The organism is Phycisphaerales bacterium (assembly GCA_029268515.1).
Taxonomy (GTDB): domain Bacteria; phylum Planctomycetota; class Phycisphaerae; order Phycisphaerales; family SM1A02; genus JAQWNP01.
In genome coordinates, this window is the sequence record JAQWNP010000006.1 from 461,373 (window position 1) to 651,332 (window position 189,960).

The 189,960-nt window shown below is 49.4% G+C and carries 158 protein-coding genes and 3 tRNA genes (1 of these 161 cut by a window edge); 88 read left to right on the forward strand and 73 right to left on the reverse strand.

Annotated features, from left to right (window positions below):
• From P8J86_04870 to P8J86_04885, 4 genes are all read right to left on the reverse strand, one after another.
• Positions 1 to 280: the start of a ThuA domain-containing protein gene (locus P8J86_04870; protein MDG2054022.1), read on the reverse strand. 1,508 nt of this gene lie to the left of the window's left edge; only the first 280 of its 1,788 coding nucleotides appear in the window; it begins with the start codon at positions 278 to 280; its stop codon lies off the left edge, out of view.
• 19 nt (positions 281 to 299) lie between these two features.
• On the reverse strand, positions 300 to 1,529 hold the full coding sequence (locus P8J86_04875) for a DUF1080 domain-containing protein (protein MDG2054023.1): 1,230 nt from the start codon (positions 1,527 to 1,529) through the stop codon (positions 300 to 302).
• 96 nt (positions 1,530 to 1,625) lie between these two features.
• A complete protein-coding gene (locus P8J86_04880) occupies positions 1,626 to 2,780 on the reverse strand; it encodes a Gfo/Idh/MocA family oxidoreductase (GenBank protein ID MDG2054024.1) in 1,155 nt (384 codons plus the stop codon).
• Positions 2,777 to 3,787: a sugar phosphate isomerase/epimerase gene (locus P8J86_04885; protein MDG2054025.1), complete on the reverse strand. Its 1,011-nt coding sequence runs from the start codon at positions 3,785 to 3,787 to the stop codon at positions 2,777 to 2,779. Before P8J86_04885 ends, P8J86_04880 begins: the two co-directional genes overlap by 4 nt.
• A 253-nt stretch (positions 3,788 to 4,040) precedes the next feature.
• Here P8J86_04885 and P8J86_04890 point away from each other — a divergent pair, with 253 nt between their 5' ends.
• From P8J86_04890 to P8J86_04915, 6 genes are all read left to right on the forward strand, one after another.
• Positions 4,041 to 4,784 carry a hypothetical protein gene (locus P8J86_04890; protein ID MDG2054026.1) on the forward strand — a complete coding sequence of 248 codons (744 nt, stop codon included), beginning with the start codon at positions 4,041 to 4,043 and terminating at the stop codon, positions 4,782 to 4,784.
• A 29-nt stretch (positions 4,785 to 4,813) separates the two neighbouring features.
• The gene (locus tag P8J86_04895; GenBank protein MDG2054027.1) at positions 4,814 to 7,438 is read left to right on the forward strand and encodes a DUF1080 domain-containing protein; all 2,625 of its coding nucleotides are present in this window, start codon (positions 4,814 to 4,816) and stop codon (positions 7,436 to 7,438) included.
• Between the two features lie 333 nt (positions 7,439 to 7,771).
• Entirely contained in the window at positions 7,772 to 7,996 is a 225-nt protein-coding gene (locus P8J86_04900; GenBank protein MDG2054028.1) for a hypothetical protein, read from the forward strand.
• A gap of 126 nt (positions 7,997 to 8,122) precedes the next feature.
• Positions 8,123 to 8,272: a hypothetical protein gene (locus tag P8J86_04905; protein ID MDG2054029.1), complete on the forward strand. Its 150-nt coding sequence runs from the start codon at positions 8,123 to 8,125 to the stop codon at positions 8,270 to 8,272.
• 145 nt (positions 8,273 to 8,417) lie between these two features.
• A tRNA-Cys gene (locus tag P8J86_04910) sits at positions 8,418 to 8,491 on the forward strand.
• Between the two features lie 34 nt (positions 8,492 to 8,525).
• Positions 8,526 to 9,398 carry a hypothetical protein gene (locus tag P8J86_04915; GenBank protein ID MDG2054030.1) on the forward strand — a complete coding sequence of 291 codons (873 nt, stop codon included), beginning with the start codon at positions 8,526 to 8,528 and terminating at the stop codon, positions 9,396 to 9,398.
• A gap of 17 nt (positions 9,399 to 9,415) precedes the next feature.
• On the opposite strand, the gene P8J86_04920 is transcribed toward P8J86_04915, so the two are convergent.
• Together P8J86_04920 and P8J86_04925 are read right to left on the reverse strand one after the other, a co-directional pair.
• Positions 9,416 to 9,895, reverse strand: a complete 480-nt coding sequence (locus P8J86_04920; GenBank protein MDG2054031.1) for a peptidylprolyl isomerase — start codon at positions 9,893 to 9,895, stop codon at positions 9,416 to 9,418.
• A gap of 23 nt (positions 9,896 to 9,918) precedes the next feature.
• Positions 9,919 to 10,980 carry a peptidylprolyl isomerase gene (locus P8J86_04925; protein MDG2054032.1) on the reverse strand — a complete coding sequence of 354 codons (1,062 nt, stop codon included), beginning with the start codon at positions 10,978 to 10,980 and terminating at the stop codon, positions 9,919 to 9,921.
• A 179-nt stretch (positions 10,981 to 11,159) separates the two neighbouring features.
• On the opposite strand from P8J86_04925, the gene gatB reads away from it, so the two are divergent.
• Complete coding sequence (gatB, locus tag P8J86_04930) at positions 11,160 to 12,683, forward strand: Asp-tRNA(Asn)/Glu-tRNA(Gln) amidotransferase subunit GatB (protein ID MDG2054033.1); 1,524 nt, start codon at positions 11,160 to 11,162, stop codon at positions 12,681 to 12,683.
• A gap of 15 nt (positions 12,684 to 12,698) precedes the next feature.
• Here the strand turns inward: gatB and P8J86_04935 are convergent, their stop codons facing one another.
• The gene (locus P8J86_04935) at positions 12,699 to 13,940 is read right to left on the reverse strand and encodes a glycoside hydrolase family 57 protein (GenBank protein MDG2054034.1); all 1,242 of its coding nucleotides are present in this window, start codon (positions 13,938 to 13,940) and stop codon (positions 12,699 to 12,701) included.
• A gap of 121 nt (positions 13,941 to 14,061) precedes the next feature.
• On the opposite strand from P8J86_04935, the gene pyrE reads away from it, so the two are divergent.
• Complete coding sequence (pyrE, locus tag P8J86_04940) at positions 14,062 to 14,592, forward strand: orotate phosphoribosyltransferase (GenBank protein ID MDG2054035.1); 531 nt, start codon at positions 14,062 to 14,064, stop codon at positions 14,590 to 14,592.
• Positions 14,593 to 14,616: 24 nt separating this feature from the next.
• Here pyrE and P8J86_04945 read toward each other — a convergent pair whose 3' ends face one another.
• Complete coding sequence (locus tag P8J86_04945; GenBank protein MDG2054036.1) at positions 14,617 to 17,061, reverse strand: hypothetical protein; 2,445 nt, start codon at positions 17,059 to 17,061, stop codon at positions 14,617 to 14,619.
• Positions 17,062 to 17,433: 372 nt separating this feature from the next.
• On the opposite strand from P8J86_04945, the gene P8J86_04950 reads away from it, so the two are divergent.
• The 3 genes from P8J86_04950 to P8J86_04960 all read left to right on the forward strand — a co-directional run bounded on the left by P8J86_04950 (position 17,434) and on the right by P8J86_04960 (position 22,114).
• A complete protein-coding gene (locus P8J86_04950; GenBank protein ID MDG2054037.1) occupies positions 17,434 to 18,513 on the forward strand; it encodes a hypothetical protein in 1,080 nt (359 codons plus the stop codon).
• Between the two features lie 464 nt (positions 18,514 to 18,977).
• On the forward strand, positions 18,978 to 21,161 hold the full coding sequence (locus P8J86_04955) for a peptide ABC transporter substrate-binding protein (protein ID MDG2054038.1): 2,184 nt from the start codon (positions 18,978 to 18,980) through the stop codon (positions 21,159 to 21,161).
• Positions 21,158 to 22,114 carry an ABC transporter permease gene (locus P8J86_04960; protein ID MDG2054039.1) on the forward strand — a complete coding sequence of 319 codons (957 nt, stop codon included), beginning with the start codon at positions 21,158 to 21,160 and terminating at the stop codon, positions 22,112 to 22,114. Before P8J86_04955 ends, P8J86_04960 begins: the two co-directional genes overlap by 4 nt.
• A 233-nt stretch (positions 22,115 to 22,347) precedes the next feature.
• On the opposite strand, the gene eno is transcribed toward P8J86_04960, so the two are convergent.
• The 9 genes from eno to P8J86_05005 form a co-directional block, all read right to left on the reverse strand.
• On the reverse strand, positions 22,348 to 23,682 hold the full coding sequence (gene eno, locus P8J86_04965; GenBank protein ID MDG2054040.1) for a phosphopyruvate hydratase: 1,335 nt from the start codon (positions 23,680 to 23,682) through the stop codon (positions 22,348 to 22,350).
• A 132-nt stretch (positions 23,683 to 23,814) separates the two neighbouring features.
• Complete coding sequence (locus tag P8J86_04970; protein MDG2054041.1) at positions 23,815 to 24,768, reverse strand: NAD(P)-dependent oxidoreductase; 954 nt, start codon at positions 24,766 to 24,768, stop codon at positions 23,815 to 23,817.
• A gap of 72 nt (positions 24,769 to 24,840) precedes the next feature.
• Entirely contained in the window at positions 24,841 to 27,726 is a 2,886-nt protein-coding gene (locus P8J86_04975; protein ID MDG2054042.1) for a hypothetical protein, read from the reverse strand.
• A 205-nt stretch (positions 27,727 to 27,931) separates the two neighbouring features.
• A complete protein-coding gene (locus tag P8J86_04980) occupies positions 27,932 to 29,335 on the reverse strand; it encodes a glutamate decarboxylase (GenBank protein MDG2054043.1) in 1,404 nt (467 codons plus the stop codon).
• A gap of 131 nt (positions 29,336 to 29,466) precedes the next feature.
• Positions 29,467 to 31,218 carry a cytochrome c biogenesis protein CcsA gene (gene ccsA, locus P8J86_04985; GenBank protein ID MDG2054044.1) on the reverse strand — a complete coding sequence of 584 codons (1,752 nt, stop codon included), beginning with the start codon at positions 31,216 to 31,218 and terminating at the stop codon, positions 29,467 to 29,469.
• Positions 31,215 to 33,650, reverse strand: a complete 2,436-nt coding sequence (locus P8J86_04990; GenBank protein MDG2054045.1) for a hypothetical protein — start codon at positions 33,648 to 33,650, stop codon at positions 31,215 to 31,217. Before P8J86_04990 ends, ccsA begins: the two co-directional genes overlap by 4 nt.
• A gap of 15 nt (positions 33,651 to 33,665) precedes the next feature.
• Positions 33,666 to 34,529: a 3-hydroxyacyl-CoA dehydrogenase NAD-binding domain-containing protein gene (locus P8J86_04995; GenBank protein ID MDG2054046.1), complete on the reverse strand. Its 864-nt coding sequence runs from the start codon at positions 34,527 to 34,529 to the stop codon at positions 33,666 to 33,668.
• Positions 34,530 to 34,587: 58 nt separating this feature from the next.
• Positions 34,588 to 35,745, reverse strand: a complete 1,158-nt coding sequence (locus tag P8J86_05000) for a citrate/2-methylcitrate synthase (GenBank protein ID MDG2054047.1) — start codon at positions 35,743 to 35,745, stop codon at positions 34,588 to 34,590.
• Between the two features lie 213 nt (positions 35,746 to 35,958).
• Positions 35,959 to 36,825 carry an isocitrate lyase/phosphoenolpyruvate mutase family protein gene (locus P8J86_05005; GenBank protein MDG2054048.1) on the reverse strand — a complete coding sequence of 289 codons (867 nt, stop codon included), beginning with the start codon at positions 36,823 to 36,825 and terminating at the stop codon, positions 35,959 to 35,961.
• A 157-nt stretch (positions 36,826 to 36,982) separates the two neighbouring features.
• Between P8J86_05005 and P8J86_05010 the strand changes: the two genes are divergently transcribed.
• The gene (locus P8J86_05010) at positions 36,983 to 37,519 is read left to right on the forward strand and encodes a hypothetical protein (GenBank protein ID MDG2054049.1); all 537 of its coding nucleotides are present in this window, start codon (positions 36,983 to 36,985) and stop codon (positions 37,517 to 37,519) included.
• Positions 37,520 to 37,525: 6 nt separating this feature from the next.
• Here the strand turns inward: P8J86_05010 and P8J86_05015 are convergent, their stop codons facing one another.
• The gene (locus P8J86_05015) at positions 37,526 to 39,652 is read right to left on the reverse strand and encodes a hypothetical protein (GenBank protein ID MDG2054050.1); all 2,127 of its coding nucleotides are present in this window, start codon (positions 39,650 to 39,652) and stop codon (positions 37,526 to 37,528) included.
• A 26-nt stretch (positions 39,653 to 39,678) separates the two neighbouring features.
• Positions 39,679 to 40,416 carry a sigma-70 family RNA polymerase sigma factor gene (locus tag P8J86_05020; GenBank protein MDG2054051.1) on the reverse strand — a complete coding sequence of 246 codons (738 nt, stop codon included), beginning with the start codon at positions 40,414 to 40,416 and terminating at the stop codon, positions 39,679 to 39,681.
• Between the two features lie 242 nt (positions 40,417 to 40,658).
• On the opposite strand from P8J86_05020, the gene P8J86_05025 reads away from it, so the two are divergent.
• The 3 genes from P8J86_05025 (at position 40,659) to P8J86_05035 (ending at position 47,005) form a co-directional block, all read left to right on the forward strand.
• Positions 40,659 to 41,603: a hypothetical protein gene (locus P8J86_05025; GenBank protein ID MDG2054052.1), complete on the forward strand. Its 945-nt coding sequence runs from the start codon at positions 40,659 to 40,661 to the stop codon at positions 41,601 to 41,603.
• A gap of 130 nt (positions 41,604 to 41,733) precedes the next feature.
• Complete coding sequence (locus P8J86_05030) at positions 41,734 to 43,989, forward strand: hypothetical protein (protein MDG2054053.1); 2,256 nt, start codon at positions 41,734 to 41,736, stop codon at positions 43,987 to 43,989.
• 1 nt (position 43,990) lies between these two features.
• Positions 43,991 to 47,005 (forward strand): VWA domain-containing protein, encoded by a 3,015-nt coding sequence (locus P8J86_05035; GenBank protein MDG2054054.1) that lies wholly within the window; start codon positions 43,991 to 43,993, stop codon positions 47,003 to 47,005.
• Between the two features lie 5 nt (positions 47,006 to 47,010).
• Here P8J86_05035 and P8J86_05040 read toward each other — a convergent pair whose 3' ends face one another.
• From P8J86_05040 to P8J86_05055, 4 genes are all read right to left on the reverse strand, one after another.
• Positions 47,011 to 48,387 (reverse strand): SpoIID/LytB domain-containing protein, encoded by a 1,377-nt coding sequence (locus tag P8J86_05040; GenBank protein MDG2054055.1) that lies wholly within the window; start codon positions 48,385 to 48,387, stop codon positions 47,011 to 47,013.
• Positions 48,388 to 48,539: 152 nt separating this feature from the next.
• Positions 48,540 to 49,490 (reverse strand): DNA-directed RNA polymerase subunit alpha C-terminal domain-containing protein, encoded by a 951-nt coding sequence (locus tag P8J86_05045; protein ID MDG2054056.1) that lies wholly within the window; start codon positions 49,488 to 49,490, stop codon positions 48,540 to 48,542.
• 78 nt (positions 49,491 to 49,568) lie between these two features.
• Entirely contained in the window at positions 49,569 to 51,122 is a 1,554-nt protein-coding gene (locus P8J86_05050; GenBank protein ID MDG2054057.1) for an MATE family efflux transporter, read from the reverse strand.
• A gap of 51 nt (positions 51,123 to 51,173) precedes the next feature.
• Positions 51,174 to 53,471: a M14 family zinc carboxypeptidase gene (locus tag P8J86_05055; GenBank protein ID MDG2054058.1), complete on the reverse strand. Its 2,298-nt coding sequence runs from the start codon at positions 53,469 to 53,471 to the stop codon at positions 51,174 to 51,176.
• A 141-nt stretch (positions 53,472 to 53,612) separates the two neighbouring features.
• On the opposite strand from P8J86_05055, the gene P8J86_05060 reads away from it, so the two are divergent.
• Positions 53,613 to 54,572, forward strand: a complete 960-nt coding sequence (locus tag P8J86_05060) for a ChaN family lipoprotein (protein MDG2054059.1) — start codon at positions 53,613 to 53,615, stop codon at positions 54,570 to 54,572.
• 6 nt (positions 54,573 to 54,578) lie between these two features.
• Here the strand turns inward: P8J86_05060 and P8J86_05065 are convergent, their stop codons facing one another.
• Positions 54,579 to 55,556 carry an L-threonylcarbamoyladenylate synthase gene (locus tag P8J86_05065; protein MDG2054060.1) on the reverse strand — a complete coding sequence of 326 codons (978 nt, stop codon included), beginning with the start codon at positions 55,554 to 55,556 and terminating at the stop codon, positions 54,579 to 54,581.
• Positions 55,525 to 57,345, reverse strand: coding sequence for a TolC family protein (locus P8J86_05070; protein ID MDG2054061.1), 1,821 nt, complete (start codon positions 57,343 to 57,345; stop codon positions 55,525 to 55,527). Before P8J86_05070 ends, P8J86_05065 begins: the two co-directional genes overlap by 32 nt.
• A 366-nt stretch (positions 57,346 to 57,711) precedes the next feature.
• Here P8J86_05070 and P8J86_05075 point away from each other — a divergent pair, with 366 nt between their 5' ends.
• The 4 genes from P8J86_05075 (at position 57,712) to P8J86_05090 (ending at position 61,043) form a co-directional block, all read left to right on the forward strand.
• On the forward strand, positions 57,712 to 59,112 hold the full coding sequence (locus P8J86_05075; GenBank protein ID MDG2054062.1) for a hypothetical protein: 1,401 nt from the start codon (positions 57,712 to 57,714) through the stop codon (positions 59,110 to 59,112).
• Positions 59,113 to 59,166: 54 nt separating this feature from the next.
• Positions 59,167 to 59,239: transfer RNA gene (locus tag P8J86_05080), tRNA-Ala, on the forward strand.
• A gap of 62 nt (positions 59,240 to 59,301) precedes the next feature.
• Positions 59,302 to 60,096, forward strand: a complete 795-nt coding sequence (locus P8J86_05085; GenBank protein MDG2054063.1) for a polysaccharide deacetylase family protein — start codon at positions 59,302 to 59,304, stop codon at positions 60,094 to 60,096.
• A 56-nt stretch (positions 60,097 to 60,152) separates the two neighbouring features.
• A complete protein-coding gene (locus tag P8J86_05090; protein ID MDG2054064.1) occupies positions 60,153 to 61,043 on the forward strand; it encodes a galactosyltransferase-related protein in 891 nt (296 codons plus the stop codon).
• An 8-nt stretch (positions 61,044 to 61,051) separates the two neighbouring features.
• Here P8J86_05090 and P8J86_05095 read toward each other — a convergent pair whose 3' ends face one another.
• Positions 61,052 to 63,073, reverse strand: coding sequence for a hypothetical protein (locus P8J86_05095; protein ID MDG2054065.1), 2,022 nt, complete (start codon positions 63,071 to 63,073; stop codon positions 61,052 to 61,054).
• Between the two features lie 191 nt (positions 63,074 to 63,264).
• Complete coding sequence (locus P8J86_05100) at positions 63,265 to 64,071, reverse strand: class I SAM-dependent methyltransferase (protein ID MDG2054066.1); 807 nt, start codon at positions 64,069 to 64,071, stop codon at positions 63,265 to 63,267.
• A gap of 355 nt (positions 64,072 to 64,426) precedes the next feature.
• On the opposite strand from P8J86_05100, the gene P8J86_05105 reads away from it, so the two are divergent.
• Together P8J86_05105 and P8J86_05110 are read left to right on the forward strand one after the other, a co-directional pair.
• A complete protein-coding gene (locus tag P8J86_05105; protein MDG2054067.1) occupies positions 64,427 to 65,260 on the forward strand; it encodes a hypothetical protein in 834 nt (277 codons plus the stop codon).
• Between the two features lie 39 nt (positions 65,261 to 65,299).
• A complete protein-coding gene (locus P8J86_05110; GenBank protein ID MDG2054068.1) occupies positions 65,300 to 66,298 on the forward strand; it encodes a polyprenyl synthetase family protein in 999 nt (332 codons plus the stop codon).
• An 18-nt stretch (positions 66,299 to 66,316) separates the two neighbouring features.
• Here P8J86_05110 and P8J86_05115 read toward each other — a convergent pair whose 3' ends face one another.
• Positions 66,317 to 66,649: a hypothetical protein gene (locus P8J86_05115; protein ID MDG2054069.1), complete on the reverse strand. Its 333-nt coding sequence runs from the start codon at positions 66,647 to 66,649 to the stop codon at positions 66,317 to 66,319.
• Positions 66,650 to 66,865: 216 nt separating this feature from the next.
• On the opposite strand from P8J86_05115, the gene P8J86_05120 reads away from it, so the two are divergent.
• The gene (locus P8J86_05120; GenBank protein MDG2054070.1) at positions 66,866 to 67,774 is read left to right on the forward strand and encodes an MBL fold metallo-hydrolase; all 909 of its coding nucleotides are present in this window, start codon (positions 66,866 to 66,868) and stop codon (positions 67,772 to 67,774) included.
• A gap of 187 nt (positions 67,775 to 67,961) precedes the next feature.
• Complete coding sequence (gene dnaA / locus P8J86_05125; protein MDG2054071.1) at positions 67,962 to 69,350, forward strand: chromosomal replication initiator protein DnaA; 1,389 nt, start codon at positions 67,962 to 67,964, stop codon at positions 69,348 to 69,350.
• 385 nt (positions 69,351 to 69,735) lie between these two features.
• On the opposite strand, the gene mutM is transcribed toward dnaA, so the two are convergent.
• Positions 69,736 to 70,629 (reverse strand): bifunctional DNA-formamidopyrimidine glycosylase/DNA-(apurinic or apyrimidinic site) lyase, encoded by an 894-nt coding sequence (mutM, locus tag P8J86_05130; GenBank protein MDG2054072.1) that lies wholly within the window; start codon positions 70,627 to 70,629, stop codon positions 69,736 to 69,738.
• Positions 70,630 to 70,743: 114 nt separating this feature from the next.
• On the opposite strand from mutM, the gene P8J86_05135 reads away from it, so the two are divergent.
• The 8 genes from P8J86_05135 to P8J86_05170 all read left to right on the forward strand — a co-directional run bounded on the left by P8J86_05135 (position 70,744) and on the right by P8J86_05170 (position 84,404).
• Positions 70,744 to 71,826, forward strand: coding sequence for a MoxR family ATPase (locus tag P8J86_05135; protein MDG2054073.1), 1,083 nt, complete (start codon positions 70,744 to 70,746; stop codon positions 71,824 to 71,826).
• Between the two features lie 52 nt (positions 71,827 to 71,878).
• Positions 71,879 to 72,859 (forward strand): DUF58 domain-containing protein, encoded by a 981-nt coding sequence (locus P8J86_05140; GenBank protein ID MDG2054074.1) that lies wholly within the window; start codon positions 71,879 to 71,881, stop codon positions 72,857 to 72,859.
• Positions 72,856 to 75,135 carry a BatA domain-containing protein gene (locus tag P8J86_05145; GenBank protein ID MDG2054075.1) on the forward strand — a complete coding sequence of 760 codons (2,280 nt, stop codon included), beginning with the start codon at positions 72,856 to 72,858 and terminating at the stop codon, positions 75,133 to 75,135. Before P8J86_05140 ends, P8J86_05145 begins: the two co-directional genes overlap by 4 nt.
• A complete protein-coding gene (locus P8J86_05150; GenBank protein ID MDG2054076.1) occupies positions 75,132 to 77,450 on the forward strand; it encodes a hypothetical protein in 2,319 nt (772 codons plus the stop codon). Before P8J86_05145 ends, P8J86_05150 begins: the two co-directional genes overlap by 4 nt.
• Before the next feature lie 94 nt (positions 77,451 to 77,544).
• Entirely contained in the window at positions 77,545 to 81,057 is a 3,513-nt protein-coding gene (locus P8J86_05155) for a hypothetical protein (GenBank protein ID MDG2054077.1), read from the forward strand.
• A 47-nt stretch (positions 81,058 to 81,104) separates the two neighbouring features.
• Positions 81,105 to 81,854, forward strand: coding sequence for a hypothetical protein (locus tag P8J86_05160; protein MDG2054078.1), 750 nt, complete (start codon positions 81,105 to 81,107; stop codon positions 81,852 to 81,854).
• Complete coding sequence (locus P8J86_05165) at positions 81,854 to 83,020, forward strand: terpene cyclase/mutase family protein (GenBank protein ID MDG2054079.1); 1,167 nt, start codon at positions 81,854 to 81,856, stop codon at positions 83,018 to 83,020. The genes P8J86_05160 and P8J86_05165 overlap by 1 nt, the downstream gene beginning before the upstream one ends.
• Positions 83,021 to 83,024: 4 nt before the next feature.
• Complete coding sequence (locus P8J86_05170; protein ID MDG2054080.1) at positions 83,025 to 84,404, forward strand: hypothetical protein; 1,380 nt, start codon at positions 83,025 to 83,027, stop codon at positions 84,402 to 84,404.
• On the opposite strand, the gene trpD is transcribed toward P8J86_05170, so the two are convergent.
• On the reverse strand, positions 84,382 to 85,482 hold the full coding sequence (gene trpD, locus P8J86_05175; protein MDG2054081.1) for an anthranilate phosphoribosyltransferase: 1,101 nt from the start codon (positions 85,480 to 85,482) through the stop codon (positions 84,382 to 84,384). The genes P8J86_05170 and trpD overlap by 23 nt on opposite strands.
• Positions 85,483 to 85,528: 46 nt before the next feature.
• Here trpD and lgt point away from each other — a divergent pair, with 46 nt between their 5' ends.
• A complete protein-coding gene (gene lgt, locus P8J86_05180; GenBank protein ID MDG2054082.1) occupies positions 85,529 to 86,512 on the forward strand; it encodes a prolipoprotein diacylglyceryl transferase in 984 nt (327 codons plus the stop codon).
• Positions 86,513 to 86,531: 19 nt separating this feature from the next.
• Here the strand turns inward: lgt and P8J86_05185 are convergent, their stop codons facing one another.
• Positions 86,532 to 87,599 (reverse strand): AAA family ATPase, encoded by a 1,068-nt coding sequence (locus P8J86_05185; protein ID MDG2054083.1) that lies wholly within the window; start codon positions 87,597 to 87,599, stop codon positions 86,532 to 86,534.
• Positions 87,600 to 87,955: 356 nt separating this feature from the next.
• On the opposite strand from P8J86_05185, the gene P8J86_05190 reads away from it, so the two are divergent.
• Positions 87,956 to 90,337: a DNA internalization-related competence protein ComEC/Rec2 gene (locus P8J86_05190; protein MDG2054084.1), complete on the forward strand. Its 2,382-nt coding sequence runs from the start codon at positions 87,956 to 87,958 to the stop codon at positions 90,335 to 90,337.
• Here the strand turns inward: P8J86_05190 and P8J86_05195 are convergent.
• The 3 genes from P8J86_05195 to P8J86_05205 form a co-directional block, all read right to left on the reverse strand.
• Positions 90,308 to 91,180 carry an AEC family transporter gene (locus tag P8J86_05195; GenBank protein MDG2054085.1) on the reverse strand — a complete coding sequence of 291 codons (873 nt, stop codon included), beginning with the start codon at positions 91,178 to 91,180 and terminating at the stop codon, positions 90,308 to 90,310. The genes P8J86_05190 and P8J86_05195 overlap by 30 nt on opposite strands.
• 148 nt (positions 91,181 to 91,328) lie before the next feature.
• Positions 91,329 to 93,035 carry a hypothetical protein gene (locus P8J86_05200; GenBank protein MDG2054086.1) on the reverse strand — a complete coding sequence of 569 codons (1,707 nt, stop codon included), beginning with the start codon at positions 93,033 to 93,035 and terminating at the stop codon, positions 91,329 to 91,331.
• A 185-nt stretch (positions 93,036 to 93,220) separates the two neighbouring features.
• Positions 93,221 to 94,009 (reverse strand): hypothetical protein, encoded by a 789-nt coding sequence (locus P8J86_05205; protein MDG2054087.1) that lies wholly within the window; start codon positions 94,007 to 94,009, stop codon positions 93,221 to 93,223.
• Between the two features lie 139 nt (positions 94,010 to 94,148).
• Here P8J86_05205 and P8J86_05210 point away from each other — a divergent pair, with 139 nt between their 5' ends.
• Entirely contained in the window at positions 94,149 to 95,372 is a 1,224-nt protein-coding gene (locus P8J86_05210; GenBank protein ID MDG2054088.1) for a PQQ-dependent sugar dehydrogenase, read from the forward strand.
• Positions 95,373 to 95,381: 9 nt separating this feature from the next.
• On the opposite strand, the gene P8J86_05215 is transcribed toward P8J86_05210, so the two are convergent.
• Positions 95,382 to 97,205 carry a DsbA family protein gene (locus P8J86_05215; protein ID MDG2054089.1) on the reverse strand — a complete coding sequence of 608 codons (1,824 nt, stop codon included), beginning with the start codon at positions 97,203 to 97,205 and terminating at the stop codon, positions 95,382 to 95,384.
• Between the two features lie 47 nt (positions 97,206 to 97,252).
• Positions 97,253 to 99,070 carry an arginine--tRNA ligase gene (argS, locus tag P8J86_05220; GenBank protein ID MDG2054090.1) on the reverse strand — a complete coding sequence of 606 codons (1,818 nt, stop codon included), beginning with the start codon at positions 99,068 to 99,070 and terminating at the stop codon, positions 97,253 to 97,255.
• 201 nt (positions 99,071 to 99,271) lie between these two features.
• Between argS and P8J86_05225 the strand changes: the two genes are divergently transcribed.
• The 4 genes from P8J86_05225 to P8J86_05240 all read left to right on the forward strand — a co-directional run bounded on the left by P8J86_05225 (position 99,272) and on the right by P8J86_05240 (position 106,624).
• On the forward strand, positions 99,272 to 100,405 hold the full coding sequence (locus tag P8J86_05225; GenBank protein ID MDG2054091.1) for a cobalamin-dependent protein: 1,134 nt from the start codon (positions 99,272 to 99,274) through the stop codon (positions 100,403 to 100,405).
• Between the two features lie 34 nt (positions 100,406 to 100,439).
• Entirely contained in the window at positions 100,440 to 102,950 is a 2,511-nt protein-coding gene (locus P8J86_05230) for an amino acid permease (protein ID MDG2054092.1), read from the forward strand.
• Positions 102,947 to 103,189: a hypothetical protein gene (locus P8J86_05235; GenBank protein MDG2054093.1), complete on the forward strand. Its 243-nt coding sequence runs from the start codon at positions 102,947 to 102,949 to the stop codon at positions 103,187 to 103,189. Before P8J86_05230 ends, P8J86_05235 begins: the two co-directional genes overlap by 4 nt.
• A gap of 75 nt (positions 103,190 to 103,264) precedes the next feature.
• A complete protein-coding gene (locus P8J86_05240; protein ID MDG2054094.1) occupies positions 103,265 to 106,624 on the forward strand; it encodes a S41 family peptidase in 3,360 nt (1,119 codons plus the stop codon).
• Here the strand turns inward: P8J86_05240 and P8J86_05245 are convergent, their stop codons facing one another.
• Entirely contained in the window at positions 106,625 to 108,175 is a 1,551-nt protein-coding gene (locus tag P8J86_05245; protein MDG2054095.1) for an MmgE/PrpD family protein, read from the reverse strand.
• Positions 108,176 to 108,219: 44 nt separating this feature from the next.
• The gene (gene fbp / locus P8J86_05250; protein MDG2054096.1) at positions 108,220 to 109,185 is read right to left on the reverse strand and encodes a class 1 fructose-bisphosphatase; all 966 of its coding nucleotides are present in this window, start codon (positions 109,183 to 109,185) and stop codon (positions 108,220 to 108,222) included.
• Between the two features lie 232 nt (positions 109,186 to 109,417).
• Between fbp and P8J86_05255 the strand changes: the two genes are divergently transcribed.
• The 3 genes from P8J86_05255 to P8J86_05265 are packed head-to-tail and all read left to right on the forward strand — an operon-like array spanning position 109,418 to position 112,444.
• Positions 109,418 to 110,584, forward strand: coding sequence for a thiolase family protein (locus tag P8J86_05255; GenBank protein MDG2054097.1), 1,167 nt, complete (start codon positions 109,418 to 109,420; stop codon positions 110,582 to 110,584).
• A 43-nt stretch (positions 110,585 to 110,627) separates the two neighbouring features.
• Positions 110,628 to 111,176 carry a DUF4149 domain-containing protein gene (locus P8J86_05260; protein ID MDG2054098.1) on the forward strand — a complete coding sequence of 183 codons (549 nt, stop codon included), beginning with the start codon at positions 110,628 to 110,630 and terminating at the stop codon, positions 111,174 to 111,176.
• Positions 111,173 to 112,444 (forward strand): Nramp family divalent metal transporter, encoded by a 1,272-nt coding sequence (locus P8J86_05265; protein MDG2054099.1) that lies wholly within the window; start codon positions 111,173 to 111,175, stop codon positions 112,442 to 112,444. Before P8J86_05260 ends, P8J86_05265 begins: the two co-directional genes overlap by 4 nt.
• Here the strand turns inward: P8J86_05265 and P8J86_05270 are convergent.
• The 5 genes from P8J86_05270 to P8J86_05290 all read right to left on the reverse strand — a co-directional run bounded on the left by P8J86_05270 (position 112,441) and on the right by P8J86_05290 (position 119,547).
• Entirely contained in the window at positions 112,441 to 114,414 is a 1,974-nt protein-coding gene (locus P8J86_05270; protein MDG2054100.1) for a S41 family peptidase, read from the reverse strand. The genes P8J86_05265 and P8J86_05270 overlap by 4 nt on opposite strands.
• Complete coding sequence (locus tag P8J86_05275; protein MDG2054101.1) at positions 114,411 to 114,890, reverse strand: nucleoside deaminase; 480 nt, start codon at positions 114,888 to 114,890, stop codon at positions 114,411 to 114,413. The genes P8J86_05270 and P8J86_05275 overlap by 4 nt, the downstream gene beginning before the upstream one ends.
• Positions 114,887 to 115,927: a POTRA domain-containing protein gene (locus P8J86_05280; protein ID MDG2054102.1), complete on the reverse strand. Its 1,041-nt coding sequence runs from the start codon at positions 115,925 to 115,927 to the stop codon at positions 114,887 to 114,889. Before P8J86_05280 ends, P8J86_05275 begins: the two co-directional genes overlap by 4 nt.
• Positions 115,928 to 116,012: 85 nt before the next feature.
• Positions 116,013 to 117,533: an HlyD family efflux transporter periplasmic adaptor subunit gene (locus tag P8J86_05285; GenBank protein MDG2054103.1), complete on the reverse strand. Its 1,521-nt coding sequence runs from the start codon at positions 117,531 to 117,533 to the stop codon at positions 116,013 to 116,015.
• Positions 117,534 to 117,702: 169 nt separating this feature from the next.
• Positions 117,703 to 119,547 carry a TolC family protein gene (locus tag P8J86_05290; protein ID MDG2054104.1) on the reverse strand — a complete coding sequence of 615 codons (1,845 nt, stop codon included), beginning with the start codon at positions 119,545 to 119,547 and terminating at the stop codon, positions 117,703 to 117,705.
• A gap of 76 nt (positions 119,548 to 119,623) precedes the next feature.
• Between P8J86_05290 and P8J86_05295 the strand changes: the two genes are divergently transcribed.
• The 7 genes from P8J86_05295 (at position 119,624) to P8J86_05325 (ending at position 128,167) form a co-directional block, all read left to right on the forward strand.
• Positions 119,624 to 122,392: a beta-galactosidase gene (locus P8J86_05295; GenBank protein MDG2054105.1), complete on the forward strand. Its 2,769-nt coding sequence runs from the start codon at positions 119,624 to 119,626 to the stop codon at positions 122,390 to 122,392.
• A 69-nt stretch (positions 122,393 to 122,461) separates the two neighbouring features.
• Positions 122,462 to 123,109: a uracil phosphoribosyltransferase gene (upp, locus tag P8J86_05300; GenBank protein ID MDG2054106.1), complete on the forward strand. Its 648-nt coding sequence runs from the start codon at positions 122,462 to 122,464 to the stop codon at positions 123,107 to 123,109.
• Positions 123,110 to 123,180: 71 nt separating this feature from the next.
• Complete coding sequence (locus P8J86_05305) at positions 123,181 to 124,077, forward strand: DNA methyltransferase (protein ID MDG2054107.1); 897 nt, start codon at positions 123,181 to 123,183, stop codon at positions 124,075 to 124,077.
• 462 nt (positions 124,078 to 124,539) lie between these two features.
• The gene (locus tag P8J86_05310) at positions 124,540 to 125,424 is read left to right on the forward strand and encodes a metallophosphoesterase (GenBank protein ID MDG2054108.1); all 885 of its coding nucleotides are present in this window, start codon (positions 124,540 to 124,542) and stop codon (positions 125,422 to 125,424) included.
• Between the two features lies 1 nt (position 125,425).
• Positions 125,426 to 126,097, forward strand: a complete 672-nt coding sequence (gene tsaB, locus P8J86_05315; GenBank protein MDG2054109.1) for a tRNA (adenosine(37)-N6)-threonylcarbamoyltransferase complex dimerization subunit type 1 TsaB — start codon at positions 125,426 to 125,428, stop codon at positions 126,095 to 126,097.
• Between the two features lie 254 nt (positions 126,098 to 126,351).
• The gene (locus tag P8J86_05320; GenBank protein MDG2054110.1) at positions 126,352 to 126,945 is read left to right on the forward strand and encodes a helix-turn-helix domain-containing protein; all 594 of its coding nucleotides are present in this window, start codon (positions 126,352 to 126,354) and stop codon (positions 126,943 to 126,945) included.
• Between the two features lie 76 nt (positions 126,946 to 127,021).
• Complete coding sequence (locus P8J86_05325; GenBank protein MDG2054111.1) at positions 127,022 to 128,167, forward strand: hypothetical protein; 1,146 nt, start codon at positions 127,022 to 127,024, stop codon at positions 128,165 to 128,167.
• A gap of 16 nt (positions 128,168 to 128,183) precedes the next feature.
• Here the strand turns inward: P8J86_05325 and dnaE are convergent, their stop codons facing one another.
• Positions 128,184 to 131,987 (reverse strand): DNA polymerase III subunit alpha, encoded by a 3,804-nt coding sequence (gene dnaE, locus P8J86_05330; protein MDG2054112.1) that lies wholly within the window; start codon positions 131,985 to 131,987, stop codon positions 128,184 to 128,186.
• Positions 131,988 to 132,187: 200 nt separating this feature from the next.
• Here dnaE and P8J86_05335 point away from each other — a divergent pair, with 200 nt between their 5' ends.
• On the forward strand, positions 132,188 to 132,499 hold the full coding sequence (locus tag P8J86_05335; GenBank protein ID MDG2054113.1) for a hypothetical protein: 312 nt from the start codon (positions 132,188 to 132,190) through the stop codon (positions 132,497 to 132,499).
• Here P8J86_05335 and P8J86_05340 read toward each other — a convergent pair.
• The 9 genes from P8J86_05340 to P8J86_05380 form a co-directional block, all read right to left on the reverse strand.
• A complete protein-coding gene (locus P8J86_05340; protein MDG2054114.1) occupies positions 132,496 to 133,398 on the reverse strand; it encodes an aminotransferase class IV in 903 nt (300 codons plus the stop codon). The two genes, P8J86_05335 and P8J86_05340, sit on opposite strands and share 4 nt — an antisense overlap.
• Positions 133,395 to 133,859: a hypothetical protein gene (locus tag P8J86_05345; protein ID MDG2054115.1), complete on the reverse strand. Its 465-nt coding sequence runs from the start codon at positions 133,857 to 133,859 to the stop codon at positions 133,395 to 133,397. The genes P8J86_05340 and P8J86_05345 overlap by 4 nt, the downstream gene beginning before the upstream one ends.
• Positions 133,856 to 134,437: a PEGA domain-containing protein gene (locus P8J86_05350; GenBank protein ID MDG2054116.1), complete on the reverse strand. Its 582-nt coding sequence runs from the start codon at positions 134,435 to 134,437 to the stop codon at positions 133,856 to 133,858. Before P8J86_05350 ends, P8J86_05345 begins: the two co-directional genes overlap by 4 nt.
• Before the next feature lie 101 nt (positions 134,438 to 134,538).
• A complete protein-coding gene (gene lptB / locus P8J86_05355) occupies positions 134,539 to 135,288 on the reverse strand; it encodes an LPS export ABC transporter ATP-binding protein (GenBank protein MDG2054117.1) in 750 nt (249 codons plus the stop codon).
• 77 nt (positions 135,289 to 135,365) lie between these two features.
• Entirely contained in the window at positions 135,366 to 135,638 is a 273-nt protein-coding gene (locus P8J86_05360; protein ID MDG2054118.1) for a hypothetical protein, read from the reverse strand.
• A 61-nt stretch (positions 135,639 to 135,699) separates the two neighbouring features.
• The gene (locus tag P8J86_05365; protein MDG2054119.1) at positions 135,700 to 136,557 is read right to left on the reverse strand and encodes a hypothetical protein; all 858 of its coding nucleotides are present in this window, start codon (positions 136,555 to 136,557) and stop codon (positions 135,700 to 135,702) included.
• 113 nt (positions 136,558 to 136,670) lie between these two features.
• Positions 136,671 to 137,327, reverse strand: a complete 657-nt coding sequence (locus tag P8J86_05370; GenBank protein ID MDG2054120.1) for a hypothetical protein — start codon at positions 137,325 to 137,327, stop codon at positions 136,671 to 136,673.
• Positions 137,327 to 137,938 carry a hypothetical protein gene (locus tag P8J86_05375; protein MDG2054121.1) on the reverse strand — a complete coding sequence of 204 codons (612 nt, stop codon included), beginning with the start codon at positions 137,936 to 137,938 and terminating at the stop codon, positions 137,327 to 137,329. Before P8J86_05375 ends, P8J86_05370 begins: the two co-directional genes overlap by 1 nt.
• A 100-nt stretch (positions 137,939 to 138,038) precedes the next feature.
• Complete coding sequence (locus P8J86_05380; protein ID MDG2054122.1) at positions 138,039 to 138,611, reverse strand: hypothetical protein; 573 nt, start codon at positions 138,609 to 138,611, stop codon at positions 138,039 to 138,041.
• 295 nt (positions 138,612 to 138,906) lie between these two features.
• Between P8J86_05380 and P8J86_05385 the strand changes: the two genes are divergently transcribed.
• The 5 genes from P8J86_05385 (at position 138,907) to atpG (ending at position 143,824) form a co-directional block, all read left to right on the forward strand.
• A complete protein-coding gene (locus P8J86_05385) occupies positions 138,907 to 139,383 on the forward strand; it encodes a hypothetical protein (GenBank protein ID MDG2054123.1) in 477 nt (158 codons plus the stop codon).
• A gap of 24 nt (positions 139,384 to 139,407) precedes the next feature.
• Positions 139,408 to 140,457 carry a thiamine phosphate synthase gene (thiE, locus tag P8J86_05390; GenBank protein ID MDG2054124.1) on the forward strand — a complete coding sequence of 350 codons (1,050 nt, stop codon included), beginning with the start codon at positions 139,408 to 139,410 and terminating at the stop codon, positions 140,455 to 140,457.
• 174 nt (positions 140,458 to 140,631) lie between these two features.
• Positions 140,632 to 142,041, forward strand: a complete 1,410-nt coding sequence (locus P8J86_05395; protein MDG2054125.1) for a sodium:proton antiporter — start codon at positions 140,632 to 140,634, stop codon at positions 142,039 to 142,041.
• Positions 142,042 to 142,046: 5 nt separating this feature from the next.
• Positions 142,047 to 142,922: an MBL fold metallo-hydrolase gene (locus P8J86_05400; protein MDG2054126.1), complete on the forward strand. Its 876-nt coding sequence runs from the start codon at positions 142,047 to 142,049 to the stop codon at positions 142,920 to 142,922.
• A gap of 20 nt (positions 142,923 to 142,942) precedes the next feature.
• On the forward strand, positions 142,943 to 143,824 hold the full coding sequence (atpG, locus tag P8J86_05405; protein MDG2054127.1) for an ATP synthase F1 subunit gamma: 882 nt from the start codon (positions 142,943 to 142,945) through the stop codon (positions 143,822 to 143,824).
• Between the two features lie 87 nt (positions 143,825 to 143,911).
• On the opposite strand, the gene P8J86_05410 is transcribed toward atpG, so the two are convergent.
• Complete coding sequence (locus P8J86_05410; protein ID MDG2054128.1) at positions 143,912 to 144,607, reverse strand: redoxin domain-containing protein; 696 nt, start codon at positions 144,605 to 144,607, stop codon at positions 143,912 to 143,914.
• A gap of 60 nt (positions 144,608 to 144,667) precedes the next feature.
• Positions 144,668 to 145,579 (reverse strand): protein-disulfide reductase DsbD family protein, encoded by a 912-nt coding sequence (locus P8J86_05415; GenBank protein MDG2054129.1) that lies wholly within the window; start codon positions 145,577 to 145,579, stop codon positions 144,668 to 144,670.
• A gap of 297 nt (positions 145,580 to 145,876) precedes the next feature.
• Between P8J86_05415 and P8J86_05420 the strand changes: the two genes are divergently transcribed.
• From P8J86_05420 to P8J86_05430, 3 genes are read left to right on the forward strand one after another with little or no spacing between them, the layout of a single operon-like run.
• A complete protein-coding gene (locus P8J86_05420) occupies positions 145,877 to 146,254 on the forward strand; it encodes a rhodanese-like domain-containing protein (protein ID MDG2054130.1) in 378 nt (125 codons plus the stop codon).
• Positions 146,244 to 147,188: an MBL fold metallo-hydrolase gene (locus P8J86_05425; protein MDG2054131.1), complete on the forward strand. Its 945-nt coding sequence runs from the start codon at positions 146,244 to 146,246 to the stop codon at positions 147,186 to 147,188. The genes P8J86_05420 and P8J86_05425 overlap by 11 nt, the downstream gene beginning before the upstream one ends.
• Positions 147,189 to 147,223: 35 nt before the next feature.
• On the forward strand, positions 147,224 to 149,371 hold the full coding sequence (locus P8J86_05430) for a M28 family peptidase (GenBank protein ID MDG2054132.1): 2,148 nt from the start codon (positions 147,224 to 147,226) through the stop codon (positions 149,369 to 149,371).
• Between the two features lie 95 nt (positions 149,372 to 149,466).
• On the opposite strand, the gene P8J86_05435 is transcribed toward P8J86_05430, so the two are convergent.
• Positions 149,467 to 149,934: a DUF5684 domain-containing protein gene (locus P8J86_05435; protein ID MDG2054133.1), complete on the reverse strand. Its 468-nt coding sequence runs from the start codon at positions 149,932 to 149,934 to the stop codon at positions 149,467 to 149,469.
• A gap of 407 nt (positions 149,935 to 150,341) precedes the next feature.
• On the opposite strand from P8J86_05435, the gene P8J86_05440 reads away from it, so the two are divergent.
• The 4 genes from P8J86_05440 to gap all read left to right on the forward strand — a co-directional run bounded on the left by P8J86_05440 (position 150,342) and on the right by gap (position 153,224).
• Positions 150,342 to 150,415, forward strand: a tRNA-Ile gene (locus P8J86_05440).
• Between the two features lie 152 nt (positions 150,416 to 150,567).
• The gene (mdh, locus tag P8J86_05445) at positions 150,568 to 151,518 is read left to right on the forward strand and encodes a malate dehydrogenase (protein ID MDG2054134.1); all 951 of its coding nucleotides are present in this window, start codon (positions 150,568 to 150,570) and stop codon (positions 151,516 to 151,518) included.
• Positions 151,519 to 151,549: 31 nt separating this feature from the next.
• On the forward strand, positions 151,550 to 152,116 hold the full coding sequence (locus P8J86_05450) for a cob(I)yrinic acid a,c-diamide adenosyltransferase (protein ID MDG2054135.1): 567 nt from the start codon (positions 151,550 to 151,552) through the stop codon (positions 152,114 to 152,116).
• A 94-nt stretch (positions 152,117 to 152,210) separates the two neighbouring features.
• Entirely contained in the window at positions 152,211 to 153,224 is a 1,014-nt protein-coding gene (gap, locus tag P8J86_05455; protein MDG2054136.1) for a type I glyceraldehyde-3-phosphate dehydrogenase, read from the forward strand.
• Positions 153,225 to 153,251: 27 nt separating this feature from the next.
• On the opposite strand, the gene dnaN is transcribed toward gap, so the two are convergent.
• Positions 153,252 to 154,364 (reverse strand): DNA polymerase III subunit beta, encoded by a 1,113-nt coding sequence (dnaN, locus tag P8J86_05460; GenBank protein MDG2054137.1) that lies wholly within the window; start codon positions 154,362 to 154,364, stop codon positions 153,252 to 153,254.
• Between the two features lie 245 nt (positions 154,365 to 154,609).
• Here dnaN and P8J86_05465 point away from each other — a divergent pair, with 245 nt between their 5' ends.
• Entirely contained in the window at positions 154,610 to 156,574 is a 1,965-nt protein-coding gene (locus P8J86_05465; protein MDG2054138.1) for a transketolase, read from the forward strand.
• 7 nt (positions 156,575 to 156,581) lie between these two features.
• Here the strand turns inward: P8J86_05465 and P8J86_05470 are convergent, their stop codons facing one another.
• Positions 156,582 to 157,103, reverse strand: a complete 522-nt coding sequence (locus P8J86_05470) for a ferritin (GenBank protein ID MDG2054139.1) — start codon at positions 157,101 to 157,103, stop codon at positions 156,582 to 156,584.
• A gap of 128 nt (positions 157,104 to 157,231) precedes the next feature.
• On the opposite strand from P8J86_05470, the gene P8J86_05475 reads away from it, so the two are divergent.
• The 5 genes from P8J86_05475 to P8J86_05495 all read left to right on the forward strand — a co-directional run bounded on the left by P8J86_05475 (position 157,232) and on the right by P8J86_05495 (position 160,624).
• On the forward strand, positions 157,232 to 158,167 hold the full coding sequence (locus P8J86_05475) for a deoxyribonuclease IV (protein ID MDG2054140.1): 936 nt from the start codon (positions 157,232 to 157,234) through the stop codon (positions 158,165 to 158,167).
• A gap of 75 nt (positions 158,168 to 158,242) precedes the next feature.
• On the forward strand, positions 158,243 to 159,241 hold the full coding sequence (locus P8J86_05480) for a tetratricopeptide repeat protein (protein ID MDG2054141.1): 999 nt from the start codon (positions 158,243 to 158,245) through the stop codon (positions 159,239 to 159,241).
• Between the two features lie 43 nt (positions 159,242 to 159,284).
• A complete protein-coding gene (gene queF / locus P8J86_05485) occupies positions 159,285 to 159,653 on the forward strand; it encodes a preQ(1) synthase (protein ID MDG2054142.1) in 369 nt (122 codons plus the stop codon).
• Positions 159,646 to 160,290 (forward strand): RdgB/HAM1 family non-canonical purine NTP pyrophosphatase, encoded by a 645-nt coding sequence (gene rdgB / locus P8J86_05490; GenBank protein ID MDG2054143.1) that lies wholly within the window; start codon positions 159,646 to 159,648, stop codon positions 160,288 to 160,290. Before queF ends, rdgB begins: the two co-directional genes overlap by 8 nt.
• A 10-nt stretch (positions 160,291 to 160,300) precedes the next feature.
• On the forward strand, positions 160,301 to 160,624 hold the full coding sequence (locus P8J86_05495; GenBank protein MDG2054144.1) for a hypothetical protein: 324 nt from the start codon (positions 160,301 to 160,303) through the stop codon (positions 160,622 to 160,624).
• On the opposite strand, the gene P8J86_05500 is transcribed toward P8J86_05495, so the two are convergent.
• Both P8J86_05500 and P8J86_05505 read right to left on the reverse strand, forming a co-directional pair.
• Positions 160,606 to 161,496, reverse strand: a complete 891-nt coding sequence (locus P8J86_05500; protein ID MDG2054145.1) for a metallophosphoesterase — start codon at positions 161,494 to 161,496, stop codon at positions 160,606 to 160,608. The two genes, P8J86_05495 and P8J86_05500, sit on opposite strands and share 19 nt — an antisense overlap.
• 74 nt (positions 161,497 to 161,570) lie before the next feature.
• Positions 161,571 to 162,458 carry a hypothetical protein gene (locus tag P8J86_05505; GenBank protein MDG2054146.1) on the reverse strand — a complete coding sequence of 296 codons (888 nt, stop codon included), beginning with the start codon at positions 162,456 to 162,458 and terminating at the stop codon, positions 161,571 to 161,573.
• Positions 162,459 to 162,623: 165 nt separating this feature from the next.
• Here P8J86_05505 and arfB point away from each other — a divergent pair, with 165 nt between their 5' ends.
• Positions 162,624 to 163,073 (forward strand): alternative ribosome rescue aminoacyl-tRNA hydrolase ArfB, encoded by a 450-nt coding sequence (gene arfB, locus P8J86_05510; GenBank protein MDG2054147.1) that lies wholly within the window; start codon positions 162,624 to 162,626, stop codon positions 163,071 to 163,073.
• 107 nt (positions 163,074 to 163,180) lie between these two features.
• Here arfB and purM read toward each other — a convergent pair whose 3' ends face one another.
• Complete coding sequence (purM, locus tag P8J86_05515) at positions 163,181 to 164,362, reverse strand: phosphoribosylformylglycinamidine cyclo-ligase (protein ID MDG2054148.1); 1,182 nt, start codon at positions 164,360 to 164,362, stop codon at positions 163,181 to 163,183.
• Between the two features lie 54 nt (positions 164,363 to 164,416).
• On the opposite strand from purM, the gene sucD reads away from it, so the two are divergent.
• Positions 164,417 to 165,379: a succinate--CoA ligase subunit alpha gene (gene sucD / locus P8J86_05520; protein ID MDG2054149.1), complete on the forward strand. Its 963-nt coding sequence runs from the start codon at positions 164,417 to 164,419 to the stop codon at positions 165,377 to 165,379.
• Positions 165,379 to 165,777 carry a hypothetical protein gene (locus P8J86_05525; protein ID MDG2054150.1) on the forward strand — a complete coding sequence of 133 codons (399 nt, stop codon included), beginning with the start codon at positions 165,379 to 165,381 and terminating at the stop codon, positions 165,775 to 165,777. The genes sucD and P8J86_05525 overlap by 1 nt, the downstream gene beginning before the upstream one ends.
• Positions 165,778 to 165,784: 7 nt before the next feature.
• Here the strand turns inward: P8J86_05525 and P8J86_05530 are convergent, their stop codons facing one another.
• The gene (locus tag P8J86_05530) at positions 165,785 to 167,032 is read right to left on the reverse strand and encodes a hypothetical protein (GenBank protein MDG2054151.1); all 1,248 of its coding nucleotides are present in this window, start codon (positions 167,030 to 167,032) and stop codon (positions 165,785 to 165,787) included.
• Positions 167,033 to 167,101: 69 nt separating this feature from the next.
• On the reverse strand, positions 167,102 to 168,127 hold the full coding sequence (holA, locus tag P8J86_05535) for a DNA polymerase III subunit delta (GenBank protein ID MDG2054152.1): 1,026 nt from the start codon (positions 168,125 to 168,127) through the stop codon (positions 167,102 to 167,104).
• On the opposite strand from holA, the gene P8J86_05540 reads away from it, so the two are divergent.
• The 3 genes from P8J86_05540 to P8J86_05550 all read left to right on the forward strand — a co-directional run bounded on the left by P8J86_05540 (position 168,114) and on the right by P8J86_05550 (position 171,396).
• Complete coding sequence (locus tag P8J86_05540; GenBank protein MDG2054153.1) at positions 168,114 to 169,940, forward strand: ATP-binding protein; 1,827 nt, start codon at positions 168,114 to 168,116, stop codon at positions 169,938 to 169,940. The genes holA and P8J86_05540 overlap by 14 nt on opposite strands.
• A gap of 75 nt (positions 169,941 to 170,015) precedes the next feature.
• Entirely contained in the window at positions 170,016 to 170,726 is a 711-nt protein-coding gene (locus tag P8J86_05545) for an ATP-dependent Clp protease proteolytic subunit (protein MDG2054154.1), read from the forward strand.
• A gap of 55 nt (positions 170,727 to 170,781) precedes the next feature.
• Positions 170,782 to 171,396, forward strand: a complete 615-nt coding sequence (locus P8J86_05550) for an ATP-dependent Clp protease proteolytic subunit (protein MDG2054155.1) — start codon at positions 170,782 to 170,784, stop codon at positions 171,394 to 171,396.
• Between the two features lie 282 nt (positions 171,397 to 171,678).
• On the opposite strand, the gene P8J86_05555 is transcribed toward P8J86_05550, so the two are convergent.
• Positions 171,679 to 171,882: a hypothetical protein gene (locus P8J86_05555; GenBank protein ID MDG2054156.1), complete on the reverse strand. Its 204-nt coding sequence runs from the start codon at positions 171,880 to 171,882 to the stop codon at positions 171,679 to 171,681.
• Here P8J86_05555 and P8J86_05560 point away from each other — a divergent pair.
• The 4 genes from P8J86_05560 to hslV all read left to right on the forward strand — a co-directional run bounded on the left by P8J86_05560 (position 171,881) and on the right by hslV (position 176,267).
• Complete coding sequence (locus P8J86_05560; GenBank protein MDG2054157.1) at positions 171,881 to 172,441, forward strand: peptidoglycan recognition family protein; 561 nt, start codon at positions 171,881 to 171,883, stop codon at positions 172,439 to 172,441. The genes P8J86_05555 and P8J86_05560 overlap by 2 nt on opposite strands.
• A gap of 215 nt (positions 172,442 to 172,656) precedes the next feature.
• A complete protein-coding gene (locus P8J86_05565; GenBank protein MDG2054158.1) occupies positions 172,657 to 173,553 on the forward strand; it encodes a serine/threonine-protein kinase in 897 nt (298 codons plus the stop codon).
• A gap of 25 nt (positions 173,554 to 173,578) precedes the next feature.
• Positions 173,579 to 175,636, forward strand: a complete 2,058-nt coding sequence (locus P8J86_05570; protein MDG2054159.1) for a serine/threonine-protein kinase — start codon at positions 173,579 to 173,581, stop codon at positions 175,634 to 175,636.
• A 79-nt stretch (positions 175,637 to 175,715) separates the two neighbouring features.
• Entirely contained in the window at positions 175,716 to 176,267 is a 552-nt protein-coding gene (hslV, locus tag P8J86_05575; GenBank protein ID MDG2054160.1) for an ATP-dependent protease subunit HslV, read from the forward strand.
• Between the two features lie 3 nt (positions 176,268 to 176,270).
• Here the strand turns inward: hslV and P8J86_05580 are convergent, their stop codons facing one another.
• The 3 genes from P8J86_05580 to P8J86_05590 all read right to left on the reverse strand — a co-directional run bounded on the left by P8J86_05580 (position 176,271) and on the right by P8J86_05590 (position 177,528).
• Complete coding sequence (locus tag P8J86_05580; protein MDG2054161.1) at positions 176,271 to 176,591, reverse strand: (2Fe-2S)-binding protein; 321 nt, start codon at positions 176,589 to 176,591, stop codon at positions 176,271 to 176,273.
• 28 nt (positions 176,592 to 176,619) lie between these two features.
• Positions 176,620 to 177,018, reverse strand: coding sequence for a hypothetical protein (locus tag P8J86_05585; protein ID MDG2054162.1), 399 nt, complete (start codon positions 177,016 to 177,018; stop codon positions 176,620 to 176,622).
• A gap of 99 nt (positions 177,019 to 177,117) precedes the next feature.
• The gene (locus P8J86_05590) at positions 177,118 to 177,528 is read right to left on the reverse strand and encodes a hypothetical protein (GenBank protein MDG2054163.1); all 411 of its coding nucleotides are present in this window, start codon (positions 177,526 to 177,528) and stop codon (positions 177,118 to 177,120) included.
• 161 nt (positions 177,529 to 177,689) lie between these two features.
• Here P8J86_05590 and P8J86_05595 point away from each other — a divergent pair, with 161 nt between their 5' ends.
• Positions 177,690 to 178,355 (forward strand): tetratricopeptide repeat protein, encoded by a 666-nt coding sequence (locus P8J86_05595; GenBank protein MDG2054164.1) that lies wholly within the window; start codon positions 177,690 to 177,692, stop codon positions 178,353 to 178,355.
• Positions 178,356 to 178,411: 56 nt separating this feature from the next.
• Entirely contained in the window at positions 178,412 to 179,362 is a 951-nt protein-coding gene (locus P8J86_05600; protein MDG2054165.1) for a metalloregulator ArsR/SmtB family transcription factor, read from the forward strand.
• A gap of 11 nt (positions 179,363 to 179,373) precedes the next feature.
• On the opposite strand, the gene metG is transcribed toward P8J86_05600, so the two are convergent.
• Positions 179,374 to 180,969 (reverse strand): methionine--tRNA ligase, encoded by a 1,596-nt coding sequence (gene metG, locus P8J86_05605; protein ID MDG2054166.1) that lies wholly within the window; start codon positions 180,967 to 180,969, stop codon positions 179,374 to 179,376.
• A gap of 159 nt (positions 180,970 to 181,128) precedes the next feature.
• Between metG and P8J86_05610 the strand changes: the two genes are divergently transcribed.
• Positions 181,129 to 182,754, forward strand: a complete 1,626-nt coding sequence (locus P8J86_05610; protein ID MDG2054167.1) for a hypothetical protein — start codon at positions 181,129 to 181,131, stop codon at positions 182,752 to 182,754.
• Between the two features lie 66 nt (positions 182,755 to 182,820).
• Complete coding sequence (locus P8J86_05615) at positions 182,821 to 183,090, forward strand: hypothetical protein (protein MDG2054168.1); 270 nt, start codon at positions 182,821 to 182,823, stop codon at positions 183,088 to 183,090.
• An 86-nt stretch (positions 183,091 to 183,176) separates the two neighbouring features.
• On the opposite strand, the gene P8J86_05620 is transcribed toward P8J86_05615, so the two are convergent.
• Positions 183,177 to 183,419, reverse strand: coding sequence for a hypothetical protein (locus tag P8J86_05620; protein MDG2054169.1), 243 nt, complete (start codon positions 183,417 to 183,419; stop codon positions 183,177 to 183,179).
• The gene (locus tag P8J86_05625; GenBank protein ID MDG2054170.1) at positions 183,416 to 183,865 is read right to left on the reverse strand and encodes a hypothetical protein; all 450 of its coding nucleotides are present in this window, start codon (positions 183,863 to 183,865) and stop codon (positions 183,416 to 183,418) included. The genes P8J86_05620 and P8J86_05625 overlap by 4 nt, the downstream gene beginning before the upstream one ends.
• A gap of 263 nt (positions 183,866 to 184,128) precedes the next feature.
• On the opposite strand from P8J86_05625, the gene P8J86_05630 reads away from it, so the two are divergent.
• The 6 genes from P8J86_05630 (at position 184,129) to P8J86_05655 (ending at position 188,227) form a co-directional block, all read left to right on the forward strand.
• Positions 184,129 to 184,536 carry a hypothetical protein gene (locus tag P8J86_05630; GenBank protein MDG2054171.1) on the forward strand — a complete coding sequence of 136 codons (408 nt, stop codon included), beginning with the start codon at positions 184,129 to 184,131 and terminating at the stop codon, positions 184,534 to 184,536.
• A gap of 193 nt (positions 184,537 to 184,729) precedes the next feature.
• Entirely contained in the window at positions 184,730 to 185,602 is an 873-nt protein-coding gene (locus P8J86_05635; protein ID MDG2054172.1) for a sigma factor, read from the forward strand.
• 40 nt (positions 185,603 to 185,642) lie between these two features.
• A complete protein-coding gene (locus P8J86_05640) occupies positions 185,643 to 185,951 on the forward strand; it encodes a hypothetical protein (protein ID MDG2054173.1) in 309 nt (102 codons plus the stop codon).
• Between the two features lie 131 nt (positions 185,952 to 186,082).
• Positions 186,083 to 186,979 carry a helix-turn-helix domain-containing protein gene (locus P8J86_05645; protein ID MDG2054174.1) on the forward strand — a complete coding sequence of 299 codons (897 nt, stop codon included), beginning with the start codon at positions 186,083 to 186,085 and terminating at the stop codon, positions 186,977 to 186,979.
• Between the two features lie 113 nt (positions 186,980 to 187,092).
• A complete protein-coding gene (locus tag P8J86_05650) occupies positions 187,093 to 187,761 on the forward strand; it encodes a phosphatidylserine decarboxylase (GenBank protein ID MDG2054175.1) in 669 nt (222 codons plus the stop codon).
• 109 nt (positions 187,762 to 187,870) lie between these two features.
• On the forward strand, positions 187,871 to 188,227 hold the full coding sequence (locus P8J86_05655; protein MDG2054176.1) for a PQQ-binding-like beta-propeller repeat protein: 357 nt from the start codon (positions 187,871 to 187,873) through the stop codon (positions 188,225 to 188,227).
• Between the two features lie 78 nt (positions 188,228 to 188,305).
• On the opposite strand, the gene P8J86_05660 is transcribed toward P8J86_05655, so the two are convergent.
• The 3 genes from P8J86_05660 to P8J86_05670 all read right to left on the reverse strand — a co-directional run.
• Positions 188,306 to 189,148, reverse strand: a complete 843-nt coding sequence (locus P8J86_05660; protein MDG2054177.1) for a histidinol-phosphatase HisJ family protein — start codon at positions 189,146 to 189,148, stop codon at positions 188,306 to 188,308.
• A gap of 29 nt (positions 189,149 to 189,177) precedes the next feature.
• Positions 189,178 to 189,441, reverse strand: a complete 264-nt coding sequence (locus tag P8J86_05665) for a ferredoxin family protein (protein MDG2054178.1) — start codon at positions 189,439 to 189,441, stop codon at positions 189,178 to 189,180.
• A 166-nt stretch (positions 189,442 to 189,607) separates the two neighbouring features.
• On the reverse strand, positions 189,608 to 189,960 hold a 353-nt coding region (locus tag P8J86_05670; GenBank protein MDG2054179.1), incomplete at its 5' end, for a hypothetical protein.

A 189,960-nucleotide genomic window follows, 5' to 3' on the forward strand; every position in this document is an offset into this window, starting at 1 on the left:
CCATATCCACTAGCGTCTTGTCCGTAAAAACTTCAGCATCCTCGGTTGCAACGACCTCTATATCATTTTCTTTCGCCGCCAACTTAATCGCTTGAATGCCTGTTGGAATAGAGCTGTGTCGAAAACCAGCGGTCTTAGAAAAGAGTAATACTCTTAGTGGTTGCAATTGCTGCGTCACTTGATCTTGGCCACTTAATATTGATCCAAAAAGTGAGTTATGAGCAAGAAGAACAACAACTGCGATAAGAGGCCATTGATGATGATGATTAACTTTTGTCATGGATTTGTTGCCTTGGCAATCAATCGCTTCGGTCTGATGATTCTTGGCTAGACGACTGTGTGGTAGCACTTTCGGTTGAGGTGAGGTCTCGTATTTGGAGATCTTTCCAAATGATCTCATTCCCAGCATGTTGAGATTGAAGAGCAATGTGCCCCTCATCGAAAAGAGCTAAGTTCATATCGATCATTGGCAGACCATTGATCCAGGTTTGAACATGATCGCCTTCTACTCGAATTCGATAGTCGAACCAAGAGTTATCTTCAGTGAGCTTTACTTTTGGAAAGGCTTGATTCGTAATGGCGCCAGTAAACTCTTTTGCATCCTGATTATCAACCTCAGCTTCATATCCCACTGGCTCTTCATATTCCACTGGCCAATCGTCATTGTTCGAAAGCTTCGGCATCGTTCGAAAGTAGAGCCCCCCATTACCATTCTTGTTCACTTTTACATGAGCTCTGATTTCGAAATCGCCAAACTTTTTCTTTGTAAACAAATGGCCCGGACCATCTCGCCCAACCAGGTTGCCGTTTTCCACAACCCAACTCGCATTCCCATCCTCAAACCAATTTGACAAATCATTGGTGACCAACGGCCTGAAACCACCGGGATCGGGGTCGGGTGATAAGTCTTTGATACGGATATTGCGATAGCGAATCGGATCTCCGTGATCTTGCAACGCAATGTAGCCAGTCTTAAGTCGATGCTGCAATGCCATTGCTTGGCCTGTTCCGCGCCCATCGAGTTTTTCGTTCTTGTGAATATGTTTTCCATTAAGCCAAACATTAATCATATCTCCAGACAACACCATCCGGTACGTATTCCAGCTGTTTGGTTGGTTGAGCGCCATCTCATTTGGTGCAATGGCATCGTAGATGGCGCCACATGCACCAGGATATGGATCTTCACCAAAGGTGTCGTAGACCTGAACCTCCATACCACTGAAGGCCGGATTTTCGTTACTCGACGCACGCAGTGCCACACCCGAGTTGCCTTTGGGTGGAAGAAAGAAATCAAGTCGAAGATCGAAATCGCGATATTGCTTCTCGGTCCGGAGCCAGCCACCGCCCGCCGGTTTAACCAGTAGCTCACCATTCTCTACTGCCCATGCATTGACATTACCGGTCGGCGTCCATCCTGTCAGTGACACGCCATCAAACAGTGGCTCAAAACCTTTTTCTTGTTCATCGACTTGCAACACGTTTCCATGACTACCAAGAATGGATAGCGTTATAAAAAGTATTTCAAACATGCCCTGAACTCCAGCGAACCAGTACTACTGTTATATAAATTGAAATTTAGCCACACGCATACATTGAGCGGTGGCAACCTATTCACAAATGATCAATCACTGATCTAAACAAACCCAGTGCGGCTTGCCTTGACTACTTTCTACAACAGCATTAATAAACTGAACCCCAACAAGTCCATCATTCACATCTGGATAATCGGGATTCTCATGATTTGGTTTGTTGTCTCGTATGGCCCTCGCTGCTGAGCGATAGATGTTTGCAAATGCTTCGATATAAGCCTCAGGGTGGCCCATGGGAATACGCGTCGCATCTAGACTCTCTGATGACAACATTGCATCGCCACGGTAATAGACTTGTTCTGGACCATCGCTCGTCCAAGTGCGCAGTTGGTTTGGGTCTTCTTGATGCCATTCAACACCGCCCTTTTCACCCCATACACGTAAACGAAGATTATTTTGTTGCCCCACACAAATTTGCGATGCACTGAGTATTCCCCGTGCGCCGGATGTGTATCGGATCAACACACTTGCATCATCATCAAGATCACGGCCTGGCACAAAATGTGTCAAGTCCGCACAGAGCTCTTCCATTTTGAGTTCTGTGACATAGCGAGCAAGATGCTCAGCGTGTGAACCAATGTCACCAATTGCACCTCCAGCGCCTGCTTTGCTGGGATCAGTGCGCCATCCAGCTTGTTTTTGTCCTGTTTCTTCAAGACGTGTTGCAAGCCATCCCTGATGGTATTCAACAATGACTTTGCGTACAGCTCCAATGACCCCACTCCTGATCATGTGGCGAGCCTGCTTTACCATCGGATAACCGGAGTAGTTATAGGTGACGCAGAAGACAGTGCCTTTTTGTTTCACTAGAGAAGCAAGTTCTTTCGCTTCTTGAACCGTATGGACCATGGGCTTATCAAGAATGACATGAAAGCCCGCTTCAACACATGCACGTGCAACTGGATAGTGCATGTAATTAGGTGTCACAATACTGACCACTTCTATCCGCTCATCAGCAGGTCGCTTAAGCTCACCATCCAGCATTTCTTGCCATGATGGATAAGTACGGTCCGGAGCAAGATGAATCGCTTTCCCACTACTGAGTGCTCGCTCTGGCGTTGATGAAAGTGCGCCAGCTACAAGTGTCATTGAATCATCAAGGCGAGCTGCAGAACGATGGACTGCTCCAATAAAAGCATCTTGCCCACCGCCAACCATTCCCATTCTTAAAGGGATGCCTTCGTTACTCACTGCGTCGTCGCCTCTTTTTGGAATGCCCCATCAAACGCTGCTCGGGATGCGGAAAAATCTAGATTCCGTACGTACTCGCATGATTCAATTGCACCATGCTCTCGATTCATCTCCGCATCTTCCCATTCAACCGATAGTGGGCCTTCATATCTCGTTCTATTGAGTGCTCTGATGATCTCTTCAAAGTCAACGTGGCCACGGCCAACTGATCGGAAGTTCCAACCGCGACGATGATCACCAAACTCTAAGTGTGAGCCCAAGATTCCCGCACGACCATCTTGTGTCACCGCGACGTCTTTCATATGAACGTGGTAGATGCGATCTCCAAACATATCGATGAATATTGCGGGATCAACACCTTGCCATAAAAGATGGCTTGGATCAAAGTTGAATCCAAAGGCTGGATGACGATCAATAGCTTCCAGGGCGGCAAGTGTTGAATGAATGTCGTAGGCGATTTCCGCTGGATGTACTTCTAAAGCAAACTTGACATCACACGATTGAAAGGTGTTAAGGATTGGAGTCCAACGCTCAGCAAAGTCATCGTAACCTTCATCAACCATGCTCTGTGGTGTCGGCGGGAAAAAGTAAAAATTGGGCCAGATGGAAGATCCGGTGAAACCATTGACAACCTTGAGACCCATATTCGCCGCCGCGTGAGCTGTGCGCATCATTTCCTCGGCTGCTCTTTGTCGAACGCCTTCGGGCTCTCCATCTCCCCAGACATGTGGAGGTAGTACAGATTCATGGCGGGCATCAATATGATCGCACACCGCTTGCCCTACTAAATGAGTTGATATTGCCCAACACTTGAGGCCATGTTGATCGAGAATCTCATGGCGCTCTTTCGCATACCCAATATCTTCACTAGCGCGAACAACATCAACGTGATCGCCCCAACAAGCAAGCTCTAGTCCGTCATAACCAAAACTAGCCGCTTTTTCCGCCATGACGGTAAGTGGTAGGTCTGCCCATTGCCCAGTAAAAAGTGTGACAGGTCGTGCCATCGGGTCTCCCTTTAATATGACAGGTTGATGATCCCAATTCTAACCGATGAAGGCAGCCCTATAAACTCTTGCCAGGCCATCGTCTTTGGGGGCAGTAATGGTCTTTATAGAATCAACACCGCTGGTTTTCATTGCAATGGCCTATTGATCGGTTCTTGCTTATCAACATTGCGAGGACAAGCCTTGCCACCATTCAACATCACCCGTATCCTCATTCGTTGAGAAAACCATGCCCTTTTTAAGGTAAAACAACATGCCACACCTCATTTTGGTTGCTTTCATGTCTTTGGTCATCACGCAGCCAGGCGGCGACTCACGGCCACGTGACCCATGGGTAATTCGTGGGGTACTCGATCAACAGGCCCGCATGGTCACCGTTGCGCTTGATGAAGATTTGTGGGTTGCCTACGACACCAAGACTTGCGTGCTCTATAGAGCATGGACTGGAGATGTTGATTTTACCGGCGCCGTTTATGACACCTTGCATGGTCCACAGCCAACGATACGTGGCACTATTTGGCTTGAACAAACGGACGCAAAATACGACTGGTCATTGGTTTGGCATGAACTCAGCGGCAATGCCTCCCTGATGCGACTTGCTCCAAAGTGGAAGGGTTATCGTTTTAAGGAGGATGGTAGCGTTCAGTTTGTTTATGACATGGTTAATCATCGCGGAAACGTGATGCGTGTGACAGAGAGTCCAGAAGTCTCACGCATTGGAGGCCCTGATGGCGAGCTCGCTTTGACGCGCACATTCCAAGTCGAGAATTTACATGCTGGCTCAAAACTGTCCATTGCGATTCCCACAAAATCACCACTCGGGCCGCTGGAGTTTCAATCAAATGGCCGCCTGATAGGCATGAAAAATCATCGAATACTGCAGGTTGATAACGGGGACCCTGTTGAGGTCACCACGTTCATTAAGCCGCCTCAGGTAGAAAAGGCCCCACCACAAACCCAAGAAGAAGATGAAGTCCCTTTCTTCCTTGCACCCTAACTCTCAATGAATAATGGTGAAATGTGAAAATGACAAAACAACTGCCACTCGTACTCTTGGCCATTGTTCTTTTTTCAAGCGGCGTGCATGGACAACAACCATCTGAACATACGCAGCCAGGCCTTTCAATCCGTGTTTATGAAATTGGCCACCAGATGGATAAATTGCGAGCTCTTGTCCCAGGCCAAACGCCGAATGTCTCTCGTATTGTTGATTCGCTTGACTACCGTGGCGAAGATGGGCCGTTTGAAGGCTATGAAGATCACTTTCTCATCATTGCAGATGGTTTCTTGATCATTGATAAGCCAGGTCAATATGGATTTGAACTTGCCAGTGATGATGGAGCAGCACTTTTTCTCAATGGGCGCAAGATCATTGACAATGATTTTGAACATGCAACCGAAGTGAAACGGGTTGATGTTGAACTTGAGAAGGGTATGCATGAGATTTTGGTTCGGTACTTTCAAAGTACTGGAGGCAAAGATCTGTGGCTCAGTTGGAGGCCACCAGGTGAAACTGATTTTGAGGTTATTCCTTCGACTGCACTACGTGCGCCGGCTGGGGAAGTGCGCGTCACATCGCCCGGCAGAAAACGGCTTATAGAATCACTGGGTAGAGGCCGCCCGGGTGACCTGCAGCCACTTACAGGCGTGCACCCAAGCTATGACATTGTTTCTGTTCGCCCCAAGAACCTCACGCCAAAAGTTGGGGGTATTGACTGGCTATCTGATGGGCGAATGGTGATATGCACCTGGGATCCAGATGGGGCTGTTTACTTACTTGATGGTGTGACCGCGGATAATTCTCAAGACATCTCCTTTAAAAAAATCGCTTCAGGGCTGGCTGAACCGCTTGGCTTATCTGTGGTCGATGACCGTATCTTTGTGTTGCAAAAACAAGAGCTCACAGAGCTGAGTGATACAAACGGTGATGACATCATCGACGACTATTGGACAACATGTAGCGGCTGGCCAGTCTCCGCTAACTTCCATGAGTTTGCCTTTGGTCTCGTTCCAGATGGACGCGACTTCATTGCAACACTCGCTATTGCAATTGATCCCGGTGGGCGCAGCACCCAACCTCAGGCACCAGACCGCGGAACAGCTGTCCGGCTTCAGCGTAATGGAAACTACAAGGTTGTTGCCGAAGGACTGCGTACGCCCAATGGGCTTGGCCGTGGCTCTGGGCAGAACATTTATATCGCAGACAACCAAGGTGACTGGGTACCTGTGTCTAAGATTGTCAAACTAGAAGATGGCGCCTTTTATGGTTCACAGGCTGTACTTGGTGACGCTGCTGCTCACCGTGAAGTGTCGCCGCCGGTTGTTTGGTTACCTCAGGGCGAGATTGGCAACTCGCCAACCGAAATAATCTTGATACCGAATGGTCCGTACGCAGGACAAATGGCGCATGGTGATGTCACCCATGGTGGTCTTAAGCGTGTTTTTGTAGAACAGATTGGTGATGTTGAACAAGGTGCTGTGTTTCGATTTACACAAGGCCTTGAGGGCGGCTCAAACCGCGTGAGTGTTGGCCCCGATGGCGGCATCTATGTGGGCGGCATTGGCTCAACCGGTAACTGGGGGCAAGAAGGTAAGAAGTGGTATGGCCTCGACCGTTTGCGATCAAATGACACCATCGCTTTTGAGATGTTAGCGGTTCGGGCGATGTCTAATGGATTGGAGCTTGAGTTCACGGAACCGATTGCAGAATTCGTCGGTGACTCACCACAACACTATGTTGCAACACAGTATCGGTATGAGCCAACTGAAGAATACGGTGGGCCAAAGATTGACGAACGCCTTTTACCTATCAAGTCTGCCAATGTTTCAGAGGATCGACGCAAAGTATTCATCGAGCTTGATGAGATGGAAGCTGGCTCGGTCATCCACATGCGATTGGTTGGGCCTTGGAAAAGCAATGGTGACAAAGAACCTTGGACAACTGAAGCTTGGTACACAATGAATAAGATTCCAGAAGACCGCAGTGGGCATGTACAGGCAAACAACACTGGTGACACGATGAATCAACTTACTGAACGTGAGCAGGCTGAGGGTTGGAAACTTCTTTTTGATGGACACACCACAAAAGGATGGCGCGGCTACCAGAGTCAAGAAATGCCTGGTGGTTGGACCGTTGAGGATGGCACCTTGGTGCTGACTGGTTCGGGTGGTGATATTGTTACAGAAGAGGTTTTTGGAAACTTTGAGCTCAGTGTTGATTGGATGGTCGAACCTGGTGGCAACAGCGGTATCTTCTACCGAGGGAAGGAAACCGAGCCAGCGATTTACTTCACTGCACCGGAAATGCAAGTACTCGATAACCAACGTCATACCGATGGAGAGAATCCTCTAACATCAGCTGGATCTGCATATGGACTATATGCGCCTCAATGGGATCACTCTTATCCTGCAGGTGCATGGAACCGAGCTCGAATTGTTGTGCAAGGTGGCAATGTTGAACATTGGCTCAATGGCGAAAAGCTACTCGCATTTGATATGAAGTCAGAGGAGTTTGCGAACCTTAAAGCCAACAGTAAATTCAAAGACTGGAGCAACTTTGCAGTGGCTGATGAAGGGCACATTGCCCTGCAAGATCACGGTGATCGTGTGGCGTATCGCAATATTAAGCTTCGGCCTCTGCCAGCAAAATAAGTTCCGCTCTCTCTCACAGAACCACCGCTCTCACTGTTCAAGCTGAGGTATGACCAGATAAAAAAACGGCCCCCTTGTGGTGACCGTTTCCACCCCTACTCTTCTCCCTCTCTCCCAAAAAAGGAGACGGCGTTGCAGGCAAAAAGGCTGTTGCCAGAGCCCGTAAGCTTAGGCATCGGACGCCAATTTTCACCTGAACTTCCTTGATACTACTAACTTATGAATTCTAAACAAGCTCAAAATAATGTTGTATTCAAAGGGGCCTCGGTAATGGGCTGTGAAGTGAACTACTGGCATTAATCGCCATAATCAGGCACACTAGGACCCATGATCATGAGACCTCAGCATAAAAAATATAGCTCAGTGGCGATTTTTGCAGGCTTGGCCATCTGGTCCACAACAGGGTTTCTAACCAGCTGTGGCCCACCATCACCTGAGCTCGCGGCAGAAGCTTCTGTCGATGACGGGCCATGGGGACCCGATTCACAAGACAATGTTGATTTTGTCGACCCTGCGAGTGTTGAGTCGACTTGGGGAACGGAAGTAGCTGGAGACTAGCCTGAAGGTCTGTTTTGGTTGATAAATGTATTTGCAAAGACCCTCAAGCGCCGACGAAACTGGAGTTGATCCGGTTCCAGAAGTAGAGCCTCGGACTACAAGAATGCCTTAGCCAGGAGAACAGATATGTATGGAATCGTTGGCCTGATCTTATGGATCATCATCTTCATTATTCTCATAAACTTTTTAGAGATTGGCTTCTATGGATACGGTGGTTTTGCACTGGTCGCCATCATCCTGCTGCTTATCATCCTCTTGGCTTGGGGCGATGACTAAATCAGCCTTTCGGCCGCGTGGCCTCATTTTTATCTAGAATAAAACCCTGGTGACCCTTACCAGGACCATTGTCATGTGACTTGGCAGAACTGATCCTCGTGATCATTGCCGTGACATGTGTTGATGCCTATTCTGTTCTGAAACCGGCCGAGTACCCAAGTGGACTAAGGGGACGGATTGCAAATCCGTTATCCGTGGGTTCGAATCCCACCTCGGCCTTTTTACCGCACCCACCTTCTGAGGCAAACCCCCTATGCCTTTAATGAAACGCCAACTTGCTCTACTGACTGTCGCAACAGTGAGCATTTGTAGTGGCATGGCCGTGAGTGTTTATCAAACTGAAACAGATGCCGACTCACCCTCACGTCGAACACTCCTTCCAGAAGGATCTGAGCTACTCCGTGTTGTTGGCACAATGGTAAACAAAGGCCCTGGCACCCCCTTGGAATTTTTGGTGCCCAGCGAAAATCCAGAGCACCCAGATTTTCGTTTTACGCTTTTGCCCAGTCGTACGCTCCAGGAGATGGAAGCTGTTACCAAAGAGCATCCAGATGAACTTATTCAATTTGTGATGTCTGGTGATCTCTACGCCTATCGGAATAAAAACTACTTACATCCAAGGCACGCCGCTTATCGCCTTGAAGATTCAACCGCCAAAACAACGACGCCAAAAAATACAGAAGGCGCCCCCGAAGAACCTATTGACCAAACTTTGAGCAATAGAGAATCCCCACCAGATGGACAAGACTCCATTGATGATCTCTTAGCTAAGTTTGAGCAGCGCACCGGAACACTCACCCGCAGTCTGAATCGAGATCAGACAGAAGAAACCACAGAGGCTGCGATTCCCGAAGGGAGCCTCATGCACATGCGTCGAGGCCGGTTAACGCGCGACGATGATGGTGCTTGGATGTTTCTTTTTGATGCCGATGCAGAGGGCTTAGCCGATCCGCCAGTGACCCTCTTGCCCACGCAAACACTTCAAGAATTGGAAGGTAGTATCGAGCAAACCGGCACTGCCTCGCCGCTCCTATTGAGCGGCGAGATCCTGCTCTATCGCAATCAGCGTTTTTTGATCCCGACGCTCTTTCGGGAACCGAAACAGCGCACATTTCTTGTTCCTTGATCGCGCCAGGTGACGTATCACTCAGCTTCGATAGCGGTGACCGACTCAATATGTATTGGTTCCATTGGTCGATCTTGATGATCTGTATCTACTGCACCGATCACACGAACGACTTCGATTCCATCAACAACTTGTCCAAATGCCGTATAGCTACCATCAAGATGCTGGCAATGCTCCCGCCCCAGACAAACAAAGAACTGACTTCCCGCAGAGTTCGGATCACTTGATCGTGCCATTGAGAGTGTGCCCTCAACATGCTCTCGATCATTGAACTCAGCATCAATTGTCCAACCAGGCCCACCAGTGCCCGTTCCACTAGGACAGCCTCCTTGGATCATGAAGTTGGAAATAATACGGTGGAATATCAGATCGTTATAAAAACCGTCATTGGTAAGTTTTAAAAAGTTGTCAACATGACCGGGGGCAACGTCATTCCAAAGTTCAATTGTAATGTCACCCTTATCAGTTTTGATTAACGCTTGCGGATACGCTGTCATCGTTTTCTCTCTTTCAGTTCAGTTTATTCTTCTGGGATTGGTTTTGAAATTGGCTTGCGAATGATGCCTGGTTCACGGGCTGGCGAATCAATAAGGACTGCATCCAAAATCATTGGTGGTGTCTCAGGACGACCCGTTGCCGGATCTTCAAGGTTCGTCTTGCTGATTGACACAATGACATTGCCACCCTGGACTGCCTCGCCAAATGAAGCATATTGGCCATCAAGTCGAGCGGTTCCTTCACGAGATAGGCAGATAAAGATTTGGCTTCCCGCAGAATCAGGTTCATCTGCTCTTGCCATTGAGATCACCCCAAAATCATGGGGTAAGGTGCTCGGTTCAATTGGTAGCCAGTAGCCCGGACCACCCTCCCCGGTTCCGGTAGGATCGCCAGCTTGGATAACGAACCCGTGACCATCGCGCGTCAGTGGAACAATGCGATGGAATGGAATCAAGCGGTAGAACCCTCCATCGACAAGTTGGCGAAAATTCCAACTCGTGTTGGGCGCTGCATCGGGACGCAGTTGCAGAACAATCTCTCCCTCGCTTGTATTGAGTTTGACATCCCGCTCTGGATATATTCTCAATCCACTGATCATTGCTCCGGTCGATGTCGTGCCCTTCTCTGAATCAGCTTGGCCACCAACAGGGTCATTGTTCTCTTCGGTTTCTGACGAACCAGAATCAGTAGCGGCTTCGTCTTTCCATTGGTCAATCCGCTGATAGGACGTTTCACCATCTGGCCGAAGCTGCTTGGTGACCTGTGGAACCATGCGCGATCGCAATGGCTCCAGAACGAGAGGTGATCCAGAGGCTTGTCCGTTAATGATCAGCTGTAGATAGGCCGCTCGTTCAAGAGCCCAAACCTCGGGCATCTCCTTTGAGATATCCATACGATCCGACTGAATCGGCATTGGCCCAGAGATAAGCGATCCATCCCCATTAAGAAGGACAAGTTCACTTCCGGTCGGTGCAGTCATCTGCACGATGACAGGCCGATCTAAGCCGTTGTAAAGGCGTTCAGCAACCAGTGGCTGAGCAAGGGTGCTCAAGTATGTAAAAACCAGTGCAATTGAAATAGACATTTGGAGGACCTTTTGTCAGATACGGAAGATCCGTATCCTAGTCCCAATAACGCATCCGGCCACCCGCCGAGCCCGCATTCTTGCGACTGCGGATGATGTGGGCCCCTGGCGGGCGTCCCCGCCATCCATAGGTCAGCGGCAGGCCGAGGCAAACGGTGCTTGGCGATATGATGCTGGCTATGACTGCTGTAAAAACCACACAATTGATGGTTGGCATGGAAATCCATGTTGAGTTGGCAACCCGAACCAAAATGTTCTCGAGATCGGCCAATCTGGCACACCCCGATTATTACGGAGCTGATCCCAACACGCTCCTTGACCCAGTCGTCGCGGGGCTGCCTGGCGCCTTACCCGTCATGAACCGAAGAGCTGTTGAGATGTCCATGATGGTCGGCAAGGCACTTGATTGTGAGATCTCCACAATCAGCAAATGGGATCGAAAAAACTACTTCTATCCTGATCTACCCAAGGGATATCAGATCAGTCAATTCGATCAGCCACTGTGTCTCAATGGCCACCTGGAAATGACTCGCTCCGACGGAAGCTTGAAACGTGTTGGAATCATTCGTGCTCACCTTGAAGAAGACACCGGCAAACTAGGGCACGAAACACCTGATGGTGTAAAACACGATGGTTCCCTCGTTGATCTCAATAGAGCAGGGACACCACTACTAGAAATTGTTACGGAACCAGATCTCACCTCTGCTGATGATGCTGTGTTGTTCGCTCAGGAGCTACGAAACATCTGTTGTTTTCTGGGAGTCACTGGTGGAATAATGCAGCGTGGACACATGCGATTTGAGCCAAACATTAATGTCATTATTACAACGGATGATGGTATTGAGCATGCCACTCCAATTGTTGAAATAAAAAATCTCAACTCTTTTCGAGCTGTACGAGCAGCTATTGAATTTGAGGAAACGCGTCAGATAAAACAATGGCAAAAAGATGGTGTTGAGATGGGCCCGGGCCAAAAAACAACGCGTGGATGGGATGATGATCAACTCGTGACTGTCCTTCAACGAGAAAAGGAAGATGCTCACGACTATCGCTACTTTCCTGAGCCAGATCTCGTCCCTGTGCACGTTAATAACGAATGGATTGATCAGGTGGCGAGTGAACTTCCAGAACTTCCTATTCAACGCAGGCTCCGCTATCAGGATAGTTATGGACTTCCCAAGAAAGATGCCGCAGCACTGACAGGCGATTATGAGCTGTGTTGCTATTTTGAGACCTGTACAGAAGTCACACTTGAGCAGGTTGGTTCTTTGAAAGAGGCTGAAGCGGCTCAAACTGTTGCGAAGTGGCTTCTTAACGCTGGCGCTAAACGAGCGAATGAGACTGGGCAGCAGATCCATGAACTCGGCATCACTTCAAAACAGATGAGCCAGATCATTGCGCTTCGTCAGCAGGATGACATTGGCTCAAGTGCTGCGAACGCTTTATTCATACTGCTCTGTGAAAAAGACGAAGACGCCCAGACGATTGCAGAACAAAATGGTCTGCTTCAAGTCAAAGATGATTCCCAGCTTGAATCTTGGATCGATACCGCCATTCAGCAGCAGCCGCAGGCAGCAGCAGACTTTAGTGAAGGAAAAGATGCTGCTATGGGCCGCTTGGTTGGGGCCATTATGAAAGAGAGCAAGGGCCAAGCTGATGCCAAGGTTGTCTCTGCAAAACTACGTGAGCGACTACGTTCCTAGTCAACGACAAAGAAATTAGCTTGAAGGTTGAGATGGAAGCGATTCATTCGCGTCGACGCGCGTGCGTACGTTATCTAAGACATTCATAAAGTTGATGTATGCATCGTATGGGCTGTCATAAGGACTAAAATATTTGTGTACATCTCCATCTGACCAATACTTTGTGCACATGTAGTAAAGGTGGTCGGATGTTGTTAGCTTTCGCCAGTCTTCCAAGATATGTGTGTCACCGGATTTATGCCTTGCCTTCACCAAGCCTTCGAGCTTAAATAACTCTGTGGCGGCGTTCTGTTGCATTTCATTACCTAACCATGCAGACAAGTCTCGCTCCGTATCTGCCCAAGATGTCACTTCTGGAACATCATAGGTGCCAATTGGTTCAGCACGTTTTAACGCTTCGCTGGTGGTGGCAAAATCATTCTTGCCTGGATTGAAATCAAAAACTTTTTCTGGCAAAGAGTCGAGGAAGTCAAAAATGCCTGAGTCTTCCCATTGGTGCTCACCGAATGTCTCGTAGTCCATAAAGAGATTACAGAGATAACCGTCACCATTAATTTGGTTAACCCATTCTGCAAAGCGCTCAGCCTTAAGTGGCCATTCAGACCACTCTTTATTTGAGAATCGGAATGCGATGTCATCACTAAGTTGGTAGTTTTTCAAGAGCACTTTAAGTGGAGCCGCCGCCGGATCATTTCCCCACTTAGGCGGCACATAAATATAGTTCGGTGATCGATAGCCCAAATATCTTTCAACACCTTCACACAACATCGCATCATAAGTGCCTAGCTCTGCAACGGTCTCAGCGAGCGCATTCGAATAGGTCAGCTCAGTATTCCGAAAAACTTTGGGCTGAACACCAAACAACTTCATCAATTGCGCTTCGTGCAAATGCACTTGCTCGTAGAACTCCTCTTTCGAATACAAGAAGGCGAGCGAGTGATGTGATGTTTCTCCAATGATTTCGCAAGCACCTGTCGCAACCAACTCTTGCATCATCTCAATGAGATCTGGGCACCACATCTGCCATTGTTCCAACACGACTCCAGATAACGAAAAGGACACCCGAAAACGGCCTTCATGGCGTTTCACCAAATCAATTAGCTTGGCAGTTGTCGGCCGATAGCACTTATTCGCAACCTTCTCACAAATAGCCTGATTTGCATCATTGTCGAAGTAGAACGGGTCATGGCTAAACACTGAATAGTGCCGTAAGCGATAGGGTTGATGAACTTGGAAGTAGAAGCAGATGGAGGCCATGGGTTTGCTCCGAGGTGATTATGTGGCAATTGAGCCATTCTACAGGGGATTACGTGTCATGTTCTCCACATCAGCGGCGTCTGAGTGCCAACCTTCCCGGATGACCTGTATCATCCCGACCATGACACAGACTCCGCTTGCCTCTCGTATTGCCGAAGTTGCGCTACTTCACGGTGATTTCACTCTCCGTAGTGGCCGGAAAAGCTCGTACTATCTGGATAAGTACCTTTTCTCAACACAACCAGACATCCTCTCCAAACTTGGGCCGATGTTTGCCCAGCATATTCCACCATCAGCAACGTTGCTGGCTGGATCAGAGTTAGGAGGCATTCCACTGGTCACTGCTGCCTCACTGGCATCGGGATTACCCAGCCTCTTTATACGCAACCAGAAAAAAACATATGGCACTGCGAAACAGATGGAGGGGCGTGTTTGTGATTCTGATCGAGTTGTGATTGTTGAAGATGTTGTGACATCCGGGGGTCAGGTACTGGAAGCAGCAGAAGTAATCGCTGCCACTGGCGCTGAGATTGTCCTCATTCTTGCGACCATCGATCGAATGGAGGGAGGACGTGAAAACATCGAGCAAGCTGGATATAAGTTCGATACGTTATTCACAACGAAAGATCTTGGTGTAAGCCAAAATCAATAATGAAGCTATCGATCTATTGAGTAGCTAGTTTTTTCGATCATTAATAATGCTACGCATTGCCTTCGCAGCGATCGAAACAGTGTTGTCATCTGATTTCACAAGATCAATCAGTGCTTCATTTTGCTCTGTAGTAACAGAATTGAGATTGTTGTACACATTCAAGAGAATTCCAAGTTGGACCATTGGTTCTTTTGAAAGCACAGATTCACTAACAAGTGGGCGGCTTATCTGACCCTCATTTAAAATAGATAACAGCCATCCCCGTGCGACCGGAGACTGCCTTCTAAAAGACTCTAAAACTACTGTGGTTGCATGTTCGAGTGTCTCATCGGCAATATTCTTAAGTCGACCATCCGCTTTGTCTGACTCCGCATTGAGCAACTGAGAAAGGATCGCCAGCATTACGGGGGCCTGCGAATCATCCGAGCTCTTGAGCTTTTTGATGACTTCATCAAACCAGGCTTCCGTTGGCAATATTCCATCGATGCGTAAGGGTTGACTCGTTGCAACGCTGCCAAGCACACCGGGCCAATAGGTCAGCTGAACGCCATTACTGGTATTTGCCTCACTGACAAAGAAATTCGTGAAACCCCTCGCGCTTATAGAAACACCCTCTGACATCATTTGATTTATTATTTGGCCAATTTTGGTCATATTCAAATTCAACTTCAACACAAGTTTTTCTTGCGGCTCTAGCCGAAGCCGTCGCCCGACGTCTAGGATGAGTGGTGCCAGTTGATCGAAGTTTCTATAGGTGCTTCTCACCGTCATATCTAAAAGTAAATCTGGTTGCAGTGGCTCTAGATCACCAATCGCAATTGGAAAGTCTGCCTTGTTTATAATCTCGACTAAGAACACTGGCGACTCGAATGGTTGAATTGGCGATTTCTCTGGCCGCACTCGGAATGTCATGAGCTGTGTTGGATCACTTGTGGCATAGTCAATAATTTTAGGTAAAGCTTGAGCCAGTGCATTGAGGCGGTTTGCGGTCTCGTTGATCGGTGTGCGTTGCCCAAGAATATTCCAGAGTTCTGAAGCAGCCATCAAACCCAAGATTGATCCTGCTCGCTCACGCGCAACTGCAAGAAAACCCTGAGCTGCCTTCTGTGTGTTTCCTTGTTCTTTGTCGATGACCGCTATGCCATAAGTAGCAAATGAATCACCTTCGGCAATCTTACTTAATAATTCCCTCGCCTTTGCTTGATCGCCACTTCGTAATGCCAGCCATCCAGCGAATCGATCGCTAGCCTGAGCATTAAGTTGCCCGGCATCCATGACGCGCTTAATGAGCGCACTTGCCTGACTAAGATCACTATCCGTCAACAAGAGAAGCCAAGCCCATTCCAGCTCTAATTGAGAAACAACAGCGATGAATGTGTTTTCATTAACACCCACCCCATCTTTCGATGCAGCCTCTTTAACCTCTTCGATTCTCTTTTTAGAGGTATAACCGAGAGCAATTGCTGCGTCCTTTTTTGACTGCTTGCTCCCCATCTGCGAGGCAACCGCGAGACGAATGCCACACAGCGCTGGAGACAGATCCGAAATTTCTTGGTCCTGCCCGACGAGTGCATTGCGTTTCTTGCCCTGGTCAATTCTGTCGATCCAATTCAGGACTTCGTCCGGACTCTTGCCTCCCCATGTCGCTAATACGAACTCCGTAAAAAAATCGTCTTGGAATATCGCTCCCTGATTCCGCAGAGATATCGCATTTCTTTCAATGATTTCATATATTCGGGATGCGCCTAGATAGGCACCTTTCTCGAGCAATAAACGGCCTACTTGTACCTGGGCCTGAAGATCTGCTGGATCTGCTCGCACCATACTCAACAGTAACTCTGCTTCGCCAATTGGATCGTCGGTGTTATCTTGATAAAACGTCGACGCACGAACAAGCGCTTCGCGATACGAAGGATCTGCTGCTATTGATTCCCCAAGCCACTGCGCGTAGGCATCATGATCTCCGACACGTTGGTGAAGGATTGCCAGATCAAGTGCGAGACGAGAGGCGATCGGCGTAGAGAGGCTTCCTCGCGTCGGTTGGCTAAGGAGACTTTGATATGCCTCGATTCGCTCAGTCGCAGTGTTGAGCTTTGACATATAAGTATCGAAGATCATAAGTGACAGGACATCATTGTCTGGTTCTAGGTCATGCAGCTTGGCTAGTGACTCCTGCGATCTCTTTACGTCCTCAGCCAACAACGAAAGTTCTAGGCGTTGTCGCCAGATTTCTTTATCCTCTGGAGATAGTTCAATCGCTACATCAATGAGTGCCTGTGCCGCTTTAATGTCATCAACCACAAGCGCTGGCACCGAAGCCATCTCTGTCGCCAGTACAGTGATTGCATTACCCATTCGCTGCTCAACACTCTGTTGGGCTTGGATGGATGTATTGAGCCCGGTGATGGCAACAATCATCAGAACAAGTGGTAGGTGACGCGATAAACAGCCTGCTAGTTGGATTGGCATTTTTTTCACAAAGTGGTGGCCTCATGGCCTAGAGTTCGGGCTGTTTCAATTGAGAGGTCGCTGGGGACCATGAACACTGTAGGAGAGGCATTCCGTACCGGCAAACGAGGCCCAGATACAGTAACTGGAGCCAAACTGGGCTTGGGATAGCCCGAACCCAGAAGAAAGTGGCTTCTGTTCGATACGATTTGTTTCTAGGGCGATATAATCTCATGCCTTAGACCTGTACCCCCACCCGTGGTCGGTTCCAGCCTAGATGGTATCCGCAACAGATTGCTTGGCCACGTATGGGACAACAAGAGGTCTTTGGTGACGAAGCCACAGATCCCTCTCAATCGGCCTGGGCTTGTACGGAATGGAGTTGTTGACGTTATGCGCTGTGACTGCTTGCTCTTAATTTTCACAATACTCGTGACGAGTGGTTTTGCCGCTCAAGGACATGCGCAACTCCAAGGCATTAACGACCTAACGACAAATGTCACTTTTTCAGATGCAGATCTTGCCAGGATCGAAGCTTATACGAGCCAACTCACCGCGCAATTGGCTGCTTCTGATTCAACGCCAACTCAGCGGATCACCGCACGGGCCGAACTGCTAGAGCCACTTTCATCGATACGACTGACGCCTGCATTCCGATCGAGTTATTCAAAATCAATCCGGCCGAAATTAAGAGCAATGATTGAGAGTGATGATCTTCAGGCAGCCATTATGGCGCTCCAGATCACCGGTGGCCTTGGTGATGAATATTCGCTACGTATCCTCGAAGATCACCTAGATGTACAAGATGAGCCCCGCTTCCAGATTAGGCTGTGGGCTGCTCGGGGCTACAGCACCACGCTCAAAAAAGGCCTTGAGCAGGGCACCATTCCCCCTCGAAAAGCGGTCTCGATGATTCGTGATCTCCAGCGCGCCGCTACCGAAGAAACTGACTGGTTTGTACTCAATCGGGATCTAGACACGCTTGCCCAAATTGCCACTATCTCTAGCCTTATGGGTAATAAAGATATCCGTGACCAGGCGGTTGATTCTCAACTCGCTGTCCTCGATGCGGTTGTTCAACGAATGAAGAAACAATCGCCGGGCCCGAGCTCATTGATGAATGCTGTACCACACTCAATTAGCCGCCTAAGAACCATTTACCTCAGCCCAACATTGGGGATTCAGGACAAAAGAAAACTCGCGGCGCGTATGAGTCCGATCTTGGTGGGCATTATTAGTGTTTCTAGCGATCACTGGGATTCAGCACATGTTGATGATCAAGCAATCAGCTCATATGGCAACACCATTCACATGAGCCAAGAGCTGCTTCGGGTGCTCGATGCTCAGGTGCGGGCTAATGTGAACGGGGCCCCACAGACAGAACTTCACGATGCATGGAATACCGGCGACCGGGCAACCTTCCAGACTGGATATGAAGCCTGGCGAGACATTACGGCCCGACCTCCATATTGATTTCCGAAGTTTTTATTCGAACCAAAAAAAAAGACACCCCGGCAACAAGCCAGGGTGTCTGTTTTTTTGAAACGATCCAGTTGGATCGGCGATGGTAATGTCAGCCGTTTCCGGCGGGGTGAGCCGCGAAGCTCAGAGTTCCCTCCTCACCTCATTGCTCCACTACATGGACCTGCGAAGGCACCGTCACTAAGGGGCCAGCCAATTCAGAAAAAACCCCACAACCCTCAGAAAGAGAATTGTGGGGATGGGGTGGGAGCTGATCACCCCTATATGGCCCATATTTAATCAATAAAGGGAGGTTTCCCAGCATGATCGCTGAATGGACCCTCCCCTCCTATTGACGACCTGCGTTCGGAGTGGAGCGTAGAGGCCATGAAACCACAGGGTTAAAGGGCTTGTTTGGTCGATGCCCTCTATTAGAAACCACCAGATCCTCTTTTTCTCCCTGTTAGACTCCCTACGTGGCCCGCATACTCCTCCCTTTTCTCGTGATCGTCGCTCTGCTCATTGTGAGCATCTGGATTGATGACACCCCCGGCGAGGCCGATCTCGTCTTTGTGAATCGTGGTGATGTCTTTACCCTCGACCCTCAGCGGATGAGTTGGACACAAGACTTTCGCATCGGCTATGCCTTGTATGAGGGTCTTGTGCGATGGAACAACGATGACTTCACAATCATCCCCGCCGCAGCCAGCTCATGGGAAATCAGTGAAGACCAGCGCACCTATACATTTCACCTGAGGGATGACGCAAAGTGGAGTAATGGTGACCCCGTCACGGCACATGATTTCATCTATGCATGGCGGCGGCTCCTCTTGCCAGATACATCTGCCGACTACTCCAATATGCTGTTTGGAATTCAAGGCGCCGCTGACTACTGGCATTGGCGCAATGATCAGCTTGCAGCACTCATTGCAAATCCTTTCGGCGATCAGACTGATGAAGATCGCCGCAAGGCTGCTCAATATCTTGTTGCTCGACTTGAGCCACAACTCGCACAGCAGGTTCAATGGATGGGCAGCCAGCAAGATCGAGCTGCTATTGAAGTAGAGCTTAAAGCACTCAAAGAATCTCTTGCCACGAATCAGACAGATCAACTGACGCGGCAGTTAGCCAGCAGCCCAACCCTTCAAACACTCATGAGCAGACTTGAAGAGCGTGACCTTCGCGAAGCTGAAATTAATTGGATGTGGCAACAAGCCCAGCAGCGCTTTGTTGATACGGTCGGTCTTGAGGCGCCAGATGATCACACGCTCGTCATCAAGCTTGAACAACCAATACCCTACTTTCTCGACTTGATTGCCTTTGGCGTCTGTAACCCCGTACACCGCCCCACAGTAGAGGGCTGGACACTCACACCAGAAGAAACACAACAACTTGCTTCATCAGGTTGGCATCGCATCGAGACGCCAGCATTTGAAGAACGGCGATGGTTTGATATTGACGATGTCACCGGGCGATTACAGCAGAAGCATGACTGGGGTCGACCCGATTTTCACGTTGCCAATGGTCCGTATTGTCTTGATCAGTGGCGCTACAAGCGTGATATGAGGCTTGAGCGTAATCCGTACTACCACACGCCTGAAATGGTTCAAGCTGACACGGTTCAGGCAATGACTATTGAAGACACCAACACCGCGGTGCTTGCCTTTGAATCAGGAACACTTGATTGGCTTAGTGATGTGAATGCTGAGTACCAGGCAGACATGCTTGCCCAGCGACGGGCGTATGAAGAACGCTATGCCGTGGAGATCAAAGATCTCATGGATCGTGGTGTTTCACTTGATGAGGCGCTGGGGCAAATGCCTGATCCGCAAGATGGCGAGCGACGCAACATTCATGTGTTCCCCACTTTTGGCACCGACTTCTGGAGCTTCAACTGCCGCCCAACATTAGTCGATGGCAAGCCGAACCCTTTCGCGAATGCAGCGGTACGTCGCGCTTTTGCACTGGCAGTCGACAAGCAAGCCATCACCTCGAAGGTGACACGCCTCAATGAGCCAATTGTCACAACGCTGATTCCGCCCGGTTCGATTCCTGGATACGACAATCCAACTGGCCTTCCTCATGATCCCCAGCGCGCCCGCGATGAGCTCGCTGCCGCAGGCTGGGAAGATCGCGATGGTGATGGCATCATTGAAAACGAGGCTGGTGAACCATTCCCTGTGGTCGACTTACTTTGGACGACGAACACCGATCGTTATAAGTGGATTGCTCTTGAGTTGCGCGACCAATGGCAAAGGGAATTAGGCGTTTCTATTGAACTTCGTGGCACAGACAACAAGTTCTATCGCAACGATCTCTTTACGGGTAATTTTATGATTGCCCGCGGCCGTTGGTATGGTGACTACGGTGATCCCACCACGTTTCTTGAACTCTGTCGCTCAACCGACGGCAACAATGACCGTAAGTTTGCCAGCCCCGAAATCGACGCCATGCTCGATGCCGCCGCAAAAGAGCGAGACCCCGCCAAACGGATGGCGCTCTTAGCTGCCTGTGAAGAAAAACTCTTCACTGAAGAGGTTCCTATGGTGCCGATTTGTAACCTCGTGCAGGTGTACATGTATGAACCAGGCACACTGAAGGGTCTTTCTCGACATCCACGTCTTGCCCAGTACTTGTGGCGCATGGAGGTCGAGCAATGATTGGCATGATTATTCGTCGGCTTTGTCAACTACCACTCATTTTATTAGTGATCTATACGTTGACCTTCAGCTTGGCGTGGCTTATCCCCGGCAACCCACTTGAAAAACCTGAAGGGCGCCGCCCACCCGAAGAAGTGATGGCGGCCATGAAAGCGCAGTACAAGCTCGACTCTCCATGGGCGTTCTATTGGGACTATCTTGACAAAGCCACTGGCTTCGCTTGGTTAACCGGCGATCGTGAAGGCCCCATATTTGATTTGGGCCCAAGTTTGAAGCACGAAAACTGGACCGTCAATGACATCCTGAGCAACCAGCTTCCAGTTTCGGTTGCTTTGGGTATGTCTGCAATCATCTTGGCATGCATCATTGGCATCGGCGCTGGTGTGATAGGCGGAGTGCGCCCTGGCTCTATTGGTGATCTTGCCTCGTTAACAATAGCGCTCATAGGTATCAGCCTCCCGACCTTTGTGATTGGGACTTTGTTGCTGGTCACCTTTTCGGTTTGGCTTAATGCCTTTCCAATTGGGGGATGGGGCACGTTGTGGCATTTATTTTTGCCGGCACTCACACTTTCGTTGCCATTTGCTGCCTATATCGCACGCCTTACTCGCTTTGGCATGATGGACCAACTCGGAGCCGACTATATTCGCACGGCTCGTGCGAAAGGGCTCAGTGAGATGCGCGTGACACTTAAGCACGCCCTCAAGAATGCCATGCTTCCTGTCATTAGCTACCTCGGGCCAGCAGCAGCAGCGGCAATGACGGGCTCGTTTGTGGTTGAGAAGGTGTTCGCTGTACCTGGTATTGGAACGCACTTTGTTGATGCGGTGCTCAGCAAAGACCTGACCTTAATCATGGGTGTGGTTTTGGTCTACTCGATCTTACTGATTGTCTTCAACCTCATTGTTGATGTGATGTACACCTGGATCGACCCCCGCATCGAAATGGCCTAACCCGATTCGGCAAGTAGCCGCTTACCGAACCGAGTAGGCACGAAGAGTCGATGGTTGATACGCCAAATCAAAAACACAAGGCGCGTCCGTGTGCCTATTTTGGAATATGACCCTAATGCCAACATGAGAAGTGAAGCATGTCGGCGCTCTATGAACTGTTATGCCAGTTGAGCGCAGCAACAGCATTCAAAGTTTATTTTTTTCAAATATTCTTGAGTTCTTATGAAACCAGCCTATGCCGGTTGCGGCATATCCGCTTTACGTGGTTGCCAAGGCTCTGGGCCATAGATCGCATCATCACCAAGCTGCTCGGCAATTTGAATCAATCGGTTGTACTTGGCCACACGATCGCTTCGGCATGGTGCCCCAGTCTTGATTTGGCCTGCATTGGTGGCGACTGCAATATCGGCAATCGTGGAGTCTTCGGTCTCACCGGAACGGTGGCTAATGACTGCGGCATATCCATTGCGCTGGGCCAATGTGACGGTTTCGTTGGTCTCGCTGAGCGTTCCAATCTGATTCACCTTTACGAGAATCGAGTTGGCACAATTTTTCTCGATTGCCTGGCGTAGAAACTTTTGATTGGTTACCAAAAGATCGTCACCAACAAGCTGTACACGATCGCCTAAACGAGCGGTGAGCTTTGCCCATCCATCCCAATCTTCTTCACCAAGCCCATCTTCCAATGAGCGAATTGGGTAACGCGTGCACCAGTCCTCCCACATATCGATCAATTCATCACTAGAAACGACTCGACTGGGATCACTGGAAAAGAAGCAATACCCCTCCTTGCCTAATTTTCTAGCTTCATTGGCCAGCTCACTGGTTGCGGGATCGAGGCAGATCACGATTTCATCGCCAAGAGAGTATCCAGCCCGATCAACCGCACGCTCAATAACGCGTAGCGCATCTTCGTTATCTTTTAGGTTTGGCGCAAACCCACCTTCATCACCAACTGTGGTTGCCAAACCATCATCATGCAACACGCCCTTAAGTGTGTGGTAAATCTCAACACCCGCTCGCAACGCTTCATGAAAATCATCGAAGCCCAATGGTTGAATCATGAACTCCTGGAAGTCCACCGTGTTATCTGCGTGTTTACCGCCGTTTAAGATGTTCATCATCGGCGCAGGTAGCGTTCGCGCCCCGGTGCCACCCAGGTAGCGGTAGAGTGGTTGATCAGTCGCTTCCGCAGCGGCTCTTGCCACCGCCAAAGAAACGGCGAGTATCGCATTGGCCCCAAGATTACCTTTGTTCTCTGTTTCATCGAGTTCAATCATGGAACGGTCAATGCCCTCTTGGTCGCGAGCATCCATTCCTAGAAGTGTGGGTGTGATCTCATCATTCACATTGGCAACCGCTTTGTAGACACTCTTGCCGCCGTACAGCGACTGGTCGCCATCTCGAAGCTCGACCGCTTCATTCTCACCTGTACTGGCCCCAGATGGCACGCCAGCTCGCCCACTGACGCCACAAGCCAAGAACACATCACACTCAATCGTGGGGTTGCCACGTGAATCTAAGATCTGTCGCGCGTGAATATGGTCAATTTCAAAGTCAATGCTCATAGTGAGATCTTCCAGTTCATTACGGGTATACAACTTCTTGCGCCGAGACCCACCATTTGGGTCAGCGTGTCTCATTGTAACCAACTAGAGCCTGGTTACCGATTCAAGTAGCAAAGCCCTCTTTGTCACCACTTAGAGAGATGTTGCCTGCCATTTGGGGGCCTTGCCACCAAGAACCGCCACAACATCCTTGACGACCCAACTCATCTGTTTACTTGCTGTTTCTGTTCTCGATGCCAGGTGTGGAAAGAGTGTTGCATTCGCTGCATTAAGAAGTGGGTTGTCCGCCCCAAAAGGCTCTGACGCATGCACATCGAGTGCGGCGTGAGCGCGTGGGTGGGCGTTTAAAAATGTTGCCAGATCGGCTGTGTCTACCACCATTCCTCGGGAAGTGTTGATGATCAGTACATCATCTTTCAACAACTTCAAACACTGAGCATCCACAAAATGATTGTTGCTCGGTCGTCCATCAATATGGATGGTTACCACATCGCTCGTTGTGAGAAGTTCTTCAAGAGAAAGACACTCGATTCCCTCATGCTCGCTTGGATCAATTGTTTTGAGATCATTAAAACAAACACGCATGCCGATACTTTTAGCAACCTGAGCAACGCCGCGACCAACGCGACCAAATCCGAGTACGCCCAGCGTCATTTCATTGAGTTGCCTGGCCGCGACATGGGTATCACGGAGATGCTTCCACTCTGATGCATTAACCGCATGGCTCAGCTCTGTCATCGGTCGCAGCGTTTTGAGCATCACCAGAAACACATACTCAACGACAGCCTGTGTGTTGGAGTCTGGAGTGTGAACCACGACCACATCTCTTGCGGCGCACGCCTCTAAGTCGATGTTGTCAACGCCGACGCCGGCCCGACCCACCACACGTAGGTTTGGCGCTTGATCTAATAACGCAGCATCAACATTGGTATACGTTCTGATCACTAAACCTTCAGCGCGCGATAGGTGGGTCGCAAACTCGGCATCATCTACACCAGACGCCACCAGCTCGCAATGCTGGCTGAGCCATTGAGCGGCTTCCGTTTCGAGATGCTCGGTTTGAATCACTAAAGGTTTCACGGGCACTATAGTAGCCCCATAGCGCCCTTCTCACGACTGATTTTGGTCTCTACCCACGACGAACCCAACCAACGCGCCTCAGCGTTGCTTCCTGGTACGTCGTACTGGTTGTTGTTTGAGGCTTTTGCTCTGATCGACCTGCTGTGAAAGCGCACTGCGTGGATCGCCAGGAAGGCCGGGGTCACCTTGAGTTGAGCACTCGGTCCCAAAACCAATGAGAAGAATCGTAAAATCTCCGAGGCCAACGACACCGTCCTGATCAAAATCTGATGCACTTGGCCCCTGAGAGCCCCAACTGGTCAGGAGCGCTGTGAAATCTTCAAGATCAACACGACCATCTTGCGTGGAGTCGCCAAGGCAAGTGTCAATGCCGTCGTCCGGATTCCCACCATCATCAATGATGTTGCCTTCACAATTGCCATCATCTACACAGGATTCGATCACGGCGCCTAAAAGGGGACCCACGATATTATTGGGTGTGTTTAGGCACACAGTTGTGTCAATGAACTGTGGCCAACTGTCCCCAGTGCTGAATACACCGCCACCGCCATTCATGAGTGCGCTTTGGTTGTAGCACACCTTTGATTGGTTGAAACGGGGTCTACTGCTGTTGCTGTTGTAAATGCCCCCGCCGTACCCCGCCGCGACATTATTGGTGAAAGTACTATTATTGATAGTAGGACTGGCATCATTGTTTGCCATACCACCACCGTCTAGATTTGCTGTGTTGCTGTTGATAACACAGGCTTTAAATTCCAACAGTGAACCTACGGCTTTGTTATACAAACCACCACCATCATTCGCCTGATTACCTTCGAATGTCGTGCTACCTACAGTCAATCCTGTGCCTGACGCACCAATTTCTTTGCTGTACATACCGCCACCAGCCTGGGCGGCCACATTGTCGGTGACATGCAATAGGAGCAGGCCGGAATATTCATCCCCATTACGATTAACGTCATAAGTACCTGCGTCATTAAAAAGCCCAGCACCAAGACCAGCCTCATTACGGCTGACTTGGGAGTTCATAATATCTAACCCAGATGCCACACTGTAAATCGCGCCACCAATTCGCGCACTGTTGAGATCAAATTGGCAGTTGTAAGCACCTAGTTGGGTGTTGTTCCAATTCGCAATAGCGCCTCCATAGCCGGTCATTCCAGTATTGTCTAAACCCTCAGCAACATTAGCTTTGAACAGGCATGCGTCCAGGACTGGTGTGGCATCGCTGTTATACATACCGCCACCATAAAGGTTGGCGCGATTCCCTATAAAGTCGCAGTCATTAAACTGTGGCTGAGCAAGACTCGCGTTGTGAGCGCCACCACCAAGGCCGCTGCTATTTCCTGTGAACACGACCTCTATAAACTCAGGACTAACATTACCAATATTGAAGACACCGCCTCCTCCGAGGGCCGCCGTGTTATTTAAGAGTTGACACTGACTAATCTTTGGGTCACTTCCAGTCTGATTCTCTATCGCACCTCCATATTGTGCATGGTTGGCATTAAATTGGCTGTCAGTGATGGTGGGGCTACTGTCCGTAGTTCCAAAGCCAGCATTTGCAATCGCTCCGCCGTTTCCACCACTTGTATTACTCTCAAATAGACAAGATTCAATGGTTGGGCTAGAGCCATAATTTCGTACTGCACCACCAACCGTTCCTGCGTTATTGCCAGTAAACACACAATTCGTGAGACTGCTACTTGAGTCACACAAATTATTGTGCACAGCGCCTCCAACTGCTGCTGAGTTTTCTGTGAACTGAGTCTGGGTCACAGTCGCTAAACAATCGACGTCAACCCGGATACCGCCGCCATTATTAAGTGCATGATTGAATTGAAAGGTTGCTCCATCAACCTTTGCGGTGGTTTCATTTTGAATATAGATACCGCCACCTGACGTAGCGCTGTTTGCACTAAAAGTGGTCGGTGCGCTGTCGCTCCCGGGGCTCACTTCAAGATTGCTCTCTCTGGCGTAGATGCCAGCGCCATATTGAGCATGGTTGCTATGTACGGAACCCCCAAACAAAAAGACTTCAGCCTCTTGGGCCTTCATGCCACCGCCAGTCTCTGTAGCAACATTACTTTCAAGAATGGTGTCAATGATCTGCGCTGATGTGTTATTCAAGTACAGTCCACCGCCATACTCAGCTTCACACCCAGCAAACCACGAATTCGAAACGCTCACTGCCAGCGCATGATCCACCGCCATACCACCGCCGTTACCAACTGCGGTATTGCTACCTATCAAGCAATCATCAAGTTGAAGGTTCAAGACACTTGAACTAGCCCGGATCGCACCTCCATTAATACCTGCAGTGTTACCCTGAAACAAGCACCCAGATAGTGTCAGATCAGTTGCGTCATTCCACACACTGATCGCTCCTCCGCCCTTACCTGCGACATTCTTTATAAATTCGCAATCGACAAAGACTGCACTTGCTTGGCCAATGAAAACCGCACCACCAGAGTCCATTGCAGAACATGACTCGAAAACACAGTCCGTAAACACTGCATCAGAATCAAACATACGAACACCGCCGCCGGCCTTTTGAACACTCGCGCCTGAGGCCGTATCAGTCGGTGCAGACCCATTGAGAAACGTCAAGCCAGTAATTCGAAGTCCTGGATTGATGGTATTAAAAATTCGACAACAACCTCTAAGGCCCTGCCCATCCAGTATCGTGACCGAAGAACCTTTATCTGAATAAATATGAATGTTGTTGCCCGACATCGATGCAACATAACCACTGCTTGATTGATAAGTCCCGGGATGAACACAAACTTCATCGCCAGCAGAAGTGTTTGCAACAGCAGCATCGATTGTCTTGAGTGCGGTCGCTAAAGAACTACCTGAGTTTGAATCACTGCCGGTTGGTGACACATGCAAAGTGGTGCCACCAAAACACGAGGCTGATATCACAAGTGTTACCGCAACCATTGAACGCAAACGAATTGACATAACGATGCTCCTGTAGATCACTCCAAGGAAGCACGCGATAAACCCTCTTTAAAGGGGCAAAAATTCAGCAGGCCGCGATTTTTTATGCGTTTAAGGGGCTTCTCACACCGCAAAGAGCGGCGCCACCGATGAATAAAAGCCGCGGCTGACGCCGCGGCTTTAAAAAGATCATAGACACATACTGCTTAGTGAGCGCTGCTCAACTTTAGCACTTGAGTTTTCCCGCAGTTGAAGAATCCGTGCCCGTTTCTGATTGACGCGGTACTTGTTGACCCATTTTGCATTTCTCGACAGCCCAAGCAAGATCTTCGAGGAGCGCTTCTGCAAGGTCATGGCTCAAGCCTTCTCTGACAACAATACGTAGCACTGACATATCCTGAACGTCTTCTGGCATGGTATAGGCTGGTATCAACCAACCCTTTTCGCGAAGACGGTCTGAAACATCGTACACAGATAAGACTTTGTCATTACTAGATCGGAAAGCAAACACTGGGGTATCACTGCCATCACTCAAGAGTTCAAAGTCATCCATCTCGGCAATCTTGCCGGAGAGATACATTGCAACCTGCTGACTGTTGCGTTGGACATCTGTATAACCCTTGCGGCCCAAACGAACAAAGTTGTAGTACTGTGCAATAACCTGATTCGCTGGTCGCGAGAAGTTAAGTGTAAAGGTGGGGAAGTCGCCACCAAGATAGTTGACATGGAATACCAAATCTTCAGGCAAATCTTCCTTGCTGCGCCAGACGACCCAGCCAATTCCAGGATAGACCAAACCATATTTATGGCCCGAAACATTGATTGACTTGACGAGCGGTAATCGGAAATCCCACTCGAGATCCGGCTGTAGGAAAGGTGCTATAAATCCGCCACTGGCCGCATCAATATGAAGTGGCACCTCATGCCCAGTCTTCTCTTTGTGCTTCATAAGCGCATCGTGAACTTCACCAACCGGCTCATATTCACCTGTGTAGGTCACCCCGAGAATCGCGACAACACCGATGGTGTTTTCATCCACCTGCTTCATCACCTCTTCACCATTAATGGTGTAACGCCCTGGCGCCATTTTGATGTAACGAGGCTCAACTTCCCAGTAACGACAGAATTTTTCCCAAACAACCTGGACATTACTGCCAAGAATAAGGTTGGGTTTAGCGGTTGATTTTCCAGCCGCCTCCATCTTCTGCTTCCACCTCCACTTGAGAGCCATGCCTGCAAGCATGACTGCCTCTGAAGAACCAATGCCTGACGCACCAATACCTGTTTCAGGGGCGTTATAAAGCTTAGAGATAATATTGATACAACGCTCTTCAATACGAGTCGCTGCCGGATACTCATCTTTATCAATGAGGTTCTTATCAAACGACTCCGTCATAAGCTTCTCAGCTTGCGGCTCCATCCAGGTGGTCACGAAGGTCGCAAGGTTGAGCCGTGCGTTGCCATCAAGCATTAGTTCATCATGCACAAGGTCATAAGCAGCATCTGCATTAAGCCCCTCCTCGCCCAGTTCAAACTTGGGGAGTCCAGAGCCGAAGTCCTTCCTAGCGTAGACCGGCTCAATGTAGTTGGTGCCTTTGGAATCCTGGTTCTTTTTCACCTCATGCAGCATGACGTGCTCCTGATTTTCGTAAGAGTGATTGATACAGCTCTCCCCCGCCGGAAAGCAGAAAGAAGATCATACTGCAAGATGAGCCTTGTGATTTTGAGTGAGATCCTGGCCCAGAAAAGGGCTGGTTCTTCCTACGCGTAGCTATGCAGGCCAGCGATGGTGAAGTTGATGATGATCCAATTGAAGAGCATCACTGCGCAGCCAATGATCGCAAGAATGGCCGTCCAGGCACCCTTATCCTTCGTCTTAATCCGCACATGGATCAAGATGGCCAGAACGATAAATGTCTCGAGCGCGAAGACTTCTTTGGGATCCCAGCCCCAAGGCCGACCCCAAGAATGATCCGCCCAGATGGCGCCCATCACCAAACCAGCCCAAAGCAGAATGAATGACAACTCCATGAGAATCATGGTGGTGCCATCAAGTACTTGACCGATCGTTGTCTTGGATTGCATCAGATAAGCCGTGCCATCCTTGCCTTGGGCGATCAGTGAACCTGCGCCGCCAACGCGAGCATATTCATCTGAACCAGGACGCTTGCTTTTGCCAGGTCGCACAACACGATAAATCAAATACAACGCCGCACTCACGGCCGCTAAAAAGATCAAGCAATAACTAAATATGATGACATTCGTGTGAATGTACAACCAAATGTCATGCAGAACCGGCATGCGATTGCTGATATTCGCATTGAGCTGTAGTGGATAAAGCCTCACTGCTAACAGTGCCACCATAGATGCCACAGCACTCGCTAAGAAGAACAAGTTGCGCATCGGTGTGCGCCGCACAATGATCTCCATAAGAATCGCGAAACAACCGCCCAGCCATGCCGATGTCGTCAGCGCCTCAAACATATTGGCGTTCGGCCAGCGCTCTGAGATATACCAACGCAAAATCAATGCGAACGTGTGAAAACCAAAGGCCACTAAAAAGAGCAAGGCCCCTAGCCAACGGGATGCTGGCCAGCGATAAACGATAGACATTAAAAGCACAACGATGCTGAGAAGATAAAGCAACCAAACCCAGGTCATGTTGTTGCTCGAGAAATACCAACTCTCCCATCGCAGTCGGGTTTGGATGGGATACACATCGGAATTCACACCCGGAAGTAATGCGGCCAATCGCTCTACTTGTTGGTTTACGCCTGACGCATTTGCTGATTGCCATTCTTTCTCGAGCATCAGCCAGGTATCAATAAGTTCAGCCCGCAGCTGAGGATCAAAGGCTGCTTCATTTGGTATTGGCATCTGTGTCTGGGAGATTCCATCCATGGTTAACCATGGATCTTCCATCCCTCCACCTGGCGGTGGCACGATCGCTAATCGACCTCGAAGTTGCTCGCCATTTTTAAGGAACACTGCCGTCGAAATAGCGCTCACCGAAGATTCGGTACGCAGCACATCACGCTGCAGACGGCTCAGTGTTTCTTGCACACTTGGCTCAGCAAGTAGTTGCTCTGCAATAAGGCCCGTCTTAAAAAACCGTGCCATGCGCTCATCAAAATCTGGTAACACTTTGACTGGAGAACCAGCCAATGCGCGAACAATTTCATCACGAACCTGTTTGTTTTTTACATAGATAATTTCGGCATCGAGACCACGATATCGCGCTGGCCTAAACATCAAGTCAAGATACGTAAAGCCAGGTGTTTGCCCCGCAATTTTCCGTGGTCCAGTGACGAACTGCATCATTGCATTCGAATGGGAGCCAAACGATTTGATTCGGCCTTCGGTATGGACTGCAATTCCATCGAGTGGAGATAAATTCACAGCCTGCTCAAAAGTCAGTGGTTCTGATTCGCTGTTCTGTTGTGCAGAAGCTACGCCACATGCAACCATCACTAATGTCAGCATGATCGCCAATTGCCACCGATGAATAATCATGCTGCACCTCCTGATGCAACTTTAGCGCGAACAGACGATTGTTTCCGGCGCTTAATGATGGGTTTAACATAAAATGCATAAATCATGCCTAACACCGTCAGGCAGCAGCCAACCAGCTGAACGATAACGCCTGCCCGATTACCAACACCAAGTACTGTGTAATTAAGCCCACGGGACCCCGCAAAACCATCTCCTAAATTCTGCTGTGGTGGGTCCCACTGTGCCTGAAAGAACCAATACCCGCCCGACTCTTGGGGATCGTTGACTGAAACTGGCTGAACGATTGAACTACCTTCGCCATCGTCAAAGGCAACCACACTGGTCCAATTACGAACTGACTGGTTTGTTCCTGTGAATCCACCGGGGCGCGGTGTGAGTTTAAAGTCTTCTAACCATACGGGCGTCGGTAACTTTGAGGTGCGTCGCGAGTAGAGCATTTCGAGGCGCCGCCCATCAGCCAATGTGACGACTGTTGGATCATATGGAAAACGAAGTAATACATCGCGATTACTCTCGAACGGATATGGGTGAAATGACAACCACTCTCCATCATTACTGTCGGCTGCAGCGACATTGACATGAATCATGCGCATACGTCCATCCGCATCACGTTGCCTTTCTTGAGGTGAAACCACAATTGGCTTGGTGACCATGCGTGGTTTTGCAATGTACTGCGTGAGTTGTAGCAAGACACCGCGGCCAATATCAACAGGCTGATTCAGTTTCAACTCTATTGCTTTTGCCATTGAGCCTATTCGGCTTTGCACGATCGGCACCGTATTTCCAGGTCCCCCAATAAGCACGATTGCTGATGCGTCTTCAGTGCTTTGTGTAGGCAAATACACCATCTCTATGCCTGTATCGAGCGGGCGCTCCTGCCCAGCCATGTCATTTGTTTCCGAAAGCTCAAGATCACGGTTATTTTGTGGTTGGTCAAAAACCCAACGGCGAAAGACTGTTTCACCCTTTTTGATATCAACCATCGCAACAGACACTTTTGTGCCACCAATAGCAAGGTTGTTCTCAAAGCCGCTCACGCGAAACGCGTAGGGCGTGCCCTTAATTTCTGTAAATGCTAAATCTGGGGTTTGCCGAGACGTGTCAACGATTGACTCCGTCACCTCGACCTCATCGCCAGGCACACGAATTTGTAAGCGCGCTGAGGGCGTATCAAGATAGGCCGCTCGCTCTAAAGCGGTACGTGCCCATTTGAATTCAATAACACTCTCATCAATCGCCTGCCCACTGTCTACTTCACGGTTTCGATCTGGTTGGTAGGCGAACAGCTCAAATTTACCACTTTGTCCGTCAGGTGCAGACATTTGCACTTTTGCATAGGGGTTGAGCAATGTGCCGCCAGGCAGGAACATCGTATGCGAGAATGCATATGGGAGATAACCGGTCACTTGAATTGGTGTTGAGCCAGCCTCGCCACCTGCTTCGGTCGGATCAATTTGCAAATCTATTGTTCGTGGCTTTGGCCCATCACCCGTCACTGGCCAGATCTTCTGCGCATCATCTAGATACTCGTAATAACGAGGCAGTCCCTCAATTGGCCGCTCAATCCAAGGCCCGGTTGGCTGATTCGCTTCATCAAGCAACCTGGTGTACAGCGCACTGCTGTGCATCACATAAAACACCTCTTGCTTATCTGGTACCAGTCGAAGCTCTAGTGATTCATCGACGAGTGGAGTGCCCAGCTCCGTAATTGCCCGCGTAAAAGGCTGTGAAGCATCTCCTGTAAAGATGACATCTTCGGTGTATTGGGGATAGCCGGCAATGAGCTTTCGGATGAACTGCTTGTCTGGGGTCTGTACTTGTACATTGACGGCATAGGCGCGCACGCCCGCATCTTCACCTGAAAGGATTTCCCATTCAGGCTCAATTTCAATGATGGCAAATGTATAGGTCTTTCCGTTCTTAGTTGCTGTTGCTATTTGCCCTGGCATCGCAGCCAGTGATGTTGTTTCACCTGTCGGCATGACAATTTCAACACGACGTCTCGCTATCGGAACATCACCCTCAATCTTTGTGCCGAAGTACCAAACACTTCCGATCGAAAGGACGATGAGCCCTGTGTGAATTGTCCACACCCCGAAGTTGACGGGCTTAAATGGGATACGGCGAAGCGTCGCAATCACAAGAGCTACACAAATCAACCCGATCATTAAAGGGAACGGCCACCACTGGAACCACTCATACTCAGTCATTTCGAGACCAGGTAATTGCCGCACTGGCACCCATGCATCCTTTTCCCAAATCATCAGGTGTCGAGGCACGCCCGCCGATCCAATCGCTGAGTAAATAAACAGCAACACCATCAGCGCAACTCCAAATGGAATACTGCCAATCGAATCAAGCACACGGAGTGCCGGATTCTTGGGGCGACGCTTTGGCTGAGGCGAAGATTGTGTGGTGGAAAAAGAAGTCATGAACTTGTCTGTCTACTACATGTCACGGTAGTCATAGACACCGAGACGTGTTTTATTACCGAGTCGACCCGCCGTCACAAGTTGGCGGAGTTTGGGGCACGGGAAATACTTGTCTTGCCCGAGCTCTCTAGAGAGCACCATGAGAATATCATGGCATACATCAAGACCAATAAAATCTGCCAGACGTAATGGGCCCATGGGCCAATTACACCCAAGCTTCATAATGTCATCGATCGCCTCAGGTTCGGCGACTCCTTCCATCCAGGCATAAAAAGCCTCATTGATCATGGGCATCAGTACACGATTACTTACAAATCCTGCCCGATCATTGGCTGGCACCGGTGTCTTGCCCATTGCCTGTGCTAAGGCCAGTGTACGGGCGGTGGTCTCTTCACTGGTTGCCAGCCCACGAATGACCTCTACCAGCTTCATCACTGGTACGGGGTTAAAGAAATGCATACCAATAACACGGTCTGCAGCATCTCCAACCGCTGCGGCGATTTCTGTGATGGAAATGGACGAAGTGTTTGTTGCGAGCACAACATCACTTCCGAACGTCTCGTGCATCTGCTGAAAGATTTTCTTCTTTGTTTCAGCCTGCTCGGTGGCAGCCTCTACCACCCACTCGGCTTGGCTGGCTGCAGCCATATCAGAAACATATGAAATTCTGCCCGCCGCTAAATCCGCTTCATCCTGCGTCATGCGTTTTTTTTCAACACTACGCCCAAGTGTCTTGGTGTGATACGCCTTTGCTCTTGCGAGTTGGTCATCACTCACATCGACTGTGAATACATTTATTCCGGATGTTGCTGCGGTTAGAGCGATGCCACTGCCCATTGTGCCGGCACCGATCACTGCAATCGACTTCACCTGCGCCATTGCCTGATCTCCAAATGATCTAACTGATCTCAATCTATATTCTCATGAGGCCCACTAATTAGGCATCATTCCAATTGGAAAGCTCTGGTCCCACGTAATTCGCCAACGGGCGAATAATTCGGTTGTCGGCGTGTTGCTCCATGATATGAGCACACCACCCTGTAACTCGACTGGCCACGAAGATTGGGGTGTACTGTGGCACAGGAATACCCATTGCGTAATAGGTCTTTCCGCATGGATAATCAACATTGGGATATATTTTCTTTTCGCGAAGCATAATTGCTTGTACTTCATCGCCCAAGTTAAACCACTTTATTGCTTCTGGGTTCACTTCATTACAGAATCGAATACCCCAGTCACGAAGTATCCCTGCTCGATGATCACCATTCTGGTAGACGCGGTGTCCGAATCCCATCAGTTTGCGCTTGGATTGGAATGCCGCTTGCATCCATTCTTCAACACTGCATTTTCCAGATTCGACATCTGACATAATTTCGTAAAGCATTTCCATAGCAGCTTCGTTAGCGCCGCCATGTAGATTACCTTTGAGTGCTCCAACAGCACCACAAACAGCTGAGTGCATGTCCGAGTTTGTTGATGCAATAATTCGGCTCGTGAATGTAGAGGCGTTGAAGTCATGCTCTGCATAGAGAATCAGTGAAACATTCATGACATCTGCAGCAATATCTGTTGGCTTCTCTCCGGTGATTAACCACAGCAGGTTACCCGCATGGGTCAAGCTTGGATCTGGATCAACGCGCGCTCTACCATCTCTGGCTGCCTGCCCAGCTCCAATGATTGTTGGAATCTTCGCAAGCAAACGTTTTGATTTTCGTATTTCTGCCTCATGGCTATTGTCTTCACTATCCGGATCAATATGAGATAGCAAAGAGATTCCAGTAAGGAGAATGCTCATGGGGTGTACTGTGGAAGAATTTGCTGCAATCTGAGCAATCACATCCAAAACCTCATCAGGAACAGCTCGCTCTGCAATCAAATCATGCTCAAACTCGCTTAGTTGCTGCTTGTTTGGTTTGTGGCCATGAATAAGTAAAAATGCGACTTCCTCAAAGCTTGCATTTGCTGCCAAATCTGCAATCTCAAAGCCGCGATATATCAACTGAGTCTGGTTGACCGCACAGACATAGGTATCACCAGCAACCATGCCAGCCAGACCACGTGTGTCTTTGGGTTTATCCTTTGAAGAGACAGTCATGAATTCAATCCAAGATCAAAAGGGGGTAGATTCGATCCACGTCTTTGATGCCAAGGTCTGGGATAGAACTTGCGTCATAAGACGCTCACCATGATCCAAAAGGGACATTCCCGTAATGCGTATGGCGACCACACATAGTAGTCGATCACCAGAAAGTCCGCCGGATGCTGGGAAACTCGACCATCTAAAACGGCTACAAAAACCCGAATAAGCCTACTGTGGGCGGTCAAACATCCATGGTTTCTGTGGGTCGTATCCCAACAGGTCGTACAAATCGGACCTTGTGAGCATTTCATCTACCAAGCCACTTACAGTCCCTTCTTTGTGAAGCTTTTCAAGACCGCGCATGACATGTGCCATTGCCAGCCGAAGCATGCTGACAGGATAGATCACTAAGTCATAGCCCATTTCTTCAAAGGAATGAGCTTTAATCTCTGGCGTCTTTCCAAATTCCGTCATATTGGCCAACAACAAACCTGGGCATTGACTGGAAAACAACTGGAACTCCTCTTTTGACTGAAGCCCCTCGGGGAAGATCATATCTGCACCAGCTTCTCGATAAGCGTTTCCGCGTTCAATTGCAGCTTTAATGCCATCAACACCACGCGCGTCTGTACGAGCAATGACAATAAGATCGGAGCTTGGTCGATGCTTGCAGGCTGCTCGAACCTTGTCCGCCATCTCCTGAGTTGGAACGAGTTGTTTTCCATCCAGATGACCACATCGCTTCGGAAACACTTGGTCCTCAAGATGTAGTCCGGCAGCGCCGGCGCGATCATAGGCAACGACGGTACGAACGACACTTTCTATTTCACCGAATCCTGTGTCTGCATCCACAATGACAGGCAAGCCACAGGCATCAACGGTCTCACGAATGGTGCGGCATATCTCCGTTAATGTAAGAATTCCCACATCTGGATATCCAGACATGTTTGAAGTCGCCCCACCAGAAATATAACAGGCGTCAAAACCCACTTGAGCTGCAGCGCGCGCCACCAAGGGACTAAATGCTCCTGGGCAAATAACAGTGCCTTGAGCGAGTTTTGACCGAAGTATGGAGCCGGGGTGCTTGGTGCTCATAGCGTCTCACCTGTCTCAAAAGTTCTTTTTCGGGGACTTGTCATAGCCCTATTGTGACGAAATCCGCCTTGGCGGGCTAGCTCGCTCATTTCAATCAGCATTTAACGCCTTGTGATCAACTCATGCTGCCGGGGGCCCGATACCTCTTTTGAGGCCCATGATGCAAGACGCCAAACAGAGCAAGAGAACCCCCCAACAGACCATTATCCGCTACGTCCTTCCTCTGGGCCTGGCTGGACTGCTCATTGGCATGCTAGGCATGTGGCTGAAGCATGATCCGCAAATAGATACTGTTTCGGGTGTGACTCGCCAGATCTATGATATTGCACTTGCCCGCAGTAACGATTCTGGAAAACCATTTGGTGGTGCTGTTGGACCCTGGTGGATTAGTGCCGAAGGAACCGACTCCCTATCGGGTGATCTAACGGGCTTCTCTCTCACCAGTGGCGATCTTCATTTGGGTGCACAGCGCGCCACTGTTTGGGTTGATCCAACTAATAACACTTTTTCACTACAGCTGCATGAAGTTGTCTTTCTCTCTGCGCCAAACAAAGACGAGGTTAATCCAAGTTTCCTACAGAATATAGATGAGTATGTTCTTGGTCCGGCCACCTGGCAGCGCGATATTGTTTCGGATGATCAACTGGCAAATCCATCGATGACCGTCACTGGTGTCGAACTCGCTGATTTTTAAAAATCTCTACGGCGTATTTGTTGTCGGCATGTTAACCGAATCACTCATCTGAGCGCTTACTTCGCCACTGATTGCAGACGCACCCGTCGGAATAATGACGACTAGCTGCCATCCTCTATGGGGATCATTTGGATCTACTTCGACTAAGACGACACCACTTAGTCCATGTTTCTGACACAACTCATTAAACACACTATTTGTGGGTTCATATTGATTCAGTTGTCCACTCGGCGCTGATCTTCGCAGAGCCACCTCAGCATCATCGTTGCGCCGAGCGAGGTTCAGGCGATAATCCTTTTGTGCATTAAGCGCATTAAAAACTTCATACTCAACTTCAGGATCACCCTTACGGGGATGATCGTTAATGAGTAAGAGGGGTTTTACTGTGTTATAGGCCCCCTCAGGCAAGGGATGGAATCCCAACCCTGGTAGTGGCGTGGTATCAATCGCTGATTTTCTTATTCCATCATCTGTTTCCAAGACATATTGCCGCGTTACAAAAGCAGCGCCCACAACCACAAGTATTGCTGCTAAAACAAAACCATTGCGAACTTTTTGGCGATCACGTAGTCGAGAAGTACGAGCTTTAACCCTATCTGATAATGCATGGCTGCTATGACGCGCTTTATGAATGGTTTTTAAAGCGGCTGTTTTCATTTTAGACCGGAGACGTCGCGTCACGGTTCTATGATTATTTACGCCATCGGATCCTTGTTGTTGATGCCCGCCTCTAAACTCATGCTTACCCTTAAGCCAGCTTAAGACGGTGGCAAAAGTTGAAGCCTGTGAATGTGTTCTAGACGGCGACACCGTGTGAGCCTGTGAAACTACTGACTCATGAGCGTGTTCATCAATAAGCTGATTATCACTCATCGATGGAAGATCAGCGGCTCGAACATCCCACATTGAATCACCCTTAAGAACCGCCAGAAGATCTTCCCGCATGATTGCAACAGAATCATATCGCTGGTTGTATTCGGCCATGGCACGGCGAACAATCCACTTAAGTGCCTCTGGGCTCTTTTTAGAAAACCGACTTAAGCCCCCATGTGCGGGAAATGTGTTCTCCAATGAAAAATACAGCACGGCGCCAGCTGCATAAATATCGAACTTCGTACCATCGACATCATTAACCTTGACGCCGCGTAGCGCTTGTCGAACTAACTCGGGGTCTCGAAAGTATTCTGTGCCGTGGGTTGTTAGGGTCATTGCAGAGCGAAGTGGAGTCACAAGACCTAAATCTACAAGATGAGCCCGGCCATCTTGCACAACAAGGTTTTCCGGTTTGACATCTTTGTGCCAGAGCCCATTTGTGTGATAGTTACTTAGGGTATCTAGCAGATCGCCCATATATTTAATAACTTGATCGAGGTGCTGTTCATTCAATCCTGCTGAAGTGTTGCTTTGCCCGTGTAGATTGGGAATGACGGCGCCTAAGTGCTCCCCCGCGTGATAAGGCATCACATAGTAAAAACGCTCTTGATCCATCTGGTGCTCAATAACCAGGCCGATGCGGCGAGCTGCTTCTAGTGCACGAGATTCACGAACAATTTGTGGCAGGCCTGATCCCTCTGCGAGGGTAAAGCACTTAATAACAACGCGATGATCATGTCCATGGCCCGTCCAAACTGGCTTGTTGTTCGGATTTGCTACATAAAGAGTCGCGCCTGAGCCGCCGCCTGCGAGTGTCCCAACAATGGTGTAGCCCTGAAATTGCTGCTCTCTTGATACTTGGACTGTGTTTTTCTTGGGAGACGCCAAGGCTTTTGGCACTCGTTTCTCAAGTCCCTCTAAGAGTCCATCAAGCATAAAAAGGCGAAGTGGGCGGCGAATGCAACCTCGCCACAAACACTGCCCTAAGAATACGCTCTCTCTGGACAATGCATGTCCGAGCCGACTTACTCGCTGCCAATGACCCATCATGACATTCAAAAGTGCAATTGGAATGAGCACCGCCATTGCGATGACAGCGCCGAGTCCCTGAATAATATCCCCAATTAAACCGAAAACAAACTCCCCCACTTGTCGAAAGACAAACCTGACCACCGGAAATATGACAAGTAATCCAATCACAACACACAATGTGATCAGCAATATGACCGGTAGAACAGTTAAGAAGAAGCCAAAAATCAATTGAATCCTCAGGCCCTATAAAGGGTCTAACTCCCAGTTAAAAATTGTTCATCAGCAACAAGAAGTTGGCTTTGCTGATGGTAAATATCTGCAATCGCTTCATCAAAGAGCTTGTCGTCAGAGACGAGGCCCGCACGGTCTGCTTCCGTCGCTTCGTCATCCGTAAAACTGAATCGTTCCATCGTTTCTTTTAATCGCGCACGGAGTGCAATACGTACTTTGTTTGCATACCGACTCACGGTAGGCTCACTAAACTCCAGCTGCTTCGCAATATTTTTACCTGACATGCCATCGAGTACGCCCATTCGATACACCTGAAACTGCACGAAGTTTGAGTCCGCTTCTGTCGCACGAATAGCTGCGTACACCTTTGCACAAAAAATGCTTTGCTCATATGCCTTGTCTGGGTCGAGCGCTACCAGTGCCACCATATATCGATCATCAAGCGACGTGGGCCGACGGCCTCCACCACGTTTTTGGGCCATCCGACGATCAACCTCATCACCAAGTGCGTGTTTTGCAATCGCGAGTAACCATGTACTGAAACGGGCGCCGCGCTCCGGGTCAAAGCGGTCGATTGACTTTGATAATTGAGCGAGCGTCTCTTGGCTCAGATCACGGACTGTCTCAAACCCAATACTGCCAGCACCCCACTTTGTTAATTGTTGACGTAGGACTGGCCCAAAAACTTCCCAGAGCTCAAACCAAGCCGCCTCGTCACGCTGGCGCAGACGACGAACAAACGTCGTTGTGAGTGTATTCATGGGCATATCCACCTTATTGGGAACCAGCGAGCTTTGATTTCAGGCCCACTTTAAAGGTCCTGTAGAGCTTGTGGTTACCCCCCCTTAGTGTAGGCCCTTGGTCACTATGTCGCGATATGGTGAAATTCTCAACCACAAATCCCTAAAGACATATTAACACAGCCTCTCTGGCTGTTTTTGACTTGTACTTACGGGCCGAGTGATTTCGGCCGCCAATGACCACTCTAAAGGAAGGTAGACCTATGGTTTCAATGACACGCTTCATTTTTCGTTGGGGACTCATCACCGGTGTTGTTACTGGTGCCACAGTTCTGATTGTCGGCCCTGAACGGGTTTGGGGAGGACTTGCCCAGATCAAAGCTAAAGCCCAGAGTGTCGTTGATTATTACATAGACGATCCGATCGCGCTAAGGCATCAGCTTCAAAATCTCGCAAGTGAATACCCCGATCGTATTGCTGATGTTCAAGGTGAACTCGCAACCGTTGAACATCAGCTTCTTGAAATTCAGCGTGATATTGATATCGCAGATCAGGTGGTGGGACTTACAACCACTGATCTATCTGATCTGCGCGATCTTGTTGCTCGAGCAGAGGCGGAGCAAACAAGGGCTGTCACACCTGTTGCCATTCGATATGAAGGGTCTCGATTTAACCTTTCTCAAGCCTATACAGAAGCGCGGCGAATTCAAAGTGTCAAGAACACTTATGATGATCGTCGGGCTCAGGATAGACAGCAGTTGAAGTTTCTAGAGCAACAGCAGCAACAGCTCATCAACATTATGGCTCAACTCGAAACTGAATATGCCACGTTTCAAACCAAGCTGTGGCAGATTGATCGTCAAATCAACACGATTGAACGCAATGATCGACTTATTGAATTGACTGAACAACAGCAGGCCACCCTTGCAAGCTATGACCGCCTTGGAAATGTGAATAATCTTAAGCAGATCGAGGGCCGCTTAGCCGAGCTTCGTGCGGTACAAGAGGCAACACTACGGACGCTTGCGAAAAAGGATGTGAATAAAGATTATGAGGCGAGAGCCGCTATGGGCTTGACCGTCAATATAGATAAAGGCAGCCCATTCGAGAGCCTCGATTCTCCCCATCAAGACTTTGAATCGACGCCCGCTGTTTGGGCGAGTGAGCCTAGCCCACTGACTTGGGCTGACGAGATTGTGATTGATTAGGGCTGTTTCTTCGTTTATAGCCCCAACCAAAGACCGTTACACGGACCCGCCACTAGCCCTGAGCGGGTCCGTGTCTATGATCTGGAGCAGGTATTGTCGCCGGTTGATCCGCATTGGCCTCCAGATGAACATGAATAGCAACACGCCACAAATCCAAAGCGCCCTTCGCCGTATCTCCGCTCGCGAAATTAGATCGCGTGCTTTGGCTTGGTTTGTCATGGGATTACTTGGTGGTGAGCTTCTTGCCATTGTTGTCTTGCTCATCACTCGATTTTTATCAATTGCATCGCCATGGTGGATCTACCTCATTATCTCACTCATCCCCGCCCTCGTGCTCACGGTTTATCAATTGCGAAGAAGAGACTCTCTTGAGCAAACTGCCACCAAAACCGACCGGCGTCTTAACCTGAAAGATCATCTGGGCACCGCAACCCGCATCGATCAATTACCCTCTTGTGATGCTGGTTTCGCTTCCCAGCTCAAGGAGCAAGCGCTGCTTCTTGCTAAACAGATTGATCCCAAGCAAGCTGTCAAAATCCAATGGAAACAAACACTACCCGCGCTCGTTGGAGCACTGGTACTGGTTGTATTAATTATCTTTGCGCCATTGGCTGTGAAGAAAACAACAACAAATGTGGCCAAAGACTCCTCTGCTGGACTAGAAACAGCATCACTTATCCGCAGTGTCTTGCCTCCAGCAGACGCTGTTGACCCAACTAGCTCAGATGAAGATCGTGATATTCTCGATGAGCTTGCTGCTGAACTTGAAGATCCCGAACTCTCTCAAGAGGATGCCTCGCGGCTTGAGCAAAAATCTGCTGCACACATGCAGCGCATGGCTAGTGCGCTCAACAAACAAGCAAAACAGAGTGCTGCTCAAGCGGATGCGATAGCAGAACAATTTCGACGCGCCAGTGACGCCGCCCCAGCCCGAACAAATCAACAAAAAACAGAGGCACTGGCAAGCGCATTATCGCGCGGTGACTTTGAGCAAGCCGCAGATCTTCTGGACGATGCGAATCGCGCTATGAGTGATCCCGGTCAACAAGAAGATCGTGCACTTCTTGCTGACTACCTCGATCGACTCGCTGATGCAATGGAGAACCAACCCCAACAGAACTCACAAAAGTCGATTGTGCGAGAACAACTTGAGCAACTCACACAAGACCCTGACTTAGCCCAGAAGCTCACCTCTCCCGACACCAATGATCTGACTCAAGATGAAGCCATTGAGGCACTTGAAGAAGCTGGCTTGGATGCGGAAGTGGCTCGAGAGCTTGCTGCAGATCTTGAACAGTTCGCAGAGGATCAAAAACAACAAGATGATCTTGAGCAACAAAAAAGAGATATGAGTGAAGCGTTGGAGCGCACTGCAGAATCTTTTCGGCAACCGCCTCCATCGCAGCCTACGACACCAGATCAAGAAAACGATAACCCGGAGCCACGGGAGACCAACACAGAACCCGCGCCGGAAGTAAACGAACGCCCTTCTCAGCGTGAGACAAGTAAACAATCTTCGCCGCAGCAACAGAACGAGCCCGCTGATCAAGAGACACCTGAAGAAGGTGATCAGGGTGATCCACAGCAACAGAATGAGCCCACCGATCAAGAGACACCTGGACAAGGTGACCAAGGTGATCCACAGCAACAGAATGAACCCACCGATCAAGAGACACCTGAACAAGGTGATCAGGGTGATCCACAACAACAGAATGAGCCCACTGATCAAGAGACACCTGGACAAGGTGATCAGGGTGATGCGCCACAATCGCCTACAAATCCGCAAGAACAATCCACAAAACGACAAGATGATGGCCGTGATACACAGCAGCCTCCTTCTGGAAACGAGCTGAACCCTGCACAAAACAAAGAAGAGGGCCAAAATACGGGTGAACAACCTACCGGCGATCAAGGTCTAGGTCGTGAACAAACACCAGATCAAAAAAGACAAACTCAACCCACACCTGCCTCCGATGCGCTGCGACAGTTGGCTCAAAAACGACGGGACGCTGCGCGTCAACAAAACCAAGCAGAACAGCTCGACCGGGCACTCAGACAGATTGTCTCTCAAGATTCTTCTTCTGCTAATGGTCGTACTGAACTTACAAAATCGAGTGACCCCACCGATACCGCAAGTGATGACCTCAACAATCAACTTCTTGATGTACGCAATGGAGCCGATCCAGATAAAACAACAACGCGTTGGCTCACACCCGATGGTGAGATTTCTCCAAATTTAACCAGCCAGTTGTATCCAACACCAAATGCAGTACCCGCCGCCGAAGCACAGCAGATTGCAGAACGGGCGACCACCACGACTGTTGTTCCACGAAGATATCACGATCTGATACGTCGATACTTCGAGCAACTTGGGACACAGCCGTAAGATGCCAATTGTTTTCGATCATCCAACAGCATTGCTCTTATTGTTTCTTATTGTTCCATTCATGCTCATTGGCATGAAAGCGGTCCAGGGCATGGGTTCTTTTAGGCGCAGGCTTATCTTGGGCTTTCGTGCGATATTGATTGTCTGCTTGGCTGTGGCGCTTGCTGATCCGAAAGTCGTGCTCCCAACGGATAAGCTCACCACACTTTATGTCGTGGATGTGAGTGCATCGGTTCGTCAGTTTGCCCAACCATCGACAGAGAACATCAGCCAACTGGCTGAAATGAGAACATGGATAGACAACACGAGTGAAGATAGGCCCCCGCTTGATCGCGTGGGTGTGGTTGCTTTTCAAGACAAACCCAAGCTCGTCCACATGCACACTGTGGGCCCACTGAACGATTTGGTATTGGAAGGTACTGGTGCCTCAGGAACCAATATCTCAGATGCCCTTCAATTGGCTTCGGGCCTATTGCCACCAGATACGCTTGGGCGTCTTGTCTTACTCAGTGATGGTAACGAGACGGCTGGTGATGCTTTGTCAGTGGCTCATAGCATTGTTGCGAACAGCGATCTACGAATCGATGTTGTTCCGCTTCGCTACGCCATTAAGGGTGAGACATATGTCGCAAGCCTAGAGGCGCCCGCTATAGCGCGGCCAGGCCAAACCATTGCGCTTCGCGTTGTTATTGAGTCGGCCGATCCAATGACGGGCCAACTCGTTCTTTCTAATGGTGGACAGCGTGTTGATCTTAATGAGGATCCACAGCAGTTTGGCTTGCCGATCGAAGTGCCCGCGGGTCGGAGTGTGCACGTCATTAGTGCCGCTATTGCCCCCACTCCTATTAATAGATTCGAAATTAGCTTCTTGCCTGATGGGCCCGATCTTGTCACTGCTAATAACACGGCATCGACAGTCGTTGCGACACCTACACGCGGCCGCATGTTAATCGTGGCTCAAGATGTTGTTCTACAGAACACACTTGATTTCGCTGATCTACCTGTCATGACAATCCCTCCTGACCGACTTACAACCGATTTGTTATTGCTCCAGACTTACGATTTGATTGTGTTGGACAACATCCCGGCTTCCGCGATTAGTTTGCTACAACAAGAACGCCTTCGAACCTATGTAGAGGAGTTTGGTGGCGGCCTACTTATGATTGGTGGACGGTTGAGTTTTGGCCCGGGCGGCTGGAATAACACACCATTGGAGGCACTTTTACCTGTTGAACTAGACCCGCCTGCCGAACTTCGCCGTTCAACTGGGGCCCTTGTTCTGGTTTTGGATAAATCAGGATCAATGAAGCGGCCTGTTGGTGGGGCGCTTGCGTCACAACAGCAAGTCGCGAATGAATCAGCCGCACTTGCAATTGAATCGCTTCTCTCGGGAAGCTGGGTGGGCGCCGTGGCTTTTGATGAACAGGCGTATGAAGTACTTCCAATGACACGTAAGGATGACGAGGCTAATCTCGGTGGACCTATCCGCGGAATCCAAACTGGTGGTGGCACCAGATTGGCTCCTGCCTTGAGGTTGGCCCAGAAGATGCTTTTACCTATTGATGTGCCTGAGAAGCACATTGTTCTTTTGACCGATGGCCGAACCGATGAAGCAAACCTTCAACTTATTGCCCAGGATATAGCTGAGCAGGGCATTTCACTCACAACGATTGCTGTTGGCGATGAAGCAGATCATCGCGCCTTACAAGGGTTAGCAAAAATTGGTGGTGGTGTGTTTCATGATGTACGCAATCCAAGACTATTGCCTCGAGTCCTTATTGATTCGGTTCAGGTCATTAACACCCCACTTATTAAGGAAACTGAACTCTCTGTTGTGCCCCGCCCAACCGGATCTCCCCTCGCCGCTTCAATGTCATCGGCGCCAACAATTTCTGGCAGCATTATCACTTCTCCCGCAGATGATCCGGCGGTACAAATAGATCTTGTTGACTCTGATGGCGATCCCTTGCTCGCCCATCGTCAATTTGGCATGGGCCGTGTTGGAGTATTCATGTCAGATAGTGGTCAGGAGTGGACAAATGCATGGCCCACATGGCAAGGGGGACCTTTGTTCTGGGCACAACTTACGCGATACTTAGCCCGCGCCCCTGCGATTGAGGATCTCGAACTTGTCACGCGTGTTGACGGCGAAACGTTATATGTTGACTTGCAGGCAATGGATGAAAATGGTGATTGGCTTGATTACCTCACTTCTACTGCAACGGTACGTGGACCAGGTGGATCAAAGCGACGGATGAACCTCACCCAAACCGCACCGGGACGTTATCAGGGAAATATACAACTGAATAAAAGTGGCGACTACGTGCTTGTTATTGCGGCTCGTCATGGCACGCGCTCTTTGGCTCCAGTTATTACTGGTGTTAATATTCCAGCAGCAGCTGAGTATCGATTTCAAAGATCTAATGATGATCTATTGACTAAAATTGCTGCTGCCGGAAAAGGTCGCATTCTCGAATTGAATGCCCCAACAGCCGCCAATGTCTTTTCAAAGGCTGATCTTCCGGAACGAGCATCATTGAGCTCGCTTTGGCCTGTATTAGCATGGATCTGCCTGGCCCTACTGTTACTCGATGTTGCTGTGCGTCGACTTGTATTAATGCCTAATGCAACCACTCAAGCCACAAATGCCTCAACCTCGTCTCGTGCTTTAGGTGCGATGCGAATGCGACAAGTCAAACGAAGTAAAGGATCGCCAGCGACAGCAGTACGTCCGGAAGATGAATCACTAACTCCCACTTTCGATCCTCTTCCTCTGAACCAACCTGGCTTACAGAAGGTCGAATCAATCAGTTCCAGCGCACCGGCAGTCGATAAACTGAGTGAGGAAGAGCTTCATGCCGCAATTGATAAATTACTTGGCAAAAAAAGTTCCGCCAACAAGCCCTCAGCATCAGAGCCCCCGCCCGAAACGCCGCCAGAGAACACCGACGGGTCCGAAAGTACATTGGATGCACTTCGCCGAGCCCGTATGAATCGCCAAAAAGATGTTGACTAAACAATTCAAGTTGATGGATTACTGATTGGCATCAACGGTTCATCGGGATCTGATTCGTTTGTTGCCGATTCAGATGCCTCATAGGCCTTCATAATTAAGACCCCTGGATAGTAAAACTCGACAATAGCATGGGCTTCCTGCCCTGCACGAGCCATCGCCTGCGCCCCGTACTGGCATAGGCCCACCCCATGACCAAAGCCCCACCCCTCAATGCCTATGAGATCGCCATCGACCTTAATACGAATATTCTCCGATAGCAATTGAAGCGATGCCTGTCCCCCTTCTGAATCACCCCGCATGAGTGCTCGACGTAATTGTGCGGCACTGATTTCGATCGCTCGACCTTGCTGATCTGAAATCACCATCGATCGTGCTCGCCCAAAGGGATTGACACTCTTAACCTCAATTGCCTTCAATTGGCCAAGACGCGCTAACTCTTCCTTGTCGTGACTCTTCCCGAAGATCCTAAGCCGCTCTTCAACCAGCTGGCGTGTTGTTTTTCGTGTCCAATGGAAAACGCTGGCTTGATAGCACTGTGCTGGTGGGCCATGTCCATTAAGTGGTGCTATCTCATTAATCGGATTTGGGCCAATCGCTTCACTGGCAAGTGCCGGTTGACCGCCACAACAACTAGCGTAATACCCGGGAACCAGTCGCCCCTGATAACTAAGTACTTCTCCATGTGTTTGTTGAACAGATACCAGCGCCTCTTTGTTTGTGGTGGTGCCTTGATATACCTGAGATCGGACTGATGATTCAACATCAAAGTGACTGCGTCCAATGCGTGACAAGATTTCATTTATTGCATAGCTTCGTGCCGCGATTGCTTGGGCCTCATACGTTTGTTGGTGCCAGTCAGCATAGAGCTCGCCGGAAAGAACACCGGGTAAATATTGTTCTATAGGAACCTCATTAATAAGATCCCAAGCACCCGAACCCTCATTGCTAAGGGGCTCCAAACGAAATATTCCGGGGTATTGCCGAGGCGGTTGTGCTTTACCAGATTGAATCGATATTGAAGATGACACGCTGCCTTGTCTGTTTGCATCACGCACGATGAGCGACTGAATCGGCAGGACAACACGGCCACGGCCGGATGTTTCTTGGAATCGCCAACCATCACTCGCAAGATATATTTCTAGTGGACCAGAGAATGCGCCCAAAAGCACATTGTCCTGAGCATTTGTAATTCGTAACCGTTGACCAGATTTGCCCAAAATCAGACGCTCGCCTCGATTTCGAATTCTCTTTAATCGGACTCTTACATCTAATTGTTGGGTTGGAACAGTGTGGCCAACTTGAGGTGAAACCTCTTGGGGCTGCTTAGCGACGACCTCACTCTGTTGATGCTCGGTGCTCTCTTCCTGGGGCGAACAACTCAATATTGAGCACATTACTGCGCATGTGATCGTCGCCGGGAATACATATAGCAACCTGTTGAAAAACTTCATCAGGGTTTATTTTAGACACTACCTGAGTTTTCTCAGAGAGAACTGTCACGTTTGCTGCAAATTATGTCGCTAACGAGCCCGAATCAGTCAAGATTTCTCAGACCCAGCCCATAGGCGGTGAGAAGCTCACCGATCTCCTCGAGGCTGGTTGCTCCAAAGTTCTTGACGCCCATCAGCTCAGCTTCTGTCCGTGTTGCCAGGTCACCAATGGTCTGGATACCTAATAACTGAAGCGCTTTTCTTGAACGAACCGAGAGGTCAAGACCAGACAAGGGTTTGTTAAGAACATGCTCAGGAGCTTGGCCCTTAAGTTCCTCATAGATCTCTTTGCGAACGCGGCTGTATTGACCTTCAAGGCCTTGGCCAAGGCGGAGGCCTTTACTGGCAAGCATCGCTCGAATCTCAACCAAGGATGTCTCACCAAAGTTCTTATAGCTAAGCAGCTCTGACTCGCCAACACGAAGAAGATCGCCAAGTGTTCGAATCTGCATTTTCTTAAGGCAATTTCGAGCGCGGACAGAAAGTTCGAAATCGGTTACTGGTGTATCAAGTAGCGCGTTACGTTTAGCGAGGTCACGTGCGTGTTCCTCGTCATAGTACATATCTCTAGAAGCAGATACATCCCTCATAAACAAACGTGCGCGAAGATGGTTTGGGTTTGTATCTAGTACTTGGCGAAGGCACTTTTCAGACTTCGCAATTTCACCACGATCTTCATAAAGAACCGCAAGGTTAACGAGCGCGTTGATGTGGGCTTGGCCCTCACAACAAATACTCTCATAAAGATCTATGGCATAGTCTTCCTCGCCCATCAGATCTAACAGATACGCTAAGCGGAAAATATGCTCTGGGTGATCGCCCATGTCGACCGCTTTGTTATATTCATCAATCGCAGCCATGCGATTGCCTTCGGCCTCAAACTTCTTGCCAGCCTCATAGTGGTTTGCTGCAGCCTTGATGTCGTGCTCACCAACACCATTTCCAATCATTGTGTCTAGCACGTGCTCGGCGGATCCAGGTTGGACTTCATTCATTTGAGGGCTCCGGCGACTGGGTGGTCGCGATTTTGATGGACTACGCAGTCTATCGAGCACTTCTCCCTGGTACAAGACTCACTGCTTTGACTTGACCTCAGCCTCTCCAATGGCGTCCGCCATGTCCCGAATAGATGCATCTGCCTCGCTCGCTGGGGGTCCTGGACTGATTATTGAGGGTTTTGGGTGCCCAGCGGCTCCTGGCAACAGCTTAATCCGCCGCCATGCGCCTCCCTCAAAGCGAATTCCCATCGTAATACCAAAGGCAATGACATAGATTGCGGCGCCAATCCATGGTCCCAACGCTTGCAGCTGGGGCCAAAAAGTGGTGATTAACCAACCAAGTCCAATAATCAGGGTCCAACTGAAGACCACTGTGATCATGCTTGGCCACTTGGTATCACCAGCGCCCCTCAGTGCGCCGGTATACACAATACCGATGGCATCAACGGTCTGAAAGAAGGCTGCGCAGATCATGAGCTTGCCACCCATAACGATGATGACATCTATTTGCTCAAGAGTCGCATTGCCCCCAATAAAGATTTCTACGAGGGGGTTTCTAAAGACGATGAACAAGACCGTGCATAGCGTCATGTAAGACATCGCCACAACTAAACTCAAACGAGCTCGCTTCACCGCTACATCTGGCTTCCCAGCCCCAATGTATTTACCGACTAATGAATTTGTGGCCACAGAAAGACCCACTGCTGGCATAAAACTAAGATGCATATAGGTCAAGACAATCCAAGACGCCGTCATCTGCGCTTCACCGTAACTGCCGACCAAAACAGTCATGAAGATGGCCCAACAAATAATCTCGCTCACAAATTGAACGGCTGGTGGCCAGCCAATTGTCAAAAGGTCTTTGGCACTTTCCTTGTGAAATCGCCAAGCGCTGCGTGTATGAAGTGAGTTGTTGAGCTTTGGGCCAAGAAAAATAGCGAATGGAATGATGAACTCAAATACCGTTCCAATGACGGTTCCGATTGCTGCGCCATACACACCCATTGCTGGCATACCTGGTATTCCAGGAATACCGATACTTGGACAACCTGCTTCCCCAAAGATCAAAATGTAGTTCATAACAGCATTAACGATATTGCCGACAATAGCCGAAAACGTCACCACTCTCGGACGCTGTAAACCAAAGAAAAAGTTGTTCATTGATCGCGATCCAAGCAGAACAATCGCACCAACTAATTCGATCTGTGCATATCCGGTTTCTTTTTGAACCAACTCAGGCGTTGCTTCAGGCATTACAGAAAAGATGTATGGAAGTATCGCCGCATACGGAATAAGGAAGAGCAGCCAGATCACCACACTGATCCATAATCCACACCAGGCATAAGCTGGGCCACGTTCGGGTTTCTTGGCGCCAACATTTTGGCTTACAAATGTGTTTATGACGGTGAGAAATCCAAAAGCTGCCGCCAGCGGCACAAATGCCCATATGCCCCCATTGCTTGCGGCAGCAAGATCAATTGGTCCAACTTGGCCAATCATGAGCTTGTCTACGAACTGCATCACCGTGTAACTGGTCATTGTTACAACGGTGGGCCACGCAATCGACAGCACCTCCTGCAAGGGTCGGTGCTCAAGATTTGGTGGGCTTGGCTTGATTGGGGCTGACATGTGCTCGCCATACTACACATCAAGTCCAAATGGACTCGAAGCACGAGCTATTCAGTTGCCATATTGAATCAGAATGTATGAAAAATCATCCGTATCAACTGTTCCGTTGCCATCGATGTCACCGCGGCAGTAATCCACTGAAGCACAGTTGTTAAAATTGATCAGAAAGATGGTGAAGTCCTGAAGACCTACAACCCCATCACAATCCAAGTCGGCCGATCCAATTCCCGGCAATGGTGAGGCTTGGCCCACCAATCTAATGTCATCAATATTCCAGCCGCTGTACCGCCAGCCGCCATCAGTTGTCCCCATGACCCAGCGTATTTGTAGTGCACGTTGACCGTCTGCATATGCAGATATATCAACCTGCTGGTCAACCCACTGGCTATCCGTGATCTCTCCAGCATTAGACCACACCGTATCCCATGAAGAGCCATTGGAGCTCACTTGAATCGAGGCGTGGTCATAGGTGGGTTGTTCAACATTGAGCCAGCGGGCAAAGCGAAGCTGGGTACCTATTGATGAACTACAGTCAATCGGATCAGTGGTGAGGTAGGACTCGGCAAGGTTGTTCGCATAGTCGCCATTGAGGTTGTAGCCCAACACATTGTTTCCAGTCGCGCCACTTGTTGGATCGGCGTTGCCATATTGGCCTCCGCCACCGGTTGGTACGCCGTAATCCCATTGGCCTCCTTCAAGCCAATTAGGATCTTCATCAAGTGTCTCAATGAAGAATGGGGCACCAACTCTGACTGAGTACGCTTGAGTAGGCCCAGCTTGCGGTGATACCACTTCAACACCGTTTTCAGTCTGTGCTGTGATGTAATATTCAATTGGTAGCCGGCACAACGATGCGTCAATAGTACATGTGTATTTTTCATCGCCAATTGATGTTGTTGGCCGTGGCGTGAATTGGCTGCCAACCTCTCTCGCCATCACCTTGATTGTGCTGGGATCAACACCTGATCCTGCACCAGATCGGACACCAAAGAGCAGATCGATATCCTCGCCCTCATTAATGAGTAACTGTTGCCCCTCAGGAAAGAGAATTTGTGCTGGCTCATTCGCAAATTCCATCATTTCTAGGACCGCTTGAAAGTTCTCTTCACCAGTTGGGATGATCTGATCCGCTCCAAGTAAAAAACCTGGTTGCGATGACGAGGGGCGTAGTTCGATGGTGTAGCCAAATATTCCCTGTGAGTAATGCCAATCCTCACAAGTTCCACTCGCCAAATAAATGAACGTGGACCCTGATCCATGTGGGTAACTCTCGCCATGAACGTCATAAATCGCTTGATTCATTCGGGCGCCAAGATCATTGATCACTTCGTAATCGGCTGGTAAGTCATTTGTATGACCCCATGGCTGCAGAATCAGTTGAGAGTAATTATGAAAGTCGATGTGGGCAACAATGTTGTCTCGTGACAAGACAAGATCTCGCATTGATGATGTCTCTGGTTCTGAGAATGGCCCCTCGCCAATATAGACATCACTATTCGAGTTTGTGCTTGTACTTTCGGGGCCGCCCCAATCAATGTCCCAGTTGCGATTGAGATCGACACCAAATGTTCCGTTCCCATTATTGCGCCTATTCTTCCGCCACAATCGTTCTGTTGTGTGTGAGTAAACATAACCATCGGGATTAACGATGGGCACAATCACAACTTCGGTTGAATCGAGCAATAATGTAATCTGAGGGTCTGTTCCATAGCCAACCAAAAGTTGCTCTGCTATGTACATTGGCACCATCACACTGATCCACTCTCTTGCGTGCTGGCAGCCGTTAAGCAAGATTGCTGGTTTTTCTGTGCTTGAATCAGTGTTGATCACCAGCCCAACAATATCGCGATTTTCATGTGTGGATCCAAGAACGATCTTTTCAGAGATACCATCGTGTGCCGCAACAAGTGCGTCAATCTTTGTCACTACCTCATCGTATGTTCGATAGTCACTAAACCAATCCCCTACCCTTCGTGAATCTTGGCGGCTCTTTTCCTCGGCCAAAATAAGCTTATGAACATCTCTTACTGTGATCTGGCATCGTAAACCTAGAGCCTCTGCTTGACGAAGCTGCGCATTGGTCACCAGCCAGACACCTCTACCCAAGCCTGGTCGGCAACCCCATGGCCTGGCGCCCAGCTCACTTATCATTTCAAAATCAGGGAGTGTGGGCACATCGATGACAGCCAACATTTGTGTGCCCGCCACCGCTTGTTTTTGTAAACCCATACCACGTGGCGAATGAAGAGCATGTGCCTGTTGATTGAACAAGCTCACTAAGAGTGCTAAGACACCAACAAGCCCAAGTATTTGACTGTTGATATTCACTAAAACTGGAACCTTTGACATCTTCAAAAATCTCTCCCAAATGCTCTTTGATTGTGTTTTTAGAGCCCATTTATACTACATCGCCTATGGATTTTTCCAAGGTTAACATGATGAGGTATGTGTTCATTTGACCTTAGGTGGCTTTAGAGTCATCCTGCTCCCATGAATATTGGCCCAAAAAAACAGATTCTCATTTTTGTTTGTGCGACAACCTTGATGTGGCTGATGGTTGGTTGCCACTCTGGCCAACAGACCACAACCCCTCCTCGCCAAGTTGCCGTAAAAGATGCTCAGTCAATCATCCGCGTCTTTGAAGGAATCAATTCCAAACAAATTACGTGGCAAACGCTCCTTAGTGAACTGATCTTTGCTGACATCATTATTGTTGGTGAGATGCATGATGATGCTGTTGGGCATGCTATTGAGCTTTTGCTTGTTACAGATGTAACCAAAAACTGGCCTGGAACTGTGTTGTGTCTTGAGATGTTAGAAAGAGATGAGCAACCACTTGTTGATGATTATCAAGATGGTTTTATAGACGCTGAGACTTTTCAAAGCGCAACCAAATCTACTGACTGGGCCGGCGATGGATCGTTTGATATGTGGTATCAACCATTGATTGATGTCACTAATCAAAATAAGGGATCTGTTATTGCGGCCAATGCGCCCCGCCGATATGTGAAGGTGGCGAGACGTGATGGGTATGAGGTCCTTGAAGCACTTCCGAAACCACGCCGAGACTTTATTGCAGTGCCCTTAGGCCCGGTAGACAAGGCTTACTTCGAACGTTTCACCGAAGTGATGGGCGGACATGGTGAAAATGCTCCAGATCCTCAAGTCATAGAAGATGTCTTTCGTGCACAACGAGTTTGGGATGAAACCATGGCCCACTCAATTGTGATGGCTTCAGAAAATGGCGCCCAAAAAGTGATTCACATTGTTGGGCAATTTCACAGTGACTTTGATGGTGGTCTTGTTGATGCCATCGAAACGATGGCCCCAGATGTTAGTGTGGTTGTGATTAGTCTCCAGCCAACAAATCATCTTGTGTTACATGAAGATGATGTTGGTCGAGCAGACTTTGTTATTTACACAGCACCGGCCGACAATCCTTCGCCATAGATCTGTTTAGTCTGAAGCTCGTGACAGCCGATCATGGATTGCATCCCATTGTTCGCCTGTCGGTGGCGCCACGACCACAATTCCATCACTTGCTTCGCCAAGTCTTAGTTGCTCGTAAAGTACTTTTCCATATTCAGCCGGCAAGGTTGGCATCACCACTTCTAGATGCGGCGAAGGAACACTGTTTTTACGAAACACCAAAACGCTCATACGATCATTCGTTTGACTGAGCGCCTCATCAAGATGGTCTGCATGCACGATGCGAAGTGGAACGCAAGGTGCATAGTGTTTTGCACTTGTGCCAGGACTGGCATTTTGTGTAATGGCATGGCTTACACAAACACGACCCACCACCATCTCTATATCTGATGCAAGAATAGACCCTTGCCGAAGAATATTAATTGGCTCCCCTATTGGGCCTGAAACATCAACCACAGTTGATTCGATACCAACATCGGTTGCCCCGCCATCCAGTATTAACAGTGATGCCTCTGAAAAATCATCGGCGACATGTTGAGCTGTTGTTGCCGAAATATGTCCAGATCGATTTGCCGAGGGCGCTGCCAGCGGCTCGCCCACTGCTGATAACAATGCTTGTGCTACCGGATGAGAGGGTGCTCGCAGAGCAACGGTGTCTCTACCTCCTGTTACAAGAGGCGGCACGCGCCGATCACGTTTTGTCACGATGGTGAGTGGACCTGGCCAGAATCGCGCCGCCAGTGCCTCGCACCGCGCATCCCAACCCGCTGCAATATTGGGCGCCTCTCGGCTTGATGCCACATGCACAATCATTGGGTTTGATGAGGGCCGCCCTTTGATAGCAAAAATGTTCGCTACCGCTGTCTCATTAAACGCGCACGCACCAAGCCCATAAACAGTCTCTGTCGGAAATGCGACAAGCCCACCCTCCTTGAGCTGATGGGCTGCTTTTGTGACTGCCTCGCTTGTTGGCTTATTGACGATTGAGGCCAATGGTCTTGCCACCCGTGATAATCTCGGGGGATGCTTGCTCAATAGCAATACGGTTCATCGACAGTGTGATACCCATTGCCTGATAGAGTTGAGCGAGTGATTGGTAAAAACCAGTTAGTGCTTGGTATTCCTGGGCCTGAGCACTAGCTAACGCACTTTGCTTTTGATACTTCAGATTTAGAAATGTTGGAGTCAAAGATTCTAGTGTTTGCTGCAAGACATCCAATGCGCGGAGGCTTTCAGCAGCGGCGATACGAAGCTCTCTTGTGGCACCAATCAACTGGTATGAAGCCACTACATTTCTCAACTGCGTCTTAACCTCAAGGGCCGCTTGAAGAATGGTGTTTTTATAGGCGAGAATTGAACTAGCGCGGTTGAGTCGTGATTGATAGTACTCGGCCTCGGCAGCTCGGTTACCTATTGGTTGCTGATACGCCAAACCAATAATGAAGTTAATACCGTTGCCACTAGAGACTGTCTCATAAGCATCACTGACATCTTTGCCAAGCCCATAAAAGACCATCTGGTAGTTGAGATCCAGTTCTGGCAGCACATTATTCTTGGCAACGAGCTCTTGGGCCGCTCGAGAGTCAATCGATAGGAGTGACTGGCGGATATCCGGGCGGTTTGCGACCGCTAAGAACAGTGCATCTTGAAGGCTGTACTCGATAGGTGATGGGTTGAGATCCTCTAATGGAAAAAGAAGCGTATCTGATTGGATTGGATACTCAGGATTATTGATAAGTACTTTTAGTGCATCTGACTTTTGCCGAAGTTCATTGCGGATGCTAATCATGCTGGTGCGACGATCTTGTAATGTTGCCACACCATCGGCGTAAGATGCATCATCGACATCAAAGCCTCTCCGTCGCTCTAGAATGTCTTTTACCTCAACGCCGACGTCAATCAACCATTGTTGAATTGAAAGGTTTTGCCAGGAATTCACAAGATCCCAATAAGCAAGCTCAGTCTGAACGATTGTTGATTGCAGGCCACTACGCAGATCCTCTACAGATGATCTTTGTATATTCCGTGCGATCCGAATCTGGGCGGTATTGACCTTTTCTCCAAACCCTTGAAGCAATGGTTGGTCCCACGCAAAGTTAATGGTGGAAAAATAGGCTGGGTTTGGACTTAACACTTCGTCTGCAGGCAAATTCCTGTTATCCGATTCCCATAAACTATTGCTTACTTGAAGTGACCCACCTGTAATGAGTTGTTTACTGAGCCCAACTTGTGCCTCGTATTGACGAGTTCGGAGCATATTGTCGTCGTATTCAAAATCTTGACTTGGGTTCCCGCCGCCACCTCCTGGATTAGGGAACAAAATAACCTGCTGGGGTTGATTGACGATGCTTGCTTGTCCGGACGCCAGAAAGACGACGTCGAAAGCCGCTTCCGCAACAATGACATCTTGCTGATTGATGGCTGGTTGCAACTGGGCGATTTTGAGATCTAGGTTATGTCGCAACGCAGACTCAATTACTGAGTCCAAATTAATAACAATTTGTTGCTGAGCTTCGCCCATCAGATTGGGGCCAACTGCGGTTTGTGTGATTGGGCCAGCTTTTCTGGGTCCCATCTCTGATAGCACGGCCATTCGATTCTTCAGTGCGTCGGCAATCTCAGTAGGTGGCTGTGTGGTGATCACAAGACCGTCTTGAGGATTAACGCTCAGCAACTCTTGGCTAATCGCGTCACTGACAGATCGCTGAAGGATCCCCGCTGCTCCATAATCCGCAAAAGGAGAATTACAGCCAGGGAGACTGACGTTCACAGCAACACAAATCGTGGTGCCCAAGAATAGCCGCCAGGTCCGCTTCAAACGGGAATGTATAAATAGGTGCCTCACAACCTCCCAGACTATCAGCCCAGCCCATTGAGGCCAAACATGGGGGCCATAGTTGATGCTCAGCGCCTCGTTCGATAGGCTGCAGGTGGTCAGCACTGGACGCTGACTGAAATGGTTGGCATTCTTGTGCTGATCAGACACACTAAGGACGCAGTAGCTGCTTGTGAGGCATGAGTTCTAAGAGAATCGACTGGTTTGGAAGACTGCTGGGCAACATTGCCGATACCTCTAGAGAGGTAGTCATCAGCAGCTTCTAGAGCCTGGCCTTGGATTTGAGCCAAACCCTGCAAAAGACACGACACGGAGGTCGTCACCATGAAAAAACGCACCCAACGAGTTCACCACACCTTTGTCGCAGCTCTCATGACGAGCCTTGCTTGTGGGCTGGCCATCAGTAGCCCTGCTGCGAGCCAAACTACTTCTGCTTCTGCGGACGGATCTCCCTATGTCGCCGTGATATCGACAGATGGGGCCTACTTGCGAAGCGGTGCCGCTAAGACCTACTACCCGATGGTTCAATTCCAGAGAGGCGATCTTGTAGAGGTGGTTGGTGAGAAAAATCGATGGGGCCGCATCCGGGTTGATGGCCCAGCTCTTTCTCAAGCACAGGGATTTATTATTTATCCAACGACCGAGTCTGGGCACCTTCGTGTTGCTAGCGATGGCAGCTCGGCTGTTACGCTTGGTCAACTTCCTGTTTATGCCCGTAATCTAAACACAAACGATCCATCACTCTGTTGGAAACGAATCTGCAATATTGCTCCAAATCAGACTATTGAAATTATTGAAACAACCACAGTTGATGGTGGTGGTGGTGCACCGGACCAAGTAGCCCACCGCATTCGACTACCAAAACAAGCTGAAGCATGGGTCAGTATGGCTTTCATTAGTCCAGCGAATGAGGCTGAGGTTGCCATCTGGCGCGCAAGCCTCACTGCTCCATCCCCCCCAGCTAAAGCCAACATCAATCCAGAAAAGCAACGTGTAGCTGAGTCCACTAAATCGAAAGAGAAGCAGTACACCCCCACTCATTCCGCACTATCAACTCAAGCATCGAATCCACGAGCCACTAAGCCTGAAACACCAGGTTCAGAGGTGATCGCCGCCCCAGCGGTTGCAAACTTGCCAACACCAACACCAGTCGTTGAGATGGCACCTGTTGTCATACCTGCACCAAAGGCAACCCCTGCAGCCAAAGAGCTTGCTTCACTCGAAGACCGCTATAGAAAACTACGCAACAATCCCACTGCTACAAAAGAGCTTGTGCCCCTGAGAAACCTATATGGTCAGTTTGTGACTGAGTATCCAGATTCTCCCGAAGCTCAGTATGCCGCCCTCAGAATCGAGCAATTGGGTATCTGGAGCGACCTCCAACAAAGACAATTAGCCATCACTGCGCTTCGAAGCTCGGCAAATACCGCCGCTGAGCATAATTCGTCTATTCGTCTAGCCTTGGCTAATGGTGGAGATTACGTGGCTGTTGGACGGCTCGAGGTCTCAACGATCTTCGATGGCGATCAATTACCGCAGCTTTACCGCCTTCAAGACCCTGGAACTGGCCGAACACTGGCTTATATCGTCCCAAATGACGATGTGGGCCTGATCATGATGCTGGGCCAGCTCATCGGTATCAATGGCAGTAAAACGTATGATTCTGGCCTCAGGCTCGAGATCATAGAACCCATGCGAATCGATGTTTTGGCTCCACAACAGTAGTCGATACGATCCCACCACAATGCACGATCCGCCCGCTATATTAGTGGACTGTCTGGGGCGTTAGCTCAATTGGGAGAGCGCCGCCTTTGCAAGGCGGAGGTTATCGGTTCGAGCCCGATACGCTCCATTAACCCAGACAGCTGCGATTCAATGTGTAATCCCTGTCGTTGTCAGGAACACTTGTCAGCGATGTTTGATCCCATACTCTTATTCACATTGATTCTACTTCTGGGGCTCATTATCCCTTTGGGCCCGCCACCCATTGGCAAGGCGCTCCCTGTTTTAATGTATCACCAGGTGCGGCCAGAGCCCTCTAGTGATCTTGCTGTCTCACCTGCAACATTCGAACACCAATTAGAACAGCTGCGCCAAAAAGGTTATGAGGGAATCTCTTTCAATGATCTTGCTGAGCATATTGATCGAAAGAAGCCACTACCGCGCCGCCCTGTCATCCTCACCTTTGATGATGGCTATGCAGATCTCGAGACACACGCACTACCCTTATTAAAGTCATACAACATGCCAAGCACCGTCTTTTTGCCGGTTGCGATGATTGGCGCTCAAAATTCTTGGGATGGTGGCACTGACCAGTTGTTGGACTACGACGCCTTATTTAGGCTTGCGGAACATCGTGTTGAATATGGCCTACATACGCTTAGGCACACCAATCTGCGCCACGTGAGTGATCAAGAGTTGTTTGACGACCTCACTGGATGTGTTCAAGAGCTCAATGAAAACCAATTGCCCCATCTACCAATACTCGCATATCCATATGGCGCATTTCACCGTCACGATGCTGCGAAGCGTCGAGCAATGCGACGTGTGCTTGAAAACGCTGGAATTAAGTTCGCTGTTCGAATTGGGTCACGGATTAACCGCATCCCACTACTAAAACCTTTTGAGGTAACACGCATTAATGTCAACAATACTGATGTTGACTGGCGTTTTGCCTTGAAACTTCGTCGCGGGCGACTTCGCTTGTGATCACAAGGGGCCCTTGAGCATTTGGGCATTTGTTGCCGCAGCTTATCAGTTTCAATATGACCCACTCTTCGAGTTCATCCTCTTTAGTGCCCCGTTTTCATGCCATTGTCACTACGCACACAGATCAACATTTGGCGAACACGCTTCTGGCATTAATTAAGCAGTCACCAACACCAGCATCAATTACCGTCACTGTTGATGGAGAGCATGTCACTGTGCAAGATGTTGTTGCAGCTGTTGCAAAAAAAACTGGTTACCCTCTCAATTGTGTCACCCGCCGGCATATGGGAGAACCCCGTCGTGCTCAAACAAGAAACAATGGTGTGCGGGCACTACTTGAACAGGGTGTTGACCAAAGTGATTGGCTACTCTTTATTGATGGAGATTGCCTCGCCGCGCCCAATCTAATTACAGCCCACACAAAAAGCACCAAAAACGCAAAATTCTCTATTGGTTATTTTATAAATCTCACAGAACAACAAACAGCTCAGCTCACTGAAGATTCTATTACAAGTGACCGCCTCACTGGGTTGTGCTTGCCCCATAATGATTCTTTAGAGGCGCGAAAAAAACGCTACCAAAAACAATTGTTTCTTCGTCGATTCGGTTTAACAAAGAAACACAAACCCAAAGCGGTCACCGGAAATATCGCGATTGAACTTACAGCATTCACTGCCATTAATGGTTTTGATGAGGCCTACACTGCTTGGGGGTTTGAAGATGATGATTTCTCAAGGCGGCTTTATAAGAAGCACTATCGACCAGCTATTGTGGTTGATAGTGCAATGGTGCTTCACCAGTGGCACAAAAGCTTGCGAGAATCAGATTGGCTCAAAAACCAATCTGCAAAGCGTTTTCGCAAAGGGCGACGGCGACCAGCCCATTGTCAGATGGGACTAATAACACCAGCGCCTCAGCCGGAGCCTATTTGCCGGTGTTTCTCTTAGTGATCACACTATTTGTTATTGAGAATATTCAGATAAGCGGCGCCCGTTTTATTGTTACGGAGATACCGATAAGCGCCAGTCATTAAGGCAGCATCACCATATGGGGTTTTTGTTGTCATCCCCAAGGATGAACCGAGCTGATCTTTCTTGTGACGGCCATAGATGTTCTTTAACAAAAAGCCGCTTCGCCCCAAGTAAACAGATACAAGGCCCTGTTTGTTATAGGTGTTACTGGCCCCTGGTGTTGAGCTTGTAATATCAGTAAATCCATCTGATTGAATATCAACCCCACCAGCAACAGACCAACCCATTTGCCCTTTGGGTTCAAGCCCCTTGGCATAGAAGAGTTGCTTATCATTAAACACCGAGTACACATACGTCCCACCACTCGAATCGTTCATGTTTGGTGCGCCAATGGCAATGTCATCAGAGCCATCGCCATTAAAATCACCAACGCCTGAAACAGAGAAGCCGAACAAGTCGTCGAGGTTGGCGCCTGAATACTTGTGGTCCTGAGTTCCAGCGACATCAAAGACATAGACTGCCCCAGCATTAGGTTTATTCCCGATCGTCTCAAAAGGAGCACTGCTAATGACAAGGGAATCTACGCTACCAGAAACCGTCTCACATGCGCTAACTGAGTAACCCATCATGGCGCCTGGAGAGATGCCTGACTTTGTAGTCAATTTAGTTGGAGTAACTGGTAATTCAGGCGCAGCAACTGTGAAATCTCCATCAAGAACATACACCACACCAGCATTCTTCCCGCTGAATGTGTCTTGGCTTGGGGCTCCAACAATTAAATCTGCTACACCATCATTGTTCACATCTTGACAATGAACACTCCAACCAAATCTTGACACATTGTCACCAGCAATATCACTGCCTTCAATACAAAAAAGGGCGTTGCCATCCTGGTCAAACCCAAAGACACCACCTCGCTTTGATGACCATCCAGGCGCTCCCAAGATAATTATGTCGCCATCTGTACTTCCGTTTGGATTACCAAAATTCTTACCATTTGCGACCGACCAACCCAATTCCGCAGTGGTGATTTGGGCGGTTGGTGGTAATAAGAGGCATGGAATGTTGAAGACGGAAATATCAAATAACTTTTGGCCGTCATAATCGTAAAACCTACCGAGCCCCTTTCTTTTTATTGGGTTTTTATAACCATCACTAAACTTTGGGCCACCCACAATCATTCGAGACCAAAATGGTGGATTCTTTGACGTTAAGAACGCAGAAGAGTTCCCCAACCAAACAACTTTTTCGGGGCCAGTCTTTTTAAATGCCGCTTCCTTTGTTGTCGTTTCGCCGCCAAGAGGCCTTGACGATTTCGACTTAATCTCAACGTTCTTGATTGATATGTTTTTCCAGGTGTTCTGCCCGACCTGTTGGCCTTCAAACCAGGTTGACACCCATTTGTTGCCATCAAGCTTATCGAGCCCGCGGTAAGTCCCAACAACATCCCCATCAACTTCCACAGTCACCTTGTCTTTGCTGGAGTCATAGAGAATCTCAACTGATTCCTTCCCACTCGAAATAGATTCTGTGGAAATAGTTTTTGGTGCGTTGCCTTTAATGTGCTCAATAACTCGCATGTAACGCTTTGAAGATTTTGGAGACCTTTGGAAAAAAGCGAGTTCAACACCGTCCTGTATTTTAAGGTCGCCTAGTTCTGCTTTCTTTGCGAAAAACACAGAGACACCAGCGATCGTCTCTGGCACAGCGGGATCTCGTGTGAGGTTGCTGGCTTTGAGTTCCAAATCAAATGTGATTTTTATGTCGTCTGAGAGTGCATACTCTTTTTGATTGTCAGCAAAAGTGGATCTTCCAGTCGAACCATTCCCCTCAAAAGAGAGTTTGCTTCCGGAGGATGAAGTGGAAATACCACCTTCCTGAAATTGGGCAAAATGACTGTAATTCTTCCACCCACTAATTTCTCGGTCAGCAAATACGGGGTTGGTCCAACATACTGCTGCTGAGATGATGGCCAATTTAATGAGTGTGTTTGCCTGAAGTGACATGACGGTGGTCTCCTGGATGCGCCGTCGGCTTCCCCTAAAATATGAGGGGGCCTGTGTTTGAGAATTATTCCAAGTAGGCATACTACTAGCTCAAACCGAACCAGGCCATCAGAACTAGTGAATCCGCCCTGCCACAAAGCACTTAATGAGCTTAGGCCCCTATTAGATCGTCATTGAAATGTCACTGGAGTCTAGGATCCGCATTTTGGCTCTGATGGGGGATAGATGTCATAGCTCACAAGTTTTGTTTTGAGCCGCGATGACACTGTTGTGCTGAGTGGCTCAGCAGATTGGGGTCGCTTAACGACGACCCGTTTTAGAGCAAAACGACGGGCTATGGCCAAGAGTTCTGGAAGGTCATCATCCTCACCAACGAGCCGTCGAGCTAATCGCATTGGTTTTTTTGCAAGCGCTGCCTTACTACGCTTCAGTGGAAACATGCCATCGATATAAACCACATCAGGGCGATCGACCAATTTTGACAACCCCTCTTTCGCGTCAGCCATAACCAAATCTAATTGTGAAAGTGGTTCTGTTAACGCCTCAACAAGCTTGCCTCGTTGAAGGCCGTCAAAAAGTATCGCCGCTATGACTGGGTTTCGTTCGAAGGCTGTTACTTGAAATCCCATACAGGCCAATAAAACCGCGTCTTGCCCAAATCCCGCGGTTGCATCTACGACGTGTCGAGCGTGTGTGCCAATAGCTTTATGCAATGGTTGTTGGCGACCCAAATTTCCACTACCAGTGCGTGTGTCGATATGGCTAAAGTCTGCAAATGTGCCACGTCCATGTGGGGTTTCATGGTCCCACAACTCAACACGATGGTCGGTCACAACGACACGGACTTCGTTTTCCTGCACAACTGCATCAACAGAAGAAACAATCTCTACATCCGGTAGATGAGACTTTGCCCATGCTTGGCGCTGGGCACTTTGGGAGTCTATTGCGAGGGTGACCCTGGTCTTTGTGGTCGGTTTTTTTGGTTGGGAACTCGACATTTCTGAGTATCCAAAACGAAACAACAACGATCCATCATCCAATACAATTATCGCCCGAGTGTTACTGCTAAAAGAGGTTATCAGGTGATACTCGATTGGTTCAATAAAGAAGGCCTCACCTTCGCCTTCCCAACATTAACCCTTGAGATTGATAGCCAAGAGCCGGTTCAGATTAGTAACTCATTGCCTGCCATAGATTCATGGGAAATATGACAAGGCTTACTCCTGACCATCTTTGCATACTGCGCGGGTACAGGTTTTATGATGATCCCATACACTGTCTAGATCTTAGTTTCGATTCACTCTAAAAAGAACGCTCAATAGTAGCCCCAAGATAATTAACGGCAGCGAAGATATGACCACTAAAAAGGCGCGGCGGAAAAAAAATAACGGTTGGCGTAATGCCAGTAACAGTGATCATCATGAGCTCTATGAGCTTTCTGTACAGGATGCAGATTCTGAGTGTGCGATTATTGACCAGGTGTGGAATGAACGACGCCAACGAACAGCCACCTCTATTCGTGAAGACTTTTGTGGAACGGCCTTGACAGCTTCTGCTTGGGTTAAGTTGCGCAAAAACAACACTGCGACCTGTGTTGATAATGATGCTGGTGTGTTGAATTGGGCTGAGAATCGAGTCAAAGAACGTCTTGATGAGAGTGAGGCTGAACGAATATCGTTTGTTAAGGCTGATGTAATAACTGCTAACACTGAGCTTGTTGAGAGTGTGTTAGCGATGAATTTTAGTTATTACCTTTTTAAGAAACGATCACAATTAGTTGAGTATTTTCAATCTGTCCATAAAGCCCTCACGGATGATGGGTTATTCCTTTTGGATGCATATGGAGGAAGTGATTCTTTTTTAGAAATGGAAGAGGATCGTGACCTAGATGGCTTTACATATATCTGGGACCAACACTCCTATAGCCCTGTCACAGGGAATGTCACCAATCATATTCATTTTGTGTTTCCTGATGGATCTCGTTTAGATAAAGCGTTTACTTACAATTGGCGATTATGGACACTTCCTGAAATCCAAGAATTGCTTTTAGAAGCTGGCTTTTCTAACGTTGTTGTGTATTGGGAGGGTTCCGATGATGATGAAGAAGAAGGTAATGGTGAATGGGCCATCACAACTGACGGGGAAGCTTGTGAGGGTTGGATTGCCTATCTTGTTGCTGAGAAATAGAACTTTTTTTGATTTGATTAACTTCGTAAAAACAAAAGTATGTTTGAACTTCTAAACCAACGTCCACAACTCGCTGCGACCCTGCGTCAAGAACTTGATGGTGTCATCGAAATTTTTGAGCAGCAGTTAGCTAGTGAAATACCTGCAGTGAGTGAGTTGTGTGTCCATATCAATCGATACAGAGGCAAAATGCTCCGGCCGACATTATTGTTGGTCTCTAGTCTGGGTTGCTATGGATCAACTGGAAATACTGCGAAAAAAATATCTAAAAAACATCGCATTGTTGCCGCAGTCACTGAAATGATTCATATGGCCACACTTGTCCATGATGATGTTTTAGACCTTGCTCAAATGCGCCGCAATGGACCAACAATTAATGATTTAAATGGCAATCAAACCGCTGTTATGTTTGGTGACTATCTCATTTCTAACGCGTTTCACCTGTGTTCGCACGCTGGCGATCCTGATATTAATCTGCGTTTAGGTGAGGTCACTAATACGTTGTGTGAGGGTGAGATCATACAACTAAGCCATCGTGATGATATGACACTGAGTGAAGAGACCTATTTTCAAATCATCTCAAAGAAGACGGCTTCATTGATAGGTGCGTGTTGTGAGTTAGGTGCGATTCTCGCAAATGCTGATGAAAATGTTGTGAAAGCAATGAGGGAATTTGGTTGCTCTTTAGGAATCGCGTTCCAAATAAAAGATGATTTGTTAGATTTTATGGGTGAACAAGAATTATTAGGGAAAAAGCCTGGCAAGGATATTGATGCTGGTGAATTCACACTCCCTTTGATTGACTATTTTAGTCACGCATCAGAATCCAAAAACAAACAAATGCTCGAGCACCTTAAGGTTGGTGATGCCACTGCTGTGCACTCTGAGTTATTAGTGAGTCGCTCTCTGGATCGATCAATAGAGAAGGCTGCTGCATATGTTCAACAAGCAAAAGATCAACTTGTTGTTTTAGAGGACAGTGATGCACGAGTCCTTTTGTCAGAAATTGCTGACCAAGTCATTGTGCGAACCTTTTAGTTAAATTTCAGGCTTTGATTATTCGCTTGTGAGTGCTTTTTTAGCTTGGGCAATAAGGTCTTCTACGCGCTCTGTCACACCAGAGAGTGCCCCCTCATCTGATGTAAGCTCCCCTTGGAGTTGGTCGAGCTCATCCAATAACTTCTGGCCCGCCTGTTCTATAACATCGGTTTCTTGAGCTGCTAATTTGGCGACGGATTCAAGAAGTGGGTCCAGCTCAGTCTCTGCCCAAGAACCCAACCTTTTGGACGATGACTGAAGAGAATCTAGTGCTTTGTCAATTTTTTCGGCGATGGCCTCATGCCGAGCTTGGGGTCCATTGGGAGATTGATTGTGTGGTGATTGGTCCATCAAATTCTGCTCCTCTAGCTCAATAAATGGCATGGATTGATATACCTAAGAGTATTCCGATCCTAACCCTACTTGTCTACCAAGACTTTTGATGCTTTTTGGATCCTAGGGCGATCTTTGGATTCTTTGTTCTATTGACGATCCAAAACTGGATTCTAGGATAAACGATCTTGCACCCCATCCACATGAGAGTGTGGATTCTGGAGGATTCCCATTATGTTGCCTCGTACGCCACCACGTGTTGGCCAAAACGGTTTTCTTTACGTCCCCCCTTATCGCATTCAAGGCATCAGTATTGCTGGTGAACAGACGGTCGTACAGATCCCGGAGTTGAGCCTGGCCTTTGATATTGGATTATGTCCTCGTATTGCATTGGCCTCAGATTTTGTCGCACTTTCTCATGGCCATATGGATCATGTTGCGGGCTTACCGTATTACTTCAGCCAGCGAATGTTCCAAAAAATGGTTGTTGGAACCTGTATTTGTCATGAAGACTTAGCGCCAGCTCTCCTAAATATGATGGACGCATGGGTTAATGTTGAGCAACAACATACAAAACACAAGGTTGTTGGGCTTGCTCCTGGCGATCAGTATGAAATCAAAAACAACATCATGTTGCGTGCGCTTCCAGCCGACCATACCGTCCCTGCCCTTTCGTACGCTGTTATTGAGTATCGAAGTAAGTTGCGTGAGGAATATTGTGATTTACCACAAGATCAATTACGCGACCTTAAAAAATCTGGGAAGCCAATTACCCAGGTTTTTGAAATTCCCTTGATCGCCTACAGTGGTGATACTCAATTAGGGCCTTCTTTGTACAGCCCGGAATTCACTGAGGCCAAAATTGTGATTTCCGAATGCACCTTCTTTGACCAAGATCACAGATCAAGGGCGACCAGCGGAAAACATCTTCATGCTGCCGATATTGTTGGTCTCCTCGACGTTTGGAAGGCTGAGGCTGTCATTTTGATTCATACCTCCCGCCGAATGGACCTTGAGCGATCGAGAGAAAAGTTATTGACGCTTATTGGTCCTGAACAGGCGAGTCGTGTCCATTTTTTGATGGATCATCGCCGTAATCGTGCTCGTTATGAGTGCCAACAGGCCGCGTTGGATTCAAAATAGGCCCCTCACGGGGACCATGATTCAATTTGACGATTTTTGGTTCGCGTCTTACATTCATGGATCGGTTGTTGTTGGCATTCAGTAGTTGTGTTGTAAATACAATATTGTTTGTTCTTGAGTTCACGGAAATCAGCAACACAACCGTGTCTCGACTCAGCTTTACTGCTGTTCCGGAGAGGGAATTTGGATGGGCCAACAAACCTCACAAATCAAAGAAGAGTTATTCGCTTTTCTTCGAACACAACACCCCAATGTCTGTCGACATTGGTTTGATGAAATTGAACCATTAGAGGTTTCAAATGGAACTTTGAAACTTTTAGTACGGGAGACTGTTCAACTTAAATACCTACGAAGGTGTTGTGTTGATCAATTCACTGAAGCAGCACAAAGTGTTACAGGGCGATTGTTGGTTGTCAGTTTTGTTGGTGAAGATGATGTTGATAATAGTGTTAATGAAACACTGTTTGAAAATTTACCACCAGTTGTACCCAACGAACCATTTTCACCACTAACTATCGACAATGAAATGTTGATTAGCCCAGACTACTCCTTTGATAATTTTGTCATTGGACCCGGTAATCGTTTAGCCCATGCTGCTGCATACGCTGTCGCACAAAAACCAGGAAAGGCTTATAACCCCCTGTTTATTCATGGTGGTGTTGGTCTTGGAAAAACACATCTTCTCCAAGCTATTTGTCAGTTGGCGATGGCACACCGTCCTGACTTACAAATCTACTACATTTCATGTGATGGTTTTATGACACACTTTTTGGAGGCGGTCCAAGCTGGACAAATGATGGATTTCCGTCACCGTTTCCGGAATGTTGATTTGTTGGTTATTGACGATATCCATGACCTTTCAAAGCGAAATAGGACACAAGAGGAATTCTTTCACACATTCAATAGCCTCTACCAAAGCGGTAGGCAGATTGTTTTGTCCTCAGACGCAGCCCCAGATGAGATTCCAGACCTAGAAGAACGACTTATTAGCCGTTTTAGTTGTGGTTTGGTGGCTCAAATTGAACGACCTTGTTACGAGACTCGTGTTGCTATTGTGAAACAAAAAGCTTTTGTGCAACAGATTGATCTTCCAGATGATGTATCGAGTTATATAGCAGCGAAAATAGATACAAATATTCGCGAGCTTGAGGGTGCGTTGATAAAGGTGCATGGATTAGCGCATGTTAATGCTGTTCCTATATCACTAGCTCTTGCTAAAGAAGCTATTGGTGATCGATCGAATCGATCTCGATCTCAACACCCAAGTATTCAAAGTATTATTGATGCTATTACTTCATATTATGATGTGAAGTTGACTGACCTTCTATCTAAGAGAAGGCAAAAGTCTATTGCTTTGCCACGTCAGATTGGTATGTGGTTAGCGCGCAAACATACCCGTTATAGCCTTGAAGAAATTGGGGGTTATTTTGGAGGCCGTGATCACACAACAGTGATGCACGCTATTCGCGCTATCAATACAAAGCGAAAAGGTGACTCTTCTTTAGATCAAGATCTAAGTCACCTTGAAGAACAACTGAGTTCACAATCTACAAACAGCTCAACAGAAACCACCTAACCCCAACCAAACTAGTCCACTCACCGTAAAATCCCATGCGATTGGGATCTTTTGTGGTTGTTGGTTGTTGTGACAATGACCCACATTTTGTCCACAGGGCACCCCGAATTTCACTGTCTGTGATTGTGTTTGTGGGTCGTGTGTAGCCTGTCTAAACCTGTATTTATTTTTTGTGTGTGGGTTGTGGCGCCCTTTTGGCCAACCTGTCTGCTTTTTCAAATCGGGTTATTGAGTCGACAAATCACTATTTGGATTGTCAGGGTAATTGACATTTTATTCACACCCAACAACATATATAAACTGTTTTATATAAACGGTTTATGGTTGTTTATTTTGGTTTTCCACATTTAGACAGGTATATTTAACGAGAGATGATGAGAAATACTTAAGGGGTTTTGTGGTTCAAAATGCCTTCTTTTGAGGCTCTTGAAACTTGTTGGCACTTCGAACAAAATACGGTTGTTCGTTGTGCAACAAGAATCTTCCGGAGTTTACGACCACATGATTCACACGGCTCCCCACCCCGACCGTAGACCAGATGGTGATGCTGAAATTGGCCTGCCTGGTCGAGAGGATCACGGTAAGACGAAATGGTAGATCCACCAGACAAAAGGGCAGATTCCAGTGTGGAGCGAATACAGTCTGCTAAACGGGCTACGCGACCAAGACGGAGTTGGTTTGATGGAGTTAATGGGTGAATACGAGCAGCAAACAACGCTTCATCGGCATAAATGTTTCCAACACCCGCTAACACACGCTGATCCAAGATCGCTACTTTGATACTCCGGCGTGTTCGCTTGAGGGCGAGAGCCAAATCATCTTTGGTCAGCGTCAACGCATCTGGTCCTAATTGGTGGTTTATCCGCTGGTTCATTGCCTCTTTTGATCCAAGTGGACGAAGCCCCCCAAATCTTCTTGGATCACGAAAACATAAAAACACTTCACCCCGACGTCCTTTGAGTTTCCAGACACAGTGAATGTGGGAGTCAACGGGGATGTCTTGAGATCGTCTAAACAACATAAATTGTCCAGTCATACCCAAATGCACACATAACACCTGGCCGGATCGTGCCTCAAAAAACAAGTTCTTTCCATGCCTACTCAAGGTATGGATGTGATCACCTTCTAAAAGCTTTTTTTTAAGTGCCTTTGTAGTGATCCGAGCTTGAGGCTGGATGACCACATCCTTCCGCGAAATAGACACAGAAATCACCTGTGTCTTTGCAAGATCGGGTGCAAGTGTGCGTCGGACACATTCAACTTCAGGAAGCTCAGGCATCTATTTATCGTCCCACCATTTAGGCATGAACATTACTTATAACCCCATCCCATCACGATACACGGGAGTATACTCATCAAGGAAATCGAACCCATGTGAAAGGGAGTTCACCTGATGCTAGAAGCTGACCAAAATAAAGATCAAAACCTACAAGCCAGTGCTGAAAAGATGGCCCAGAAAGTCAAGGATGCACACCATCAAATCTCCTCTGAAATAGGCAAGGTCATTATTGGGCAACACCAAGTGATTGATGAGTTGCTGATATCACTATTTTGTGGTGGACACGCTCTTGTGGTTGGTGTTCCTGGTCTCGGAAAAACACTACTCGTATCCACTATTAGCCAAACCCTAACACTTGATTTTTCTCGTATTCAATTTACCCCAGACTTAATGCCATCAGACCTTACTGGCACTGAGGTAATCGAGGAAGATAAAACCACAGGTATGCGATCTCTTCGGTTTGTTAAAGGGCCGATTTTCTCAAACGTCATTTTGGCAGATGAGATAAACCGAACACCACCCAAAACTCAAGCAGCGCTTTTAGAGGCAATGCAAGAGAGACAAGTCACGACAGGTGGAGTGCGGCATGCGCTACCAAACCCATTTTTTGTATTAGCGACACAAAACCCGATTGAGCAAGAAGGAACCTACCCACTTCCCGAAGCCCAGTTAGATCGGTTTATGTTCAATATTAAAATTTCATATCCAAACGAGAATGAAGAGTTAGCAATTGTTCAACAAACAACAGCCCTTAAAGAAACAAGTTTAAATGCGGTGTTGGGTGCTAGTGATGTTGAGGAAGTGCAAAAACTTGTTCGACAAGTTCCAATCGCAGATCATGTTGCTCGTTATGCAGTCAGAATTGCTAGGTCTACAAGAGTTCGGGACGTCGATGACCCCCCAGCGGTCGTAAAAAACTACGTGAGCTGGGGCGCTGGTCCCCGGGCGAGCCAATTCTTGGTCCTCGCTGCAAAAACACGTGCGATTTTATCTGGTGATGCTCATGTGACGCCAGATCACATCAAATCAATTGCACCATCAGTGATGCGACACCGCGTTATTACTAATTTTAACGCTGAAGCAGATGGAATTACATCAGATGAAATCGTTGCCACTCTTTTAGATGAAATACCAGTGGAATCTTCAGTGGGTGATCTCAAGAAGAACTTGGATTCAGTTCTACCATCACACTCTTAAACAAGACGACTAAGAAATAGCTTTATGGTGCTGGTATTAGTGAACCACAATAATGAGTAGTAACAACCAAAATTATGTTCGTGCAGAGCAGTATTTGGCACCCGAAACACTCGCCCAACTAGCGCCATTAGAGTTACGCGCAAAAATGATTGTTGAAGGAGTTATGAGTGGAATGCACCGCTCTCCGTATCAAGGTATGGCAGTTGAGTTTGCTCAACACCGTCAATATGTTCCTGGCGACGACCTTAAACATCTCGACTGGAAGGTATATGGACGATCAGACAAACTCACTATCAAGCAGTTTCAACAAGAAACAAATCTTGACATCTTATTGTTAGTTGATGCTTCCGCTTCAATGGGATTCGGATCTCTTGATATCAAACAAGGGTGGGGTGGCACGAAGGCAAGTGAAAAAACAAAAACATGGACAAAGTTTGATCACGCAACCGCCATTGCCACAGCGGTTTCTTTTTTATGTCTTCACCAACAAGATCGAGTGGGATTAGTGACCTACAACAGTGAATTACAAAACATGGTCCAGCGTAGTAATAGCCAAGGCCAGTGGCATCGCATATTGAATTCATTAAGCACTGTGCCAGTAGGCGAAAAAACAAACTTGGTAAAACTAGCAGACCAGGCGCTAAGTAAAATTAGAAACAAAGCATTGTTTGTTATTGTTTCAGATTTCTTTGAGCCACCAGAAGCAATTCAACAAGCACTTGCTCGATTTAAACACCGACAAAAAGATGTCATGTTGCTCCAGGTGTTAGACAACCAAGAGATCCAGTTTCCTTTTATGCGGGACGCGGCATTTCAGGGTCTTGAATCAGAGGGTCGCGTTCGGGTTGATCCAAAGGCATTGCGAAATGCGTATCTTGAGGTGCTTGCCAATCATATTGAGAAAATTAGTTTGATGGCAGGCCAATTTGGTTTTAGCCACACCATTTTCGATAGCCACAAATCAGTCGGACCCGCTATTAGTAAAATTCTTGTCCGACGCAGCGCGCTCATTAAGCGGAGTAAATCAGCATGAGTTTTATCACCATAGGCTTGGCCGTTGCGGGTCTTGCGGCAATGGTGATCCCCATTGTTATTCACTTATTGAGTCGCGAGCGATACCAAGTGGTTCAGTGGGCAGCTATGCAATTTTTGATTGAGGCCTATCGACGCAACAAGCGACGCCTGCGTATAGAGCAAATAATTCTAGTAGCAATTCGTTGTCTAATTTTATTGTTATTAGGTATTGCGTTAGCCCAACCACTCATTAATTCAAAAAACATCCTAGGTAACAGTGGTCCAAAATCTGTTCATTTAGTCATGGATGATGGTTTGATTTCCGGGCTCACAGACAAGCAAGGTCAAACAGCTTTAGATAAACAACGAATAATCGCTCAAGAAATCATAGGATCCTTAAATACAGATGACCTTATTAGTGTCACAACAACCGCGCAACCCGCACAAGCAGCAGTAGCGCCAGCAACAACAAATCACAGGGGTGTGAATGATCTCTTGATAGCAATGGAGCCATCATCATCAATAAGTGATCTTCCTACAGCCCTCAGGTTGGTGGAAGAGCAGATTGAACAACTTCAAGATCAAAGCCAGCGGCACGTGGTTTATTTATTAAGTGAGTTTCGACAAGGGTCCACCTCTTTAGATGAACCAATCAATAAAATGTCACTGAGTGATAGGTATGGAGTTGAGCTTTTAGCAATGGCTCCAAGTAGCGAACCGATTTCAAATGTCCAAGTTGTTTCTATTACACCTATTCGCCATATGGTGATGCCAGAGCACGGTGATCGCAACACACAAGTGACTATCACGTTACGTAGAGAAGGTGGAAATTTCCCACCCGAGGATACAACACTCCAGGTTGTTACAGACCGAGGGCAAGAGGCGACAGAAGTAACCGTTAGTTGGAAGGCTGGACAACAAGAGATGTTAGTTGAAGTGATGTTAGATTTATCTAACATCGCAAGCGCGAATATCGAGCTTCAGGCTTCTATTGAGCATGATTCACTTGAAGTGGATAACCATCAATTCACATCACTACGAAGTGTCGAGACAATCCGCGTAGCAATTATTGATCGCCAACTACAAACTGGTCGGCCCCGGGTTGATGAAATGCAGCCTGGCCACTGGATTAATTTAGCTCTACTTCCAGAAAACAAAAGTCCAATTGAAGTTTCATATATTGAACCCACAAGTTTAGATGGTGGGCAACTATATGGCATTGATGTTGCGTTTGTGGTTCGCCCAGATCTACTTACACAAGAGGGAATAACAACCGTCAAAAACTATGTTCAAGGGGGTGGTTTTCTTATTATTTCTCCCCCACCAAACGTAGATTCACACGCTTGGGCAACCCCATTGTTGTCCGCTTTATCATTACCTTGGATAGTTGAATTAGAAACCAATAAACACGAGTCTTCGATTGCTTTATCAACAGAGCAACCCCCATCATCACTACTTGGTTTATTGGGACCAGAAATGGAATCATTAAGCCGCCCAGTGCTTTTCTCCAAGACAATTAATGTCCAGATACCAAGTGGCTCACAAGATGCTGCTCTTATCTTTGAAGACGGACAACCCGCACTTCTTATTGGTCAAACAACAAGTGGTGATGATTTGGTGTTTGATAAATCAGTAAACCAAGAAGAGCAATCCCAGATAAACAATAGTCTGACTGCTCGGCGTGGCATTGTTGTCATGATGTCAACAGCGTTAGATCTTGAGTGGACAAACCTGCCAAGTAAACCACTACTAGTACCTCTCCTTCATGAGACTATTCGCCAAGGGCTTGGTCTTATTCGTTCTCAACAAAACGCTCTTGTTGGACAAAGACCTATCTTGTGGCCAGGTGCTACAGAGATCGAGTTAGCCAATGGAAGTCGTGTCACAGCAGCACAAGATGGACGTGTTAATCAACCAATCAACACACCAGGCCTCTGGCGTGTCCAAGATAGCCAAGGAACTGCTCTTGGTGTACTTGCAATAAACATCAATCCACTAGGTGGGCGCACAGAGGTAAATGCACCCGAGGCGGTTCAAAATTGGCTTGATCGTGGCACACCCGAAAAAACAAAATGGTCCTTTATTGATGCCGGGGATCCAACAGCGGCTCTAAGTGACACCCCAAACAAAGCACCCATTGGTCGTACTATTTTGTTTATTGTGCTTGGTCTACTTGTTCTTGAAACACTTCTCTCACGTCGTTTCAGTCATGCACACAGAACAAGTCAAAGTGAACAAAAAAATATTTCGCTAGATGAACATATAAGCCAGGTTATTGGCGGGGGTCGCGCATGAACTCCTCCTTCAGCCGCTGGCTCTTAAATATTGATGATCTTCCCATCAATAGCACATCAGCTGAAATTGCATGGGTTTACAATTGGCCAGCTTGGGTGTGGCTTTTAATTGTGCTATTGGTCGCTTTATTCTCATTTTGGACTTACGCCAAAATATCTGGATTGCGACTCGGTCGTGGTGTACTCGCTGTTGTTCGTGGAGCAGCGTTATTGTTGTTGATTATTCTTATTGCTGGCCCAATGATCCAAATCCCAAGAGAGTTTGTGCAAAAGGATTGGGTAATCCTTCTTGTTGATCGAAGCGCATCAATGCAAATTGGTGACATCAATTCTAATCAAGGCACACAAACACGTGATCAACAACTTCAAGATTTGATAAAAGAGAACGCACTTGTTTTTGAAGATCTAGGTAAAGAAAAAGATCTTGTGTGGTTGGGTTTTAATGAATCCACTTTTGTGGTTGGAGGACCAACCCGAGAGAAGGATGGGAGTATCAAATTAGATTTACCTGCATCAGAGGGCGAGCAGACACAAATTGCCACAAGTATTCAGGATGCACTAGAGCGCGCTGCGGCTCGGCCAATCAGTGGTATTGTTCTTTTGAGTGATGGGCAAACAACTGATCCGCCAAACCAAAATCTTATTCGCCAACTTGTTTCAAACGCAGTCCCAATATTTCCAGTTCCCCTTGGTTCATCTGGACTTGTTGGTGATTTATCTATTTCAAACGTGGTTGCACCCACACAAGCTTTTATACGTGATCGAATACCAATTCAGGTTGATGTTGATTGGAGTGCAACTGGAGAGGTGCCCCCACAACGCACAATTCGCCTTATTGATGAACGAACAGGCAAAGAGTTAGACGTCGCAGAATTACCAATGGGTTCTAATGAGACAAGCGTTACACTCATCGCTGATGCCACTTTGGCCGGCGAAGCTACTTGGACAGTTGTAGCAGAGACAAAAGAAGCCGATCTTGCTTCAGAAAACAACACAGAGTCATTTTCTATAAACCTAATTGATCGCCCACTTCGCGTTCTTTATATCGAAGGTTATCCGCGTTGGGAGTATCGTTATTTAAAAAACCTTCTTGTTCGAGAAGAGTCAATTCGTAGCGCCATCATGCTCGTGAGCGCCGATCAAGATTTTGCACAAGAAGGCAACGAGCCAATTTCACGGTTGCCTAGAACGGCAGAGGAATTACGAAAATATGACGTTGTCATTCTAGGTGACATCCCCGCCGGCTTTCTCTCACCACATCAGATAGAACTACTCCGCGATCATGTGCTAGAAAATGGAGCGGGTTTGTTGTGGATTGCAGGTGAGCGATCTGTGCCCTATTCATTCACCTCAACAACACTGTCAGATTTATTGCCAATGACAAGTGGACCTCGTGTAGGGCGTTTGACTGAGCCAGTCAATATGGTGCCCACCAAAGTTGCTAATGCAATGGGCGTACTTAATTTGACCACCAATGAAGATATTGGTTTTTGGCCTAACGAACTAATTTCAGCAGATCACCCATGGTCACAAATCCACTACGCACAAGCAATCGATCCTCATCGGCTTAAGGTTGGCGCAGAGGTACTTGCTGAATCAACCCAAGAAATAAACGGGTCACCCATGCCACTGGTTATTCAACTTCGGTATGGCGCTGGTAAATCTGTTTATATGGCCACAGATGAGATTTGGAGATGGAGATTCGGGCGAGGCGGAGGATTGATTGAGCAGTTCTGGATTCAATTAATTAGAAATCTTGGTCAAACTAATACTGGTGATCCACTTCAACCAGCAATGATTACCGTCGAACCAAGTCGACTTACGCCCGGGCAACCAATGCGAATTGAGCTATCTGTCCAGACCAAACTGATCGCAGATCAAATTGGTGATTCTCTAGTGGTTGAGTTGCTCCGAGGTGGTGATGCTGTGGGCACCCTCTCTTTAGAGCGCGAAGATGCCACAAACTACAGTGCGACTTACATCCCCAGTACGCCTGGGAAAATAGAAGTACAACCCCGTTCCCCAATTCTTGAGGGTCTCAATTTAAGCGCGACAGTTGAGGTTGAATCAAAGCAAAATGAATTGGCACAACCACAAACAAATCACGATCTACTTCAGCAGATAGCTGTTCAAACTGGTGGGAGGGTCATTGAGCCAAATGAGCTCAATAAAATTGCCACCATGCTTCCAAATCGTTCTGTGCGGACCCTGAATCCACTCTTAGAGGCAATATGGGATTCTCCATTAGCGTTCATCTTGATAGTGCTACTTCTGACCGGTGAGTGGATCGGCAGGAGAATAATTGGTCTTGTCTGACCAACATTCCAGTGGATTTAGGGCCATAGAGGTCGATACTTAAGGAAATGCGTCCCAAATAGTCACCCAGTATTATTTTGGTCAATAATCAACTATGGAAGCCATTAATAAACAATTACACAACACCCGCTCTCAAGGGAAATTATTGTTGCTTTCCCAAGCAACTTCAATTTTGTTGGCGTTAATTGTGTTTGCGATTATGAGCCTTGTATTTATTGACTGGGCGCTTCGGTTTCCCAGTGCACTTCGTTTGTTACTGCTTATTGCATTAGTGGTTTGGTGCCTTTGGGTCATTCGCCAATTTCTCTGGCCCGCAACACAATTTAATCCCACACTTACAGAGGTGGCACTCCGTGTGGAAAAGAAAAGACCAGAACTAGCGAATCATCTGGCATCCAGTATTGACTTTGTTCAGAGTGGTGAAGACAAGATAAATCCACTCGCGGCGCGGTGTGTCAAAGAGACTGAAAGGCGCCTACAACGAACATCAATAAAAGGTGTCATTAACAAGCGTGGACCAATGGGTTGGGGTGGCGTTGCTCTGGCAGGCGTGATTGTCGCAGTCATTCTTGTTTCCATTAATCCAACAAACGCATCTGTTGGTGTTCAACGTGTGTTACTTCCTTTTGGGAAAGCCGCTTGGCCCGCCCGAACAAGTGTTCAGTCATTGATGACAGATGCTGTTGGTGAAAAGATGGTATATCCCCGAGGGCAGGCACTTCACCTAAAGGCTCAAAACACAACACCTCAAGGTGAAGATGAGCGCGTTGAGGCGACTTACCGTTACCTCATTAATGAACAATGGGCACCCTGGCAAACAATTGTTCTTACCCATCAGCGCAATGGTTTACATGAGCGACTTGTTGATACAAATGCAGGTGCGATTGAGGTTTTGTTTTCAACAAGTGATTCACAAACAGATATTGAGCGGGTTAATCTCATTCCACCCCCATCTATTGAATCCGCCCAACTCCAAGTGGTTCCACCAGATTATGCAGCAGAACTTATTGAGCCTCTCACCCAAGATCTTGGGCAGGGAGTAGATCGATTACTGACATCAAAAAAAACCGTGCTTGCTCGATCAAATCTCACGCTTCATATGAAACTAAACAAGGCAATTCCTATTCCCGAAGACCCATCTGATCAACAGGCGTGGCTGCGAAAGACGATGGGGTTTACTGGCGATGTCTTGCCGTCCTTTGAACATAATCCTGAAGACCCCTCACAATGGAAGATGGAATGGACCGCTGATAAGTCGATGGTGATGTCTTTAGATTTGCAGGATGTGTACGGTCTTCGTAACCAGGATTTGATTTCATATCGCATTGATGTTGTAGAAGATCGTATCCCAGAAATCGCCATCCTCGAACCAAAGGTTGATGAAGCTGTTTTAGCGACGGCGTTAATTCCAATTGAGGTTGAAGCGCGTGATGATGTTGGGCTTTCTGAAGTTGGGTTGGAGTTAACACCTTTTACCGACGACACATCCACTGTGCCACCAGCACTTTGGATGTTCCGGGAAAAAACAAATCAACGCTTACAAAGATTAATGAATCAGATTGATCTAGGCACACTACAACTTGTAGAGGGTGATGAACTCGCTTTGTGGGGTCTTGCCTCAGATCGTTCGTTTGGTGAAGAGGGTGGCAATAATGAAGTTCGTTCACAGCCAAGACGACTTCGTATTATCAACACAACGGAATTTCTAGAGCAAGTAAGGCAAAATTTAGGCGGTGTTCGGCAAAGTGCAATTCAAATCGAATCACTCCAACAAGAGTTAGAGGCAGTTATTCGTAGTGAAGGGCTGAGCCCGGGAATGGATCGACAACAAGGTCGCCTTGTTCAACGAATGGCGCAACAACAAGAGTTGATTGGTGATCTTGCTGATTTGGTTGAGATGAATCAGCTTGATGATGAACTTCTTGCAGAGCTACTTGATGAGATTGAAAATCAAATGTCACTTGCTCGTAACGCAGGCGCCCGAGCTGTTGCTTCAATAGAAGAGGGTTTGAATGCTCAAGAAGCAACAAATGGTGATAAGCAAGAGCCAAGCCCCCCTGAAACACAAGCAACAGAGGCGGCCACTCAAAATCAGGAGACTGCTCGGGCATCTTTAGCATCCCTGATCGCACTCCTTGATCGGGATCAAGATGCGTGGGTGGTGACAAGGAAAATTGAGTCACTCATTGATGAACAAAACCAACTAATCCAAGAGACTAATGATCTAGCCCAACAAACTCTTGGGCGACCCTCTGAAGCATTAACACAGAAAGAACAAGACGAACTCAACCGCCTTGCCCAAGAGCAGGACCGCCTGGGCGAAGAAGCACAAGAGATGGTTGAGTCACTACAAGATAGAGCAGATGATCTTGAGACCTTAGATGAGCAAGCTGCGGAAGCATTGGCAAGAGCAGCCCAAACAGCTGAATCTCAGGAGCTGTCGCGTGATATGGAACGCGCCTCTGACCGTCTCGAGCAGAATCAGATGAATGTGGCACAAAACGCGCAGCGTGCCGCCGAACAAACACTCGAGAGAATGTTGGAAGAAGTAAAAGACACAAAGCGCGTACAAGTCGAAGAGCTTCTTCGCCAACTCGCTAGCTTGATGGAGTCAATCCAGAATCTAATTAGTGTTCAAGAACGAGAGCTTGAATTACTAGATATTGCGATTGAGCAAGACAATTTTAAGAATCGCGATCGAGAAATGATGCGACTTCAACAAAACACCTTTGCGGTGGAAAATAATGCCCGTGCTACCGATGTGAGCGCTGCTTCAGTTGGCCAAATTTTGAGCCAAGCTGGGGCTGCCCAAGGAAAATCGATTGGCGTGTTACGCACAATGCCTATTGATGGGGCTTTGGCCAAAGAGCACGAGCTTCAATCACTTCTCAAGTTGCAAGAGGCGCTTAAGGAAACAGAGAAGCTTAATGACGACACTGAACGTCAAGAGATGGATGCGCGGCGAGAAGAATTGGTTCAGAAGTATCGAGATGAACTCCAGAAGCAAGTGGTTGTGATATCGGAGACGAAAGAGGTTAATGACAATAATCAGTCGGCAAGACGAAAACGATTTGAAGCTCGCCGTCTTGGTGGTGTACAAGAAGAAATACGTTCAACTATTACTGAACTCCGTGACACAACAACAGAACTCATGGAAACCCCCATCTTCAACCATGTTCATGCCTTAATTATTAATTGGTCCAAGAGTGCTGAAGAAGATCTTTTGTCTGGAGAAACGAACCGAGATGTGACAGATCAACAAGATTTGATTGCCAGAGGCATCTCAAGCATTATCGATGCACTTGAGGAAGCGAATCAGCCACCATCTGAATTTGAAGATGGGCAAGCCAATGAGGGCGGCGAAGGCCAGGGCCAACAAGGGCAAGGTGAACCAGCACTCATTCCACCAATAGCAGAGTTAAAATTACTACGGTCAACACAAGAGCAGATCTATAATCAAACTCAGATTATCGACGCCAGAGAAGATCTTCAAGAGGTGACGCGAGTCGAAAGATTAGATGACATTGCTCAACAACAAGTAGATCTACTGCAACTCGGGCAAGAGATGCTTAAGCGTCTTCAAGAATCACAAGGCGCAACAGAATGAAATCCACAAATGGAATAAGCAAATCTCAGGATAAGGTTTGTTCGACTATGAAAATAAAACTAATGAATTCCGTCATTCTATTTACCATCACCACAATGTCAGTGGTTGCTTGGTCTGCGCCCAATGTTGTTCCTGAGACAGATCAACCCCAAGAAGACCAAGAGCTAAAAGCGCCAACAGAAGATACGCCACCAAAAGAAGAGACTCCTGCCACACTTGACGAGTTACTCGGCATCCAAAATGACAACAAAGAGGCACCAGAAGATGCTGCTCGACTAGATCAAGATGAGGATCTTGACCGTGAGCTCGAAGAAGCATCAATGCAAGACAATTTTTCGGTCGCCATTGAGAAAATGGAGATCAGTGCCAACATGCTTGGTTCCCGACACCAAAGTGGACTTGGAACACAGCGTATCCAAGAAGACATTTTAAAGCGTCTTGAGTACCTCATGGATCAGGCCAAAGAACAACAATCGATGCAGTCCCAATCATCACAACAAAGCAGTAGCCAAAGCAAACCAAGCCAAGAAGACCTTAGTCAGCCCCAAGAGGGTCAACAACAACAACAAGCACAAAACCAACAGGCGCCAGGTCAGGGTGAATCCAATGGGCAAACACCTCCAAAACAAGAAGGTGACATCAATAGTAATCTTGAAGAACAACAACGTGAATGGGGCATGCTTCCAGACCGCATTCGTGAGCAGTTGCTTCAAGGCCGCAACGAGGCATTTTCTCGACTGTATGAGAAGATGACTCGGTCGTACTACAGACTTCTGGCGGAAGAGGAATCGCCCTGATGGTGAAACGATTTCACATAAACAATCAACAATCGCTTTTAGTTGGTGTGTTTCGAAGAAGGTGGCCACACATTGCACGGTGCATGGTGGTTCTTTTTGGACTCTTGGTCTTTCCAAAATTAGGAGTGACACAAGAATCAACACCTCAACAAGTACCCCAAGAGGAAGCAGCCTCAGAGATCAACGAACAGGAAAGCCAAAAAGGCGCCGAAGATGTTCCTGCTGTTGATGAAATGACCCCAGAACTTAACAGTGCTGTTGAATTAGGTATTGCATATCTAAAAAAAGAGCAACTCCCCGATGGCTCTTTTGGAGAAGGTAAATATCGTCAACATGTCGGCATTACAAGTTTAGCGGCGTTAGCGATTATGGCAGATGGCAACTTGCCGGGGCGCGGCCCACATGGTGAGGCAGTTCAAAAGGCATTAAATTTTATACTCTCGAATGTCACCGAGACAGGCTTGATTGCGGCGGACAAAACTTCCCATGGGCCTATGTATGGACATGGTTTTGCAACACTGTTTCTTGGCGAAATTTATGGCATGAATCCAACCGACACGCGGGTTCGAGATGCATTGGTGAAAGCAGTCAATCTTATTGTGGGTACACAGAATTCAGAAGGTGGATGGCGATATAACCCAGTACCTTTTGATGCAGATGTGTCGGTGACTATTTGTCAGGTGATGGCACTTCGTTCTGCGCGTAACGCTGGAATTAAAGTTCCTAAAAAGACAATTGACCAGGCGGTTGACTATGTGAAGAACTGCCAAAATCCAGATGGCGGCTTTAAGTACATGCTTAACTCAGGGAGCTCGGCTTGGCCACGTACTGCCGCTGGTGTTGCAACTTTGTTTTACGCAGGCTTGTATGAGGATGCAGCTATTACAAAGGGTCTTGAGTACCTGAATAAAAAAGTACTTCCAAACATCAAGACTTCTGGACAACCTCACTACTACTATGGCCAATACTATGCTGTTCAAGCGATGTACTTAGCTGGCGGCGATCAATGGAAACGCTGGTGGCCAGAAGTTCGAGAGGCGTTGGTTCGTAACCAATCTTCGTCAGGCGGATGGCTCGATCATCACGCGGGGGGAAGTTATGCCACAGCGATGAGTTTGATTATTCTGCAAATGCCTAAGCGATATCTACCCATCTTTCAGAGATGATGTAATGCAAACCCAAGACAATACAAACAACAAGCAATTCCACATAAGACATTATTGTGTCTTTGTTGTCGCTTTACTTGGTGTTTTAAGTACAAGTTCACTCGGGCAGGTGAATGAGAAAGATCTAGCCCAGCCCGTACAGGTGAGGCGAGCGGTCACAAGAAACACCCAAGCGGTGCCACCTAGTCAGCAACCAACAAGCCTAAAAGACGGTCAGTTATTCCCGGCTCCCCCATCAAGTGAGGCCAACCGTAAATCAAGATCGACTGACGGTGATGGTGAGTTGATTACATTACCGTTTGAGGTGCGGCCAACAGTGCTCGCTGAACTCACAAATTCCATAATTGCAACAGCAGATGGCCAGAATGGTTGGATTGAACAACCACTGAATACTGTTGTTGCTTGGGCTCGTGTTAATCCTAAATTTCATATAGCTGCATCCGGGAATGTGGTGCTCAATGATGGGCAGCACTTGCCTGGAGATTTTATTCAAAGTGAAGCTGTGACCTCAGGACATTTAGGGTGGAGGCACCCTTGGCTTGGGCCAATAAATATTCCACTAGAGAAGATCTCATCCGTTGCAATAGACCACATGGGGACCCAACTATTATCAAAAGAGGCACCACGGCAAGATGGCGATATCGTTTTCTTGAACAATGGCGATCTAATTGAGGGCTTTCTTTTAGAGATCGCGCCCACCATTGTGATCGAGGTGGGCTCTGATGTGGTGGAGATTCCACAAAGCCAAATTCGAGCCATTCGAATGATTCCAGAAGTCACAACGCCAACCGGGCGTCGTGTTACATTTCGTGATGGCACCATGATTGATGTTCAAGAATTGAGAATTGGCCTTGATGGATATACCAAGATTTCTACAACCACACTTCAGCTACTCGATGGCATGCCTTCCTCAACAACCCTTCCCCGGGCGATTGAGATTAACTCAATTAGTTTTGATCCAGCACAATTTGAATCACTCACAGTGCTTAAGCCATCAGAGATAACCAGTCCCCCAACACGGTTTTATCCGGTGCCACCCTTAGTAAAAAAAATAGGGCCCAGCTCTCTATTGGATCACATTGAGATTCAAGGGCCTGTGAGCGTGACGTATGATCTTCCATTGAATACAACACATTTTTCAGGTGTTATTAGTTTGACTGAGCAGTCGCCACCTTGTGCAAATGTACAGGTCTCGATATTTGTAGATGGCCAACCAAGCTGGAAGACAACACTAACGAAAGAAGACGTTACAGCGGTTATTGATATTCCAGTCACAGGGCGCCAATTGACGTTTGAGCTTTTGGAAGGCTTGGGAAGTTCTACTGGTGATCGTGTGGTGCTCAGTTACCCCACACTCCACATCAGCAATTCTTCGACCAAGTAATAAGTGCATCAAGCTTTTCTCGGCATTGGCCGTTATCAATAAGTGTGCTAGCAATTTGCACACCATCTGACATCGACGTGGCTTTACCAGCGACAACCAGCGCGAGTGCCGCATTAACCAGTGTCAGATCTCGGCGCGGGCCCTTTTCTTTGCCATCTAAGATTGCTGTAAAGATGTCCGCAGCGTCATCGAGATCATTCGCCATTAGGTCGGTCATCTTTCGGTATGAGATACCAATTTGTGTTGGGTCAAAGTACTCATGCCTGATCGCCTTGTCTTCTACATGCATAATGTCTGTTGCAGCACCAATTGATACTTCATCGTATCCATCACAACTGTGCATCACAGCGGCGCGGATTGTTCCTAGTTCAAGAAGCGTTTCGGCAACAGGCTCTAGAAAACGTTTTTCATAAACACCTACCACTTGCCTGCCAGCGCCGGCGGGATTGGTTAATGGGCCAAGTAAATTAAAGATGGTCGGAAACCCCAGAGCTTGCCTCACAGGCATGACATAGCGTGTTGCGGGGTGATGCCTTGGCGCAAAGCAAAAACAAATACCCGCTTCTTCGAGAGCCCGTCCCTGGGCGTCAGTTGGAGCATCAACATCAACACCTAACGCCTGTAGAACTTCAGCGGATCCACGACCAGTACGTGATTTATTGCCATGCTTTGCAACAGTCACACCACTGCCAGCTGCGACGATCGCAGCGAGTGTTGAAACATTAAATGTCTTTGGTGCTCCACCAGTGCCAGCTGTGTCGAGAAGTGATTCCATTGGCACAGAAGACACAACCCGGTCGACCTTATCTCGCATGACACGCGCGGCCCCATACAACTCTTGTGGTGTGGGGGTGCGGGTTGCCAAGAGTGCTAATAGAGCGCCCATTTCGCCCTGTGAGGCGTTACCAGTCATCATGGCCTCGAAAGCCTGTGTTGTTTGGCTGGCATCGAGCGAATCGCCCTGGAGCAGCCTGCGTAGGTGGGGCGTCAAATCAGCACGATCACCCCCAGCAAACTCCGATGGAGCGGCTGCCATGGCATGATCGTTAGAGGATGGGTTTGTCGTCTTCTTTTCCATAGTTTGCCGCTCCTTGTAGATCCCGTGATACGCTACCACACAAGCGATGTCATTCCTTCTTGCCGATGCCTATTTACACACCATGGACCCCTTTGCTATCGAGTTGTCGGATGGCTGGGGCTTGCGATGGTATGGGCTGTCCTATGCATTTGGGTTTGTGATTGGATGGCTCATTACGCGGTGGCTTGCTCGCAATCACCGAATTCTGATTCCATTACAAACAGTCGGCGATTACATGGTCTACCTCATCGTAGGTGTGGTTGTTGGTGGCCGGCTCGGCTATGTGCTCTTCTACCACCCTGAGTATTTATTCCAGTTCACAGCAGATATACCGTTTTGGGAGGTCTTAGCGTTCAACCGTGGGGGTATGGCAAGCCACGGCGGAATTATTGGCGTGCTCCTGGCCTCAGCTCTCTTCGGACTAAAGCGTCAAATTTCGCCATGGCACGTGATTGATGTTTCAGCGTTCATTTGTCCTGCGGGACTTTTTCTAGGGCGCATCGCCAATTTTATTAATGGTGAGTTGTGGGGTAAGGCCCTGCCAGATTCAGCAGGCAAACCATGGTGGAGTATTCAGTACCCACAAGAGATCTACCAAGGTCATATTGATCTAGAGCCTCTGCGTGAGGTCATTCCAGGTGAGCTTGGTTTCAATGATCGTGTTATTGAACTTGCAAACCAAGGCGATCCTCAAGTGACGGTGTATTTACAAGAGCAACTAACAGCTTTCTATCCATCGCAGATAATTCAAGCGATTTCCGATGGACCCATCTTGATAGCGGTACTGGCAATCGTGTGGTTGGTACCACGTAAACCAGGCATCATTAGTGGTACCTTCCTTCTGACCTATGGCATCTTGCGTATTTTTACAGAGCTCTTCCGCCAAGCAGATGATGGCATTGCAGTGATTGCTGGTTTGCAAAGAGGCCAACTACTGAGTGTTCTAATGATCGTTTGTGGAGTGTTTATCCTCGCGTATTGCTCACTTCGACCAACAGAGCGCGTTGGCGGCCTCCTCAAAACCAAATAACAGTCATTCTGTGTCTGGGTTATGCCGAAGCACTGCGGCCAACTACTGACCACTGGGCAACCAGATTCTCAAAAGTGTGTTTCATATTGACTGAGGCACCAAGATTGACCTCGGCGTCGGCGATCGCAGCAATGATGGCCATACTACGCACAACAGACTGGCCGCTATGAGCTTGTTGGGCCATCTCCCTGCGGATGAAATCGGCAAGCATGCCTAAGATGAAGTCAGCACCTCTCTTATTGGCGGCATCCTTACTCGCATTTTCGTGGTCCTTCACCCAAGCTTTGGCAAATTCATCCACCAGTGCGTTCATGGTGGCACCAAGGCCCACCGGGAAACCACCTTGCGCGAGCGTCTCTAGCCCCTTCACTAACTCACCCGGCCACTCGGTCATCCCATATGCCAAGGCGACCTGGGCTCTTCCTGGGCTTCCATTGGCAAATTTGAGCACCTCTCCTTGCTGCTTCTGATCGAGGTCACTGTGATGGCACTTAAGCCACGTCTTCATCGCTTGATCATCAAGTGGTCCAAACCGCACCATTTGGCAGCGACTGCGTATTGTTGGCAATAGCTTTTGTGGACGGCTCGTCACCAAAAAGGTGTAGGTTGCGGCAGGTGGCTCCTCAAGGGTCTTCAGGAGTGCGTTTTGAGCATTGAGGTCGAGTAACTCAGCCTCATCAATAATGAACACTTTGCCCCTACCCCTGCCGGCGGTCTTGAATGCTCTGGACTCATGTCGCTTTCCATCAGCTGTTTGGCCACCAATCATGAGCTCTCGAAGCAGGTCTAATGGCAAGTTGAGCAACTTGCGGGTGCGTAATTGAGTTGTCTGGGCATAGACGGCAAGCTCTTTATAGATCAGGTGAAAATCTGGATGTAGGCCCCGATCAATGTCATGACAGCAATCTGGATCAGGTGCGCCCATAAGGTCTTTTGGGCATAACAATTGCTTTGCGACTGCGATAGCGCATGTGCACTTACCAACACCGCTTGGACCAGCCAAGATCCATGCGTGGTGCATTCTTCCGGAATCCATCGCCCTCTGAAGGTTGGCGACGGCGGCATCTTGTCCAAGGAGTGTTTCCATGACGTGGCGACTAGTTTACGGGCACAGACAGTTTTGTACCTGACAGGCATTTTCCAATGACAACGCAGCATCACAACGGGCAGCTAAAGTTGACCCTCAGTCGATTTATAGGGGTATTGGCCGCTGGCCCCTGATTCACCGGGACAATTTAGTGTGTGAGAAAGTCTTCAGATCAGCCCGCTTCATGTCGTCCCAAAGCCTGCACCAACACCTCATTTTTTTTGTTTGGCCAGGCCACTTGGGCAGCTGTTGGACTGGTTGCAGGCATTTGGTTTAGCACATGTGTGGGCGCTAGAGCAACATGGCATTCGACACCATTGATTTTGTTGATAGCTCTTTTGATGTTCGTTATTGCCATGACATGCGTGGATCGAAATCGAGTTGTCCAGATCACAAATCCAGCATCACATCGAATAACCAAACTATGGGCTGGATTAACTTGCATCGCCGGCATCGTCGCAGGCGTGAGTCTAGGGGTTGCAGCACCGAATGCCAGGAACACCCTAATGCCACCCCACAGGCACGAACACTTCCTTGTTGCTGTTGAAGGCGTGGTTTCTTCTCGGCCAATAGTGACATCATCAACCACAAGGATGTTCGACGACGACGAGCAAGTAACGCGATTGCTTCTTAAATCAGTCCAAATGCTCGATGGCTATCCACCAAAACTGAACCAAGTCAAGCAACCGCAGATTACATGCATGGTCTGGATACAAGGCAACCTAAAACACATCGAACGTGGAAGTCTTGTGCGTCTCATGGGTTGGGCTCGGCTTCCAACACAACCAAAATCACCCGGGGGTTTTGATCAGGTTGATTGGGCCAATCAACATGGCATCAGCTTATTGATCTCGGTACCAAATATAAGTTTGGTAAAAGTACTTCAAAGTGAACACACTATGAATGTACTGACAGCACTCGGGCAATACCGAGATGCACTTCATGATTGTGTTGGCGAAGCGGCAACCAATGGCCTCTCGCCCGCAGCTGGCGGGACAATCAAGGCGCTCTTACTTGGTCAACGGAGTGGTTCGGAACTGACACGTCTTATGGACTTGCTTCGTCGCCTTGGCGTGGCTCACCTGTTAGCAATATCAGGCCTTCACCTCGCAATCGCGGTTGGCCTTGTTATCACGATAGCGCGGCTTCTCCACGTTTCATTTCGGATGATTGGCATTCTTGTGATCACCATGGCGCTTCTCACCCTTTTTGTGGTGGAGGTTCGCCCTCCGTTACTGCGGGCAGCAATCATGACTATTTTCTTTGGCGGCAGCCTCATCTTGGGTCGAGGTTTAGCGTTGACCGGAACCCTGTCTATTGCAGCACTTGCATTACTGAGCGTTCGACCACAAGAGTTAGGTGCGCCAGGATTTCAATTGAGTTTTGGTGTGGTGATTGGACTGGTTGTACTCACCCCACGGGTTACAAAACGGTGGCTTGGAACAGAACTCAATTCAATTCAACCTCAACTGGAATCCAAGGCGCGCCGCTGGATCGCCAATTTTATTGCTGGATCTTTGGTTGCATGGTTAATCGCTACTCCATTGGTGGCGTATCACTTTCAAATTTTCTCCCCACTCGCAGCTCCACTTGGAATTGTGTTGTTACCGCTCATCACAATACTCATGATTGTCGGCGCTCTTCATATAAGCATAGGGGTAGTCTTAAGTGTTTCACTAGAACCCTTATGTTGGCTTATCAACACGCTTGTGACAGGTATTGATTGCACACTAGCTGTTGTTTCAAGTTGGCGCGCATCATGGTGGCCACTTCCACAAATACCAGTAGCGCTTTGTGTATTCGGGCTCATTTGGTCGATTGCTTGGTCTGTGGTGGAATCTACGCGATGGCGAAAGCCCATCGTAATGGGTGGTGTTTTACTTTTTGTCAGCCTCATTGTTTCAAGTTTATTGTTGTGCAGAAGTGGTCCACTGAGAATAGATATGCTTGCTGTGGGCGATGGCTCCTCATATTTATTACGTAGTGGCACTCACATCGCACTTTTTGATGCCGGTTCACAGAAAGGACCATCAATTGGTCGAGGCACTATTACACCGGCACTACACGCATTAGGCGTGCGTCGATTGGACATTCTCTTTTTGAGTCACCCACATCGCGATCACATCTCTGGCGCTATTGAGGTTCTGCAGGAATTCAGACCAAAACGTTTAGTTATCAGTGGCCAATTCATTTCTTCAATAGACACAGAGCCACAGAATGCGAGCGATCGTTGGGCTCAGCGAGTGCTAGAGGTGGCTGAAGAAGTCGGCGTATTGGTCGAGGTTGCGACAATGGGCGATTCTTGGTCGTTTGGTGACACCAAATGTATATGCCTAGCGCCACAAAATAGCATGATCTATGCCAGCGAAAACGATGCATCTCTGGTTTTGCAGCTTGACGTTCTGGGCAGGCGGATACTTCTGTGTGGGGACATTCAGGAACAGGGTATTAAGTTGTTACTCACCACTCCAAACATTGGCCCAGTTGATGTCATCGAAGCGCCACACCACGGAGAAGAATCAGGGGCATCAAAGCAGTTAATAAATCAGTTACAGCCTCTTATTGTGCTGCAATCATCGAAGCGATCTCGTGATGGTCAGTGGCTCAAGAAGAGTGAAAGAATTCACCTTCATACAGCGGAAGATGGCACATGCTCGATTTATGTTGCGAGGGATGGGGGGATTGAGGTGAAGCGGTGGGATGGTCTTTTAGAGCAAGAGCCACATCGCGACAGGTAGGGTCGCAGCCATCCAGATATTGGTACAGAAGATATAGATGGTGACCTTGTCCATATCGCAGCCAGCATCTCTGGCCATAATGACATTAATCGTTGATGACGGTAGTACTGACAACAACAAGACAATTGTGCGGGTCTCACCAGTAAGCCCAAGGATCAAAGTTGTGAGATAGCTAGCGCCAACAACAATTGCTAAACGCAATCCCGAGTACAACATCGCCTTTCCAAAGCCATTTGGTTTGACTTCGGAGAGTGCGAACCCCAAAGACAACAACAATAGTGGAATTGCCATATGACCAAAGAACTCAAGTGATCTATCAACATAGCTCGGTAGCGTGAGCCCACTAAACATAATGATCAGTGCGACGACACTCGCCCAGAGTAGTCCTCGTTTAAGCAGTGGCTTGAATGTGATCTTTCCCTCAAAACACCATATCGCAGCACTGAATTGGGTGATCAATACAACCACCGCGTAACCAATACAAAGCGCCAAGCCAGAGTTTCCAAAACCAAGTAAACCAATGGCGATGCCAACAGACATATTGCTAAGCGCTGTTGGCGTGACGTAGGTACGGGCATCCATTTTGGCTAGGCGAATGACCAATGCACCGATTCCAAAAACGAGAATCAGAACAAGCGCAGCCGCTGCCATAATCCACAGCATTTGAACAGGATTCGCCCGGTCATTTGCTAGTTGGTGGATGATCAAACAAGGTAGTGCGACCTGCAGGATGAGGTAGCCAACTTCCTTTTTCGCCCATGGAAACTTATATCGCCCAAGGGCGTACCCAATCAGAATGACCGAGAAGAGAGGGACCAAAATATCAAGGATGTGATTGAGCATATCACTGAATCCTAGCCGATCTAGCGAGGCGACTGTTTGTTGAGGGGGTTAAATGAGCGAGCCTAAAGACCTCACCCAAATCGCCAAAACACAGTTATAGGTAGATCTTAAGTCCAGTCCGTCATCAATCAATCTTATGCAAAAATGATCATTGTGAGATGCGATGACTCTTTTGGTTCTTAGTTGTTGGCTTGAGATTCGAACTCACGCTCGATCGAAGTGGCGTCTCATCCCAACAGTCTTCTCCATAATGAATCAAGAGCAAACTAAAGTCTGCAAGGCCGACATGACCATCACCATCATGATCTGAAGAAAGATCTCCACTGCTCCCATACTCAACAAGGAGCATTGAAAAATCAGCGAGATCAACAACCCAATCTCCAGTTGCATCTCCAACACACTCTGGACATTCGTCTAAGAAAAACGTAAAGGCATCAGTAGACACGATCGTACCTGCTGAAATGTGGTCGGTGCTGTTGCCACAAAATCGGGTGTGATCAACGACAACCACATCAGTTGAGTTACTTTCAATCGCACCACCGTCAGTTGAAGCGGCGTTGTCTCGGAAGAGGCATTTGCTTATATGTGGCGCCCACATTCCGGTGCTGATATACATACCCCCACCAGCCCCAACAGCAGCATTAGAAAGCACAGTGCAGTCTTCGAGTTGTGCGCGAGACTGATATTCATAAAACGCGCCACCAATATCCGCACTGTTATTTCCAACATCGCAATTAATAAAATGAGGATCTGAATCGAGATCATACACAGCCCCACCACTATGGGCTTGGTTCTCTGTAATCGAACAGCTATTGAATTCGGGTAGCGATTTGTGGTTAAAGATGGCGCCCCCGCTTGTCGCTTGGTTCCCAAAGAATTCACAACTCGTCACCGTTGGTGAACTGGTGTAATTGCCGATGCCGCCACCAGAGAGCGCGTGGTTTGTTGTAAAAGAGCACTGTGTCACGGTGACCAGAAGACCAGCGTACACATAGAGACCGCCACCCACATTGGCTGTTGTATTGGATTTAAAGATGCAATTGTCAAACGACGTCTCTTGAGAATTTGTATAGGCGCCCCCACCATGATCCCCACTCTCATTGCTCAAGAAGTCACAAGTGGAAAAGTCGACTGCGGTGTTGTTTCCTAAAAAGACCCCACCACCACTAAGGGCGGCTTCGTTAATGTTAAACCGGCATTGCGTCACTGCGCCAATCGTGACATCTCCAAAATAAATTCCCCCACCAGCGCCATTGAGGGCGCGGTTTTGACTGAAGTCACAGTCGATAAATGTCACTTCATTTGCTGATCTATTAAAGGCGCCTCCACCGTTAATGCTGGCTGTGTTGTTTTGAAAATCGCTGCTCTTGATAAGAGCACTGCTTGACCCTTCAATATGCAATCCCCCACCATTTTCTGCGTGGTTGCTTTGAAAAAGACAATTGCTGATCGTTGGGCTAGCGGCGTTGATGTGTAAACCAGCACCATCGCCAGTCGTTGAAGATCGGCCATTCAAAAAAGTAAAACCCTCAATAATGCTCTCGAATCCACCAGAAGGATGTAAGGTCAAACAGGTTCGAACGTTTTGGCCATCAATAGTGGTTACTCGTGACCCATCAGTCGAGCTCAGAGTGATGCCCTTAGACGCAATGTCAACAACAGAGGTTCCGGTGCCGGTATATGTGCCGGGTTTTACAGAAACCAAATCACCAGAGCCCGCAGCACTGACGGCGTCTTGAATGGTGGCAAAGTCACAGCCTGAAGCGCAAACAGTCCATTCTGTGGCGCTCACCGAGCCCGTCATTAACACGAGCATGAATAAGGCAACCGTCGTTAATCGTGATCCAAGTCTCATGACCCTCTCCCTCTATTTGAGCGTTATTGTCGCAAAGTCAATGGTGAGGGTGCAACTAAAAACCACCATTCGTACCCAATATGCGCACAAACTCAGTTGAACAGCCAAGAAAGGTCCAAAATGTGGGGTTTGGTAATGGCCGTATTTCAAGGGATGTGGCTTAGCACCAAACCCCAGTGATTTACTTACTGGTTATTTTCTGAGCCATCATCGTCAGGTAAGGATCCAATGTACCCATCAATTGGAAAAGGGCGAAGCTCGTAGTTCGGTTGTGGTGAAACAGCAGGAAGCTTAAGGAGCATTTGCTCATGTGGCACTTGGCTGATGGCCGGATAGCTCACAGCAAGCTTATTAAAGTCTTCGCTGTAGAGATCTTTTACATCAATATCGAACGAGCCCTCATTAAATCCAGCAAGATCGGGCACACGAGGGAAACCGATGGCTGCGGGTGATTGTTCTTCGGATTCCCGTAAATGTAGTCGGGCATCGAGATGTCCCAAGTAGTAGGCGCGGTTCCCCTCTTTGATTGTGAAGGTGCTACCAATGGGCATTTGAAAGAGTCCATCGGCCAGGAGGTAGTTTTCTGAGGAACCTCGCAACGCAACCAGCTCATAATTTCCTGGCGACAATCGCACACCAACCAAATTGCGAGGTGAACCTTGATCACCAATCATCAGATCAATCACTGGTCCAAAGACCATTCCCATGAGGTTCTCAGTGCCTTCAGTGACAGGCCAGTCGGGGTTCAACACAATGCTGGCACATCGATCTGTTCCATCACTGATCAGAATAGTTTGGGGGATGGGGTGTTGTTCGGGAACAATCAAGTTCTCCATCGAAACAGACATCACAACCAACGAATGATTTTCGTCAATTCCAAGTGAGTTATTGCTCTGGCAGCCAGCGCTCGTTAGGCCAATTGTGAGGCCGATTACTGTTGCCAATACATGTCGGAATCGTAATACATGATTCATAATCCATAACCCCTTATTGCATCGCGAAGAGGATACATCAAAACCGCATCTCTTGAATCAGGACCATTGTTCGTTACGGTGACAAAAGCGGCATTTAGTGTCATGAGGTATCATGATCACCCCTTAAAGGAGATAGAAAATGCGCTTCGCAACAGCGATGTTTACTTTGGTGGCGGCACAACTCGTTGCGGCAGAAGTCATTCAGACCACAGCAACTACCTCGCCACCACCCCAATCAACCGCTTCCAGCGACGTGATACCGAAGATCGATTTGAACCCTTTGTGGGGCGGGATGACTTTTTCCCAACCCATCGATCTGACAGCTGCTCCAGGCAACGAAACGACATTTTTCATTGCAGAACGCCCTGGGCGCATCTTTGCTGTTGATACAGAAAGTAGCGCCCCAGTTAAGCGTACCTTTTTGGACATTCGCAAAGATAAAGTATCAATGCAGAACTCCGAAGAGGGGTTGTTGGCGATGGCTTTTGATCCCGACTACCAATCTTCTGGGAAGGTGTATGTTTATTACACGGCCAGTAAACCCCGACGGGGCGTCTTGGCTCGATTTACTGCAAAATCAGGCAGCAAGGAACCGATTGATCCAGCGACCGAAGAGGTGCTATTGACTGTTGAACAACCATGGGGAAACCACAATGGTGGAACAGTCCTCTTTGGGCCCGATGGATATCTGTACATCAGTCTTGGTGATGGAGGCGCCGCTGATGATCCACATGGCCATGGGCAAGATTTATCGACATTACTCGGCACGATTCTGCGGATAGACGTCAACAACAGCCAAGTTGATGGGAAAGCGTATGCGATACCACCAGGCAACCCGTTTGTTGGCCAAAGTGGCGCACACAACGAAATTTGGGCCTATGGATTACGAAATGTATGGCGCATGAGTTTTGATCAGAAAACAGGTGCTCTTTGGGCTGGGGATGTCGGCCAAAACAAGTTTGAAGAAGTCGACATTATCGTCAAGGGCGGAAACTACGGTTGGAATGCACGTGAGGGTAAGCACGCGTTTCGTGGCGGCGAAGGACAAGGCCCATTTGTTGAGCCAGTCTTTGAATACAACCGACGGGGTGGCGGTTCAATAACTGGCGGATATGTGTATCGCGGCAAAGCGTACCCGCAACTTGACGGCATCTATTTCGTAGCAGACTTCATGAGTGGCCGTATTTGGGGACTCCGTGCAAAGGATGGAGTGGTGACCTCAGACCGCGTGGTCTTTCACTCAAGAGTTCCAAAATCGATCACATCATTTGGCATAGGACCAGATGGGGAACTTTATGCCTGTGGGTTTGATACACCCTATGGACAAAAAGGCAAGATCTATCAAGTGGTTCCAGCGCCCTAGAGAATAGATTTATGGACGGCGTGCAGCAGCGTCTTCGGTTGCACGGTCGTATACAGTTGACAATACGTCTTCACCCTTCATTTGCCAGCGAGGCAAATTCTTACCATTGATATACACCGTTGGAATGCCCCGGAATATTCTTGGCCCTTGGGTTTGGATCTCGGTGGTCAAAAGCGACCGGACATCTGGCGAATTCATGATTTGCTGAAGGTCATATGGGTCAGCGCCAATAAGATCTGCTGCATCATTGATGGTGGTTGGGCCATAGAAGTTTCCATCCGTCATAGTGCCTTGCAAAATCATTTGACCGACAGCGAACGCGGCGGCGTCGCCGCCATAAAAACGGGCAGCCTCAACAAGTAGTGCCGCATCGCATCCAAGCGGGCGCTCTGTACTGCGCACAAGCGAGTTACATGATCGATCAAATGGGAATGGATGAAAACGGTAAATGACACTTTTATCGTCACCAATAAGCGCCAAAATTTCCTTGTTTGCTGCTGCACTTAGCCCATGTGTGTAATCACCAATAACATCGATGGTCACGGTACCTGGTGTTATAAAGTTGGAGACCCGTTCGTTATTACTCCAGTCTTGGATGTACTTTTCAAAAGCTTTGTCAGGCGTGTCCTGATAGGCATAGCCAGGTGGTGGGTTGGTAGCCGCTATTGAATTAACTGCGTTTATCAAGGCGTTGGGCGCTCGATACCCACGAAGCTGGACGCCATTAATGAAAACCATCGGCGTAAAGTACAACCCGAGTTCACGTCCTTCATCGATGTCCGCAAGTATTCTCTTAGCTATTTCCGGGTCCGTTAATGCACGCTGAAATTCATCGCGGTCAATTCCTAACTCATTCAAGAAATCGATGACCTGATCATCTGTTACTGAACCCATGTTTTCAAAGAGCCAGAAGTGTGCACGCCAAAATGCTTCTGGTCCACCAACCATACCAAAAGCCTCAGCGTACGCTGCTGCACGACACGCTTGTGGGTGCACATCTGTTGCGAGAAGTGGGTTGCAGTCTTTGCCGAACGGGAAATGTTTGGTTGAAACAAGTAGGTCGCTGCGTTCCCCCAACAATGTAATGAGCTGAGATTCGATTAACTTGCAATCCTGGCACTGATAGTCAGAGAAGATCACAATTCGAATAGGTGCATTTTCTGGTCCAGAGGGATAACGACCAATGAAGCCAGGATCATCGCCCATAGACAGGGTTGTATTGGCGCTACCTCCATCAATAATTTCTTGGGTTGACGCAGCCAGATCTTGAGTTTCTTGAGTGTTTACTCCGGCTTTTATAGAGCTATCAACAATAAACAGAATGAGAGTTGTGACACAGAACACAATAATAAGCGCGATTGCGGGTGCTTCGTTTCCACGCTTGATACGTGGCGAAAAGAAGTCCATGGTGGCCCAGAAGGCAAAATTACCAAGGTGCGTGAATAGGCAATAAAGGCAAATACTGCCTTTCTCAATCATCACAATCAGGAAGAGTAGTGATAAGAGTGCGGCAATACGCACAATCCAACGGAAACCAAGGCTGACTCCATTCGTTCCGTTACATAAAAACCAGCCGACTAACACTGCGATGAAATACGCGAATCCCACACAGCTCACAGGCCAATCAACACCTGGTACTCGCCCCCAGGCTCCATTTGTTATCAAAGCACATGGACTATTTTCGCCACAGCCAGGCAAAGAAACGCCAGCCATATACTGAGTCACCAGCATGCCTGAGAAGATGATTGCAACACAGATAAAAAGAATGCCTAATACAAAGACACCTAGTTTCATTGACGCTACTTCGGGGTTGGGTTTATTTTGTTTTGCCACGGAAGGGCCTCTTTTTAATCGCTCGGTATGACTCGGTATTAAGTGAGTTACATTCGTTCTGGCGCATGAATTCCTAGAAGATCAAGGCCATCAGCAAGGACACGTCGGACAAGGTCGCAGAGTCTGAGTCGAGAGCATTGTGTGGCCTCATCACTAGCTTTCAGGACGGGGCATTGTTGATAAAAACTGTTGTAGGTTTCAGCAAGTCGATAAAGATAATTACATAGTCGATGGGGCTCAAGGCTTTGGGCAACCTCAGCGACCATTGGGCCATAGGCAAGTAGCACCAGGCCAAGTGCCCGCTCTTCTGGAGCCGCTAGTACCAGGGGCTGTTTTTCAAACGACACACCCTCAGCTCGGGAGAAGATTGAGCAGACTCGAGCATGTGCATATTGAAGATAAGGCCCCGTATTCCCTTCAAATGAAATCATTCTGTCCATATCAAAGACGTAGTCACGCAGTAAGTCATTGCTTAAATCAGCATATTTAACGGCGCCAATGCCAATAGCAGCGCCAGTCGCATCTAAAACAACTCTTTCTAGTCCGTGCGTCGGCGATTTTGGATCTTCGGCGCGCCGGTAGACCTCCTGCTGCCCCCTGGCCACAGCTTCGGTGAGCAGTGAACTGAGGCTGATGTTTTCACCACTTCTTGTCTTTAGTGGTTTCTTGTCTTTACCCAAGACTGATCCAAATGCGACATGCGAAAACTGAACCTGATTTCCATCCTTTGTTTGATCCCATCCAATGAGATGGGTCGCATCAAAGATGTCTCGGAAGTGATCCCGCTGGCGAGCATCGACGACATAGAGCACTCGGTCAGCACCCAAATCGTGTACACGATGATCAATGGCCGCAAGATCTGTGGTGGCGTATAGGAAGCCGCCATCTGACTTGCGGATCAAGAGTGGCCTTTCACGATCTTCGAATGGCACCACCAAAGCGCCTTGATCGGTCTTGGCGACGCCAGCAGATTCAAAGGCCTCAACGGTCTTCGCCAACATATCACGATAAAAAGACTCGCCACGATTGTGTTCGGGGCCAAGCGTAGATCCAAGAATATTAAGCATTTCATAGACAGCGCGCATCGTGCAATCAATGAGCTTATTCCATTGGGCGACAAGTTCAGCGTCATTATTTTGAAGGCCAATGAGCACTTGCTTTGCAGAAGCGAGTGCCTCATCTGCGCCAGTTTGCTGCGCTTCTAATTCTGCAACTCTATGACAGAGGCCTAGTCGACGAGCAGCTTCTAATCCGCGTGGATCAGATTTGATCGCCTGCTGAGCGATTCGGTAAGCGGTATCTAGATCATCAAGTACGAGTTGATCGAGATCGACCTCATCAAGCCTCAGTCGGTCGAGTACCAAAGCAATAGGAAGGCCCCAATCACCAAGGTGGTTTTCCCGTAGTACCGTGCGCCCCAGTCGCTCTAGGACACGAGCAAGCGCATCGCCAATAATTGTTGAACGAAGATGTCCGACATGAAGTGTCTTGGCGACATTGACACTGCAGAGATCAATAACAATTGGGTGGGTGTCTGGTTCTGGGCAAACACCCAGATCTTCATCGCTCATGTGCTCGAGCTGTGAGACGATCGCATCGTGCTTAAGAGTGATATTGATAAAGCCTGGGCCGGCAACCTCAAGTGGTTCAGCCAATTCACCAACATCTGTTGCTGCGACGATTGCTTCAGCAAGATCACGGGGCTTTTGCCCCATTTGTTTTGCTAATGACATGGCCACATTGGCCTGGAAGTCGCCATGCAGCGGGTTATTGCCGGGTCGCAGAATGGGATCAATATCTGCCGTGGGGTCTTCCAGCGCAGCAGCAATACCAGCCCGCAAGTGGGCGTCAAGGCGAATTGCCAAGCTTTGGGGCTTATCCTTGGGGGCATCAGCATTCATGGGAGGGTGGAGTATAGCCACCGACTGGTCCACAAATACAGAAGTAGCGATTCCCTGCTATTTTGGACCCCTTGGCACCGACTTTCCAGCATTACAGCGGTGGTTTCCTGGGTATCTCATGACAAAACAATGGGCATAGGTCCAAAAGCGAGATCGTAAAGACAGATGGCGAAGGCAATCACAGAACCAACAACGAGCTTGGAGCGGATTGACCGTTGCCAGGGTACCGATCACCGTCCCAGGGTTTTACTTGGCAAGATGGGCCTCGATGGACATGATCGTGGGGTGAAGCTCATTGCTAGAGCAATGCGTGATAGTGGAATTCACGTCATCTACTCCGGCCTCTGGCAGACGCCACGTAGTTTGGCCATCGCCGCTCGCGATGAAGATGTTGACTGTGTGGCAGGCTCAATGATGAGTAACTCTCACTTAGTCCTGGTGCCTCGACTTCTTGAAGAGTGCCGCGACCTTGGCCGAGAGGACATCACTATCAATATTGGCGGCATTATTCCAAAAGCCGATATTAAGACGCTGGAAGACGCTGGTGTAGCGAAGGTGTTCCATACTGGCACAAGTATGAACAACATTATTGAAAGCGTGATTGAAGCAACCACGCCTTATGCAGACAAGGCATTCGAACACCCAACCGCAGCGTTAGCAAGACAAATTACACTCGCTCAGCTGAGGCGACCAATCGGCAGCGCTCCCAGACGGAGACCGAAACATGTCATTGGCTTGACTGGTGCCCCGGGTGCAGGAAAGTCAACACTGGTGGCATCTATGGCATCAGAGATCGTTCGTGAAGGTGGAAAGCTGGCAGTCATTGCCTTTGATCCAATGAGTCCAATTACCAGTGGTGCTCTGCTTGGGGATCGATTACGAGTCGACTTCAATCAAGTCGATGAATCGGTGTTTTATAGAAGCCTCGCCATTGTCGGCGAGGACTACGCCGCGTTGACCGACACCATCGAGCTTTTGGGTGGGGCTGGCTTTGATAGAGTCATTGTCGAGACGGTTGGTGCGGGGCAAAATGACTGTGCCATTCGCGAGCATGTTGATACCACTGTTGTGGTTGTGGTTCCCGGTATGGGCGATTCAGTCCAGATGGATAAGGCCGGCATTCTTGAGATCGCAGATCTGTTTGTGGTCAATAAAGCCGACTTCGAGGGCGAGAATAAACTGGTCCGTGAACTACTGGATATCGCCGAGGGCCGCCAGATCTTTGAGACGGTTGCAACACGCGGCAAGGGTATTCCAGAGTTGCTCAGTGGTTTAAGCGGCTTGTCGGCTAAAAACTGAAAAGACTCTACAGGCTCGGTTACAATTCCATCCCATGGCATCACAGGACGCCCCTACCACTCCCAACACCGAGCAAGCCAACACGGCAGTGGCTGATGCTGGCCATGGCCAAGCGGTTACACAGCTCGCGCGCAATCTCAAATTATTAGACATCACAATGGTGGGCGTCGGGGCCATGATTGGGGCCGGTATCTTCGCGTTAGTGGGCATAGCTGCAGGCGCGGCTGGACCAGGATTGATTCTGGCTTTCTGCCTCAACGGTGTGTTGACACTACTGACCGCCATGGTTTATGCCGAGATCGGTAGCGCGATACCTGGTGCCGGTGGAGGCTACCTGTGGGTGAAATTTGGATTACCTGGTCCATGTGCATTTCTTGCAGGCTGGATGGACTGGCTTGCACACGCTGTTGCTGGCGCTCTCTATGCGGCGGTCTTTGGTGTCTACCTTGTTTGGGCGATGCAAACAATCTTCGGCTGGGGAGAAGTCGGACCAGTCACAGATCCCCACTCAGCAGGCACACTATTTGGCATGGATGCCATATGGTTTTCTAAAGGCCTCACACTCTTCGTCTGCTTGTTTTTCATCTGGGTGAATTACCGTGGATCGAGTGAAACCGGAAAAACAGGCAACATCATCACACTGGCGAAGATTGTTGTCATCGGTATTTTTATAATTTTTGGTCTCGTCACAATGATTAATGGGGGTGCCTTTGGGGAAGGACTTTCTAATTCATCAGTGGCCAGTAAGTTCACACCCCTGCTTCCAAATGGATTTGGTGGCGTGTTGGTTGCGATGGGCCTCACCTTTATTGCCTTTGAGGGCTATGAAATCATCGTTCAAGCTGGCGAAGAAGTTGTGGAACCAAGGAGAAATATTCCGCGGGCGGTTTTTCTGTCACTGCTCATTGTCATTCCAATTTATATCTTGGTCGCGATCGTTTGCCTCGGTGCAATTTCAATTCCAGAGCAAGAACTCCTTATTACTCAATCCGGAATCGAGCCAGGCTGGCTGGCCAGTGAGACTTGGCAATATATGGCGTCACTTGGCGAGCTTGGCGTGGCGACGGCGGCAAACCAGTTCATGCCATGGGGTACTGGTGCTATTCTTCTTGTTATTGGCGCCGTGCTTTCAACCATGAGTGCGCTAAACGCTACAACCTACAGCTCAACTCGCGTGAGTTTCGCAATGGGTCGCGATCGTTACTTGCCACCAGCAATGGCAACGATCTCTTCGAAGACACGCACGCCTGTCGTTGCACTGTTGGCGAGCGGTTTAATAATCATACTGACAGCGCTATTGCTCCCAGTCGAGACAGTGGCAGCGGCCACATGTGTTTTGTTTCTTCTCGTCTTTGCAGCGGTCAATCTTTCAAGTATTACAATTAGACGTAAATATGGAGACAAGCTTCGGTTCGGATTCGTAACACCAGCATTTCCGGTGATACCAATCATTTCCGTCGTTGGCCAAGTTGCTGTCGCCACATTTCTGTTTGTTTACATACCAATATCTCTGGTTATTGCGGTGGGTTGGATTGTGATCGGCCTTGTCCTTTATTACACCTACTCACGCAGACAAGAACACGATTACCGCGCTTCGCCGGTGATCTTTGAGCACAAAGATCTTGCGCCCGAGTCAAACTCACGTATTCTCGTGCCCGTTGCAAACCCCCGCACAAAGGGTCCGTTACTTGATTTAGCATCACGGCTTGCGGGCTGGAAGGATGGCAGTTGTTCGATCATCGTGTTGCATGTTGTGCATGTGCCGGAGCAACTTCCATATGCATCTGCTGGCCGCTTTATTAGCGAGGCCCGTACAGTTGTTAATGAGGGACTCGAGGAACTTCATGCCAAGGGTAGTAATGGCGCAGGACTGGTGCGATTGTCAAGAATCCCATCACAATCAATTGTTGAGACGATTGAAGAGCGCAAGATAGATACGCTTGTGATGGGTTGGGCTGGCCCACGAAGTCGCCACACGAGTCTTGCGAGACGTCGTGGGTTATTTATTGGCGATGAAGTTGATAGTGTTCTCGCTGAAGCGGACGCCAATACAGTTGTGCTTCGTGGGACACTGCCCAGTGATCCGAAGCGAATCTTAATCCCCTGCGCTAATCCAGATCAGGTTCGCTACTCAGTGCAAGTTGCAGAGATGATTGCCGGCTCTGAGACGGTCATAGAGCTTCTTCGAATCATGAGGCCAAACACTGAAGATGAATTTACTGACGAGGAATTGTTGGCTGAGATTTTCGGTGATACAACAGTTGTCAATAGCACACCAATCCGAAACCTAAAAATAGAAATCACTCGTAAGAGTGAGCGTGGCATTGTGGTACCTATTAGTGAGGCGGCTAAAAAGGCAGATGTACTCATACTAGGCGCAGCTTCAGAGACGTGGTTGACCCGTCGATCATTCACTCATCTGCATTTTGCAGTTGCATCTCAGTACGATGGCCCACTTCTGATGGTCAAAATGAAAACCGGACGTGCGAAGTTCGCACTACAGAAGGTTATTGACTTCTTCCTTTCAAGGGAGCCTGTGAAATGAGTCTGAAAGACCTTGAAAAAATGGGCTTGCTCAAGCCCGAGAAGGAGTGGGTGCAAGGCGAGCTAACAAGTACTTTGCCACCAACCCTATTAGCGATCATTACTGTGATTGGAATTCTGGGTTGTATTACGATTGGATTTGGTAATGGCGGATTTTGGACCTGGATAGGGATCATTGCTTTTCTTACGGCGCTTGTTGCTTTCGTTTGGCTCACTGTTTGGTCAATATCGCGACAATAGTTGCTCCGTCTTAGATGTGCTTGCCTTTACTGCTTATTATAGTTCTTGTTCCGTACCACTCATTGGAGAATTGATATGAGATTAAGAACTTGTCACGTCCATGCATTGTTGGTTTTAAGCTTCTTGGTTTTTCTAGACACTCCACTCGAAGCGCAACAAAGTGGCTACTACACACATCCAACAATTCGTGGTGATCAAGTTATTTTTGTCAGTGAGGGAGATCTTTTCTCTGCGGTGCTCTCCAATAAGAACGAGCAAGGGAGCATCCTTGCCCATCGGCTGACGAGTAGTGATGGAAGTGAGTCTGATCCTGTTCTGAGTCCAAACGGTAAGTGGGTTGCTTTCTCTGGCGAATACGATGGCAATACAGACATCTATGTCATGCCAATTGATGGTGGAAGTCCCCAAAGATTAACGTTTCATCCCGCAACTGATCGTGCGGTGGCTTGGTCACCTGATGGTCAACGCATCCTGTTTCGCACAACTCGCGCTCATCCGCTTGATCGAGATGAGCTTATGTCAATCTCACGAGCTGGCGGTATGCCTGAGCGGCTTCCTTTTGGCGAGGGTACACAAGCATCATTTAGTTCTAGTGGAAACCAGCTCGCATTTACGCCTCACTCGAACGAAGGCTGGACATGGAAACGCTATCGCGGAGGCACAGCGCCAGACATCTGGATCGCCAACCTGGTTGGTGGTAACTACACGAAGCTTACGAAGAGTGATGCCAATGATATGTATCCCATGTGGATGCAGGGTCGGGTTTATTTTCTATCGGATCGTGGTGGCACACCGAACATTTTTTCGATGTCACCCAATGGTGAAGATCTAAAGCAGCATACAACGATGGTCTCATCAAATGATTTATCTCAAGGTATGAGCGCCCACGATATTCGTTGGCCAAGTCAAGATCGGAAGCCTGGTGGCAATCAAATTGTCTTCTCACAAGGCGGAAAACTGGGACGGTTTACAAAAGATGAACAGGTTGAGCACCTTCCCATTGCGATCGCTAGTGATCGCGTGGCATCGCGCCCACGACATGTTCCTCTTGAAGAGAACATGACCACCTTTGCGCTTTCTCCAGCAGGTGACGAAGTGCTTGTGGAGGCTCGGGGCGAGTTAATTATTGTTCCAGTTGACGGTACAGCTCGACGCCTGACACGAACCAGTGGTGTTCGTGAATGGGGCGCTACATTTACTACGGAAGATGAGTTGTTGATCATCACAGATCGTTCAGGTGAACAGCAACTTGCTTTACTTTCAACCAGCGGCGATGAATCACCTATGGGTCTCACAGATTTGCTCGACAAATGGATATATCCACCGCAAATGTCACCAGACGGCCAGTGGATTGCTTATGGGGATAAGACCTTCGCCCTTTATCTCACGAATATGTCACTCTTGGAGCCAATCAAGGTTGCCACAGATTCCCAACAGCCAATAACTGACTACCGTTTCTCTCCAGATAGTCAGTGGCTGGCGTACACACAAACACTAGAAACTGGTGTGAGTCAGATTTACTTACTCAATATAGGCACGAAAAAGAAGTTCACGATCAGTGATGGATTGCACTCTGATAGTGAGCCACGCTGGGACCCAGCAGGTCTTTACTTGTACTTTGTCTCTGGTAGAGATCTTTCTGCGGCGATGGGTAACCTTGATTTTCAACATGTTCACGATGCAACTGATCGGCTTGTGGCAGTGCCATTGGCAGAGCATACGCCTCCACCAGATTCAAAGGCGATGCGGTCAGTCGAATTTGATGTGGACTATTGGAGCATGCCTCCGACATGGTCGGACTTCGATGAAGAGATGGATGAAGAAGAATCTGATGAAGTGTTGCCAATGCAAATTGATCCAGCAGGTTTATCACGCCGTCATTACACATTTGAAACACCAGCAGGCTCGTACGCTGGACTCGAGGCAACATGGGGTGGCTTGCTTTATATCAACGAGCCCGGTGAGCGATTAGATCAACAAGAGCAGGCCGATTGGATTGAACTCAATATGGCAGGTGGCAAGTATGGCATTATGAAATTGGATGCGATTGACGGCGAGCCAGAGCTCATTGCTCCTGGTGTTGGTGAATTCGCAATCAATATGGACCGCAACATGATTGCTTATTCAGGCGATATGGGAATGACGGTTCTCGATCTAGAAACAATGGATGAGTTGCCCATTGATTTATCCATGGAGCAGTTACACGTGGACATTCCCAGTGAGTGGTCACATATGTTTGAGGAAGCTTGGCGAAGACAAAGGGATTTTTTCTGGGCACCAAACATGGGTGGTGTCGACTGGGATGCTGTTGGAGCGAAGTATCGCGCCGTGCTTCCTCAGATCGGTTCTCGCGAAGAACTCAATGATCTGATTGGCGAAATGTATGGGGAACTACAAGCCAGCCATGCCTATATCGGAGGCGGTGATCCAGCAGATTGGGCTGATTACATTGATGTGGGCCTTCTTGGTATTGATGGGCATGCTGAGAGGGATGGCTTTCGAATAGATCGTATTCTTCCAGCGCAAGGTTGGACAAGCGATGCGGCCAGTCCATTAGATGCCGCATGGCAGGATGTTTCTGAAGGTGATCTCATCGTTGCAATCAATGGACAGCCAGTTAGTGCTCGCAGCAATATTTATGAGCACTTGCAAGGGCAGGCCGGCAAGACAGTACGTCTTTCATTGAGGGGTAAGAATCAAGACGACGATCCGATGTCTGAATCGCGTGTTATTGAAGTAGAGGCACTGGTTGACGAAATGACCTTGCGCTACTTGGATTGGGTGGAGAACAATCGACGGGTTGTCACTGAGGCGACTGATGGCCAAGTTGGCTATCTACACATCCCAGACATGGATGGCCTTGGGTTGACGATGTTTAGTCGCTATTACTACCCACAGATTAAAAAAGACGCATTGATCATCGATATTCGCAATAACGGTGGCGGCTTCGTGAGTCAGATGATCATTGAGCGCCTTGCTCGAGAAGTGCTTGGTTACGACTCTATTCGTCATGGAATAGACATGACGTATCCGTGGTGCACTTTTCAAGGGCCAATGGTCGCACTCATAGATCAACATGCTGGATCGGATGGAGACATCTTTCCAGCGATGTTTCGGCGCAAGCAATTAGGACCATTGATTGGTACGCGTACATGGGGCGGTGTGATTGGTATATCCGAAGGTGTGCCATTTCTTGATGGTGGCTATCACACCCAACCCGAGGCTGCTTGGTGGGAAGCAGAAGGTGGATGGACACTAGAGAATCGTGGTGTTGAACCAGATATTGAGGTCGCCTTTACGCCTTCAGATCGTGATGCAAATGTCGACCCACAATTAGAGATGGGTATCCAAGAAGCCATGCGGTTGTTACAAACCCAGGGAACAGAAAAACCAACACGACCACCCTACCCAACCGAGCCGATGCCTGGGCAGTGATCAGTGGAAATCGCGGCGCTCTAGCAATGTGAAGTCGAAAAGGTCTAAGAGCTGGGCGGTTGTTAGTTCATCAATTGAGCGGCACTTTTGTATCAGATCGGTTGGCTCGGCAATGGCGAGGTGTCCATGCCGATCAAATTTAGTGTCAAGCAGAGCATTGAGGTCAGATGTGGTATTTCGTGCATGACCAGCGGGGTACATCACCATGCCACTATCAAAAGACTCACCGCCTGCTAAAGAAATGACCATTGATGTCGGAATCCCGTCCGGATATCGATCATCGAATTCCTTGCCGCCATGGATGAAGTGAATACGACCCATCAAAGCCCTGGTGCGGTCATTGAAAATAGCTTCATCACTGTAGTCATATGGACCAAGCATGAGTGCTTGCCAAGTCTCATCAATTGTTTCGGGTAAGCCACTTTGGCTTGCTAAATCCATTGCCTTGCGCAGAATTGTTGAAACGATATACACCATTGAGTGATCGGCGCTCTGTCGGGTCTTGGGATCTTTCTTTGCGGGATCACCAATGATGCCATAAGCGGGCTCGTAAGCGGTGATGTCAATTCGCTCAATTTGATCAAGTGCCTGACAGAGTTCTGGATGTTCATGGATGAGCGTAATGAGTCCGTGCAGTGCGCCAGCAGATTGATGTTCATAAAGTCCGATCTTGAAGTGCATACCCATGACAGCAAAGTCATCGCCACTTTCCCCAAGGACAAGGTCGAACGGGCAATCGCCATCAGTCGGCTCAAACTGTCGCCAGATCGCCTCTGGATTACGGAAAATGTCTGCTGGTCCCATGAATCCGTTCATAGAGCGAATCATTGACATCACAGCAACCTCACTGCTAATCGCGGCAGAGGCGCCTTTCGAATCAGAAAGTTGCTTGCCAGCACGAATGGCTCGCCAGGGAATGAAGTGAGCGACCACCATTCCAATCGCTGATTCAATTTGATCAGCGGTCGCACCACACATCGCTCCGTACACGGCTGCTGAAGCAATCGCGCCGTGAACAACGTGGTCAATCTTATATGACTTGAGACTAAAGACCTCTGCGAGCCTGCCACGAATCTCGTCGAGGCAGATCATGCCCCGGAGCGCGGTGGCACCATCAAGGTTCATGACTTGCGCAGCAGCAATTGGCACACCATAGAAATCATTGTGCCCAAACTCGCCAGCGGTGTTTCCAAGTTGGGGGTTGTAGCCAAAGACGGTTCCGTTTGAATCCCATTCACGAACCGCAGAACAATTTGCAACAACCGCTTTTTCTGGACGCACTCGCACAGGAGAGCCAAACACAGTGGCGCCTTGATCGTCACCGTATTCAAGTGCTTCTGCACGCAAAATACACGGTGCATTTGTTCCTAATGAAAGGGCTGACAATCCAACAAGAACAGCATCCGTAAAGAACAACCTTGTTCTTTGTAGCACTGATTCATCAGGCTTCCCAATACGATTTGACATAAAGTCAATCGCATATTGTCCAATGCCGTGAGCCTGATTTGTGTTGCGGGGTAAGGTGACAAACGTATTAGTTGCAGTAGCCATGGAACCTCAGTTGTTTAGGAATGAGTCGAAAAAAGATAAACTCGTTATAGAAATCGCTGGACGTGCTCAACTTCTTCTGTCGAACCCAAAATAACACTGGTTCTTTGATGAAGTCCTGTTGGCGACATATCACAGATCGCAGTCTCGCCATTAATGGCCCTGCCACCTGCCTGCTCAATGACCATGGCCATTGGGTTTGCTTCATACATCAAGCGAAGTTTGCCGTTTGGGTGTATGGCAGTTGGCGGATAAAGAAAGACGCCACCTTTCAATAAGGTGCGATGTACATCGGCCACCATCGAACCAATGTAACGGCTTGAGTAGCCCTCTTGATGGGCCCAATTTAGATATTGCTTGTAGCCAGGCGGGAATGTGTCGGTATAGGCCTCATTCACAGAGTACGTCTTGCTGGATTTTGGAATTTTGATATCCCGCTCTACCAGAACAAACGAACCAATTGACTGATCAAGTACAAACATGTGGACACCGCGACCAGTCGTGAGAATGAGTACAACTGATGATCCATATAAGACGTATCCAGCAGCGACCTGATGCACACCTTGTTGAAGAATGGCGGCTTCTGCATCAGTAGGATGCTCATCGCTCAGCTTGATAATGCTGAAGATAGTTCCTACACCGACACAAAAATCGAGATTGGATGAGCCATCCAGTGGGTCAAAGAGTACGGCGTACCGCCCACCCTCGCCTCGTGCTCGAAGCAATCTGGGTTCCTCATCTTCTTCGGAAGCCAGTACACCAACATTCGCACGATCACCGAGGCAGCGCATAATCAATTCATTGGCTAATACATCGAGCTTTTGTTGTTGCTCTCCATGGACGTTTTGAGCACCCTCACCGTGTTCACCCAATACATCATCGATGCGAGCCCGCCGGACCTTGTTTGCAATCGTCTTGGCTGACAAGGAGATGGCGGAGAGTATCCACGAGAAATCGCCGGTTGCTCCGGGATATTGCTGCTCCTCTGCCAAGATATGGCTTTGGAGGCTCATCAGATTGTCGTTGCTCATATGGGCGGACATAGTTTGGTTGGACCGTGCTAAACTTCTCCCCCTCACCACATCGCCTAAGGACCCGCAGTGGGTGCTTGCCGGCTTTACGAGGTGAGTTGCAAGTGCGATTGTACCGCAATGCACTGTAACAGGCAGAGACCTGACCCCCTGACGAGACCGAGACCATGCTTAGAGCTCAAAGGACCGAACAAAAAGAAAAGGATGCCACCAGATGCCAGTGATATTAGCCGCCCGCCGCACACCAATTGGCCGACTGCTCGGCGGACTCAGCCGCTTGCCCAGCCCCAAACTTGGATCATTTGCAATTGAAGCAGCTTTGGAGGCTGTACCTTCGGCTCGTGATCGAATTGACGAGTGCATCATGGGGTGTGTGCTACAAGCAGGTTTAGGCCAGAACCCAGCTCGACAAGCAGCATTGGGCGCGGGCCTTCCCACTTCATTGAGTTGCCAGACTATCAATAAGGTCTGCGGCTCAGGACTACAGAGCGTGATGCTCGCTGCCCAATCTATAAAGGCTGGCGATAACGAAGTTGTTATGGCAGGTGGTTTTGAGAGTATGTCACGAGCGCCGCACCTATCGCACATTAGAGCTGGTGTTAAGTTTGGACCTGGCGACATGGTTGATCATATGCAGCACGACGGTTTAACTTGTGCGTTTGAGGAATGGGCGATGGGTTGCGCAGCTGATCATATTGCTGAGAAGCACAGTATTTCCCGCGAAGCTCAAGACCAATTTAGTGCACAGAGTCATCTCAGAGCGGCAGCCGCACAAGAAGCTGGATACTTTGATGCAGAGATGATTCAACTTGATGGCGGGCAACTTAAACAGAGGTTTGATGTTGGTGCCGACGAAGGCGTTCGAGCAGACTCATCTGCAGAGTCTCTCTCCAAATTGCGTGCGGCATTTGGTAAGGATGGCACCGTAACAGCAGGGAATGCTTCACAGATAAGTGACGGCGCCGCAGCTCTTATTGTGGCCTCAGAAGAAGCCGCAAAGGAAATTGGCGCAGATCCAATGGCGCGTATTGTTGGTTACAACACCGTTGGCGTTGATCCAAAGGAGATCTTTTCGGCACCTGCGGCAGGCATGGCTAAACTCCTAAAAGACCATCGTTTGACGGTAGATGATGTGGATCTCTTTGAGATTAACGAAGCCTTTGCGGCGCAGGCCATGGCGAATGCGACGGAACTTGGCGTGCCGGAAGAGAAGCTCAATATTTGTGGTGGAGGCGTGGCCCTGGGGCACCCTATTGGTGCTTCGGGTGCTCGAGTATTGACAACATTGGTGCATCAGATGGTGCGGACAGATTCAAAGAAAGGCGTTGTTAGCCTGTGCCTAGGCGGCGGTAATGCGGTTTCGATGCTGATCGAGCGATAGGCCGATACTAGTCAATGTTCAATAGAAACCACGGAGACAATCCATGATCACAGTGTATTTTTCGGTCGCTACCGCCTTACTTCTTGCAGCAGCTTTTGGCTCTATGATTTTTCTATCATTCGTTATGACGCCACTGGTTTTTCGCCACTTTGGCAAAGAACAAGGCGGACCGTTCATGCGCAAGATCTTTCCTCGTTATTATTTGTTGACCGGCATGTGCGTACTGATTGCCACGGGACTTTTGGTTGTGCAGCTTGTCGCCACTGGTCATTGGATCTTATTGTTGAGTGTGATTCTTGGGGCGGCCTCAGTCGCCATGTTTTGGTTGCTTCGTCAGAACATCATTCCAATGATTGATTCGGCTCACGCTAAAGCAAACAATGGAGATGCTGAAGGGAAGAAGCACTTCAAGTGGCTTCATAGAGCGAGTATGGCAATGAATCTGGTTCAGATCATTATCGTGGGCTTTATGGTTGGACAGATTGCAGTTTGGGACGAGCCGACAACGACTGCAGAGCAGACCGAAGTTCGCGCCAATGAATCTGCTACGGCGGCTCAATCTCCAAGCAAGGATGAGAAGGCAGATACGTGAAGGGTTCTGCTCGTCCAGGCCTATTAGCCGTTATTGGCCCAGGCCTTGTGATTGCTGCAACTGGGGTCGGGGCGGGTGATCTGGCCACTGCAGGCTTTGCTGGCGCAGCCATTGGACTTTCAGTTCTCTGGGCTGTCTGCTTAGGCGCTGCAATGAAATTTGTTCTCACTGAGGGACTGGCGCGATGGCAACTGGCCACAGGGCGCACGCTACTAGAGGGGGCCGTTGATCACTTTGGACGTTGGGCGTCGGTGATTTTCTTAATCTACTTAATTCCATTTACGTACTTTGTTGGTGCCGCATTAATAAGTGCTTGTGGTGTGACAACAAGCGCTATGCTGCCAGTCTTTGGTGATCCAGTTGTTGGCCGATTCATCTTTGGAGCCGCATTTAGTATTCTCGGCCTTCTGTTTGTTTGGTATGGCCAATACGCGATCTTTGAACGGATTATGGCAATCTGTGTCGCAGTGATGTTTTTGATTGTGGTTGTGACTGCGGTACTCATCGCTGATGACTGGGGAGGGATTGCGAAAGGCCTCTTGGTTCCAACGGTTTCGCTTCCTAAAGACGAGTTAACGACAGCCCAGTTTGGTTGGGTTATCGCGCTCATTGGCGGCGTAGGCGGTACAGTCACACTCTTGTGTTATGGCTATTGGATCCGCGAGGCGGGGCGCGATAGCCCAAGTCAAATCCGGTTATGTCGTATTGATCTCGCAGTTGGCTATACAGTTACGGCATTATTTGGCATAGCAATTGTCATTATTTCAAATGGCATGAACGTTGACGGCAAAGGCGCCAACCTCATTTTAAGTATGGCGAATCAACTGGAAGCAAAAGTTGGCTCGATTGGCCGGTGGGCATTCTTGATTGGTGCCTGGGCAGCGGTGTTTAGTAGTTTGTTGGGCGTGTGGCAGGCCATACCTTTTCTTTTTAGTGATGCTGTGCGTCGCTTGAAATTAGGCAGAGAAGATGCCCAGGGCACGGTTGATACACGAGCACCGCTCTATCGCGGCTTTCTCATCGCATTAGCATTGGTTCCTCTTGTTCAGGTCGCACAGCCCTTTGCCCAAGTACAAAAGGCATATGCACTCTTTGGTGCATTCTTCTTGCCATTGCTTGCCATCGTGCTCTTGCTACTCAATACCCGTCGTCGTTGGATAGGTGACCATTTGGTTAATGGTTTTCTGGCAACGGCATCATTGCTTGTGACGCTTTTGTTTTTCTTATTAGCGGCAGCGATTAAACTAGGTTTGTTTACAGCGAATTAGGGCTGTGTCGGTCGATATTTCGGTCGGGGCACGGGCCATCTTTCGGCCTTCTTAATGAGCTCAACAGCTGTTTCTAACTGCCGGTCACTCTGACCTATAAAGTCGCTAGGCTCCGGTATCACAATGACATCTGGCTCAACACCATTGCCATCGTAGAGCTGACCCCGTTTTCGAAATGATGCCATCGACGACATACGTGGGGATAAACCACTGTGAGCTAATTTGATGCGCTGGGCACGACCAGAGCCACCACCAGAGGTGGTTCCAACGAGCAACACGTTTTCTCGGTCTTTCATGGCTCCCAGAAAAATATCGGTTGCACTGAAGCTGCCCCCATCCAGGAGTACCACAATTGGTTTGTCGTATTCATATGCCCATGCAGCTCGTCCACCAGCACCGAGTACAAAGTAGTGCCAGGGGCTGAATTGTCCTGGTGGCAACTTCATTTCGGGGTCAAAGCCGGGGACGGCATGGCTGATCGAAGCACGCTCGGGGCCACTCAATAGAGGGTCATCAGCTCGATACATACTTCGTGCTGCAAGGTGGTTCTTTGGAAACGCTTCATTAAGGCGGTAGGCCCCGATATTGATGACCTGAGGTGGCTCGCGATCACCTTTGATGAATTCATGAAACGTTTTTAGTGCTTGACGAGATCCGCCGCCATTGCCTCGAACATCAACAATGAGACCATCTGTCCCCTTTGATTCAGCCATGAGGCCAATGATTTCTTGTACTTGCTTCTCATCCATGCGCTCTAATCGTAAGTAGGCAATGTTGTCATCACGGATTGTTGTCTCAAGCTCGTCAAGCCGATTTCCCTTCAGAGGAGAAGAGCTCATCAAAACGGGTTGTTCGATTGTCGAGTTCCCGTCGAGGGAACCTAAAAGAAGAACAACAACATCACTCCCCCAATCTTCGCTCTCTGGGCTATCACCTTCTTCATAATCTAGTAATCGCCTCATTGCTCCAACCTCAGCGGCCACCTGAAGAGCACGTCGGTTGACAAGTGGATCAGATCCCGCTGATTGAAGCCAACGTGCCACCTCCATCCAATCATCAATCAGAAAGCCATCGATTCCAAGAAGGACTGGATACTCAGGATCAACAAAGCCATCACGATCTTTATTGACAGCGAGAAATTGATCACCATCAGTTTCAATAAAAAAAGGTAATGAGCCCGTAGGAAACACACGGTTGACACCCGAGACGCGGGTATGCCCATCACCGAAAATACCAAGCATCATTTGTAGCTGAAAGCCAAAGTCATCAACCCGAATACCATCACCTAAAGAGGCTCTAATGGCATCCAGAGCGGCTCGATAGTCAACATCAGTTCTATGGAGATAGGCGTATTGTTCTTCTAATGCTTGCTCAAGTTGGTCAAGATCCTCCGCAGCCTCTTCGGCGGTGAGCCATTGCGTTTGACGAGCGTCGGGAGAGGCAACTCTCTTTGTCAAGAAAGACAAATGTTCAGGAATCTCTGTCGCATGTTGTCGTGATGAGCGCGCCACATCACGCTGTTTTACAGCCTCCTCAGCGTCCTTTTTTTCCTTATTCGATTCCCATATCCGCTGCCGATTCGCAGCCGTCATGGGGACATCATTGAATTCCATTTCTGGGCCACCCTGAACACTGCGTACCAGTATTGTCACGGTGTTGCCAGGTAGCGGATGACCAGATTCTGCCATCAACTGCACCAAATCTTCGCCAAATCGCTTTTGCGCTCTGTCACCGTATTGCTTTCGCGCAAAATCATGGAGGTCTTTAATCGGGATACCTTCAATCGCTAGCAAATCAAACCAATTCCCACCCAACATAATTTCGGGGCCATCATCATTAAATCGAATGGCTTCGAATGGGCTGAGCTTGGGATAGTGATCATCATCACCCCAAGTGACTGAGGGCAGTAAGAACACGACCCAAAGACAGAGCATGTTGAGACACAAAAAAGAGGTGCTACTTCGTTTCATTCACCAAGATCCTCATTCCAGAGATCGGGTTTCTCACGTCGCAACGTGGCCATAAGTTCGATACAGCGAGAGTCATCAAGCACAATTGTCTCTACGCCCGCGTTCTTTAGCCAAGTGGTAGAAGTCTCTAACATCGACATCCAGGTCTGCGCGTGGCTGAAGGTCGATGTCTCGCCAACAACAATGCGTGGAATTCGCAGAAACACACCAAGACCAGTACACATGGTGCAAGGCCACAAGGTTGTGACCAATGTCAGGTCTTCCCAATCACGTCTTCGACCGGCATTGCGAATGCATACAACCTCACCATGAGCGGTGGGATCGCCACTTTGCACGCGCAAATTGTGTCCACGGGCGACAATAGTTCCAGATTGATCAACGAGCACCGCACCAATTGGTATGCCGCCCTCTGACCAAGACTTCTCCGCCTGCTCAATGGCGCTATCCAGCCATTTAATGTAATTCGCTTGGCTCACGGTTCATCTGAAGCTGTTGCAGCCATTTCTTGTGGCTCGGTCACGCGGTAAACAAGCATCCATTCATCTTCAAGCATGTCTTGATCGATACCAACGTCGGTTCCATCGAGGCCTCGCTCTTGGTAAAGCAAGATAATCCGCTGTCGTCCCTCTTCAATCGCAGCATCATCACGAATATCGCCAGGTTGCGCTGCTAATAGCTGCGTCAACTCTCGATCAGTAATCGTGGTGTTACCAACAATGACGATTTGTTTGATCACAGGTGTCTCAGTCACCTGATAAACAAGATCGATAGAACCATCTGGGCGCGTTGAAGTTGACCAATCGACATCGGCATAAACACCAAGCATTGTCAATGCAGCAATATCACGGTCGACAAGATCCTGATCAAATGGCTGTCCTGCTTTCGCCTTAATGACGTACTGCGCAGGTTCAGCTCGACTGGCGGTCGCACCAGTAATCTTGACTGAGGCAAAGTGTGGAGGCTTTGGGGCAGCCGTTTTTCCAGTTGCCAGTTCATCTTCCGGAAGCTCCAAGCCCTCTTCGATGCGCTGGTATCGAAGTGCAGCTGGATAGCTGGGGGTTGGCTGTGGCGTGGGAATCCGCCAGCGGCGAGCATTGATGACCGCATAATCATTCATCAAGCCTCGATCAAAGAAGATGGTTGCTAAGGCATACTGTCCCTGGCCACTCGGGTAAATCACATCGACTTCGCCCTGAAAACCACGCGATCGAACCTCTTTGATATGTAATGCTGACTCGCTTGAATCGATCATGGGTCGGCCTCGACCCAACCGTTCAATGATGTCGTCATAGATGGATGCTGGTGTGCCCTCGGGGAGGTTGATAATTAACTCTTCATTGACACCATAGCTCTCATCGGCGTATCGCAATGATTCAACAACAAGAGTTGACATTGGTTCATGCCCAATATCGTGTCTGGAACTGATGTGTTCAACACCGGGGTATGTGTTGTATGGGGCGCACGATGCAAGAAGCCCAAAGATGGCAATGGTTAAAAAACGGCGGTCGATCATAATGAATCCTCCTTGGCCTCAATCACTGGCGTGCGTACGAAGGAATACTACCACGGAACAAGTTTTGATCGAATGGGCCGCGTGGTCAAGAACGATCTTCGATCCGTACGGCGATCTCTGATGGGGCGGGCTTCCGAAGCAGGACCACGCCACCTGGCTCGAGGCCATCCAGTATTTCAGCGTAAAGGTCTGAGACTTGGCCAAGCTTGATCGCTCGCTGATGGAAGCCGTCTGGTTCCAGCACATACGTGTAAATCACCGCCCCACTTCTGTGAATGGCGGGTATGGGTATGTAAAGCACATCTTCTACTGCAGCAACAACGATCTCAGCTTTGCATCTCATTGAGGGCTTAAGGCCAAGGCCTTCCGCCTTATGCAGTTTCACTTTTACGGTGTAGTCGCGGCGGTTGGGATCACGCCAGCCACCACCCTCTGCAAGTACGCCAACCTGAAGTACCTCGCCATGGACAACCTGATCTGGCAAGGCATCGGAAGACACCATGACTGGCTGTCCTGATTCGATCATGCCACTGAGGGCCTCATTGACTTTGACCTCAGCAATCATCTGTGAGGTGTCAGGCAGGACAATGACGGGTTGGTTGCGATTTAACTCAGTGCCAACCGAAGGCGGATTGTCTCGGTCACGCCAGCCCATTGATTCAAGACTACTGGCATAAACCACCAACCCACTTGCAGGGGCTGTTACCGTGCAACGGCTTAGTTGGTCTTGCAATTTTTCTAATCGTTCGTTTGTGGAGCTGACTTGCTGGGTAGCAAGTTCAACATCACTCATTTTGGCGCGAACAGACGCGTCGAGCCTCATTTGAGCGCGGCCAGACTCAGCTGTTGCTTGGGTGACATCCGAGCTCAATTTCTTGAGCTCCTGCTCCCGCGTGTATTCCAGATAGATAGTCCGATTAAGTCTTGCTGTCTTGAGCGCTACTTGTGCGTTGAGATACGCAATCTCATCCTTGAGAAGCTCTTCATTATTGATGAAGTCCTTCTCTTTTAGGGTTTGTGAGTGTTCAAATCGCTGAGCTAACCGGTCATGGTCTTTCTCTGCCGTCTGGATACCCATTTCCAATTCTTGTTTCTTGGAAATATCGTGTCCCTCGAGCCATGCTTCGAGCGCTATCTCAGTGAGGTCAATCGTAACTTGCCGCTCTGCGACTTCTGAAGCCTGTGTTTGCTTTTGTATTTCCCAAGCAGCCTTTGCAGCATCCAACGCATTGTCGGCGCGCGAAACTTCTTCCTCTAGCTTCTTGATGTTATCTCTTACGGCTCCATCATCGAAGCGAAGCAACACTTGCCCCTCCTGGACGATTGTGCCTTCATCAACAATCTCTGAGATGACGGCGCGACCTTCAAGTGTGTTATAAATCTCGATCTGTTTCATTGCGGCGAGTTCGCCAGAGCATGGAACAGTAATCTCAAATCCACCACGATCAACAGTAAACAATTCAGCGGTGGACGCTTCAGCAACATCACTTCCACCAAGGCTCACGCCAAGAATGACAGCCAAGCCAAGGCCCACAGCAGCGACGCCACCCAACATGAGTGGTGCAATTTGTCCAAGGCGACGAGGTTGTGATCGTGTCGTATTCATAGATCCGTTATGAGCTCCACGAAGGGCGGAGCACTTTTTATATTCATTTTGGTTCACTAGAGAGTCCTATGGTATGTCGCCAAAGAGACTCTATCCATAGGCAACTGATGACAAGTAGATATTGGACCTCTGAGGAGACAAAGGGCTTAATAAACCCAACCAAAATACTTTATGGGCCCATTTTACGCGGGTTCTTGGTTCGGGGGCTGGTCTCTGGGACAACAATCATACCCTCTAGGGGGTCGATCGAACCATCTGTCTTGACCCGCAGTTGCCCAGAATCTCGAAGGTATTGCAAGATTGAGACCTCGAGATCTCGTCTTGCTGAGTCACGACCATCACGGGCTCTGCGCAGGTCTTCAATTGCTTTGAGAAGATCCAGGATCGTAATGCGTTCAGGCTGAGCTTCAAGAGATTGAACACCAATCTCGGCGATGACAACATTTTGCTCCTGCAGATCAAGATTGAATCGAGCTACATCAATATCGCGCACACGGTTTCGCGTCTCAATCGCGATGGTATCTCTGAACTGTGAGTACTTCAGGCGGCCTCTTTCAAGACTGACCTGATTTCGTCGCAAACGCAGCCTCTCTATTTTTCTGTTTAGGGGCACTCCATATGAAATTCCAACTTGGAATTCAGGCTCACTAAACTGGTCTTCAAGTGCCTCAGAAGTCAGCTCACCTTGTGAGTTAAAGGATGCCAGGCCGGTCAGGTTCAGATCTCCAAGAATCTGATTCCTTGCGTTTTCGACATCACGGACAAGATCAGCAAGCTTGTTGCGTTCGGTTTGTAAATCGAGCCTTAAAGCCATTGCAGATGTGACTGCAGAAGTCATATCGGAGTTCGGCGGTGTCAGGCCAATAACCGAGGTGATGATGACCAGTGGCTCCTCAACGGGGTAGTTTATCTTTACCTTAAACTTATCGATGGCGAGCTGCAGCGCCTCTCGATTCCGGTTGTATGTATCGATCGATTGAAGCACCGCATTTTCTGCGAGCGTGACATCATAAAGTCTCTTGCGGCCAGCTTCGTACAAAGCTCGTTCTTGAGTTGCGACTCGTTCAAGTTGTGCGATTGCCCTTTGCCGGTTCGTCAAGAGTTGTTGTTGCACGACAAGATCAAGGTAATCACTGGAAATGGTTACCAGAAACGCTCTGCGGAATGTTTCAAAGGCACGTGCAGCGTAGACCACGTTTCGCTGTTGCTGTATGAGTTCACGCTGTGCGTACAGACCGGCGCCACGAAGTAGTGGTATCTCTGCTCTGAGATAAAGCTCGGGCGTTGCATAATTACTATCGTTGACTCTCTTATGCAGATCTTCACTCGCCTCAGCAAGAACTTCGGCTGCAATTGATCCTCCATACGGAAGAAGTTGTGAGACTCTGAACTCATTGACGAGATTCAGTGAGGTGTCGTAGAAGCCGCCATCACTGTTGCTGTTTAATGTAGATCGAAGCGTGTCAAAGAACTGTGGATCCCAACGATGCATCTCTATCAAAAGATCAAGGCATGCGATGAGATAATCTTCTTGGCTGTACGCGTATTCTCGACTGTTGCGGGTGGCGTACTGAAGTGCTGCTTGGAGATCAAAGCGAGCAGCGTCGGGTGGAATGGCGTAGACCGCCTGCAACCTGTCTGAAACGGCCTGCGCATCAGCGGCAGCGGTTGGCACGTAAATCAGTTCGTTGGCGCTCGGGTTGTTTGTATCTGGTGTTCGATCGTAGATGTCCTGCGCTTCTAGCCAACTAGATTCATTGGGTGGCGGGACGGTGATGACGGGCTTGGCATTCGGTGGGGTCATCTGTGCAGAGTGCTCAGCCACCAGTTGATCAACTTGTTGGTCAATTTGTGCCAAAGGCGCTTGGCATCCAAATGGTATGAGTCCGAATAAAAGGATGCCCAATGTGCCGAAAGTAATGCCTCTGGCACTGGTTATGGCGCGTTGGGGCAGATTCAGCTGGTTCGTATTGCCTAGCTGGATCAAATCAAGGTTGGGTAATTGCAAACTCATGAGGCTCACCATCGTATAAAGAGGGCCTCAGCGTGTGAAACCCGGGCCCCCTGATGGCCCAAATAAGGGATGTTTTATGGCCGTTTTTAGTACAAGTGGGCAAAGTTTCTCGGTTGATGGACGCAGATTGTGGTTGGTGGGGGCTCAACTGGACTACGCTCGCATACCAGCCAGTGCGTGGGCAGAGCGGTTGCACATCATCAAAGAGGCGGGGTTTAACACGATTCAGACCGCCAGCCCTTGGCTGTTACACGAGCCGAGAAAAGGTAAATTTAACTTCAAGGACTCAGCGGATGTTGGGCACTTCTGTTCGCTGGCAGCAGAATGTGGGCTCAACGTCTTGTTGCAAGTGGGACCATCTGTTGGCCGCAGTTTTGACGGCGGTGGTTTGCCTTATTGGCTCACGCTTGAAGACGATGTTCTGTTGCGCAGTGGCACCGGCCTTTTTATGCAACACGCCACGAAATATCTCAGCCGCTTAATCTCACAGATTTTAGATCTGCAGATGACGAAAGGTGGCCCCATTGTTGCCATGCAAATTGAAAATGCGTGGGAATGTTCGAATGAGGAAGAGTCGACTCGGTACATAGGTGAGCTTTCTCGGTTCTTACGTGAAAGTGGTATCACGATTCCCTTTACCAATGCCAACGATCTGTGGGCGCCCGATCATGGGTCGGTGCACACTTGGCGAAGCCAAGGGCAACAACTTAGTGACTTGCGACAACTTCGTATGTTGCAACCAGAGGCGCCAAGACTCGTAAGCTCGTTGCCTTTGGCTAACACTGCACTCTTGACTGAATCAACAGAAGTAAAATCTGGTGGTTTAGAGATGCAGCGGCAGATTGCGGAAGTCCTTGCTGCTGGAGGCCAGTTTGTCCTTGACAATGTTAATGGTGGGACTAATTTTGGCTTTCTCGCAGGAAGGCTTGCAGGCGGCGAAGATCGATTTGTTGCAACCGCAGCGGTAGATGGGCCGTTGGTTGGTGAAGCGGGTATCCCAACCGAAGGGTTGTCTATCATTCGGCGAATCACGACGTTCTCATCGAGTTTCGGGCATGTGTTCAGTCATCTTGATCCCAACTTTCAGCCAGTGGTTAGCACTGTCCGAGTAAAACCAAATCAGTATTCAAAGAAGAACGGGAGCGTGTCCTCGGTTGTTACGCAAACCGGTGGCAGCGGTTCAGTTGTGTTTGCATTCGCCGATGGCCTCAAAGCAAAGAGTCAACTCCTTTTACCTGATGGCATTGAGATACCAATTGATTTAGGTGATCAACTCGTTGGTTGGTATCTACTTGACGTTGATCTGTGTGGAGCGGGTCGATTAGATTATGGAAACGTCTGTCCATTGACGGTCGTTGATCGAAAGGTCGCCGTGTTTTTTGGTGCGGCTGGATCTGCTGCACACCTGTCTATTAACGGCCGACCACTACAGGCGGTTGTACCCAAAGGCAAAGAACCATTGGTTATCGATCACGAAGGTGTCACGGTCGTCTTGTGCAATCAGAAACAAGTCGATGCCTGTTTGACTCATGGGGAAAAACTGTATTACGGCGCCTCATGGACCAGCCTTGATGGAACGCCTTACTTAGCAGATGAGTGCAAAGAAGTAAGGGTGTTGTCTAGCCAAGAGTCAACCGTGCTACCAGGGCAACGTCAAAACAAAAGAGCTTCTCGATCAATTAAAGCAAAGAACTGGCTGGCTTGTTCACAAGACGAATTAGTCAGCGGAACATCCCCACGATTCGCATCTCTTGACGGGCCAAGCTCTCTGATGTCATGTGGTTCCCCTGAGGGTTATGGCTGGTATCGCATTGAGCTACGTAGTAAGACGGACCAAAAGAAAAAGTGCTTGCTTCCTCTAGGAGGCGATCGGCTTGCCTGGTACCTGGATGGATCGTTTCATCACATCAGCGGTGTTGGTCCTGGCGCTCTTGAGGGCCAATTTGATCTGAAACTCTCTGCGGGCAAGCACACACTGGTTGTGTTGGCGGACAATCTAGGCCGACTCGATAGCGGGAGTGATTTGCATGAGGTCAAGGGTGTTGGCAGTGAGCTCTATGAAGTTAAGAATTTGGCTGGTGTGAAACACCGCACAATAGAGGCGGATCCTATAAGTCCATTCGCGATGCAGCCAAATGTTTTTGGGCTTGGTGGCGGGGAACAAAGTCAGCCCACGCAGTTCACTTGGACAATTGATCATGCCAAGAAATCGCCGTTGATTTTGGATATTAGAGACTGCTCCATTGCGGGTTGTTTCTTACTGAACGATGAGCCACTGATCTACTATTCAGGTGAGCGAGGCATCAAAAATAAGCGGGTTGTCATATCGCTAGAGCGCACAGATATTATGAAGCGTGGCAAAAATACACTTCGCTTTGCACCAAATCCCGGTCAAGAACATCCAGAGCAGATTGTTAAGGCATTACGTATTCTTGAGTGTGTTAACACAATAAGTAATGTGAGTTGGGGATTCGCAAGGTGGGAGAAGCCCTCTACTAAATCTTTCGATGAGGTGAGCACAAAGGAAGCGAAAGAAAAGAAAGGCACACCTTGTTGGTGGCGCACTGAATTTGATGGAGCTTCGATCTCTCGATCTTCGCAGCCACTTTGGTGCGATGTCAGCAGTATGAGTAAAGGCCAACTTTACTTTAATGGGAATAATGTGGGGCGATACTTCAATGCAACGGCAGACGGGGACAACACCAAAGGCCAAGGCCTCTTAAGCATTCCTGAATCGTGGGTGCTTCCAGAAGCGCCAAATGAAATCGTCCTGTTTGATGAGCATGGCTTCTCGCCGTTCGATGTCAATATGGTGAGGCGCGATTTAGGCAGTCGAGATACCTGATAGATATCTGGTCTGACGGCCACAGAGCGGTGATAAAGCCAGCATCGCTTTGGAGGTTAGACTGTGCTTATGTCCAACAGTCATCCAGAGCATCCCAACTTACGTGTCGTAGAGCATCCACTGATTTCGGTGAAACTGGGACGCTTACGTGACAAGCGCACGTCTTCAGATGACTTTCGCAGACTCCTGGATCAGATCGCAGGACTGATGGTCTACTCTGTGAGCGAAGGGCTTGAAACATCGTCAGTAGAAATTGAAACGCCACTTGAAGTCACGCAAGGGAAGATACTAAGTAAGCCCGTGACACTTGTGCCCATTCTGCGGGCCGGAATTGGTATGACCGATGGTATTTTGGCGCTCATGCCAGAGGCTCGTGTTGGCCATATAGGTGTGTATCGTGATGAGGAGCGACATACACCAGTCGCGTATTACGAGAAGTTCCCGGGCGATATATCCGCTGGACCCGTACTCATCGTTGATCCAATGTTAGCGACAGGTGGATCTGCAACATATGTGGCAAGTCGTTTACGCAAAGCGGGCTGCAAGCAAATAGGTATGGTCTGTCTTGTTGCTGCTCCGGAAGGTGTGGCGGTGATGGCAGCTGAACACCCAGAGGTCACAATATTTACAGCAAGCTTAGACCGCGAGCTCAGTGATCGAGCTTATATTCTGCCCGGCTTAGGCGATGCAGGAGATCGGATCTTTGGCACCCAATAATGTTTGGGGTTCGGGGCAACTTGTCCCTCAACGACCGGTGTGAACAAGGTGATGTAAGGTCTTAGTCGCATATGTCAGATAGCAACGCCTCACAATCCTCAATGCCACTTAATGATGATCCAAAACGGGATGTCGCGGCTGTTTATGAAGCCTCTCAGCCAGAGACACAGGCCTACATTGGCGACTGTCGAAATGTGCTGCGTTCTCTTCCCGAGCGGGGTCAGGTAGATCTCATATTTGCTGATCCACCTTTCAACTGGTCAGTTGCCTATGAACAATGGGATGACTCTATGCCGCGCGAGGATTACGAAGACTTCACGAGAGAATGGCTTGATGGTTGTCTTGAAGTGCTTGCGCCAAATGGATCAATCTGGGTCAATATTCCAGATGACTCAGCGGCGGAAATTGTCATGCACCTTAAGCAACGCGGCATGCACATGATCAATTGGTGTATCTGGCACTTCCGATTTGGGCAGCACCGTGAGGGCGGATTTATTAATAGTAAGGTGCACGCACTCTATTTTTCCAAGGATCGCAAGAAACGTACTTGGAATGGAGACGCTGTTTTGGAGCAGTCTGATCGCGCAGCCATTTATGGCGATAAGCGAACCATGGCTAAAACAAAGAACCAGGGCATGCGTGTTCCAATGGATGTGTGGTACGGAAAGTATTGGGGGCGCATCCAAGGCAATAATAAGGAACGGCGACCTCAGCATCAGAACCAAATACCTGAGGTCTATCTAGAACGGGTGATTCTCGCTTGTAGCAATCCGGGCGATCTTGTACTGGACCCATTTCTCGGTAGTGGCACCACGCTTACGGTGGCTCGAGCACATGGACGCAGGTCGATTGGTATTGAGTACTCCCCTGAAACAGCCAGCAGTGCATGGCAGAGAATTACAGAAATCGGCATGCTTAGAAAAGATATTGCTCTCGGCCAATCAACAGCAATCTTTGAACGTCGCTAACCACAAGTGTTTAGGGATCGTTTGGCATCAAGCCCACAAAGAAGAAGTGCGTTTTCGCATAGCTTCATTTGCATTAGCCTTCTCATGAGTCAATATTCAGTAGATATGGTCGGGAACTTAAGACCTGCTTGCTAATGATGTGGTTTCTCAAAGACGAGAAAGAATGACTGAAGAAGGATCACTTTCTTCGTTCGCTGTTTTCTCGTCATGAGAAAAGAGAGGGAGTTGATTTACCAAGCAGCTCTGGACAGGTTTTCGCTCATGGGCCAGGGAGTTTCTTTTTGGAATTGTTGCTGCTTGTATTGGGGCCGGCTAAGGAGGGGAGACCCAGGTGATACCTGCCTGAGCCGCTTGTGGCGAAGGGAAAGACGACGATTTCTGTGTTCCTGAGACGACCTGAGACCAATGATGATGAGGCACTGATGCAACGCACAGTGCCTCATCACCGTATCCTCTTAGGTAGTGAACAAGTCAATCAATCTTCAAGATCACCAGCAGGTCGCGGAATTGTTCGACCGCAGTGCGTGTGTTATCGAATCATCCCCATATAGGCGTGGTTCAACATTACGTCTTCCCGCAAATGGGCAATTGGTTGTGACCGGTGATTTACACGGGAATACACCACATCTCGACGCGCTGGTCAAACTCGCAAGTTTAGACGCCTCACCCAACAATCACCTCCTGCTGCAAGAAGTGATTCATGGACAACCCTTGGTTAATAATGTGGATCTCAGTCACCGTGCCTTAGCGAAGGTTGCCGAACTTGTAGCAACATGGCCAGGACAAGTGCATCTGATTCTTGCAAATCACGAGTTATCTCAGTTAATGGCCACATCTGTCGGCCGCGGCTCGGGCAATAACGTTGAACAATTCAACGATGGTCTTATGTTCGTATATGGCGATGCTTGGGTAAACGTTGCCGATGCAATAGGCAGATTTATAGAATCACTTCCATTAGTCCTACTTACAGATAAAGGTGTTTGGTGCAGCCACTCATTGCCACCGGCACGTGTCATAGAACGCTTCGACTTCTCTGTATTAGAGAGGCCGATGACAATGATAGATCGCACCGGCCCAGGAGGGGCAGCCTATCAAATGGTTTGGGGACGTACTCAGAGTGAAGCTCAAATTGAAATGATGCGAGAACGTTTTGGTGTTGAGCTGCTCTGTATTGGCCACGCTAAAGTGGACTCTGGTGCCGAAGCAGTTGGAGAGCACTTACTCATGCTCAACTCTGATCATGCCCAAGGCGCGGCTGTTGTGATTGATTTGTCAGATGTTCCCAGTGCATCAAAAGCCGTGATGCAATCAATTCAAATTGCTTCACTGATAGACCGAGGCTATTGAAATGATGCAAACCATGTTAGCTATTGAGTGTTCCCAAAGATCAGCTTCTGTAGCAATAACAACTGGAGGTGGGCCACCCACGGTGGAGAAGGTTTGCAGCGATCGTCGAAGTGATGATGATCTTCTTCCAGCAATTGCTCGTCTCTTATCTGGTTTAAAAATGCAGCCCTCAGACCTGACTTCAGTGGCGGTTTCGATTGGTCCCGGAGGCTTTACTGGATTGCGGATTTCGATCGCTGCAGCCAAGATGCTTGGTGTCTCACTTGGCGTTAAATTAATAGGCGTCCCTTCGGCGCTGGTTGCAGCCCAGTCTATTAAGAGCAATGGGCCGATCCTCGTTGCATTGGCATGTAAAGGAGAGACTCTCTGGGCAACGACACTTCAAACCCAAGATGGAATGTGGGTTTGCCGTGAGCCTGGGGGCCTCGTCTCTATTGACTCGTTCGTACTTAACGGGATGCAATACCTCGTTGCAGACGCGTATCTTCCAGAGGCCATTCGAAACCAGGCTGCAGCCCAAGGCGTTGAAGTGTTGGAGCCGAAGTTCGATGCGGCGAGTTGTTTGCTAGTGGGACAGCAGATGTTGAGCCAGGATCAGTATCTGACACCTGATCAGTTGCAGCCGCTCTACCCAAGAGAGCCAGAAGCCGTTCGACTATTCAATCAACGTTGAGTAGGTGACTCGCTCTGGTTTCCGTTGGCAAGTCCAATAACAACACTGTTTTTTGCTCCGTATCTTGGGGGGTTCCAATCATTCCGTCTGTGCGTGCAAGCAGATCCCGCCTCAACCTGAAGTGAGGCCCACTATTCCCCGATCGGTAGGTCAGGCAAGTTAGGCAAACTGTATTCAATGCGGCAACTCTGCTGTTCTGTATCAGTCGGGTCTTATGCCGACTTCGTAGAGTCGTCGATTCAAGGAGCAATGAAATGAGTCGTGTGGATGTTTCTGGGGATGGGTTAGCCAAAAAGGTTTTCACAACAGGTGAAGTGGCGGGTATTTGTAATCTCTCACAACAAACAATTATCCGCTGTTTTGACAACGGGCGGCTTGGCGGCTTTCGCGTTCCGGGCTCTCGTTTCCGCAGAATTCCAAGAGCCGATCTTGTCAATTTTATGCAAGAAAACGGCATTCCAACCACCATGCTGTTAGATCAAGGCAGACGAGTCTTGGTGGTTGAACCCGACTCAAACGAGGTGGGACCCGTTGTAACCGCATTAACGAATGAGGCCGGACTCGAAGTTCAAGCAGTCAACTCTGAGTTTGATGCTGGCGTTATGAGCCAACAATTCCAGCCTCACATCGTTGTTCTTGGTGGCTCCATCAAGGTTGGAGACGCGGTAGAGCTCTGTGGGCGGATCAAATCTTCATCAAGTTGTGAGGATCCCAAAGTTCTAGTAATGAGCAAGGTGCTACCGAACGATGTGAAAGAAAGTGGGAAATGTGGAGTTGATGGTTTTATACAGACTCCATTTAGCACGGAAAGACTCATCATCTGTGTTAATGAGCTTCTAGGTGATTGATAGCGTTCGTGCAATGTGTCGAGTTGGTGGCAAGGTTAGAGAAATACAAAGTTCTGAAGCCGGGGAGGACCGGAATATGCAGTCTCTTGATAATGAAATCTCACGCGTCTTAAGGGAATCTGAGCCCCCAGCAGGGCCAGGATCAATTCTTGTTTATGGTTGTTCGCAAAGCGACTTGGAAGCGATGCGCGGCCTACTGCAGGATAGCCCTCATCGCTGCGTTCATACATCATCAGATCATGAGGCGCAGCAGCTTCTTGAAGCAGATGAGTTTGAATTATTGCTTTATGCACCAAGTGGTACCAAAGAGAAAGATCTAGACTTCCTTGGGGTTGCCAAGAAACTTGCGCCTGCGACAAAGATCATTGTGATGACTTCAAAGTCGAACTGGAGCCTTGTTGTCAATGCAACACGTATGGGTGCAATTGATGTGCTGTTCCACGAGGCTGAAAAGAATGATGTCTTCGATTGTGTTGAAAAAGCACTTATAAAGACGCGTCGCGAGCGGCAACGAGAACAGAGTCTTTCGCGACTTCGAAGCGTTTGCCGTGAGCTTCAAGCTGCTCGCCATGAAGTTGCTGAGCAAGTTGAAGGTCTCTGTCAAGAGCTTGCAGCAGCATATGCGAATGTTGATCAGCAAGTACAAGACGCCGTCACAGCTTCGGAATATCGAACACTTCTGCGTCAGGATCTTGATGTTGAAGAAGCCCTTCGAACAACATTGTCTTATCTCATATCAAAGATTGGGCCAACCAACGGCGCGGTTTTTCTGCCTGAAGGCGATGGCCATTATGGCCTGGGCGCTTACGCCAATCTGGACTGTCCTCGCGAAAGCGCAGATTCGCTTCTTCAAGCTTATGCAGAAGTCATCTGCCCGAAACTCGCAAAGGAAGAGGATATTGTTCTCTTTGAGGATGCCGAGGAGCTGCTTGAAGGGCTCAAGATCAAGGAGCGGGCTCTGTTTGAATCGCAGTTTATGGCCTTCTCTTGTCGTACTCGACAGGGATGCATGGCTGTTGTCATTCTCTTCCGAAGTAGAGAAACACCATTTGACCCCGAACTATCTGGCACGTTGGAGTTGATTCGCGAAATCTTTGCGAACCATCTGGAGCGTATTGTGCGTGTTCATCACCGTGGTTCAGAATGGCCCGAGCAAGCGAAAAGCGATGAAATTGACTTCGATAATGAGCAAGAGGGTTGGCAAGGTGGAATGGCGGCTTAAAGAGAAGTCACAGGCGCTATGAAGAGCGCGTGTGGCGACCAGCGACCGCACGCACATTCTCATGGCCAATGATGCCACCAATACTTCGTATGAGCGACTCGTCAGCGACAGCGCGCATGCTATCTGAGCGAAGTACGACATGTTGCCCTTCGGCTTCAATTTTAAGGAACACGTCAACCGGCGAACCTTCCCGGTGGCCATTGGATCGCTTAATCAAGTCAGCGACTGATCGCATTGATCTTTCCAAGACATCGGAATCCGCGGCTGAGATGAAATCAATTTCAATATGCTGCGTCAGATAGAGCGGCGCCCGCTCGATGGGGTACACGTGATCAACAATGACTTGTGGCTCTCCCCTCTCCAGATCAACCTTACCCTGAAGAACAAGTAGGGCATCAACCTGAAGTAGTTCACCAAAGTCTCGGTATGGTGCAGAGAAGACGACGCCCTCACAAAGGCCAACTTTATCTTGAATGCCCAGGATGGCCATCTTCTGGCCCGCGCTACGCCCACTTTTTGTGACAAGTGTGCGGACGCGTGTCAGCATGCCAGCAATGGTAATTGGCTCTCCATTTTGCAATGATGCCAAGTCACTCGTTGCAGCATTGCAATAGTGTTCAATGGTGGTCTTGTAGATATCAAGAGGATGTCCAGATAGGTGAAATCCGAGGAACTCCCGTTCATATCCAAGCGCTTCAATGCGTGTCCATGGCTGTACATCGGGAAGGGGGCGTTCATCAGCATTTGGATCTTCGGCCCCTTCATCGCCCCCGCCGAAAATTGACATCTGACCATTCCGACGATCAGCGGCGGCTTCTTGTCCGGCTGAGACCGCATCGTCCAGCGCTGCCAACATGGCGGCGCGCGTTTCTGTCCCATGAATTGAGTCGAGGCAGCCCGCTTTTATCATTGCCTCAATCGTTGATTTGGTCACCACGCGTGGATCTGCGCGTGTACACAAGTCAAAGAGTGATTGATATGAACCGTGCGCTGCTCGTTCTTTGATAATGTGATTGATTGCAGCTGCGCCAACATTCTTGATCGCGCCAATACCAAAACGTACACGACCGTGAAGGTGATCTCTTGGCTCACCTTCCTCGAATGTAACAGCAAATCGGGCAAGAGATTGATTAAGGTCTGGGGGCAACACCATGACACCGATATGTGGCTTCTCTTTGGTGTGATCGGGGAATTGTGTGTGTTTGCATTCTTCAAGGTAAGGCGCCCAATCTTCGGTTTTCCTTGCGGCGCTTTCGAAGGTCAGTAAGGCAGCCATATATTGGCTTGGGAAATAAGTCTTCAAGAAAGCAGTTTGATATGCAATGATCGCGTAACTTGTTGAGTGCGATTTATTGAATCCATAGCCGGCGAACTTAAGAATGAGATCAAAGAGGTCACCGGAGGACTTTGGCTCTAGACCTTTTTCCTTCGCCCCATTGATAAACTTTGCTCGCTCAGCATCAATCGTGGCATGTTTCTTTTTACTGATTGCCTTAATAACGGTGTAAGCAGCACGCAGTGGTACGCCACCGAGTTCATGTAGGATCTGCATAACCTGCTCTTGGTAGACCATGATCCCGTATGTTTCAGCTGTAAATTTGTCGACGATCTCATGGATTGTGGGGACTTTTTGTTTCCCATGTTTGCGATTGCAATAGTCAGGGATCAAGTCCATTGGACCTGGACGGTAAAGCGCATTGGCTGCAATAAGATCTTCGAAGCGGTCTGGCTTCATTTCTTGAAGGAGGCGCCGCATTCCACCAGACTCAAATTGAAATACGCCACTGGTATCACCACGCCTGAATACATCTAAGACGCGATGATCTTCAAAACTCATGTGATCAAAGTCCAGCGGATGGGGACCCTTGCGATCTGTGCGACCGGTGGCTTGCCAGATAATGTCATCGGCCAGCTCTTCACGAATCAGTGACTTGGCTCGTTCAATTGTTGAAAGTGTGCGCAGCCCCAAGAAATCCATCTTGAGCAGGCCCATATGCTCACAGGTTGGCCCATCCCACTGGGTGACGGCGTCTTCAGATCCAGAGGCGCGGCAAAGCGGAACAATCGTCTCCAATGGCTGCGTTGCAATCACCACACCTGCAGCATGTATGCCAGCATGGCGCGCATGATTTTCCAACTGCTGAGCGGTATCTAGGATCCCTCTTGCGCTGGGATTCGATTCATACTCAGTCTTAAGATCGGGCGATTTTTTGATCGCTTGATCAAGCGTAATGTTGAGTTCATTGGGGACAAGATTTGCGAGCCTCTGCCCATCGGCGGGAAGCCATCCTGAAACGCGTGCTACATCCTTAAGCGCGGCGCGTGCTTTGAGGCGACCAAAAGTGATGATCTGGGCAACATGCCCATACTTCTTTCGCACATAGTCAATGACCGCCGCCCGCCCATCTTGGCAGATGTCAATGTCGATGTCGGGGTACTCGGTACGGTCTGGATCTGTGAAACGTTCAAACAGCAAGCCATACTGAACAGGGCAAGCATTTGAGAGTGCCAAGGTATAACCAATCATGGTGCCTACGCCTGAGCCACGAGCAGAGGCAGGTATGCCCTGTTGTCTTGCCCAGTTCACAAAATCCCAGCAGATCAAAAAGTAGGCGCTGATACCCTTGTCGGAAAGAACTTTTAACTCACGGTCAAACCGTTCACGGATCTCGGGTGTGATGCCTTCGGCACCATACCGCCAGATGAGCCCCGCTTCTCCAAGATTGCGAAGCGCAAGATCACAAGCATCGCGCACGTCTTGTTCGCTGTCTGCATTCGCGTGGTTGCCATCGAAGGGCTTGAGTTCAAACTTTCGGCAGTAAGCGTTATACCACTCTGTCAGGTCTCCCCCAGAATACTCCGGTGGTTTGGCTGGGCCATCGACTCGAACAATCGGTGCATGGTTCGCTTCAAAATCGATATCAACATTACATCGACGGGCGATCGACACAGTATTGTCCATCGCTTCAGGTAGATCTTTGAAGACCTTGCGCATCTCTTGGGGTGTTTTGACGTACAGCTCACGCGAGTACCTGATACGACTGGTGTCACTCTTCATCTTTCCCATGGCGATGCAGCAGAGACTGTCGTGCATGTCGTAGTCTTCTCTGGTGAGATAGTGCGCATCGTTGTCACCAATCACTGGAAGGTTGAGCTCTTTAGCGAGTTGGATCAAAAGCGGATTGATGAGGTCTTGTTCACCGACCTCCGTTCTCTGCACTTCAACAAAGAAGCGAGGTTCGCCGGTTTTTGTGGGTGCGAAAGTCGCAGCATGCCACTTGGCCTCTTCGATCGCACTATCCCAATGATGAGTTTGCCCTGTTGTTGCAAACTTCAAGAGATGGTACGCCAGTGAGCTACCTAGATGACCATTGATTGCAATGATTCCCTCATTCAAACTCTCGAGGGTTGAGTGGTCCATGCGCGGCTTGTAATAGAACCCATTGAGAAATGCGTCGGAGGACAAACGCATGAGGTTCTTCCAGCCAGTGTTATTTTCTGCAAGTAGCACAAGGTGGAAGCCACCATCTGCGATTCCACCAGGGCTACGATCGGTTCGGCTGCCAACTGCGACGTATGCTTCGATGCCCATAATTGGCCGAAGCCCTCTTTCGCGCGCCTTCTGATAAAACTCGATCGCGCCATGGAGGTTGCCATGATCAGTCAAAGCCACCGCATCCATTCCTGACTTCTTAACATGATCCAAAAGTCGTGAGATACGGTTGCCGCCATCTAACAGTGAGTACTCACTGTGAAGGTGGAGGTGTACAAAGCCTGATTCGACTGATTGCGGGGAAGCAGGATTTTTTTCCGACGGCATAAGCGGCCCCAATGGCATATCAAGTTGGAATAGCGGCTATCGCGGTGGCCGCCCGGAACCAACATAGTATCTCTCAAAAGTTGAGTTTCGGGCTTTTTGTCACGAGTAGACAAGCGATTCAGAACCTATCAAGGCATCTTAAGAACTGAAATATCAGCCCTAGCGAACGTGTACTGAGTATTCCTCGTAGAATCACCACCATGGCCGACACCAATAGAGTACGCCCGACGGCAGCGGAATCGACCGCACGCGTCTTCCAGGTCTATCGCACAGCCGCCCAGCAACCCAATCTGGCGCTTCGCGTCGCGTTACTGGTCTTTTTGGTTGTGATTGGGCTGCCTATTTTAGCCCTATTGCTATTTGCGATATTCGCAGCAGCTTTGGTTTTCATGCTGCTGAGCTTGGTGACGATTTGTATCAATGGCACCAAGCGGATGTTCTCAGGCAGTGCCGACGGCCGGGAGAATGTAAGAGTTATCAATCGATCTTCGGGTGATCAGACGGGCTCTTAATCTGCATTCTCCAGAGCCCCGCCAGAATCAAGAAACGCTACCCAGCGATCGCGTAGCTGTTTCGTGACTGTGCCAACAAGGCCATCTGAGATTGGTTCTTTTTCAACGCCAACCAACGGCAAGATGCCCCAACTTGAATTGGTTAAGAACACTTCATCGGCATCAAGCATGTCATCAATATCAAGCATCTTTCGATTGGTGCCAATTCCAGCAATATCTGCTTGATCAATGACAAACTGCCGGACAGTTCCTGGGAGCACAGGGCTTGGCAATGCCCCGCCCTCTTCTTCACCATGAGCAATAGGGGTTAATAGAGAACCATTACTGACCACGAAGATATTGCTTACGGAACCGCTGCACAAATGGTTAGATACAGAGAACCAAAGCGCCTCGCCCGCCCCACTGGTACCTGCCTGCTGGAGCGCTCGGATGCGTGACCAGTAGTTTAGGGTTTTATGCCCAGCATGAGGATCTAATGGGTTCAGCCGTCCATCGGCAATGCAGGCGATGATGCCTTTGTCAAAGAACTCGTCGGGATATCGAGTTGGTGGCTGCGACACGATAAAAATGTTGGGATGACGCGGCGCATTGTTATACGCTTGAAGTCCGGGAAGATCCCCACCAGTTAACGTAAGCCGAAGTCTTGCGTCTTCAAGTTCGTTGGCAGTCAATAGCTGCATTAATGCCTCACAGAGGGCCTCGACATTGAGCGATTCTGTGAGTTGTAGCTCAAGCGCAGAGTTGCGGAGGCGTTCCATATGCGGGCGCATCTGTAGGATCTCTCCGCGACTCGCGCGCATTGTCTCAAAGAGACCGACACCATGTTGAGTGCCTGCATCTAAGACGGAGATGCGGGCATCGGCCGCATCCATCATGCTTCCATTAAGCCAAATCTTCATTCGCGCCCTGAACCAACGTCTTCATAGCCAACGATCCTTGGAATACCCTGTCCTTCATTGAGTTCGAGTGTAAGCATCATCCGTGGTTCTCCGTCAATAAAGATCATGGCGGAGTGTGAGCCAGCAAAACCAGCGTTGTTATTGGAGAGTGCGATATCAACCTCAATGGCGTCTTGAATATCGCCCCAATCTTGTACCATTCCGGACAAGGCATCCTGAAGTTCTTGGCGAATTGGATCAGCGGCGCCCATGAGGGCTGGCGAGTTGGTATTGCCCTGGGCGACTTCATTGCAGAGTCCATAAACGAATTGCCTGAGATGTGTCGTATTACTCTTCTCGGTATTCCATCCCCACACAAAGATGACAAGGGCGATGACGAGAATGACACATGCATAGCCCCATCGCCGAGCGTCATACTGGCGTGGCGGTCGATTTGCACCTAACAATCCACCTTGATTCACGGTGTGGTCTCCTCGGCACCATTATCTTGAGCCGGTTGAATCGCTTCTCCATCTGGCTCAGCTAAATCAATCATCTGCAATCCTGCAGGTGGTTGATCTTCTTTGTGGATATCCGAGATCGGCTTAGCGGGATCTGTTGCCTCTTCAGATAAAGCTTCTTGGAAAGAGTTTCTCAGTTCTTCAGCACGCTTGAGCAGCGCATCTGCATCGTTGTCTTCTGTCTCTAGCTCATAATGCCAGTCTGTTTCACTCGTGAGATTGACTGGTAGTAACTCAGCGATAAAGTCTGGCCCCGGCAGATCCCAAAGTGGTCCGGGAGCATCGCCAGATGTCGAAAGAGGCTCATACCCCTTCTTAAGCAGTCGGACGTCGTAAGTGCCGTAGTAAGTAATATCAACATCAACTGGCGTACGCCCGACTTCACGATCATTGAGATAGACCAAGGCGCCGGGCGGCGATGAAGTGATATTGAGCTTGCGACGAACGCAGCCAAGCGTTGAGAAGCAAGCCCCTATGACAAAGGTGCAAACGATTGTCTGAAGGCAAGCTTTGGATAACAGTCGATCAATACAATTCATTGTGATTATTCTAACCAGGCTCATTGTTTTCTGAGAAGTGTCATTGATCTCAGTAGGAAAATAGAGTCTTTCGTATTGAGTAGCAGATCTGGGGGCGAAATCTATTCAAGGCTATGGTCATCGAACTCATCACCTCGGAACGTTGAGGCGAGGTAGGCCTCCCGTACGGAGGGATCATTAATAATAGTCTTTGGGTTGCCCTCTTTGAGGTTCTTGCCCTCATGAATAATGTAGGCTCGATCACATATTCGTAGTGTTTGCTGCACATTGTGATCAGTGACCAGTACAGAGATTCCAACCTTGACGAGTTTTCTTACTTCGCTTTGAAGTTCTTCGACGGTATGTGGATCGACTGCGGCAAACGGCTCATCGAGGAGTATCAGGCGTGGCTTTGTGACCAAGGCTCTTGCAATTTCAAGTCGACGACGCTCTCCACCTGAGCAAGTGCGAGCGAGGTCACCTGCCTTATGCATGAGGCCAAATTGATCCATCAATGCGTCAGCTCTCTCTTGGCAAACACGCTTTGGCAACCCCTGTGTTTGTAAGATGGCTAGTAGATTCTGTGAAACAGTCAGACGTTGAAAGACACTGGGCTCTTGGCTGAGATAACCCATGCCCTGAAGTGCATGCTTGTACATGGGCAGATTCGTGACATCTTGATCGCGGAATGTAACCTGCCCACCTTCTGGCGTGATCATGCCAATGACCATTCGGAAGCTGGTGGTTTTACCTGCGCCATTACGGCCAAGCAGACCAACAATCTCACCCTCCCCAACATGGAGCGAAACTTTGTCAACGACGCGGCGGCCGCCATATGACTTGATGATGTCTTTGACTTCAAGAAGTGGCATAGTTGCACAGCCACCATACGCTCAGATTGAGGGTCATGGCAAGATGCGGTGGGTCATCAGAAAGCACAATGTGGGCTTCAGGGGCAATTGCCATCAGCTACTTCGGCCATGGCCTTGGCCCAGGCCATCATGAGGGCCTGCTGCTCTTTGGCTGGGAGGCTCAACAGCGCCTGCTGGTAGACGGTATTGAGCTCCAGTTGTCGGCTCAATGCTTCCGTTTGTGCCGTCATCGAGGCATTTGGATCCATTCCGATACAGCAGACTTTCTTGTATTCGTCCACGATAGCCTGGTATTGATCTGCAGAATTACCGCAACCAGCCAGGGCGACAGAGGCGATAAAAAGACTCATCAGGAATTTCAAAGTAATGGTCTCCTATCTAGAGTTTGACGAGGCCCGGTCGCGGCCACGCTTATTTGCCATCATCAGCGTCGCCCGTCGGGGCATCTGGATCTTTATTTTCCAGGATCGGCTTTACAGGTTTGGCGTCTTCTTTCCATTTATCTGGATGGAACTTGTGCGCCAGGATGCCGACGATTTTGTCCAGATTGGTATGTATATAGGCATCGAGTTTAATACGCTGCTCATTGGCAATCACGACTGTTGCAACAGACTTCGCCATCCAACGACTCATATCAATATCAATTATTTCTTCTGCAGAAAAGTGACCTTCGGGTGTCTGAAGCGAGCCATCATCTTCTAACACATACTTATTCGTTCGAATAGAGAGCCACTGCCACAAGAAGTAAACCGTAAAAGGTAGGCAGATAATAAAGAGCCACTGTATAGCGCTATCGAACTTACCAGGAGCCGTCACTTCTTCCAACCCCCTCAGCTCACTATTGATACGTTCATTAACTAGTCTGGTGAGTTCAGGGTTCGCCTCGCGATTCTCTAAAACCACCTTGCTTTGACTAAGTATTATTACAAGTTGAATGTCGCGGTTCTCTTCTTCTACGAGGCGTTTTTGTAATTCTTCGGGCGAACTGTTGTTCTGGGAAAGGCTATTTACGGCGTTATTAAGTCTTCCTTGGAGTTCCTTTAACATTTCATCGATGGCGGCCAGCGCTTCTTGATTCAGCTCTTGATCTGTTGAAGTAAGTGATTGCTGGACCATGCCCACGACATGCTTGACTTTTGCTTGCCACGCTTGATTAGGAATGGAGATCATGTAGTCATACAGTCCCCAGAGCCCGAATACCAGGCACATCAGTGCCAATGCGATCGATCTACCTGTGTGCATTCTTGAGACTGATGTTTCAACGGCCATTGAGAGAGTTGCCTTTTTAGTTCTTGAAACGGCAGACCGCCGTTGGTTGAAGGTTGATGACTGATCCGGCTGTGAGAGCATAGACGCTCTCAGTGGCTTTAGTGGTTGTCGGCTTATGCCGCGGGCTTGCTGCAGGCTTCCTGGCAAGCGGCCTGGAGAGCCCGATGCAGGGCCTCGTGTTCAGGGACAGCATAAAGACGATCACAAAGTGCATTAATGCGCCTTTCAACTGGCATGGTCTCATCCAGGCTGGAAACCGCCCAATCACCAATTGCAGAAAGAGCATTGAGCATCCATGCTAAATCAGGGGCATTAAGATCAACCGGAGGTTCGATCTTGGTTCGCATTGTTGCCCCAGGCGCAATAAGAACGACTGGGCACATTTTTAGCTGAGTGATTGGCTCCCGGCATATCACGAGCACCGGAACCTCATGCTCTAGGCACGCCAAACGCAATCTCCGACCGTCCATGCCAACCTGCGGTGGTTGAATCAAGTACGCACCAGGGGCGACTCTTAAATCCTCAGTGACTGGCCGATCATTAATGGTGACTTGTCCAACATCGACGGCTTCAGCAAGACGACCCATTCGGGCAGCACAAAGCGGGTCGATTGCCTGATTCATCAGTTCGAAGTCATTGGCCTCACGAGCCACTTGAAGCACCTTGTCTGCTTCGCGCTCCGCCTCAAAGAACCGCCCTTGCTCAGCCGCCTCAGCAGCGTGAGCAACCATGGCGACTAGTTTTCCATGTTTATCATTTGCGGCGGGCATTAGCTCTCTCCTCTAATCAACCGTTCTTGTAGGCCTTGAAGAAGGCCCCGCCACTGAGAGACCACACCTGGCATTTCGTACGCCAGTGTATCAGTCAGTACAACTGGGTTGCGAATGATAATTGCATCCCGGAGTGATTTAAGGGACTTGCTAAGTTGTTCGACGGCGTCTTCCCCTGAGCCAATACTGGAGATCTCTACTTTGAGATCAATGCCAAGTATTGAGGCTCCAAGTGTGACCGACCTTTCGATCTCAGTCCACAACTTCAGAGCAATGCCCAGGGATTCCATGGCTGTTCCAAGCTCATCGCGCCCCAACGCGTCCGCAGCTTTGGATTGAAAGGTTTCAATTTCTTCTAGTGCGAGTAGTGCATCACCAAGGGTAGAGGTAACCAATTCTTTTGGTGCTGCACTTGTGAGAGCGACTGTTTCAGCCTCAAGGCCCCCCATATCGGCGGAAGTGATTTGTGTATCACTCCAACGCGTTCCATCAACATGGACTTCAATGATGACACGTCCCTGGTCCTGGGCAATCTCTGCGGCTCGATTTAAAGCCGCACGAACAGACCGTTCTGCGATATCAAAGGTTTGTTCGTCGATCATTAGCCGCATTCTTTAGGCACTCCTATATGTGAGAATACGTCAAAAAGAGCTGCTAATGTGCAGGTTTATTTTTTAGCTTATCTATCGAATCCCACAGCGGGATGGTTGATCAGCTTTTGTAGGCTTCGCGTATCGATTCGGCGAGGCCCTGGTTTCCAGTGCTGACTCGAATCACACCTGGCGGCAGAACTTGAGCCATGACTGGTGCACCGGTTGCGACAATGGTCATTCCGTGAGTGGAATCTTCTCCATCTGACAACAATGCGTTCACGAGTGCTGAAAGCAATTGGAAATCCGCTGCCTCACAAAAAAGTGGATCGCGGGCGTTTAGCTCAACGGTGGCGAAATGATCAAATTCTTGCCAGTCATCATTAGAAGCCATGCTAAAGGCAACGGCGTCAAAGACATTGCGCCATTTACTCATAGGGAGGAGTATGAGCTCGTACAAGTGAAGTCGATGGAATACACGATCAACACAGTCGCGTAACAAAGCCGAATCAACTTTTAATGTTTCGCCGCCATCGATTGGTGGTAGGGCAGAACTCTCGTCTTCGACTTGTAAGTGAGAGACGCCATCCAAGTCATCCATCCGAAGGTGGAATAGATCTTCTGTCTCTTTGAGCTCAACAATTCCGTAGTCATTGAGGAGGCCTTTTACCTCCGCATCCTTTACGAATTCCACCTCAATGTCTCCTACGGGGTCATGCCCTATCGTTATCAGTGATGTGAGAAGCGAAGGGCTCGCATTCCACAAAGCTCATCTCCATCGCTGCTCAGCCACGTTTGGAAGAACAATCGCCGATGGCTCAACTGAGAAGTATAACACTGCATGCAGCTCGTTTGCTAGGGTCCCACCACGGGCTATTTGGCGACTTTGGCCATTGCCTCATATTGGCTATTCCCGCATAGCGGCTTATGACAGTATCATCCTCTCGCGGCGGATGGTGTCTTTAATGAGCCTGGAGAGTTTCTGATACATGCAGACAATCTTGTTTATATGTACTGGTAATACCTGCCGCAGCCCCATGGCTGAGGCGATCGCCCGCCATTGGGTCGAAAGTCCATCTACGGGGCTCGACCCTGACGCCATATTTGTTGCCTCTGCGGGCTTATTTGCCGCAGAGGGCTCCCCAGTGAGCCCTGAAACCCTCAAGTCGCTTGAGAAGTTAAAAATCGAACACCGGGGAGCATCGAAGCAGGTCACCTCAGAGATGATTCATAATGCAAGCATTGTGCTCTGTATGACAAATGATCATCGAGCGAACGCGATTCAACTCGCTGGTGGGCACAATGATCTGATGCAGAAGATCATTCTTCTGGATCCAGACGGCGATATTGTGGATCCCATAGGCATGAGCCAAGAAACATATGACCAACTAGCAAGTGAGATGATGGGGTTAATGCCTCGGCGATTAGCGACGCTTTGCTCGCCATCGGGTGGCCTCGTCACCTAATTGCTAGCAGATTTGGAGGCACCTTTGGCATTCGACCCTCGCATCATTGATGCCAATGCTAATCGAGCCCGTGAAGCTGTTCGTGTGTTAGAAGATGCAGCAAGATTGGTTCTCGGTGATGCGGAGCTCGCAGGCCGAGGCAAACTTCTCCGTAGCGCCCTTACGGCGCATCTAGAAGTGCTGCCTCCGGGTTGGCTGGTGTCGAATCGCGCTGTTGCACAAGATGTTGGCACCAAACTTGAGAGTCCCAGTGAGGTCAGGCGCAGCTCATTTGCGGCTTGTTGTGAAGCAGCTGCCAGCCGCCTCGGTGAAGCGCTAAGGGTGCTTGAGGAAGTCTCAAAGACCATTGATATTGATCTGTCTAGAGCGCTGAAAGACCTGCGGTATCAAGGCTACACCTTTAGTGCCGATGTGATTGCAGCAATGGGAACAGGCCGAGCCAAACAGTGGAATTTATGTGTCTTGGTTACCAAGTCGCTCTGCCGCTGCCCTTGGGAAGATGTCATTCAGGGCGTGATTGATGGGGGTGCCCACGCTATTCAGATAAGAGAGCGTGATATCGGTGATCGAGAACTTCTTGGCATGATTCAACACACGGTTGAACGGTGCCGACCAGCGGGGGTCAGCGTGATCGTTAATGATCGCGTTGATTTAGCGCTTGCTGGAGGTACTGATGGTGTTCATGTTGGTCAAAACGACTTATCTATAGAAACAGTTCGAGCCATCGCAGGTCGCTCACTACTTGTTGGTGTCAGTACGCACAATCTTGTAGAGGCCGAAACAGCGGTGCGTCAGGGTGCTGACTATGTAGGTCTTGGAGCCATGTTTTCCAGTCAACTTAAACCGCATATTCAACCAAGTGGCGTTGCCTATCTCGCGACTTTCTTGGAGGCTCATCCAAAGACGCCCTACCTCGCGATTGGGGGCATCACGCCAGACAATGTAGCGCGACTTACGGATTGTGGTTGTCGTGGGGTAGCGGTGAGTTCAGCTATTTGCCAAGCAGCAGATCCAACAGCAGTGGTCGCTCGCTTTGTAAGCGCTCTTGCAGTGCCGGAGATTGCTTCCAGCTGAGTCACATCGAGGCCGAGAAAGGCCAATACATCTGTTTTTGACCCCAAAGACACCGCCTTCGATGGGCGCAATTTGTATCAAAGGCTGCCTCGGACTTTGGCAAAACATAATAGTTAAGACCCCACGCCTGTTCGCCTGGATCATCGCATGGCACTCTGAGTTATTCTGTGGCTTATGTGGCACCACCTTCTCGCTTCGACAGGCCAGCATGGCATCATCTCTAATACGCTCACAGTCTTTTCTGTACTACTGGGGCTCGCCGTTGTCATTGCAGTGCTCACCAAGTTTGTACGCATTCCCTACACAATCGCGTTGGTCTTAGCGGGCCTCCTGGTTGCAATTCTTGGCGCAGCTCCAGAGGGCGCCGTTATTACACAAGAGTTGGTCTTTGCTCTCTTCTTGCCGCCGCTGTTGTTCCAAGCAGGATTACATCTTGATCTGGGATCACTCACACGGCGCGGGCGTACAGTCGCAGTGATGGCTATTCCTGGCGTACTTCTGACCACATTTGCGATCGCCTGTGCATTGGTCGCACTTGTTCCTGACGCTGTTGCGCAGTCACACGGCATCTGGTTGCCAGTTTTACTGCTCGGTTCAATGCTTGCTCCAACAGATCCGATCAGTGTTTTAGCTGCATTCAAGACCAGTGGTGTGCCAATGGATCTTAAGACGCTCGTTGAAGGCGAGAGTCTCTTTAATGATGGCACTGGAGTGGTCGTGTTTTTGATTTTTCTGTGGGCGCTTTTTCCAGTGCTGCGGGACGGACCGCCCCCGCCCGATGCCTATGCAGGAGGGTCTCAGATCACAATGGTTGCCTATGAAGCAGCTGGTCATGCAGGTGAGGTGGATACAGAGGCGCCTTTACAGTCCGGCCAAGCAACGGATCTTTCAGTGGCAAATGCAGTTATCGAGTTCATCAAACTTGTTGGCCTGGGTGTTATCTTTGGCCTCGGATTTGGACTGGCGGCTTTCTGGCTTTTGAAAGTGCTTGATGATGCAGTGCTTGAGAATGCCATTACGGTTGTGCTCGTGTGGTCGACGTTCTTAGTTGCTGAACAATCTGGAGCTTCAGGTGTGATCGCCGTCGTTGTGGCGGGTTTGATCTTGGGCAACTATGGAAAACGTTTGGCGATGAGCAAAAGGACCCGCGACACCATTAATTCCTTCTGGGAATCAGTAGATTTCATCATCAATTCACTGGTCTTCCTACTGATCGGTTTCGAACTGCAGTTCATCGGCGGCATTGAAGTACTGGTCAGGCCCGAAACACTGTTGTGGATCGTCATTAGTTATGTGGCGCTGATGGGATCAAGAGCATGCATGGTTTATTGCATCGCGATTCTCTTTGGCCGCAACTGGCCTCGCGGTTGGAAGCACGTTGTCTTTTGGTCAGGAATCCGTGGGGCCATCCCATTGGCATTGGTCCTGGCTGTCCCAGCGGGCGACTTGCGTGACCTTCTGCTGCCAGTTGCCTTTGGTGTGGTACTCATTAGCTTGTTATTGCAGGGTTTGACAATTCCAGTGTTGCTTAGAATTGTTCCACTAGAAGAAGCAGATCAACCAACCGCGGGCGCTATCTCTTGACAGCGATGATCACCGAACTGGAGTTTCTTGTACTTGGCTCGGGCACTTCAGCGGGTGTTCCATCTATCGGATGTGATTGTGAAGTGTGCCATTCAAAAGATACGCGAGATCGCCGACTTCGAACAGCGAGTTGTTTGAGATTTCGCGATAGCTCAGGTCAAGCTCGCATCATCCTTTTAGATACTTCTCCGGATCTAAGGCAGCAGGCGCTGACGCATAAACTCGATCGCTGTGATGGAATTTTCTACACGCATGGGCATGTGGATCACATCTTTGGGCTTGATGAGGTGCGGCGCTTTAATGTTGTGATGCAATCTCCAATTGATATCTATGCAGAGGCATCGACTCTGAAAGGTCTGGGGCGCGTCTTCAAACATATTTTCGAGAGTGCTTCAAATACGAATCCCTCATTTGTCGCCAACTTGATCGCCAATGAACTTGAAGTTGGCCAAAGAGTCGACCGATTCGGTCTTGGGTTTACACCAATCAGGCTGATGCATGGGCGACTACCAATTCTGGGTTTTCGTATTGAAGCACTCACAGCAGATGGACAGGTTGCGGCCGAGCAGCCGGGGCCACTGCCACTGGCTTACTGCACAGATGTCTCCGCAATTCCGCCAGAGACCTGGCCCCTTTTGACGGGCTTGGAAACCCTGATACTGGACATGTTGCGGCATCGGCACCACCCCACCCATCTGAACCTGGACCAGGCAACGGTGATCGCAGATCAAATAGGGGCTTCAGCGACTTGGTTTGTCCATATGGGCCATGAGATTGCCCATGCAGCGGTCGACCAGGAGCTCCCCGAAGGGCAGGCATTGGCCTACGATGGCCTTCGTTTGCCCAAAGTAGGCCCTGTGAGTTCCCAAACTGACCTTTAGATCGCTACACTGCTCGACCTATGGCACAGATCAGAGAGATCAAAAAACGTCGCGGCGCTGTCAAGACTATTGCTCGTATTACCAAGACGATGCAGATGATTGCCACAGCCAAATTTACGGCCGCCGTACAGCGGGCCAATGCAACCCGTCCGTACGCCGATAAGGTTCGCCAGCTCGTGGAAGAGGTATCTGAGGCTGCAATCGATATCAGCAACCCGCTACTTGAGCCACCAGCCGAAGACCCCCATCGTTCGCTTTTACTTGTCATCACATCAGACCGTGGTATGTGCGGCGCTTATAACTCGCACATTCTTCGCACAGGTATCCAGCGCGTTCGCAGTCAACGAGGCATCAATTCAAAGGTCGACGTTGAAACAGCGGGCAAGAAGGCAGTTGCTTTCTTTGGCTTTCAGAAGATCAACATCACACGCAAGCATGCCTTTGGCGACAAGCCAAGCTATGAAGTGATTGCACGTCTTGCATCGCGTTATATTGACCTTTATGAGAAGGGCAAGTATGCATCGATTGATATTGCGTACATGCGGTTTGAGACCAATACACGCCAAGTGCCGCAAATTATGCAATTGCTTCCATTGAGTAAGCCTGAGCAAAAAGAGACCGAATCAGAGAACAAGGGTACGACAGCACTCTATGATTTCTCCCCTTCTAGCGAGGCTCTCTTGGCAGACTTACTGCCACTGGCAGTCAAAACAAATCTCTACCAAGCATTCAACGATGCTGTTGTGAGTGAACACATCATGCGTATGGTCGCCATGAAGGCTGCTACAGAGAACGCCAATGACCTCGGCCGAAACCTTGGCAGACAGTTCAACCGAGCTCGCCAGAGTCAGATCACAACTGAATTAACCGAGATCATTTCAGGTGCTGCGGCACTCGAGTAGGTGAGCGTAATAAGAATAAAAAAAGGGGCTCCGAGAAAACTCGGGGCCCCTTTTCTATTGCGTTCTAAAAAAATATCTTGTTCGCGATCAGCCCTTGGAAGGATTTCGGTTGTACTTCACACCACATCCCCAGGGACGGGTTTCTGAGGGGTTTACGGTTTCGCCAGCTTTGATCTGCTTGACGGTGTTGACGGCATAGTTGGTTGACTCAGGGTTTTTGCCCCTGCTGTTATCGTCAAAGGCGCCGGAGTATCGCAGGATGCCTTCTTCATCGATCACGTAAACATGTGGCGTCGTGCGGGCGCCGTACATGTGGCCAACCTGGCCACTGTAATCCATGAGCAAAGGTGCTTCATTGCCATACTTCTTAAGTGCAGCAACAGATGCTTCTTTAACTTTGTCAGCAGGCTGATTGGCGGTTGAGTCAATCAGAAGGTAGACAACATTTTCATCGATTTCTTTCATTTGTTTTTGTGCATCAGCAACACGTCCACTGGAGTGAACGCTGGCGCCAGACTCTTTGCCTGAGTAAGGACAAGCTGAGCTAAACCATTCAAGGACCACGATCTTGCCTTTGAAGTCAGACAAGGAGTGAGTTGCTCCATTGCTATCTTTCAAAGTGAAATTAGGCGCTAGAGCATCAACAGTCGCCTTCTCGGGCGCCGCTGGCTTATCGGGTGTTGCTGGTGCAGTTGTCGTCGAGTCTTGCATGGCAGCTGTAAGGCTGACTGCGCCCAGGACCACAGCGGCTGAGAATAAAGTTTTGACGGTTCGATTCAACATAAATGACTCCTATCGAAAGATGGGGTAAATACAGATGAGGGCCTCCTGTAGAGAGGCTCATTAAGACGAACTATGGGGATCTGGCTTAGCGGTTGGTTTGGCCGGGATAGAGAACGAATATGAAGGATCTGTTGGCTTGTCGCCCAGGAGGATGAGCCCACGAAGTTTGAGGTCCTCGCCAAGTGCATTGCGCAGTTCTATTTCAACAGGGACATCAATTTTAAAAAGATTCTTACTGGTCTTTATTGTTGGCGTGCCGTACTCAATGCCAGCCATCGGGTTTGGAAAAAAGTCGGCCTTCTCTAATCCTTGTAGTGGACCACTGATTTTGAGAACGCCATCACTAAAGGAAATATCGACGCCTTTCACGGTTTTTGAATCAACTGGTTGAGCTGCTTTGGCGGACTCCACCTGCTGATCGGGTGGCGTAGGCGTAGCGCCAGCGGCCAGTACTTCGATGGCGACTTTTTGGCTTGCATCGCCCAGCAAACAAATTTTTCGGCAAACCAACCAATAGGCATCGATTGCTATTGAGATTTTTCTTGCGTGGTGATCTTTATTGATGGTCAGTGGCACCAAGAACACAGCTTTCTGTTCGTAGCCGTAAACATCACCCTCTGGTTCTACAAATCTCTTTGGTCTTGGAAAAACAATGGGACCTACCTCAATATTTTCGGGCGCTGTCACGTGGAGTTCTGTTGGGGCGCCATTTGCACCAGGGTACGACCAGTAAATATGCCAGTGCTCATCAATGGAAATCTCAATCACGACATAGGTCGTTTCTCCAGCGACGACAGTTTGTGGTGAAGCCCATATTTTGGCGGTGGCAGGCGTTGAATCTTCTGGTTGCGAATTTGGTTGTCCAAATGTTGGTGTGGCGGGCGTTTGGTCTTGTGTCTGCGGATCGCCATTGACAACGGATCTTGAGCAGAGAAGTACGCTTAATGAGAGTAGCAAGGACATTCGCTTCATTGTTGGTGGTCTCATTCCCTGTAAAACGCCAGGGCACGGTGCTTTCGGTCTCCCAGCGGACCGAATTCCCATAGTAGGCCAAACCCATGCCGTGTGTTGCCTTTGCAGTACAAGTATCTGCTCTCTAGCAGTGATTGCCGCGCATCAAGGACAAATCCGTACACTACAAATATGAAACCAACGCTCTTCAAAGCCTCGTGGCAGAGAATGCCCTCACTATTGGCCGGCCTTGTTATTTTTTCGTTCACGGCTTGCCACTCAAAGAAAACCTCTGATTACAGCCTCGAGCCAATCACGGTGCTACAGACTGAAGATTTACTAAACGCCGATGGTGGTACTTGGTTTGGCTTACAAGGTCAGAGTGTGATTACTTTTGTTGATCCGCGGAGTGAGAGTGACTACATCAAGGGGCATATTCCAGGTGCCATTCACCTTCCATTTAGCAAAGTGAAGTCACGCTTTCGCGAAGTTGAAGGCGGTGGCATTCTGATTGTCTATAGCGAGCGATATGAGGACCCGCTGGCCAAAGCCATGAGTAAGCGACTGATTGAATTGGGCGCGGCAGATGTCCGGACGCTTGATGGCGGCATTACAGCTTGGGAGACTGCAGGTAAGCCAGTGGTCAGTGGCAAAAAACCAATGCCACCAAATGCAGATTCCATGAGTGACGGCTGAGTGGCAGTTGCCTGTTGAAGTCAACATCATCGACCTCGAGTTTGGCGGCGTTCATGGTCGTATCGGTGCCTATCTACTTGAAACAGAAATTGGACTGGTATTAATAGAAGCAGGCCCTGCTAGCACACTCGATGCACTTGAAGCGGGCTTAGCTTCCAGGGGCTATCAACTCAGCGATATATCAGATGTGTTTGTCACTCATATCCACTTGGATCATGCAGGAAGTTGCGGATGGTTGGCAGAACAAGGATGCCGAATTCACGTTCATGAGTTCGGGGCTCAGCACCTCTCTGACCCAACCCGGCTCATGGAAAGCGTGCGTCGCATTTATGGCAAACAGACAGATGTACTCTGGGGCGAGGTGAAGCCTGTTCCGGAGGCGCTCATTTGTCCCATGCGTGATGGTGATGTGTTTGATCTTGGAAACGCATCATTGAAAGCATATGAAACACCTGGGCATGCTCGGCACCACCACGCACTACTTCTTGATGACGGTCACCAGCGAAGCTGTTTTACGGGGGATGCAGCAGCCATGCTGATTCCAGCGTATGAGCGATTTATACTCCTGCCAACGCCGCCACCAGAATTTGATCTTCAAGCATGGCTAGCGAGCCTAGACTTACTGGAGCGTGTTCAAGCGGAGGCCTACTTTTTGACCCACTTTGGAAAAATTGAAAATCCAAAGTCCCACTTTCAGTGGGTCAGAGAGGCCCTTTCGGCACATTGTTCATTCATTGCAGAGCGCGTTCAACAACAAATGAGCCTTGATGAAATCATGCAGGCTTATCAACCTTGGTTTCAGTCAATTGCGAATGAAGCTGGTGTTGAAAGTCAGACCTATGATGCGAACGTGCATACCTATCTGATTCGGATGAATGTGGTTGGCATCATGCGCTATCTTGATAAGAAACAAGAACGAGCAAAACAGCATTGAGAGACGAAGCTCTTAGAGGAAGATAGGTAGGCGCATTGAACTTAATTTATCTGTGCATTCTTGCAGCAATGTTCGGGCGGCCCGCTGGCCCCGATGGACTGACAAAGCAAAGCCACCTTCTTGGATGGATTCCATCGCGGCGTGGTGAGCAGCTGCGTTATGAAGACAAACTCAACGCATCTGTAACAGCTCGTAGCATCGCCGCATTTCACGAATTGTTTACAACCATGCCGCACCATGCGGGTAGCCAAGGTGATCAGGCAATGGTAATAATTCTTACTGCTGCATTTGAAAATCTGGGCATCATGGTTGAGAAGCAGAGTATTTGGCCATACTTATCAGAACCCGTTGATGCTGCTGTTGAAATTATTTCTGTTTCGGGAATGAAGCCTGACAGTAGCTATCCACTGTCACTGTCGCTGAAAGAAGCGGCACTCGGGGCGGATCCAGCAACCAGTCATCCAGAACTCCCTATTGGATGGTCGGCTTATAGTGGTAGCGGCGATGTCACTGGGCAGGTTGTCTATGCGAACCGAGGTACGACTGAAGATTTTGCGTTGCTCAAGGAAATGGGTGTTGAGGTAGAAGGCAAGATCGTTCTGGTTCGCACCGGCGGTATCTTTCGGGGCATAAAAGCAAAGAATGCGCAGCATGCGGGTGCGGCTGCGATGTTGATGTACCCCGATCCTGCTGACGTTGGATATGGGAAGGGTAGTCCCTATCCAGATGGTGGCTGGGCCAATGGCAATAGCATTGAGCGGGGCACCGTTTTGTGGATCGACCAGCCAGGTGATCCACGTACGCCAGGCCGTGAAGCTCGCCAATGGACACGGCGCACGAATCTAAGTGAAATTGATTTGCCAAAAATCCTTGTGCAGCCAATGGGATGGGACCAAGCCTCTGAGATTCTGTCACGCATGAATGGCGCTAATGCGCCCGAGTCCTGGCAGGGGCAACTACCGTTCATTTACCGTATGAGTGGTGGTGCTGACTTAAAAGTGCGGGTCAAGGTCGAGCAAAAGAGAGCTTCGACGATGGTCACGAATGTCTTGGGAATCATTCCTGGCGCTCTTTACCCGGACCAGAGGATCGTCATTGGATGTCACTACGACGCATGGACATTTGGGGCTGGTGATCCTCATGCGGGAACGATCGTTTTATATGAAGTGGCCCGGGCATTTGCTGATGCAGCAAAGTCAGGCAAGCAACCAGACCGCACTATTGTCTTCGCGAATTGGGCGGCAGAAGAGTTTGGCATTGTTGGCTCTACCGAATATGTCGAGGCCAATGAAGCGATGCTTGGTGCGAGTACTGTCGCCTACATTAATCTTGATATGGCGGCGATGGGCCCGAATTTAAGAATGAGCGTTTCGCCAACGCTCAGATCAATTGCAGCAGGCGCTGCACAATCGGTACCACAAGCTGGTGGTGAAGCTGATCAAACAGCCTACGATCTTTGGAGCCAACATGGAACCAAAGAGCCGTTTGGAGATCTTGGCGGTGGATCTGACCACGTTCCATTCGTCGGTCGATTGTGTGTTCCAGTCATCAGCATTGCTGCCGGCGGTTCTGATGGCAGTTCATATCACTCTGCATATGACACGTTGACTTGGTATCGGAAAGTCGTTGGTGCTGACTATCAGCCAGCAATCATGCTCAGTCGCATAGTGAATGTGCTCGCTGCACGGCTATCAAATGCTGATCTCCTGCCATTCAATCCAGAAGCCCATGTGAAATATACGCTTGCAGCGATCAATTCGATTGAGGCAGAGGCCCAACGAAAGGGATTGACTACAGACTTTAGATCTTTGAAACAACGGATCAACGTGTTTTCAAAGAGTGCTGCAGCAGCCCAGAGCAAAATGACGGTGGCGATCGAAACCGGCCGTATCAAAAGAGGTGGGCTCTCTGATCGAATCAATACGGTCCTTCTTGAAATGGATCGCACATGGATGACTGAGGATGGGTTGCCCGAGCGAGATTGGTATAAAAACCTACAAGTCTCGCCCAATCCCCTCACAGGCTATGGCGCATGGGCATTACCCGCGCTGCAGCGAGCAGTCACATTGGGTGATCAAGAAGCGCTTGATGTCGCAACAGAGCAATACATTAAGGTTTTTCAAGATCTTGGCGATCTTGTATATAAGCTCACCAGCCTGATTTCCAGATGGGACACGCGATAACCTAAGCACACCCGTAGGTCCTGGGCTTGTTAAAAAAACACGGGGAAGCTGAGCTTCCCCGCGCGTGTATTGGGTATTACAGAACGGTTGTTCGGTTAGCCTTCAGCCGGTGGTGGTGTCCACTTGGCCGAGCCAAAGCCGAGTATCCAGTAGAAGATCACTGGCAGAACTACCAGGCCAAGCACCGTGCCAACACCGCGGTTGAAACGCTCAGAGATGCCGATACAGATCAGGATCCACATGATGAAACCGATCAATGGGATGAAAAAGAGCAGTCCCCACCAGCCGGGCTTGCCACCGACCTTCGGTATAAAGAACAGGTTGACGATTGGGATGATCGACAGGATTCCAGGGATGTTCGCTTTGCTGAACACCTTCCAGAGTCCGAGGCTAACGACCACAAAGACGGTCACAAAGATGATGACAAAAACCAGGATACCGCCGTCAGTAATCTCCCCGGCTTCCGCGTTATCCTGCATCAGTTGGTAGCTAGGTTCCGACTCCATGGTCGTAGCATTCATTGAACCAGGGCTTTCGCCATCCTGGTTGGAAAGAGGATCCATAAATAAGTTCTCCTGGGGTAAATGTAGTTACAAATGGATTCCAAGGGCTATCGGGCGGCATTTCTTAATCTCACCACTGACTTGTCGAAATTTTCTTGGTTGCCGCACTAAAATGGGGTTTTTGGCTTCTCAGGAGGTTTTCTGGATCTGCCATGCTCTGGTGTTCTTTGGATGCACGGCCCCACGAACTTGGGCCGGGGATGCCCATTGATCGGATCAGATTCTTTGCTCGTCATAGTAGATTGGTCATGAGACAGCAGTACCCAAATAGCATGCTGGACCAACCCGGTGACCTCACATAATTGCTCAATTGCCATATGGGACACGCGATAACCTGAGCACTCAAGGAGGCCCTGGGCTTGCTATACTCCCCGATCCCCCGTCAAGTGATTGCTTGCCGGGAATGCGGGCTAGTAGCTCAGCTGGCTAGAGCGCACCCCTGATAAGGGTGAGGTCGATGGTTCGAGTCCATTCTGGCCCATTTTTGTGGAATTGATCAGGCTCCTGGCGAGGCGCAGGCATGCCCTGGTCACGCCGCCACCTTTTTGTGGGGCACTGTCTTCTTTATCTGGTGCTGCGTGTTGCGAACGGCGGTATCTGCATTGACTCTTACTAAACAGGAGAACCCTTAGTATGGCTCGGCCGAAACTCAGCATTATTGGCGCAGGAAATGTTGGTGCATCATGTGCCCATTGGGCAGCAGTTAAAGAACTCGGTGATATTGTCCTCGTGGATATTCCCGACAAGGAAGGTGTGGCCAAAGCCAAGTGCTTAGATCTCTTTTGTGCGAGCCCCATTGAGGGTTTCGACTGTCAGATGACTGGCACCTCAGACTATTCCGAGACCGCTGATTCGGATGTGGTCATTATCACGGCCGGATTACCACGCAAGCCGGGCATGAGTCGCGATGATCTCATTGCAACCAATGTAAAAATTGTGTCTGAAGTTTCTGAGAAGGTTGCTGAGTTCTCGCCTAACGCAGCATTAATCGTGGTCTCCAACCCACTCGATGCCATGGTTTACACGGCGTGGAAAGCGACTGGTTTCCCAACAAGTAAGATCATGGGCCAGGCAGGTTGTTTAGATGTTGCTCGCTTCCGAGCCTTCTTGGCAATGGAACTGGATATATCAGTTGAAGACATTCAAGCACTCTTGCTTGGTGGGCACGGCGATGACATGGTGCCCCTGCCACGCTTTACTTCCGTTCACGGCATTCCTATTACACAGTTATTGCCCGAAGATCGGATCAACGCCTGTGTTGAAAGAGCAAAGGTTGGCGGTGGCGAGATCGTCAAGTTGATGGGCACCAGTGCCTACTACGCTCCAGCTAGTGGCTCAGTACAGATGGCTGAAGCCATTATTAAGGATAAGCGACGCATTCTGCCGTGCGCGGCCTTCTGTGATCATCAGTACGGTGTCGGCGGTTACTTTGTCGGTGTACCTGCAGTGCTGGGTAAACATGGTGTCGAGCAAATTATTGAGATTGACATGGATGCTTCTGAGCGTGCATTGATGGACGATTCAGTATCACATGTTAAAGACCTTGTCTCGACCGTCACAGAAGCGTTCCCGGAACTGGTGTGATCCTTTTATTCATCCAAAAAAGGATTGCGTAATGAAGCTCTATACCAAGACGGGTGATGATGGTTCAACCGGCCTTTTCGGCGCTGGTCGCGTCGGAAAAGATGATCTTCGTGTCAGTGCTTACGGTACAGTCGATGAGCTTAATGCCTCTTTGGGTGTGGCACTCACGCTGGTGAGCGACACCGACCCTGCAGCTAGCTTGCGACCAACTCTTGTGGCCATCCAAAGTCGACTATTTGATCTTGGTGCTGATCTTGCAACGCCGCTGAACTCGGCGCATGAAGATAAAGTTGCTCGTATCAATGAAGCACATATTCAATGGCTAGAGAGCCAGATTGATGGCATCGATAGTGACAACGAACCCATGCAGAATTTTGTGATGCCCGGGGGTACGAAGTTGGCAGCCTCTCTCCATCTCTCCCGCACAATTGCTCGGCGCGCGGAGCGTCTGGTTGTGGCACTTCAACGGCAGGATTCCATTAATCCACTTACACTTATTTATCTGAACCGTGCCAGTGACTTGCTTTTTGCAATGGCTCGGGCTGCGAATCGGCTGCAGTGTGTTCCCGATGTGCCCTGGCTACCAGGTGGTAGCTAAACTGGATTTTGAAGGGCATTTGAGTCAAGTCGGATTTATCAGATTGGGAATCAGGTATCACTTGTATTCCCACAAATTGTCTTAGGAGAATGACATGGCTATTCGAGTTGCCATTAACGGATTTGGTCGCATTGGACGTCTCTTTTATCGTAGTGCAATGCGACATGGTGGAATTCATGTTGTAGCGGTAAACGATCTCGTACCACCTGAGAGTCTTCAATACATGCTTGTCCACGACACCATGCATGGCCGATTCGAGTTGCCAGTTGATATGACGAGCAAAGGCTTCTCTTGCAATGGCCAAGAGACACTTTGTTTAAGCGAGCGAGAGCCCAATAAGCTTCCATGGAAGGAACTTGAGGTTGACTATGTTTTAGAATCTACAGGGCTATTCACTCGTGGTGAAATGGCACAACTACATATCGAGGCCGGTGCTCGCCGTGTGTTGCTTTCAGCACCAACAAAAACGCCTGATATTGTGCCGACCTTTGTTTATAAAGTGAACCACGAGGCGTACAACCCTCGCAAGGACACGGTTATTTCGAATGCGTCCTGCACAACCAATTGCTTGGCGCCAGTAGCGAAGGTTATTCATGAGACATTTGGACTGGCAGAAGGGCTCATGACAACCTGCCATTCAGTTACCGCAACCCAACCGACGCAAGATGGCCCCTCTCATAAAGATCTTCGCGGGGGTCGCAATGGTTACATGAATATCATTCCAGCCTCGACTGGCGCTGCCAAGGCCGTGGCGATCTGCTTGCCAGAACTACAGGGCCGTTTAACAGGAATGTCATTGCGTGTGCCAACAGCAGATGTATCAGTGGTTGACCTGACCTTTAAGACAGAACAGGCCACAAGTCTGGCAGACATTAATGCCGCTATGAAGGCCGCATCTCTGGGAGCGATGGAAGGCGTGCTTGGTTATACCGAAGAACCAGTTGCGTCCAGCGACTTTGTGGGTGATACAAGAAGTAGCATCTTTGACGCAACCGCTGGCATTGAACTCAATGATCGCTTCTTTAAGATTCTTAGTTGGTACGACAACGAGGTTGGTTATGCCACTCGATGTGTCGACATGTGTTGCATGATGGCAGCTTTAGACTAGCGTCCAGAGAGCGATCGCTCAGTGTGATCAAAGATTCACAGGCATGATGACATAGGTGAATTCATTGCCAGTGCGAAGTACGCCAGGCTTGTTGGGTGCTTTGAGCTCAACTATGACCTGATCGGTGTCCACAACACGTAGTGCATCAGTGATGAAGCTCGGGTTAAACCCAATTTCAACTGGATCGCCTTCGTAAGCGATGGTGTTTAGCTGGACCTCCGCCTCACCCATTTCTGGTGCACGGCTACGAAGAGTGAGTGTGTCGCCTTCGAAATGCAATCGCACGCCACGAGATTCTTCGTTAGTGAGAAGTGCCGCACGTTTAATCGCGCTGAATAACAATGATTTATCAAACGTGACCCGCTTATCTTGCTCTTTCGGAATGACATCTTCGTATGGTGGGAATGAGCCTTCCACGAGGTTACTCGTGAGCGTTGCAAATGATTCTTCGGCACCAATGCCAAAGATCACCTGACTCTCTTCAAGTGAAATTCGAATAATGGTGCCCTTTTCGGAGCCGACTAGCTTATTCAGTAAGGTTAGGGCCTTGCTCGGTACAATGCACTGTTGTTGACCACTGTCTCCATCACATTGACCGCGAGCAATAGCTAAGCGGCGGCCATCTGTAGCCACAAGTTTAAGTTTTCCACCTTCGCGGTCAAAGAGTACGCCGTTGATGGCGTAACGACTATGTTCATTTGCAGCCGCAAAGATTGTGCGTGTAATCAGTGTCCGCAGTGACGCCCCATCAATCTGACAGTCGACTTTTTCAGCATCGAAGTTACGGACCTCAGGCGCCTCTTTGGGGTCTAAGCCAAACACCTTAAAATGCGAATCGCTGCCACGGATATGCATGGTGTTGCCATCGGTCTCAATCGTAATTGTGGGATCTTCACTGGCCCGGACAATCTGAGCCAGTTTGTCAGCGGGTACGAGCGCTTCTCCAGGCTCATCGATTTGTACGTCATCCAGGCTCAGCCGTAGTCCAACTTCCAGATCTGTGGCAGCCAAGCAAAGGCGGCCATCGGCTGCGGCAAGTTTCATGCAATGTAGAACTGGCTGTGGCGTTCGAGTGGCCACAACGCTGCCAACCAGGGCCACAGCATCTTCCAGAGCAGTGCGATCACAGATGACCTTCATTTTGGATTCGTCCTCATATTCTAAGTCTTCTCAATAATGTCAGAGTCTACCACGCCCAGCCTCTAAAGCGGAGCCAGGATGGCAGTCGGGTGCTCATGAAGATCTAGATTGTGAACACTTTTTCCGAGGTTCCTGGGATGCAGGGGCGTTCTAGGCCATTGCAGGGGCTGGGGGTTCCTGGGATACTTCAGGCTTCGGATTGAATCCACCTGCATGTAGGCCCGCGTTGCTATTGAGAGGTTGCTATGTCCTTTAAAACCGCTGTTGATTCCAAAGCCATTGAGCTCAATCACCTTGTTCTGGACATGTGCAGTGAAGCGGGAAGTGGTCATCCCACATCAGCGCTTAGCTTGGGCCACATTGTGACCACACTGCTCTATCACTCAATGCGATGGCTGCCAGACCATCCACGTTACCCAACGTCAGATCGGTTGGTACTTTCAGAAGGGCATGCAGTGCCCATTGTGTATGCCGCCTATGCGGATCTCGAGGGCGTTGTTGGTCGTGAGGGTGAGCATAAGAACCTCAACACCAATGATCTTTCAACATTAAGAGAAGCCAGCTCGCTACTTGATGGACACCCCAATCCAATGGAAGGGTTCCCCTTCTTTGATGCGGCGACCGGATCTTTGGGGCAAGGCCTTTCGGTTGCAGCTGGTCTTGGCCTGGCTGCAGCAGGTGATGACTTAGACAAGAAAATCTATTGCTTGATTGGCGATGGCGAGTCACGGGAAGGTCAGATTTGGGAAGCACTCGATTTTATTATTGACCACAACCTGACAAATGTACTACCAATCTTTAATTGCAATGGTTACGGCCAAGCAGATGCAGTCAGTGATCAGCAATCTGCCGAGACGATGCAGAAGAAGCTCGAGGCTTTTGGTTGGGATGCAATCATCCTTGATGGACATGATGCCGATCAGATTCGTGATGCGATCGAAAAATTCCGTGATCAAAATGCAGATGCTGCCCCGGTTGCAGTGGTGGCACAAACGATCAAGGGCTGGGGCATTCCATCTATCCAGGGGCAAGGTTGGCATGGCAAACCAGCTTCTGGCGAAGCATTGGCTCAGGCCCATCAAGAGTTGAATGCCACGGCTCAAGAACTCGCGACCTCAGATGCGATGGATGAGCTCAGGATTTACCCACCAACAGAATGGTCAGAGTCGGCCACCCCAGAAAAGAAAGCGATGACCCTTGACCAGGCATTCGCAGCCTTTGATATGCAAAAAATCAAACGTGGTGGTCGTTTGGCCACGCGAAAGGCTTATGGACTGGCGCTGCGTTGCCTGGGCCAGGTCAACCCAAATGTGTTTGCACTCGATGCAGATGTTTCTAACTCAACGTTTGCCAATGGATTTGCAGATGACGAAGCGTTGTCAAGCCGTTTTGTTGAATGCAAAATTGCAGAGCAGAACATGATCTCTGTTGGCGCTGGTTTGTCGGCCGCGGGCAAGATTCCATTCTGTTCGACCTTTGCAAAGTTTCTAACTCGTGCATATGACCAGATTGAAATGGGCCTCTACTCTGGAGCGCAGCTCAAGATCGTCGGAAGTCATGCAGGCATCTCTCTCGCCGCTGATGGTCCAAGCCAGATGTCACTGCCAGACATTGCTTGGTTCCGAAGCCTATCCCGCGCCAAGAATCATCAAGGGAATCCCGGCTGCTATGTCCTTCAGCCAGCTGATGCATATGCAGCTTATGCGCTCACTATGGAAATGGCTGATTACGACGGTTTGTGTTACATGCGGACTCATCGGCCCGACGTTGAGTTCATCTATGATGAGAATACGAAGTTTGATCTTGGAGGCTTCGAAGTTCTTACGCACGGCCGTGATCTGTTGATTGCTTCAGCTGGATACATGGTCCATGAATGCAATAAAGCCATTGATAGACTCGATAAACTTGGCATTGATGCCACGCTTGTTGATATGTATTCGCTTCCCTTTGATGAAGAATCGCTACTTGATTTAGCAAACGACAACGGCGGTATGGTCATCACGGTGGAGGACAACTTTGGTGCTAGCATGGGATCAGCTATTGCTGATGCTTGCACTGAAAGCGGTGATGCCTTCACGATTCAGCAGATGTATGTGAAGCGTATTCCGAAGTCAGCACGTAGCGAGGACTCTATTCTTGGGCTTTGTGGTCTTGATGCAGTACAGATTGCTCAGTCGGCGGCAAGCATGCTCGGGGTTGTTGCCTCATAGAAGAGACTCAGCCGGCGGCTTCTTCAGGACCACCATCGCCACCAGATCGACGGCCCATTTGTTGGTCTAGGTGAAACAGGCCTGCCGGATCGGAAGCGATACGCTTTGCAAACGCAAGGTTCTCTCGAGCAGACTTTTCTTCAAGTACCTGCTCCTGAATAAACCAGTCAAAGGCTGTCCGAATGGCCATTGACTGTTCATCTTCTGCCATCTTGCAGACCTTATGAATATGCGCAGAGACGCCCTGCTCGCTCTTAAGAGCATTTTCAAAGACGTCAATCAGGTTGCTAAATTCAATACTGGGCGCGGACAATGGCTCAAATTGCACATCAAGATCCCAGTCGTTCATCCAGTGGTAGATCTTCATTCCATGAACATGCTCTTCTTCAGCTTGCATTTCAAGCCATGATGAGATGCCAGGCAGATCTTGTCGTTCACACCAGGCAGCCATGCCAAGGTATTTATAGAACGCCATGAATTCCATTTGAATTTGTTTATTAAGCGTGCCGACCAGTGTCTTCGAGGGCATTGGTGTTCCTTTCAATGACACTTTTATCATAGGCACATAGGCCTTGGCCTGCTCAATAAGTTGGACTTCGCACAGTCGTCGCGTTCGGGTGTGCTGTTCTGTTGGTGGTGGGCTACAATCCCGGCCCCATGCTTGGATCTCATCTCTCTATTGCTGGTGGTATGCACCTAGCGCTCGAGGCCGCCGTCGGACTAAAGCTCGAGTGCCTTCAGGTCTTTACAAAGAATCAAAGGCAGTGGCGCGTTAAGCCACTCGAAGACACAGCTGTTAATCAGTGGAAGAATCAACTTAAGCAAATGAAATGGCTTAGCTCTGGCGGTTGTACGCGGGTTGTCAGCCACAACAGTTACTTAATAAACCTTGCCTCCCCTGATCCAACAAACTGGCGTCGTGCGGTTGCCTTACAGCGTGTCGAAATGGAACGGTGTGAATCACTCTTGATTCCTTTTCTTGTGGCTCATCCAGGCGCGCATCTGGGCGAGAGTTTGGCGCCTGGAAAACCACATCAACTTGGTAGAAAACCAAACAAAGACGAGCAAGCTGGACTCAAGCGAATCGTCCGCGCACTCGACCAATTACACAAAGAGCTCCCTGGTTATCAGGTACGAACGTGCCTTGAAACCACCGTTGGATCTGGCACAAATTTGGGTTACGATTTTGGGCATTTGGCTTGGATTCGCAGTGAGGTGAAAGAACCTGATCGTTTGGGTTTTTGTTTCGATACCTGCCACGTTACGGCAGCCGGCTATGACATGAGTACTGATTCCAAAGCCAAGGCGGTGCTTCAAGAGTTTGATGCTGGCCCAGGATTAGATCATCTTTTGGTCGCGCATCTCAATGACTCGATTGGATCCATTGGGTCACGTAAAGACCGCCACGCTCATATTGGCGACGGTACATGTGGTGAATCAGCTTTTCGGGTCATTTTGCAGCATCCTCACCTCAAGGCCCGCCCGATGATCCTCGAAACACCAAAAGGTGACACACCGAAGGGCACTGCATGGGATACGATCAACATTCGTCGACTAAGACGACTGTCGGCAAGCACCCCTAAAAGCCGATAAGACCCATCAAGAGGCCCCGTTCTTACCTTCTTCCATTCGCTCTGGCATCAAATGACGACTGAGCATTGAGTAACTATGAAACAGACTCTAAGTCTACTTTTGATTGCTTCCATGGCTCTATTGCTTTGTTCTTGCGATCTCCTGAAACCCTTGACCAATACTTCATTGGTCCAAACAACGCCATCGAGTGAAGAGCAACTTGCTTTACTTGATCAGGCCGACGAGGCATCAGCCACCGGAAATTACAACGAGGCACTTCAGCTTTTCCATCAAGTGTTGCAACAGAATCCGAGTGCAACTGAGGCTTATATTGGGATTGGCGATGTCTACCTCGATCAACAGGACTATGTAAAGGCCGAGCCGGTTTTTGCAAGGGCAGCTCGCCTCGAACCAGATAATTTTTCAGCGCAATATGGACACGGCGTTGCACTGCAGATGCTTGATCGACTTGTTGATGCTGTCCGCGCATTTCATAGAGCGTTGACCATTAATCCTTCATCACCAGAGGCCAATCTCCAACTGGGCACGGTGTATCTGCAACAACGCGATTCAAAAAGTGCATTGAACTTCCTCGCCCGAGCCGTGGAATTGGATCCGAGTTCAGGGCCTGCTCATCTCAATTATGCAGCAGCACTACAAGAGCTTGGTTCACCAGAGAGAGCGATCGAACAGTATCGAGCAGCGGCAGAATTGATGGAGCCGAGTCCAGAGTTATTGATGAATTTGGTGACCCTACTCGCGGAAGAAAAAAGGTATCGCGAAGCAGTCAATGCAGCTCAAACACTGGTGCGGCTTGATCCCACTGCAGTGACCTATGAGCGACTTGGATGGGCGTACTTCCGACTTGGGGAATATCAGAATTCTGAGATGGCCTATCAAGAGGCAGTCACCCTAGATCCTAGTAATTACAAAGCGCTCAATGGCGTTGGTGTGAATTCGTTGAATCATTGGCTCCGCACCGATCGCATCAGTCATGAGGCCTTTCTCAAGGCCCAGGAGGCCTTCAGGAAGTCACTCCGGGTCAACAAGAATCAGCCGAAGGTTGTACAGCTCATGATGAAGTACGGTCTCTAGTCTCTCAGCAGACCCAGCGACACGATCGTATGATGCGTCAACTATGCCGGAATCATCACTTCTAGAGACATTTTCGAATCCCGCGCAACAGGCTTATGTGATTGAGCACGTTTCCGACGAGTTCACGTCGGTTTGTCCTATGACCGGCCATCCTGACTTTGCATCAGTCATCTTGCGTTACAGCCCAGGCAAGACCTGTGTCGAACTCAAGAGTCTTAAACTCTATTACCAGTCCTTCCGGAATGAGGGTATCTACTACGAAGCGGTGACCAATTTGATCAGAGATGATCTGACCAAGTTAATGAATCCAACATGGCTTCAGCTCATAACGCAATGGCGGGGCCGCGGTGGTATTCGTTCCTGCATCACAGCAACGACTGGTGATGTGCCTGAGGCGTGGCAGCGTGACTAGTCCAGTTGTTGAATTGCTATTAGCAACCTCGAATCCCCATAAGGTTAAAGAAGCAACTGCCATACTTGAGCCCTTGGGAATTAAGATCCTCGAGCTTAGTGGTATTGATGCAGCGCTGCCTGAGCCAGTTGAAGATCAAGACACATTTGCTGGCAATGCAAGAATCAAAGCAATTTATTACGCACAGCAAACTGGTCGCCCTTGTCTCGCTGATGACTCGGGCCTTGAAGTTGATGTGCTTAATGGTCGTCCAGGCGTCTACTCTGCAAGGTATGCAGGCATTGGAGAGACACGCCAGGAGCGTGATGAAGCGAATAATCAAAAACTCATCGGAGAGATCGTGGCACTTCAGCAACCAAGCCCATCAGCTCGGTTTGTTTGTTGTCTCTGCCTGGCACAACCAGATGGTCGCGTCATTGCTGAGACAAGGGGTCATTTTGAGGGTGTTCTCACCACAACACCGAAGGGCGACAACGGATTTGGTTACGATCCACTGCTTTATTTACCCGATGTTGATTGCACCAGTGCCCAATTAGAGGCTGAAGTAAAAAACAATCGTTCACACCGTGGTCAAGCGCTGCGTCTTCTGGCCCAGCAGTTGCCTTCTCTTATCGCATCAGAATTGCTCAGTAGCTAAGGGATTAAGAATGCCTTTGCCTTTTATGATCTGGGTGATCGGGGGTGTTTTGTTGGGGTTGTTTACCGCTGTGGCGGTGGTGCGAGCCTTTCGCCGAAGCCATCAACACATTGTGTGTCAAGCGTGTAGCCATCTGCTCAGTGGTTTGTCGCCAGAGGTCAAGCAATGTCCCGAGTGTGGAGCGCTCTTTACTCAATATCCCAAGGTCATGCCCGGACAGCGATATATCGATCGGCATTGGGCGAGAATTGCTGTGGTCGCGCTGGTGATTGAGGTGGTTTGCTTCTTAATTCCCGGATCAGTCTTACTGATCTATTACGTTTTGTCGCCGTAGTGTGGATCGAGATGATCGACGGCATTGCGCATGGTGATCATGGCGATCTCAGCGGGGCAATTGACGCGCAATGGAAACCAAGCGCCGACGCCTACAGAGACATAAAGATGACTATGACCATGCCCGAAAATACCCGCAGAGTGACGATGTCCCAGCGCAAGATTGGTATTGGGTTTTTCTCGCAAGGCGACCTGTCCGCCGTGGGTGTGGCCAGATAACGTCAGTGGAATACCCAGCGTTGCCGCCTGTTTGAATCCTTTGGGATTGTGAGAGAGTAATAAATCAGTCGATTGGCCACAGGTCATCTCAACTTTTTGGGCACAGATCTTGGCGGTACGCCCCCAGTCGACACCTGCCACCGTTAAGCGTCCGTCGCCTCGGTGAATCTCAACGGCTTCATCGCGTAACACAACGATGCCAGCATCGCGCGCCATTTGAGCAAGTCGATCAGCATCATGTAATTCATCATGATTTCCGAGTACAAGATAGGCGCCCATTGGTGCATTTGCATTCGCAAGAGCCTCAAGCAAAGGCGGGGCCATGTCGTTGTGAAGATCTACAACATCTCCTGTACAAGCAATAAGATCTGGACTCTGCGCCTTAAGCAGATCAACAATTTCAATAGCTCGCTCAACAGGCAAAAGATCACCAAGATGAAAGTCAGTGACATGGCCAATGCGAAGACCATCGAAGGCTGCCGGCCAAAGTGGCGAAGCAATTTCGACTTCTCTTACAGTCACGTCTTGGCTTAGATGACGCCGGATCATTCGGCCGCCGCTGAGCCGATTTGGACCAATGGTAAAGAGTAAATGCCGGATTTTAGCTCTCCGGTACTTCCCCTTTCGTTGACGTTCTTTTTTTGATTCCGACATAATTAGAAATCTCAAGGCTCGATCATACCTCGCAGCGTAGCGAAGGACTTCTTTATGAAAACGCGTTGCTGTTCCTAAAAGTCAACCTTGATACCAAGGAAGAGGCCTGCCAAATGGCCTTTGAACTGAAAATCTTCTTGATAGGAATCTTCCGCGAAATAGCGGTAACCAAGGGACACGGCCACTTGTTCTGTGAGATAAAGGTTGAGATTCGCCCGCACCTGTGCGACGGCACCAAGCTCCGAGCCGAAGGTGGCTCCAGCACCACATTCAGCAGTCAGCTCAATCATCTTCAGGAAAGGCGTGTTCTCTGGAAGTTCGATCGACAGTTTGCCGCGCAGACCGATGTAGGCCGCGGCCCATTGGCCATAGCCAGTGTCGCTCTTGCCACCATTTCTGGATAGATTCTGCTCCACGTCAATCCAGCGCACGCCTATGAGCGGGCTGATCGTGAAGTCAACGTTTTCTGATCCAAGGGGGTGATTGGGCTCTTTTGAATATTGAATGGGATGCCAGAGCTTATAAGCCACATCGACAGCAACAGAAGACCATCGCAGCGATGAAGAGAACTTGTCGCCGCTCTTAAGTTTGACATCACCATATTTGAATGTTCGGCCGGCGGTACCTGATCCAGAAGTCGAAAAACGAAACCCTTCGATACCAAACGTCCAATCATTGACGTGCAAATGAAAGATCCCTTGGAACGTTGGCTCAAGATCTCGATAATTCAATTGTGTAATGAAGTCGATTTCTGTGCCACTACCCCCACCACTGGTTTCGAGAGAAGCGTTGCCGCCTAAGCGCGGCACCCATGCCCCCGCAATCAAGGTTCCAGAGATCTGGACCCGCTCTTGAGCCGCGAGCACATCATGATCACTGGGCGTACTTTGGGCGGCTACAGGCAATGCAAACAAGCCAAAAATCCAGATCATCTTGAAAATCGTTTGTGCTTCGTTCTTCATTTCTTGGTCCTTCCTTCCAATCCGCCCCAGAAGCCTAAAATGAGCCTCTATCCAAATCATGATCGCGCAGCGTACCATTGACGTGACCATTTGTCTGAACAGTGGACCTTGAAAGAGCCATTGACCGGCGCTTGATCGCCGGAAGCGATATGAGGCGACACCATTATGGCCACAGAGCAGTCGGGCAATATCCGCCTTTCACCGCGCGCAAGCGTAGCGAGAACGGCTATTCGTTTCGTCACTTCACGCTCAAGTGGGCCGGGCGGCCAAAATGTAAACAAAGTGAGTTCAAGGGTGCAGATGTTTGTGCCAATCAACGCCATTGTTGGTCTCGATGAAAAAGCGAGGGAGCGATTGCGAAAGCTCGCGGGGAAAAAGTTGACCAGTGAAGAAGAGTTGTTGTTGGTCTCTGAAACATCCAGGTCACAGCAGACAAACAAGGAGGCTTGTTTTGAGCGACTTGCAGAGATGGTGCTCAAGGCGGAGGTTGCACCAAAGAAGCGAAGGCCAACCAAGCCAACCAGGGGTTCCATAGAGCGGCGACTGCAATCGAAACAGAAACAAAGCGATCGAAAAAACGATCGGCGTTCAAATCGTAACCCACACGATGATTAGATTGAATGCGGAGCTGTTGATGTCGCTCCAAACTTCCCATTTGAGAGCGCAAGTATCTTGGCTGAAGGGTGCTTTATTTAAGTCTTGATGTTCTTTGGCGCTGATACCTAAACGAGTTGGACCTGGCCCGTGCCACTGACGATCTCGCCAATAACGGTTGGTTTCTCGCCGTATCGCTGAAGTTGATTGACCACGGATGTTGCAAACGAAGGTCGGACAACCAACACATACCCAATGCCCATATTAAATACGTGATACATCTCATCTCGATCAACATTGCCGGCCTCTTCAAGCAGGTCAAATAAGGGTGGAACGGTCCAAGTTGAAGTATCAATCTTGGCGTCAATGTTCGGAGAGAGAATGCGGTTCACATTACCAGGCAGGCCACCGCCAGTAATGTGTGCCATGCCACTGATCACACGCTTGACCCGGTAGCGGTTCAGAAGACGAACAATTGGTCGGACATAGATCCGTGTTGGTTTCAGTATGGCTTGGCCAAGAGTTCCTGTGTCACCGCTAGCTGCGAGAGCTTCGGGCTTACTACTCAGATCGAGTTGCGCGTGCTTAATGATCTGTCGTACCAGCGTGTAACCATTTGAATGAATGCCATCACTTGAAAGTCCGATGATGACATCACCCTTTTGCACCCGCATCGGATCAACAGCTCGAGAGAGTTCGACGACACCGACACAGAAGCCGGCCATGTCGAAATCACCTTTTTGGTAGATGTCAGGCATCTCAGCGCACTCACCGCCAAGCAGCGCACAATCACTAATTTCACATCCATGCCCGATGCCCTTAATCAACTCTGCAGTGAGTTCCGGGTCAGTTTTATTGAGTCCCAAATAGTCCAGAAAGAAAAGTGGCTCTGCGCCTTGCACGATGAGATCGTTGACGTTCATGGCAACACAGTCGATGCCAATGGTCTTATAGGATTTGAGCTCAGCGGCCAATTTGACCTTCGTCCCGACGCCATCAGTGCAGGCAACCAAGACGGGCTCTTTGTAGTTGCGCTTGAACAGTCGCTCGTCATAATCAAGACGGAATAATCCGGCAAATCCACCGTGCTGAGAGATCACCCGTGGCCCATGTGTGCGTCTGAGTGTTGACTTAATCAGGTCGACAACCTTGTCGCCAGCAGCGATATCAACCCCGGCTTGGGCATAAGTCAGGCCCTGAGGCTTTTTTTGGTCCTTCGCATCGGTAGTGGACATCGTTGTATTGTATCGCCGCTTGGCCGCGCGATCTGCCCGGCCCAAGATTGGCAGCTCCAGGGGGGCCAGATACATCGATCAATCCACGCTATCCTATGCGTCTGACTTCTAACACGGGGACTCAAGAATATGTCAATCCTGGTTAACGGTTCAACAAAAGTCATTTGTCAGGGAATCACCGGTGCTTTTGGTGCTTTCCATACCAAGGGTTGCCTGGAATATGGCACCCAGATGGTTGGTGGTGTGACACCTGGCAAGGGCGGTACCTCAGATCCCAATGGCCTGCCGATCTTCGACACGGTTCGTGATGCGGTCGAGGCAACTGGTGCGTCAGCAACAATGATCTTTGTGCCCCCACCATTTGCAGCCGATGCCATCCTTGAAGCTGCGGATGCGGGCATCAGTGTCATCTGTGCCATCACCGAGGGTATTCCCACACAAGACATGATTCGGGTTCATGGCATGTTGCCAGGTTATCCTGGCAGCGTTCTCATTGGGCCCAACTGCCCGGGTGTGATTACGCCTGGCATCCGTCAATCTGGTGAGGGCTCTTCAGCAACATTCTCAGGTGGGTGCAAAATCGGCATCATGCCTGGTTATATCAATCTCAACAAAGCTGATGCGAGCACAGGCAAAGCAGTCGGCATCATCAGCCGCTCTGGAACATTGACCTATGAGGCAGTTTGGCAAACCTCGGTTTTGGGTATTGGCCAGACCACTTGTGTGGGGATCGGTGGTGATCCGGTCAAAGGCCTGAACTTCATCGACCTCCTGTCTATGTTTGAGGAGGATCCAGACACCGATGGCGTGGTCATGATTGGCGAGATTGGTGGTACAGATGAGGTTGATGCTGGCCGTTGGGTTCATGAGCACATGTCAAAGCCAGTCGCCGCCTTTATTGCTGGTCGTACGGCCCCTAAGGGCAAGCGAATGGGGCATGCAGGTGCGATCATTGGTGGTGCTGATGACACCGCCCAAGCAAAGATGGAGGCGCTTGCTGGTTTTGGCGTCCATGTCAGTGAATCGCCGGCGGAGATGGGTAGCAGGATCGCCCAAGCGATGGGTCTTGAGATTGCTTCAGCGAGTGCGTGATGAGACAGATCACACTGATCGCCAGCGTCTTGTTACTAGCGGCGGCGATTGGATGTAGCCAAAAAGCAGATCTGAGCGCTTACCACGGTCCACCATTTACAGTCGATGCAGACACCAACCGTGTGATGTTAGAGACCGTTGTGCACTCAGGTGGTTACACGCTGGAGTTCGATCATGCTCAAATTGATGATGGGCAACTGAATGTGTATCTGACGCTTGATGCTCCGACCATGGATGATCTGGTGATGGAAGCGCCACAGACGTTAACCAAGAGCTTTGCAAACCGCGCTCGCGGTGCGCGTGAGGTGTGTCTATGGGTTCGTATCACTTCACCCCAAAAGACAGTGGCACAATCGCCATATCGGCTTGCAACACAAGCAAGAGTCAATTCAAACTAAAGAGTTGCTAATCGCCGACGCCGCGCAATCCACCTGGTTGGGCGAGCAGCATAAAGGGGATGGACTTCTCTGTTTCTGCGCCGCTCTTGTCATCTCTAATACGGATCTTCAGTTGGTATTTGCCAACACTGAGTGGTTCTGGCAAAGAGAGTAGCTGCACAGTAAAGAAGTCGTTGCGTTGTTGGCGAGATCGATCAATAGCGGTCCGCCAGTCTTCTTGCCACACTGGAATACCGTCACGTTCACTGTAGATTGTGAGTTGCTGGCTTGTCACGGTGACCCATTCGTTCTTCTCGTTGAGTTCACTGGCAAACTCATTGATTTCGATATAAAGCACAGCCTGTTGTGATCGATGTGCAACCAACTGAGATAGGTCAAGCTCGTCGTAATCACCAAACCCTCGCACCCGAGTGCATAAAACAGCTGTTTTTATAGCGAGATCGGGCTGCTCTGAGAGTGCTTGTTGCAGATTAGCCATGGTCGTTCGGACGGCACGGGTGGCATCCTGTGATCCATCAAGCGATTGGCCTAGCTCAATAAAATGCTCTTGCATTGTCTTGAGTAAAGCCTGTTCACTCTCAGTCAGATCTGGCATTGCATCGGGGGAGATCTGCCGCGTTGGATCTACCATCGTCATGGCCGCGAGTAACATCAGTTCTCGTACGGGCATATCACTACGTGTACTTTGGTGATAAAGCTCGCGAGAAAACTCAATCATGATCCGTTGCATGTGAGCATCGAGATCTTCGATCTTTATTGGCAAGGGCTCAGCAGTGGCATTTGGTTGAATGTCTGTCAACGCTTCTGTTGGCCTGATCGTTGTTTCTTCAGTTTGATTTGCAGTGCCCTGCTTCGGCATCGCTGCGAGCGGGCTTGTTTTAGTTATCTCATCGACTGGAGTTGGATCTTGCTTTGTGGGCTCATTGAACAAGACGCGAGATGGTGTTTTTGATGCAGTCGCTTCTGGTTTCGTTGGTGAGCTTTGTGCCAGGAAGCTTGCAATGTCACGTTGACTCTGCTCGGCGAGCGAAATTGCCTGCGGAGAAACATTGGTATCACTGGTTGTTTGGTGGGGCTCGAAATCGAACACTCCACTCTGACGCGGTGTTGCGTTCTCTGTGGTGCCGAAGTCAAATAATCCCTTGGACTGACAGCCCATCATCATGAAGGTGATAGCGATCAGTGGCATGGTCCACTTGGGGAATATGTTCGATGCGTTACTTTCAGAGCAGCGTTGGCGTTTGGCCACATGCATTGTGTGTGGCCTCCTGCCACTGTAAAGGCTCATCCTTGAGCCCAGAGAAAATCAGATCCCCCAAGGGAATCAGTTGGGGACTCTTAGAGTATCGGTCATTTGCAGCACAAGAGTTTCAAGAGTTCGAGCAGGATTGGCCTGACCAGTCTTCGCAAGTCGATCTGCTTGCATGATCTGGCCCAACAAATCAGCTGCTCGCCAGGGTGATATCCGTCCCGCAGCATCGAGGATAGCCTGCCGACCAGCACCAAAAATCTGTAACTGTTTGGCCGCCGCACCACTGGGTAAACCACTTCTTCGCATATGGGACGCCCCATGCAGTTTTCGGGCCAGATCACCCAGGGCCCAGAAAACCAGTTGCTCTGGAACACGTGAGACAGCGAGAAGCTCTCGGAGTTTTGAGATCGCCATGTCCGGACGGCCGGTCGCGACAGCAGCCTGAATTTCCCAAACCTGCTCCTCACGGCTGATGACCACCATCTCTGCAACCAGTATCTTGTCGATCGTGCCATTTTGACCGGTGGCCAAGGTCGCCAGCTTCTCTAACTCGCAGTCAAGCCGTGCCAGATCCGTGCCGACACGCATGACAAGCAAAGCAGCGGCATCATTTTGAAGTTCCGCTTCATGAGCGGAAGCGCATCTTTTGATGCACCACTGAGTTGCAACAGCTTCCGTGGGGGCTGTGAGTTTGATGACTGTGCCACATTTGGCAATGAGCTTATCGATCTTGCTTGCACGCCAGGTCTCGGCTCTCATCAGGAATGTCGCACTCTCAACAGGTTCGCTGACATAGCGCTCTAGTGCCCTGCGAAAGCTCTCGTCGCGGGCGAGGAAGACATCAGCACTGTCGAGCATGACAAGCTTGTGCGTGCTCATCAGACCAAATGTGCGTAGCTCGTCAAGCAAGTCCGCCAGAGCAACCGAATTTCCATCAAAGCGAAAGCGGTCCAGTCCACCATGAGCTTTTTCCAGAGACTGAGCCAGTTGTTGGGTGTGATGGCCAAGAAGGAATGACTCCTTTCCATGCAGTACCACGACACGATGGGAGGCGTCTGGAACAGATTGAGAAGCAGCTTTGGCCATGTCAGAGACCATGATAGGAATACGACCGCCTTTTGGAGGTCCATCCTTGATTGGAAATAAAAAAACTCAGGTCGAGCAGGCATCTCTAGGCGACCAGCAAGAAGCCTGGGAGCAGGTCAATCAACAATGCTGGTGTTCTGATCTTGTTCCAACTTGCTTTAGGCCTGACAATGGGATGGTGTTCTATTTACACGTCATTCAGGGTCCACAGCAAGGCCAGCGTTTTGATCTTCCAGATGATGAGCCACAGCTCATTGGTCGCTCCTCTGAGGCATTGACCATCCTCGACTCGAGCGTCAGTCGGCGCCATGCAGAATTAACGCCGGATGATGGCGAATGGTATTTGCGGGATCTGAATTCCTCCAATGGCACTTTTCTGAACAAGCAGCTTCTGGATTGCCGTATCAAGCTGACAGGCGGAGATCAGATTCAATGTGGTGACACGGTGCTCTTGTTTGCGTCTGGCCAGGCCAGCGCTGTGGATTATGGCATTGCCTTGTTGGATGACGATGCGCATACAGTTTCAATTGACGAGGCTGTGGAGGCGACTGATGAAAAGGTCATCATTGATCCCGCTTTAGAGGCTCGCCTCGCGCAGGAACATCTTCAGGTTCTTTTGGAAGTTACTTCCTTGACTGCTCAAGCAAGTTCGAAAGAAGAGCTTCTCAGGAGCATCGTCGATGTGATCTATGAACACTTTCGCCCAGATCGAGTCATTCTGCTCTTGACTCAGAGCGTTGATTTAGAGGTCATTGAGCAAGTTGTCTTTCGCCAGAGATCTGGCCAGGAGCTTTCACCAGGCAGTCCGATACCAATGAGTCGAACGATGGTCATGCATACGCTGGCGCGTCAAGCAGGCATGCTCTCGACCAACGCGATGGACGACAAGCGATTTTTAAGTGGAGACTCGATTGATAACTTGGCCATTCGATCAGCGATCTGTGTGCCAATCAGTCACAATCAAGATTGTTTTGGGGTCCTATCGATCGATTCCTCAGTGGCTGATTTTTCCTTTACGAAGCCTCAACTTCAGCTTATGAATGCGATCGCCCAACAAACAGCACTTACATTGCTGGTGCAAGATCTCATCACAACGCGCAAGCAGACGGCGCGATTGGCGTCGATGGGACAGACGGTTGCGTCAGTCAGCCACTCGATCAAAAACATGCTTCAAGGGTTGCGTGGGGCTGCAAACGCAGTTGAACTGGCCTTGAAGCGAGAAGATGTTTCGATGGCTCTTGAAGCATGGCCAATTCTGAACCGGAACCTGGATCGCATCTTTTCATTAACGCTGAATATGCTGGCGTTTTCAAAGTCACGACAGATGGAATTCGAGTGGATCCAAATCAATGATCTTGTGCTTGAAGTCACCCAGCTGCTTGCATCACAGGCCAGCCGTAAGCGCGTCCATGTGGTGACCTATTGTGATCCTGAAATGCCGCCAATCGGGATTGATTCAACGGCTATTCACCAGGTACTGGTGAATCTCATCAGCAATGCGATCGAGGCGGCGCCAGCCAAGACTGGGCAGGTAGAGGTCAGCAGTCAATATGACGCCGCCCTGGGCCAGGGCGTCATTGTGGTCTCAGATAATGGCCCTGGTGTGGACCCAAGCATTCAGGAGAAGATATTCACCCCCTTTGTATCAACCAAGGGCCAACGTGGGACAGGACTGGGATTGGCCGTGACGAAGCAAATTGTTGATGAGCATGGGGGCAGTGTCTCGGTCACCTCCGAAGCAGGGAAAGGGGCAAAGTTCAAAATACAGCTTCCTTCTGAGAGTGGGCACCTCTCATCTGCCGATACCAGCCAACCGCATCACTGAGCCTCTGTTTTGCGGTTGGGTTGCCGATCGGAAGTCGCGCCCTATGATGCCTCCATCCACAGAAAGCAAACTTCCATGCGAAATCACGGTATTGAATATCCAGCTCACTCTCCCGACATCGATCTGGCAGCCCAGATTCCCCCAGTGACGGGACACGATCCTCTCGTGTATCCATCTCCGGGTGTTGTGCGGCCAATGGCGTCGATTCAGCGTACACGCGAGATGACGCTCGATGAGATCATGCTCGAGAATCGAGTGGTCTTTCTCATTGGCGAAATCAATCATGCTTCTGCTGCACGCGTCATGATGCAAATGCTGTATCTCGAGGACCAGAAGCGGGGTCGCGAAATCAACTTCTACATCAATAGCCCAGGTGGCGCCGTAGACGACACTCTTGCGATCTATGACACGATGCAGTTCATCAGCTCCGAGATCGCAACATTTTGTATTGGACGAGCTTATTCAGGTGGCGCTGTGTTGCTTTGCGCAGGAAGCCATGGACAACGCCATATTCTGCCTCATGCCAAAGTGATGATTCACCAGCCATATGGCGGGGTGACGGGGCAAACGACTGATGTTCAGATTCAGGCGGAACAAATCATCAAAGCAAAAGACACACTCAACGAGATTGTTGCTGAGCATACTGGGCAGACCGTTGAAAAAGTTTCTGCGGATGCTGAACGTGATAAGTACTTCTCCGCCGAGGAAGCAAAGGATTACGGGCTTGTCGATGAAGTATTCAAGCCTGTTGAGAAGGTAAGTAACAAAGAAAACAAGTCAAAATAGTGACCCGACTCGGCGTTCAATCACAAAGCCGACTTGAGTAACAAACGGATCCAACATGTCCACACTTGTACCAATCGTTATTGAGAAAACTGGTCGCGGCGAACGCACCTATGACATCTATTCACGACTACTCAATGATCGCATCATTTTTCTTGGTGGTCCTATCAACGATGTGGTTGCCAATCTGATTGTGGCCCAACTCCTTTTCCTGGCCAATGATGACCCCACCGCAGATATTGATCTCTATATCAATTCGCCAGGAGGATCGGTCACTGCAGGCTTGGGTGTGATTGACACCATGGAGTATGTGCCTTGTGACGTCAGCACCTACATCATCGGCCAGGCGGCTTCGATGGGGTCTTTGATTGCTTGCTCTGGCACAGAGGGGAAACGATACACCCTACCCCACTCGAAGAATCTGATGCACCAGCCGTTGCTCGGTGGCGTGCTTGAGGGGCAAGCGACTGATCTGGAGATCGAAGCTCGTGAAATGCTTCGCCTACGAAAGATTCTTTTCGAGATCTATGCCAATCGAACTGGAAAGTCGACCGAGACAATTCATGCCGATTGCGAGCGGAATAAGTGGCTCAATTCCGAGGAAATGCTTGAGTATGGACTGGCGGATTCGCTGTTGTCTCATCTCAAGTCATCCAAGAAAGGTGAAGCTTGAGACACTCAGTGAAAGTTGCCATTAGACCAGGGGCACTCATGGTTTCGTGCCTGCTGACAATCGCCTTCGCGATGGGTTGCCACCGCCCGCCTTTCCCGGAAAATAAGCCACGGACTCAATTCGAGACCTATGACAGTATGCGACAGCAGGTGACGCCGCTCGAAGAACCTGATGTCTTTGGTAGCCCCAGACCAGCCGTGCGAGCGCGCCTATCGAACAACGCCAATTGACTGGTAGCCGCCAGCGTTGCTGGTGTGTCCGATAGCACCCCCTTACAAGAACCTACCGTTGCATCAATTCCTGTTCTTTGCTCAAGGCCTGACCACCAACTGGCCCGATACAAGTGGCAGTGACTGGTTTACCCAGTACATAAGTCGTGAGCAGTAACAACAACACAAGTCCGGCAACCTTTTCTCCGACCAGGCGAACACGAATCGTCTGGGCGAGTTTTCTCATTGCCATGGTGTGCTCTGCCAGTCTGCTCATGCTGAAGGATGCACCTATTCATGGTGGCGTCCCATTGACCACGCTCTCTGCCTTCGCAGATCCGAGCGTATCAGTCGATAATGCGGACCCTATTTTCGAGCTCACCACAGATCTTGAGCAGCATCAGTGGACTGGCATCGTGATCCACCATTTGGGTGAGCCCGCAGCCACAATGCAATCAATTCACCGTCGTCATATCCAAAATGGCTATCAAGGCCTTGGATATCACTTCGTCATCGGGAATGGAAACGGGCTTGGTAACGGTGATGTCCATATTGGATACCGTTGGACCAACCAGCTCCCGGGCGCTCATGTCGTTGGTGATACCGGTACCTTGCACAATCAGCATTCGATTGCCATCTGTTTGGTGGGAGATGGGGATCGACGTCCATTCACGCCTGACCAGATGAAAAACCTGGTTCGCCTCGTTCAGCGCCTTCAACACCGTCTGGATATTCCATCAGAAGCGGTGTTTTTGCACCGTGAATTGGCGGGTCATGTAAAGAGCCCAGGCCGTTTCTTCGCAGCGGCGGAGTTACAGGAAGGCCTCTTGCAATAAATAGTTGTTTGCGTGACCTCCAGCAAAGCACTACTCTGAAGTGGTCGGGGCCCTCATTTTAGTGGGGCTAAGGCTGATTTATGGCAGCCCCGGTTCATTTCTCTCGGTTCCAGTGATGGTTGCTGGCACCGTTCAATCCGTGACTTCCAACCCGAGATCCGGGCCACAGGCATGCGTCTGTGTAGGAAGACTCCTTATCTCAAAGAGAGCGCGGCATGCCCGTTTCCAGAGGCCAGAAAGTAGGCAAATTCAATGTTCTTGCCAAACTCGGCGAAGGCGCGCGTTCTACGATCTTTGCGGTTCAAGAGCCACGCACGAAGCAAGTGTGGGCTCTGAAACATACGGAGAAGGAGACGGAAAAGGACGATCGCTTCTTTGAGCAGATGGAGCATGAGCAACAGATCGGGTCCAAACTGGATCATATCTCTGTTCGCCAAGTCACCAAGCTGATCAAACATCGCACGCGGATGAAGATCTCTGCGATGTCATTGCTGATGGAATTGGTTGATGGCACCACACTCGATCAGAAACTTCCGCGTGGGCACAGCGGGGCTGTGAAGATCTTTAAGCAAATTGCCGATGGCCTTGCTCATATGCATGGGCGCGGTTTTGTTCATGCAGATATTAAACCAAACAATATTTTGATTACTGATGACGGTGGGGTGAAGATCATTGATCTTGGCCAAGCGTGTGCTATTGGAACTGTCAAAAAACGAATTCAAGGTACGCCGGGCTATATGGCGCCAGAGCAGGCGCACCGTCAAGCGATCACGCCGCAGACCGATATCTATAACTTTGGTGCCATGATGTACTGGGTTTTGATACGTGAATGTATCCCAACAGCAATGCCGCCTAAGGATGCTAACTCGAGCTTGTTCACTGGCGCTGTTGATGCAAGCCAGATCGCCAAACCAGTGCCTCCAGTACAACGCAACCCGCGCATTCATCCACTCCTTTCTAAGCAGATCATGGATTGCGTTGAGTTGCACCCAAATGACCGGCCTGAGTCGATGGAATTTGTGGCGAATCGTTTAGAGTTAATCGTTGATCTATTAGAAAACCCACCCAAGAAACCGCCGCCACTAGTGGATGACGAAGATACAGTGACATAGGTCTCTGCTCTACGAGCGAATGTCCATGCACGAAGATCAAGCCGATCAAAGAGAAGCCAACGCGGTGAACGTGCCCCAGCAGATCGGTGACTACAAGATTCTCCGAGTACTTGGCGTGGGCGGTATGTCCATTGTGTATGCGGCTCTTCAGAACCAGCCTCGACGGATGGTGGCGCTGAAAGTGATGAAGCAAGGTACGACCACAAATATCTCGCTCCGCCGTTTTCGGCGAGAGATCGAGATTCTTGGTCGTTTGCACCACCCCTACATTGCGCAGGTCTTTGACGCGGGAATGCATGATGACGGTGGTGGTGGCGTCCCCTACTTTGTGATGGAGTATGTTGCAGGTGCTCAGACAGTGCTTGAACATGTCGCCGCCAACAATCTTCCTGTGCGCGACATTCTGAAGCTCTTCGTCAAGATCTGTGCCGCAGTAGAGAATGGGCATTACAACAAAGTGGTCCATCGCGATCTTAAGCCCGGCAACATACTCATCGATCGACAGCAAGAGCCCAAGATTATTGACTTCGGTGTTGCCCGTGCGACTGAAGTAGATGCATCTTCTGCAACGATGCAGACAGAAGCAGGACGTCTCGTTGGTACGGTCCAGTACATGGCGCCTGAGCAGGTCGATGCTGAACCCCAAGACATCAAACCGAGTTGTGATGTCTATGCGTTGGGCGTTCTGTTGTACAAGCTGTTAACCACACGCTTCCCCCATTCATTTGAGGGCTTGCCAATTTACGAAGCAGTACGCATCATTCGAATGGAAGATGCGCCAAAGCCTTCATCTATCAATCCAGAGGTGCGAGGTGACCTCGAGACCATCATGATGCGCTGCTTAGAGAAAGAGCCGGCACGTCGATACCAAAGTGCAGGCCAGCTGGGCCGAGATGTCCTTCGCTACTTAGGTCATGTGCCAATCAAGGCGCGCCCCGCAGGACTTTGGTACCGGCTCGGTTTATTGGCGCGACGCCGAAAGAGCACACTTGTCTTGGCGGCCACCATGTGCTGTCTCGTCGTGCTGGTAGCGGTGGCGACCGCGGTCATTGTGATTTCACTACAACCGGAAAGTGAAGAGACCAAAACGCCATTGAGCGCGACGGCTGAAACAACGATTGATCCAAAGACTGAGGTCATTGAGCCAGCAAATACTGGAGGCACGACGACGGAGGTAACTCCAACGCTCGCTGTCGCGCCGGCGGTTGAAACAATTTCGCTGCAAAATCAGGATCAGCCAATTGAATTTCTCACTTTCATGACCTCGCCAAATCTCATCGACTTTGCTGGCAGCCATTTTAGTTTGTGGAATTACAAGGAGCAGACGGAGACTGGATGGCCAATCACAACGGCATCACCAACCTTAATCGCAGCAAGTGGTCCTCAGGCGCAGCGCCTCGCCGTCGCCAGTGGTCATCACAAGATCATGGTCATTGATACCAAGACTGGTGAAGTTGAATCGACGATTCGCAGTCCAAACAACAAAGTTCAAGGCCTGGGAATTTCGCAAGACGGCACGCTGGTGGCCTATAGCTTGGATGATCTGACGATTCGCGTTTGGTCGAAGGATCGCAGCCAACGCAAGCTATTGCGATCAAACTCAGGCGAGCTGTTTCATTTGTGTTTCAATGCCACGAACACCATGGTTGGCGGTCTTTCGGAGCAACAGGCAGTGGTATGGTCGATGGCGGATGAGAAGGTGATTTTTGAAATGCCCGCGGTGCAAGAACCACGCGCCACGCGGTTTGTTGGTGATCTCAATCTCATGGTGGCCGTTGGGGGCGATGGGATCTTGATCATGTGGGATGTCATGGCGGGTAAGGAGGTCGCACGACTGAAGCTGATGCCCGCACATCTTGACGCCGTGGCGATCAACCCAATGGGGACGATGCTTCTCTGCGCTGCCGGTAATCGTGCAACGGTCTGGTCACTACCCGATCGGAAGCGTGCCAAACTTGAGGTCTTCTCCGAGGCGCCGGTTGCATTAGCCGTGGATGACATTACGAAAACCCTGGCTCTTGGCTTTGCCAATGGAATGATTGTGGTCAAGCCATGGCCACAAGGCCGTGGTGGTCAGGACTGATGGCGTCCCTTGATCGCTCGCGAGGGGTCAATCCCACATATCCGCCTGCCTCACACGACGCGGTACACTGTGAAGTCATATGCAGCATTTTCACGCCACCACCATTCTCTCTGTCCGTGATCAAAATCGCGTCGCGTTAGGCGGCGATGGCCAAGTCACGTTGGGCGACACGATTGCGAAGGGCAATGCCGTCAAAGTACGAATACTGAGCGATCTGGGCGCAGAGACGGCTGGCGTGTTGGTCGGTTTTGCAGGATCTGCAGCCGATGCATTTTCACTGATGGAGCGATTCGAAGAGCAACTGCGGAACACTCCAACCAACCTCACCAAAGCAGCGATTAGCTTGGCGCGGCTCTGGCGGCAGGATCGTGCCTTGCGTCGTCTGGAGTCGCTCTTGATCGCAGCGGATAAATCGGTGACCCTGATGGTTTCTGGGCAAGGTGATGTGATTGAACCACCTGATGGCATCGCAGCCATTGGTTCGGGTGGTTCTTACGCTCTTTCAGCGGCGCGAGCGCTGCAACAGCAGACGGCCTTGAGTCCAAAAGAGATCTGTGAAACATCACTGCAAGTTGCAGGCGAGATTTGTGTCTACACAAACACCAATATCACGGTGCTGACCCTGGACTAGCATTCAGGAGCGGGGCTTGCCTTCATCTGCCTGGGCTTGTTTTGCAGCATGTTCTGCAAGCGCCCTTTGTTTTTTGTCTTCGCGGTAAGCGGTCCGCCGTTGTGCGTACTGTTCAGGTGTCATGCTGACTTGAGCAATTTCACCCTGCTGCCACTGCTCAAACAATGATTCAAGATAGGGCACACACCATTGACATCCAGTGCCGGCGTTGAGGCATTCACTGAGCTTTGATGCAACAGTCGGCTTCTCACGCTCTAAGAAGCCGCGTAGTTTGTGCAAGCTCACACGGTGACATAGGCAGACATGATCTTCAGGATCCATCATCTTTGCAGGCTCTCATTTCAGTGGGTTGTTAGACCCAGACCTGACAAATCAGATGTGGCTCTTTAAGTTTGCCGGTCAGGACACCAACAGAAGAGGTTACAAACTTCACCTCATATTGGGGGTGGGCATCGAGCCATTCGTTAATGTTCTGGTCCATGAAAGCTAAGGAGTCATCACTGAGTTTGCAATGGAAGGTGCGCACATGAATGGCCCCAACGCCCGTTGTATTTGGCGTTCGACTCCATTCCTCTTCATGTTTCTTTTTAGACTCCAGGGTGCGAATCTTCTTCATGCCTGCGGGGACTTCAGAGATTGCAACTGGCAGCGGCGCTATGTCCGCCGCTGGATCTGGACTACCCAACCCAGGATTCGAGTGCGTTATTTTGCTACCGCCTTGATGTAGGCCAGTACCATCTTTTTCCGCCATCGCATACTCCCTTATTGTTCCTTGTATTGTCTCCAGTTCATTGGGATGGGTCTACCTGAGAGCACCTATTTTGAGAGAAGTGAGGCGTACAAACAGTTTTTAAGGAGCTGAGAGGACTATTTTGACCATTCCATCTGAGTGCTCTGTGAGGCAAAGTACCTGAACAAAGCCAAGTGGAGCTAACCATTGCAGCTTGAAGAGCATCTGCTGATGGCCCACCTCTTTGCTCAGGAGAAGGCCCTGAGCGACTTGTTTTACGTGACCACGGGCTTCGCCATTGGCACCAGGGCCAACAGGTCCTTCATAGTTCAAGTAATGGCGTCGATGCCGGCCTATGAGCCGTCCTGTGATGGTTTGGTCATCGCAAAGGTCTCTCGGATCGGTGGGCATTTTGATCGATAAAAGCCCAGATTCTGATTCAGGCAGATCGTCGATGAAGCAGTCAATATGGTTACTCCCATCGGGCAGGGTATGCCTTAGAAGCACAACATTGTGGTCAGTATCAGCCATATTCAGGTCATTTCACTTGAGCACTGAGGCCCTGGATTGATCTTCCAGATGGCAAGTGTAATCGGCGCAGCGTATCATGCACGGGCAAGCTTGGATGCTTGTACGGAATCGAGTTTATTAACTTGGCTGCACTCTACTGAGAGCGAATGGAGTCGTGAACGATGCGCCACAAAACCTTATTCACCATTGGATTCATTTCTGCTACGACCATCTTTTTTGCTGGTTGTCAGGCACGCACCTCAACAGATGTACTGAAACGAACCAGTAACATGGCGCTCTGGGAAGGTAACTATCAAGATGCCGCTCAGGGCTATCAAGAGCTCACAGATCGGCAGCCAGGAAACTGGCTCTGGCAGTATCGCCTTGGTATCAGTGAGCTCTCTCTCGAAAAATTAACCAAGGCTCGGCGCAGCCTCGAAATTGCCAACACCCTCCGTCCAAATGATCGTGAGATCATTGAGGCGCTTGCTGAGGCAATGTTCCGTCAGGGTGATAAAGACCATCTCATGACCATGCTCCAAGAAGAGGCAAAGGCAACACAGTCGATCGACATGTACATGCTGCTTGGCGACTATCTCATGGAAATGGGTGATCCTGATTCGGCGAGTACCGCTTACTCAACAGCGATTGTGCTTGATGATGGTCGTAACATCGGGCCTTATCTCAAGGCATCTAGTTTTGCTGAACAGTTAGGTGACCGTGAAATGGCAGTCCGAAGACTTCGTCAGGCGTACGGCATCGAGCCGGGCAACGAAGAAGTATGTAATCGTTTGACGGCCCTGGGAGAAATTCCTGGCCCGAGCCAATCGTTGCCGCCAGGTCGCTAGCAGTTGCCATTACATGGTGCGTTCGTATTGCCCGAATGGCCTGGTGAACAGCCAATATGCAAAAGACCAGTGAATCTCCCGATCTGTTAAATTGGTTGACATCACTGAGTGATCTTGCGCGACTTCGCTTGGTTGCGTTATTGATGCAAGAAGAACTGAGCGTTGGGGAATTAGCTCGATCGCTACAGTTACCGCAGTCAACAGTCAGCCGCCATCTGAAACTACTGCTTCAAGGTATGTGGATCTCGAAGCGAAGTGCGGGAACGGCCAGCCTCTATAAAGCACGCCTTGAGAATCTTGCCCCAGGCGCCCAATCACTCTGGAAGATTGCTGAGCAGACCTTGTCTGGCGGTGCCACTTTTAAAGAAGACGCCCTGCGACTGAAAGAAGTGCTCGCTGAGCGGCCAAGCGATTCGAGGGCATTCTTTGGAAGGCTTGGCGGTGAATGGAATCAGCTAAGAAGCGAATTATTCGGTCAGCAATTTACATTGCAGGCATCGATTGGCTTACTTCCTAAATCCTGGATCGTTGCTGATCTCGGTTGTGGCACCGGTGATGCTGCGGAGACCTTAGCGCCCTTTGTCCAGCGGGTCATTGCCATTGACCGTGAAAGAGCGATGTTAGATGTCGCTAAGAAAAGACTTCAGCCATTTGAAAACATTGATTTTGTTTGTGGTGAGATCACTCAGTTACCGTTGGAAAAGGCATCAGTTGATGCGGCCATGTGTTTCCTGGTGTTGCACCACACACCTGATCCAGCTCAAGTATTTTTGGAAATAGGCAGAATTGTCAGGCCCGGTGGCCAAGCCATTGTGGTTGACATGGCAAAGCATGACCGGGAAGGCTATCGCCAATCGATGGGACATATCCATCTTGGATTCGAAGCTGATGAAGTGAAGCAGTGGGGCCAAGATGCGGGCTTTTCAGAAGTGACAATCACACCACTACGCATCCAGACAACAGCCAAAGGTCCCCCGCTCTTTGTGGCATCCATGAGCCGGGCATAGTTTGTTCTCAGCTAGGAAGTCGTCATATCGAGTGCAGCATCGATTCGCGGGAAAAGAGCGATCTTCTCGACGCTTGTTCCTGGTTGGAGCCGACCCCACTGCGTGAGATCTTGCAGATGATCTTCACCAGGAGCGAATGTCTGGCCTAAGGCCTTGAAGAGCGTTTCGCAACGATCAGGTATGACCGGCCAAAGCAAGCATCCAGCGATACGGATCGCCTCAGCACATTGATACAAGATGGCAGACAAATCGGCTTGCTGCTCAGGATCTTTCGCAAGCTTGAATGGCTCTGTAGCGTTGATGAACGCATCGACCTTCCGAATGATGCCCATCGCTGCAGCAATTGAACCTGAAAGGTTAAAGTCTGCCATCAATGCGGCACTCTCTTTGGCAGCCTGTTGAGTGAGTAGAGGCCAGTCGGTATCGCCCACAGAAATGCGTTTACCGTCAGGGTCACATTCATTGGGCACCTGACCTTCGAAATATTTTCCGATCATGGCGGTGACACGGCTGGCACAGTTGCCCAGCGTATTAACCAGATCTGCCGCGTATGTTTCATGGAACTGACTTGCCGCGAAGTTGGAATCCGTGGCGCCCAATGGACCTTGAGTGGCCATGAAGTACCGAAGCGCATCCAGGCCATAGGCATCGCGATAGCGGTCCAGCAATTCACAGTCGATGAAATTACCCATCGACTTCGACATCTTCTGACCTTCGCTGATCCAAAAACTGTGTGCATAAATACACGCTGGCAAGGGAATTTCTAGGGCCATCAGTATGGCAGGCCAGATCACAGCATGGAACCAGAGAATTTCTTTTCCAATCACGTGGTAAGTGGCTGGCCAGTAATCAGAGCGCTGCATCGCCAGCTCGCTCTCAGGCTCAGCGAGGCCCAGGGCCGTGATGTAATTGAAGAGTGCGTCGATCCAGACATAGATCACATGATCTGAATCATTGGGCATTTGAATGCCCCATGTGAAGTTGGTTCGACTCATGGGCACATCATTGAGCCCTTCACGCAAGCGGCCGAGCACTTCGTTGTACCGTGCAGATGGACGAACAAAGTCTGGGCACGCCTTGAAGTGTTGCTCAAGTCGTTCCTGGAAGGCACTCAGGCGGAAGTAGTAATTCTTCTCTCTTGCGCGCACCAATGGCTTCTTACTTATTGGTGAGTTGTACTCAAGCTCCTTCGCTTGCGTTTCGGTGTAATACTCTTCCTGCCCTTGGTCGTACCAGCCCTCAAATTCACCTAAGTACACAGCGTCTGAACGCTGAAGTCGCTCGACAAAAAGCTGAACTTGCCGTTCGTGACCGGGATCAGTTGTCCGGATGAAGTCATCGAAAGTCAGGTCCATCGCATTCATGACGTTGCGAAAGGAAGCAGAGATTTCATCTGCAAATTGTTTGGGTGCAATGCCCTTCTCTTGAGCCGACTGTTCGACCTTGAGGCCGTGCTCATCAGTGCCGGTGAGAAAAAAGGTGTCCTGACCACTCAAACGACTAAATCGCGCCCACACATCACACACGGTCGTGGTGTAAATATGACCAATATGGGGGTCAGCGTTGACGTAGTAAATTGGTGTGGTGATATATCGTTTTTGGGTCATGGGTCGTTCAGTGTAGCTCACAGCCTCTCTGGACCGGCCAATCACGACAAATCTCTCCCAATGAGCCTATCTGATCCGATGCAGGACAGACGTGCGGCAAATGGGGTCCTACCATACTGAGGTCACAAGGTGCACATCGTCACGTTTGGGAGTTTCTTGATGCTGAGTTCATTGCCAAAGTCACTGTTGATTGCGATCGCGGTTGCCATCAGTTTGTTTGCGAACACGCAGTCCTTCGCCCAGTTTGCGCTGGGAAGTGGTGAGGCCCTGGATCCTGGTGGCGTCTACCGCGATTGGGGCCATAACTTGGATGCCAGTTCGCAGCGTAATTCTGGTGGCCTTAATTTCTCTGCCTCTCAGCAGGATTTCTCGACTCGGATGATCACGAACCCAGGCAGAGCCTGGAGCGGTAGATCATGGAACAACACGCTTGGATATGACTTTTCGCGGGATTACCGTACGCCAATATTTACCAGCACCCAGTCGAATCCGGCGATCCGAAACCCAGTTCTTCGTGATAGCTATAACGCCTACTACAGGCAGACGCCTGGTTGGAGCTCTGTTGTTCGTTCGGCTGGATTTGATCGTTTTCAAACAGATGCCCCAAGTCCAGCGCAGCTGAAGATGGACCAACGCAATCTTTTGCAATCCGAACTGCGGGCCTCCCATACGTTGGGACATGCCAAAATGGTGGGGCTTTCGCAAGCCGGTACCGATGAAATTCATAGCATTCGAGCTTCACCACTGCGGGGCCTCTTACTGACCCCAGCGAGCGTAGACATGCAACAGTTGGGATTGACGAGTTTTGATGAGGCTCGGCTCAGAGAAGACCTTGACCGTGGGCGTTTTGTACCAAATAGAGCCGATGGATCAGAGATCGACTTTGCCAACATTGGCCGCCGCCCGGCGCAGCGTGCCGAGCTTCGATCAGCACTAAGCTCTACTGGCCCAGTGGATGGGCTTGTCTCTTTATCACCACATGATTCTATTCTTCAGACAATGGCAAGCCGTTATGCCAGTGACGCTGGAGAGGAAGTTTCGCCATACCAACTCTCAACCCTGTCGGATACATATGCGACGTATCAGCAGGAACTGTCAATGGGCGTGGTGCAGACCGATCTGCAGGGGAATGTGATTGGCACTGATGCGAATGCAGCTGCGACGGGCGAAGAAGACGCGGCTGAGGAAGGCCTGGAGGAAGAGTCACCAATCGTGGCCAAAAACCGTCTTGATAGAGCTCTTCGACATGATGCTAGGCTCGAAAAATTCAGTACACCAGACGCGAAAGATCGCTTTAATGAGTTACTTACTGCTGGCGAAGAGCGACTCAGAACCGGTCAGTATTTCTGGGCAGAAAAGCGTTTCTCGCGAGCGCTTCAGTTATTACCGAATAATCCATTGGCTGCAGCTGGCCTGGCACAAAGCCAAATTGGTGCAGGTCTTTATCTGACCGCGGCACACACCCTGAAGAGCATGATGAGAGCACACCCCGAGATGATTGATGTCAATCTCGGAGAGAATTTAATGCCAGCAAAAGAAACCCTTTTTAACGCTGTGGATGTGCTTCGGAATCGTATTTCACATGGTGGGCCTGATGCTGCAGATTATGGGCTGCTTCTGGCCTTTATTGGGCATCAGCTCGACGAGCAAAGGACCATCAATGAAGGGCTCGCCGCAATTGAAAAAGCAAATCCTGAGAGTGTGTTGTTACCGTCTCTCCAAAGGATCTGGGGCGACGCTTCGATGCAGAAAGAGTCTCCGGCAATCGATTCAGCGAATGAATAATGGCCCTTAAATAAACCATTGCTGAAGCCTTTCAATATGTAAGGGTATTCGGCCGATACCTAAGTCATGAGTACGGGCGGATCCCCCATCCTGACCTCCCTGATCCAAACGGCTCAGGCTCAGCGAACAGCAACAGCTCAGCGGAACCGTCAAAGGCAGGCCGAAGCCGAGAAGCCACTGCAATATGCAGACATGGTTGATCTGCGCGTTGCTGGAATTACCTCAACAGGAGCCGCCCGCCGTGTGCCCCAGCATGGATCGGAGCAGTCCGAGCAGGAACATCATCGTGGCACCAAGACGAAAGCCCGAGAAGGCCGCGTAGACGTCAAGGCATAAAAACCTGGGGTCGTTCCTGGATTTTTGCTCTAGGCTGCTACAGGACCCGTAGCGGCTGCTACAGGGGCAACGTCATCGAAAGCAGATTAGATGACAGGGACAATCAGTTGAATGAATACAGCAAGGCCAATTGCGAGAAGTGCCATGACCAAGACAATCTGCCCCGTCATAAGCCAAACCTGCAACCAATAGGCGTCCATTCTGGGCAGTCGGATTGCTTTGTAGATCACCGACACGCCGAATGCCAATGGAATAACCAACAGGTACCACCACGTCTGAAAGAAATTGACTGGTGAGATGAAGGGGATAAAGCTCATCAGTGCATTCATGATTGCTGCTCCGAAGGCTCTTTGCGGCGATCTGTTTCACGGGGCAAGTCGTAAAGCACATCTAGGATTGCCACAAGGTTCATCAAGCCGGCCATGGCAACAAAGAGAATTCCCAATTCATGTACGCGGCCAATTCCAAGTTGCATATGAAGCTCTTCAGCGGGCCAAGACTGCATAATTGCGACTTGAGCAAAATTGACGCCGAAGAGCGCCGGTGTTGCCAAGATTTGTGCGAGAAACCACAAGCGCTGGGACTCGGAATCAACAACGCCCAGTCCACCAACGAATAAACCAGTTGCGACGAGGAAGACAACCCCAGCCATGATCAGCCATCCACGCTGTTGTTCACCGCGGGCCATGTGCCCAGCACCCGGCCAAAGCCAAGCGAGCACCGCTGCCGCTGGATGCCATGTGCCTGGTATTCGATTGCTTTGAGGCTCGTTCATCTAGCACCAGGCGCTCTTGCAAGTTCGGTCTGTGAGACCTAGGAGGTTTGGGTGATCTGAGGAGTGGAAAATCTTATCGGTTCGCCGTCACGGCGGATCAGTAATTGGCCTGAATACCCATGACTTGCCATGTTCTGGCCAATTCCACCGAATAAGGCAAGCCTAACAGCCGAATGAGGAGAATGAGGCATCGATCCAGCGTAACGTAACGCCACCCAGGGTGCCACCAGTTTGAGCCAGGCGAATCCTGGCTGGGAGAAGTCATGAAGGCATCAGAAACCACCAATAGAAACCATAGCCATGGTGTTGTAGATCAGAGGGTTGGACTTGATAGACGTCATCTCAATCCGACAGATACCACAAATCTTGAACGCCGCCGTGGGCCAGGTCGGCGCAGGACAGACTTTGTGCGATCTGCGGAAGAGGGTGAGATGAATCAGGAGCAATTCATGTTCTTGATGGCTATCGATACCTTCAAGAGGGTCAATGGTAAAACGTTTCCAACCTGGACCGATGTCTTAGAGATCGTGCGAAAATTAGGCTACCGCAAGACCATGGGTAGTGAATTACAGCTTGGCGATCGTGTTGAGGACTGGTTTGAGAAAAGTGATGCGGAAAGCGGTGTATTCCGCGCCTCTGATGAGGAAGACGAGCAGTCACTTGCAGCCTAGTTCATGCCAGCAAGTGGGTTGGATAAGCACCCACTCCTGGGGTTCTGCCACAGCCTAGTTGCCTCCGTCAAAGCGCTGCTTTGTTCTTTACTGGAGAGAACGGCGGCCGTTGCCGATATTTCTTGGTTGCTCAGTGCCATCGGACGGCACCGAGCGGTCGAAGATCCGTTGCATGTTCATGGAAGGACGCGCAATGCCTGTAGAAATCCAGGTGGGGTTCCCGCACGCGCTGGCGGGGCCAAAATCATCAAGCAGTACTCAGTGGCTGGAGGAGACATGGCGGCATTTAAAGGCCAGCCATTCTGCGAAAGCTAGAGAGACGCTGGTCACACATTACATGTCGAGTTTTGTGCCGGGTTTGGCTCGAAATTTACAGTCCCGCCTGCCATATCAGATTGAAGTTGATGATCTCATACAGCAGGGCTATTTGGGCCTTGTCGAGTCAATATCACGTTTCGATCTTGATCGTGGTATTCGCTTTGAGACCTTTTCAGCTCGACGTATCACCGGCTCCATGCAGGATTATCTTCGTGCCTTGGACCCTGTTCCACGCTTGACACGAACACGAGCAAAACGCGTAAGAGGTGCCGAGGACCGCTTTCTCACCGAACATGGTCGCCGGCCAGATGATGCAGAGCTGCGCCATGAAATGGAACTTGATGCAAAGGATTTCCGTCAGCATCTCAATGATGCGAGGCCAGCGGCAGTCATTTCTTTGCATAGTCTGGAATCGAATAGCGACCACGATCCTCTGTCGAATTTTTCGGAGAGTCATCATCGGTTTGGTGGTGGCGCGTCGACACGCAGTTCTGACAGTAGTTGCTCTACGCCTCTTGGGCGAGCGGCCCGGCAGGATCTGCGGCAGTGGATTGTTCGTCGACTGAGTAAGAGTGATCAGCTCATTATCGTTTTGTATTACTACGAGCAGATGACCATGCGTGATGTCGGTCAGGCGATTGGCTGTTCTGAGTCACGTATTAGCCAGCGATTGGATTCCATCCTTTGTCGATTGCGATCTGAATTGCTTGGTACGTCTGCAGAGTTCGAGTTTCTCTTCGACAGTTAACGTTCGCCAGACCAATGCGTACAATAGCGCCGGAGGTTCTATGACTGAGCTTCGGGGTCGGCAATATGGACTGCTCGTCGTGGGTGTGCTGGTCGCCATCGCTGTCAATTTGGTCTTTTGTCGCTGGGGTATGGACTTGGGGGGAAGTTCAATGCTCACCTTCAACCTCCAGGACACGCCTGAGGCGATGCCAGGGGCCAGCAGCACAATTGGACTCTACACGGCCCCCTGGATGGCTCAGGCCGCTGCAATGGCCTGGATCTTGGGTATTGGCCTCCCAATCGTGCTTGTGATATCCGCTATGGCGGTGACCTGGTGGCCAATAACAGGAAAAACAAGGTCATCATGAGCGATGACCTTGTGTTTTGATCGGCACAACCCCCTCACAGTGGCCCGGTCACGATATGATTCTTGATTACGGCACTACCCTCGTCTTTGGTAGTGGAATGGAACAGTCACTTTTCAGCGGAGTTTTTGAACATGGCAAAGATGTTCTACACCCTCGAAGAAGCCGCAAGTCGGCTTGGAAAATCAGAGGATGAAGTTCGGGAGATGGCCAAGACTGGCCAACTCCAGGAGTTTCGTGATCGTGAAAAGTTGATGTTCAAGATTGAACAGATAGATCTTCTCACTGGTGGCGATGAAGATACTGGTGATTCAGTTCTTGATTTAGATGCACCTGGTGGCAGCGGTTTAGATCTGGCAGCAACCAGTGATAGCGGCCTCGGTCTGACCGGTGGTGAGGCGCCCGGCGGCAGTGGGATGGGACTCAGTGGCAGCGACATAGGTGGCGGCCAAGGCGCCAGTGGCGGCAGTTCCATGATGGATCTGTCTGGTGCCGGAGCATCAAATGCTGAGACGGACTTTGGTTCATTATCCGATCAAGAAGATCCATCTGGTGGCACGCAAGTTGGTGCTGCTTTTGAAGAACTCAGTTTGGAAGCAGTCGGATCTGGCAGCGGCTTGTTAGACCTGACCCGTGAAAGTGATGACACGTCCCTTGGTGCAGAACTTTTAGAAGAGGTCTACTCAAGCGAAGATGATCAAGTCGAAATTCCTGCGAATGCTTCAGGTCTGTTTGAGGCAGCTGGCACAGATAGCGCTACAGAGCATTTGCGTGCGACTGAAATGAATCAGATGGCCTATGTCCCTGAAGTGTATGACGGGGTTGGCTCCGGCTGGTCAGCTGGACTCTTGATTGGAGGCCTTGTCGCACTGGTTCTGGTGGCAATTTGTTCGATCTTGATGCTCTCAGGAACGACACCCAAATTAGCGATTCCATTTGCAGACGGACTATGGATCTGGACGCTCGGATTAGTGGGTATTGCCGTCGTATTGGCGATCATTGGCGGCTTCGCTGGTCGCGCTTCTGAATAGACTCAAACATTGGCCCCCCACACAGACCCTCCAGCCATAGGCACTGACATCGGCTTGCCCTTTCTGTTTCAGGGTCAGTTTCTCTGTCTACGGTTCGATGGGAATTCCAAGTCATGCTGCTAGCAAGCTACGCAAAGCGCGATTGGCTCACCGCAACAATCATTGCGGCGGCCTTAATCTTCATCTGCATTTTGATTGGTTTTTGGTGGCTGGGCATACCGGTCTTCATTATCTGGTTTGCCTTTGCCGCATTTTTTAGAGATCCGATTCGGCGTATCGACAAGTCGCTTGGGCCCGAGGCCTTTCTGAGCCCTGCCGATGGGGTGATTACAAAAGTCGAGCAGCTGGATGAGCACGAGGCTGTAGATGGCCCAGCTGTTTTGATACGAATATTTCTAAGCCTGCTTGATGTGCATGTGAACCGTGCACCATGTGACGGGCAGGTGCTGTCCAGTCTTCATCGCCCGGGTCTTTACTTGCATGCAGGATCGCCCGAGGCCGCTGAACACAACGAGTCACAACTTTTGACACTTCGTTGGGCGCCGTCTGGTGAGCAAGTTGGCATGCGTTTGGTCTCTGGAATGATTGCTAGGCGAATCGTCTGTCCGTTGGTACCGGGCGATGAAATTGTTCGCGGCCGACGTTTTGGCATGATCAAACTCGGTTCGACAGCGGAGTTGATTCTGCCCCGACCTGATCAGGTCACCGTTTTGGTCAAAGAGGGACAGAAGGTGCGCGGTGGCAAGACGGTGCTTGCGAACCTAGAAGTTGTCCCGGCTTAATGGAGGCTTAGCCGAGTTCGGCTTTGCATCATCGGGCGGTACTACCACGGTAGTGGCCTATGCGTCTATCGGTGAATCTCATCGCTATCATGTACGAAGGAGACACACGATGAAGAGAATTGATGATGTGATCTTTATAGGGTTTGCCAAAAAGGTCTTTGCTGTGGATCGCTACGACGGCTCGATCCAGTGGGAATGGAAGGCAGGGCATGGCTCGGGATTCGTGAGCATGATGCTTGATGAAGATCGGCTGATTGTGAGTTGTTCAGGCTGGACGTGGTGCCTTGATCCACTGACCGGTGAAGAAGTTTGGCATCAGCCGTTTAAGGGCAAAGGTGCGGGCATTCCAGCGCTGGTATCGGTTCGAGCGGGCAGTACTGGTGGAGCCCAGGCGGCTCAGATCGCCGCTCAACAGGCAGCAGCTGCCAGTTCAGCAGCGGCCAGTTCAGCAGCAGCCAGTTCATAGGATGTAGTGAGCGTGATCGACCTCGGCTCCAACGCGACAATCAAGCCACTTCCCGAGGTCGTGACGGTGCTTGCGAACCTAGAAGTTGTCCCGGCCTGACTTGATTCCAGTATTGTCTGGTGCCGCATTTTCAAGAGGCTCAAACCAAACCTCTCGCTGCTTGAACCGGGCAATCTGTTGGTAGCCAACTTCAGTGAGCCGTTGCGCCGCTGCTCCAAAGTCTCTCAACAAATGAGCAGGCAGATGTGCATCAGCGGAGATCGTGACGGGGATATCACGGGCGTAGCAAAGCTGAAGGATTTCCGTCGAGGGGTATGCATCCTCACACCGTTTATGCCAACCAGCAGTATTGAGTTCCACAACAAGGCTCGCTTCGGCAATAGCGTCCAGTGCCGGCTCAATGACATTGGCAAGATCTTGATCTGGCACAAAGCCAAATTTCTTAGGCAGATCGATATGGGCAATGATGTCACAAAAGCGACTTTCGGCCATTGACTTCATCAGTTGCCAATAGCGGTTGTGTACCCGGTTTATCTGATCTTGATCGAGCTTTTCCCATTTCGCAGCAGCACCATCGATGCAAAATGAGTCCACGTGGTGGACTGAGCCAAGGACATAGTCCAAAGGGAGCGGCTTTAGGGTTTCAATAAGCCTTGCCCCCATGCCTTCAAACCAATCAAGCTCTAAGCCCATGCGCATCTCGCAGCGGGCTTGCCTATCAGCAGTCTCAATATCTTTGATGTACGAGGGCAGTGAGGTGGCAGGCATCGCCCAACGGGGAGGATTGCCCTGCGGTGGGATCACAAAGTGGTCAGAGACTCCAAGTTCATCAATTCCCAAAGCATCGGCTGCTTCAGCCATTTCGGCGATACTTGCTTTGCCATCGCTGTAGTGACTGTGATTATGGTACGAGGCAAGCATGTGGCGCCGACCCTAACGAGTTGGGTTTCTCACTGGTCTTCATACCAATCTGAATTCGCTTTTATGTAATCGTGCCATTCTTCTGGCAGATCTTCCTCTGGAAAGATTGCTTGTACGGGGCATTCATCAACGCAGAGTCCGCAGTCGATGCAGGTCTCGGGGTCAATGTAGAGCATCTCTGCTGGGTCAAATTGGCCCTCGTCTTTGGTGGGATGAATGCAGTCGACAGGGCACACCTCCACACAGGAGGCGTCCTTGGTTCCGATACAGGGTTCTGCGATGACATGTGTCATAGGATTATCGTGCTCCCAGCGGCAAGGCTGATTCGTTGCCGAGTAGGCTTTTAGTAAAGCGAGATTCTAGCAGGTCAAACAGCAGATCTCGACGGTCATTTCAAAAGACAGCAGGGCCGACTTAGTCGGCCCTGCTGGTGCAATCTGCGCATATTGCAATTGTCGCCTACCGTCTCTTGCGAGCGGTTTTTCTACGAGTCGCCTTCTTGCGAGTGGCTTTCTTACGAGTCGCCTTCTTGCGAGTGGCTTTCTTACGGGTCGCTTTCTTGCGAGTCGCTTTCTTGCGAGTCGCCTTCTTGCGAGTAGCTTTCTTGCGAGTCGCCTTCTTGCGAGTTGCTTTCTTGCGAGTCGCTTTCTTGCGAGTTGCTTTCTTGCGTGTCGCCTTCTTGCGAGTCGCTTTCTTGCGTGTCGCCTTCTTGCGAGTTGCTTTCTTGCGAGTCGCGTTATTGCGAGTTGCTTTCTTGCGTGTCGCCATCTTTCGAGTTGCTTTAATTCGAGTCGCATTCTTTCGAGTTTCTT

Coding starts and splice junctions, on each gene's coding strand:
- P8J86_04875 (MDG2054023.1), bottom strand. CDS start 1,529: ATGTTTGAAATACTTTTTATAACGCTATCCATTCTTGGTAGTCATGGA.
- P8J86_04885 (MDG2054025.1), bottom strand. CDS start 3,787: ATGGCACGACCTGTCACACTTTTTACTGGGCAATGGGCAGACCTACCA.
- P8J86_04890 (MDG2054026.1), top strand. CDS start 4,041: ATGCCACACCTCATTTTGGTTGCTTTCATGTCTTTGGTCATCACGCAG.
- P8J86_04895 (MDG2054027.1), top strand. CDS start 4,814: ATGACAAAACAACTGCCACTCGTACTCTTGGCCATTGTTCTTTTTTCA.
- P8J86_04900 (MDG2054028.1), top strand. CDS start 7,772: ATGAGACCTCAGCATAAAAAATATAGCTCAGTGGCGATTTTTGCAGGC.
- P8J86_04905 (MDG2054029.1), top strand. CDS start 8,123: ATGTATGGAATCGTTGGCCTGATCTTATGGATCATCATCTTCATTATT.
- P8J86_04915 (MDG2054030.1), top strand. CDS start 8,526: ATGCCTTTAATGAAACGCCAACTTGCTCTACTGACTGTCGCAACAGTG.
- P8J86_04920 (MDG2054031.1), bottom strand. CDS start 9,895: ATGACAGCGTATCCGCAAGCGTTAATCAAAACTGATAAGGGTGACATT.
- P8J86_04925 (MDG2054032.1), bottom strand. CDS start 10,980: ATGTCTATTTCAATTGCACTGGTTTTTACATACTTGAGCACCCTTGCT.
- gatB (MDG2054033.1), top strand. CDS start 11,160: ATGACTGCTGTAAAAACCACACAATTGATGGTTGGCATGGAAATCCAT.
- P8J86_04935 (MDG2054034.1), bottom strand. CDS start 13,940: ATGGCCTCCATCTGCTTCTACTTCCAAGTTCATCAACCCTATCGCTTA.
- pyrE (MDG2054035.1), top strand. CDS start 14,062: ATGACACAGACTCCGCTTGCCTCTCGTATTGCCGAAGTTGCGCTACTT.
- P8J86_04945 (MDG2054036.1), bottom strand. CDS start 17,061: ATGCCAATCCAACTAGCAGGCTGTTTATCGCGTCACCTACCACTTGTT.
- P8J86_04950 (MDG2054037.1), top strand. CDS start 17,434: ATGCGCTGTGACTGCTTGCTCTTAATTTTCACAATACTCGTGACGAGT.
- P8J86_04960 (MDG2054039.1), top strand. CDS start 21,158: ATGATTGGCATGATTATTCGTCGGCTTTGTCAACTACCACTCATTTTA.
- eno (MDG2054040.1), bottom strand. CDS start 23,682: ATGAGCATTGACTTTGAAATTGACCATATTCACGCGCGACAGATCTTA.
- P8J86_04975 (MDG2054042.1), bottom strand. CDS start 27,726: ATGTCAATTCGTTTGCGTTCAATGGTTGCGGTAACACTTGTGATATCA.
- P8J86_04980 (MDG2054043.1), bottom strand. CDS start 29,335: ATGCTGCATGAGGTGAAAAAGAACCAGGATTCCAAAGGCACCAACTAC.
- ccsA (MDG2054044.1), bottom strand. CDS start 31,218: ATGATTATTCATCGGTGGCAATTGGCGATCATGCTGACATTAGTGATG.
- P8J86_04990 (MDG2054045.1), bottom strand. CDS start 33,650: ATGACTTCTTTTTCCACCACACAATCTTCGCCTCAGCCAAAGCGTCGC.
- P8J86_04995 (MDG2054046.1), bottom strand. CDS start 34,529: ATGGCGCAGGTGAAGTCGATTGCAGTGATCGGTGCCGGCACAATGGGC.
- P8J86_05000 (MDG2054047.1), bottom strand. CDS start 35,745: ATGACTGTCTCTTCAAAGGATAAACCCAAAGACACACGTGGTCTGGCT.
- P8J86_05005 (MDG2054048.1), bottom strand. CDS start 36,825: ATGAGCACCAAGCACCCCGGCTCCATACTTCGGTCAAAACTCGCTCAA.
- P8J86_05010 (MDG2054049.1), top strand. CDS start 36,983: ATGATGCAAGACGCCAAACAGAGCAAGAGAACCCCCCAACAGACCATT.
- P8J86_05020 (MDG2054051.1), bottom strand. CDS start 40,416: ATGAATACACTCACAACGACGTTTGTTCGTCGTCTGCGCCAGCGTGAC.
- P8J86_05025 (MDG2054052.1), top strand. CDS start 40,659: ATGGTTTCAATGACACGCTTCATTTTTCGTTGGGGACTCATCACCGGT.
- P8J86_05030 (MDG2054053.1), top strand. CDS start 41,734: ATGAATAGCAACACGCCACAAATCCAAAGCGCCCTTCGCCGTATCTCC.
- P8J86_05035 (MDG2054054.1), top strand. CDS start 43,991: ATGCCAATTGTTTTCGATCATCCAACAGCATTGCTCTTATTGTTTCTT.
- P8J86_05045 (MDG2054056.1), bottom strand. CDS start 49,490: ATGAATGAAGTCCAACCTGGATCCGCCGAGCACGTGCTAGACACAATG.
- P8J86_05050 (MDG2054057.1), bottom strand. CDS start 51,122: ATGTCAGCCCCAATCAAGCCAAGCCCACCAAATCTTGAGCACCGACCC.
- P8J86_05055 (MDG2054058.1), bottom strand. CDS start 53,471: ATGTCAAAGGTTCCAGTTTTAGTGAATATCAACAGTCAAATACTTGGG.
- P8J86_05060 (MDG2054059.1), top strand. CDS start 53,613: ATGAATATTGGCCCAAAAAAACAGATTCTCATTTTTGTTTGTGCGACA.
- P8J86_05075 (MDG2054062.1), top strand. CDS start 57,712: ATGAAAAAACGCACCCAACGAGTTCACCACACCTTTGTCGCAGCTCTC.
- P8J86_05085 (MDG2054063.1), top strand. CDS start 59,302: ATGTTTGATCCCATACTCTTATTCACATTGATTCTACTTCTGGGGCTC.
- P8J86_05090 (MDG2054064.1), top strand. CDS start 60,153: ATGACCCACTCTTCGAGTTCATCCTCTTTAGTGCCCCGTTTTCATGCC.
- P8J86_05095 (MDG2054065.1), bottom strand. CDS start 63,073: ATGTCACTTCAGGCAAACACACTCATTAAATTGGCCATCATCTCAGCA.
- P8J86_05100 (MDG2054066.1), bottom strand. CDS start 64,071: ATGTCGAGTTCCCAACCAAAAAAACCGACCACAAAGACCAGGGTCACC.
- P8J86_05105 (MDG2054067.1), top strand. CDS start 64,427: ATGACCACTAAAAAGGCGCGGCGGAAAAAAAATAACGGTTGGCGTAAT.
- P8J86_05110 (MDG2054068.1), top strand. CDS start 65,300: ATGTTTGAACTTCTAAACCAACGTCCACAACTCGCTGCGACCCTGCGT.
- P8J86_05115 (MDG2054069.1), bottom strand. CDS start 66,649: ATGGACCAATCACCACACAATCAATCTCCCAATGGACCCCAAGCTCGG.
- P8J86_05120 (MDG2054070.1), top strand. CDS start 66,866: ATGTTGCCTCGTACGCCACCACGTGTTGGCCAAAACGGTTTTCTTTAC.
- dnaA (MDG2054071.1), top strand. CDS start 67,962: ATGGGCCAACAAACCTCACAAATCAAAGAAGAGTTATTCGCTTTTCTT.
- mutM (MDG2054072.1), bottom strand. CDS start 70,629: ATGCCTGAGCTTCCTGAAGTTGAATGTGTCCGACGCACACTTGCACCC.
- P8J86_05135 (MDG2054073.1), top strand. CDS start 70,744: ATGCTAGAAGCTGACCAAAATAAAGATCAAAACCTACAAGCCAGTGCT.
- P8J86_05140 (MDG2054074.1), top strand. CDS start 71,879: ATGAGTAGTAACAACCAAAATTATGTTCGTGCAGAGCAGTATTTGGCA.
- P8J86_05145 (MDG2054075.1), top strand. CDS start 72,856: ATGAGTTTTATCACCATAGGCTTGGCCGTTGCGGGTCTTGCGGCAATG.
- P8J86_05150 (MDG2054076.1), top strand. CDS start 75,132: ATGAACTCCTCCTTCAGCCGCTGGCTCTTAAATATTGATGATCTTCCC.
- P8J86_05155 (MDG2054077.1), top strand. CDS start 77,545: ATGGAAGCCATTAATAAACAATTACACAACACCCGCTCTCAAGGGAAA.
- P8J86_05160 (MDG2054078.1), top strand. CDS start 81,105: ATGAAAATAAAACTAATGAATTCCGTCATTCTATTTACCATCACCACA.
- P8J86_05165 (MDG2054079.1), top strand. CDS start 81,854: ATGGTGAAACGATTTCACATAAACAATCAACAATCGCTTTTAGTTGGT.
- P8J86_05170 (MDG2054080.1), top strand. CDS start 83,025: ATGCAAACCCAAGACAATACAAACAACAAGCAATTCCACATAAGACAT.
- trpD (MDG2054081.1), bottom strand. CDS start 85,482: ATGGAAAAGAAGACGACAAACCCATCCTCTAACGATCATGCCATGGCA.
- lgt (MDG2054082.1), top strand. CDS start 85,529: ATGTCATTCCTTCTTGCCGATGCCTATTTACACACCATGGACCCCTTT.
- P8J86_05185 (MDG2054083.1), bottom strand. CDS start 87,599: ATGGAAACACTCCTTGGACAAGATGCCGCCGTCGCCAACCTTCAGAGG.
- P8J86_05190 (MDG2054084.1), top strand. CDS start 87,956: ATGACATGCGTGGATCGAAATCGAGTTGTCCAGATCACAAATCCAGCA.
- P8J86_05195 (MDG2054085.1), bottom strand. CDS start 91,180: ATGCTCAATCACATCCTTGATATTTTGGTCCCTCTCTTCTCGGTCATT.
- P8J86_05200 (MDG2054086.1), bottom strand. CDS start 93,035: ATGAGACTTGGATCACGATTAACGACGGTTGCCTTATTCATGCTCGTG.
- P8J86_05205 (MDG2054087.1), bottom strand. CDS start 94,009: ATGAATCATGTATTACGATTCCGACATGTATTGGCAACAGTAATCGGC.
- P8J86_05210 (MDG2054088.1), top strand. CDS start 94,149: ATGCGCTTCGCAACAGCGATGTTTACTTTGGTGGCGGCACAACTCGTT.
- P8J86_05225 (MDG2054091.1), top strand. CDS start 99,272: ATGGCGAAGGCAATCACAGAACCAACAACGAGCTTGGAGCGGATTGAC.
- P8J86_05230 (MDG2054092.1), top strand. CDS start 100,440: ATGGCATCACAGGACGCCCCTACCACTCCCAACACCGAGCAAGCCAAC.
- P8J86_05235 (MDG2054093.1), top strand. CDS start 102,947: ATGAGTCTGAAAGACCTTGAAAAAATGGGCTTGCTCAAGCCCGAGAAG.
- P8J86_05240 (MDG2054094.1), top strand. CDS start 103,265: ATGAGATTAAGAACTTGTCACGTCCATGCATTGTTGGTTTTAAGCTTC.
- P8J86_05245 (MDG2054095.1), bottom strand. CDS start 108,175: ATGGCTACTGCAACTAATACGTTTGTCACCTTACCCCGCAACACAAAT.
- fbp (MDG2054096.1), bottom strand. CDS start 109,185: ATGAGCCTCCAAAGCCATATCTTGGCAGAGGAGCAGCAATATCCCGGA.
- P8J86_05255 (MDG2054097.1), top strand. CDS start 109,418: ATGCCAGTGATATTAGCCGCCCGCCGCACACCAATTGGCCGACTGCTC.
- P8J86_05260 (MDG2054098.1), top strand. CDS start 110,628: ATGATCACAGTGTATTTTTCGGTCGCTACCGCCTTACTTCTTGCAGCA.
- P8J86_05270 (MDG2054100.1), bottom strand. CDS start 114,414: ATGAAACGAAGTAGCACCTCTTTTTTGTGTCTCAACATGCTCTGTCTT.
- P8J86_05280 (MDG2054102.1), bottom strand. CDS start 115,927: ATGATCGACCGCCGTTTTTTAACCATTGCCATCTTTGGGCTTCTTGCA.
- P8J86_05285 (MDG2054103.1), bottom strand. CDS start 117,533: ATGAATACGACACGATCACAACCTCGTCGCCTTGGACAAATTGCACCA.
- P8J86_05290 (MDG2054104.1), bottom strand. CDS start 119,547: ATGAGTTTGCAATTACCCAACCTTGATTTGATCCAGCTAGGCAATACG.
- P8J86_05295 (MDG2054105.1), top strand. CDS start 119,624: ATGGCCGTTTTTAGTACAAGTGGGCAAAGTTTCTCGGTTGATGGACGC.
- upp (MDG2054106.1), top strand. CDS start 122,462: ATGTCCAACAGTCATCCAGAGCATCCCAACTTACGTGTCGTAGAGCAT.
- P8J86_05305 (MDG2054107.1), top strand. CDS start 123,181: ATGTCAGATAGCAACGCCTCACAATCCTCAATGCCACTTAATGATGAT.
- tsaB (MDG2054109.1), top strand. CDS start 125,426: ATGATGCAAACCATGTTAGCTATTGAGTGTTCCCAAAGATCAGCTTCT.
- P8J86_05320 (MDG2054110.1), top strand. CDS start 126,352: ATGAGTCGTGTGGATGTTTCTGGGGATGGGTTAGCCAAAAAGGTTTTC.
- P8J86_05325 (MDG2054111.1), top strand. CDS start 127,022: ATGCAGTCTCTTGATAATGAAATCTCACGCGTCTTAAGGGAATCTGAG.
- dnaE (MDG2054112.1), bottom strand. CDS start 131,987: ATGCCGTCGGAAAAAAATCCTGCTTCCCCGCAATCAGTCGAATCAGGC.
- P8J86_05335 (MDG2054113.1), top strand. CDS start 132,188: ATGGCCGACACCAATAGAGTACGCCCGACGGCAGCGGAATCGACCGCA.
- P8J86_05340 (MDG2054114.1), bottom strand. CDS start 133,398: ATGAAGATTTGGCTTAATGGAAGCATGATGGATGCGGCCGATGCCCGC.
- P8J86_05350 (MDG2054116.1), bottom strand. CDS start 134,437: ATGAATTGTATTGATCGACTGTTATCCAAAGCTTGCCTTCAGACAATC.
- lptB (MDG2054117.1), bottom strand. CDS start 135,288: ATGCCACTTCTTGAAGTCAAAGACATCATCAAGTCATATGGCGGCCGC.
- P8J86_05360 (MDG2054118.1), bottom strand. CDS start 135,638: ATGAGTCTTTTTATCGCCTCTGTCGCCCTGGCTGGTTGCGGTAATTCT.
- P8J86_05365 (MDG2054119.1), bottom strand. CDS start 136,557: ATGGCCGTTGAAACATCAGTCTCAAGAATGCACACAGGTAGATCGATC.
- P8J86_05370 (MDG2054120.1), bottom strand. CDS start 137,327: ATGCCCGCCGCAAATGATAAACATGGAAAACTAGTCGCCATGGTTGCT.
- P8J86_05375 (MDG2054121.1), bottom strand. CDS start 137,938: ATGCGGCTAATGATCGACGAACAAACCTTTGATATCGCAGAACGGTCT.
- P8J86_05385 (MDG2054123.1), top strand. CDS start 138,907: ATGCAGACAATCTTGTTTATATGTACTGGTAATACCTGCCGCAGCCCC.
- P8J86_05395 (MDG2054125.1), top strand. CDS start 140,632: ATGTGGCACCACCTTCTCGCTTCGACAGGCCAGCATGGCATCATCTCT.
- P8J86_05400 (MDG2054126.1), top strand. CDS start 142,047: ATGATCACCGAACTGGAGTTTCTTGTACTTGGCTCGGGCACTTCAGCG.
- atpG (MDG2054127.1), top strand. CDS start 142,943: ATGGCACAGATCAGAGAGATCAAAAAACGTCGCGGCGCTGTCAAGACT.
- P8J86_05410 (MDG2054128.1), bottom strand. CDS start 144,607: ATGTTGAATCGAACCGTCAAAACTTTATTCTCAGCCGCTGTGGTCCTG.
- P8J86_05415 (MDG2054129.1), bottom strand. CDS start 145,579: ATGAAGCGAATGTCCTTGCTACTCTCATTAAGCGTACTTCTCTGCTCA.
- P8J86_05435 (MDG2054133.1), bottom strand. CDS start 149,934: ATGGATCCTCTTTCCAACCAGGATGGCGAAAGCCCTGGTTCAATGAAT.
- mdh (MDG2054134.1), top strand. CDS start 150,568: ATGGCTCGGCCGAAACTCAGCATTATTGGCGCAGGAAATGTTGGTGCA.
- P8J86_05450 (MDG2054135.1), top strand. CDS start 151,550: ATGAAGCTCTATACCAAGACGGGTGATGATGGTTCAACCGGCCTTTTC.
- gap (MDG2054136.1), top strand. CDS start 152,211: ATGGCTATTCGAGTTGCCATTAACGGATTTGGTCGCATTGGACGTCTC.
- dnaN (MDG2054137.1), bottom strand. CDS start 154,364: ATGAAGGTCATCTGTGATCGCACTGCTCTGGAAGATGCTGTGGCCCTG.
- P8J86_05465 (MDG2054138.1), top strand. CDS start 154,610: ATGTCCTTTAAAACCGCTGTTGATTCCAAAGCCATTGAGCTCAATCAC.
- P8J86_05470 (MDG2054139.1), bottom strand. CDS start 157,103: ATGCCCTCGAAGACACTGGTCGGCACGCTTAATAAACAAATTCAAATG.
- P8J86_05475 (MDG2054140.1), top strand. CDS start 157,232: ATGCTTGGATCTCATCTCTCTATTGCTGGTGGTATGCACCTAGCGCTC.
- P8J86_05480 (MDG2054141.1), top strand. CDS start 158,243: ATGAAACAGACTCTAAGTCTACTTTTGATTGCTTCCATGGCTCTATTG.
- queF (MDG2054142.1), top strand. CDS start 159,285: ATGCCGGAATCATCACTTCTAGAGACATTTTCGAATCCCGCGCAACAG.
- P8J86_05495 (MDG2054144.1), top strand. CDS start 160,301: ATGCCTTTGCCTTTTATGATCTGGGTGATCGGGGGTGTTTTGTTGGGG.
- P8J86_05500 (MDG2054145.1), bottom strand. CDS start 161,496: ATGTCGGAATCAAAAAAAGAACGTCAACGAAAGGGGAAGTACCGGAGA.
- P8J86_05505 (MDG2054146.1), bottom strand. CDS start 162,458: ATGAAGAACGAAGCACAAACGATTTTCAAGATGATCTGGATTTTTGGC.
- arfB (MDG2054147.1), top strand. CDS start 162,624: ATGGCCACAGAGCAGTCGGGCAATATCCGCCTTTCACCGCGCGCAAGC.
- purM (MDG2054148.1), bottom strand. CDS start 164,362: ATGTATCTGGCCCCCCTGGAGCTGCCAATCTTGGGCCGGGCAGATCGC.
- sucD (MDG2054149.1), top strand. CDS start 164,417: ATGTCAATCCTGGTTAACGGTTCAACAAAAGTCATTTGTCAGGGAATC.
- P8J86_05525 (MDG2054150.1), top strand. CDS start 165,379: ATGAGACAGATCACACTGATCGCCAGCGTCTTGTTACTAGCGGCGGCG.
- P8J86_05530 (MDG2054151.1), bottom strand. CDS start 167,032: ATGCATGTGGCCAAACGCCAACGCTGCTCTGAAAGTAACGCATCGAAC.
- P8J86_05540 (MDG2054153.1), top strand. CDS start 168,114: ATGTCAGAGACCATGATAGGAATACGACCGCCTTTTGGAGGTCCATCC.
- holA (MDG2054152.1), bottom strand. CDS start 168,127: ATGGTCTCTGACATGGCCAAAGCTGCTTCTCAATCTGTTCCAGACGCC.
- P8J86_05545 (MDG2054154.1), top strand. CDS start 170,016: ATGCGAAATCACGGTATTGAATATCCAGCTCACTCTCCCGACATCGAT.
- P8J86_05550 (MDG2054155.1), top strand. CDS start 170,782: ATGTCCACACTTGTACCAATCGTTATTGAGAAAACTGGTCGCGGCGAA.
- P8J86_05560 (MDG2054157.1), top strand. CDS start 171,881: ATGCTGAAGGATGCACCTATTCATGGTGGCGTCCCATTGACCACGCTC.
- P8J86_05555 (MDG2054156.1), bottom strand. CDS start 171,882: ATGAGCAGACTGGCAGAGCACACCATGGCAATGAGAAAACTCGCCCAG.
- P8J86_05565 (MDG2054158.1), top strand. CDS start 172,657: ATGCCCGTTTCCAGAGGCCAGAAAGTAGGCAAATTCAATGTTCTTGCC.
- P8J86_05570 (MDG2054159.1), top strand. CDS start 173,579: ATGCACGAAGATCAAGCCGATCAAAGAGAAGCCAACGCGGTGAACGTG.
- hslV (MDG2054160.1), top strand. CDS start 175,716: ATGCAGCATTTTCACGCCACCACCATTCTCTCTGTCCGTGATCAAAAT.
- P8J86_05580 (MDG2054161.1), bottom strand. CDS start 176,591: ATGATGGATCCTGAAGATCATGTCTGCCTATGTCACCGTGTGAGCTTG.
- P8J86_05585 (MDG2054162.1), bottom strand. CDS start 177,018: ATGGCGGAAAAAGATGGTACTGGCCTACATCAAGGCGGTAGCAAAATA.
- P8J86_05590 (MDG2054163.1), bottom strand. CDS start 177,528: ATGGCTGATACTGACCACAATGTTGTGCTTCTAAGGCATACCCTGCCC.
- P8J86_05595 (MDG2054164.1), top strand. CDS start 177,690: ATGCGCCACAAAACCTTATTCACCATTGGATTCATTTCTGCTACGACC.
- P8J86_05600 (MDG2054165.1), top strand. CDS start 178,412: ATGCAAAAGACCAGTGAATCTCCCGATCTGTTAAATTGGTTGACATCA.
- metG (MDG2054166.1), bottom strand. CDS start 180,969: ATGACCCAAAAACGATATATCACCACACCAATTTACTACGTCAACGCT.
- P8J86_05610 (MDG2054167.1), top strand. CDS start 181,129: ATGCTGAGTTCATTGCCAAAGTCACTGTTGATTGCGATCGCGGTTGCC.
- P8J86_05615 (MDG2054168.1), top strand. CDS start 182,821: ATGAGTACGGGCGGATCCCCCATCCTGACCTCCCTGATCCAAACGGCT.
- P8J86_05620 (MDG2054169.1), bottom strand. CDS start 183,419: ATGAATGCACTGATGAGCTTTATCCCCTTCATCTCACCAGTCAATTTC.
- P8J86_05625 (MDG2054170.1), bottom strand. CDS start 183,865: ATGAACGAGCCTCAAAGCAATCGAATACCAGGCACATGGCATCCAGCG.
- P8J86_05630 (MDG2054171.1), top strand. CDS start 184,129: ATGAAGGCATCAGAAACCACCAATAGAAACCATAGCCATGGTGTTGTA.
- P8J86_05635 (MDG2054172.1), top strand. CDS start 184,730: ATGCCTGTAGAAATCCAGGTGGGGTTCCCGCACGCGCTGGCGGGGCCA.
- P8J86_05640 (MDG2054173.1), top strand. CDS start 185,643: ATGACTGAGCTTCGGGGTCGGCAATATGGACTGCTCGTCGTGGGTGTG.
- P8J86_05645 (MDG2054174.1), top strand. CDS start 186,083: ATGGCAAAGATGTTCTACACCCTCGAAGAAGCCGCAAGTCGGCTTGGA.
- P8J86_05650 (MDG2054175.1), top strand. CDS start 187,093: ATGCTGCTAGCAAGCTACGCAAAGCGCGATTGGCTCACCGCAACAATC.
- P8J86_05655 (MDG2054176.1), top strand. CDS start 187,871: ATGAAGAGAATTGATGATGTGATCTTTATAGGGTTTGCCAAAAAGGTC.
- P8J86_05660 (MDG2054177.1), bottom strand. CDS start 189,148: ATGCTTGCCTCGTACCATAATCACAGTCACTACAGCGATGGCAAAGCA.
- P8J86_05665 (MDG2054178.1), bottom strand. CDS start 189,441: ATGACACATGTCATCGCAGAACCCTGTATCGGAACCAAGGACGCCTCC.